The organism is Heliomicrobium undosum, assembly GCF_009877425.1.
In the GTDB taxonomy this organism is placed as follows: domain Bacteria; phylum Bacillota; class Desulfitobacteriia; order Heliobacteriales; family Heliobacteriaceae; genus Heliomicrobium; species Heliomicrobium undosum.
This window is the reverse complement of the sequence record NZ_WXEY01000007.1, coordinates 1-176,377: the sequence shown is the minus strand read 5'-3', so window position 1 is coordinate 176,377 and position 176,377 is coordinate 1. Positions and strand designations below refer to the sequence as shown.

The 176,377-nt window shown below is 57.3% G+C and carries 161 protein-coding genes, 1 tRNA gene and 2 riboswitches; of the genes, 47 read left to right on the top strand and 115 right to left on the bottom strand.

The features are described from left to right. Positions 1-247 precede the first annotated feature (247 nt). The 7 genes from GTO91_RS09035 to GTO91_RS09005 all read right to left on the bottom strand — a co-directional run bounded on the left by GTO91_RS09035 (position 248) and on the right by GTO91_RS09005 (position 9,863). Positions 248-3,319, bottom strand: a complete 3,072-nt coding sequence (locus GTO91_RS09035; RefSeq protein WP_161258056.1) for an AAA family ATPase — start codon at positions 3,317-3,319, stop codon at positions 248-250. Next, the gene (locus GTO91_RS09030) at positions 3,316-4,476 is read right to left on the bottom strand and encodes an exonuclease SbcCD subunit D (RefSeq protein ID WP_161258053.1); all 1,161 of its coding nucleotides are present in this window, start codon (positions 4,474-4,476) and stop codon (positions 3,316-3,318) included. Before GTO91_RS09030 ends, GTO91_RS09035 begins: the two co-directional genes overlap by 4 nt. Before the next feature lie 200 nt (positions 4,477-4,676). Then, complete coding sequence (locus GTO91_RS09025) at positions 4,677-5,045, bottom strand: NifB/NifX family molybdenum-iron cluster-binding protein (RefSeq protein WP_207708994.1); 369 nt, start codon at positions 5,043-5,045, stop codon at positions 4,677-4,679. A gap of 242 nt (positions 5,046-5,287) precedes the next feature. Next, a complete protein-coding gene (locus GTO91_RS09020) occupies positions 5,288-6,928 on the bottom strand; it encodes a bifunctional diguanylate cyclase/phosphohydrolase (protein ID WP_161258050.1) in 1,641 nt (546 codons plus the stop codon). Beyond that, complete coding sequence (locus tag GTO91_RS09015; RefSeq protein ID WP_161258047.1) at positions 6,921-8,828, bottom strand: SpoIIE family protein phosphatase; 1,908 nt, start codon at positions 8,826-8,828, stop codon at positions 6,921-6,923. The genes GTO91_RS09020 and GTO91_RS09015 overlap by 8 nt, the downstream gene beginning before the upstream one ends. Before the next feature lie 76 nt (positions 8,829-8,904). Further along, a complete protein-coding gene (locus GTO91_RS09010; RefSeq protein ID WP_161258045.1) occupies positions 8,905-9,300 on the bottom strand; it encodes a DUF1987 domain-containing protein in 396 nt (131 codons plus the stop codon). Between the two features lie 14 nt (positions 9,301-9,314). Then, positions 9,315-9,863 carry a SiaB family protein kinase gene (locus GTO91_RS09005; RefSeq protein ID WP_161258042.1) on the bottom strand — a complete coding sequence of 183 codons (549 nt, stop codon included), beginning with the start codon at positions 9,861-9,863 and terminating at the stop codon, positions 9,315-9,317. Positions 9,864-10,104: 241 nt separating this feature from the next. On the opposite strand from GTO91_RS09005, the gene GTO91_RS09000 reads away from it, so the two are divergent. Both GTO91_RS09000 and GTO91_RS08995 read left to right on the top strand, forming a co-directional pair. Further along, a complete protein-coding gene (locus GTO91_RS09000; protein WP_161258039.1) occupies positions 10,105-10,812 on the top strand; it encodes a response regulator transcription factor in 708 nt (235 codons plus the stop codon). Positions 10,813-10,863: 51 nt separating this feature from the next. Beyond that, entirely contained in the window at positions 10,864-11,865 is a 1,002-nt protein-coding gene (locus GTO91_RS08995; protein WP_161258036.1) for a sensor histidine kinase, read from the top strand. Between the two features lie 97 nt (positions 11,866-11,962). Here GTO91_RS08995 and GTO91_RS08990 read toward each other — a convergent pair whose 3' ends face one another. The 8 genes from GTO91_RS08990 to GTO91_RS08955 form a co-directional block, all read right to left on the bottom strand. Next, the gene (locus tag GTO91_RS08990) at positions 11,963-15,730 is read right to left on the bottom strand and encodes an S-layer homology domain-containing protein (protein WP_161258033.1); all 3,768 of its coding nucleotides are present in this window, start codon (positions 15,728-15,730) and stop codon (positions 11,963-11,965) included. 157 nt (positions 15,731-15,887) lie between these two features. Next, on the bottom strand, positions 15,888-16,805 hold the full coding sequence (locus tag GTO91_RS08985; RefSeq protein WP_161258030.1) for a DMT family transporter: 918 nt from the start codon (positions 16,803-16,805) through the stop codon (positions 15,888-15,890). 208 nt (positions 16,806-17,013) lie between these two features. Further along, positions 17,014-17,529 carry an ECF transporter S component gene (locus GTO91_RS08980; protein ID WP_161258028.1) on the bottom strand — a complete coding sequence of 172 codons (516 nt, stop codon included), beginning with the start codon at positions 17,527-17,529 and terminating at the stop codon, positions 17,014-17,016. A 31-nt stretch (positions 17,530-17,560) separates the two neighbouring features. Next, a complete protein-coding gene (locus GTO91_RS08975; RefSeq protein ID WP_161258025.1) occupies positions 17,561-18,304 on the bottom strand; it encodes an AIR synthase related protein in 744 nt (247 codons plus the stop codon). 120 nt (positions 18,305-18,424) lie between these two features. Next, positions 18,425-18,599, bottom strand: a riboswitch (cobalamin riboswitch). Positions 18,600-18,741: 142 nt separating this feature from the next. Beyond that, positions 18,742-18,987, bottom strand: a complete 246-nt coding sequence (locus tag GTO91_RS08970; protein WP_161258023.1) for a cell division topological specificity factor MinE — start codon at positions 18,985-18,987, stop codon at positions 18,742-18,744. Then, positions 18,984-19,241, bottom strand: a complete 258-nt coding sequence (locus GTO91_RS08965) for a hypothetical protein (RefSeq protein ID WP_161258020.1) — start codon at positions 19,239-19,241, stop codon at positions 18,984-18,986. The genes GTO91_RS08970 and GTO91_RS08965 overlap by 4 nt, the downstream gene beginning before the upstream one ends. A gap of 196 nt (positions 19,242-19,437) precedes the next feature. Next, positions 19,438-19,707 carry a hypothetical protein gene (locus GTO91_RS08960; protein WP_161258017.1) on the bottom strand — a complete coding sequence of 90 codons (270 nt, stop codon included), beginning with the start codon at positions 19,705-19,707 and terminating at the stop codon, positions 19,438-19,440. 136 nt (positions 19,708-19,843) lie between these two features. Next, positions 19,844-20,302: a MarR family transcriptional regulator gene (locus GTO91_RS08955; RefSeq protein ID WP_161258014.1), complete on the bottom strand. Its 459-nt coding sequence runs from the start codon at positions 20,300-20,302 to the stop codon at positions 19,844-19,846. A gap of 150 nt (positions 20,303-20,452) precedes the next feature. Between GTO91_RS08955 and GTO91_RS08950 the strand changes: the two genes are divergently transcribed. The 4 genes from GTO91_RS08950 (at position 20,453) to GTO91_RS08935 (ending at position 26,936) form a co-directional block, all read left to right on the top strand. Further along, positions 20,453-21,730: an efflux RND transporter periplasmic adaptor subunit gene (locus GTO91_RS08950; protein WP_161258011.1), complete on the top strand. Its 1,278-nt coding sequence runs from the start codon at positions 20,453-20,455 to the stop codon at positions 21,728-21,730. Between the two features lie 3 nt (positions 21,731-21,733). After that, complete coding sequence (locus GTO91_RS08945) at positions 21,734-24,931, top strand: efflux RND transporter permease subunit (protein ID WP_161258008.1); 3,198 nt, start codon at positions 21,734-21,736, stop codon at positions 24,929-24,931. A 241-nt stretch (positions 24,932-25,172) separates the two neighbouring features. Beyond that, complete coding sequence (locus tag GTO91_RS08940; RefSeq protein ID WP_235919382.1) at positions 25,173-25,472, top strand: hypothetical protein; 300 nt, start codon at positions 25,173-25,175, stop codon at positions 25,470-25,472. Positions 25,473-25,658: 186 nt separating this feature from the next. Continuing rightward, positions 25,659-26,936, top strand: coding sequence for a YibE/F family protein (locus GTO91_RS08935; protein WP_161258005.1), 1,278 nt, complete (start codon positions 25,659-25,661; stop codon positions 26,934-26,936). Here GTO91_RS08935 and GTO91_RS08930 read toward each other — a convergent pair. Genes GTO91_RS08930 through GTO91_RS08920 form a run of 3 tightly spaced genes read right to left on the bottom strand, consistent with a single transcriptional unit; the run spans position 26,866 to position 30,970 of the window. Next, positions 26,866-28,158 carry a Ger(x)C family spore germination protein gene (locus GTO91_RS08930; protein WP_161258002.1) on the bottom strand — a complete coding sequence of 431 codons (1,293 nt, stop codon included), beginning with the start codon at positions 28,156-28,158 and terminating at the stop codon, positions 26,866-26,868. The genes GTO91_RS08935 and GTO91_RS08930 overlap by 71 nt on opposite strands. Continuing rightward, entirely contained in the window at positions 28,155-29,261 is a 1,107-nt protein-coding gene (locus GTO91_RS08925; protein ID WP_161257999.1) for a GerAB/ArcD/ProY family transporter, read from the bottom strand. Before GTO91_RS08925 ends, GTO91_RS08930 begins: the two co-directional genes overlap by 4 nt. Continuing rightward, positions 29,258-30,970, bottom strand: coding sequence for a spore germination protein (locus tag GTO91_RS08920; RefSeq protein ID WP_161257997.1), 1,713 nt, complete (start codon positions 30,968-30,970; stop codon positions 29,258-29,260). Before GTO91_RS08920 ends, GTO91_RS08925 begins: the two co-directional genes overlap by 4 nt. Positions 30,971-31,390: 420 nt before the next feature. On the opposite strand from GTO91_RS08920, the gene GTO91_RS08915 reads away from it, so the two are divergent. Together GTO91_RS08915 and GTO91_RS08910 are read left to right on the top strand one after the other, a co-directional pair. After that, positions 31,391-33,031 (top strand): MDR family MFS transporter, encoded by a 1,641-nt coding sequence (locus GTO91_RS08915; RefSeq protein WP_161257994.1) that lies wholly within the window; start codon positions 31,391-31,393, stop codon positions 33,029-33,031. Positions 33,032-33,217: 186 nt separating this feature from the next. Further along, on the top strand, positions 33,218-33,595 hold the full coding sequence (locus tag GTO91_RS08910) for a response regulator (protein ID WP_407929520.1): 378 nt from the start codon (positions 33,218-33,220) through the stop codon (positions 33,593-33,595). Between the two features lie 100 nt (positions 33,596-33,695). Here GTO91_RS08910 and GTO91_RS18380 read toward each other — a convergent pair whose 3' ends face one another. The 9 genes from GTO91_RS18380 to GTO91_RS08870 form a co-directional block, all read right to left on the bottom strand. Continuing rightward, positions 33,696-33,818, bottom strand: a complete 123-nt coding sequence (locus GTO91_RS18380) for a hypothetical protein (protein WP_268894834.1) — start codon at positions 33,816-33,818, stop codon at positions 33,696-33,698. A 318-nt stretch (positions 33,819-34,136) separates the two neighbouring features. Next, positions 34,137-35,861: a serine/threonine protein kinase gene (locus GTO91_RS08905; protein WP_161257988.1), complete on the bottom strand. Its 1,725-nt coding sequence runs from the start codon at positions 35,859-35,861 to the stop codon at positions 34,137-34,139. 26 nt (positions 35,862-35,887) lie between these two features. Then, on the bottom strand, positions 35,888-36,010 hold the full coding sequence (locus GTO91_RS08900; protein ID WP_161257985.1) for a hypothetical protein: 123 nt from the start codon (positions 36,008-36,010) through the stop codon (positions 35,888-35,890). A gap of 2 nt (positions 36,011-36,012) precedes the next feature. Beyond that, entirely contained in the window at positions 36,013-36,789 is a 777-nt protein-coding gene (locus tag GTO91_RS08895; RefSeq protein WP_161257982.1) for a serine/threonine protein kinase, read from the bottom strand. 1 nt (position 36,790) lies between these two features. Further along, a complete protein-coding gene (locus GTO91_RS08890; protein WP_161257979.1) occupies positions 36,791-37,528 on the bottom strand; it encodes a PP2C family protein-serine/threonine phosphatase in 738 nt (245 codons plus the stop codon). Positions 37,529-37,534: 6 nt separating this feature from the next. Next, the gene (locus GTO91_RS08885) at positions 37,535-38,902 is read right to left on the bottom strand and encodes a trypsin-like peptidase domain-containing protein (protein WP_161257976.1); all 1,368 of its coding nucleotides are present in this window, start codon (positions 38,900-38,902) and stop codon (positions 37,535-37,537) included. Positions 38,903-38,908: 6 nt separating this feature from the next. Beyond that, positions 38,909-40,195, bottom strand: a complete 1,287-nt coding sequence (locus tag GTO91_RS08880) for a PP2C family protein-serine/threonine phosphatase (protein WP_161257973.1) — start codon at positions 40,193-40,195, stop codon at positions 38,909-38,911. 53 nt (positions 40,196-40,248) lie between these two features. After that, entirely contained in the window at positions 40,249-41,859 is a 1,611-nt protein-coding gene (locus GTO91_RS08875) for a VWA domain-containing protein (RefSeq protein ID WP_161257970.1), read from the bottom strand. Continuing rightward, positions 41,847-42,431 carry an FHA domain-containing protein gene (locus GTO91_RS08870; protein WP_161257967.1) on the bottom strand — a complete coding sequence of 195 codons (585 nt, stop codon included), beginning with the start codon at positions 42,429-42,431 and terminating at the stop codon, positions 41,847-41,849. Before GTO91_RS08870 ends, GTO91_RS08875 begins: the two co-directional genes overlap by 13 nt. A 330-nt stretch (positions 42,432-42,761) precedes the next feature. Here GTO91_RS08870 and GTO91_RS08865 point away from each other — a divergent pair, with 330 nt between their 5' ends. Then, on the top strand, positions 42,762-43,511 hold the full coding sequence (locus GTO91_RS08865; protein WP_235919381.1) for a TerC family protein: 750 nt from the start codon (positions 42,762-42,764) through the stop codon (positions 43,509-43,511). Between the two features lie 132 nt (positions 43,512-43,643). Beyond that, positions 43,644-43,799: a DUF1540 domain-containing protein gene (locus GTO91_RS08860; RefSeq protein ID WP_161257964.1), complete on the top strand. Its 156-nt coding sequence runs from the start codon at positions 43,644-43,646 to the stop codon at positions 43,797-43,799. 136 nt (positions 43,800-43,935) lie between these two features. On the opposite strand, the gene GTO91_RS08855 is transcribed toward GTO91_RS08860, so the two are convergent. The 3 genes from GTO91_RS08855 to GTO91_RS08845 all read right to left on the bottom strand — a co-directional run bounded on the left by GTO91_RS08855 (position 43,936) and on the right by GTO91_RS08845 (position 47,147). Continuing rightward, positions 43,936-45,009, bottom strand: a complete 1,074-nt coding sequence (locus GTO91_RS08855; RefSeq protein ID WP_161257961.1) for a PocR ligand-binding domain-containing protein — start codon at positions 45,007-45,009, stop codon at positions 43,936-43,938. Positions 45,010-45,179: 170 nt separating this feature from the next. Further along, positions 45,180-46,325, bottom strand: a complete 1,146-nt coding sequence (locus tag GTO91_RS08850; RefSeq protein WP_161257958.1) for an ABC transporter ATP-binding protein — start codon at positions 46,323-46,325, stop codon at positions 45,180-45,182. Positions 46,326-46,376: 51 nt separating this feature from the next. After that, positions 46,377-47,147, bottom strand: a complete 771-nt coding sequence (locus GTO91_RS08845) for an ABC transporter permease (RefSeq protein ID WP_235919379.1) — start codon at positions 47,145-47,147, stop codon at positions 46,377-46,379. 386 nt (positions 47,148-47,533) lie between these two features. On the opposite strand from GTO91_RS08845, the gene modB reads away from it, so the two are divergent. The 3 genes from modB to modD all read left to right on the top strand — a co-directional run bounded on the left by modB (position 47,534) and on the right by modD (position 50,308). Then, complete coding sequence (modB, locus tag GTO91_RS08840; protein ID WP_170294163.1) at positions 47,534-48,283, top strand: molybdate ABC transporter permease subunit; 750 nt, start codon at positions 47,534-47,536, stop codon at positions 48,281-48,283. Then, positions 48,229-49,389, top strand: coding sequence for a sulfate/molybdate ABC transporter ATP-binding protein (locus GTO91_RS08835; protein WP_161257952.1), 1,161 nt, complete (start codon positions 48,229-48,231; stop codon positions 49,387-49,389). Before modB ends, GTO91_RS08835 begins: the two co-directional genes overlap by 55 nt. Positions 49,390-49,462: 73 nt before the next feature. After that, on the top strand, positions 49,463-50,308 hold the full coding sequence (gene modD / locus GTO91_RS08830) for a ModD protein (RefSeq protein WP_161257950.1): 846 nt from the start codon (positions 49,463-49,465) through the stop codon (positions 50,306-50,308). Positions 50,309-50,368: 60 nt separating this feature from the next. Here modD and GTO91_RS08825 read toward each other — a convergent pair whose 3' ends face one another. Beyond that, a complete protein-coding gene (locus GTO91_RS08825) occupies positions 50,369-51,265 on the bottom strand; it encodes a substrate-binding domain-containing protein (protein ID WP_235919376.1) in 897 nt (298 codons plus the stop codon). 212 nt (positions 51,266-51,477) lie between these two features. On the opposite strand from GTO91_RS08825, the gene GTO91_RS08820 reads away from it, so the two are divergent. The 4 genes from GTO91_RS08820 to GTO91_RS08805 all read left to right on the top strand — a co-directional run bounded on the left by GTO91_RS08820 (position 51,478) and on the right by GTO91_RS08805 (position 55,508). Beyond that, positions 51,478-52,521 carry a helix-turn-helix transcriptional regulator gene (locus GTO91_RS08820; protein ID WP_328793764.1) on the top strand — a complete coding sequence of 348 codons (1,044 nt, stop codon included), beginning with the start codon at positions 51,478-51,480 and terminating at the stop codon, positions 52,519-52,521. Positions 52,522-52,941: 420 nt separating this feature from the next. Beyond that, positions 52,942-53,739, top strand: coding sequence for a molybdate ABC transporter substrate-binding protein (gene modA / locus GTO91_RS08815; RefSeq protein ID WP_235919368.1), 798 nt, complete (start codon positions 52,942-52,944; stop codon positions 53,737-53,739). 93 nt (positions 53,740-53,832) lie between these two features. Further along, entirely contained in the window at positions 53,833-54,039 is a 207-nt protein-coding gene (locus tag GTO91_RS08810) for a TOBE domain-containing protein (protein ID WP_161257946.1), read from the top strand. Between the two features lie 248 nt (positions 54,040-54,287). Continuing rightward, positions 54,288-55,508, top strand: a complete 1,221-nt coding sequence (locus GTO91_RS08805) for a reductive dehalogenase (RefSeq protein WP_161257944.1) — start codon at positions 54,288-54,290, stop codon at positions 55,506-55,508. Positions 55,509-55,585: 77 nt separating this feature from the next. Here GTO91_RS08805 and GTO91_RS08800 read toward each other — a convergent pair whose 3' ends face one another. After that, entirely contained in the window at positions 55,586-56,839 is a 1,254-nt protein-coding gene (locus GTO91_RS08800) for a hypothetical protein (RefSeq protein WP_161257942.1), read from the bottom strand. 134 nt (positions 56,840-56,973) lie between these two features. Here GTO91_RS08800 and GTO91_RS08795 point away from each other — a divergent pair, with 134 nt between their 5' ends. The 4 genes from GTO91_RS08795 to GTO91_RS08780 all read left to right on the top strand — a co-directional run bounded on the left by GTO91_RS08795 (position 56,974) and on the right by GTO91_RS08780 (position 61,553). Further along, positions 56,974-57,942, top strand: coding sequence for a hypothetical protein (locus GTO91_RS08795; protein ID WP_161257940.1), 969 nt, complete (start codon positions 56,974-56,976; stop codon positions 57,940-57,942). A 114-nt stretch (positions 57,943-58,056) separates the two neighbouring features. Next, positions 58,057-58,731, top strand: a complete 675-nt coding sequence (locus GTO91_RS08790) for a response regulator transcription factor (protein ID WP_161257938.1) — start codon at positions 58,057-58,059, stop codon at positions 58,729-58,731. Continuing rightward, complete coding sequence (locus GTO91_RS08785; protein ID WP_161257936.1) at positions 58,728-60,266, top strand: sensor histidine kinase; 1,539 nt, start codon at positions 58,728-58,730, stop codon at positions 60,264-60,266. Before GTO91_RS08790 ends, GTO91_RS08785 begins: the two co-directional genes overlap by 4 nt. A 138-nt stretch (positions 60,267-60,404) precedes the next feature. Further along, positions 60,405-61,553, top strand: coding sequence for a glycoside hydrolase family 25 protein (locus GTO91_RS08780; protein WP_161257934.1), 1,149 nt, complete (start codon positions 60,405-60,407; stop codon positions 61,551-61,553). A gap of 176 nt (positions 61,554-61,729) precedes the next feature. Here GTO91_RS08780 and GTO91_RS08775 read toward each other — a convergent pair whose 3' ends face one another. Continuing rightward, positions 61,730-63,130 carry an alanine/glycine:cation symporter family protein gene (locus tag GTO91_RS08775; RefSeq protein ID WP_161257933.1) on the bottom strand — a complete coding sequence of 467 codons (1,401 nt, stop codon included), beginning with the start codon at positions 63,128-63,130 and terminating at the stop codon, positions 61,730-61,732. A gap of 235 nt (positions 63,131-63,365) precedes the next feature. Continuing rightward, positions 63,366-63,466, bottom strand: a riboswitch (glycine riboswitch). Positions 63,467-63,903: 437 nt separating this feature from the next. On the opposite strand from GTO91_RS08775, the gene GTO91_RS08770 reads away from it, so the two are divergent. The 4 genes from GTO91_RS08770 (at position 63,904) to GTO91_RS08755 (ending at position 68,753) form a co-directional block, all read left to right on the top strand. Further along, the gene (locus tag GTO91_RS08770; protein ID WP_161257931.1) at positions 63,904-65,502 is read left to right on the top strand and encodes a DUF2325 domain-containing protein; all 1,599 of its coding nucleotides are present in this window, start codon (positions 63,904-63,906) and stop codon (positions 65,500-65,502) included. A gap of 146 nt (positions 65,503-65,648) precedes the next feature. Further along, the gene (locus GTO91_RS08765) at positions 65,649-66,587 is read left to right on the top strand and encodes a transketolase (RefSeq protein ID WP_161257929.1); all 939 of its coding nucleotides are present in this window, start codon (positions 65,649-65,651) and stop codon (positions 66,585-66,587) included. A 2-nt stretch (positions 66,588-66,589) separates the two neighbouring features. After that, positions 66,590-67,597, top strand: a complete 1,008-nt coding sequence (locus tag GTO91_RS08760) for a transketolase family protein (protein WP_161257927.1) — start codon at positions 66,590-66,592, stop codon at positions 67,595-67,597. A gap of 1 nt (position 67,598) precedes the next feature. Further along, positions 67,599-68,753 (top strand): RuBisCO large subunit C-terminal-like domain-containing protein, encoded by a 1,155-nt coding sequence (locus GTO91_RS08755; protein WP_161257925.1) that lies wholly within the window; start codon positions 67,599-67,601, stop codon positions 68,751-68,753. Positions 68,754-68,900: 147 nt separating this feature from the next. On the opposite strand, the gene GTO91_RS08750 is transcribed toward GTO91_RS08755, so the two are convergent. Both GTO91_RS08750 and GTO91_RS08745 read right to left on the bottom strand, forming a co-directional pair. Continuing rightward, entirely contained in the window at positions 68,901-71,438 is a 2,538-nt protein-coding gene (locus GTO91_RS08750; RefSeq protein WP_161257923.1) for a hybrid sensor histidine kinase/response regulator, read from the bottom strand. A gap of 146 nt (positions 71,439-71,584) precedes the next feature. Continuing rightward, positions 71,585-72,265: a ZIP family metal transporter gene (locus GTO91_RS08745; protein WP_161257922.1), complete on the bottom strand. Its 681-nt coding sequence runs from the start codon at positions 72,263-72,265 to the stop codon at positions 71,585-71,587. Between the two features lie 285 nt (positions 72,266-72,550). Here GTO91_RS08745 and GTO91_RS08740 point away from each other — a divergent pair, with 285 nt between their 5' ends. Continuing rightward, on the top strand, positions 72,551-73,180 hold the full coding sequence (locus GTO91_RS08740) for a DUF3793 family protein (protein WP_161257919.1): 630 nt from the start codon (positions 72,551-72,553) through the stop codon (positions 73,178-73,180). A gap of 49 nt (positions 73,181-73,229) precedes the next feature. Here GTO91_RS08740 and GTO91_RS08735 read toward each other — a convergent pair whose 3' ends face one another. The 9 genes from GTO91_RS08735 to GTO91_RS08695 form a co-directional block, all read right to left on the bottom strand. Beyond that, positions 73,230-74,606 carry a 4Fe-4S binding protein gene (locus GTO91_RS08735; RefSeq protein ID WP_161257916.1) on the bottom strand — a complete coding sequence of 459 codons (1,377 nt, stop codon included), beginning with the start codon at positions 74,604-74,606 and terminating at the stop codon, positions 73,230-73,232. Continuing rightward, positions 74,603-75,241 carry a hypothetical protein gene (locus GTO91_RS08730; protein ID WP_161257913.1) on the bottom strand — a complete coding sequence of 213 codons (639 nt, stop codon included), beginning with the start codon at positions 75,239-75,241 and terminating at the stop codon, positions 74,603-74,605. The genes GTO91_RS08735 and GTO91_RS08730 overlap by 4 nt, the downstream gene beginning before the upstream one ends. Before the next feature lie 336 nt (positions 75,242-75,577). Further along, the gene (locus GTO91_RS08725; RefSeq protein WP_161257911.1) at positions 75,578-78,697 is read right to left on the bottom strand and encodes an efflux RND transporter permease subunit; all 3,120 of its coding nucleotides are present in this window, start codon (positions 78,695-78,697) and stop codon (positions 75,578-75,580) included. 42 nt (positions 78,698-78,739) lie between these two features. After that, on the bottom strand, positions 78,740-79,960 hold the full coding sequence (locus tag GTO91_RS08720; RefSeq protein WP_161257908.1) for an efflux RND transporter periplasmic adaptor subunit: 1,221 nt from the start codon (positions 79,958-79,960) through the stop codon (positions 78,740-78,742). Between the two features lie 250 nt (positions 79,961-80,210). Further along, entirely contained in the window at positions 80,211-81,308 is a 1,098-nt protein-coding gene (locus GTO91_RS08715) for a hypothetical protein (protein WP_161257905.1), read from the bottom strand. Positions 81,309-81,503: 195 nt separating this feature from the next. Further along, positions 81,504-82,346: a cytochrome c3 family protein gene (locus tag GTO91_RS08710; protein WP_161257902.1), complete on the bottom strand. Its 843-nt coding sequence runs from the start codon at positions 82,344-82,346 to the stop codon at positions 81,504-81,506. Between the two features lie 11 nt (positions 82,347-82,357). Beyond that, positions 82,358-82,930: a hypothetical protein gene (locus tag GTO91_RS08705; RefSeq protein ID WP_161257899.1), complete on the bottom strand. Its 573-nt coding sequence runs from the start codon at positions 82,928-82,930 to the stop codon at positions 82,358-82,360. A 230-nt stretch (positions 82,931-83,160) separates the two neighbouring features. After that, on the bottom strand, positions 83,161-84,633 hold the full coding sequence (locus tag GTO91_RS18635) for a sensor histidine kinase (RefSeq protein WP_161257897.1): 1,473 nt from the start codon (positions 84,631-84,633) through the stop codon (positions 83,161-83,163). A gap of 2 nt (positions 84,634-84,635) precedes the next feature. Further along, positions 84,636-85,316, bottom strand: a complete 681-nt coding sequence (locus tag GTO91_RS08695) for a response regulator transcription factor (protein ID WP_328793763.1) — start codon at positions 85,314-85,316, stop codon at positions 84,636-84,638. A gap of 278 nt (positions 85,317-85,594) precedes the next feature. On the opposite strand from GTO91_RS08695, the gene mntA reads away from it, so the two are divergent. Both mntA and hepT read left to right on the top strand, forming a co-directional pair. Continuing rightward, positions 85,595-86,011, top strand: coding sequence for a type VII toxin-antitoxin system MntA family adenylyltransferase antitoxin (mntA, locus tag GTO91_RS08690; RefSeq protein WP_161257890.1), 417 nt, complete (start codon positions 85,595-85,597; stop codon positions 86,009-86,011). Further along, positions 86,001-86,327: a type VII toxin-antitoxin system HepT family RNase toxin gene (gene hepT / locus GTO91_RS08685; protein ID WP_161257887.1), complete on the top strand. Its 327-nt coding sequence runs from the start codon at positions 86,001-86,003 to the stop codon at positions 86,325-86,327. The genes mntA and hepT overlap by 11 nt, the downstream gene beginning before the upstream one ends. A gap of 54 nt (positions 86,328-86,381) precedes the next feature. Here the strand turns inward: hepT and GTO91_RS08680 are convergent, their stop codons facing one another. Further along, the gene (locus GTO91_RS08680; RefSeq protein ID WP_161257885.1) at positions 86,382-87,614 is read right to left on the bottom strand and encodes an MFS transporter; all 1,233 of its coding nucleotides are present in this window, start codon (positions 87,612-87,614) and stop codon (positions 86,382-86,384) included. Between the two features lie 504 nt (positions 87,615-88,118). Here GTO91_RS08680 and GTO91_RS08675 point away from each other — a divergent pair. After that, the gene (locus tag GTO91_RS08675) at positions 88,119-88,310 is read left to right on the top strand and encodes a hypothetical protein (RefSeq protein ID WP_161257882.1); all 192 of its coding nucleotides are present in this window, start codon (positions 88,119-88,121) and stop codon (positions 88,308-88,310) included. 2 nt (positions 88,311-88,312) lie between these two features. Beyond that, on the top strand, positions 88,313-88,684 hold the full coding sequence (locus GTO91_RS08670; protein WP_161257879.1) for a hypothetical protein: 372 nt from the start codon (positions 88,313-88,315) through the stop codon (positions 88,682-88,684). Between the two features lie 102 nt (positions 88,685-88,786). On the opposite strand, the gene GTO91_RS08665 is transcribed toward GTO91_RS08670, so the two are convergent. From GTO91_RS08665 to GTO91_RS08640, 6 genes are all read right to left on the bottom strand, one after another. Next, on the bottom strand, positions 88,787-89,398 hold the full coding sequence (locus GTO91_RS08665) for a protein rhiA (RefSeq protein ID WP_161257877.1): 612 nt from the start codon (positions 89,396-89,398) through the stop codon (positions 88,787-88,789). A gap of 38 nt (positions 89,399-89,436) precedes the next feature. Further along, entirely contained in the window at positions 89,437-90,054 is a 618-nt protein-coding gene (locus tag GTO91_RS08660; RefSeq protein WP_161257874.1) for a protein rhiA, read from the bottom strand. A 308-nt stretch (positions 90,055-90,362) separates the two neighbouring features. Continuing rightward, positions 90,363-90,911 carry an NADH peroxidase gene (locus GTO91_RS08655; RefSeq protein ID WP_161257872.1) on the bottom strand — a complete coding sequence of 183 codons (549 nt, stop codon included), beginning with the start codon at positions 90,909-90,911 and terminating at the stop codon, positions 90,363-90,365. A 173-nt stretch (positions 90,912-91,084) separates the two neighbouring features. Beyond that, complete coding sequence (locus GTO91_RS08650) at positions 91,085-91,615, bottom strand: RNA polymerase sigma factor (RefSeq protein ID WP_161257870.1); 531 nt, start codon at positions 91,613-91,615, stop codon at positions 91,085-91,087. A gap of 598 nt (positions 91,616-92,213) precedes the next feature. Then, entirely contained in the window at positions 92,214-92,714 is a 501-nt protein-coding gene (locus GTO91_RS08645) for an NYN domain-containing protein (RefSeq protein ID WP_161257867.1), read from the bottom strand. A gap of 228 nt (positions 92,715-92,942) precedes the next feature. Next, positions 92,943-93,482: a phosphohydrolase gene (locus GTO91_RS08640; RefSeq protein WP_161257864.1), complete on the bottom strand. Its 540-nt coding sequence runs from the start codon at positions 93,480-93,482 to the stop codon at positions 92,943-92,945. A gap of 487 nt (positions 93,483-93,969) precedes the next feature. On the opposite strand from GTO91_RS08640, the gene GTO91_RS08635 reads away from it, so the two are divergent. From GTO91_RS08635 to GTO91_RS08620, 4 genes are all read left to right on the top strand, one after another. Next, positions 93,970-94,335 carry a MerR family transcriptional regulator gene (locus GTO91_RS08635; RefSeq protein WP_161257861.1) on the top strand — a complete coding sequence of 122 codons (366 nt, stop codon included), beginning with the start codon at positions 93,970-93,972 and terminating at the stop codon, positions 94,333-94,335. 113 nt (positions 94,336-94,448) lie between these two features. Then, positions 94,449-95,366, top strand: coding sequence for a LysR family transcriptional regulator (locus GTO91_RS08630; RefSeq protein WP_161257858.1), 918 nt, complete (start codon positions 94,449-94,451; stop codon positions 95,364-95,366). A gap of 331 nt (positions 95,367-95,697) precedes the next feature. After that, positions 95,698-96,972, top strand: coding sequence for an NAD(P)/FAD-dependent oxidoreductase (locus GTO91_RS08625; RefSeq protein WP_161257855.1), 1,275 nt, complete (start codon positions 95,698-95,700; stop codon positions 96,970-96,972). A gap of 345 nt (positions 96,973-97,317) precedes the next feature. Further along, a complete protein-coding gene (locus GTO91_RS08620) occupies positions 97,318-97,698 on the top strand; it encodes a hypothetical protein (protein WP_161257852.1) in 381 nt (126 codons plus the stop codon). A gap of 49 nt (positions 97,699-97,747) precedes the next feature. Here the strand turns inward: GTO91_RS08620 and GTO91_RS08615 are convergent, their stop codons facing one another. The 16 genes from GTO91_RS08615 to cdaA all read right to left on the bottom strand — a co-directional run bounded on the left by GTO91_RS08615 (position 97,748) and on the right by cdaA (position 113,051). Further along, positions 97,748-98,077 carry a hypothetical protein gene (locus GTO91_RS08615; protein WP_161257849.1) on the bottom strand — a complete coding sequence of 110 codons (330 nt, stop codon included), beginning with the start codon at positions 98,075-98,077 and terminating at the stop codon, positions 97,748-97,750. A gap of 11 nt (positions 98,078-98,088) precedes the next feature. Next, positions 98,089-99,336 carry an RtcB family protein gene (locus GTO91_RS08610; RefSeq protein WP_161257846.1) on the bottom strand — a complete coding sequence of 416 codons (1,248 nt, stop codon included), beginning with the start codon at positions 99,334-99,336 and terminating at the stop codon, positions 98,089-98,091. A 270-nt stretch (positions 99,337-99,606) separates the two neighbouring features. Beyond that, a complete protein-coding gene (locus GTO91_RS08605; protein WP_161257843.1) occupies positions 99,607-100,152 on the bottom strand; it encodes a glutathione peroxidase in 546 nt (181 codons plus the stop codon). Positions 100,153-100,259: 107 nt separating this feature from the next. Further along, a complete protein-coding gene (locus GTO91_RS08600) occupies positions 100,260-100,832 on the bottom strand; it encodes a hypothetical protein (RefSeq protein WP_161257840.1) in 573 nt (190 codons plus the stop codon). 136 nt (positions 100,833-100,968) lie between these two features. Then, positions 100,969-101,289, bottom strand: coding sequence for a nucleotidyltransferase domain-containing protein (locus GTO91_RS08595; protein ID WP_235919361.1), 321 nt, complete (start codon positions 101,287-101,289; stop codon positions 100,969-100,971). 28 nt (positions 101,290-101,317) lie between these two features. Continuing rightward, positions 101,318-101,731, bottom strand: coding sequence for an HI0074 family nucleotidyltransferase substrate-binding subunit (locus tag GTO91_RS08590; protein WP_161257834.1), 414 nt, complete (start codon positions 101,729-101,731; stop codon positions 101,318-101,320). A 305-nt stretch (positions 101,732-102,036) separates the two neighbouring features. After that, positions 102,037-102,447, bottom strand: a complete 411-nt coding sequence (locus GTO91_RS08585) for a DUF559 domain-containing protein (protein ID WP_161257831.1) — start codon at positions 102,445-102,447, stop codon at positions 102,037-102,039. Further along, positions 102,441-102,722 carry a hypothetical protein gene (locus GTO91_RS08580; protein WP_161257828.1) on the bottom strand — a complete coding sequence of 94 codons (282 nt, stop codon included), beginning with the start codon at positions 102,720-102,722 and terminating at the stop codon, positions 102,441-102,443. The genes GTO91_RS08585 and GTO91_RS08580 overlap by 7 nt, the downstream gene beginning before the upstream one ends. A gap of 13 nt (positions 102,723-102,735) precedes the next feature. Then, positions 102,736-102,903, bottom strand: coding sequence for a hypothetical protein (locus GTO91_RS08575; protein WP_161257825.1), 168 nt, complete (start codon positions 102,901-102,903; stop codon positions 102,736-102,738). A 183-nt stretch (positions 102,904-103,086) separates the two neighbouring features. After that, the gene (locus tag GTO91_RS08570; protein ID WP_161257822.1) at positions 103,087-104,397 is read right to left on the bottom strand and encodes a potassium channel family protein; all 1,311 of its coding nucleotides are present in this window, start codon (positions 104,395-104,397) and stop codon (positions 103,087-103,089) included. Between the two features lie 338 nt (positions 104,398-104,735). Beyond that, positions 104,736-106,562: a glutamine--fructose-6-phosphate transaminase (isomerizing) gene (glmS, locus tag GTO91_RS08565; protein WP_161257819.1), complete on the bottom strand. Its 1,827-nt coding sequence runs from the start codon at positions 106,560-106,562 to the stop codon at positions 104,736-104,738. A 531-nt stretch (positions 106,563-107,093) separates the two neighbouring features. Next, the gene (locus tag GTO91_RS08560) at positions 107,094-107,549 is read right to left on the bottom strand and encodes a hypothetical protein (RefSeq protein ID WP_161257816.1); all 456 of its coding nucleotides are present in this window, start codon (positions 107,547-107,549) and stop codon (positions 107,094-107,096) included. 279 nt (positions 107,550-107,828) lie between these two features. Next, positions 107,829-109,208 (bottom strand): phosphoglucosamine mutase, encoded by a 1,380-nt coding sequence (gene glmM / locus GTO91_RS08555; protein ID WP_161257813.1) that lies wholly within the window; start codon positions 109,206-109,208, stop codon positions 107,829-107,831. A 91-nt stretch (positions 109,209-109,299) separates the two neighbouring features. After that, on the bottom strand, positions 109,300-111,000 hold the full coding sequence (locus GTO91_RS08550) for an NAD(P)/FAD-dependent oxidoreductase (RefSeq protein WP_161257810.1): 1,701 nt from the start codon (positions 110,998-111,000) through the stop codon (positions 109,300-109,302). 96 nt (positions 111,001-111,096) lie between these two features. Next, positions 111,097-112,242 (bottom strand): CdaR family protein, encoded by a 1,146-nt coding sequence (locus GTO91_RS08545; protein WP_161257807.1) that lies wholly within the window; start codon positions 112,240-112,242, stop codon positions 111,097-111,099. Beyond that, on the bottom strand, positions 112,239-113,051 hold the full coding sequence (gene cdaA, locus GTO91_RS08540) for a diadenylate cyclase CdaA (RefSeq protein ID WP_161257805.1): 813 nt from the start codon (positions 113,049-113,051) through the stop codon (positions 112,239-112,241). Before cdaA ends, GTO91_RS08545 begins: the two co-directional genes overlap by 4 nt. 129 nt (positions 113,052-113,180) lie before the next feature. Here cdaA and GTO91_RS08535 point away from each other — a divergent pair, with 129 nt between their 5' ends. Beyond that, positions 113,181-113,558: a small basic family protein gene (locus GTO91_RS08535; RefSeq protein ID WP_161257801.1), complete on the top strand. Its 378-nt coding sequence runs from the start codon at positions 113,181-113,183 to the stop codon at positions 113,556-113,558. A gap of 284 nt (positions 113,559-113,842) precedes the next feature. Here GTO91_RS08535 and cimA read toward each other — a convergent pair whose 3' ends face one another. The 10 genes from cimA to ilvE form a co-directional block, all read right to left on the bottom strand. Beyond that, positions 113,843-115,438 (bottom strand): citramalate synthase, encoded by a 1,596-nt coding sequence (gene cimA, locus GTO91_RS08530; RefSeq protein ID WP_161257799.1) that lies wholly within the window; start codon positions 115,436-115,438, stop codon positions 113,843-113,845. A 280-nt stretch (positions 115,439-115,718) separates the two neighbouring features. Then, positions 115,719-116,789 carry a 3-isopropylmalate dehydrogenase gene (leuB, locus tag GTO91_RS08525; RefSeq protein WP_161257797.1) on the bottom strand — a complete coding sequence of 357 codons (1,071 nt, stop codon included), beginning with the start codon at positions 116,787-116,789 and terminating at the stop codon, positions 115,719-115,721. A 253-nt stretch (positions 116,790-117,042) separates the two neighbouring features. Continuing rightward, on the bottom strand, positions 117,043-117,543 hold the full coding sequence (locus GTO91_RS08520; protein WP_170294160.1) for a 3-isopropylmalate dehydratase small subunit: 501 nt from the start codon (positions 117,541-117,543) through the stop codon (positions 117,043-117,045). Continuing rightward, positions 117,543-118,805, bottom strand: a complete 1,263-nt coding sequence (gene leuC, locus GTO91_RS08515) for a 3-isopropylmalate dehydratase large subunit (RefSeq protein WP_161257794.1) — start codon at positions 118,803-118,805, stop codon at positions 117,543-117,545. The genes GTO91_RS08520 and leuC overlap by 1 nt, the downstream gene beginning before the upstream one ends. A 187-nt stretch (positions 118,806-118,992) precedes the next feature. Further along, positions 118,993-120,531, bottom strand: coding sequence for a 2-isopropylmalate synthase (locus GTO91_RS08510; RefSeq protein ID WP_161257791.1), 1,539 nt, complete (start codon positions 120,529-120,531; stop codon positions 118,993-118,995). 87 nt (positions 120,532-120,618) lie between these two features. Beyond that, positions 120,619-122,280, bottom strand: a complete 1,662-nt coding sequence (ilvB, locus tag GTO91_RS08505) for a biosynthetic-type acetolactate synthase large subunit (protein ID WP_161257788.1) — start codon at positions 122,278-122,280, stop codon at positions 120,619-120,621. Positions 122,281-122,380: 100 nt separating this feature from the next. Then, complete coding sequence (gene ilvC / locus GTO91_RS08500; RefSeq protein ID WP_161257785.1) at positions 122,381-123,376, bottom strand: ketol-acid reductoisomerase; 996 nt, start codon at positions 123,374-123,376, stop codon at positions 122,381-122,383. A 53-nt stretch (positions 123,377-123,429) separates the two neighbouring features. After that, the gene (gene ilvN, locus GTO91_RS08495) at positions 123,430-123,912 is read right to left on the bottom strand and encodes an acetolactate synthase small subunit (protein WP_161257783.1); all 483 of its coding nucleotides are present in this window, start codon (positions 123,910-123,912) and stop codon (positions 123,430-123,432) included. A gap of 26 nt (positions 123,913-123,938) precedes the next feature. Next, entirely contained in the window at positions 123,939-125,597 is a 1,659-nt protein-coding gene (gene ilvD, locus GTO91_RS08490) for a dihydroxy-acid dehydratase (RefSeq protein ID WP_161258061.1), read from the bottom strand. A gap of 74 nt (positions 125,598-125,671) precedes the next feature. After that, positions 125,672-126,544 carry a branched-chain-amino-acid transaminase gene (ilvE, locus tag GTO91_RS08485; protein ID WP_161257780.1) on the bottom strand — a complete coding sequence of 291 codons (873 nt, stop codon included), beginning with the start codon at positions 126,542-126,544 and terminating at the stop codon, positions 125,672-125,674. A 1,317-nt stretch (positions 126,545-127,861) separates the two neighbouring features. Between ilvE and rd the strand changes: the two genes are divergently transcribed. From rd to GTO91_RS08470, 3 genes are all read left to right on the top strand, one after another. Next, positions 127,862-128,023, top strand: coding sequence for a rubredoxin (gene rd / locus GTO91_RS17825; RefSeq protein WP_161257778.1), 162 nt, complete (start codon positions 127,862-127,864; stop codon positions 128,021-128,023). A 193-nt stretch (positions 128,024-128,216) separates the two neighbouring features. Beyond that, complete coding sequence (locus GTO91_RS08475) at positions 128,217-129,194, top strand: YpdA family putative bacillithiol disulfide reductase (RefSeq protein WP_161257775.1); 978 nt, start codon at positions 128,217-128,219, stop codon at positions 129,192-129,194. 64 nt (positions 129,195-129,258) lie between these two features. Next, on the top strand, positions 129,259-130,467 hold the full coding sequence (locus GTO91_RS08470) for an EAL domain-containing protein (protein WP_161257772.1): 1,209 nt from the start codon (positions 129,259-129,261) through the stop codon (positions 130,465-130,467). Between the two features lie 173 nt (positions 130,468-130,640). Here GTO91_RS08470 and GTO91_RS08465 read toward each other — a convergent pair whose 3' ends face one another. The 7 genes from GTO91_RS08465 to GTO91_RS08435 all read right to left on the bottom strand — a co-directional run bounded on the left by GTO91_RS08465 (position 130,641) and on the right by GTO91_RS08435 (position 138,075). After that, positions 130,641-131,576 (bottom strand): flagellar motor protein MotB, encoded by a 936-nt coding sequence (locus GTO91_RS08465; RefSeq protein ID WP_161257769.1) that lies wholly within the window; start codon positions 131,574-131,576, stop codon positions 130,641-130,643. Next, on the bottom strand, positions 131,576-132,358 hold the full coding sequence (gene motA, locus GTO91_RS08460) for a flagellar motor stator protein MotA (RefSeq protein ID WP_161257766.1): 783 nt from the start codon (positions 132,356-132,358) through the stop codon (positions 131,576-131,578). The genes GTO91_RS08465 and motA overlap by 1 nt, the downstream gene beginning before the upstream one ends. Positions 132,359-132,545: 187 nt before the next feature. After that, complete coding sequence (locus tag GTO91_RS08455) at positions 132,546-133,883, bottom strand: acetyl-CoA hydrolase/transferase C-terminal domain-containing protein (RefSeq protein ID WP_161257763.1); 1,338 nt, start codon at positions 133,881-133,883, stop codon at positions 132,546-132,548. Between the two features lie 289 nt (positions 133,884-134,172). Further along, positions 134,173-135,312: an ABC transporter permease gene (locus GTO91_RS08450; RefSeq protein ID WP_170294166.1), complete on the bottom strand. Its 1,140-nt coding sequence runs from the start codon at positions 135,310-135,312 to the stop codon at positions 134,173-134,175. Between the two features lie 2 nt (positions 135,313-135,314). Further along, positions 135,315-136,085, bottom strand: coding sequence for an ABC transporter ATP-binding protein (locus GTO91_RS08445; protein ID WP_161257757.1), 771 nt, complete (start codon positions 136,083-136,085; stop codon positions 135,315-135,317). Positions 136,086-136,105: 20 nt separating this feature from the next. Further along, complete coding sequence (locus tag GTO91_RS08440; protein WP_161257754.1) at positions 136,106-137,254, bottom strand: HlyD family secretion protein; 1,149 nt, start codon at positions 137,252-137,254, stop codon at positions 136,106-136,108. A 131-nt stretch (positions 137,255-137,385) separates the two neighbouring features. Continuing rightward, positions 137,386-138,075, bottom strand: coding sequence for a TetR/AcrR family transcriptional regulator (locus GTO91_RS08435; RefSeq protein ID WP_161257751.1), 690 nt, complete (start codon positions 138,073-138,075; stop codon positions 137,386-137,388). A 226-nt stretch (positions 138,076-138,301) separates the two neighbouring features. Between GTO91_RS08435 and GTO91_RS08430 the strand changes: the two genes are divergently transcribed. Beyond that, a complete protein-coding gene (locus GTO91_RS08430) occupies positions 138,302-138,637 on the top strand; it encodes a nucleotide pyrophosphohydrolase (RefSeq protein WP_161257749.1) in 336 nt (111 codons plus the stop codon). 2 nt (positions 138,638-138,639) lie between these two features. Here GTO91_RS08430 and GTO91_RS08425 read toward each other — a convergent pair whose 3' ends face one another. Next, positions 138,640-139,728, bottom strand: a complete 1,089-nt coding sequence (locus tag GTO91_RS08425) for an HD domain-containing protein (protein ID WP_161257746.1) — start codon at positions 139,726-139,728, stop codon at positions 138,640-138,642. 243 nt (positions 139,729-139,971) lie between these two features. On the opposite strand from GTO91_RS08425, the gene GTO91_RS08420 reads away from it, so the two are divergent. Beyond that, a tRNA-Thr gene (locus tag GTO91_RS08420) sits at positions 139,972-140,047 on the top strand. Between the two features lie 219 nt (positions 140,048-140,266). Continuing rightward, positions 140,267-142,093 (top strand): outer membrane protein assembly factor BamB family protein, encoded by a 1,827-nt coding sequence (locus tag GTO91_RS08415; RefSeq protein WP_161257743.1) that lies wholly within the window; start codon positions 140,267-140,269, stop codon positions 142,091-142,093. Between the two features lie 119 nt (positions 142,094-142,212). Here GTO91_RS08415 and GTO91_RS08410 read toward each other — a convergent pair whose 3' ends face one another. From GTO91_RS08410 to GTO91_RS08395, 4 genes are all read right to left on the bottom strand, one after another. Beyond that, positions 142,213-143,160: a polysaccharide deacetylase family protein gene (locus tag GTO91_RS08410; RefSeq protein ID WP_161257740.1), complete on the bottom strand. Its 948-nt coding sequence runs from the start codon at positions 143,158-143,160 to the stop codon at positions 142,213-142,215. 341 nt (positions 143,161-143,501) lie between these two features. Then, the gene (locus GTO91_RS08405; protein ID WP_161257738.1) at positions 143,502-143,687 is read right to left on the bottom strand and encodes a hypothetical protein; all 186 of its coding nucleotides are present in this window, start codon (positions 143,685-143,687) and stop codon (positions 143,502-143,504) included. 429 nt (positions 143,688-144,116) lie between these two features. After that, positions 144,117-144,533, bottom strand: coding sequence for a phage holin, LLH family (locus GTO91_RS08400; protein ID WP_161257735.1), 417 nt, complete (start codon positions 144,531-144,533; stop codon positions 144,117-144,119). 172 nt (positions 144,534-144,705) lie between these two features. Next, positions 144,706-145,122 carry a hypothetical protein gene (locus GTO91_RS08395; RefSeq protein WP_161257732.1) on the bottom strand — a complete coding sequence of 139 codons (417 nt, stop codon included), beginning with the start codon at positions 145,120-145,122 and terminating at the stop codon, positions 144,706-144,708. Between the two features lie 304 nt (positions 145,123-145,426). Here GTO91_RS08395 and GTO91_RS08390 point away from each other — a divergent pair, with 304 nt between their 5' ends. After that, positions 145,427-146,185, top strand: coding sequence for a YdcF family protein (locus tag GTO91_RS08390; protein ID WP_161257729.1), 759 nt, complete (start codon positions 145,427-145,429; stop codon positions 146,183-146,185). Positions 146,186-146,206: 21 nt separating this feature from the next. Here the strand turns inward: GTO91_RS08390 and GTO91_RS08385 are convergent, their stop codons facing one another. Beyond that, entirely contained in the window at positions 146,207-146,707 is a 501-nt protein-coding gene (locus GTO91_RS08385; RefSeq protein ID WP_161257726.1) for a nitroreductase family protein, read from the bottom strand. 91 nt (positions 146,708-146,798) lie between these two features. Here GTO91_RS08385 and GTO91_RS08380 point away from each other — a divergent pair, with 91 nt between their 5' ends. Next, positions 146,799-147,215: a secondary thiamine-phosphate synthase enzyme YjbQ gene (locus GTO91_RS08380; RefSeq protein ID WP_161257723.1), complete on the top strand. Its 417-nt coding sequence runs from the start codon at positions 146,799-146,801 to the stop codon at positions 147,213-147,215. A gap of 148 nt (positions 147,216-147,363) precedes the next feature. On the opposite strand, the gene GTO91_RS08375 is transcribed toward GTO91_RS08380, so the two are convergent. The 12 genes from GTO91_RS08375 to GTO91_RS08320 all read right to left on the bottom strand — a co-directional run bounded on the left by GTO91_RS08375 (position 147,364) and on the right by GTO91_RS08320 (position 159,006). Beyond that, positions 147,364-147,951, bottom strand: a complete 588-nt coding sequence (locus GTO91_RS08375; protein ID WP_161257721.1) for a DJ-1/PfpI family protein — start codon at positions 147,949-147,951, stop codon at positions 147,364-147,366. 325 nt (positions 147,952-148,276) lie between these two features. After that, positions 148,277-148,552 carry a hypothetical protein gene (locus GTO91_RS08370; protein WP_161257718.1) on the bottom strand — a complete coding sequence of 92 codons (276 nt, stop codon included), beginning with the start codon at positions 148,550-148,552 and terminating at the stop codon, positions 148,277-148,279. Between the two features lie 31 nt (positions 148,553-148,583). Beyond that, positions 148,584-149,639 (bottom strand): hydrogenase expression/formation protein HypE, encoded by a 1,056-nt coding sequence (gene hypE / locus GTO91_RS08365; RefSeq protein WP_161257715.1) that lies wholly within the window; start codon positions 149,637-149,639, stop codon positions 148,584-148,586. Positions 149,640-149,656: 17 nt separating this feature from the next. Beyond that, complete coding sequence (hypD, locus tag GTO91_RS08360) at positions 149,657-150,775, bottom strand: hydrogenase formation protein HypD (protein WP_161257713.1); 1,119 nt, start codon at positions 150,773-150,775, stop codon at positions 149,657-149,659. Between the two features lie 100 nt (positions 150,776-150,875). Beyond that, positions 150,876-151,112 carry a HypC/HybG/HupF family hydrogenase formation chaperone gene (locus GTO91_RS08355; RefSeq protein WP_161257710.1) on the bottom strand — a complete coding sequence of 79 codons (237 nt, stop codon included), beginning with the start codon at positions 151,110-151,112 and terminating at the stop codon, positions 150,876-150,878. 3 nt (positions 151,113-151,115) lie between these two features. After that, complete coding sequence (hypF, locus tag GTO91_RS08350) at positions 151,116-153,677, bottom strand: carbamoyltransferase HypF (protein ID WP_161257707.1); 2,562 nt, start codon at positions 153,675-153,677, stop codon at positions 151,116-151,118. Further along, positions 153,674-154,333, bottom strand: a complete 660-nt coding sequence (hypB, locus tag GTO91_RS08345) for a hydrogenase nickel incorporation protein HypB (protein ID WP_161257704.1) — start codon at positions 154,331-154,333, stop codon at positions 153,674-153,676. Before hypB ends, hypF begins: the two co-directional genes overlap by 4 nt. Before the next feature lies 1 nt (position 154,334). Continuing rightward, complete coding sequence (locus tag GTO91_RS08340; protein WP_235919390.1) at positions 154,335-154,673, bottom strand: hydrogenase maturation nickel metallochaperone HypA/HybF; 339 nt, start codon at positions 154,671-154,673, stop codon at positions 154,335-154,337. 33 nt (positions 154,674-154,706) lie between these two features. After that, positions 154,707-155,210: a HyaD/HybD family hydrogenase maturation endopeptidase gene (locus GTO91_RS08335; RefSeq protein WP_161257698.1), complete on the bottom strand. Its 504-nt coding sequence runs from the start codon at positions 155,208-155,210 to the stop codon at positions 154,707-154,709. Positions 155,211-155,430: 220 nt separating this feature from the next. Next, entirely contained in the window at positions 155,431-156,132 is a 702-nt protein-coding gene (cybH, locus tag GTO91_RS08330) for a Ni/Fe-hydrogenase, b-type cytochrome subunit (RefSeq protein WP_161257695.1), read from the bottom strand. Between the two features lie 12 nt (positions 156,133-156,144). Next, complete coding sequence (locus tag GTO91_RS08325; RefSeq protein WP_161257693.1) at positions 156,145-157,881, bottom strand: nickel-dependent hydrogenase large subunit; 1,737 nt, start codon at positions 157,879-157,881, stop codon at positions 156,145-156,147. 6 nt (positions 157,882-157,887) lie between these two features. After that, positions 157,888-159,006, bottom strand: coding sequence for a hydrogenase small subunit (locus GTO91_RS08320; RefSeq protein ID WP_161257690.1), 1,119 nt, complete (start codon positions 159,004-159,006; stop codon positions 157,888-157,890). 283 nt (positions 159,007-159,289) lie between these two features. On the opposite strand from GTO91_RS08320, the gene GTO91_RS08315 reads away from it, so the two are divergent. Further along, positions 159,290-159,961, top strand: coding sequence for a hypothetical protein (locus tag GTO91_RS08315; RefSeq protein ID WP_161257687.1), 672 nt, complete (start codon positions 159,290-159,292; stop codon positions 159,959-159,961). Here the strand turns inward: GTO91_RS08315 and GTO91_RS08310 are convergent. Continuing rightward, complete coding sequence (locus tag GTO91_RS08310) at positions 159,907-161,019, bottom strand: MerR family transcriptional regulator (RefSeq protein WP_161257684.1); 1,113 nt, start codon at positions 161,017-161,019, stop codon at positions 159,907-159,909. The genes GTO91_RS08315 and GTO91_RS08310 overlap by 55 nt on opposite strands. Before the next feature lie 386 nt (positions 161,020-161,405). Between GTO91_RS08310 and GTO91_RS18630 the strand changes: the two genes are divergently transcribed. Further along, positions 161,406-162,149, top strand: coding sequence for a helix-turn-helix transcriptional regulator (locus tag GTO91_RS18630; protein ID WP_161257682.1), 744 nt, complete (start codon positions 161,406-161,408; stop codon positions 162,147-162,149). 224 nt (positions 162,150-162,373) lie between these two features. Here the strand turns inward: GTO91_RS18630 and mdh are convergent, their stop codons facing one another. The 4 genes from mdh to GTO91_RS08285 form a co-directional block, all read right to left on the bottom strand. Continuing rightward, positions 162,374-163,303, bottom strand: coding sequence for a malate dehydrogenase (mdh, locus tag GTO91_RS08300; protein WP_161257679.1), 930 nt, complete (start codon positions 163,301-163,303; stop codon positions 162,374-162,376). Between the two features lie 52 nt (positions 163,304-163,355). Continuing rightward, positions 163,356-164,603, bottom strand: coding sequence for an isocitrate dehydrogenase (NADP(+)) (icd, locus tag GTO91_RS08295; protein ID WP_161257676.1), 1,248 nt, complete (start codon positions 164,601-164,603; stop codon positions 163,356-163,358). A gap of 78 nt (positions 164,604-164,681) precedes the next feature. Next, on the bottom strand, positions 164,682-165,428 hold the full coding sequence (locus GTO91_RS08290; RefSeq protein ID WP_161258059.1) for a PIG-L deacetylase family protein: 747 nt from the start codon (positions 165,426-165,428) through the stop codon (positions 164,682-164,684). A 323-nt stretch (positions 165,429-165,751) separates the two neighbouring features. Beyond that, entirely contained in the window at positions 165,752-166,621 is an 870-nt protein-coding gene (locus GTO91_RS08285) for an amidase domain-containing protein (RefSeq protein WP_161257673.1), read from the bottom strand. A gap of 314 nt (positions 166,622-166,935) precedes the next feature. Here GTO91_RS08285 and GTO91_RS08280 point away from each other — a divergent pair, with 314 nt between their 5' ends. Further along, the gene (locus GTO91_RS08280; protein WP_161257670.1) at positions 166,936-167,388 is read left to right on the top strand and encodes a fascin domain-containing protein; all 453 of its coding nucleotides are present in this window, start codon (positions 166,936-166,938) and stop codon (positions 167,386-167,388) included. A 165-nt stretch (positions 167,389-167,553) separates the two neighbouring features. Here GTO91_RS08280 and GTO91_RS08275 read toward each other — a convergent pair whose 3' ends face one another. From GTO91_RS08275 to argH, 6 genes are all read right to left on the bottom strand, one after another. Continuing rightward, a complete protein-coding gene (locus GTO91_RS08275; RefSeq protein ID WP_161257667.1) occupies positions 167,554-168,147 on the bottom strand; it encodes an indolepyruvate oxidoreductase subunit beta in 594 nt (197 codons plus the stop codon). 2 nt (positions 168,148-168,149) lie between these two features. After that, positions 168,150-170,018, bottom strand: a complete 1,869-nt coding sequence (locus GTO91_RS08270; protein ID WP_161257664.1) for a thiamine pyrophosphate-dependent enzyme — start codon at positions 170,016-170,018, stop codon at positions 168,150-168,152. Between the two features lie 45 nt (positions 170,019-170,063). Next, positions 170,064-171,365 (bottom strand): phenylacetate--CoA ligase family protein, encoded by a 1,302-nt coding sequence (locus GTO91_RS08265; RefSeq protein ID WP_161257661.1) that lies wholly within the window; start codon positions 171,363-171,365, stop codon positions 170,064-170,066. Between the two features lie 513 nt (positions 171,366-171,878). After that, the gene (locus GTO91_RS08260) at positions 171,879-172,043 is read right to left on the bottom strand and encodes a DUF362 domain-containing protein (protein WP_161257658.1); all 165 of its coding nucleotides are present in this window, start codon (positions 172,041-172,043) and stop codon (positions 171,879-171,881) included. Positions 172,044-172,121: 78 nt separating this feature from the next. Beyond that, positions 172,122-172,286 (bottom strand): DUF362 domain-containing protein, encoded by a 165-nt coding sequence (locus GTO91_RS08255; RefSeq protein WP_161257655.1) that lies wholly within the window; start codon positions 172,284-172,286, stop codon positions 172,122-172,124. A 109-nt stretch (positions 172,287-172,395) separates the two neighbouring features. Further along, positions 172,396-173,778 (bottom strand): argininosuccinate lyase, encoded by a 1,383-nt coding sequence (gene argH, locus GTO91_RS08250; RefSeq protein ID WP_161257652.1) that lies wholly within the window; start codon positions 173,776-173,778, stop codon positions 172,396-172,398. A 537-nt stretch (positions 173,779-174,315) separates the two neighbouring features. Here argH and GTO91_RS08245 point away from each other — a divergent pair. Continuing rightward, positions 174,316-174,642 (top strand): HesB/IscA family protein, encoded by a 327-nt coding sequence (locus GTO91_RS08245; protein ID WP_161257651.1) that lies wholly within the window; start codon positions 174,316-174,318, stop codon positions 174,640-174,642. Positions 174,643-174,769: 127 nt separating this feature from the next. Here GTO91_RS08245 and GTO91_RS08240 read toward each other — a convergent pair whose 3' ends face one another. Continuing rightward, on the bottom strand, positions 174,770-175,342 hold the full coding sequence (locus GTO91_RS08240) for a MarR family winged helix-turn-helix transcriptional regulator (RefSeq protein ID WP_161257648.1): 573 nt from the start codon (positions 175,340-175,342) through the stop codon (positions 174,770-174,772). Between the two features lie 68 nt (positions 175,343-175,410). Further along, positions 175,411-176,277, bottom strand: coding sequence for a tetratricopeptide repeat protein (locus GTO91_RS08235; protein WP_161257645.1), 867 nt, complete (start codon positions 176,275-176,277; stop codon positions 175,411-175,413). Between the last annotated feature and the right edge of the window lie 100 nt (positions 176,278-176,377).

Genomic DNA, 176,377 nt, shown 5'->3' with positions numbered 1-176,377 from the left:
TTCAGAAAATATTTGTTATTGCCATATCAACTTGCGGAATGCGGGTATTAACATCTAGACAATAAACGCCTTGTCGATTTTTGTCTTTTTCCGAAAAAGATTTTTCTACAGGAAGGGTTTAGGGCGGGATTTTAACGGATTTTGCTGTGTGACAGATGGGACACAAAAAAGCTGCTCCGTCTTCCATTGACAGAGCAGCACAGCGTAAAAGACGAGCCTGATTTACTTTCTTTCATCTAAGAACGACTTAGCCCACTTTGAACCTCGCTCGACTTCCCTTATCGCTCTTCTCCAACTCCAGGCGGGCGTCGATGCGTTCCCGCAGTTCAGCCACGTGGGAGATGATCCCCACGAGGCGTCCCTCCTGTTGGAGATCAATGAGCGCTTTGAGAGCCAGGTCGAGTGATTCCGGATCGAGGCTGCCGAATCCTTCGTCGACAAAGATCGTCTCCAGGTGGATTCCGCCGGCATACGCCTGGACCACATCGGCCAACCCCAGGGCGAGAGAGAGGGCAGCCAGGAAGGACTCACCGCCGGAGAGGGTGGCTACCGGACGGGACTGGCCGGTGTAGTGGTCGAATACGACCAGTTCGAGGCCACCGGCAGCGTTGGCGCGGGCGCGGTCTGTTGTGCGCGCCAGCAGATAACGGCCCTGGCTCATCACCTTCAGCCGTTCGTTGGCCGCGAGAAGCACGTCGGAGAGGAAGGCGGCCAGGACAAACCGTTGAAAGGTGAGGCCCTCAGCATTTCGTCCGTTGGATATGTGGGCCAAATGACCGAGAACACGATAACGTTCTTCCCTCGCTTCACCGTCTCTTTCGAGCCGGCGGTAGTGTTCCAGCCAGCGCCGTTCCTGGTCAATCTGGTCTTTAAGGGTTGCTTCTTTTCTCAAGGCATCGTCGCGGAGCGCCTCGACCTTTGCCAACGCTGCGGTCAATGCATCCAGGTCCGGCGCCGCGATTCCTCCGGCGGCGGTTTCGGCCGTATCGCGGCGCGCGCGGGCACGTTCAAGGCTTCGTCCGTACTCCCCGATCTCCTTCTCCAGCGCCGCCATGATATCTCCCTTCATTTTGGCCTGCTCATAGTCGCCGCTGTCTGCAAAACCGGCTTCTGTCAGGCGCAGGGCAAAAGCCGCCGTTTCGGCTTCGAATCGCCCTTCCGCATCGGCGACAGACCGGCGCGCCTCCTCCCAGGCAGCCAGGACAGCCGCCTCCCCTTGGGCAGCGGCCTGGGCCTCTCGTTGGGCCTCATCCCAGGATTTCTGTAGCGTCTGTGACGCGCCGGTAGCGGCTTCGATGGCCCGTTGCAGTGCTTCGGGACGCCGCACATCCGGCGGAATCGCCTTTTCCCGCTCTTCCAACACGGCTGCCGCCTCGCGGGCCTTGATTTGGAGGTTACGCAGTTCCGCCGTCGCCTTTTCCAGGGATTCTGTGATATCTTTCTCCCGCTTTTTGCGCGATTCAAGTTCCTTGGTCATTGAGGCCAGCTCTATTCCCGCTTTGCGCGCCCTTTCCGCGAGCGATTGCGCCGCTTTTGCCTCTGTTGTCAACACCTCCGCTGACAGGGCAGCCTTTTCGCCCAGTTCTGCCTGCAGCGCCTTGCCCTGGGTGAACACCTCCGCTTTTCGAGCTGCCAGGTCACCCAGGAGTCTCATTTGTTCCTCTAATTCCTTCTGGAGGCGACCGACAAGGTTCTCCGCCGTCTGGAGATCCCCTTCCGTGGGCAGCGTATCGCCCCCTGCGGCCGGATGGGGATGCTCCGTCGAACCGCAGACGGGGCAGGCTTCTCCCGCTTGCAAGGCGCCAGCGATGATCGCCGCCTGACCCTTTCTCCAGCGGACGGTCATCTCTTCAAAACGCCGGCGGGCCTCGGCCAGTTTACCCTCCCGTTCCAGTCGGTTCCCCTCGATTTTTTTATACTCCCCGTCGACGATGCGAAACCGCTGGCGGGCCTCTTCCAATTGGTTGCGTTTCTTCGCCGCCCGGAAGGCCTGCTCCGCTGCCGTCTCCAAAAATTCCGCCTTGCCGACCTCGACGAGCAGCCTTTGCCGCCGCTCTTCCAGGGCAGCGATTTGTTTCTGCGATTCGAGCAGTTCCATCCGAATACGGCTTTCCTGTTCTTCCGATTCCGCCGCCTGTCTTTCGGTATCGTCACAGGAACGGCGAAGGGCTGCCAGCGTGGTCACCTTCCCGGACAGTTCCTCCAGCACGGTCAGTCGTTTTTGCGCCGCATCCCGCTCATTCTGCCTGGCCAGTTCCGCAGCGAGCCGCTCGTCGGCCAGTTTTTTTCGGAAGGAGGCTTTCTGATATTCGTCGTTACGGCGGGCGCTGCGCTCTCGCTCCCTCTCGGCCTCCTGTTTTCGGCTGTTGCGCGCGCTTTCCGCGTCGGTCAGCCTGAGGGCCTTTTGGGCGCGATGCAAACGGCCTTCCTTTGCCTGGACGCTATCCTGTTCTTTCAACAACCGGGCCAGTTCCGCTTCAGCCCGCGTCCACTCGTCTAGCTTTTCCCTGTCCCTCCGCCCCCGCTCCAGGGCATCCCGGGCAGCCTGGACACCGGACGTCAATGTTTCGACAGCGCCGGCATTTTTTGCCCGCTCCCGCTGGCGTTCCGCCAGCCGTTCGGCCAGGGCTTCGGCTTTTTCCACACCCGCTTCGACGAGGATGAACTGCTGTTCTCTGCGCAGCGCCGCCACTTCTTCTTCCAGCCCTTTTGCGCGGTCCTTGAAAGCCTCCTCGATGAGCCGGTACAGTTCCGTACGGAAGAGCTTTTCCAAGATCTCTTCCCGTTCCTTGGAGCCAGCCATCAGGAGTTGGCGGAACTGGCCCTGCGGGAGGATGACCACTTGACGGAACTGGCTGCTCCGGAAGCCGAGCAGCCGCTGCACCTCCTCGTTCACCCGCTTCGGCTGGTGAGCCAGGACTGAGCCTTCGGCCCCCTCGTCGCCCCCGGGAAGGCCTGTCCGGCGCCAGAGTGTCGCAGAAGCCGCAATGACCGTCATCCCTTCACCTTTCAGGCGAGGACGCTCCTGTTCGGGCCTGCGGGTGATCCGGTAGACCTCGTTGCCCAGTGCGAAGTCGAAGGTGACCGCTGTCTCCAGCTTTGCCGGCGCATGATGGCTGCGCATCTGCCGACCTTCCCGTTCGCCGCCGCTCGTGTCGCCGTAAAGGGCAAAGGTGATGGCGTCAAGGATGGTCGTCTTGCCGGCGCCGGTGGGGCCGTGGATCAGAAAGAGAGACCGCCCGCCCAGTTCATGAAAATCGACAACCTGGACGCCGGCGAAGGGTCCGAAGGCCTGCATGGTCAGTCTCAGCGGTCTCATGAGGCCACCTCCCGGCGTCGTCCCAGCACGTCATCGATGACGCCGGCCGCCACCTGTCGCCCTTCTTCGTCTAGGGGGGAACCTGTCACCTGCTCGATAAAGGAGGCGAACAGGTCAAGGTCGTTCAGCCGCCGGCGATCGCCCACAGGCGCCGCGCCGCCCCCTTTTTCGAGAAAAGCCCGCTGGATGTGAAGCACATTGGGGTAGACCTGGCGAATCTTGCCGATCGGATCGAGAATCGCTCCCTCATCGAGCAGGGTGACCATCATGTAGTCCTGGCTGTTTTCTCCGGACGCCGGTCCTGCCAGGATATCCTTCAGACAGCCCTCTATGCGGCGCACATCTCGCTTGGGCGTCAGGGCGATGGACTCACAGGCGGTGAGACGCCCGGCGACATCGAGTTCGACAAAGGTGATCCCCTTTTTGTGATCCGCTTCGGAGAAGGAGTACTTGAGCAGGGAGCCGCTGTAGCGGATCCGGTCGTCGCCGCAGCGCTGGGGACGGTGCAGGTGCCCCAGGGCGGTGTAGTGAAAGCCCTCGAAGATACTGCTATCTACCGTTCCGGCGCCACCGACGGTGAGAAAGCTTTCCGATTCACTCTGCTCGCCGCCGGTGACAAAGGCGTGCGCTACGGCGATCCTGCGCGCGCCGGCGGGCGTCCGGGCGATCATGCGTTCGGCGAGGACGCGCAGGGCCTCGTTGTGTCCGCGCACCGCTTCAGGGGATAATCCAAAGGTTTCCCGAACAAGGGCAGGTTCCGCATAGGGGATGGGGCAAAGCCAGATAGGGCCTGTTTCATCCTCTACCAGCACGGGCGCCATGTCTTTATCCAGGCGACCGAACAGGTGGAAGCCCCGCCCCGCCAAAAGCCGGTTGCCAAACCCGAGCCGGTCGGCGCTGTCATGGTTGCCGGCAACCATGATGACCGGCGTGCGGTGATCAAGAAGGATGCGGGTGATCACCTCGTCCAGCAAACGAACGGCGTCAACGGGCGGCACCGAACGATCATAGATATCGCCGGCGACAATGACGGCATGGGGTCGCGTATCCTTGATCAGGTCGATAAACTTGTCCAGCGCATCGGCCTGGTCCTCTGTCATGTGCACCTGATGAAAGATGCGTCCCAGATGCCAGTCAGCCGTATGTAGAATGCGCAAAGGCAACGCCTCCTTTTTGGGAACTTTCGACCACTCCGGCGACGATTTCTGTCTTTTCGCAGGCAATCCCGCCTTTTTTCAAGTGTAACATAAAAGCAGAACGCCTTCATTTGGAAATAGACTGTATCACCATGTCAATAAGATTGACAAAAAAAGGACGCTTCCAAAAGAAAGCGCCCTTTCATCGGGTCCTGATTCACTTATAACGCTGAAGACCGGTTGCTTTCCAGGTTGCGTAATCCCATCAGTGCGTCGCTGATGATGTCATGGCTGATGATGCACCGGACCCCCTGGCTTGCCAACTTCTCCTGGGGGCCGTAACCGATCATGGTCACCAGAACAGCCTGGCAGTCGGACAGAGACTCGACAGCCGTTTTGAGCGCCGGCGGCGGTCCGCCATCACAGGCGCAATGGGGGACCACCGGACGGTCCTCGATAAAACGGTATCCCTGTTCATCCACCTCAAAGATCAAAAACCTGCGGGCATGACCGAAGTGCTGGTTGACAATTTTCCCGTCGCTGCTGGCAACGGCCACTTTGATCGCCATCTTCCCTCTTCCCTTCTTCATTTCCAATTCATTCCTGATTTCTTTTCCGTTTTCCATTCTGATTTCCTTATCGATTTCCTTTTTGAATTCGCTACCGCTTGGGCGGCGGCTTTGCCCGAAAAACAAAAAGGCCCCGGAAAGGTTTCCCTTTCCCGGAGCCTCCTTCGGCTGCGCGGGGCCTTGCCTGGCAACACCCCGTTGTATGTCTACGATTATACCCAGCCTGCCGGTCGCTTTCAACCGGTTTTACATAATGCGCGCAGTCAGGGATCCGTCACTGGCGCAATCCACCGGGCCGCATGTTTGATAAAGATCGGAACCAGCCCCGGGTCGAACTGGCAGCCGCACCCGCTCTCCAACTCCGCGAGGGCATCCTGCGGGCTCATCGCCTTGGCGTACACCCGATCATGGGTGAGCACATCATACACGTCCACGATCGCCAGGATGCGGGCCAGCCGGGGGATCTCTTCCCCTTTGCGCCCAAAGGGATAACCAGCGCCATCCCACCGCTCATGCATGGCCAGGATGGCGTCGGCCACCGCCGGCTCATCGATGGACTGGGCCATCCGGTAGCCGATCTCGCTGTGTTGGCGGACGACTTCCCACTCCTCCGGCGTCAACGGTCCCGCTTTGCAGAGGATCCCCTTGGGCAGAGCGACCTTGCCGATGTCATGGAGAGACGCCAGCAGCATCAGGTTGCGCATCTCCGTCGAGTGAACAGAGATGCCGAGCCGGGCGGCAAAATCGGCGGCCAACTCCCGCAGCCGCTCCACATGCCCCTCGATCTCCATGCAGTTCTCTCTCTGCATGGATTCCAGCCCCAGCATGATGTTCTGATGGACGCGGCGGCTCTCCGGCAGCTTGTTGCTGTACATCCGGTTCTCGGCCACACGGAAAAGGTCGCCGAAGGCCACCGGCGCCTCCGCCGTGGCGCCCCCGAGGGCCATGCTCAATTCAATGGGCGCCGGCGCCGCCTGCCGGCAACCGTCCCGAATCTGCTCGCAGAGTTCCTGGCAGGTCGCCGCATCCGTCCGCGGCAACAGGAGTAGGAACTCGTCTCCGCCCCAGCGGACCGCCATGCCCCTATCACAACAGCAGTCAAAGAGGATCGCGGCGGCGTTGGCGATCAGCCGGTCGCCAGTTTCATGGCCGAAGACATCGTTGGTCAGTTTCAGCCCGTTTAAGTCAGCCACGATGACGCTGAAGGGGAATTCCCTTTCGGCCATCAGCGCCGGGAGCAGGCTCTCGGCGTAGTTGCGGTTGTACAACCCCGTCAGTTTATCATGGGTGTTTAGAAAGGCCAGCCGCGCGTCGGCTTCCTTTTTCTCCGTCAAATCAGTCAGGATGAGGAGGAGCGCGTCCTCCTCCCGTCGCCCCGGCGGGTTGAGCAGCGGTCTTGCCTGCACTTGAATATGCCGCCCACCGATAATCATTCCGGTGGGAACCTGCTGGATCAGCCGGCTCTGACTTTCTGCATCTTCAGCAGCAAAAATCGTCTGAAAGATGGCGCCGAGCCGCGCGCCTTCCTTCGAACCGGGAGGCGCCAACAGATCGACGATGCTGGCACGGGCGATCTTTTTTCCGTCGAAGATGCGGGCACACTCAGCGCTATACTCCTTTTGGACGAGCAGGTCGCGACCGAAGGTGAGGAAGCCCTGATTGGAGTTATCGAGCAGCGTCCGGATCTTCTCTTCCCGCTCTTTGAGAATGGTCCCCTGGATATCGCTGATCAGGAAGGCTTTCTGGGTTTCCTTCAGCAACTTTTGATAACTCTGGGCGAGCACCTTGTATTTGGAAAACAATGGGTTGCCGCCGTGGCAGGGATCATCGAGTTCGCACAGCGCGCCCTCTAGCACCCGCATCTCCTGTTCAAATAAAAGAGCGCCCAGTTCCCCTTTAGCCATTTGCTGCCTCACCCCCGTCGCCATAGGCAACCTTATCATTCCTGAGTGTAAAACCGAGCACCGTAATATCGTCCCGCTGCGCTTCTCCCCCCATATAATCGGAAAGGCTCTGCGTGATGATTTCCTGCTGCGCCGGAAGGGCGACACCGGCGAGACTGGCGAGCAGGCTTTCGAAGCGCCGTTTCCCAAAGGGGTAGTCGTTGGGTCCGCCGTTTTGATCGGGATACCCGTCCGTCGTCAGGTAAAAAACCTGGCCTTCTCCGGCCTCAACCACCTGGTTTTCCAGCATATCGCCGGCGCCAAAGCGGGGGTGGCCGACGCTTTTCCTCGCCCCCTTCAGCACCGTAACGGTCGATGCCGCCTCGCCCCCGGTCATATTGAGATCCATGCCGGCGCCGGCGAAGACAACCCGCCTGCCCCTCACACTGCAAAGACCGATATCGAGCCCGTCAAGACGGGTTTCGCCGCCGGCTTTCTTCTGTATCGTCTCTCTGACCGCCTGGTGCAGGCGCAACAGGATCCCGGCAGGGTCATCCCGAAGGGTTTCGTCGGCGATATGGTTCAACATCGTATTGACCGCCATGGTCATCAAGGCGCCGGGAACACCGTGACCGGTGCAATCCCCCACAGCGACGATATACTCCGCTTCCCCGTAACGGCGGATCCAGTAAAAATCTCCGCCTACGATGTCCCGGGGCCGCCAGTGCAGGAAGTGATCGGCGAACAGATCGTTCATCTCGGCAGGCTCCGGCAGGATCGCCTCTTGCAGCCGCTTGGCGTAGTCGATGCTGTCCATGATGTTCCGATTTTTTTCGGAGAGTTCCCGGGTCCGCTCCGCCACGATCCGTTCCAGTTCCTCGTTGAGTTCCAGTGCGCGCCGGTAGGGATCGGCGATGCGCCTGGATACGACATAGAAGACGATGCAGATCAGCGCCACCGAAAACAGGCCCGTCAAGGTCATGTTGACCAGTATGGAGTTCAGCACCGCCAGGCTCTCGGCTCGGGGAACCTGAAAGACCAGTTTCCAGCCGGTGGCGCGGATCGGCTGGCTGATGAGATCCATCTGATTTCCCGCGCCATCGAGGTATTCCATGACGGTCGTTCCCGCCTTGTCGGGCTCTCCTCGCAGGATCTCATCCTTGACCGTTTCGGGCAAATAATCGGATAGGCTTTTCCCGTTGGCCTCCAGGTTGTCAGACAGGTGGATGGCGCCTTTCTCGTCGACCAGCCACAGGCGGCTGCCGGCGCTGAAACGGTACTGCTGGAATTCCTTCGCCAGATCCTCCAGGCTGAGGCCGACACCGGCCACACCATAGCCCTCTTCTGCGCTGCCGATACGGGCGTTGACGAATATGTACGTGTTCTGCCGGGCCTTGTTGTAATCGAGATGGACTTGAATCGGCGCCTTTGAAGCCAGGAAGTCGAAAAACCACCGGTCATAAGGGTCCTGGAGATCCATGGTCTCGAGGATCTTTCCCTCCTCGCCCCAGTAGTTTCCCGACCGGGCGCTGACGATGAAGGTGTTTACGTAGCCATAATCGCTGGCGATATCGATCAGTCTCTTACGCGCTTTTTCACCAAGCGCTTCATCTCGTTCTTCACCGGCCACCCACTGGGCAACCGTCGGATCGCCGGCAAGCAGGCGTGAGGTTTCTGTGGCGCGCTCCAGCCTGCCGTCGATACGGGCGGCCATCGACCGGGCGATGTAGTGGAGATCCTTTGATTTCAGCTTGTCGACGACTCCGGTTTTCGTGATGGTGTAACCGATGGCGCCGGTCAGTAAGACGGCCAAGGTGATCATGGCCGTCGCCAGAAAAATGACCTTCATGGCGCCCCGGTCATAGAGGACGTTCCGCCGCCCCTCTTTTACAAGGAGTCTTTTTTCCAACCCCAGCCCCATCGTCTCCGCCCCCCTTTCCGGCAAGCCGCGCGCCTGTATCTTTTTGAATTTGCCGATTCAGCCATGCTGATGCGCTTTAGTCGTCCTTCCGCTCCCGGGGGATGAGTTGGAAGGGCATGGTCACATCTTCCTTAAACTCCTCGGCGCATTCCAGTTCGCTCTCGTTATCCTCGTCATAGTACCAGTTCAGGGACAATTGCTTGCCCTTTTGAAATGCCTCATCCAGTTTTTCTAGCAGCATCATGACGCACTTGGAACTGCTCGTGTTGATGTAAGGGAAGCTGAAGTCGATGACCACGTTGACTTCTGTCGTCAATTGATCGAGATAGGCGTCCACCCATCGCAGGATTGGCTCGTAAAACTTAAAGGCGTTTTCCGGGTACGATTGCCCGGACAGCTTTAACGTGTGTTGGAGGGGGTCGAAGTCGACCTCCGGTGTTCCTTTGGCGCCGGCGATGTAGAGCTTGTCCATGGCAAAACCACTCCCTATATGATGGCGGTCAGTGTGAAGAAAGAAAACCGCTCGTCGATGTTGATGATCGAGTATTCCAAGGGGGCGCTCGACTTGCGAGCGATATCGATGAGACCGAGACCGGCGCCCAGGCTGCCGGGGGACACGTCCTTTTTCATCTCTTCTTTGTACAGTTTTTTCAGTTCCGCCTTGTCAAGAGCGGTCAGCCGGTCGATGCGCCGCGCGAGCGCCGGCGCGTCCACGTTTTCGATCAGGTTGCCCGAACTGACGTAGTTGCCGCTGTTTCGTTTGCCGATGAGCACGATCCCCGAGTTGGCCACACGGTCGTGGGCAGGGGTGCCCTCTTTGACGGTGATGTAGTTTTTGATGTTCTGGGTCTGTTCGATAAAAATGGCGAAGATATTGAAGATGTCGTTCTTGGGCCGGTTTTCGTTTTCCAGGTAGTTTTTCACCGCTTCGCCCAGTTCCTCGATGATCCCCTGGGTAAAACGCCCTGAAAAGCTGATCAACACGTTTTCACTGGAAAGCGCCTGCTGCAGTTGAATCATGCGGTTGCCATTCATATCGCTGCCTCCTTTGGCGCGGATTTGGTCTTATATTATCATCTTTTGCGTGTAACAGATCATTACAAGTTCATTATAAAATGAGCGGCCATGCTGTTGTTTAAATTTTAAGCGAAGAACCTTAAGCCTATCTAAAGTATCCACGCCGAATGAATCTCCTGCAAGCCTTCGCCGTAAGAAAAGGATGCGAGCGAAAGATGTCGAACTGTAGAAGAAAATGGAGAATCGGGGAGGCGATAGGATGCAGGGGAAGAAGGTCCTGATCGTCGAAGACGACACAAAAATCCAGCAACTGTTGGTGCTCTATCTCGAAAAAAACGGTTACCGCACAGCCGTGGCAGAAAGAGGCTCAGAGGCGCTGCGTCTCTTTGAGTCGGAACAGCCTGACCTGATCCTCTTGGATATCCTTCTGCCTGATATGGATGGATACCAGATCTGCCAGGAGATCCGCAACTGCTCCAATGTTCCGATCCTCTTCATGAGTTGCATGAAGGAAGCGGACAACATCATTCAGGCGCTGAAGCTTGGCGGCGACGACTACATTACGAAACCTTTCGACCCGAACGTTCTCATGGCGCGGGTGGAGGCCAAGCTGCGCAGAGCGCCTATCTTCCGGCGGGTCGCTCCTGCCGAAGAACCGGCGCCGGCTCGCACGTTGGTATTCGATGATTTGGAGATCGACCTGGCCAATTACCGCGTCGCCGTTGGCGGCCAACCCGTTTCTCTGGCAGCCAAGGAATTGCAACTGCTGTTTTTTCTCGCCCAGCACCCCAGCCAGGTCTTTACAGCCCAGGAACTGTACACCAGGATCTGGGGGTACGAGGATGTGGGCGACTACCGGACAGTCATGACCCATGTCAGCAACATCCGCAAAAAGATAAAAACCGATTCTTCAGCGCCCGAGCGCATTCAGAACATCCGGGGCTTCGGCTACAAGTTCAACGTGTAATCGTTAAGATGCGCACAGGGCTGGATGCGCCACGGAAAGGAGTTGCCCTTGTTGCTGAAAGATGGGGATGGTAATACGTTATTCGGACGGGAAAGCCTCGTTCTGGAAACGGCGAAGGCGAACAGTCACCGCTTCCACGATCCCGAAGCGCGGCAAACTTTTGAGGACCTCGCTGTAGAATACGAAAAACTGCTAAAAGTATCAGCAAAGATTTTCAAGATCAGCGACATTCAGGGGCGACTGCTCAAGGAACGGGAGTCGGAGATTAATGAGGCCAATGCGACCCTGCACCGATTGGAGCATTCGCGCCGCCAACTCGTCTCCGATATCTCCCACGAACTGGGCACCCCGATGACGGCGATCCAAGGATATCTCCGGGCCATGTTGGACGGGATCGTCGCGCCCGATCAGGCGAATCTGACGATGATCTACGAAAAGGTCCTACTGGTCAACCAACTGGTGGAGGACCTCTTCGACCTGTCCAAGCTGGAGTTCGGACAGCCAAGCTTTGATTTCAAACCCGTCAGACCACTTCTGTTGGCCAACGATCTGATTCGCAAGTACGGCGCCGATATCCGGCAGCGGGGATTTCGTTTTGAATCCACTCTGGCTCTGCCTTCTCCTGAAACGGACGAGTTCGTTCTGTCTGTGGACACGATGCGCATCGAACAGGTGATGAACAACCTCATCTCCAATGCGCTGAAATACACTCCCCCAGGCGGAACCATCCGCCTGTGCTTTCGCTGTGAACACCTGGACGGGAAAGCGCTTCCGGGCGAGAACGCACCTCCAAGCGTAGCGCCTCCGGCGGCAGTCTTCACAGTCAGCGTCGTCGACAACGGTCCCGGTATCGACGAAGCGGCCCTCCCTCATGTGTTTGACCGCTTCTACCGGGCTGAGCGTTCGCGCCGGGCGGAAGGCGCCGGCCTTGGCCTGGCCATCGCCAGGCAGATCGTCATCGGTCATGGCGGCGAGATCGGTGTAGAGAGCCAGCCCGGCAAGGGCAGCACCTTCTATTTCACGTTGCCGGCTAAGGCAACACCCCCTGTGTGATAGGAAGTCGCCGCTTCACAGCAAACAGGAAAAAGCAGCCTCCGGAGTCGTTCTCCCCGGAGGCTGCTTCTGTTTAGCTGTTACAACAGGACTGTTGCTATTGCGGCGTTACATATTGCGGAGATACAGCCACCATAGCGGAAAGAGCGAATCCGCCGCTCAATTTGCTTCCTGAAATCGTAATGATACCATAGCCCGTGTCGCGGGTGAGGGTGCCGGTGACCTGCACCGTCACACTGGATGTAGTATTGGCAACGTTGCCAACGGCCAACCCGTTCAAATCCCCCATGAGCGTAATATCGCCCTGAGCCACTGTGCCGGAGACGGTCTCATTGTAGAGTTGCAGCGTAAACGTTTGCGTACTGGATCCTGCTGTTACACTGTTCGGGCTCGCAATCATATACCGGGGTGAGCCCGCCGGCAAAATCAAAAGCGGGATTGGGGCTGAATCTCCATAGCGCGGTCCGGTCCCCTGGGCGTCAACGCCTACACCGGTGCCAAGGATGGCAGCTATTATCAACAGGGGTTGGGTGACTGCCTGATCAGCTGTTCCATAGACAGCCAGCGCGATGGTGTTTCCGGCGCCCTTCTCAGCCGACAGTGTCAAACCAACCGGCAAGGGGCTTCCGGTGATATGCAGGTCGTTGATACTGAACCCGTCATGGACCACGCCGGTGGCCACCGGCAACACCCATTTGTTTGCCGCGGCGTATGGAGCATAGACCGTTTCCATCACCAGCGGGGTGCTCGGGTTTGATGAAAGGGCGATCATCGGAACGAGCCAAACACGGATGGGAACCGAGCATGTGATGTATTCCTGTTCCTCAACGGCGCTGTTTCGAAGAGAGATGTCCACAGACACAGGGCTGGTGATGGGGTTCACAGCGGTTCCCGAGACGGAAAATCCGATGACGTTATCTGGCTCGACGACCCATGTGGGCGTCAGTCCAGCGGGCAATCCGTCGATCTGAAGATCGGCCGGTGAAAGCGCGCTGCGCAGTTGCCCCATCGTCATACCGATCTGCCACTCATCACTGCAGTCGGCTGTGCGGTTGTCTGGATTCATCACCAATAGATCGTCGGAGGCGTAACCGCTCACCTGGAACGGGTTTGGCGTCAGCAGGAGATACCTTTCAGCACTGTCTGCGAAACCGGCTCCGTCGATGGCGGAGCCTTTGACGATGATCCCTTGGGTTACACTGGGTTGCGTGAGCGCCGTCGCCATCGTTCCGGTCAAGCTCACTTCTACGGTGTTGCCCGGTCCTTTCACAACGGTTGGCGTCAATCCTGCCGGCAGATCTGTGATTTGGACATCTGACGTGCTCAATACCGTCCGGAGGGTCGCGCCGATGACCTCAACAACCCAACGCTCCTGCGGATGTACAGTACGGTTGCCGTAGTCCATCCATATGGTTTTGTGAAGAGGCATCACAGCGATCTGGCCGGGGGGTAAAATGTATGCTTTCACCGGCGCAGAATCAGATAAACCATTTTCCTCAACGGCAGTGCTCTTGACGGTTACATTTACTTCAGCCGGTTCAGACAATGACGTGTAGGGTAGAGTCAAAACCCTGATGACGATCGTGTTGGCTTCGCCCTTATAGACGTCATAACTGACGGCGCTGAACGCCATGCTGTTGACATTGATACTGAGGTCACTCCAAGAGATATTCTGCTTGACTGTTCCTACATTAACTTTGCATACCCACTGATTATCGATATAAGAGAGATTATCGACGTTCAAAAGCGCTTGGCGATCTGTTAAATCGCCGTTGACCTGGGTTGGCGCCGGTTTGAGTTCCATATTCAGGGGCGCTGAATCGCCCATCCCGCTCTCCGTGACGGCGCTGGCTTTGACAACGACGCCGATGGGGATTGCTCCATGAACGGGCGTGCATGAACCTGTGACTTTAATCTGAATGGCATTGGCATTAGCCGCTTTTGAAACGACAGGTATCAGGTTGTGGGGCAAGTTCTTGATGGATAGATCGCTCAATTTGACGTCTGCTTTAACTGTTCCATTGGCGACGGCGATCGTCCAGCAGTTGTCCGCTCCATTGACATATTGCACTGAGCTCGTAATTTCTTGCATCGTCACCGTTGAGTCGGTAACGGTTGCCGTAATCGGAGTGGTCGTGCTGGGTGGGGGCGTGGTAGATCCACCGCCTCCACCACCGCTGCCGGTGCTCGATCTCGCGGCATTCGTGGTCGACGAGGCTGAACCGACACTGGCCCCGACGGCGCTCAGGGCGCTGATCACCGCGTTGGCCTGATTGGCCGGGGCTGCCTGCGTCGCCGGGGTGGTCGGCGTTTGGGCGGGCGCCGGCGCATCGGCTGGGGCAGCCGGCGACGGGGCTGCTTGCGGCGCCGCGGCATTCTCTACCGCTTGCTGCGCCTGCTGGGCGATGAACTCGGCCACCGCCGGTTGGGCAAATTCCGCCTTGGTCTGCGGGCTGGCGGGAGCAGGAGGAGTCGGCGGGGCGTTGGGCGCAGGGACCGAAGTTTGCTGGAGGCCGCTCAATGTGGCCGTCTGCCCCCCGGCGGAAACGCCGATGGAACCTTCGAGACAGGCGGCGGCGCCGGTGCCGTCTGCGTTGGCGGAGGCGCTTCCCGATGTCCCCTGCACCGCGGCGACGCCCCAGGGCAAGTCGATGGTCATGCGGCTGCCCTTTTCTTCCGAGGCGGTCCGCCACCATTCTTCCTCGTCCTTCGCCGTTCCGTCCGCGGCGGCCAACAGGGCAGTCGCCGGCAAACCGGCAAACGAAGGCACCCCATCCGCCACAGGGCCCGGCGCGGCGGCATACAGGGCCGCACCGGCGGGGATTCCCGCCTGTTTCTCCGCTCGCACCGTGTCGCCGAATTTCGCTAACAGGAAAAAGATCTTTCCGATCGGCATGTCGAGTTTCAACGACTCTACTGTCGTACCGGGCCGGCCTGTTTTCTTTATGTAAGATCGTCCACGCGCTTCCGATAAAGTTAGGCGAGCACCGGGCTTCAACTGAATGCCGGTGCCGTCGTCGAAGGTGAGCTCAGCCGCGCCGGACCGGACATCGATCATGTCACCCTCTCGGACCGTCGTTGAATTGACCACTTCCGTCGCCTCTCCCTTTCGGGTCACCGTGGTCGCGCCGCCTTTTACCGTGAGTGTCGGAAGCAAAGGCGCGCTGCGAAGCTTGGGGCTGATGGTGAGCAGCATGGCCAATGCCCGCGCCAGATCGCCCCGGTTGAAGGCCTTGTCGGGGGCGAATCCCTCTGCGGCGGGGCGGATCACCCCGGCCCGAACGGCAGCAAGCGCCTGTTTGCGGGCCCAGTGGCCTTCCGGGATATCGGCGTAATCGACGCTCTTGATATCCGGAAGGGGAGTTTTGTCCAGACCGAAGAGCAGGACGACGGCCTGGGCGCGTGTGAGCGGTTCATCCGGGCGGAAGGTTCCGTCAGGAAAGCCGTTAAGCATCCCTGCCTGGCGGGCGGCAGCGATGGCTGAGCCGGCCCAATAGCCGGGTTCGATGTCGGAAAAGGGCGCCGCTTCTGCAACGGGAGGGAGCTTGGCCACGCCTGCAATGACTTGCGCCGCTTGTGCGCGCGTCAACCCTTCAAGAGGCCGATAGGTGCCGTCGGGAAAGCCGCTGATCAACTTCCTCGACACCAAATAGTTGATAAAAAGAAAATCGGGAGAATTGACAGGGACATCCTGAAAGGGCGGCGCTTCGACGACATCGGGCTTGGCCGCCGGCGATGGCGCTTCGGTTGACTGCGGGAGGGCCATGGCTGCCGGGGGAATCCACATGCCGAAGAACAGGGAAAACACCAGGACAAGGATGATCGGCACACGGAAATGGTTGTTTCGCAAACAGGAGTTGTTCATCAGGCACTCTCCTTTGGCGATTCAATAAATCCCTTGTTAATTTGCACCTATCAAAACTTGTTCTGGTTTTTTATGCAAAATCCCTCTTGCTTTTTCCGCTTTTTAAAAAATCTATATTAAAATTGAGCCACAATTCGGCTCTGTCATTCGAATGCTTTTACGATTGCGAGGATACCGCCTCTTGTGCCGGTTCTTTCCTTTGAAAAATGCCTGACGCCAGCAAGGCCCCGCCAAACACCAGCGCTCCGCCGAGCCAGTGATAGCCGAAGAGCGGCTCCTGTAATCCCCAGTAGGCGATCCCGGCGGCGTAGACGGTGATCAGGTTCTGAAAGAGGGATGAGACGGTGGCGCCGTAGGCCTGCACGGCCTGGTTCCACCAGTAGAAGGCGATGACCGACGCGAAAATTCCCAGGTACACGGCGGCGCCCCACATCCATGGCGCCGCCGGCTGGCGGGTAGCGGCGGAAAGGTTCCAATCGAGCAGGCCCATGGGCAGCAAGAGCAGGGCGCCGATGGCAAAGGAGTAACCTGTCGCCGCGAGGACAGGCACCTCCTGGGCTACCTTGCGTCCGGCGATGGTGTAGAGCGCCCAGAGCGCCGTCGCCAGCAATACCAGCAGGTCGCCAGGATTGAAGGACAAATGGGTGAGCCGCTCCCATGAGCCCTGGGCCGCGACCACGGCGATGCCGGCCACAGACAGGAGGATGCCGGCAGCCTGGCTGCGCTGAATTTTCTCCCGATCGATGAGAAAGACGAGCATGGCCGTCACCATCGGGCTCAGGGAATTGATCAATGTGGCGTTTACAGACGTGGTGTAGCGGAGCCCCAGATACAGCACCGTATTGAACAGGCACACGCCCGTCACCGCCATCAGGCCGATCCAGCCCCAGGAACGCCGGGAGATCCGCCGAAAGGGGTGTGTGCGGAGGGCCAGCGGCAACATGATCAGGGCGGCGATGGCGAAGCGGATGCTCGATAGGGCAAAGGCCGGGATGGCAACGACAAGCAGCCGCCCCATCACAAAATTGGTCGCCCAGATTAGCGGCGTCAGGATCAACTTATAAAAGGGATTCAATGGTTCGACTGCACGACCTTCCTATTGCGTATTTTCACTTTCTCCAGGGCGCATTGTTCATTTCATCATAACACAAGCGCGCGATCGAGCGAAGCAAGCAAATGGCTGCAGCAAAAGAAAGAACCGCAGTCTGCTCTGACTGCGGCTACAGGTATCAAAGGTTGGGCCTATGTCGGTTACATACAAAAAACAGTTCGAACAGGAGCGGTTACCTATAGGATATTCCCTTCATTCCTCGATAGGCGGCTGCCGCCAATCCCACATTGACGGCGGAACCGGCTACCAAAAAGGGCATCACGGCCATGACCGCTCCCCAGCCCCCTAACAGGAGCATCGTCAATGATGAGACGACGCCGTTTAAGAACACACCGGCGACGAAGGCCGCCGTCAAGCCAAACCGTTCATTCATCCAGCGGAAGGCGTATGCCCACATCGCCATCTGCAAAGCGATGAAGAAATGGACAGGCAGGGTGAGCGGAAAGCCGACGACCATAGCCGTCAGCAGGTGACCCAGGGTGATGACGATCATCCCGCCTGTGGCGCCGAGGGCCAGGGCGGCAAAGAACCCAGGAGCCGAATCGAGGCCGATCGTGCCGACAGGACTTGGAATTTTAACCATCGCCCCTACGGCGCTCAAGGCGATGAGGACGCCCATCAGCGCGATCCCCCGGACGCTCTTCCAAGAAGGGCGCGCTTCATTGTATTGCATCGGCATGTTGCTCATTGAGGCAGACCTCCTTTGCTTTTTTATCGCTTCAGCCGTCGCTTTCCGACAACCTGCCAAGATAGTGAATGGGCGCGCCGGCGATCTCCGGCGGTTCCGGCCCGGAGGTAAAGACGAGGCAGGTGGACGGACCGGCCGATTTTTCCAGATCAAGGCCGGCGCTGGCCTGCCACTCACGGATCCGGCAATGAACAGCCCCCGCAAGGTTTTCCGCTTCCGCCCGGATCCCCTTTGAACCGACAGGGATCACCTCATGGACACCGGGGTGGGCCAGCAGCGCCCGCACATGATCGGCCAGGGCGATCGCCTTGCCGTCATCGACCACCACCTCGTCCCCCACTTTGGGCCACCCCAGACTGTAGACACAATCACCGGGTCGCGAACGGCCCACACGCAGGCGCTCTTTCTCCACTGCGCCGACAACGGTGATCCCGACGCCGGTCTGTCCTGTGGGAATGTTTTTTTCGGTGCTGATGACCATCGGCAGGTCACGCTTTCCGATAGTGGCCAGTTCATCGCGAACACCGGCAATCACCTCGCCGCCGGTGGGAAAGGGTTCGTTCGCGACGGTCACTGTCAGCGCAACCGGTTCAGCGCCTGTTGCCAGGACCTCCATCAAGGCGACACGCGTGGTGAAAATCCCTACGATATAAGGAGAAACCTGAACGGCGTCAAATTCCTTATCTCCGATGGCGCCGCAAGAGTCGCAGGCCACCACCAAACACTGTTCAGAGGAAAGAGAGACCACTTCCACATCGCGTCCCCCGTAACCCATGGTATTTCACCTCCTCCATTGCTGGGACCTGCAATTTCCTGTGGGAAAAGAAAAAAGTCCATAGCCTCTTCACCGTTGCCGAGGCAACAACAAAGAAACCATGAACTTTGCCATCATTCATGAATCGCACCGTTACAGGCAGGTCTCCTGACTTCGATTCATCGCCGCCACGCGCCTTCCCGGTTTCCCAGTGGCATCCTGCGCAGGGCTCCTCGTCACAGTGGCGGGACCGTCCGGGAATCACACCCGGTTCCCTATTCTCCCCCGGAGGGGCACCTGGAACGAAAGGATGTAGTTTACTTGTATTATAAGAGAATTATCTCATTGAAGGCAATACCCAACACACTGTCATCGACTTATTTACGGGCGTTGTTCTCTTGACGTAATTTGCTTATTTATGATGTCTAGTATGAATCTCGATGGTAGCCGTCAGAAAGTCATTTTCCACGACGAATATTTAGAATTGGAATGTAAATGACAATCTTTTTTAAACTCTGTTCCGTAGCCAAATTGACCTTGACTTTTGAACGGTCAATTTCAATATACTTGGCGATGACTTGTATCATGTCATCGGTTAGTGACTTTACTAATTGGGGAGTAATTTCAGCACCTTTATCTTCAATGACAAGGATTAATTGATTCGATTCACTCGACAAATCAGTACTCTGGAAAAGGTCATTCATTGAATCTTCTCGCTTCCATTCGAATTAAGAGCACTCATTACTGCCAAAAAATCTTCAACGGTATAGTTTTGACCCTCAACTTCAAGAATATGTCGCGCTTCCGCACCCGTTTCAGTTAAACTTATCTTTTCAACCAGTTCGTAAACACACCGTTTACTCTGTTCTTTAACGTCGAACATCAGTACCACCAGCCTTGTTTTCACTTGCAAATTTTTACTTAGTTCGACAAGTAATTGTTTTTTCCTGCTATACAAGAAGCTATGGTCCTAAATTTTAATAAAGATATACATTCCGGTTAGAAAGTTAGACTACACTTAAAAGATGGTTGGATTCCAGGTGATGGCTTTTCATCGCAGTCACCTCCAATGTAACAGCGACATCAACATCGTTTCTCAGCCCGATTGAGTTTTTGATGATCTTCCCTTTCGGGGAGAAATCATCCTGTCAATATCACTGCTTCCGCTTGTTCATCGACTTTTGCGATCCGTCACCCGCCTCTTCCGCCTTTTGCGCCAAGTAACGCTGAATCCCATGCACGGCAAGCCCGGCAATAACCATAAAACCACCGGCGGTTAAACTCCCGAAAAGGGCAACCAGCACGCCCAGACCGGCCAGTACGATGCCGGTGGACGGACGGTTGCCCTTTTCGTTCGTTTTGTGATCCTGTGGTGTCTTCTCCGCTGTATCTTGCAACTTGTCCAGCTTTCTTCCCTTACCCATATCGGTCACCACCTTAAAAGTTCCGGCCGTAGTATCCCTCACCCAGCCATCTTTAAAACGAATCCTTTTCCCTCTGTAATATCTATAAGACCTGTAACATCCGCATCGTCTGGAGCGTCTATCATCTGCAACCACATCAACCCACTGCCGCGCCGCTTCCCCGCACACAAGGCTTCAGCACACCGTTCATCTTCTCAAAGGCCGCCACCGCCTGCGCCAGTTCTGCGCCGGAGAGTTCCCGCAACTGGCCCTTCAGCCGTTCAAAACGGGCGTCCTGGACCGCTTGGATCGTTTTCAATCCCTCACCGGTCAGGGTGACCATAACGACACGCCGGTCCTTTTCCGACCGCTCCCGCGTGATCAGGCCCATGCCGGCCAGTTTGTCCATCATACCGGTGACGGCGCCGGAGGTGATGCCGATCTGATCGGCAAGAAAGGTAGCCTTGCATGTCCCCGACTTCCATAAAATATATAATAGAAAGATCTGCCCGTCGGCCAGATTGTATTCCGGACCGATATCCTGGGCGGCGCATTTCACATTGTAGAAAAAGACCTCCAGCAAGTCTTTGATGGAATTTAAGTGCTGCTCTTTCACTGCTTCTTCCCTTGACAGTTCTTGTCCTCTCCCTTACGATGATAACGTCTTAGTCGCTAAATATTTTAGCACCTAAGATAAATATTAGGCCGATTGAGACCGGCTGTCAATGAAAGCATCATTTGCATTTGGCGGAGGAGGATTTTTACGGTGAAAAAACGAATCAGCGTCGGCCTGCTCGCCGTCACCCTGCTGGCGGCGGGGACAGGCTGCGGAAAAACGCCCGAACCGGCAGCCCCGGAGGCGACGACCCAGGCGGTCACGGTCGTAAAAGCCGAGCGGGCCGACCTGTCGAACGTGCTGACCTTCAGCGGCGCACTGGCGGCGAAAGAAGAATTGAAACTGGTTCCGAAAGGTCAGGGCAAGGTCGCCCATATCAACGCCGAAGTAGGGCAGCGGGTGAACGCCGGCGACATCCTGCTGGAACTGGACAACGCCGACATCCAGGCCCGTCTCGACGCGGCCAACGCCGGCGTCGATGTCAACAAGGCCAGCCTGGAACGGGCCCGCCTGCAATTGGAAATTAACCGGATCGCCCTCGACGATGCCCGGCGCCATTACGACCGGGTCAAAGCGCTCTTTGACGCCGGCGCTGCGCCCAAATCGGACTTCGATGCCGCCAAGAGCGCCCTGGAAACGGCAGAAAAGCGGTACGCCTCCGACGAGGTTTCCGTCGCCTCGGCACAGGCCTTGCTGAATCAAAGTCTGGCCCAGGTCCGCCAAACCGAGGTGGATCTGGAAAACGCCGTCCTGCGCTCGCCCATCTCTGGCATCGTCTCGGCCCGCAACGTGAACGTGGGCGAATACCTATCCAACACGGCGCCGGCTTTCACCGTCGTCCATATCGATACGGTCGAAGTGAAAGCAGACCTGACGGAGAGCGATGTCAACGCCGTCCGGCCCGGCCAGGAGGTCAACGTCAAGGTGGCCGCGGCCGGCGAAACCCCCTTCAAGGGACGCATCGCCAAGGTCAGCCCCGCCGCTGATGAGAAGGCGAAAACCTTCCCCGTCTGGATCGCCGTCGACAACAAGGACTACATATTAAAGCCTGGCATGTTTGCTGAGTTTCAACTGCCCACCGCGCAAAAAACGAACGCCTTGACCGTGCCGGCAGAGGCCGTGACCATCCGCAACGGTGCGCCTATCCTCTTCGTCATCGCCGACAACAAGGCGGTGGAGCGAAAGGTCAAGACCGGTTTCTCTGACGGAAAACGCATCGAGATCATCGACGGCATCAAAGACGGAGACGTCGTCGCCACTGGCGGCCAGATGTCCCTTGCTGAGGGAACACCGGTCTCTATCAAAGAGGCCCAGCCCGCTACAGCCGCAACCGGCGGCGCAAGTGACCCCGCTGGCGCCGCTGTTGCGCCGGCGACCGCCGCCCCCTCCGACAACACAGGAGCAAGCGCCGCAAAAGGGCAGGTGTAACCGATGAACTTGACCCAATTCGCCGTCAAGCGTCCCGTGGCCATGAGCATGATCGTTCTCATGTTCGTCGTGCTTGGCCTCTACAGCTACCGGATGCTCGGCGTCGATCTGTACCCTAACATCAACGCCCCCTTCATCTCTGTCAGCGTATCCTACCCCGGCGCCGGCGCTGAAGAAGTGGAAAGCCAGATCTTAAAGCCGATCGAATCGGCTGTAACCGCCATCAGCAAGGTGGACAAGGTCTCCTCCCAAGCGTCAGAAGGATTCGGCGCCGTCATTGTTGAGTTTGAACTGTCAGCCGACGCCGACCAGGCTGCCAATGACGTCCAGAAAAAGGTGGACGCCATCAAGGGTAGGCTGCCGGAAGACGCCTCCGACCCCGTCGTCATCAAGATGGACTTCAACGCCGCCCCAGTCATGACTCTGGCCCTCAAGAGCCACCGGCCGGCCCAGGAGACTTATAACCTGGCCGAGGATCTTCTCAAAGAACGCCTGCTCAAGCTCCCCGGCGTCACCGACGTGAGCCTCGTCGGCGGCCAGCGGCGGGAAATCCAGGTGGACATCGACAAGTCTCGCCTACAGGGCTACGGCCTGTCCATCAACAGCGTCATCCGCCATCTGGAAAACGAAAACCTCAACCAGCCGAGCGGTCGCCTCGACCAGCCGGACCTGGAATACAACGTGCGGGTCATGGGCCAGTTCAAAACGATCAAGGATGTAGAAAACATCCAGATCCCCCTGCCGAACGGCTCCAAAATCCCCCTCAAGGCCATCGCCACGGTCAGCGACGGCCTCCACGAGATGCGCACCATCAGCCGGGTCAACGGCGAACCCTCCATCGCCGCCGTCGTCTTCAAACAGAACGACGCCAGCATCGTCGATGTGGGCGATGAGGTGAAAAAGGCGCTGCCGTCGATCCGCAAGGACCTGCCGCCCGACGTGGAGTTGATCGTCGCCCGCGACTTTTCCGATTACGTTCATAACGCCCTTAACGGCACCCGTTCTTCGATCATCGAAGGCATCATCACAACGGCTATCGCCCTCTTTTTCTTCCTCCGCGAGTGGCGCTCCATGGTCACCGTCATCATCGCCATCCCCACATCGCTCATCGCCACCCTGATGGGCATGTACTTTGCCGACTTCAGCTTCAACATGATGTCTCTGCTGGGGATGGCCCTCTGCATCGGCATCCTCGTCGACGACTCCATCGTTGTATTGGAAAACATCCACCGCCACCGCGCCATGGGCAAATCGGCCTTCAATGCGGCACTGGAGGGGCGCGCCGAAATCGGGATGGCCGCCATCGCCATCACCCTCTCCGACGTGGTCGTCTTCGCGCCCATCGCCTTCATGGGCGGCATGGTGGGACAGTTCTTCCGCCAGTTCGGCCTCACCGTCGTCATCGCCACCCTCTTCTCCCTCTTCATCTCCTTCACCCTGACGCCGATGCTGTCGGCGCGCTTCTACATGGAAGAGGATCCGGAGACAAAGGAATTGAAGGCCAAAAAACGCCAGGCCTCCCTCTACGGCATGTTCCTGAGCAAGTTCCGCCCCTTTGGCGCCCGCTTCTGGTCCATGCTCGACCGGCTCGGTGACGGTTTCTCCGATTTCTACATGAAGGCGCTCCACTGGTCCCTGCGCCGCCGCTTCACCGTCATCGCCGTCGCCCTGCTCACCTTTATCGCCAGCCTCACCCTGATCCCCCTCGGCTTCGTTGGCTTCGAACTAATGCCCAAGTCAGACCAGTCGGAACTGAGCGTCACCTTGGAACTGCCGAACGGGACGCCCCTGGTCAAAACAGATGACGCCGTCCGGGAGATCGAGGCTTTCATCAGCACCATCCCGGAAGTGAAGTACTACCAGAGCAGCGTCGGCTTCAGCAGCGGCCACGGCGGTTCTTCCTCCTCCTCCCACAAGGCCGAGGTTGGCATCCAACTGGTGAAACGGGCGGAACGCGAACGGACCATGTGGGACATAGCCGACCAACTCCGGGAGTTCTCCAAAACCTTCACTAAAGGAACGATTCGCGTCATCGAGTCCGAATCAGGCGGTGGCCCCCCAGGGACGCCGATCCAGTTGGAGATTTCCGGCCCCGACTATGACCAGTTGATGGCTATCGCCGAGCAGGTGAAGACCATTGCCGCCGGCATCCCTGGCGCGAAGGAAGTGGACACCAACTTCCGTCTCGGCCAGCCGGAGGTGCAGATCGCCATCGACCGGCTGCGCGCCGCCTCCTACGGCCTGTCTGTCGACGACATTTCCCGGACGCTGCGCTCCTCATTGAGCGGCGACAAGGCCAGCGTGTTCCGCGCCGGTGATGACGAGTACGACATCCTCGTCCGCCTCCAGGGACTCCAGACAGCCTCCATTGAGGATTTGAAGCGGATCACCATAACCAATGCCTCCGGCGTCCAGGTGCCTCTCAGCCAGGTTGCCGATGTGAAAAAGGGCAGCGGCCCCACGGAGATCAAGCGCATCGAGCGGCAACGGACGATCACCGTTTCCGGCAACCTGTATAAAGACGTGCCCCAAAACCAGTACAACGCCGAGCTCAACAAGCGGCTCGATCAGTTGAAGCTCCCGGCCGGCTACTCGATTAAGCAGGCCGGCTTGACCCAGGAAATGCAGGAAATCGGCATCGAATTGATCTCGGCCTTCCTCCTCTCCATTACCCTGGTGTACATGGTTCTGGCCATCCTCTATGAGAGCATGCTGACACCGTTGATCCGAATGGCCTCGCTTCCCCTGGGTCTGATCGGCGCGCTGGCGGCCCTGGCCATATCAGGTAAGACGATCAATCTCTTTTCCGGCATCGGCATCATCATGATGGACGGCCTCGTCGCTAAAAACGGCACCCTGCTTATCGACTACACCAACACGCTTTTAGAACGAGGCAAAACACTGCGGGAAGCGCTGATCGAAGCCGGCAAGACGCGGCTCAGGCCGATCATGATGACCACCGTCACCATGGTCTTCGGGATGCTGCCGGTCGCCGCCGCTGTCACCGAAGGCACCGAGGTCCGCTCCGCCATGGCCACCGTCCTCATCGGCGGCCTGATCAGTTCCACCGTCTTCACCCTGCTCGTCATCCCCGTCTTCTACACCCTGATCCGCGATTTCCTCGACTGGCGCAAACGGCGCAATTTGGAAAAGCTCCGGAAAGCAGTCGCCAAGATCGAGACCAAATCGGCAACCATGTAAACCCGTCACTTCTTCCGTTTCAACGACTGCGCGCAAGAGAACTCCCGGCAAAACAGAGGCCGGGAGTTCTTTTTGTATTTGGCAACGCAATATATTGAATATTCTTCCCGTTTGTTACAGTTGTTTTTGCTACTGTAATTTTTGTAAAAAATAGAGAATCATTTTATTATTTTTTTAGATACCATGTATTAGGGTTATGAAACTGTCGTAACCACAACAAAAAATCAAAGGAGGATGAATAATGTCTCGCACTCCTTACACCACTGTATACTCCCATGCCGGTTCCCAATCGTCCTGCGGCTCCCATACGCCCACACCCCCTCCATCCACTTGTCCCCAACTGCCGGGAACGATCCTGCGCATCTTCATCCCGCCGGGAGCCGTCATCAACCTGCTGAACCTGATCGAAGTCACCTCCCCTGGCGGCATCTGCCTGATCATCCGTCTTCCCTTCCTGGGCAGCGGCGCCACTTCTACGATGCAAAGCCTGATCCAGCAGGTGCAGGCCGCCGGCGGAACGGTGGAGTTCACCAACGGGTAACCCTTGCCTTCAGACGGAGGCTTAGGGGTTGACGACATTATGGGGCAAAGAGGCATGGCATGGTCGCCATGCCCCTCTTTATTTCCCTGCCTTTTTCATTTTTCTAAATTAAAAACATCGTCGGCCCGGTGATGCTATAATGAGATCTACATATTATTGGGATCATTTCTAAGGAGGGCGTGACTGTTGAATCTTCGCTGGCCTCGCAGTGGCTCGCATCTTTATCGTCTATGTCTGACCGCCTTTCTCCTCTTCTGCCTCTTCGGTGGACAACCTCTCCTAAGCGCCCAGGCTGCGCCAGCAGCAGCCACTACGGGCGCCGCCACCCGGCGTGACGAGGTGAAACCGCCGCAGGAGGTGTACCTGAAGGGAAAGGTCAGTTCCATATTGGCTGAATACCCCGAAGATGATCCGCTCAGCGGGCCTGACGCAAAATCTTCCATGTTGCGCCAAACCCTCCTGGTGGAACTGCTCGATCCGCCTTTTCAGGGGCAAACGCAGGTGATCAGCAACATCGCCAACCTGCAGAACCCTTATAACGGCCTTTATCTTCACCCCGGAGAAGAGGTGGTTGTCTATGCCACTCTCGATGACCAGGGCCGTCTACAGGGCGCGGCCATCCAGGACCTGGTCCGCCACCGTCCCATCTTTACCGTTGCTGCTATCTTCGTGGGACTTATCGTCATCCTTGGCGGACGCCGCGGCGTCGCCGCCCTCGTCACGTTAGCCTTGACAGGCGTGCTCATCTGGTATGTCCTGCTCCCGGCCATATTGAAGGGGCAGAGCCCCCTCCTGGTCAGTTCCCTCGTCTGCGCCGTCATCGGCCTCGTCGGCACCCTCCTCGTCGGCGGTTTGAATCGAAAATCCCTGGCCGCCATCGCCGGCATCATCGCCGGCGTCATCGCCGCCGGGCTCCTCGCTTACCTGACGGGGCAGCAGGCGCGCATCACCGGCATCGAATTCGAATACGCCACGATGATGCTCGCCATTCCGGACCGCCCGCCCCTTGACCTGCAGGGCGTCTACTTCGCCGGCGTGCTCATCGGCAGCCTCGGCGCCGTCATGGACACCAGCCTCACCGTCGCGTCGGCGGCCCAGGAGATCCGGCTGTTGCATAAGACCGTCGGAAGGAAAGAACTCTGGCAGGCCGGCATGAACGTGGGCCGCGACACGATGGGCATGATGTCGAGCACCCTCATCCTGGCCTATGTGGGCGGCGCATTGTCCCTGCTCGTCCTGCTGATGGCCTACCAGACGCCGGCGCTGAAGATCATCAATTCCGACTTGCTGGTCAGCGAGATCATCCGCTCCGCCGCCGGGTCGATCGGGCTCATCCTGTGCATCCCTGTGACCGCTTTCTGCGCCGCCCTGCTCATGTCGAAGCCAGGGTCCCCTACTCCTTCTCCACAAACTTGGGCGGCTGAATCTGCAGGCCAGGACGGCGTATCTTCAGATCGACAGTGACATGGACCGTCGCTTTCGGAAAATGCCTCGCCTGCCACTGCAGCGCCTCGTAATCTTCTACATACTGGTAAGAGGTGCGAAAGGCATTGGCTAAATGAAAGGGGTCAACATGTTTCTCTTGGGCGCGCGCGATCACCGCGCGCGCTTGTTTTTCTATTTCCTGCGCGATTTTCTTCTCCATCTCGGGAAGTTTATCGGCAGTGATAAACTCGTTTTCCGACGTTACATCGCGCACGTCGCCGTCCAGCCTGAGCAACACGTGGACACGGGGCTGGTCGCTGTTATGGTCTTCCACCCTTACAATAGGTGGATCGCGTTGCGAAATTTCGAGGGAAAAGACCCCTTCTTTTTCAGGATCCTCAAAGGTCCACATCCCTCGCCGGTAGGTGCCCCGGATTAAGCCGTATAAACGGGCTTCCAAGCCTGAAAACTTGTCGATGAGCTTCCCCTCTTTAAACACGGCGAGGCCGAAAAACTCGGAAGAGTTCCCGCCGGAGCGCGCCAGTTCCTCCAACTCTTTTCCGCCCGGTTCTTCCTTCTCTTCCGTATCGCGGCGGAAATCCGGCGTAGGCCGGGGCTTGACTATGCCGTTTTTTTTCTCTTTTGCGACCTGCTCGTTAATATCGATCATCGGCAGCACGGCATTGGTATTGTACTGCTCCGATTCGACCAGGAATTCGTTCATGGTCATCATACGGGAATAGCCCAATTCGTCGGCGTTGCGGACAATCCCCTCCACATACCGGCTGACACTGCGCTCCAGCACCGGCAACGTTGTCAAAAAAACATCTCGCGCCGTGCCGTCTTTGGCCATCCAAAGATAGATGGTGCGCCGGAACTGGGGGTGTCGCGCAAGAACCTCCAGGTAGGGCAAAAGGGTTTCCTGGGCCAGCTTCTCCCCAAAGGTAATCAGTCGCAGATGCCGGAAATCAAGTCGGCGTTCAACATTGTTGTTGACGAGACTGATGGCCTCCGAGATGGAACGCGCTTTCACGGTTATCAGTTTCGATGTTTCAGGCAGGGATTCTGCACTCGCACCCTGGCGGATCGCGAAGGTCGCCGGGATCGCAATTCGCATGGTCACCTCAATATCTCCGTCACTGCCCTTGTCCACACCCATGGTGATCACGAAGGCCAGTGTTTCCAGTTCTCGGTTGTCCCAGCAACCGGCTCCCGTCAGCAACAGGAGGAGTAACGCGGCGAGAACGTGGATGCGGATCACGGCTTAGCCTCCTCCCCATTTTTGACCCACTTCGCCCAGATCCAAAGCGCCAATGGGATACCGAACAAGACCATCATGAAATAGTCCGGAAGGAACGCAAAATCGATTACCGCTGTGATGCTCCGATCCGGATAAAAGACGATGAAGAACAGGAGCACGAAGAGGGGAAACAAAAGGGGACGGAAGTCCCGGGCTTGGGAACCCTGAGCTAGGGCGATGGCGCTCCCATAGAATAATGCGGCCAAGCCGTTGATGGTCATTACCGCCCAAATGAAGACGAAGACTGGTTCCAGCCGCTGCAAGAGCGGCCCGTAGTGGATCAGGCGGACCAACTGGTAAAGCGGGAAACCGAGACGTTCGCCCATAGGCGGTGGAAAGACCATGATGTAAATCAACTCGACAGCCGTGAACAGGAAGGCGGTGACGAGCAACGCTGTAAAACCAGCGCGCCGCAGATCGCTGTGTTTGCGAAAAAGCGGCGCTACCAAGCCCAACAGCACAATCTCGGCATACAAGGAGGTCCGCCACAAACCGATTTCCCACAGGGGTGCTGCCTGCTGCCGGCCAAACCAGGGAGCGAGGTGAACAAATTGACCCAGGGGGACGACGGCAATCATGGAGACGATAAAGAGGGCCATGATCGCCGGAAAGGCAGACCACGCCACCCGGGTGATGTGCTCGAACCCCGCGAGCGCTAGCGTCATCATCAACAGGAGCAGGCTGACCACGATGGCGTGGACCGGCGTATTTGGCAACAGCGTCGTGATAATAAACTCGGAAAATATCCGCACCTCATACCCTGTCAGCACCAGCAGGATGACACAGAAGACAACTCCCGTAAGCCATCGGAGGAGCGGACCTCCCAGCAAGTTGGCGATGCTTATGAGGGAATCGCCGGGGAAGCTGGCTAACAGCCGTTCCAGCGCGTAGAAGCCGAGCAACGCGCCAGGGACGGCGATGATGGGTATCATCCAGGCAGCGTTTTGCGCTTGAACGGCAAGCTCACGGGGATAGGCCAGGTGCATTTTGATGAATAACACGAAGATCAACAGGCCTGTCGTCTCCCAAAGACCCACATGACCGTCGCGCAGTCCTCTTCTCACGTCTCCGCCTGCCTTTCCACCGCCCCTTTTTGCTCTTTCGACTCATATCGCCGTTGCAAGTAGCGCAGTTCCAGGGGGACATGGGGCCACCATGGGCGGCTTACAGGCGCCTGCCGCCGGTGATCGATGGGTCGAGCGATGGTGGTCCGGCGCTCCAGATAAAACGGCGGTAGGCGCCGGATCACATCCTGCTCGGACCATCGCGCGGGGCTTACTGGCGCCACATAGGGGGCGCCCAAAGAGGTCAGGCGGATCAGGTGAGACTGCAAAAAAAGTACGCCCAGCACCACGCCATAGAAGCCGAAGACGCTTGAAACGACTAAGACAAGGAGCCGGATAATGCGCACGCTATAGAACAACGAGTACAGGGGGACGGAAAATCCGGCTAGCACGGTGATGGCCATGACGATGATCATGACTGGCGATACGACGTTGGCCTCGACGACGGCCTGGCCGATGATGATGGCCCCCACGATCCCGATGGTCGGTCCGATTGTCTTCGGCACCCGCAACGCCGATTCTCGGATCAACTCAAAGCCCAGTTCGAGAAAGATGATCGTCACGACAGCCGGAAAGGGCACCTGTTCCCGCGCGCCTGCCAGGGAAAGCATGAACTCTGTCGGCAACATCTCCAGATGGAAATTGGAAAGAGCCACGTAAAATCCTGGTAAGAAGATGGTAATGAGCAGGCTGACAAGACGCAGGACTCGACCGAAGGTGCCGATGGGCCAGCGAAAGTACATGTCCTCCGGTGAATGCAGGAGCGACCAGAAGGTGATCGGGGCGATGAGCGCCTGGGGACTCCCATCCATCAAAACGGCCACGGATCCCTCCAAGAGAAGGGCCACCGTCCGGTCGGGCCGCTCTGTCACCAACGCCTGGGAAAACAATGACGAGGGATTGTCCTGCACGTACTGCTCCAGTTGGCCGATGCCGTGGATCATGTCCACGTCGATAGACTTGATCCGCCGCCTCATCTCGCGGACCAGTTTTGGATTGGTCAGTCCCCGGATGTGGAGCAGGTAGATGGGGCCGCGGGCCCGCCGTCCTGCCGGGAACGGTTCGGCAACCAGATCGGGGGTGGAAATGCGGGAGCGGACGAGGAACAGGTTGGTCTCGACGTCCTCGACATAAGCGTCAAAGGGTCCTTGGAGGGAAACTTCCATCTGGGGCGTATCGACACCCCGTCCGGCCTGGTTGCGTACGGAGATGACCAATCCCCAATCGGCGCCGTCGACGTGCAAAAAGACATTTCCTTTGCCAACGGCTGTGGCGGCTTCTTCCAGGGTCGACACGGTGCTGACCACATGGCAGAAGGTGAGCTGGTCCCGCAGTTGATCAGGCGGAAGGCCTCCGGTGGGCGGCATAAACTGGGACAGCGGACCGACGATGAACTCCTGGATTAATAAGGCGTCAACGAGGCTTTTATAGAAGGAAAGAGCAACGGTTCCCCAGGGTAGGTTGAAGGTGCGAAAGACAAAGTCTGGGTTGCAATGCGCCGTAAAACGCTCCTCAAAGGCCCGCTGCACATCGGCATGGGCCGCCGGCAGGGGTCTTTTTTTTGTGCCTTTTGTAATATAGGATCGGCGAAGCGTCACCGGCGGGTGATAAGGCGGCCGCTGCGGACTGAGGGAGAATCTTTTCTGTTCCTTCGTTCGGTCGATATAAAAGAAGTGCTTCAGCCAGCGGACATACTTCTGATTTGCCATGATTCGCCCCCTTGCAGGGCACACCTAGTGTTTTCTATCATGCCTTCCTGTTTTCTCCGATTTTACCTTTCCCCTAGCCTAACCTTTTCATTACCCCTCTTACCGGATCACCGTCTGCTCAATCCTCCCTACCCTGACATTCGTTTATGCTCACCCTTGCCGCCGGTTGCCGTGGATGCCCGTTTACGCGCGCCCCTCTCGTCATTTTGCCGTGATGTTAGCCATATTCTCCCTTCCATCACTTAACCACCTGCGGCGCATAGCAGGAGGTAATTTGACGGACAGTAAAGCTACGCTCGCTTCTGTTCCATTCTTTAACCCTTCAGTAACTCTCTCGGGATCCGTCACTGGTACTTTTTTCAGCCGGCGTTTTTTATCCGTCGTTTTTTCCGTACGAGAAAGGTGGGCGGGATCACTAGAATGAACAAAAACCGGACTCTCCTGCTGCTCGGCCTCTTCCTAGCCATGTTCTTCGGCGCTCTCGACCAGACGGTCACATCGACAGCCATGCCGACCATCATCGCCCAACTGGGCGGTTTTCAGTTGATGGCCTGGCTGGCCACGGCCTACATGCTCAGTTCCACCATCGTCGTGCCCATCGCCGGGAAGCTGGCCGATCAATTCGGGCGCAAACCGGTCTATCTCTTCGGCCTCGGTGTCTTTATGACGGCGTCTGCCCTCTGCGGCCTCGCCGGTTCCATGGAGCAACTCATCCTCTATCGCGCCCTCCAGGGGATTGGTGGCGGGGTGATGATGCCCATGGCCATGATCATCATCGGCGACATCTTCACCGGTGAGGAACGGGCCAAGTTCCAGGGCGTCTTCGGCGGCATCTTCGGCCTCTCGTCGATCATCGGCCCCCAGGTCGGCGGCTGGTTTGTCGATCACCTGGCCTGGCAGTGGGTTTTCTACATCAACCTGCCCTTCGGTCTGTTGGCAGCGCTCTTCATCGCCCTTGGCCTGCGCGGCGAAAAGTTCCGGGGGGAAGCCCGTATCGATTATTCCGGCATCATCACCTTCACCATCGCCATGGTCAGCCTGTTGCTGGCGCTGACTTTCGGCGGAACGGACTACCCCTGGCTCTCCTGGCAGATCGCCGGCTTGTTCGCCAGCTTCGCCCTCTTCCTTATCCTTTTTCTCCGAGCCGAAAAGACCGCCGAGGAACCGATCCTCCCGCTCTCCCTCTTCCGCAACCGCTCCTATGTGCTCCTCAACCTAATCGGCTTTCTGATGACCATGGGCATGTTCGGCGCCATCATGTTTATGCCCCTGTTCATGCAGGGTGTTATCGGCGTGTCGGCCTCCGGCGCCGGGACGGCGATGACGCCGATGATGCTGTCTATGGTCGTGGCCAGCACGCTGGGGGGTCGAGCGCTGCTGCGCCTTGGCGTAAAACCGCAGATACTCGGCGGCCTGTCTGTGCTGACGGCAGGCCTCCTGCTGGTGACTACACTGGGCCTCGGCGCCACCCGCTGGACGGCGTCATTGTATCTGGTGATCATCGGTTTCGGCCTGGGCCTGGTCATGCCGGTGCTGACCATCGCCCTACAGGAGATCTTTCCCCGCCACCTCCTCGGCGCGGTCACCGCCTCGGGGCAATTTTTTCGCTCCATCGGCGGCACCTTCGGGGTGGCGCTCTTCGGCACGGTGATGAACCAGGTTTCGGGGCAGTCGCTCCGGCAGGAATTGCTGCCCCTGCTTAACGGCGCACCCGCCGCCGCCCGCCCCGCCGTCGAGCCGATCCGATCACTCCTAGAGACAAACCCCCAGTCGCTCTATGCGATGCTGCTTCAGGGCGATGTGATGGCACGGATGCCGGAAACCTTCCGCTCCCTCATCGAACCGGTGATCAAGTCCTCCCTGGCGGTGTCGATCCATGCCGTCTTCTGGACAGCAGCCCTCGCCACCTTTCTTAGTTTTCTTGTCACGCTCTTCCTCCCCGCCATCCGGGTGTCCCGACGGGCCGTCGCGGGCAGGGGACGTTCCACCGGCGGAGAAAGAGAACAGGAACGGGAGCGGCAGGAAGGGATTGAACCTGCGCTGGAAAAGGGCTCGCGATAAAGCAACAGTTGAAGCGACGATGAGGCGACAGGCTTTTCGATGGATCGATTGACGATGAGCATAGCCTATTTTATAATTAATTAATATATTGCGCATTTTTTTGCACAAAAAGCGCTTTCCCTTATGCCATCTCGTTCACGATTCGCAGGTTCTGCCATTCCCTACCACTACCTTTTTGTAGACATCATGAAGGAGGGCACGCTGTTGAAAAAGAGAATCCTCATCGTCGATGACGCCGCGTTTATGCGGATGACTTTGCGAAAGATGCTGGAAGATGCCGGCTATGATGTGATGGAAGCCCCCAATGGAGGGGAAGCGGTGCGACTCTGGAAGGAGACTGCTCCGGATCTGGCCACCATGGACATCACCATGCCCGATATGGACGGCATCAGCGCCGTAAGGGCGATCAAGGTCCTCGATCCGAATGCCAAAATCGTCATGTGCAGCGCCATGGGCCAGCAATCGATGGTGGTCGAAGCGATCACCGCCGGCGCCAAGGACTTCATCGTCAAGCCTTTCCAACGGGAAAGGGTGCTAAAAACTGTCGGGAACGCCCTCGGATAGGCACCATAGAGACGTCACATAGAAAGAGGAGGCTGCTCCATCATATCGATGGGCGGCCTCCTCTTATGTTCATACAACGGTTATTCCGCTGTTTCGCTGGTTAACTCCCGAATTTCCAGGGCTTTTTCAGTTCCGAGATCTGGGACGTTTCCAGCGATTTGACCTTAAGCATCTGCTCCATCTTGTGTTGGGCGATGTCATCAGTGAAGAACCATTCGAACATGTTGCATCCATCCTTTCGTCGGGCGGTTCGTTGAGAACCATTTTCATTTAGAAGTATACGCCTCAACACTATGACTGTCAAGCCTGTTCTTGTAAAGACAATCGAAAATTTGCCATCCCCTTTTTTATTTTTGTTGTCCTGTCACAGCCACTGGCCTGCTTTCACAGGCTTCACTTTGCCCTCGTCGATGACAAGGCAGCCGTTGACAAAGACATGCCGCATTCTGATGGGCTTTATTTGCGGTTCTGCCCGTGTGGCTGTTTCTCCACATATAGCGGGCGATGACGCGCGGGTAATTGGCCCGTGCTTTTCTATCCATTACCGGCCTGCCAGGGTGTCTCGTTTCGACTTGTATTCTGCGGTGGCATCGCTATAAAGGGCAGCCACCTGACGGTTAAAGCTCCGGGCATCCTCGCGCACTTCGGTACTCCGGCTCTCGTCTCCCCTTTTTCCATAACTGACGTAAGACTCCATCCGCCTGCAGTATTCAATCCCATTGTCCAGATAATCGCGGAACTTATCTTTCAGGTATTCCAGTTCACCCGGCGCAGACAGATTTTTCACCTGTTCACGGAGTGAACGGCGGATCGCGATGCCGTCCCGGAGCGCCCCCTCAAGTTCTTCCCAACTGCCGCCCTGGGCTTCTTTGCCTATGACTGCCTTATTTAGGTCAGTTCGCGCTTGTTCCATCTCTCTTATAAGGGAATCCATCGTGTTGAAAAAATCATCGTATTTTTTTGGGGGAGGAGGCGGAGGCGGTGGGTCCGCTTGTTTTGCCCCTTGGTCAGCGCCTTTCGATCCCGTGTTAACCCCGTTAATGTTAGGCTTTCCCGTGTTACCCCCATCTGAAGCTCCGGAACTTTCCACATTCTTTATATCTATTTGCGTTCCGGCAGCAACCGTTGACGAGTTTCCTCTATGGACATGGAGGATGACAAGGCTGAAGATTAGGATTGCCGCCGCCGTAGCCGCGATCCACAACCACTTAGATGGGGTAGGCGACGGCTGAATCGCTTGACCTCCGGGGGGGACGTTCGGGTACGGAAGATTCCAATCGCTGGGATTTGGAACGCTCACCGGTGGAATTCCATGCAAGGCGTCCTGAAACTCCTTCATTGTCTGGAACCGATCAGTGACCCGAACCGCCAGCGCTTTCAACAAGGCAGCCTCGATCTGGGGAGAGATGGCCGGTTGGAAGTGGGCCGGTCGCAGCAATGTATCCTGATTGGCCCGGTCCAGCGCCTCCGGCGGAAGCACACCGGTGATGGCGCGATACAGGGTGGCGGCAACGGCATACACGTCTGTCCAGGGCCCCTGGTTCCCTTTTGATCGGTACTGTTCCTCCGGCGAGTAGCCGGGTTTTAAAACGACGGAAAGGCTGCGGCTGTGCGCCCCAAGGGCGCTGCGGGCCGCGCCGAAGTCGAGGACCTTGACCTGCCGGGTCGTGGTGATGAAGATGTTGTCGGGACTGATATCACGATGGAGAAGATCGGCGCCATGAACCTCCCTTAAGGCATCCATGACCGGGTTCATGATTTTGATGGCGGTGTCAACGGGGATCGAGCCGCCCTGCTGGGCAAGGTACTCTTTGAAGGTGACGCCATCCAGATAGCGCATCACAAGGTAAGCGGTGCCGTTGGCCATAAAAAAGTCCTGAACGGAGACGATGCAGGGATGATCGGAAAACTGGGCCAAGGCGCGCGCCTCATCTAAAAACTTGTTCAATCCGTACTCGAAAAAGCCGGTGAGTTCACCGGTATAGGCGGTTACCTGAAACCTGCCGGTGGCGCGGGTGGCGAGGTCGCGCGGCAGGTATTCCTTCACCGCTACGCGCGTGTTCAGCGTGTTGTCGTATCCGATGTAGGTGATGCCAAAGCCACCGTGTCCGAGCACTTGTCCGATCTGATATCTCTCGTTCAACATGGTCCCCGGTTGCAGGTACAAGGGCGACTCCGGTGATGCGCCCACCAGATAACCGCAGGCCGGACAAGCCCCTGATTCGACCTCACGGGTAAAACAACCCAAACAACGCTTGGGCGCCACGGCTCTTCCCTCCCATTTTCACGGACTTACCGTTCCTTTAGGGAACGAATGTAGTGAAGAACGCCCCGTTCCAGCGATTCAGCCATTTTTTCCTGACCTTCGGCGCTCTGAATCCACTGGGCGTCTTTTTTATTGGTTAGAAAAACCATTTCTACGAGCACCACCGGCGCCTTGCTGAATATGGAACCGGTCCTTGTTCGCCGCGGGTCCGGTATTGTTCTTCCGGGGCATAGCCCGGCTTTAAAACCACCGAGAGGCTTTGGCTGCATTCCCCGAGGACGTTGCGGGCGGCGCCGAAATCGAGGATTTTTACCTGGCCGGTTGTGGAGATGTAGATGTTGTCTGGGCTGATGTCACGGTGCAGGATCCCGTTGTCGTGCACCTCCCGCAAGGCGTCCATGACCGGCATCATAATCTCCAGGGCGGCGGAAAAGGGCAGCTTTCCGCCTGCCCTTTCCAAATACTCGCGGAATGTGATCCCCTCGATGTAATTCATCACCAGATAGGCCGTGTTGTTGGCTCGAAAAAAGTCCTGGATGCCGACGATATTGGGATGTTCCCGGAAACGGGCCAACCGGCGGGCCTCATCAAGAAAACTTTCGAGGCCCTTTTCGAAAGAAAAACCGCGTTCGCTGGAAAAGATCGTGACGGCGGTATGTCCCGGCGCGCGTGTGGCCAGTTCCCTGGGCAAGTACTCCTTGATGGCCAGTTTTACCTTCAGCATCAGATCCCACGCCAGGTAGGTGACGCCGAAGCCGCCATGTCCCAGGACTTTCCCCAGCAGGTAGCGATCATTGAGCATCGTTCCCGGAGACAGGTGCAGGGGGGAGCCGGCCGGTGTCCCTTGCGCCCAGCCGCAGTGGGGACAAGGTGATCGGCCCCCGTTATTGGCGAAACAACCCAGGCAGAGCGAATCGGCTGCTTCCATTTCACGCCTCCCTCTCGACAAAGACAGCCAAAGCCGAGCAATTGTCCCGATCATCCCTACCCTGTTCGACCACCCGCATGTGCAAGCGATCGAGCCATTCCCGAGGGTCAGCCGATTTGGATAAAAGGATCTCCATCTCCAATTCGGTCACATGTTCCCACAGCCCATCGGTACAGAGCAAAAAGACGTCACCGGCGAGCAATGGGCCGTCCAGTCCTCCGAGAGCAAGGCGGACCTCTTCTTTTTGACCGAGCACGCGCAGCAAGCGGTTGCGATCTTCATGCCCCCGAATCTCATCGCTGCTGATCTCCCCGGCGGCGACCATCGCCTGGGGAACGCTGTGGTCGATCGTCTGAGAGATGAGCGCTCCCCGACGAAAGCAGTATAAGCGCGAATCACCGATATGTGCCCAAAGCGCTTGTTCTCCCTGGATCCAAAGGATGACGACCGTCGTCCGCATGGATGCCATTTCCCGGTCGGCCTGCTGGCGCGCCCAAATCTCTCGTTGCGCCAGGGCCGCCATGGCTTCGAGGACAGACGGCGCAAACTCCCGTTGCCGGGGGACGGCGCCAAGAATGGTCTCCACAGCGATGGACGCCGCGATCTCTCCTCCCCGGTGGCCGCCCAAGCCGTCGGCGATCAACCAGCAGCCGCCTTTCGGCAGGTCCCGGTAGCCGCAGGCGTCCTGATTGACCTTTCGACCGCCCTTTTCAGAAAGGAACGCCGTAATCAGGTTCATCGGTCTTTACTCCAAACGGACTTCAAAGAGGTTTTTCTGCGTGCTCAGGTAAAAACGATCGCCCGAGCGAAGGCGGCGCGGCTCTCTGGGAACCAGGCGTTCACCGGAGATCAGAAAGGTGCCGTTGACAGAGTTGGCGTCTTCAAGCAGGAAGTTCTGGTTGGCGTTCTCATAACGGACGGTGCAATGCATCCGTCCCACGTCTTTCGACTCCGGGGAAAAGACCAACTGGCATGTCTTCGGGTCGCGCCCCATGGTCAGCGTCCCCTCGCGCAGTTCCAGCACGCTGCCGGCGTACTCGCCGGTGATTCCACGCAGGATCGGTCTCCCTCTCGGCGCTGTCGGCATCACCGGCGCCGGATGCCCGGCAGGAGGGACGCCGTACGGCGACGACCCGGGAGGGACGGGGGGAACCGGTGGAACGGAGGGGCGCTGCATTGACGATTTTTTCTGGTGCATGTAAAGGGCGACGGCGATGAGGATGATGAGGGCGATAATACCGGCGAAGATGGCGTACTTTGAGTTCGTTGGCTCTTGAGATTTATCAGGTCCCGGCTGCACAGGAACTACTTCTGGTTCACTTGGAGATTTGGCTTTTGGGTACGGAATGTTCAAGCGATCCAGCAGCACCATTAACTCATCCGCTTGAATCGCCCAGGCGATCCCTTCGCCAAGGGGCACCCGTTGCGTGCCCACTGTAGAACCGTCCGGGCTGACAACAACGGCGTTCGTCAACGACTTTTGCACATTGACACCGATCACATGTCCCCGCTCATTGAACAAGGGGCCGCCGGAGTTGCCGGGATTCAGGGGCGCTGTGATGGAGAACCGCTTGATGCCCTCCGTGTCGACATCCTTGCCGCTGATGATCCCGTCGCTGAGGCGGACTTCTAGCAGGCTCTCAATATTGCCGATGCCGCTTGTCGCTGCCGCAGGAAAGCCCATAGCCAGCACTTTATCGCCCGATTTGACGGTATCACCGGGAGCAAAGGTGACGGATGGCCGGTTGATCTCCTTCGTTAGCTCCAGCACAGCCAGGTCTTTGTGGGCCACATTGGCCACCAGCACATGGGCGCGCACCGTCCGATCTTTCTCCAAGACGATATCGATGGAATCGCCCTGACTGGTAAAGCCGTTGACCACGTGGGCATTGGTGACCACGAATTTTCCCCCGCCGACGACGAAACCTGAGCCGTTACCCTGCTGACCATTGGCCTTTGTGCAGAGGACAAAGACAGTGCTTGCTTTCATCTGTTCGACATCTGCCGCTTCTGAAAGGGGTACCTTGATCGCTAGCGCCAACAGGGTGAGCAGGGCGGTCATCAACACGGCAACTAGCCGGGGACGCGCGGTAACATGAGAACAACACAGCATGGGACCTCACCTTCTTTCTATTGTTTTGTTGCCAGATGTGTCGCCTGTTGAAGGAAGAGGAGGTTTTGTTTTTAAATCCTTGTCATAGAGGTTATTTCCGTTTTTACTCAAATCAGGTTTGAGTCGCTCCAATTTTTCTGCGCCAGGATCCGGACCTGGTTGCCGGCTTTCGGGACTTTGACTGGCAGGTGGTTGCGCTTTTGGATCTATTTCCGGGCGAGCAGGGGTATCGGACAATCGGTTTGAAGATGGGTCTTGCCATTGCTGTTCCTTCACCTTTGCCTCTTCGGTGCTTTCCTTTCCGTTCTCGCCTGATTGCTGCTCTACAGCCTTTTCCACCGCGGCGTTGCCAAAAAACTTGGGCCAGTACAGACCGGCCAGCGCACCGGCGGTGAAGCAGAAGACGACAATAGATACGATGAGGGTGACCATCCACCCGGGCCATCCCTTTTTTTCGAAGTTCCGCTGTGTCGTGTTCAGTCGAGCTTGCCCGCCTTTTTCCGGCAACGGCCTAGCTTGGGCTGTTAGTCGTTCAGGTTCACAGGCCAAAATCGCCACCGTCAGATTATCCTGGTGAGGACGTTCTTTCACCAGGGCTTTGCGGATCAGCGACTCTGACGCCTGGCCAGGCTCGCCATCCAGTTCTTCGGCCATCTCCTTTTCCGTCAGGCTGCCGTAAAGACCGTCGCTGCAGAGGATGATGCGGTCTCCCGGCTGCAACGGAAAGGGCCGCGCGTTGGCATCGACTTCCTCTAGCCTTGGGAGGCCCAGGTAGCTCGTCAAGTGATGGCGTTCCGGGTGATCGCGGGCCTCCTGGGCGGAGAGTTTCCCCTCGCGCACCTCCCTTTCCAGGGTCCTACCATAGACATGATCATCGGTGAGGCGAGCCACCTGCCCCTTCCGGTACAGGTAAAGCCGACTGTCGCCAACAGAAATCCAGTGCAAGTGGTCTTGGAAGACGACAGCAGCGACCAGGGTGCTGCCGGCACGGCCTTCCTGACCCGCCCTCCGGGCCGTCTCCCACACGGCGCCATTGGCCTTCTCCAGGGCACGGCGAAGGGCATCGCCGACAGTTTCGCGCTGATCCTTGCCCGCATATTCACGTAGCATGGTCTCTGCCGCGGCTTGGCTGGCCTCGCCGCCCATGACCAGCCCCCCCATTCCGTCGGCCACGACGACCATGACGCCAACCCGCTTCGCTAGTTCACGGTCCTCCAGGTTGGAAAAGCCAAAGGCATCCTGTTGCTCTTCCCGCTCCCCGATGTGTTGATCGCTTCCGGGAATAAGCCTCATATAATCCCCCCCGCGCCTGCTCATCGTCCCATCCACTTTTTATGCCGCCAACCTCAGGAAAAGCCGATACGCAGTTCCGTCCTTCCCAGAAGAATCAGATCGCCGCTGTACAGGCGGTGTCTTTCTGAGATCGGCACCCCGTTAACCCATGTGCGCCCGCCTGTTCCGAGATCGTTGATGATGACGATGTCGTCTTCAAGGAGGAGCTCGCAATGACGTTTGTCGATCCCTTCGTCTCCATCGATCACCAGATCACACCACTCCGTCCTTTTCCCAATGACGATGCGGTCGACCAAATTTCGCTCATAGTGGGGTGTAGGGTCCATGCGATCCATGAGGGTGAAGCGAAGGGTTATCCCTTTCGGCGCTGCCGGGGTTGCGATCTGATAGGCCTCAGGTTCCAAAAGCCCCTCAGTCGCGACATTGCGCGGCTCCGCAAAGGCCTCGCGCGCCTCCGTATGGTCTGGTGCGGCGACCGTTCCGGCAACGGATCGGGTGTCTAATCCCGCGCCAGAACCTGCAGCCTCGATGCCGCTTTTTTTCCTCATCATCAACAACCCGGCAGTCGCCGCGATGAGTAAGAGCAAACCGCCAGCCATGATGGCGGGAGACATCGAATGGTTCTTACTCCCATCGTCCCCGCCGGGAGAAATGGGAACTGGTTTTTTCTCTCCCTCATCTGAGGGCAACACCGCAGGATAAAGGCGCAATTCTGCCCCGTCGGTCAACTGTCTTGTTCCCGCTGCGAGGTTCATCTGGAGCCGGTAGAGTCGTCCGTCAGCGGGACACTGCTGCCCGTCCAGGCGAGCCACCAGCACGTTCCGAACCTGCTGTCTGACCTGTTCGTAACTCTCCGGCAGTGACACTGTTCCCGTCTGGAACAGAGCGCCCCCTGAGGAACGGGCGAATTCTCCGAGTTTATTGAGGTGCTGCTGTTTCGTCTCCGTGAGTGGCGGCGCGAAAAAGCCCAGGGCGTAAATGGGCAGCCGATCGGAACGGATTCTTTCGAGAACTTCCTCTTTGGTCACCCCGCCGGCGAAACTCTCCTCGCCGTCAGATAGGGTGATGATGACACGCCGGTCAGGCAGGCCGGGATCGGTCCGCCGTCCCATCTCTGTCGCCCGCACCAATCCCAGGTGGAGTTGCGTGTGATCGTCTACAGGGGCGAGGGCTGTCACCGCCTCTTTCAGCACGGCCTTGTCGGAGGTGTAGTCCTGGGGCACTTTGACATCGGCGCCAAAGGTGACGATAGCCATCCGGTCACGGTCCGCCAGGGACTCCACCCAGTTGAGCATGGCCTCCTGCATCGCTTTAAACTGGGCAAGCCGGATCGACTTGGAGATATCGACGAGCATTATGTACGCCACACCTTCACCGGACTCTGCGAAGGGCTGCAGCCCCGTCACCGGCGTCCGGGCGGTCCCGATGGTGGCGTTCAGTTGGCCCGCCTGAACGGCGTCGGCCGGTTGTCCCTCTCCATCTAAAACATGAAGATATGCCTTGATTTCCGGATAGTGTACCGATGTCTGGCTGATCCGCAAGGCGCTCGCTTCACCCGCTGCAGCGGAGCCGGCGGGGCAGAAGAGGCCGCCGCACAGAAGGCCGGCAACCAGCAGTGATGCCAGCATGCGTAGAGATAAATGGCCGCCCTTTACGACTCCCATTGAAACCGCTCCCCGCAAAAGGGCATAAAGACGAGCCGCGTCTGACCCATTTCGATAATGTCATAAGCAGACAATTCCACCGATGTGTCGACCTGTTCCCCATTGACATAAACAAGCCCCTTGCCGTCGCCGGCATGGAAGCGGAAGGTCCCTTTTTTCGGGTTGAAGCTGACGGCGGCATGATTTTCCCGCGAGATGGTGTCGTCTCCGGAAATGTGGATATCCATTCGCTCCGAACGGCCGATGAAGTTTTTTTCACTGTGAATGCGGTAGTCCCGTCCCCGGTCGTTGCCTTCGATGCAGACGAGCCAGCCCACCACGGGGTCGAATCCCATTTTTTTGCGGTAAATCCCAACGGTTCGTTCTCCCTCAGTTCCCCGCTGGGGATTCCCCGCCTGGCCGGGCGCGGCAGCCGATCCCGGTTGCAAAGGCATCGTCCGCTCGGGAACATACCCCTCCGCTTGCTTCGGCTGGGTAAAGTTGATATCGAGGCTGCGCACACCACAATGGGGGCAGGAACTGTGTTTCGCCGGGTCATAATAATGCCCTCGACCGCAAGGCGTCATTGCCATCACAAACCCTCCCTGGAAGACAGTCTTTTGCCATTTTTAGGCCTATATCCGAATACGTTTTAACAAAGCCAAATATGCGGGCATTCGCGTGACAATAGGGATGTCTCTTGCAGCCGGACAAATTATCCATTATACTCAAACTATGGTTGTACCCTCGCCAAAGACGAATAGGTTATCAAAGGGGAGTAGCTCACTGCTGACGGGTCAACAACCGGCTCACCAGCCTGGCCCACAGGGTTCTAAGACCAGCAAGACCTTTGATTCAAAGTGGTTACTTTGGATCAAAGGTCTTTTTACATAAGACAGATATAGATAAAGGGAGTGCGCAAGTTGGAGTTCCTAGGGAGCATCAGCGGAATTCATCTAAGTGATTTTTCCGACCCAGCCTTCTGGCTGTCTGTCGGGAGCATCATCCTTATCGATCTGATCCTGAGTGGCGACAACGCCATCCTGATCGCCATGGCCTGCCGGAACCTGCCCAAAGAACTGCGGACCAAGGGTATCGTCTGGGGAACGGCCGGCGCCATCGGGCTACGCATGATCCTGGGCGCGGCTATCATCTACCTATTAAAAGTCCCGCTCTTGCAAGCCGCCGGCGCCTTGCTTCTGGTCTGGATCGCCGTCAAGCTGCTCGTGCAGGAGAACGATCACAACGCTGTGGACGCCCCCAACCGCTTGTGGCAGGCCGTCAAGACGATCGTTGTAGCCGACGCCGTCATGTCGCTCGACAACGTCGTTGCCGTAGCCGGCGTGTCCCATGGCAAACCGGGCTTGCTCTGGTTCGGCCTGCTCGTCAGCATCCCCCTCGTCGTGTATGGCAGCCGCCTCTTCCTCGCCCTGATCGACCGTTATGCCATCATCCTCTATGCAGGCGCAGGCATCTTGGGTTGGACAGCCGGCAAGATGCTGATCCACGATCCGGTCCTGCTTTCAAGTCTGCAGGAACTGGGCGCGTCGTCTTTTTTGCTGAACGATACCTTTGTCGCCGCTGCCATCACCGCTATTGTCTTGATCGCCGGCTGGTTGATCAATGACCGCAAAAAAGGGACGCCCTGGGGCAAGGAGGCAAAGCGCCTATAGACAGACGGGCAATCGGCCATTGTGAGCGGCCGAGGCCATATTGGAAATGGCGATGCGCATTGCGGCTATAGGCAAATCGCTCGAATAAAGGGCGCCGGCAGGGGTATGCTACCGTCGGAGGAGGTGAGCGTTTTGTCGCACATCAGATGTAACGTTGAGGAATGCCACTACAATAGCAGTGAAATCTGCCAGGCGTCGACGATCAAGGTCCGCTCCCGTGTGGCCGATCACATGACCAGCATCTCCGACGATACGGCCTGCGAAACCTTTGTTCCGAAAAAGGTGTAAGTTATTCCTATCAAAGGGCTCTCTTGATCAAGGAAAAGCGGGTGTCTCCTCATAAGGGACAACCCGCTTTTCCTTCATTCGTTTATATATGCGATTATTGTTGCTGTCTGTTCGCGCTCCCTCATTGACCGGGCGTTTACATTTTTACCTTCTCCCGCAGTTCCAGGGTTAGCTCCTGCAACTCTTTGGCCAGTTCCTTGAACTGGTCGATCTTTTGGCGAATCTCCTTCATCTTAGCCTGGTGAGCATCGACAACGCCGCCGGTCTGCCGCACCCCTTCCTCGATGTCGCTCATCCCCACCTGGATGCTGCGAAGGGTCTTGTCGATCTTGCCAGCCGATTCGATGGATACACTCGCCAGGCTCCCGACCTCCTTGGCAACGACGTTAAAACCTCGACCCGCTTCACCGGCCCGCGCCGCCTCAATGGAGGCGTTTAGTCCGAGCAGCTTGGTCTTGTCGGCGACGCTGCGAATAAAGCGCAGGATTTCATCGGTTTCTTTGACCTTCTTCAGCGAGGTCTCCGTGGCCGTTTTTAGCTTGTCCGTCGTCATGGTCAGATTCCCCACCTGGGAATCGACTTCTTCCACCTTCTGATACAAGAGATCGGCGTCGTCCCGGATGGTGACCGCCATCTCCTCAAATTCCTCGACCCGTTTCATCACCTGAAGCTTCTGGTACCCGATGGCAGACAAGGCATTGGCCACGATATAGAGCAACTCCGCAGCGGCGCGGATGCTCTCTTCGGGCACAACGCGAATCTTTCTGACAGCGGCGACATAGATCTCCGGGTCTATGCCCAGTTCAGCCGCCAGCCGTCGAAACTTCGCCTCATCGGGCGGCTGCGGCAACACCTGACCGCCCAGCATAGACCCTATCTGCCGCCCTTCCACGACGATGGGTGCGGCAAAGTCCATCAGTCCCCCATGGCAGTAATAGATGGCCGGCCGGCCTGTGCGAGCCGCCTCCTTGCCCCCCTTAAGGTCGCATTCGTTGCAGCGGCGCGCCCCTTCCGGCGTATTGCGCGTCAGGTCCATACAGAAGGTGGTAAAGTTGCTGGGCGCTGTCACCGGCCCCTTGTCATCGACGGTGAGACTGGCCATGCCCATGGCCTTGGAAAAACTGTCCTGGAATCGCTGCAGGAAATCAAGATCGATTAGGTCTTTTAGGCCATAGGCGATTTCGCTTTCGCCGGTCTGGTGTAGCGCCATATCCTTTTCCCCTTCATTCTTGCAATGATAGCGGAACAGCAATCAAAACATTGAATCGCCTTGGGGTAGTGCTTTTTAGAACTTAGACAAAGACCGCTTTTTTTCCTTTTTCGTTTTCGACAAATTATTTGTGCATTCTTGCTTTTCTATCAGGGCAGTCGCATCTATCCTCAACAGACATACCACGTGTGGTCCACCGCAACGGTCAATGCGACCAGTTCTCCTGGCGATACGGGTCGTTGCTGCCACTCTCGCGAGGACAGGCGGACCCGCCAGGCATCCTTGCTCCGGCAGTAGACAACGACATGGGCGCCCTCCATCTCCACCTGTTCAACAACCGATAACCAGCGATTCATGGGTCTGCTGAATGCTTCAGGGCTCTCATTCGAAAAAGGGGACGCCATCTGCAGTTGTTCCGCACGGACGCATAACCAGCCCCCTTGCCTGTGCCCATGTTCGCCGTTCTCCGCCTTTTCCCCGCCGAGAAAACGATTCTCATGCCATTCAGCTGCAAACTCCCCGTCCTGACACCGGCAAAAGACAATCGGCCCGTCCTGCCTGTCGGGTATCGCCGGAATCATGTTGTCCACACCCAAAAACCGGGCCGCATAGGCAGACTGTGGTTTGGCATAGAGGTCCATCGGCGCTCCCGCCTGCTCGATTTTCCCCTCCCGCATCAGCAACATCTGATCGCCCATGCGGATCGCTTCCTCAAAATCGTGGGTCACATGGATCACCGGGATCCCTTTTTCCTGGTGAACGCGGCGAAGCAATTCCTGCATCATGTCGCGCGTCCGGGGATCCAGCGCTGACAAGGGTTCATCGAGCAACAACAGGGCCGGGTCACTCATCAAAGCCCGCGCCAGGGAAACCCGCTGCCGTTCTCCGCCGCTGAGGTGCTGGGGAAAGCGTTCCAACAGGTGACTGATTCCCATCGATTCGGCCAGTTCTTCCATCCTTTTTTTCGCGCTCTCGCCCTCTAACTGTTCTCCCTTGCGAACACCGAAGAGTATGTTCTCGCGAACCGATAAAAAGGGGTAGAGCAGGCTGTCCTGGTAAGCGAGGCCGAACCGCCGCTCCTCCGGTGGGGTGGCGGAAATATCGATTCCATTAAAGTAAAGCGACCCGCTGTCGATGTTGCGGATACCGGCGATGGTTTCTAAAAGCATCGTCTTGCCACAACCTGTGGGCCCCACAATAACGAGATAACCCTGTGGTTTCAACTGAAATGAGATATCGCTCAGACAAAAATCTCCCGCTGACAGGGACAGGTTTTTCGCCTCCAATAGGGCCGACTCCGTCTCTGTATGGTTCAACGTTAGCTCCCCCTTTTCAAAACGATTTTTCTTACGCAAATTCCCCATCTGTTACGTGCGGATCACCGTTCCTGTCACAGTCCGAAACACCACCAGCACGGTGAGGGCGACGATCCAGAGCACCACCGCGGTGGTGAGGGCAAAGGGAAGATCGCCGATGGACATGCTCAAATAGACGGCGGCGGAAAGGGTCTCTGTCTTCATCCTGGTCACACCGGCCAGCATGGCTGTGGCGCCGAACTCGCCCAGGCTCCTCGCCCAGGTCATAGCGATGCCGCCGAGGATGCCTTTTCGCGCCATCGGGAGAGTGACCCGCCAAAAGGTCTGCCATGACGTGTGGCCGAGGGTGCGGGCGACCTTCTCATAGCGGGGGTCGATGGCGGAAAAGGCATGGCTGAAGGTCTTGATGGCGAAGGGTGTCGCGATGAACCACTGGGCTACCGCGACACCCCGGGCGGAAAAAACGATATCCAGCCCCATCCGGGACAAGCCATCGCCCAGCACAGGGCCGAAGAGAAGCAACAGGGCGACGCCGGACACCAGCGGGGGCATCACGATGGGGAGATCGAGCAGGGTATCCAAGAAGGCCTTGCCGGGAAAAGACTGCCTGGCCAGCGCGTATCCGCAGGGTATGGCGACCAGCACGGCGGCGCCGGTGGCGATGACCGTTGTCGCCACCGTGAAGATGGCGGCAAACTGAAATTCGGGGTTGCCGATGACATCACGGAATTGCCCAGGCGATGCATGCAGCAGGAGCACCCCGAAAACGGCGGCCATGAATCCCGTCATCGCGATAAAGACCCACTGAAAGGAACGATCCATTAGCCCATCCTCCTTGTTTTCCATCCACATAAAAAAACAATGGCGAGAGGGCGCTTTTCGCCGCGCTCCTCGCCATTGAGTTCGTTCCGCTGATATCGCCGGAGTCCTTTTAAAATAAAACCAAACAAAACACAACAAGAACACACATAACACGGTTATGCGTTCATGATAATGAGCCATGATGGCATTGTCAATCCTTTTCTGTGCTTGACAGGGAGCCTTTTTTCCCTTAAGATTTCATTAACACATCGTCTTATCGGTTTTTTTCATCCAGCGCTCGACGGCGAGATTCGTCGTTTCTGTTCAAACTGTACAGAAACTTGAACCTCGTCGTTTTTGTTTATCTCCGCGAATGTGAAACGGGTCATTGTGTAGGGGGATTGGACATGGCCATCGACATGGCGCCCATCTGGATCTCATTAAAAACAGCGACGGTCTCCACGGTGATCACCTTTTTCCTCGGCATCGCCGTCGCCCGCTGGATGGCTGCCTATAAGGGAAGAGGAAAGAACCTGATCGATGGCCTGCTGACCCTGCCGCTGGTGCTGCCGCCGACGGTGGTCGGTTTTTTCCTGCTCTTGCTCTTCGGGAAGAACGGCCCCGTCGGGCAATTCCTGCACCAGATGGGCACGTCGATCATCTTCTCCTGGACGGCCACGGTGATCGCAGCGACGACGGTCGCCTTCCCGCTCATGTACAAGACGGCCCGCGGCGCTTTTGAACAGGTGAATCCCAATTACCTGCACGCCGCCCGGACCCTCGGCGCCGATGAGTGGACCGTCTTCTGGCGCATCACCGTTCCCCTGGCCTGGCCGGGCATCGTCGCCGGCGTCATCCTCTCCTTCGCCCGCGCGCTGGGCGAGTTCGGCGCTACGCTCATGCTGGCCGGCAATATCCCGGGGACGACACAGACAATCCCTGTGGCCATCTTCTTCGCCGCCGAGGGCGGCGATATGGATCGCGCCTTCCTCTGGGTCGGTATTATCGTCACTATCTCGCTGGGCGTCATCCTGCTGATCAACGAGTGGAACAAGATTCAGACGGCGCTGACAGCCCGCATCCAGACAAAGGGGCGGTTGCGATGGAGCTATCGGTCGATATCGAAAAGCGATTTCCCGGCTTCTCTCTCCAAGTAAGCTTTGCCACTGCCGGAGAGGCGCTCGGTCTGCTGGGGGCCTCCGGTTCCGGAAAAACGATGATCCTGCGCTGCATCGCCGGCATCGAGACGCCGGATCGGGGGCGCATCACCCTGAACGGCCGGGTGCTCTTTGACGCGGAAAAGGGGATCAATCTGCCCAGCCGCATGCGCAAGGTCGGTTTTTTGTTTCAAGATTACGCCGTCTTTCCCCATATGACGGTCGCTGAGAACATCCTCTTCGGCTTGCAGTATCTCGACCTCGCTGTGGAAGAGCGGCGCCGGCGGCTGGAAGAAAAAATCCTCCAGTTCCAACTGGAGGGGTTGGAGGATCGCTTCCCCGGTCAACTGTCGGGCGGCCAGCAACAGCGCGTGGCCTTAGCCCGCGCTTTGTCAGTCGATCCCGATGCGCTGCTGTTGGATGAACCCTTTTCCGCCCTGGACAACCACCTGCGCAGCCAGATGGAAAGCGAACTGCTCAAGACCCTGTCCGATTACCGGGGGGCAACCCTCTTCGTCACCCACAACCTGGACGAGGCCTACCGGGTCTGCGAGAGCCTGCTCGTGCTCTCGAAAGGGCGTATTTCCGCTTTCGGCTCGAAAGCCGATATATTTCAGTCTCCGCCGACGGTCACGGCGGCGCGCCTGACAGGGTGCAAGAACCTGTCACGCGCCCGCATCCTATCGCCTCATCAAACGGATCAAATCGAGGCCCTTGATTGGGGCTGCACCCTCCATCTGCCTTTCTCGCCCCCGTCCTCGACGGCCTACGTGGGGATCCGGGCCCGGCACCTGAGGATCGTCGACGGACCGGGCGGCGTCAATACCTTTCCCTGCCGATTGGGCCAGGTGATCGATACGACGGAAGGAAAAACGGTGCATCTCGAATGGATGCAGGCCGTCGAAGATGTTCCGCCGAAGAGCCGCCAAAGCAGCGCTGACGACTTGGCCGGTGTGCGCTCCTTCGCAGGGCGGCCCCAACTGTCGATGCACCTTTCAGAAGCGTCTTGGAATCGGCTCAAAGACCGTCCCTTTCCCTGGTGGGTTCATCTGGATCCTGAACGGCTTTTTGCCGCCGCAGAGGACCCCGGGCTACCGGCGCAATAAAGCCCCGCTGGCGGGGCTTTTGCTTTTGGAAAAAGCAATAGTAATATCGGTGATGGAAACGGAGGGTTTCAGTATGGTGTACATGACCGACGAGGCGATCGAGCGACTGCTGAAGGAGGATGTCCCCTACATCGACTTGACATCCATGGTTTTAGGGATCGACGGGCAACAGGGGATCATGCGGTTTACTTCCCGGGAAAAGGCGGTGATCGCCGGCACGGAAGCAGCGCAACGCCTCATGACGAAGTTGGGGATTGAGGTCAGCGCTCAGGCCGCTTCCGGAACAGAAGTGACGCCGGGAGAGGTCTTTCTCGAGGCGCGCGGGCCGGCAAGCCGCCTGCACATGGCCTGGAAGGTATGCCAGAACATCCTCGAATACAGTTCCGGCATCGCCACCCGGACGCGAAGGCTGGTCGAGAAGGCGAAAGCGATCAACCTTCGCATCCAGATCGTGACGACGCGGAAAATCTTCCCCGGCACAAAGGAACTGGCCATCCAGGCCGTCATCGCCGGCGGCGGATTTCCGCACCGCCTGGGACTCTCGGAAACGGTGTTGATTTTTGCCCAGCATCTGAACTTCATCGGCGGCTTGGAGGGCCTGCTGGCGCAGATGGAAGCGCTTCGCGCCCGGGCGAGCGAAAAAAAGATCATCGTCGAGGTCGCTGATCTGGAGCAGGCGCTGCGGCTTTGCCATGCCGGCGTGGACGGCCTCCAGTTTGATAAAGTGCCGCCTGCGGAACTGGCGGCGATGGCAACCGCCATCCGGTCCGTCAACCCGAAGGTGACGATGATCGGCACCGGCGGCATCAACGAACAGAACGTGGAGGATTATGCGAAGGCAGGCGTCGACGTCATCTCCACGACATGGGTCTACTTCGGCAAGCCGGTCGATATCGGTGTCCGGATTACCCCTGTATAAGCCAATTCTTTAGCAAGAAGCCAGGGCTCGCCGTCTGCGATGTCCCTGGCTTCTTTTTTGTTACGGCTGGGGAACTTTAAATCCGAACTTTTTGAAGACCCCCGGTCCTTCCTTCTGCACGAATTCCAGAAAGTCTTGCGCTCTTTCCTTCTGGTTGGAGAAGGTCAATGACGCGCAAGGGATCTCATCGATCACGTTGACGGCGGGGTCGATCTCGATCACCTCCAACCTGTCCTGATCATGGGCAATGCTGCTGTATTCGGCGATGCCGGCATCCCCCTGCCCCATGGCGATCATGGCGGGCACCTTGGGCATCGTTTCTACGGACGCCAGGATGTTCTTTTCCACCGCTGCGCTGATGCCGAGTTGTGCAAAGGTTTTAAAGGCGTTTTTTCCGATCGCCGTGGCCTCTTTGTCGGGAAGCACCAGTTTTAGGCCGGGCCGGGCGAGATCGCGCACATCCTTAATCCCGGCCGGGTTGCCTTTCGGGGTGATGATCGCCGGCACGTGGTAGGCCACCGGTCCGACCACCTTTTCAATGATCCCTTTCTTCTGGGCCGTTTCTACAAAAGGCTTGCCTCCCGGCATATAGATATCGCCTTTTTTAGCCGTTTCCGCCTGGCTGAGCAGGGCGCCGGAATTGTTGAAGGTCAATTCGACCTTGATGCCGGTCTGCGCCTCATACAGCGCCGCCAGTCCCGTCACCGGCTCTTTCAGCCCGGCCCCCACATAAGCAAACAAGGGTTGCCCGGAAGGCGCCGGTTTCGTCTCCGCAGGAGGGCTCTGCATAGGGGTGCTCTGCGCTGTGGCGCCCCTGCTTCCCTGTCCGCCGCAGCCGCTCAGCAGCACCCCGGTCAAGGCGAGCAAAACCGCCCCACGCGCCCATTTTCTCCATGGTCCCGGTGTTTTCGGTGTTTCCCCTGTTCCCTGTGTTCCCCCTGTTCCCGCTTTCTTCATCTTGTCTTCCTCCTTTAATCATGATGGTGGTGAAAATAAAAAATTCTCAAAGGCTTCCCTACCCTCCATACCCACTAGGGAAGGAAGGGCGTCTCGCCTTTGAGAATCTTCATCACCGGACGAGCCATACGCCGGCTCTATATATAAACCATGGTTCATGGTAAAATGATTGCCAACAACAAAGAATCGGAATGACTGGGGAGGAAACCATCGTGCCGGAGGATACGTCACTGACCCCGGAGGAAGTGGCCGAACGACTGCGCATCAAGAAAAACACCGTCTACGAGATGATCAAACGGGGGGATCTGCCGGCTTACCGGGTAGGGCGTAAACTTCGGGTGCTCTCTGACGCCGTCGACAAGTATATGCGAAAGGGACAGGCAGCCGAGTCGCCTGACAGTCTGATGACGGCGGCAACAGAGGGAACAACGGCGGCTTCGACTTTCATCGCTCCGTCCGGTTCATCCGGTGCGCCGGGGGGTTCCGTCGCTGCGCCCGTGTCCGCCGCGGCGACCCTGTCCTCCGCAGGGGATGAATGGTCGCCGCCTCTGCCGGGATTGGTGCTCTGCGGTCAGGATCCCCTGCTCGACATCCTGGCCAACCACCTGGAACGGCATCCGCGAGGGACACCCATCTTTCGTTCTCATGTGGGCAGCTTTAACGGCTTGTTGGCCTTGTACCAGGGGACGGCCCACATGGCGTCGGCCCATCTCTGGGACGGTGATTCGGGCCAGTACAACATCCCCTATGTCCGGCGGCTGATCCCGGGCATCCCCACGGTGATCATCCGGCTGGTCCGTCGGATGCAAGGCTTCTACGTGGCGCAAGGAAACCCGAAAAACATTCTCGACTGGCAAGCCTTCACCCGGTCCGATATCCGCTATATCAACCGGGAACGGGGCTGTGGAACCCGGGTGTTCCTCGACGAGAAGCTCCGGCAGTTGGACATCGAGAGCCACAGGATTCCAGGATACCGGAAAGAGGTTTTCTCCCATCTCTCTGTCGCCAGCGCCATCGCCAGGGACGAGGCCGATTATGGTTTGGGCACCGAACGGGCGGCGCGACAGGTGGCCCAGGTTGACTTTGTCCCCCTGCACAAGGAAGAGTACCATCTCGTCGTCAAGAAAGAGGATTTCGTCAAGCCGCTTTTTCAGAGCCTCTTGGAGATCATCCGTTCTTCCGAGTTTCGGGCGGAACTGCAAGGGATGGGTGGCTATGACCTGGAAGGGCTCGGCGAGCTCGTCGCTGAGATATGAAGGATTAACCAAATCATACACGATAAAACTTGACAAAACAATATATAAAAGCATTGACAGCGCTTGTTTTACTGTTTATATTGGCTATGAGAGCAACGCCAATTCGGTCATCTCAAGTGCTGTCTCGACGACGAGAACTCCTTTTCAGTAATGATGCCTTACGTCATCTATTGATAGAAGGGTTCTTTTTTTGGTCACTCTATTTCATAGGATAAAGCAAATCTCAATGGGGAGATGGCGGTCACACTTGGCCACCCCATTGAGATTTTTTTTATGAAATAGCCATTTTTCATCATCGCCTGCAACTTGACGGATCATGAAAGTTTTTTTTGAAAGGAGGTTGTGATTCTCTCTCCTTCCAGAATGGTTGTCCCGAAAGACGGCATCATGACCCCAATGAAAGCAAAGGAGGCGCTTGACTTGAAACATGGAAAATGGTTATCCCGTTTATCACTGCTTTTATTTTTGACAGCAACCCTGCTATCGGGGTGCGGTTCCCCGCCGCCGGCCAAAGAGACCGCTGCGCCCGTCAATCTAACCGTCTCCGCTGCGGCCAGCCTGAAGGATGCCTTGACAGAAGTCAAGGATCTCTATGCCAAGGAAAAGGCGAACACCGCCATCACCTACAACTTTGGCGCATCCGGTTCCCTGCAGCAACAGATCGAGCAAGGCGCGCCGGCGGACATCTTCATCTCCGCAGCGCCCAAGCAGATGGACGATCTGCAAGCCAAGAATCTCATCGACACAGCCACCCGCAAAAACCTGCTGGAAAACAAGGTGGTTCTGGTGACCCCCAAGGACTCCTCCATCACTGGCTTCTCTGATCTGGCGGGAGATAAAGTGAAAAAACTGGCTATCGGGGAACCGAAGAGCGTGCCCGCCGGCAAGTACGCCCAGGAGGTGCTGACAAAACTGAACCTGGCTGACGCCGTGCAAGACAAGATGGTTTTTGCCAAAGACGTCCGTCAGGTGCTGACCTATGTGGAAACCGGCAATACGGAAGCCGGCGTCGTCTATGAGACGGACGCCAAGATCTCCGACAAGGTCAAGATCGTCACCCGGGCGCCAGAGGGTTCCCATTCGCCGGTCCTCTACCCGGGCGCAGTGTTGAAAGAGAGCAAGAACGCCAAGGCCGCCGGGGAGTTCCTGACATACCTGCAAGGGCCTGCCGCAAAAGTGGTCTTTGAAAAATACGGTTTCACCGTGGTAGGCCAATAAAAAAGATTTGTCGGATCTTTCCCTATTCCAGGAGGACATTTGTAGTTTTTGACTAAATATGACATTGATTAATTTAACAAAGGAGGATCCGCTATGAAAATCACCGCCAGAAACCAATTGAAGGGCACGGTTATCGAAGTCAAGGAAGGTCAGGTCATGGCCGAGGTTGTATTGGACATCGGCGGCGGAAACCAGATCACCTCGATGATTTCCAAGGATGCCCTCATGGAACTAGGACTGAAGGTCGGCTCTGAAGCCGTCGCCATCATTAAGTCCACGTCGGTCATGCTGATGGCCTAACCGGCACTCCCTCGAACCCCTTCGCTAGGATTGGAGGCCGTTGCCGTCCCAGCAGCAATCGCAGGTTACTTCAAAAAACCCCTGGGGTGTATCACCCCGGGGTTTTTTTGTTCCTTTGCAGTCTGCCGGAACCCTATGTGCAAATTCCCCTTCAGAACAAGCAGGAGTTTGTTATTTTTGTCGAAGTATTGAAGTATATTGAATCGTCCTTTGCGTCAGACAGACTTCTTCGTCGAGGGGGAACAGGCATGATTCCAAGAGAGCGCCATCACCGCAAAGACCCCGCTCACCGCATCGACGAAAGCCGTTACCGGCGTTTTTCTGTGGAAAACCAGGCCTTTGTCACCGTGGGCATGCAAGACACAGGCAAGAAGGGCATCCTGCACTTTACGGAAAAGATGTTTGCCAACATGATGGCAAACATCTACAGCGATGTCCCGGGAAACAGCCGGCTGGACTACGCCGCCGACCTGGGCGCGAACGCGCTCAATCTGATCCTGGGCTCCTACGGTTTTCCGAACAGCCGTTTTTTAGCCTGGAACCCCCTCTTCGTTCCCGAACCGCTCCGTCACAGGAAATGGGAGGCCGGCGCCGGCGACATGACGCGAATCGTGAAGGCGCAGGCGCGCCTGTACGGCGCCGACCTGGTGGGGGTGGCCCGGCTGGATTCGAAGTGGGTCTACGCAGAGGACCTGGAGAAGCCTTTCGTCTTCGAGAATGCCGACGACCCTTCCGAAGAAAGGGACCGCTTCGTCATCCCCGCCTCCGTGCAGACGGCCATCGTGATCGCCGTGGCGATGAACCAGGAGTTGATCGAAGCCTCCCCGGCCGCAGCCAGTAGCACCGCCGCCTCGCTGGGTTATTCACGCATGGCTATCTCCGCTGTATCGCTTGCGGAGTTCATCCGCTCCCTCGGTTATACGGCCATCCCCTGTATGAACGACACGGCGTTGAGCATCCCCCTGGCCATCGACGCCGGGCTCGGCGAACTGGGCCGGCACGGTTTGCTGATCACGCCGGAGTTTGGTTCCAACGTGCGACTGTGCAAGGTGTTGACGAATATGCCCCTCCTCGCCGATTCTCCCGTCGATTTCGGCATCGCCCGTTTTTGCCGCAACTGTCTGGCCTGTGTGGATCATTGCCCGTCGAAGTCGATCAGCGCCGGAGAACCGTCCTTCGAGGTCGCCTGCGCCAATAACAACCCCGGCGTGGAAAAGTGGACCATCGACGCGGAAGCCTGCCTGCGCTTCTGGCAGGAAAACGGTCACAGTTGCGCCAACTGCATCGCCGTCTGCCCCTTCACGGCCGGATTTGACTTCACCCACTGCCTGGAATGTGTCGACTGTGATTCAGAGGGCTGCGGGCTCCAGGAGATCAGCTACCTGCGGAAAAAGCACGGCTATCCGACGAGAAGCAATGATGATGACTCCGACGCGCTCGTCAGTCCGCTGAGCCGGAGAGGGCTATAAGTTTATCTGTGAGAACCTGAAAAAGAGCCTGCAGCAAACGATGGAAACCGTTTGCTGCAGGTTTCTTTTTTACACACTTATGGGCGAGCAGCCTTTTGCGTAGTTTGCTGCGTAGCCTTTTTCGGAGCCTTTTCCGGAGCCTTCTGCGCCTTCATGCGCCGGTCAAATTCCTCGAAGGGGATTTGGTTCGAGTTGGTCAACGAGGGGAATGCATGGTCAAGCGGTTGATCGTAGGTATCCCAGTTTTCCAGTTCGATTTGGAACCGGCCTGTCATTCCCTTCTTGTCAATATCGAACATCTCTATGTCTATCCGGTTGAGGCTGCGGAAGCTGTTTCCTTTCCTCGGTCCCTTGATGAGGGTGTACTCATGAAGGTGAAAGGAGCGATCCAATTCCGAGCGAAACTCTTCGAGCTTTTTCTTAATTTCAGCCGGATCAGGGAGTTTCGGTTTTGCTGCCTGTTTCTGGGGTAGAGATGACCGTTCCATCAGCGCTTTGTCCAACTTTTCCATTTTGTCCGGATTCTCTGCCACGATCTTGATCAGGGAAGACAGGTAGGGCACCAAATCGTTGTGACCAAGACGTATCCCTACGGCCTGATTTTCAAACTCCCTGACTGTCTGGTCCGGCAAGGCGCGGATAAACAGGCCGATCATATCAATGACGGCTTCCCGTGACTTGGCATCAGGTGTAGACTGTTTCTGCGCCTTGACCAGGTTATTCCAGAAATCGTCCATTTCCTTTTTATCCTTGGGTGAGGAGACAAGATACTTTTTGTCGGCCGGAATCCGGGCCGCATCCTTCGGATCGATCTGAGCCGCCAGTTTTCTTACGGAATCAAGATCGACGACGATTTGGTCCGGCATTATGTAAACATTAAGGGGAAGTTTGACTAGGCGGTTCGAAAAGGACAGGGAAACGTAAGCCATCCGGTTTTTCATATCGAATCCCAGGTCATAATCCAGCACGGCTCCGTTTAAATGCTGGGAAAAGGCTTCATTGAAGGGATCCCTTGGCGCATTCGTTTTGAACGTAAAGGATATTTCCTCGAATCGAATCTGTCCCTTTGCAGTGGCAACATCACCCGAATCTTTGGTCAGGCTCTCTACGAAGTAATCCTGCAGCGCTTTTTTCGGTTCCACAGCTCCGGCAGGGGCGGTGATCCCGAACAAAAGCAGCAGGATCAGCAGCAGGGACAGCGTCTTTTGCCCTATACCCGACAGTACCCTCATAGACAACACCTCTTCCATTTTTGTTCCATTTATTTGACATCCATGCCATTTATTCCTGTCTGGATGATCGAGAATACAAAGGTCATATCTTTTTTCCATCTGTTCGTAGCAAAACCTTTCATTCAGAAACGTTCACCTGCCGTTCACAGTTCGGACACAAAGGCGCTGTACAATAAGACCATCAAATCACGCCACCGATACGAATAACAGGGATGAATGAAAGGAGAATGACCATGAAGTCTCAAGTGTTATCGAAAAAGGTGTTTGGCTTGATCGCCGGAGGCGCCCTGTTGCTCTCCGTCGGTACGGCCTATGCGGCCGACCTCTCGCAGGTTTCTGGCGGCGCCCCCTCCCCCCGCGCTCCCTTTGGCGCCTCCGCAGACGCGACCGGCGGCGGCAGGTTGCACCGCGGTCCTCTCGGCGGACCTGGGTCCGGCGGCTCCGGCTTCGGCGTTCCCGGTTCGACCGGAAAAATGGGGGCCCGCCCCGAGCGAGGACAGAGACCGGAATCATCGCTCAGCCAAATGGTTGCGGCTGGAACACTGACCCAAGCCCAAGCAGACGCCATCGCCGCTGTCATGCCCAAGCCGCCCCAGCGGCCGGAAGAACAACTGCAGCAACTGGTCAGCGACAGTACGCTCACCCAGGCCCAACTGGACGCCATCACCAACGCGCTGCCCACACGCCCCTTGGGACCTCAGGAATTGATCAAGAAATTCGTTGACGACGGAACGATCACGCAGGAACAGGCCGACGCATTCTTCAAGGCCCTCCCGGCCAGACCTGACCGGAAAGCCCCGCCTCAGTTCGACACCATCCTGAACCAACTGGTTACGGCCGGTACCTTCACACAGGAACAGGCCGATGCGATCCTGAACGCCCTTCCGCCCAAGCCGGATGCCACGAAACAAGGGCAACGGCCGAAACATGAGGAGATCATCAACCAACTCGTCTCCGACGGCACGCTCACGCAAGAACAGGCTGAAACCGTCCTAAAGACCTTCCCGCCGCAACCCGGAACGGCAAAGCAGCCGATGGACAAACCGGCCGAATTGCTGCAGCCGCTCGTCGACGCCGGAACGATCACCCAGGAACAGGCCGACGCTTTCCTTAAAACGCTCCCTCCCGTCCCGCCCCAACCGGGGCTTCTCGGTCAACCCGCCCCGGTGATAGAGGACGCCCAGGCCGGCGCGTCGAATTAACCGGATAAGCAAATAACCCGTCAACGGAAACGGTGCTCCATAGGGCTTGCCTTATGGGGCATCTTTCCCTTGCGGACAAATCAGCCGGCCGGAGGCCGCAAAGGAGTTGTCCCCATGGCAGCAAAACGGATCTTAATCGCTGATGACGAACTGCGTATGCGCAAGCTGGTCGGGGATTTTTTAAAAAAGAAAGGCTTTCTCATCACAGAGGCTGAAGACGGCAAAGCAGCGCTGGAACTGTTCTTTTCAGAACCCTTCGATCTGGTCATTCTGGATGTGATGATGCCCGGCTACGACGGCTGGGCTGTTTGCCGGGAAATCCGCAAGCAGTCGCGTGTCCCTGTGATCATGCTGACTGCCAAAGCGGAGGAAGTGGATGAACTCTTCGGCTTCGATCTCGGCGCTGATGAGTATGTGACGAAACCTTTCAGCCCTCGCATCCTGGTCGCGCGGGTGCAAGCCCTCCTCCGGCGCCTGGAAGACAACCAGAAGGACATCCTCACCGCCGGCGACCTCGCCATCGATGTGACCGGCCGCATCGTCACAGTCAAGGCGGAGCGCATCGATCTGACGCCAAAGGAGTTTGACCTCCTCCTGCACCTGGCCGAAAACGCCGGCAAAGCCCTCAGCCGAGAACAGGTGCTCAACGCCGTCTGGGATTACGACTACTTCGGCGACGCCCGGACCGTGGACACCCATGTCAAAAAACTGCGCCTGAAGCTCGGTGACGCCGGCCGCCACATCCAGACGGTGCGGGGCCTCGGTTACCGCTTTGAGGTTCAGCCATGAAACACTCCATCAAGCTCCGGCTCTTTCTGGCCATGAGCGGTCTGATCCTCTTCTTTATTTTGCTTTCCTCCGTTCTCGTCAACACCAGCCTGGGAAGGTACTACATCCACAAAAAAACGGCTGACCTGCGCGAGCACAGCCGGATCGTGGCGGCGCTGGTCCAGGAGGATTCCGCTGATCTGTGGACAGCCATGGAACGGTTGGAACGCAACAGAGCGATCAGCAGCACCCTCACCGACGCGAACATGAACATCCTGTACAGCACCTTTCCCGGCCCGCCGCCTGAAGGCGATCCTGAACAAGCAGACAAGCGCCCAGCCTCTCCCCTCCCTCCGCTTCGTCCGGCAAAGCCGCGAGACCAGCAGCTTTTCTTGCTCAGACAGGCCGTCGAATCGGGGCGCGAACAGTTGGAAAAAGGCGAGGTGTTCATGGAAGTCCGGGAAGATCCGCGGCTGCATACCCAATTCCTTAATGCCGTCAGCCAACTCCCGAACGGATACTATCTTATCCTCAGCACTCCCTTGGCGGCCATTCAGGAAAGCGCCGCTGTGGCCAACCGTTTTTTCCTCTTTACGGGTCTGATCACCCTCCTCCTCGGCAACGTCATCGTCTTCTTCTATGCCAGGCGGTTCACCCAGCCCATCCTGGAGATGAACGACATCGCCCGGCGCATGGCCAAGCTGGATTTTCAGAAAAAAGTGACCGCCGACAGCCGCGACGAGTTGGGCCAACTGGCGGAGAGCATCAATTCCCTCTCCGACCAGTTGAGCCGTTCCATCACAGAACTGCAAGATAGAAACGCCCAGTTGCAGACCGATATCGAGCGCGAACGAAAGATCGATGAGATGCGCAAGGAGTTCATCTCCAATGTCTCCCATGAACTGAAAACGCCGATCGCCTTGATCCAGGGCTACGCGGAAGGCCTGAAAGTGAACGTGGCCGATGATGAAGAGAGCCGTAACTACTACTGTGACGTCATCATGGACGAGTCGCGCAAGATGAACAAACTGGTCATGGAACTGCTCGACCTCTCTCAGATCGAATCAGGCCAGTTTCATCTCGACCGGAGCACTTTCGATACCGTCGCCTGGGCGGAGTCGGTCGTAGAAAAATTCGCCCCCTTGCTGCGGGAACGGCAGATCGACTGGTCTGTCGACGGAGAGGCCGGCCTGATCGCTGACGCTGACAAGGAGCGGATGGAACAGGTGCTGGTCAATTACCTCACCAACGCCATCCACCACATCGCCCCTCCCCACCAATTGACCCTGCGCGTCTTTCCCCGTCAAAACAAGATCCGGGTCACCCTCTTCAACTCAGGAAAAGGGATCCCCGAGGAGGCGCTCGATCAGATCTGGACCAGTTTCTACAAAGTGGACAAGGCCCGCACCCGCGCTTACGGCGGCACCGGCCTCGGCCTCTCCGTCGTCCGGGCGATTCAGCGGATGCACCAAAACGGGTACGGCGCCGAAAACGCGCCAGGCGGCGTGCTGTTCTGGTTCGATTTGGATCGGGCGGAGGATGCCCTCCTTTCGTAACCGTCCTTTCGCGGCTTTGACCTTCTTCCGATTGATCTTGACATGAAAAAGATACCAACGGGACAGCGTCCTTGCTTATAATGGGGCCAAGAGAACGGGCTCTGGGAAGACACTGCAAGGTTATAAGGAGGGGTCTTCATGCAAGGACGCTGTAATGCAGACATCACCGGGATTGATGTCTCCAGCTATCAACAACAGGTCGACTGGGCAGAGGTGAGCGCCAGCGGCGTCGCTTTCGCCTACATCAAGGCCACCGAGGGACAGAGAACACAGGACTCGATGTTTCAGACCCATGTGACCAACGCGCGGGCAGCCGGCATCCCTGTGGGCGCCTATCACTACGCCCACCCGGAGTATAATACGGCGGCGGACGAGGCGAACAACTTCCTCGCCGCGTTGAACTCGGTCACCACCGATCTGGCGCCGGTGCTCGACCTGGAATCGCCGCCGCAGAAAAACAGCGCCCTGAGCGGCGACTATCTCGCCGACTGGGCGCGCACATTCATCAACCTCATCGCCGAGGCGACCGGCAAAAGGGTCCTGCTCTACACGGGGAAATGGTATTTTGACATGTACCAGATCAGCGGACTCTCCGACATCCCCCTCTGGCTCAGCTACTACTCCTCTTCAGCGCCGCCCGACTTTGCCGGCTGGACGCAGTGGACCATGTGGCAGTACACCGACTCAGGCGCAGTCAACGGCATCTCAGGCAATGTGGACATGAATGCCGCTGTCTCTCTCGACGCGCTGCGCGGCAATCCGACGCCGACTTATGCGGCGATAAAGGTGCAGATCAACGGTCAACCCTGGACGGACGGCCTCGTCGTCAACGACGAAACCTACGTGGTGTGGACGGCGTTGCAGGCCTTCAACACCCCCCATGCGTACAAGGGCAACGGCGTCATGACCATCGACGGCGTCGACGTGCAAGGCGTCGTTTACAGAGGCGACACCTACCTCTTGTGGAGCACCCTTGCCAAAAACGTGGAGGCTGTCGCCATCGACGGCGGATGGAACTTCGTCAGCTATCAGGCCATCAAGGTCCAACTCAACGGCAAGCCCTGGATGGACGGCATCGTCGTCAATAACGAGACCTACGTGGTGTGGACGGCGCTGCAGGAGTTCCAGACGCCTTTCACCTACAAGGGCAACGGCCTAATGAACATCAGCGGCGTGGATGTTCAGGGCGTCGTCTACCATGGAGACACCTACATCATCTGGACTTCTCTGGCTGAAAAAGTGCAGGCCGTGCCGATCAGCGACGGTTGGAACTTTATCACGGCGTAAAGGCGTCATGCCTGACAATTACCGGCGCGGAGCGGGCGCGCAGGTCGAGCCCGCTATACCATAGAAAAAAGCCAAGTGCAGCGCAACAGCGCCGGCACTTGGCTTTTCACCTTTTGGATTCTATTTCACTTCCGGATCCTAATTTCACTGCTGGGTTCTAATTTCACAAGTGGATTCTATTTCTCGGCAACCCGCTGCTTCAATGAACCTTGCCCCTGGGCGACCCGCCCTTTCTCCTGCGCGCGCAGGTGATTCAGGTAGCGGTTCGTCTCGGCGACGACGACGCCCGAGAGGCCGAGGAGGGCAATCAGGTTGGGAATGGCCATGAGGCCGTTGACGATGTCAGCCAGGAGCCAGATGGCTTCGAGCTTCAGGAAGGCGCCGGCGGCGACGAGGATGATGAAGATGACCCGGTAGGGCATGATCCCCTTGACGCCGAAGAGGTACTCGCAGCAGCGCTCGCCGTAGTAGTTCCAGCCGAGGATGGTGGTGAAGGCGAAGAGGGCCAGCCCCAGCGTCAGCATGACCTTGCCGTGGAGAGGGAAGCCGGCGGCAAAGGCGGCCTGGGTCATGGCCGATCCGGCCAAGTCGCCCGACCATGCGCCGGTGACGATGAGCACCAGACCGGTCATGGTGCAGATGATGATCGTGTCGATAAAGGTGCCTGTCATGGAGATGAGGCCCTGTTCGGCCGGCCACTTCGTCTTGGCCGCTGCGGCGGCGATGGGCGCGCTGCCGAGGCCCGATTCGTTGGAGAAGACGCCCCGGGCGACGCCGTTGCGGATCGCCATCATCACCGTAGCGCCGAGGAAGCCGCCGGCTGCGGCGGAGCCGGTGAAGGCGCTGCTGATGACCAATTGGATGGCTTGGGGCAGTTGGTCGGCGTAGACGACGAGGACGCCGATGCTGATGAGGACGTAGAAAATGGCCATAAAGGGGACGATCTTTTCAGAAACCTTGGCGATGCTTTGTAAGCCGCCCAAGGTGATCAGCGCCACAAGCAGGGTGATAACGGCGGCAGTGACCGGAATGGGGACCCCAAGGCCCGACTCTGTGGCTGTGACGATAGCGTTAACCTGGGGGAAGGTGCCGATGCCGAAAAAGGCGACGAGGACGCCGCTGGCGGCGAACATGACGGCGAGCGGTTTGTACTTGGCGCCAAGGCCGTTGACGATGTAGTACATGGGACCGCCGGAGATCTGCCCGTTGGCGTCGACGGAACGGTACTTGACAGCCAGGAGGCCTTCGGCGTATTTCGTCGCCATGCCGAAGAAGGCGGCCACCCACATCCAGAAGAGGGCGCCTGGTCCGCCTGCCTTGATGGCGGTGGCCACACCGACGATGTTTCCCGTTCCGACAGTGGCGGCGAGAGCCGTGCAGAGGGCGCCGAAGCTGTTCACATCGCCGTCGCCGTCATTTTTGGCGGTGAAGATCAACCGGAGCGCCAGAGGCAGGCGGGTGACCTGCAGAAGGCCGAGCCGGACGGTCAGGAAGATGCCGGTTCCGACGAGCAGGATGAGTAAGGGGGGGCCCCAGACGAGGCTGTCGATCTGGTCCAGCAGTTTGATGAAGTCCATGGTGGTCAACTCCTTGTTTGTGTTGAGAAAACGAAAAAAAGCCAAATCGATGATTTGACTCTGAAGAGCGGACCGAGAAAAAACCACAGCGAAAAGGGAGCAGACCCGTCTGATTCGGCGAGTCTAACACATTTCGCTTATACTCGTTGGACCAACCTTCATTAGACCGACAGCGTCGGACCAACCTACGTTGGCCCTCAGCGAATCATCGGCGATTGGGTTGGCGGTTTCTCCTAGCGCTTGCTCTGTCCTTTTGCCTGAGAGATTTAACGGTCAAGTCTGACCGCTTTGCCCCTTCGGCGCCCTGTCTGGCAGGGTCTCTCCAGAGTTTCGTCCGCTTGCGGTTCTCCTTGTGTGACAAGGGCCTGAGAGTGTGACTCCTTCGGCGGGTCTGGCGACCGCTCTCCCGTAAGCTTCATCCGAATCGGTATTTGGTTTTTACGTAGGCATTATACGACCAAAGCGAAAAGTTACGCAATGCGCAAGTGAAAAGTTCTATTATTCAGAATCGCCATTCTTGCCCTGGCTGATTACTTATCTCGCCTCACATCCAACCATTCGTCAGAAAGCAGCGAGCGCTTATTCCTTGACTTGTTTTTTCGTACAGGGTATCTTTACTACATATACAAGCGGAAACATCTCAGCGGCGAGATGTCCCTTCAACAGGGACCTCGCCGTTTTTTATGAAAAAGACTTTTTCATCATCGCCTGCGATCCGACTCATAAAAGATTTATGGGGATGCAAAGTTGGGCATCGAAAGGAAGCGGCTGCCATGGGCGCAAAAGATGGGAAAAAAGATAAGACAGAAACATCGGCCATGATGGTCGTGGCCATGCGAACCTGTCCCATCTGCCGGAAGCAACGCCAGGTTGGAGTCACACGGACCCCCTCGCTTGCGCAGTGCCGGTCTGACGCGATGCTCGTCGGAAAGTGGCTCTTCCCCATCCCGCTGATCGCCTGCTGCGGCCACGAGCAGCCGGCTACGCTGGCCAAACTGATCTGGACGCAGCCGGAACCGGGGGAATCGGGCCTCCTGCGGATCGGCTCGAAAGACCTCCCCGTTGTCGCGGAAAACCCGTCGGCGTACGCCGAAGCCATCTCCCCTAGAGATTTGGAAGAACGAGAGGCGTTGTGGATCGCCCAGGAGGCGCTCTGGCTCCACTATAAACAGGAGTACCTGTACCGCTGCCAAGCCTTTTTCCAGGCCTGCTGGCCCCAACCGGCCCGGGAGATGGATCCCTGGGCGTTGGTGGATATACTGGCCGGCATCGACATGCTCCCCGATGCGTTGCAAAGCCTGGCGAAAGATCCTGCGGCCCGCCGTCACCCTCGGGGCGATAAAAAACGGTATCTGATCGTCAAAAAGATCAAGGATTCTGTCATCCGCGATTACCCGCCTTCGGAACTGGAGCGGTTTTTCCATGCCTCGGTGACAGCCTTCATCCACTTCGCGCTGCTCCCGGGGATTTACTCGGGAAAATGGGAGGTCGCCGACTTTGAAAAACGACTCGGTCCCTCCGTCCTCACCTTTGCCATTTTGACCTTCCCCCTCGTGGACAAGCTGTCCTATATGCGCACGGAAGCGCTCCTCGAACTGGCCGGGGGCGCTGCGTCGGAAAGCAGAACGACCGTTCAGCAGCACGCCAGGACGCTGCAAAAGCAACTGGCCGGCAAGGACGCCGCGCTGGAGCGGCTTTCCGCCGAAGTGAGCTACACACGGGAGCGGTTAGCCGCCGCTGAAAAGAAACTGCATGAGAGCAAGGAAGAAAATCGCCGCCTCCTCGATCGCCTGGCGGCGGCGCAGCAGGAGACGGCGGAATCAACCTATGCTCGGAAGGTAAAGGCGCTCAAGAGCCGGATCGGGGATTTGGAGGAGGAACTGAAATCCCTCCGGGGTCGGCGGCGACAGGGGCTGATGCGGGGGTTCACGCGGGGGCTGGGGCTAGGGCAGGCGCGGCGCTTGCGGGGCCGCTGCGACAGCCATGTATCTGGCGCTGCCGATGTCTCGACCGATTGGAACGGCGGCTTGGAGGGCTTCTCCGAATTAACCGGTTTGACAGGCTTGACGATTGGGATCTTCGGTGGAATGCGAGACAAGCGTTCCCCCGAAAACCTTCCCTGCCGGGTGATCGTCCACGATGGGGAAAAGGAGGCAGAATGGCGGGGCAGTTTAGCCCATTGTGACGTGCTGGTCATCCTCACACAAGCCATCTCCCACCAGGCCATGTGGTCGATCAAGGAGTATGCGACCGCCAATGAGAAGCCTGTTTTTTACTCGCGCCATTCGAGCATCCCGGTGATCCTGCGCAATGTCGCTCGAAGCCTTTCCAAAGACCGCAACGATTCACCCAGCGCCGATGTAAAACCATAGTGACTACGGCGCCAATCAAGAACCACCCCTCCAAAAACTTATCTTGGCAAGGCAACCACACTTCAGTAATATATATAGGAATACTTGGGTTTTACATTGCACCGATGGGTATTGACGTCTACACCGACGAAGGAGACAGATCTACTATGGAAATTATCGATTCTCCCGGCCAAGGCGCCTGGCAGGATGAAGCGCGCCGCGTTGCCGGCGGGATCCGCCGGCGCGTCCTGGAACACACAGTCAAAAATAATGGCGGCTATCTCAGCCAGGCCTGTTCGGCGGCGGAGATCCTGGCCGCTATGTATCTGAAGATCATGCGCTTGGGGTCGACGGAAAAGCCCCTCGTTCCGCCCCCCTTCCCTGGCGTGCCGGGGCCGCAGAACCCCCACAGCATCACCGGTGCGGCCTTCAACGGCCCCCGGGCCCCCCATCTGGACCGCTTCATCCTCTCCCCCTCCCAGTACGCCCTTGTCGTCTATGCGGCGCTGATCGAGACCGGACGGATGGCGCCGGAGGGCTTAGACCAGTTCAACCGCGACGGCAGCACTGTCGAGATGATCGGCGCCGAACACTCGCCAGGGATGGAAGTGATGACCGGATCGCTCGGACAGGGTTTGAGCCAGGCGGCCGGCATCGCCATGGCCCGCAAACGGCGCGGCGAGACAGGGCGGGTCTGGCTGTTCATGTCGGACGGGGAGTTCCAATCCGGCCAGAACTGGGAGGCCATGGAGGCCATCGCCCATCACCGGCTGGACAACATCGGGATTTATGTGGATATGAACGGCCAGCAGTGTGACGGCCCCACCGATACGGTCCTGAAAATCGAGCCTTTTCATGATCGCCTAGCGGCCTTCGGAGCGCGGGTCTTTCGGGTAGACGGTCACGATCTGGACGCCTTGGCCGCCCCCGCCGCCCTGGAACGGGACGGACGGCCGCTGGTTGTGCTCGCTGACACGGATCCCTGCCGGGAGTTGCCGCTCCTGCAGAAGCGGATCCCAAAGCTGCACTATGTCCGCTTTGCCAGCGCTGCCGAGCGGGAGGAATACCGGGCGGTCTTGACCGACATCTTGACGAGGGAGCCGTGACAATGGAAATCCTATCGAAGGTTCACGCCAAAAACCTGATCCGCTGGGCCGAGTCCAAACCGGAGGTGCTGGTCCTCTCGGCAGACCTCACCAGTTCCACCGAGATCGACCTCTTTCGCGACACCTTTCCTGACCGGTTCATCTCCCTGGGCATCGCCGAACAAAACATGCTCAGTTTTGCCGGCGGGCTGGCGCGGGAAGGGTTCCGTCCGTTCGTACATACCTTCGCCGTCTTCATCTACCGCCGCGCTTTTGACCAGATCGCCATGTCTGTCGCCTACCCCAACCTGCCTGTGCGCATGTTCGGCTTCCTGCCGGGCGTCATGACCCCCGGCGGCGCCACCCACCAAGCGATTGAAGACATCGCCGTCATGCGGGCCTTGCCCAACATGACGATCCTTGAATGCGGCGACGCCACCGACGTGGAGTCGGTCCTCGACGTGGCCGACAGTGTCAACGGACCCGTCTATGTGCGCATGCTGCGCGGGGAGATTCCCCGGCTCTTTCACGCGTCAGACCGGATGCGGTTCGGGAAGGTCCGCACGATCACCGAAGGAACCGACATCGTCTTGTTATCGAGCGGCATATGCACCGAAGAGGCGATGCGGGCCGTCAAGGTCCTGCAAAGCCGGGGCCTTTCGATTCACCACATGCATGTGACCACTTTGAAGCCCTTCAACGATCCGGCTGTGCTGGAGGCCATCTCCCGGACTCGCTGCGGCGTGATCACCATGGAAAACCATACGGTCGTCGGCGGGTTAGGCACAATTGTGGCCGAGACGATGGCGGAGGCGGGCCTGGGACGCCGTCTCGTCCGCATCGGCATCCCTGACACCTTCCTCCACGGCGCCAGCAAGCCCTACTTGATGAAAGAATACGGCCTTGACGCGCTGCGCCTGATTGCAGCGGTGGAGCATTTGACCGGCGAGCGCTTGAACATCTCCGAGAGCGAGTTGGCGGAGACATACCTGGCGCCGGTCCACAGTCTGGCAAAAGCGGAGGCCCTCTAATATGGAGAAGCGCGCGCGTTTTTCCGTCCTTTACCGCCTCACCGGCGATGAAGCGACGGCATTGAACAAGGCCAAGGACATCTGCCTGGAACAGAGCGTCGAATTCCCCGGCGATCTGCTCCCCGAAGGGTTTATCCGCGAGCATATCGTCGGACGCATCGAATCCTTCGGCCCGGCAACGGCGTCTCATGAGACGGCTCCCGCCTATCACGCCAACATCAGCTTCGATGTGGAGACAGCTTCCGGCGAGTTGACCCAACTGCTCAATGTGATCTTCGGCAACATCAGCATCAAGCCGGGGATCACCGTGGAATCGATCGATCTTCCCGATAGTCTGCTTCGCCAATTTCAAGGTCCCCGCTTTGGACGGGAGGGCCTGCGCGAGTGGCTGGGTGTGCCACAGCGCCCTCTGCTCTTCACCGCCCTGAAGCCGATGGGCCTTTCCTCGGAAGAACTCGCCAAGATGGCCTACCAGTGCGCTCTCGGCGGCATCGACATCATCAAAGACGATCACGGGCTGACAAATCAGGTCTTTGCGCCCTTTGAAGAACGGGTGAGCCGCTGCGCCGAAGCAGTGGAACGGGCCAACCGCGAGACAGGGCAGCAGTGTGTCTATGTGGCCAATGTCACCGCGCCCATGGATCAACTGATCTCCCGAGCGCGCTACGCGAAGGCGGCCGGGGCGAAGGGCCTGATGGTCGCCCCGGCGCTGGTCGGGCTGGACGCGATGCGGCTGTTGGCCGAGGATGATGAGATCGCGCTGCCGATCTTCAGCCACCCCGCCTTTCAGGGCAGTTATGTCACGTCACCGGGAAATGGCATCGCCCATCCGGCATTGTTCGGACAGATCACCCGGCTGGCCGGGGCAGACGCCGTCATCTACCCCAATTTCGGCGGCCGCTTTTCCTTCAGCCGCGCTGAATGCAAAGCCATCGCCCGTGGAACGGAGATGCCGATGGGGGCGATCAAGCCGATCTTCCCCTGTCCCGGCGGCGGCATGAGCCTGGAAGCCATCCCCGACATGCTCGATGTCTACGGTCGTGACGTCATTTTCCTCATCGGCGGCGGGCTCTTCCGGCATGGACCGGATCTGACGGAAAACTGCCGGTACTTCCGGCAGCTTGTGGAAAGCACGCTCGTTTCCGAGATCGCTTAGCCGATACGCGGCGTTGAGGCGTTCGCTGATTCACAGTTCTTTCACCCTGACCAGCAAATCCAGCAAAAGCAAAGCAATTCACTGAAAAAGCCCCTGGCGTCAACCATTGGTTGTCGCTCAGGGGCTTCATAGTTGGCCCATTCCGGTTCACTGCCCGAAAATCCGCGCCACCTCAGAGAGCATTTGCTCTTTCTTCACCGGTTTGCGTAAGAACCCGGCGCAGCCTGACTGACGAACGCTCGCTTCTTCCTCCTCCAGAACGGAAGCCGTGAGCACGATGACCGGGATGTTCGACAATTCTTCATCGACCTTGAGGATCTGCAGCACCGCGAATCCATCCATGACAGGCATCTTCATGTCGAGGATGATCGCGTCAGGACGGTGCTTTTCTGCCAGGTCGATGACCTCTCTGCCGCTTGCGGCTTCGATGAATCGAATGCCATGGGGCTCTAAGAACTCCCGCACCAGCTTGCGGTTGGCCGCTTCATCGTCGGCAACCAGCACGAGGCGATCGGGGAAACGGACATCGGATCGCGCGACAGCCGCCTGCGCCTCGGAGGCTTCTATCACTTTCATCACTTCCACATCGCGCAGTGTCACCTGGAAAGCGCTCCCCTTGCCCAATTGGCTGGTCAAGGCGATCTGGCCGTTCATCATCTCGACGAGGCGCCGGGTGATCGTCAGCCCCAGTCCGGTGCCGCCGTAGCGCGCATCCTGTCCCACCTGTTGCACAAAGGCCTCAAAGATGGCTTGTTTCTGCCCCTCCGGGATGCCGATGCCGGTGTCTTCGACGGTTACGACCAAATCGAGTGCGCCATATGCCTCGCCTGTCTCACCATCAATATCTTTATCCCTATTCCTGTCCATATCTCTGTCCCTATCCATTTGCCTAGCCTCATCACCGGCGACTCGATCACCGGCGACTCGGGCGGTCACTTTGATCGACCCCTGATGGGTGAACTTCACGGCGTTGCCGATCAGGTTGAAAAGGATCTGGCGCAGGCGGATCTCGTCGATCAGGACGAGCTTCGGGACGGCCGGATCCGTCTCCACGATGAACAGCAAGCCCTTTCTCTCCACCTGGCTGGCAAAGGCCCGCTGCATCTCCTGGAACAGCGCCCCGAGATGAACAGGGCGGCGCTGAATCTCCAGCTTGCCTGCCTCGATCTTGGACAGATCGAGGATGTCATTGATGATGCGCAGCAACGTCTCCCCGTTGGAGGAGATGTACTCGAGGTAGCGCCGTCCCTGTTCATCGGCCACATGGTCTTCAAGCAACTCGGAAAAACCGAGGATGGCGTTCATAGGGGTGCGGATCTCGTGGCTCATGTTGGCGAGAAACTCTGATTTGGCCTTGACGGCGAGGTCTTTTTTCTCGTTCGCCGCCACCAGTTCCAGGTTCTTTTCCTTCAGTTCCCGCGTCCGTTCAGCCACCTTCTGCTCCAGGTGGGAAAAGAGTTCCCCCAGTTGCCGGGCCATGGCGGTGAAGGCCTGACCCAACTTGCCCACTTCGTCGTCTCGTTCGATGGCCGGGGTGTATCCCCAGTTACCCCGCCCATACTCGCCGGCGGCGATGTTCAATTCCCGGATCGGGCGGATCACCCAATGGGAGGTCCCCACGCCCACCAGGATTGCGATGAACAAGCCAATCCCGATGAGCATGTAGGTGGCCCGCGTGTTTTCCTCGATATAGCCCATAAAATCTTTTTCCGGGACGATGACGACGATCCGCCAATCCAGGCCGTATTCACGGAAGGGCAGCACCTGCGCGAAGATGCGCTCCCCGTCGAGAAGGAACTCGACTTGCTCGCGCGCTTGAATCGCCTTCAATGAGCCAAAGCGGCTCTCTAGATAACGAGCGGCTTTCCGGAGCATGGGCGCATCGGCATTGACGGCCTGGATCCGCTCCATCTGGCCGTCTGTAAGCAAATAGGGCTTTTCCATGGCCGAAGCAGCGACCAGTTTGCCGGAAGGACAGACGATGAACGTTTGGCCCGTTTGTCCAACTTGTAGGCTTTGCAGAAACCGGTTCAATCCGGTCAAGATGTAATCGACGCCAAGGACGCCCATCAATTCGCCGGAAGGCTTGTAAAGGGGGTGGACGGCAGTGATCGCCAGGTCCTGGAAGACGAAATGCCGGTAGATTTCGCTCCAGCCGGGCTGGCCCGTTTTTTCGCCGGCTATGTACCAAGGCCGCTTGCGGGGGTCGAAATTGCGGAAGACCTCTTTCAATTCCCCCGCTTCGCCATTGGGGTTCACAGAAAAATAGTGGGAGTTGTTGCCCGTGGCGTCACTGGCCAGCACCAGTTGGATTTCACCGGCAAGGTTACGTCGGGCGCCCATGAATTCCCCACGCGGCGTGCCGATGAAGTTCATAGCGACCTGCGGAAATGCCTGCTGCTGCCTGAAAAAGTATCGTTCCCGCATCGGCTTGTTTTGGATGTCCAGCAGGCCCGTCTCGATGGCGTTGGCGTTGATCCGGTTGACCAGCATGGGGACTTCCATATGCGTTTTCAAGTGTTCATCAATCCGGTCGGCGATCTCTGTGCGCAGTTGGGCGGTCACATCCTGGATCGCCCGCTCACTGCTCTTGACCGACAGCCAGGCGACCAAGCCGACAGCCAGGAGCAGTTGGAGGATAAAGGGCACAATGAACACCGCCCGCAGGGGGACTTTTCGCAGCATGGTCAACTCCTCCTCATGAAAAACCCTAGCGAAAATCTTAGCGAAATTCTGGCGAAAAATCCCCGGCGAGATCGCGGCAAAGTCCTGACAAAGAACAGTGATTGACAAACGCTCGCTTTGTTGAAAGCCCAGTCGTCTGCCTCTCTTTATCCCAGCGCCGTCCCCAACCCCATCATGATGATCACACCGGTGAGAAAGGCGAAGGTCGCTTGTTCCTCAAAACCATGGCCATGGGTATCAGGGATCAGTTCGCGGAAGGTGACATAGAGCATGGCGCCGGCGGCAAAACCGAGGGCGACGGGCAACAGCCCCTGCACTTGTTCCACAAGGGCATAGCCGGAGACGGCGAACAAGGGCTCCACCATGGCGGCGGCGAAGACGAAAGAGAGCGCTTTCCAGCGGTTGACGCCCTGCTCCAGCAGCGGGGCGACGATCACCAGCCCTTCCGGCATGTTCTGCAAGCCGATGGTCAGCGCCATCAAGAGGCCTAATTTGTCCCCTTCGGCATAACCGACACCGACGACGAGACCCTCGGGAACGTTGTGCAAGGCGATGGCCGCAAAGGTCAGCCAAGCCAACCGTCCGCCTTCCGGCAGGAAGCGCAACAGGAGAAACAGGAGTCCGGCGCCGATGAGCATCCCGGGGGCGGCCAACCAAAAGTTCGGCGTCTGCTGCAGCAAGGCAAAGGCTGCCGTCACCATCATGCCCGCCGCCAATCCCAATAGGATGTCCCGCAACCGGTGTGTCACAGTGATAAAGAAAAAGGGCAGCGCCCCAAGCACCGTCATCATCGCCGCCGCCAAGGCCGGCAGCAACACCTCTGTCATAGCGACCGACTCCTCTGATCACTAGATATTGCTCAAAAACCCCCTCGCGGCGAGGGGGTTTTTCCATTGTCCATATGTGGCGGTTCGTCAAATTCTCCTCACTCTCGATTATAAATGAACGCGCCCATTTCCACAATTCCGACCTCCCCATCATGTCGCGCGGTTCGACCGATATCCACTGGCGAATAGAAAAGTCTACTTGAAATTGAAAATCATTTTCAGTTAAAATGATGGTAACAGTCACTTGTCGGATCTCGATCATGCCGTTCGTGGGAGGGATTGCTCATGGGAGCGTCTTATGGTCTATGGAAAGACAGCCTAGCAGAAAAGGACATCCGCCAAGCGCGATTTGAAAAATGGCTTTTTGTCAACCTCTCCAGGGTCCTCTTTGCAGGAAAGGCCGGCGAGTTTATCCGCTTTCAAGAACCCTTCTTCGGAAAAGACATCGCATCAACGCTGAGGCAAGCCCGGCAACTGGCGCGCGATTGGGGTGTGGAAATATTCCTGCTCAAGCGCTGCGAAAAGTGCGCCTGGGTGCTCTTTTACCGTGAGCCGCAGGTCCGGGCATCGTTGAAGCGCTTCGGCCGCCTGCGGCAATACCGGAACAAGCCACTCCCCTGGCCCCTCGATGTGCAACCGTTTCTGTTCCACCTGAAGGGGCGATGGTGCAAAGGCGGCCAACTCCCGCACGAAATCGGCCTCGCCCTCGGTTACCCGCTCAAGGACGTGCTCGGTTTTCTCGGCCTTTCTCCACTGCCAAAAAAACATGTCTGTGAGTGGTGCATTTACGGTGATGTGGCGCCGTCCTTGCGGCTGAAGGAGCGCTTTGACCGGGCGAACCAATGGGCACTCGACTTCGTTGAATCGAGCCGCCTGGAACTGATCCGTGATGAGGCGCGCCGTCTTTCGGCCTAAGCCGAAAACGGCGCGCTCTCCGACAGGAACACGTTTGCAAAAAATCGATTTATACCCGGTGCGCCATCGGCAGTGAGAAGGCGTAGACGTTGATCGCCAGGATCAGGGCCAGGAAGACGATGTGCGGGAGCAACGCCGCCAGTGTTTTTCCCTGCTCTTGATAGTGATTACGGGCGATCCGGTAGGCCGTGTAGGCCGAGCCGGCAAAACCGACGATCAAAGTGAGCATTTGCAGGACATAGATGGTGTCATTGCTCACAAAGGCCATCGACGCGGGCAAGGTCACATCGGTGAAGATGTCCAAGAAGGTGTACCAGACGGCCTTGCCTTCACTGAGCAGGTGGAAGAAATTGTGCCCCATGTGGGCGGCCAGGTCCAAAGGGATGATGGCGTAACCGAAGCGGGTAAAGTTGCGTATCACCGAATCGGACGCGGCTTTCCCGGAGAGGGCGCTCGTCAGATACAGGGCGACGGCGGGAATGGCCATGGCCACCAGGAAGATGGCCGTGAAGACGACGGGATAGCTCGTCGTTCCGAGCAGTTTCTCCGTAAATTGCAGCAGGGCCGGCCAAATGGACAGCATGGTCAGATTCTGCACCAGCACGATGCCCATGACGATGATGGCCAGGAAGGCTTCTTCCAACTTGGGCTTGCTGATGAACCAGAGCTCCTGCGTGGGGATACGGGGGGGCAAGCGGAGGGAACCGTTGGGACAGTTTTTCACGCAGTAACCGCAGAGGTTGCACTTCGTGTTGTCTTCCATCGTGCGCGGGAATTCAAACATCGGGCAGCCGGGCGCTTTTTCAGAGCCCTTATAGCAGGCTTTCGTGGCGCAGTTGCGGCAGATCTCCGGTGTGGCCCGCAGTTCGAGGACCCCGGCGCGGGAGTAATTGCCGGAAAGGCCGCCGATGAAGCAGATGTAGCGGCAGAAGGCGCGCCGCTCCCAGAAGGCGCCGGCAAAGATGACGAAAGCGACGATGATCAGCAGGAGGTAAGCAGAACCGCGCGGCGACTCGACGACGCCCCAGATGTGGTCGGCCCAGGTGATCAAGAGGAAGAAGGCGTCAATGATCCACAGACCGTACTTTTTCAAGAACCAGGGAACAGGTCTTTCAGCGCCAAAGTGCTTCTGCACCAGATCGGATAACCACGAGAAGGGGCAGATGGCGCACCAGAACCGGCCGAAGAGGAAGAACAGCAACGGGATCAGGGGCCACCAGAGCACCCAGGTGGCGGCCGTGCCGAAATTCTTCGACGCAATGGTGGAGCCAAAAAGGGTCACGTAGATGATGAGCGCAAAAACGGTCACAGTGATCCAGTGGAAGACGTGGGGATAGTGGGCGCTTTCAAAGAGGGCGCGAACCCATCGGTTCTGCAAGAGGTTGCGCTTTGGCGAGGTTTGCGGATTAAGTGGTTGCTTGTTCATTCCTCCGCAGCCTCCTTTCGTTTATCTTTCACCCGGATGAGAGTAGAGGCAGTTAACGTGGCCACCACGAAGACCCCGAAGGCGCCGAGAAACCACATGTGCGGCGGCGAAGCCTTCACATCTATCGATGTGAGACTGACGTCATCGCCCTTCTCCCCTTCGATCCGGAACTGCAGAACGGCTTTCCCTTCCTTCTCAGGCACAACCGTCGCTTCGTACTCTCCATTACCGACGGGGCGGGCTGTGATGACGGGCGCCGGTTTCTCACTTTCTCCGTGACCGTGACCGCCTTCTTGGGATACAAATTGGACGGTCACAGCCGTTAGGGCGACGGGCGCATCATCAGCCGATTTTACGACAAAGCGCACTCTTTCCGCTTTATCCAAGGTCCAGGCAGGGGAATTCGGCAACAGGACCTGATATTTGCCATCGCTTTTTGACACCGATTGTTCTTCATAGGCAGCGCCTTTATGGTCGGTTCCGCCGTGAGCGCCGCCATCCCCGTTTGTCACCGCAGGCGCAGGCGCTTCATGGGAACCATGTCCATCGTGCGTTGTCGCCGCCCAGGCATTGCTGATCAGCAACATAGACAATGTGGCCGACATTAGCAACGTTCGTTTTCTAATGCTAAGCATCCTATTCCCTCCGTAAAAAAGATAGATTTTAATTGTCTAATTGATTTATTTTAGAAGTAATTCCCGTACTTCTATTGCTCATTTAAGAATGTTCTCTTCGCATTTGTTCGTTTTGCGCACAACACAAGTTTACATTGAACTTGTGAAGACCGTATGAATTCAAGGTTTCAAATATTGTTTTGAATTAAACACCCTAAGTGGTAAATACATTTAGATACTTGAGAACAGATAGCCCCAGAAAAACGGCAAAAGACCCCGTCGGCTTTAATACCGCTCGGGGTCTTCCCAATTTATTATTCGGGTTTCAGGACTCGTTTTTTATAGGCTGGATAATGCTCAAACCCCTTCTGCCGCCTTCTCCCGGCTTCGCTTCTTGAACAGCCCTGACCATCCCTCCGTTGACACCTTGTCTTTCCAGCGGTGCAAGGCGATGAAGATGATCGGGATGATGATCAGGGTGAAGAAGGTGGAACTGAGCAGGCCGCCGATGAGCACCCAGGCCATGCCGACGCGGTTTTCAGCGCCTTCGGCAATGGCTAAGGCTGTCGGCAGCATGCCGAAGACCATGGTCATCGTCGTCATGATGATTGGCCGCAAGCGCGTCTTGCCCGCCTCGATGATCGCTTCTCGCGGTTTGAATCCCCGGTCCATGAGGGTCAGGGCGTAGTCGAGCAGCAAAGTGCCGTTTTTGGCCACCAGGCCGTCCATCATGATGATGCCCATCATGGAGAAGAGGTTGAGTCCGTTCTTCGTCAAGGCCAAAGCCACGACAGCGCCGATAAAGCCGAGGGGCAACGAGAACATACGGATAAAGGGCGTCAGGAAGGATTCATAGAGCACGACGAGCACCATGTAGACCAGGATTAGGGACAGCGCTAAGGCGCTCAGCATCTGGCTGAAGGTGTCGTTCATGTTCTGGGCCTGGCCGGCCATCTTGATCGAGTACAGGGGGTCGAAGTTGCGGGCATTGATCTTCTGTTGCACCTCGGTGATGAACTCCTGCAGCGGTCGGTCGTTCAGGTTGCAGGAGATGGTGATGGCCCGCTGCTTGTCGACGCGGCGGATGGATCGCGGTCCTGTGCCCTCTTTGAACTCGACCAGATTGCTGACGGCGATGTTCTGGCCGCCGACGGTGACAGGGATGCTCTTCAGGTCCTGGTTGCTCAACTTGTCGCCGTCTTTGAAGCGGACATTGATGTCGATCTCATCGCCGTCTTTGCGGAAGACGCCGGCGGTGCTGCCGCTGACGCCGGTCTGCAAGGCCGTGGCGATGTCGTTCAGGGAGGCGCCATAGTACTTGGCCTGCTCCCGGTTGATGACTGTCTGGATCTCCGGCTGGCCGAGGCGCCAACTGGTGTTGACATCCTTCGACCCCGGCGTGTTGCGCAGGATGTCCATGACCTCCTCGGAGATGGACAACAACTTGTCCTGGTCCGATCCGAGGATCTCGATCTGCACGTTTCCGCCGCCGGCGCCGCGCGGGCCGCTGCCGCCGGGGAGCCCGGCGATGGAGGCGGTGGCTTCACTCACCCGGACGACGCCGGGCGGGAAGTTCTGCTTGCTCCAGTTGCGCACGTCATCGGCGATCTCCCAGACGGTCCGTTTCCGGTTCTTCTTGTTCTGCAGCTTTACCTGGACACTCCCCTGGTTGCTGCTGATGCGCGATTGGACATTGTCAACTTCCGGAATGGTCTGGCAAAACTGCTCCACCTTCAGGGTCTGTTTGTCTGCCAACTCGAAGGGTGTACCGATGGGCAGTTCGACGGTGACGCTGAAGCTGCCTTCATCGGTCTTCGGCAGGAACTCGGCGCCGACGACCTGGAAGGGATAGATGAGACTCATGGAGGCGATAAAAAGCGCCAGACCGCCGGCGAGGACCTTTTTCGGATGGGCCAGGGCGCCATGGAGGAGCACTTCATAGAGGTTTTTGAACCGTCCCCCGAACCGGTCGACACGCTCCCAGATGGGGTGATGCTTCTCGTCGAAACCTTTTTTGTAAAGCCGCGAAGAGAGCATCGGCGTGACCGTAAAGGAGACGAATAGGGAAAAGAGGGTGGCAAAGACGATTGTCAGGCCGAACTGGCGGAAAAACTGCCCCACCATGCCCTCCATGAAGGCGATGGGCAGGAAGACGACGACGTCGCAGAGGGTGATGGCGATGGCGGCCATGCCGATCTCGCCCCGTCCATCCCTCGCCGCCGTCTTGGCGTCTTTGCCCATGGTCAGGTGCCGGTGGATGTTCTCCAGGACGACGATGGAATCGTCAACGAGGATGCCGATGCAGAGGGCCATACCCATGAGGGACATCATATTGAAAGAAAAGTCGAAGACGTACATGACGAAGATGACCGAGATAAGCGATGTGGGAATGGCGATGAGCACTGTCAGCATGGATCGCCATTCCTTCAGGAAGAAGAGCAGTGCGAAGGCCGTCGTCAGGATCCCTTCGAAGATGCTCATCTGGGTGTTGTTCAGTGCCTTTTGGACATAATCGGAAGCGTCGTTGGCCACGTAGATGGTGACACCGGGGAGTTCCTTGCGCAGCTTCTCGATCTCGGCGTTGAGGCCTTTGCCCACATCGACGACGCTGATGTCACTCTGTTTGAAGATCTCGATGCCCACCGATTCCTCGCCGTTGAGGCGGGTCATGTTGCGGACTTCTTTGATCTGCTCTTTGACGGTGGCGACGTTTTTCAAGGGGACGGCGGCGCCGTCGCCGCTGGGGATGGCCAGGTTCTCGATCTCTCTGACGCTCTGGTACTCGCCCAACAGCCGCAGGTCGTAATCGCGCTGGCGATAGAGCTTGCCTGCCGGTTTGTTGGCGTTTTCTGACTTAATCTTGTTGACGATGGAGTTTAAAGAGACGTTGAAGACGGTCAACTTCTTGGGGTCCACTTCGACGGCGATCTCCTTCTGCCGCCCGCCGTAGACCTCGATCTCGGAGACGCCCTGGACGCGCTTGAGGCGCTCCTGAATCATCTCGTCGGCCAATTTGTAGGTTTCCAGTTTGGACAGGCCCTCGCTGCTGACGCTCAAGGTCATGATCGCCTGGGCGTTGAGGTCCCGCTTGATGACGACCGGGTCGCTGGCTTCGTCGGGGAGACGGCCTTTGACGGCATCCACCTTTTTGGTGACATCCAGCGCCGCCTGGTCGGGATCAGCGGACAGGTCGAATTCGAGGATGACGAAACCGGAGCCCGCATTGGCCGTGGCGGAAAGCTTCTTCAGCTTCGATACGGAGGAGACGGCCTCCTCGATGGGTTCGATGACTTGCTTCTCCACGTCCTCGGCGGCGGCGCCGGGATAACTTACCTGCACCGTCACGAAGGGCGTATTCATGGCCGGCAGCAGTTCGACGCCGATGCGGTTGAAGCTGTACAGTCCCAATACGACGAAGAACAGGACGATCATGCTGATGCCCGCCGGTCGTTTTATGGAAAAATCGGTGATGTTCATGCGTTCCCCACCCTCGCGCTTAGTGATGTGAGGCTCATTTCGTTACTGCCCCTGACGCGGCGCGTTCTGGGAACTTCCAGCCGGTTTTTCCTGGGGCTTGGCCTGCTCCTCACGGACAGCCACGCCGTCTCGCAATGCCTGCAGGCCTGTGGTAATCACTTTTTCGCCCTCGGCCACCCCTTCGGTTACCTGGGTGAGCCCTTCGTCTACCTTGCCGACGGATACCTTACGCTCGACAGCCTTGTCCCCATCAAGTATGTACACAACTTTTTGCCCTTTCCGCTCCACAACTGCGTCAGAGGGGACAGTGAGCGCATTCTCCAGGCGCTGCGTCGTCACAAGGATCTCCGCATACATGCCTGCCTTCAGCAGGTCATCGGTGTTGTCGACAGACACCCAGACTGGGTATGTTTTGGTCTTGGCGTCGGCGGAGGGGCTGAGCTTGGTTACTTTTCCCTTGAACGGTTTGGGCGATGCTGCGGGAACCCGCACATCTACATCCAGGCCTAGCTTGAATTGATTGATGTCGGCTTCGCTGACACCGGCGTTGATCTGAACGGTCTGCATATTGATGACGACAAAAGGCGCCGTGCTGGCCGAAACAGATTCGCCGGCATTGACGTTCTTGCTGGCGATGATACCGGAGATTGGGGAAAAGACGCGGCTGTTCTCCAGATCCACTTCGTTTTGTCGGATGGCAGCCTTGTTTTGTTCCACACTAGCCTGAGCAGCGGCCACAGAGGCGGCGTTCATGTCATAGTCTTTTTTGATCGAATCATGGTTCGTCTGGGCGGTGTCGTATTGGGACTGTGATGCGGCGCCTGACTCAAAGAGCATCTTTTGCCGTTCCAGATTGCGCTTGGCTTCATCCAACTGAATCTGGGTCTTTTCCAACTGCGCCTTGGCGCGCTCCAGATTGGCTTCGCCGGCGGCCAACGCTGCTTTGGCTGCGTCGAGTTTGGCCAGGATATCGCTGTTTTCCATTTGGATCAGCGTTGTCCCGGCGCTCACCCGCTGGCCCACATCGCCGTAGACGCCGGCCGCCTTCCCCGAGGACTTCGGGACCACATTGACGGATTCACTCGGCTCGATTTTTCCGCTCAAAGTCACGGTGCTGGTCAAAGTGGCCCGCTTCACCGGGACCGTTTTGACCGAAGTGACCGCGCTGGCAGCCGAGGTCGCTGGCGCGTCCGTCTTCCCGCACGCCGTTGTCAAAACCATCGTGGTCAAGCATACGGCGAGAACAACGTTTCGTGTCCGCAAGTTATTCACCTCAAGAAATAATCTTGTCTCGATTATACAACTGAGATGTCAAGATCGTAACAAGTTGGAAAAATTAAATTTAAAAGTCAAAGTGAAAAAAGCCGGCAGGCTTACGGAGACGCGCCCCTTGGGGATGACCACTAAAAAGAAGTAAAAACAAAAAAAGGGAAAAAGCGACCGCAGGCGGGAGTCCCGCCTTGTGGCCGCATCGTTCGTTTGATTTCCCCTCGCTTGGAGCGGTGGAGGGACGTTATTTCATCCCGGGGCGACCGCCGAACCCTTTCCGGCTCAGCATGTCATCGACCCGTTTTTCCAGATTGGTTTTGGCTTGCTCAGCTTTTTCCGCCGTCAGTTTGCCGTCGGCCACCGCTTTGTCGATATCGGCTTTGGACGACTCGATGAGCTTGGCTTTCAAGGTTTCCTTGGCGACGCCTTTAGCTTGGGCGACTTCTTCCAGGGACTTGCCTGCTTTCAGTTCCGTTGTCAGTTCATCCTTGGTCATCTGCAACAGGTCGGCAGCGACTTGGAAGTGATTCGAACCGGCGAAACCGCCAGGAGCGCGGAAACCGGCTTTGTCGCCGGGCTTCTTGTCGACGGAGGCCTCAATGCGTTTTTTCATCGCTTCCTTCATCTGAGCAGCCTTTTCCGCCGTGATCTTGCCGTTGCTGACGGCCTCGTCCAGTCGAGCCTGGGCGGCGGCGACCATCTTGGCAACCAAGTCTTCCTTCGCGACACCCTTCGCTTGCGCGATCTCCGCCAGGGACTTGCCGGCTTTCAGTTCGGTCTTCAGTTCGTCCTGGGTCATCTTCAACAGGTCAGCAACCTCTTGACCGGCAGGACCGGGGAAACCGGCTTTGTCTTTCGCCATGTCGCCGAACTTTTTGTCGGCTCTATCAACGAATTTGTCGGTGTGTTTTTTGTCGACGGCGGCTTCGATTTGTTGTTTCATCGTTTCTTTCTTCTGGGCGGCCTCCTCGGCGCTGAGCCTGCCGCCGGCGACGGCTTCGTCCAGGCGGGCCTGAGCGGCAGCGACCATCTTGGCGATCAGGTCTTCCTTGGCAATGCCTTTGGCCTGCGCGATTTCCGCCAGTGTTTTGCCGCTTTGCAGCTCCGTTTTCAAGGCAGCCTCATCGATGCCGATGATGGCGGCGACGCCTTGAAACCCCCGGGCGAAGTCCTGTCCTTTGAAGCCGCCCCGGCGTTCCTTGCCGAACTTCTGGAAAAACGAGGGCTTGCTGTTGTCGCTGGTTGTCGTCGTATCGGTGGCTGCATAAGCGATGACGCCGCCGCAGAGGAGCGCTCCCGCCACGCTGGTGGCGACGAGGGCCTTTTTCCAGGATCCGATCATGGTAACGCATCTCCTTTTTCCCTTTGTTTCAGTCGAATACCCTCCCTTTCCGCAGGGCTGGGCATCGGTCGGTCATCCAACTGTCTCACCCGTGAGAGGTCTTTCTGGTTCGATTTCCTTTGACACCTTTACTTTACCAATCGAAGCTGAAATTACCCTGAAAGATCCGTGACTGTTTTGTGAACTGCAAAGGATTTAATGGCTGTGGAATTCCCTATAATCCCGACTGCGTCGCCCATCCTCTCTTCGATAGATCCTGTCATCCTCTCGAAGGGACCTGTCTGAGCGATACTCCCCATTGGGTTCTTCTTTGAACCGGTCTGTTCGGAAATCTCCAAAACTATCGGCGCCATCTCGCCGGGACCGCTCCGTGAAGCTCCGCTTCCCGTTATGACATTCAACGCAGTTCTCGATCCTGGCATAGTTGGATGTATGGTGTTCGCGAAGCATTTCGCTTTCACTGTGGCAAGACACGCAGGTATAGGTCTTATAGTCACCGCCAGGGTGGCACTCCGCACAGGAGAGTTGGTGGTCGCCAGTAAGCCGAAAATACTTGCTATGGTCAAAGGTGGCCGGTTTCCACGCCTCCACGCTGTGGCAGGCGGCGCAGTCATTCCCGAAGGCGTCTTCATGGTTCTTCGGCCCTTCGTGACACTCGGCGCAACGCTGTTTGATGTCAGCCATGCTGTGATCGAACTGGGCGCTCGCGGTCGCCGTCGCGCCTCGGTGTTCCCGATGGCAGGTCATGCAATCATCGCTTTGCTTTTTCTCATGAAAGCTCAGCAGATCCTTGGTCATCTGAAGGGCCATCTTTTCACGGCTGTGACAATCAGCGGTCGCGCAACTTTCAGATGTCACCTTGGTCCAAGGGCGGTGACAGTCGGCGCAGCCTGCCACGTTTTCTGCATGGGCCTCCGACAGGTGGCCCGGCGAGTAGAAGGATTCTGGCAACATATGTTCTTGCAGGCTGAAGGCGACGGCGCAGACAGCGATCAGCGCGAAGGAAAGAAGGATGATTTTTTTTATCCCTGGCGTCATGTCCGCTCCCCTCACCAACCCCTGTAGTAGACGGCCGAAACGATATGCAGTGTCAAGGCGAGCGCTAGAGTGATGTTCAAGGGAAAATGCACCCGCCGCCACCCGGAGAGCAGATTCTCCCCGGCGATCACCCAGGCCAATTCTTCCTCCGCCTCTTCCCTGCTGTTCCCCTGCTCCAGCAGCGCCCGTTTCGTCGCCGCCAGCTTCTGCTTGATATAAAAGTGGAGGAAGTATCCAATCTGCCCACTGATCATGACAATTAAAAAGACGATGAAGGTCATCCAAGGCACGAGGGCATGGGTTCTTCCACCTACGTGAATGCAGATCAGGAGGTTTCCCAGCACTGTCAGTACGACATGCGCCTGTAGCCAAAAAACCATGCGACCAGGGAACGCTTTATACCGTTTTTTGATCGAATAGCCCAAGGCAAGGAGCACCATCAACGTGCCTGCGATCCCGGCCCAGTAGAGGGCGTGGAGCCAGCCGTTTCGGTGCAATTGGTCGCCGAGAACATATCCCAGCCACCAGAAAACAAGAAGCCCCGCTCCAGACCAGGTGACCCGCCAGATCAATCCCGTTATCACTCGATGCCCCCCCATAAACGCATTACCCCCATACTTTACCTGGAAAAACTGAAATTGTTCTGAAAGGGACGCTTCACCCATCCGATCATTTACATCCACTACATTCACTGCGCGCCGCCATTGCTGGCGCAAACAGTCCAATCACATGCAGAAACCGCCTCTGCCATCCAAAAAGAGGATGGGCAGTGGGCGGTTTCATGTGGTCGCAGAAATGTCTGCTCCGCGAAGCTTTAATGGTTACTATTCAGCGCAACAACGGCGCGTTGCTCTTTTACCGGCACAAGGACAATAAAACTGCTCCCTTTGCCCGGCGCGCTTTCCACGCGGATCGTCCCGCCGTGGGCCTCGACGATCCAGTGGGCGATGCTAAGGCCGAGGCCGACACCGCCGGCTTGCCGGGAGCGGCCCTTGTCGGCCCGGTAAAAGCGCTCAAAGATGTGTTGCTGGTCCTCGGGACTGATGCCGATCCCCGTATCCTGAACCTTCACTTGCAGGGTATCGTTATGCCCCCCGCCGGCCCGCGCCAGCGAGAGGCTGACCTTGCCGCCTTCCGGCGTGTACTTGACGGCGTTATCCAAAAGGATGCAGAGCAGTTGGGTGACACGCTCCCGGTCGACGAAAACGGGAAGACTCGGCGGTCCGTCCATCTCCAGCGTCAATCCCTGCGCGTTCGCCCGGTGTTGGAAGGTGCGAAACAGCTGTTCCGCCACAGGGCGCAGGTCGAAAGACTCCCGTTGCAACTCCAGTTTCCCCGAATCGGCGCGGGCCAGCGTGAGCAGGTCGCCAACCAGGCGGGTCATGCGCCCGACCTCGTCTTTCATGTCTGCCAGCACCTGCCGGGAAAACTCGGACAGGTTGCGCCCATCGTCAGCCTCGATCACATCGATGGACGACTGGAGGATGCTCAAGGGCGTGCGCAGTTCGTGGGATGCGTCGGCGACAAACTCGCGCTGGCGATGAAAGGAGTGGATGATCGGCACCATGGCTCTTCCGGCCATGTAATAGCCGGCGCCAGCGGCCAACAGCAGAAAGAGGATCGACAGGGCGCCCAGGACAAAAAGCAGGCGGTAGAGGACATGGCGGGAATCGCTCACATCCATGCCGGCATAGACCATTCCGGCAAACCGGCCGTGGTCGAGCACCGGCTGCGCCCCCAGCAGGATGTGCAATTCGCTTCGGTCTTCTTCGGAAAAATGGGCGCCTCTCGTCTCGAAAGCGGCTGGTCTCCACTGCTGCACCGCTTCCATGATCTGCGGACGCAGGGCGGGATACTCATCGACGCTGCGAAGCACGGTTCCCCGCTCGTCAAGCGTGAGCAGGAAGACGAATCGGTTGCCGCCGCGCTTCGCCCCATCGGCGTCATCGTCGAGTTTGTCCTCGTCGTTGCCTCTTGCGGCGTAGTCGGCATACCCAGAACCGACAGCGTCCCGCTCCCCTTCAGCGCCGTCGCGGAGCGGCGCATATCTTCTTTCCCGCTTTTGTTCCACCGTCACATCGTTGGGACCGCGCAGACGAGCCCGTCGCTTCATCTCATTCAACTGCTGATCAGCGACCCTGGACAGCATCATTTTCATCTCCTGCCGCTCCTCCTGCTGGAGGATGGAGTGCAGCAGGCCGTAGGTGATCCCGGTAAAGGCAACCAGGATGACGATCATCAACGCGGCATATCCCAGGGTCAGGCGCGCGCGGATCCGCGTAAACACGGCTATTCCTCCAGTGTGTAGCCAACGCCCCGGATGTTGTGAATCAACTTGGCGGCGCCGGGGGGTTCGATTTTTTTGCGCAGCAATCGGATATAGGCGTCCAGGGTGTTGTCGGTCACATCGGCGTCAAACCCCCAGACCCGCTCCATGATCATCTCGCGGGGAAGCACCTGTCCCTTGTTCTGCACCAGCAGATCGAGCAAGGCAAACTCGCGGCTGGTCAGGGTGATCTCCTCGCCGCCGCGCGTCACCGAGTGACGGTTGCGGTTTAAAACCAGGTCGGCCACCTGGACGATCTCTTCCTGCAAGGGAACTTTGCTACGGCGGGAAAGCGCCCGCAGCCGGGCCATCAACTCAGCCGACGCGAAAGGTTTGACCAGGTAGTCGTCAGCGCCGGCGTCCAGGCCCTGCACCCGATCCTCTACGGCATCCTTGGCCGTCAACATGAGAATCGGGCACTGAAAACCGTCCTGCCGCAACTGGCGGCAGAGGGTCACGCCGTCCATGACCGGCATCATCCAATCGAGAATGAACAAATCATAATGGGACGCCTTGGCGTAATGATAGGCGTCGTCGCCGCGCTGCACCCAGTCGACCTCATGGCCTTCCCTTTTCAGCATGTGGTCGATCAGTTTGCCCAGCCGCTGGTCGTCTTCGGCCAGCAAAATGCGCAATGGAATCACCTCATACCCCCGGCGCTCGACCTCCACAGCCGCGATAGGTTGCGGCAGGTCGGTTCTTCGCCGTTCGGGTTTATCTTCCCACTTCACCATAAGACGAAACAATGAAAACGGGCTGAAAAAGGTCAATGATGGGGATGCAAAATGATGAATGGAGAATGGCGTATACCAAATAAGTAAATCGGGAGAAAATCGTCTCTCCGATTGATTACAATATCAGGAAAATGATATGATAATGTTATATAAGATTTTCAATCAACATACCGGACGGGAGGCTTCCCATGGCAACCTTCTCTTTAGAAGCCGAAAAGTCCTTGATTATCTCCATATTGAAAGAAAGGCTTTCGCCAATTGCGATTGTCTTGTTCGGTTCGGGAGCGAAGAACCGACTGGGCCCGGAGAGCGATATCGATGTCGCTTTTCTCGCAGACAGGTCCTTGGATGAACTTGCCCTTTTTCGCCTTAGTCAGGAATTGTCCCTCTCGCTGAATCGCGATGTGGACCTCATCGACCTATCGACGGCTTCTACGGTGTTTCAAGCGCAGATATTGTCTACAGGCCAGGTCATCTTCTGCCGTAATAGTGAACGACTGCTCGCCTTCCATGCCTTAACACTGAAGAAATACGCCCGGTTGAACGAGGAGCGCCAGTGTATCTTTGATGCCGAAAGAGAGAGGATGCGCGCCCATGATTCCTGATGTAGCCTGGAACAAACGCGAAAGCATAGAACGCTGTTGGCGGCGCGTTCAAGAGGAATACGCCCAGAACCCGGACAATTTGACCAATTACACCAAACAGGATGCCATCGTGCTCAATATCCAGCGCATGTGCGAGATCGCCATCGATATGGCTGCCCATGTAATCGCCGCGCGTGGATGGGGTCTTCCTAAAAACAGCCGCGAGATGTTTGAAATCCTTCATCAACAGGGTATCATTGATGAGCATTTAGTAAAAGCCCTGAAAGGGATGGTCGGTTTTCGCCGGATCGTCGTGCAGTACATCGAAAAAGGTTGATTCATCGGAAAAACGCCGCCTGAACAAATCCGTTCTGGCGGCGTTTCTCATTTATTACGACTGACTGCTCAGTTCCTTCCCCACAGCCGGCAGATTATACAGAGGCAGGATAAACAGAAGCCCCACGAAAAAGCACGCCCCAGCGGCGATGTACAAGGCGACAAGAGGGAACCACTGCTTGAGCAATCCCGCTGCCGACATGGTGACGACCATCGCACCGGTGAACAAGGGGTTGAGGATGCCGTTGACGCGACCGACAAAATCCGTCTCCGTGTTTTGCAGGATCATCGTATTGATACCGGTGACGATGCTCGGGAGCGAAAGCCCGCTGAGCAGGTGAGCCAGGATAGTCAGCCAGGGCACAGTCGACACCCCGGTGATCACCATGCCGAGGGCGTCGAAAAACATGCCCACGACGAGCAGTTTTTGCGGCGCCAGCCGGCTGGCCAGGTTCATCGTCAAGAAACCGCCCAAGATGGTGCCGATTCCGTAGGCGGTGAGCAGCCACTGCAAGCTTTCTTTGGCCAGGCCCAACCGTTCCGTCACCAGAAACACGCCTAATGGCTGAATCACGCCGAGGCCCAAGCCGGCAGCCAAAAAACAGGCGCCTAGCAGGGTCAGCGACCGATTGGCCAGGACGTAGCGGACACCCTCGACCATCTCTTTGCGCACCGCCGACTGGATCCGCGTCGTTTCGTGCGGATCCTTCTCCGGCAGAAGCACCAGCAGGGCTGCCGCAGACAGCAGGAACGCCAGCCCGGTGACAGCGAGAGAGAGGTAAATCCCGAAAGCCTGAAAGATAAAGGTCCCCAGGATCGGGCCAAAGACCATGAAAACGGAAAAGACGGTCTGGTACAGGGACATGGCTTCCTGCACCTGGTCGCCGGCCACGTGCAGTTTGAACAGCTTCAACCCAGAGGGTTGCGAGAACTGCGACAGGATGGCCGAAAAGAACATGGAGAAAAAGACGGCCTGCCAGGAGCCGGCCATCAGGGTCAACAAGACGGCGAAGACCGACAGGGCGCTGAGAAACTCGCACCAGATCATGGTACGCTTCGGCCGCCAGCGGTCGGCAAAGGTGCCGCCGATAAAGGAAAACAGGAAGATGGGCGCAAACTCGGCGACAGAGACCATCGAGACGGCGAAGGGGTCCTCCCCGGTCATCTCCACCACATAGAGCAGCACGGCGAAATTGCGCACCCAGATCCCGATCTGAAGAAAGACACCGGAGAGCAGGATCGCCTGCACCACGCGGTTGCGCAACAGCGCAAGACCCGTTTTGGACATAAATAAAGCCTCCTGATCCGTTTCTGGACAGGAGGCGATGCGGCAAAAAGATCATAGCCCCGGTGACGCCACCGGTTGACATGTACCTTTTGGTTAAAAATGCGCGCACGAATCCTATCCAGAAACAAGTTCTTTTTCGAGAACCATTGTTTGCTTTTGATAGGATTAGAAGCGCATCAAGGTCATCCTCTCATTTTGACTAAGATGTAGCGTAACCGATTTCACGAATCAAGTCAAGCGAATATGGTCAATTTCCAGGCCAACCCGTGGCATTTCCTTCCGTCATGATTCAGTCGCGCCGTCTGCCAAAAAAGGCATTCTTCCAACCAATCAGGCCTTGCGCCAATCATCGATTGACATAAAAAGCATGAGATCATAGACTGAGATTGTCAATATAAGGATGCCCATTCAGCCCTCTCCTCTGTTTTTCATAGCCGAGAAGAGGGCTTTTTATATAGATAATTAGGCCGAAGTTCATTTCAATGATTTTTAAGGAGGTAGCCTATGAATCATCGTACCAACCTGTTCAAAGGAGTTTTCCAGGTGATCGCCGTCGCCGCCCTGCTGGCGGCGCCGACGCAGGCGGTTTTTGCCGACGAAAGCGCAACGATTCGATACTTTGACGAGGTCAAAGGCAATCAACCCCTCCTGACGGCTTTCTTAAAAGAGATCTGTCCAGCAATGCCGGCATCCTGAACGTGGCCGGAGACCGGCATCCTCTCCCCCTATACCGCAGAGCCGGCGTCCCCATCACGCTGAACACCGACGATGAAGGGATCAATCGCAGTAATCTGACGATGGAGTACGTAAAAGCGGTCAACGATTTTCAGATTTCCTACCGCGAGTTGAAAGAGTTCGCCCGCAACAGCCTCGAATACTCCTTCCTGCCGGGAAAAAGCTTATACATAGACCGGAACTACAATTTGCTGCAACCTCCCTTCGCCGGAATCCGGCAACCGGGCTGGCATCCCAATCACGAGGCCGAAAGGATGATGGCCGAATCTGAGAAATTGACTGAGCAGGTTCGCTTGGAGCGTTCCTTGTACGAGTTTGAAGACAGGCGCCACTAAACATGATCGCGAAAACAAAAGATGGGGGGTCTCCCCCCCCACCACAGGCTGCTGACACTGTCAGCGGCTTTTTTTACACCTAGACCCCACTTGTGAACCGGCTTATTTCACATCCATCAGTTCCCAAGTGTTGTCCTCTTTTAAGGTGACCGCTTTTTTGTAGCTGCCGGGGCTGAATTCGATCTTCGCCTTGCTGGTGATTTCCGTCAGGTCGAGCACTTCTCCCTGCTCATAGTTGCCGAAGGTGATCCAGTAGTTGGGATGGGGTTTGAAGAAAAGGTTCATGTTCGGCTGCGCCTGTTTCACAAAGGTTCCGGAACCGGACATGCCGATGCCGACAGCCGCTTGCTTCAGCGGAACCGTATAGTCTTCCGTCAATTGCAGCACGCCAGACTTGGCGCCCCTCGTCAGGTTCTTGAAGGTATAGGCGCCGTTTTCCTTGCAGAACGTAACCGAGTTGAGGTTTTGCAAGTCTGCATCCCATGTCTGGGAAGCATCGAAGACAACGCCGGGGACCAATTCGCCGGTTTCATCCCAGATAAAGCTGTAATTGATCTCCCAGGTAAAAGTCATCGTCGTCGTCGGGAAAGCCGCTTTGGAAAACCACGCCAGCGACATCACATCGGGACCCAAGGCCGGATTGGTCTGGTAGATGCACACTTTTCCGAAGTTCGTCGAATTGTTTTTGAACACCACTGAGTATTTGGTCGCCATGAGAATCAACCTCCCGATATTTTACTGTTCAATCCCGATCAAAGCGCTCCCGTATTATCGGTGATTTCCCAGGAGTTGTCGTCTTTCAGAACGGCGACCATCTGGTAAATGCCGGGACCGAACTCGATCTTGGCCTTGTTGGTGATCTCCGTCACGTCAAGGACTTGACCTTGGACATAGTTGCCGAAGGTGATCCAGTATTCCGGATGGGGCTTGAAGAACAGCGTCATGTTCGGCTGGGCCTGCTTCACGAAGGTTCCGGCCCCGGACATGCCGATGCCGACGGCAGCTTGCTTGACAGGGACCGTGTAGTCCTCCGTGATCTGCAACATGCCGTCCTTTTCTCCCCGGACGAGATCCTTAAAGGTGTAGGCGCCGTTCTGCTTGGTGAAGGTGATTGCATTGTTGTTGGACAAGTCTGCATCCCAGGTCTGAGAAGCGTCGAAGACGACGCCCGGCACCAGAACGCCGGTTTCATCCCAGATGAAGCTGTACTTGATATCCCATTTGAAGGTCAATTTGGTCGTGGGATGAGCGGACTTGGAAAACCAGGCCAGGGACATGACGTCAGCATCCAGTTCCGGACAAGTCTGATAGAGGCACACAGTCCCGAAATTCGAAGAATTGTTTTTGAACACCACAGAGTACTGGCTCACCATCATCATCCTCCATCGTTTTTTGTTTACGATCGATCTGCTAAGAAACCCAGTTAAGCAGATAAAACACTCTTAATGCCGACCTACCACCTCCATTTATCCATAATTGGAATTTTTTTCATGCAACCCAATTGTTAATACGTCTAGGGCAAGAAATCATTTCAAACCCATTCTTTTTTATAAGCTATCATGCAAAAAAGGTCGGCTCCACCGCTATCAGGTGAATCCGACCTCTTCCATATCAAAAAAGAGGGACCCGGCCTCGGTTTTGCAACCGGGCTTGGTCCCTCTTCCTTTCGCTAGTATGATTACTTCCCGAAGCAGCGATCCAGCAGGCCTTTGAAGGCGGCGCCGTGGCGGGCTTCGTCCTTGCACATCTCGTGGACAGTGTCATGGATGGCGTCGAGGCCCAGTTCTTTCGCCCGCTTCGCCAGGTCGAGTTTGCCTTGGCATGCGCCATACTCGGCTTCCACGCGGAGTTCCAGGTTCTTCTTCGTGGAGGGGAAGACGACTTCGCCCAGCAGCTCGGCGAACTTGGCGGCGTGCTCCGCTTCTTCAAAGGCGATCCGCTTGTAGGCCTCGGCCACTTCGGGGAAGCCTTCCCGGTCAGCCTGACGGCTCATGGCCAGGTACATGCCCACTTCGGTGCACTCGCCGACGAAGTTCATTTTCAGGCCTTCTACCACCTGGGCATCGACGCCGGCGGCAACACCGATCCGGTGCTCGTCGGCCCACTTCAGCGCGCCGGCGGCTTTTTCCTCAAACTTGCTGGCCGGGGCCTTGCAGGTGGGGCAAAATTCAGGAGCGGCATCCCCTTCATGGACATACCCGCAGATCACACAGACGAACTTTTTCATGATGTTGTTCCTCCCTTTATTATGTAATAGCTAACGATTACTACTTTCGATATATATTTGATTTTTCCTTCTTGCATGAAAAACTTTTTTCAGAGAATCACAGATCGACGATGCTTTTGCATCGCAATAAAGCCGGAGGACGCCGACGGCCTACCGGCTTTTTGCGAACAAGATTAATCGCTTTTTTCCATGATTCTTCGTAGCTTACGCAGTGTGCGGAATAAAATAACGCCGACATTTTGGTCTGATAGATTCATCATCCGTGCAATTTTCCGGTTGGCCAGTCCAGACACATACTTCAGGGTAACGACCTTTCGCTCTCGTTCAGATAGTTTTGACAATGCCCTGTTTAACTGTGCCGTTGTCTCATTGGAAAGGGTGATAATTTCCGGGGTTTTATCGGTGCTGCTGGGCACGATGGACAATGCGTCAAGGGAAACGGTATTTCTTGCGCTACGCTTGTAATCCACGACAATATTGTGGGCAATCGCATACAACCATGAAGAGACTGTTCCTTTTTCGGGATGGTAAGTTATCTTTTTAATAAATGCCTGCTCAAAGGTCTGACCCGCCAAATCATTCGCGATATCTGGGTTTCCGATCCGCCTTAGTATGTACTTGTAAATTTTCGGGTAATAGTGAGTATATATAGTACCGAATGTATAGTGATCAAGTGATCTTATTGGTTTACCATCAACGTCCATACTTATCGCCCTTTCTTTTTCTTTCATAATTAATTGGAATTACGGTTTGCATATTGTGATTGTTTTGGTTTTGAGTTATAACTAGCGCGACAAGGTATTGAATTTTCACAAAAAGAACTACGATAGGGATTAAACTTCATTACAACAACCAAAACTGATGACAAAGAACGATTTTTTCGGAAAAAGTTTTAAGATGTTTAAAAAGCTATTGGTTACTATGTAATTTATTTGCAATTTTAACGTTATTGAAAAAGTTAAAGGTGTATTTTTTATCCAACCTCAATATCATCTTTTCAGTAACGAAAAACATCCTTTAAAGATTTTTTTATTATCAAGTTCCATTTTTTCCATAAAAAAAGAGGCGCGATTCTCATTTGAGAGGAATCGCGCCTCAAATTATCTTTCAGGCTTATCGTTTTCAAGCGCTGGCCAGACTCCCTTTAGCTCTCTCTAATCGACAAAGCCAATAGAAACGGGAGAGATACAAAAAATCCGGCAAATATTTTATCAGAATATTCAAACTTATTTAGATTTTAATATATAAAAAAGTAAGCGCACAAGAACGTGAAGTTCCGTGCGCTTTCCGGCAATGGGTCCCTTAGGACGTCGTCTTATAATAGGTCAAAGCATGAAAAAAATCATCCAAACAGATAAAACGGGAGGCCCTGCGCTTGAGTTGACCGCTGGCAGAGTGCTCCCAAGAAGCCACCGTGACGAAGAAACCGGCTTCCCGGAGACCCTCGACAGCCGGCAGGAAGTCCTTGTCGCCGGCGACAATGGTGACCTTGTTGTGGTTGGGCGAGCGTCCCTTCATATCCCAGGCGACGTCCCAGATCATTTTCGTATCGACCGCTTTTTCTTTGTTCGCAGCGCTTCTCGGTATCAATTCCACAGCATAGCGGGACTTCTCGGCCATTCCCCACATCTGCCTCCCGCTTCCCGGCGCCTCGGAGGCGTATAGTTTGGCGCGAACATATTCCCCGTCGGCAACGACGTATAATAACGCCTCAAAATCATAGACCCACTGCGTATCAAAGACTATCCCTGTATCGGCATAGCCTTTTTTTATGGCGCTCAGACGCTGTCCCTCGATCCACACGTTGGAGTGGTCTACATAAACAAAGTTCGTCAGGGCTGCACCTCCTTACGTTCCGCCTTATACGCCTCATCTACCTCAGGTTCACTTTATTTTTTACTCTTCTACATCTAACAGGGTATTCCTTTTTTTACATTAAATGTCTTGCGTGCACCATCTGCATGAGAATTCCGCGACTGTCCGGCATGGGACGTTCCTCACGCGCACAGTTTGATCATAATGCACTTCCTTCTATCCCCCTGTCAAACGGCGGTAAAGGTGAAGGAACTCCTGCTCCACATGGGTAAAGTCCCGCTGGGAAAAGTCATGGTCCATCGTCTTTGCCGGGGCTGTATCGAAAATCTGTTCATCAAATAAGGCCTGGAATTCCCAGAAGAGCAGGGCGTCATCGACCGTCTCGATCTGTTTTAATTCCGCTTCTGATAGATCGCCAAGGCCAAATCGTCGGTAGATGAGACTTTGCAGTTTTTCTTCGATCCGGAAATACTCTGGCAGATTCCGCTTGACCGGTCGCGTCAAATCTGAGATGTAGCTTTCGCTTGCGTCGTGGAGCAGACATCCCAACTGAACCCGCTCCGAATAACCGCGGCTTTGGGCTTCCTTGCAGCAGTTGACGGTGTGCTGAGCCACCGAATAGAAACGCTTGAAATGCCCGTTGGCCCGGGTCATCAGGGACAAGGAATGGGCGATGTCTTCGATGTGGATGTCCGCCATCGCCGGTTCCAGCGGGTAGAACTTCTTCTTGGTGTAGGTCAGAATATAGTCGGCCATGTTTTCCCTCATATTCGATGTGGTTATTCCCTCTACTATTATACCCTTTCGTTGCGCACTTGTCTTAGCAAAGAAAGAACCATCCATGACGAGGTTGCCCGGCATAGATGGTTCTACACAATTGCGGATTTGGCATTTCGCCTCACGATTAATTGGCTGGTTCTTCCTTGATCCCAATAGATAGCATGAGCGCCATGCCCAAGAGGAGACTGAGCGATTCAAAAGTGATTAGGTAGCAGAAGGTGTAAATGGTCACCGCAATCCCCCGGTTGGCGCCACCTAACTGGCCAACGAGCGAGAGGCAACGAGGTACACCCCTCCCAGAAAGAAAAAGACGCTGTTCCAATTCAGCCATTGACTGAGGTGCCGGCACATGAAACTGTCCACTGAATAGGGCCACCAAGGGGATGGTAACGTAAAGACTTGACCTTTGTCACGGAGCTCCTTTTGATGTAAAATCGTTACATAAGGTATCGGAGGGAAAACCATGAGCGGTACTGGCAACTTTGACCCGTTGCTCGACCTTGACTTCCTGAAAAAACTGATCGTCGGCATCGGAGAGGTTTCGGAAATCACGGGCGTCCCTACCCGGAAAATTCGCTATTGGGAAGAAAAGGGGATTGTCGAATCGGTTAAAGAAGGCGAGGGAGCTACTCGCAGGTATGACTATCTGAACATTAAGAAAATCCTGCTGATCCAGGATCTTCTCGATGAAGGCTTTACCCTCGACGCCGCAGCGAAAAAAGTGGAGAACCGGATGATGACCATCAACAAGGTCTTTTCGAAGTTGGCGAACGCTTCGTTGGACATTCATGAAAGCAAGTTTGACGGCGATGATGACGGACAAGAATAACGCAATCGTTGGCGCGCCTGAGTTGCGCTTGCCTGCGAGCGCATGTTTGAACTTGCAAATCGTCAAAAAGGAGAGTTCCATACTCAACCCTTTGACCGTTTGAAAGGAATGCTATGTTCGTTAATACAGAGCTTTACCGCGCCTTTTATCTCGTCGCCAAGGAAGGCAGCATCTCGAAAGCGGCAGAACAGTTGTACATAACCCAACCGGCTGTGAGCCGCTCGATCCAGCAGTTGGAGGAAAAACTGGGTTGCGTGCTCTTTTTCCGGACACCTAAAGGCGTAAAGCTGACGAAAGAAGGGGAACTCCTTTTCCCCTATATCGAACAAGCCTTTAGCTTCATTTCCTCCGGCGAGAAGACGCTCGTCCAAGTGAAGGAACTGGAAAAAGGCGAGATCATCATCGCTGCAGGCGATACGATCTGCAAGCAATTCCTCCCGCCTCACCTGAAGACGTTCAAACAGGCTTACCCCGGTATCCGGATCCATGTGACCAACGAGAACACGCCTGCTACGATTCGTTTGCTGAAACGAGGCCAGATCGATATCGGCTTCGTCCATTCCCCGGTTGTCAGCGACCCATCGTCGACGGAGCATTTGACCGTCCATGAGGTCTTTGAGATCCAGGACTGTTTTGTCGCCGGCGAAAAGTACAAACACCTGGCCGAACAGCCGCGCTCCTTGGAGGAAATAACCGAGTCCCCGTTGATCCTGCTGGAGAAGGGGAGCAGTTCCCGTATCTACATCGAGAAAATCTTTGCCCAGCACAACCTTTCCTTGAAACCGGAGTTCGAACTGAGCGACTTCGAACTACTGATTCGCTTCGCCCGGATCGACTTCGGCGTAGCCTTTGTGATTAAAAACTTCATCTCCGAAGAACTGGCCGGCGGTTCCCTCTATGAAATCACACCGCTGACCGTCATCCCTCCGCGCCATGTTGGGGTGGCGCACTTAAAGACAGTTCCGTTGCGGACCGCTGCAAAGGCATTCTTGTCGTTTTTGTTGAACAATAAATATCCCCGGTCATCATAACAACCCCGGAGATCAGCATTCATCCTCGAAATCTGATTTACGTGAAAAAACGAACATCCGTACTGGACAAGTCCAGTACGGATGTTCGTTTTTTTTAGGCGCCCAGTGTTGCTGCCCTGCATGGATGTTCGTTTCCATCGTCATTACTATAATTTATATGATCTATGACGAATATGCATTTTGCTAATACCTAGGCCTCCACTATAATCATTCCATAGACAGGAACGGGGCGATATTGACCAAACCTTGTACAAGTGTCAATATGGCCTTTTCAAATACCCTGTTTGTGAGAATTTTAATTAATACGATTTTTTATCGGAGGGAACCGTGTATGGAAACGAAAAAGCCTCGCATTGTTATATTGGGCGCCGGTTACGCAGGAATCTTGACGGCCAGAAGGTTGCAAAAAATTCTCCGGCGCGATGAGGCCGAAATCGTGCTCGTCAATAAGCACAATTACCACTACCTGACCACCTGGCTCCATGAGGCGGCCGCCGGAACCGTCGATGACGAGCGCATCACTATTTCGATCAGGGATGTCATCGACTCTGAGCGCGTCCGCTTCATCAAAGACACGGTGATGGAAGTCGAGACAGCGGCGAAGCGCGTGGTACTCTGCCACGGAGAACCGTTGGCCTATGATTACCTGGTGATGGCCCTCGGCTTTGAACCAGCCACCTTCGGCATCGCCGGGATCAAAGAACACGCCCTCGCCATCCGCAGCATGAACAGCGCCCGCAGGATCCGCCACGCCATCGAGGCCCGCTTCGCCGAATTCGCCCGGAATAAAGAAGCGCAAGAAAAACAGCAGCATCTGACCTTCGTCGTCGGCGGGGCCGGTTTTACCGGCATCGAGTTTGCCGCTGAACTGTCTGAACGGATCCCCGCCCTCTGCCGGCAGCACGGCATCGACCGGCAGCGTGTTCAGGTGCTCAACGTAGAAGGCGCGCCCAACATTTTGAACGGATTCGATCCCGCCATGGCAGAGTACGCCAAAGCCTCCCTAGAAAGCCTGGGTGTCCAGTTCCGCCTCTCGACCAAAATTCAATCCGTCGACAGCCGGGGGGTCACGCTGCTGAGCGAGGCGGGTGAAGAACGCATCGCGCCAGCCACTGTCATCTGGACCGGCGGCGTCCAGGGCAATACGGTCGTCTGCAACGAAAACTTCGAAACGGTTCGCGGCCGGATTCCGGCAGGAAAAGACCTTCGCGCGCCCGGCCATGAGAATATCTTCGTCCTCGGCGACTGCTCTGTCGTAACCGACACGCACACCGGACGTCCCTTCCCCCCAACGGCCCAACTGGCCATTTTGCAGTCGGCGGTGTGCGCAGAGAATATAGCCGCATTAGTGCGAGGCAGCGAAGATGTAGAATTGAAGGAATTTGTTCCCTTTATAAAGGGCACGGTGGCTTCCATCGGCAGCCATGATGCGGTAGGAGAGGTCTTTGGCGTCAAACTGCATGGCAGGTTGGCGATGATGATGAAGGCGATCATCGATATCCGGTACATGTTGATGTTGGGAAATCTGAAGCTCCTCTTCGGTAAGGGAAAGCTCTCTGCGTATGTAACGCCGACCGCCTACAGGCAGATCTTCAGCAGTAAATAAGCATAAAGAAACGCGAAAAAACATCCATGCTGGACTTTACCAGCATGGATGACCATCCGTTCCACAGGGAAAACACAAATAATGCCATAACTTAAACTTATACCCTATATACCAAATTTGCATTATGCTTCGAAGCTTGTGTCCACTATAATCAATCTATACACAAAAAACAGGGCGATATTGATCAAACCTTCTACAACAACGCCAATATGGCCTTTTTAAATCCCCTGTTTGTGAAGATTTTAATTTTTATGGTGGGGCAAAAGCATTTTTTCGAATTCCAAAGTGTTCCATGCATCCCAGTTTGTGATCGCAAGCCCATTACGCGAGAAAGGAAGGATGAACATGCGCGAGTTTTGGAAGCGCCTTTTCCAAAGCAAACCCTCGGTTCTCCGCGATTTGTTGCCCGAGCAGTTCTATGACTACATCGAGCAAAATCATGTTCATCCTTGCTATGAGACGGTGGAACTGCGCCTCCCCAACGGTCACCTCGTCCACGTGACCTACCGCATGGGTTCCCAGCACTCTCCCTTTTCGGTCACCCTGGGCAGTTGGAAGTACAAAGAGTTTCCCAAACCGGACCTGTCTGCCATTGAAATGCGGTTGGAGGAGCGAAATTCCTTGCGCCTCTCCGCAGACGAATGGGTGGAACTGCTGCACCGGGTGCAGGCGATGCCGCACCGCCAGGATGCCCCCTTTAGACTGATCGATTCGTATTGCACCTGATCGGCTGAACTATTCAAAACCCTGCCATCGAAAGAGATGGCAGGGTTTTTTACGGATACGTTATCGTTCTAAATAAATATATTGATGTTAGTATTGTTAATGCAACAGATACAAGCAACGTAATCTTTGCAAAACGCCATAAGTTCTTCATCATTTCTTCTTTGTTCTTCCTATGCGTAAATTGACCAACGGCAAAAACAATAAAATTAGGGATAAGCGCAATCATAAAAGCGAGTAGGAAGGTAACAAAAGGCATGCCAAAGTAATAATCCATCGGTTCTTTAAAAGTATTAATCCCCATGACAAGTACAACAGGTAATCCGAAGTAAAACGGAATGAACAATATATTAGCTAAAAAGTATCTCGTCAGGTTCTTCACCCCCCATGTTATTACCCTTTTACAACACCGACGGTTTTCAATTTCTTCACCGGTTCAATCAAGTCCAACTCATTGTGGATGACGAAGTCAATATCTTTGTAGGCGAAGCGGCTTTCTTCGGCCACGTCGCTCTTCTTATTTTTTCCGAGCACGACGCCCTGCTGTTTCAGGTCGACCATCGTCTGTTCCACCGAGATCTGTCTCGCTGCTTCTTTGCGCCCCATTTTGCGGCCGGCGCCATGGGAACAGGTCATGAAGGAGTCCGGATTGCCCTTTCCCTTTACGATATAGCTGAAACTCCCCATGGCGCCGGGAATGATCCCGTAATCTCCCTCGCGAACGCGAATGGCGCCCTTGCGATGGACCCACACATTCTTGCCGAAGTGATGTTCCATAGCGGCATAGTTGTGGTGGGCGTTGACTTCCATGGAAAACTCAATGTTCGTGAAGCCGGTGAACTTTTCCGTATATCTGGCGAGGATTTCTTGGACTTTCGTCATCATCTGTTGCCGGTTCTCTTTGGCCATGGCGAGAGAAAAATTCATGAAACGGATGTAATCTCTCCCTTCCGCCGTATCGGTCGGAAGAAAGGCCAGGTCCATCTCTGACGGGACTGTGGACAACCACTTTTCATTCAAGGCTTTCGCCCGCTTATTGAAGTAGTCGCATACCTGTTTGCCCACATTGCGGCTGCCGGAGTGGATCATCAGCGCGATCATGCCGTCTTCATCTTCTTGCACTTCGATAAAATGATTGCCCCCGCCCAGGGTTCCGACTTGATGCAGGCAGGAAGGGAAGATTCGCTTGCACAGTTCTTCATGCTGCGCCGCCACCGGTTTCGTGCTGTTCACCATCTCCTGGAACTCTTCGGAAAGCGGTTGCGCCTTGGGATGATGGGCAAAACCAGTCGGGATATTGCGCAGGATATCGCCGACGATGATCTGCAATAGGGACCCGCTTTTCGTCTGCGTATTTTTTAGCAATTCCGCCGGGATGTTGGTCTGACTAAAAATCATGCCGCAACCGATATCGACGCCGACGGCATTGGGCACGATCACATTTTCCGTGGTCAACACGCCGCCGATGGGCATGCCGTATCCCTGGTGTGTGTCGGGCATCAGCGCGATATGGTGCAGGGCAAAGGGAAGGTTGGAGAGGTTGATTGCCTGTTCCAGGCAGCCGGGTTCGATTTGTTCGATCGACTCCAGCCATACCTTGATGGGAAGCTTTTGCTTTTCCTTTTCGTAGATGACAAACATGCTTCACTACCTCTTTTATTTTTGCCGTCAATACACTTGCATTCCAAAAAAGTACGCGCCTGAAGTCCTGTCATGCTTAAAGACATTATATCAGAAGAATCATCCGAAACAGCTTCCGCTTTAGCCAGAAGGAATAGCATCGGTAAAACCGAAAAAGCGCCACAACGCAAACCTTGTTCGCGCTGTGGCGCTTCATTCATATGCCGGAATAAGGTCGGAGTAACTGGCAAGGCCTGAATAGGCGTTAGCCACGTAATCGCAATGCGGGATTTAGAGTAACTTTTCAATATCCTCTTTCATTGACAGCGGCGTAGTGGTCGGCTCATACCGCCCCACGACCTCGCCTTGCCGGTTAATGAGAAACTTCGTAAAGTTCCACTTGATCGAATCCCCTTCTAACATCTCAGGGAAATTATCCTTCAATACGTCCTGCAGTTTTCCGCCAATGGGATGGTCGAGGTCAAACCCGCGGAAGGGCGCTTCGTGAGTTAAGAAGTTGAATAAAGGATGCGCGTTCTTTCCTCGCACCTCTATTTTCTCAAACATCGGGAAGCTTACCCCATAGTTAATTTGACAAAATTGTTGAACCTCTTCGTTGCTCCCCGGCTCCTGTTCGGCAAATTGATTGCTTGGGAAACCAAGGATCTCTAACCCTCGATCGGCATAGGTGTTATACAGTTTTTGCAATTCTTCGTACTGCGGAGTGAATCCGCACTTGCTTGCCGTATTCACAATGAGTAAAACTTTTCCTTTGTAATTGGATAGCGAAACTTCCTTGCCGCCAATCGTTCTCACTTTGAAATCATAGATGCTCATTGGAAATCCTCCTTACGTCTTGCCCGTCGATCTGTCTGGCCTTGAATGAGTAGATTAACATCTCCTTCCCCTTCCTTCCTCATTCATCTCATTTCGTAAATGGTCTTTTAATCGATGCCTTCTTCATTCTTATCATCGAATCTCCTTGCCGGCACCGGTTGTACATTAAGGGCCATTTTGGTTTTTTCATTTGTTTTAAATATGTCATCTTGCCACATCTGATATCCGTAGATGAGTGCAGCGTGTATAAAATTAATCGTATAAACAAATAAACTTGTCCAATCACCTACACCAATTAGTCCTTTTCTCCCAAACCAAGGGAAGATAACATAAGCAAAGCCTGCATCCAGAATTGCGTTCGTAATGGTATATACCCAAAACCGACCGAAGGTAAACTTTAGCACCCATATTGCAGCCACTGCGAATAGACCGTACATAATGACCGGAAAATTTACGTCTTTGAAGTACCACAGATCAGCGATCATGCCTAACTGATAAATAAGTCCGCTGGTAATTCCTGAGAATAAACCTGCAGGAACAAAACGTTTTTTATCGTCGTTATTCATGAGTAAAATCGTTACCCAAGGTACTATGAATAATATCCAAGAAATCGTTTGGTTATCCATCGTATCCCCCAACAGTCTTTTCAAATGCAGAAAAAGTATTTCCCAATCATCCACCTTCCATACCATTTTCCTGTGTCACGTATATGAGCAGAAATAAGAGCAAACAACTTGGGCCAGAATCGGCCTTGTCGTCCCATAAAAAAACCTGCCATTTCACTCTAAGCGAGGATGGCAGGTCGTTTTTTGGGGCTTATCGGAGCGTTTCCAGGCAGATTTCCTTTGGTCTGGGCAATGGGCGAGTATAAAACTGCCTTCCATAGCGGTCGATGTGTTCTTTTAACCCCTGATGCGTTACGCCCTCGTAGTGAATGACATCAAAGTAATAAGGCAAAGGCAATCGTTCGTTTAAATCCGCATTCAGTTCCTGCACTACCTGTTCCGATATATGCGCCCCATATACAGCAATATCGACATCAGATCCATGTTTGAAATTCCCCATACTGCGACTTCCGAATATCGCTGCTCCTTCGATGACGTCTATCCGCTGTAACGCGCCAATGATGATCTCCATGCTCTTAAGCGATATGCCGAATCTCATCTCAATGCCCCGTTTCAACATAAGATGCTAGCCGCTGGTGGACTTGACTGATGGCAGAAGCGTATTCCCCATTGATCTTCTTCAGAGCGATGGAAAACCGCTCTTCATTGTAGGTATGGGTCAGTACGTTTCGGCTTTCCAGCATATCCATCCATGTATCTCCGTCTTCGATCAGTTCATAGCGGAAAGCTTCTTTGATCACATCTCTAGGAAACTTGGCGATCACGTCATTGGCCTCTAGATAATCTTTCAGTGTTTTCCAGGCTAACTCAAAGGTGTATTCAAATCTCTGAACCATGCCTTCTTTCTCCAGCAAATTCAACCGGTCAAAGTCAGAATTCGCCGCATGAAACTGGCGATAGGCTTTATCGAAATTCTCAAAGCGTTGGCGCCAGCGTATTTCTTTTTGATTCATGCTATCCACCAACCCATCATTCAAATTTGTTCAAAATAACGCTTCATCAGCTTATTCTCGGGTTGCTGCCCTTCAACTGCGGGGAATGCGACAAAACAGCAATCCTATTTTTCAAGGCCATTTTTTAACTGTAGTATAACACAGTCACAAGTCCGGTATCTTCTATTTTTTGGAATAAACTATCGTATTTTTTACGAAAATGCTAGCCTCGGCTAAGAACAAAAGAACCCCCATGAAAAAACCTGCCGCTTCGCTCGCAGCGAGGACGGCAGGTTTAATATAATTGTGTATATTACCAACATCGATTAAAGGGTACCAACCGGTCCGGTCCGTCTCCCGCCATGTTCGTTGAATCTCCATGGCTCTACGGACCCTCGATCTTTTAACTCACCATGAACGGCAATCGTCGAAGCGTTCTGCTCCCCTTCCGGCGGAATCTCCATTTGAGTCAACTTGTCAAAAATCAACTGCATCGTCTGGTCGGGATACCGGAAGAACTGGCTGCCTCGGATCCGTGCAAAGCGCCAACCCAGGCGCTCAAGGATGGCTTGCCGGTTCATATCTTCCGCTAAGTTCTCCGCCGTATGGTACTTGTCACCGTCGCATTCGATAGCAAGACGGCGTCCGGCGCCTTCCACCACCATGTCGATCCGGTAGGCGCCCACCTTCCACTGCGGTGTGACCTTGTAGCCGGCCAACAGCAGCCGTTTCAGCACCTGTTTTTCAAATTCCGAATTAGGTTCTTTCGATTTTGTTCGAACAGGTTTAGGAGGTTGTAAGGGTCTTGGGCATGCCGAATCAACTGTAGCCGCAGATCGCCATCCTGTAAATCGGTGTCGGGATGGAGCGAATAGACGACCCACATCTGGTCCCTCGCCCGACTGGCGGCGACGTTATACCGTTTCTTGTATAGATCCTGATAGCCTTCGGTTCTCCGGGTCAGCGGACCGCCCATGTCATTGGGCGAGTTGACCATCGACAAAAAGATCATCCCGCTCGTCCCCTTAAAACTGCGAGGGGTTGCCGCACTGTATCCGGCGCTGGATGTACTCCGCTTCTAAGCGGTTCCGCAGCGTCCGATCGATGAGTTCGGCCTGTTTGTCCCCTACCATGGAGATAACGCCAAAGGTGGCGCGGGAATACTCTGGCAGTCCCGTGCAGGCGATCAGCACGACATCGTCTCCGCTTCGACCACATTGATCTGTCGCTGCGTGACAGCAAGACCAAGGCGATTGGTCGTTTTTTGCCCCACTTCCTGATCACTAAGTAAGTCGTTGATAAGTTTTCAGAAAAACATATCTTCACCCAAATAAAACAGCGAAGAGCAAAACCAATTAATACGAGAAAAAGCACAGCTATCTCATTACTTTTTTTGTAAATATAGTAATGAGACCTCCTAGCATAAAATATCCAACAATTACTTCTAACGTAACCCATATATGTGCATATAAATTGTTTGGCGTTATATCTCCATATCCTAATGTGGTAAAGGTTACAATGCTAAAGTAAAAAGGAGTATAGAAGCTCAATTCACTTGACACTTTAATTTCAGGTTTAGCACTATACAAAAATTGTTTCAAATCTTCAGGGAAAAACTGTGGGCATGAGGGAGCAGAAAAAATAATTCCAAATACAATTACAATCAAAGATGAAGTAATCATCCATCTCGATAAGCTTTCACCATAATTACTAGTTACCTTCCACCAATAGTAGGCTAAATATTTAGTAGCTTGTTTCTCATTCTTTAACACTTTTAGTTCTTCATCGTAGTACAATATTTTAAAGTAACTCGCTTCATCAAATAAGCCAATATTACTTGCAAATGATGAAAAGTCCATGTATATGCTCATTAGTTCATTTGAATTGGAAGAAGTCTCTCTAATTTTACTCAGTAGTCTATCATCTCTACATTTAAATACACTCAAGTGTAACTTTTGGGCTTCTAACAGAAAGTGTTTTAGATTCCTTTGAACTATCCCCCGTTCAAAATGAGCAATAATTAATTTCTCTACGTAAAAAAGCGCTTTCCTTGGGTCTATTTCTTTATTTGTATAAAATCCTTTATGACATAGCGCTAAATAACTACTTGAATAATCATCCTTAATCCTATTATAGAGAGTATTTACGAAGTATGCTGCCCTATTAATCATACCTGCTTTTATTGATACCCGTATCGCATGGTTAAGAGAATCTTTAGCTTTTAGTTTATTATTTGCTTTTTCAAAACATTCAAAAGAATAATCCGCTTTTTTGGTAGCGGCAATATAATTCTGAATCATTTCGTAATACCGAGCAGACGCTGAATAATTATAACCCGCACGATTATAATCCCGCAAATAATATTTCTGAACAGATGCCATTTGTTCATATACTTGAGCTTTTCCTTGAATGTCATTTAATTGGTCTAATAATTCAATTTTACTTTCTAAGCAAGTTATCCCTTTTAAATACATTTGTAAATCCAGAAAAACAGAAAAGGCATTTTCTAAAAAAACTATAGCAAAATGAATATATCGCTTAGAATACATTAATCTAGAAAGTAATCTGTAGTTTTCTGCAGCCTTCTTATTTTTTCCGTATTTCAATTGTTGCTCAATAATAATCAACAACCTGTCAATTTCCGGCTCAATTTTTCTAATAATCTGTATATAGTCAGACTTAAGCATAAAATCTCCTTATATTCGTAAGTACCTCTTAATAACTAAATCATGAAACTTCAAAGGGACAACCATCTAATTTCTCTTTAATCGTCGCTTTTATTAGTTATTATTCTTCCATTCTTTAATATAGTCTCCATTTACAAATGTTAAACGCACACACTGGCCTACAAAATCTATTCCTCCGATACTAAGTATTCTATATCTTCTTTTAGTACGATAAATTTAAATAACTTTATTTCTATGCTAAAATGATTAAAAAAAATGCGACCTTTGATATGTATATTAAATCAAAGGTCGTTAAGCAAACTAAAATATTATGCATGTCCTGCTATTTTTTCATTGTTCTACTCCACCGTCACACTCTTCGCCAAATTCCTCGGCTTATCGACGTCACACTCCCGCGCCACAGCCGTGTAGTACGAGAGCATCTGCAACGGCACAACCGCCAGGATCGGAGTCAATGCTGCATGGGTGCGCGGAATGGTGAGGACGTGTTCGGCGAACTTGGCGATCTCCTTGTTCCCCTCCTGGGCCACGGCGATGACATAGGCGTCGCGGGCTTTCACCTCTTGGATGTTGGAGACGGTCTTGTCGAGGACCTGCTCCTGCGTGGCCAGGGCGATGACGGGGATGTTGTCGGTGATCAGGGCCAGCGTACCGTGTTTCAACTCGCCGGCGGCGTAGGCTTCGGCGTGGATGTAGGAGATCTCCTTCAGCTTCAAAGAGCCTTCCAGGGCGACGGCGTAGTCGATGCTGCGGCCGATGAAGAAGACATCGTCCCATCCTTTGATCTGTTCGCTGATCTCCTTCACCTTGTCAGCCTGAGCCAGCACCGTTTCCACTTGGCCGGGGATGGCTTTCAGCGACTCGGCGATGGCTTTGATCTCGCTGCAAGGCATAGCGCATTGGCACTGGGCCAGGGCCAGTGCGACGGTGAGCATGGCGGCCAACTGGGTCGTGTATGCTTTCGTGGAGGCGACGGCGATCTCCGGGCCGGCCCAGGTGTAGAGGACCGAATCGGCTTCCCGGGCGATGGTGGAGCCGACGACGTTGGTGACGGCCAGGACTTTCGCGCCTTTGGACTGGGCTTCCCGCAGGGCGGCCAAGGTGTCCGCCGTTTCGCCGGATTGGCTCACGACGATGACGAGGGTCTTTTTATTGATAATCGGGTTGCGATAGCGGAACTCGGAGGCGATGTCCACCTCGACGGGGATGCGGGCCAGGTCTTCGATGACGTATTTACCGACGAGGCCGGCGTGATAGGCGGTGCCGCAGGCGACGATGACGACTTTGTTGGCTTTGCGCAGCAGTTCCGTGTCGATGCCGATTTCGTCCAGGTTGACGCCGTCTTCGTTAAAGCGGCCCTTGATGGTGTCCCGCAAGGCCTTGGGCTGCTCGTAAATCTCTTTGATCATGAAGTGGTCGTAGCCGCCTTTTTCGGCTGCCACGGCGTCCCATTTGACCTCAAAGACCTCTTTGGCGATGACCTCGCCGGAGCCCGCCTTTTTGATGACGGCGCCTTCAGCGGTCAGGACGGCCATCTCGCCATCGTTTAAGATGTAGGTGCGACGGGTGTGGGCCAGGATGGCCGGGATGTCGGAGGCCAGGAAGTATTCGCCGTCGCCGAGGCCGACGACAAGGGGGCTGTCTTTGCGGACAGCGACGATCTTCTCGGGTTCGAGTCGGCAAAGGAAGGCCATGGCGTAGGAGCCTTCGATGACGCCGACGACCTTGTGGACGGCCGCTTCCAGATCGCCCTCGTAGAAGGTCTCGACCAGGTGGGCCAACACCTCGGTGTCTGTCTCTGACTTGAAAGTATGTCCTTTGGCGATCAGGTCTTCTTTAAGGGACTGGAAGTTCTCGACGATACCGTTATGGACGACAGCGAAGTCGCCCTGGCAGTCCTGGTGGGGGTGAGAGTTTTCATCAGAGGGTTTGCCATGGGTGGCCCAGCGGGTGTGGCCGATGCCGATCTGGGAACCGAAGTCGCAGTAGCTCAGCCGGCCTTCCAAAACGGCCAGTTTGCCTTTGGCTTTGCGGACCTCGATCTTGCCCGCTTCCATGACGGCGACGCCTGCAGAGTCATAGCCGCGGTACTCCAGTTTTTTGAGACCTTCCACGAGAATAGGGGCGGCTGCTTTGCCGCCGATGTAACCAACGATACCGCACATGGGTGATTTCTCCTCTCTTCATTCGGATGCCGGGAATTGTGCTCGACTCGAAAAAAGGGTGCAAAAAAGCCGCCGCTCTCGCATCTTTCTTCACGAGAGTGTTGGCGGCTGAAAGGCACAGATCTATCCCGACACTCACCACCAGCCCTTTGTCCCCGTGATTGCTCCCGGGATTTGTGGCTTGGCTGCGGCCGTGAGCGGCCGAGGGGCATCCGCCGAAAACTTCGATAAACCCCTGCCTCGTCAACCGGCTGACGCCGGTTCTGGCGCTGTGCGATTCATTTGTCGTTCTCATATCTGACCTTGCAGCCTTTTCTGAGTCATGATCATTGTATCAGCGAGGGGAGGTTGGCGCAACCCTCGCTTTGAAAAAAAGCCGTCTATGACGATCCTGGTTGTATCACTTCTAGAAACCGGAGAAGAACCGAGAAATGTGTCAGGCTTTCGCGCAGGCGATGCATAATAGCCTATGCTGTGCGACGCCGCTTGGTGAATCAATCTTCACCTGCGGCGTCGCACTTTCCTCTCCGGCTATGACTTGGCCTCCTCTTCCCTTTCTTTTTTCTTTCCTTCTTTTATTTGTCCATAGGTGTCCATCATCCACAGCGTGTCTTCAATCGCGCAGCCGATCATTGCGTTGACTCGACCATCTGTTTCCTGGTCTAGATCATCCGTTGCCTGTGCCAAAGGATTCACGTCCTGAACCAGGCCTGCCACTTGCAACTCCGGCCCTGCAATGTTCGACGCAGGGCTTGCTAAGGCAGGCTCTGGGCTTGTGATGGCGTCAATCACCGCACCTGCCGCATCCATGACGGATCCGGCTGCGTCCATCACGCTTCCAACCACACCTTTGACGCTTCCGGTTGCATCTATCACGGATCCGGCTGCATCCACGACAGATCCGGCGACTTCGATCACTGCGTCGGCCGCTCCGCTCACCAGTTCTCCAATCGGCTCCAGGATGGCGCCGAGTATTTCCTCAGGCATGGTTCAGCCTCCCTTTTTGAAATAGATGTTAGCGTAATCATACAAAAAATGGAGCGAAAAAAGAATATCCTTTCTCTCCCACCCTTTCAGATATTACGAAGAAAATAAGACCTCTGCCGCATAATACGGAAGAGGTCTTACCATTTGTGTGTACGGATTTGGTTCGTGTGAAAAACAGTTCCGTAAAACGGGGCTTAAATAGGGCCTACAAACAGTCTAAAAGTCAAAGGTGCTAAAATAGTCACCTGTGCTAAAACTGTCGACGGACCAAGACAGTTCCTAAAAGCGCCGAAAAACCTCAGCGATCTCCTCAACAACCTGCTTCAGTTCCTCCGGATCGGGGCCTTCCCCCATCACCCGGATCAGCGGTTCCGTGCCCGACGGGCGAACGAGGATGCGGCCCCGGCCTTCGAGCTTGGCTTTTCCCGCTTCTACGGCCGCCTGCGCTTCCGGCGCGTTCATGCAGGTCTTGTCCTTGACGCGCACGTTGACGAGGAGTTGGGGAAGTTGCTGCATCTGGTCCGCCAGTTCGGACAGGGGCTTCCCTGACTCTTTCATGACCGTCAACAGTTGCAGCCCCGTGAGCACACCGTCGCCGGTGGTGTTGTGCTGCAAAAAGAGGATGTGACCGGACTGCTCGCCACCGAAGACAGCCCCCGCTTCCAGGAGCGCTTCCAGGACATAGCGGTCGCCCACCTTCGTCTCCAGGATGTGGATCCCGGCGGCTTTGAGGGCCAGGTGCAGTCCCATGTTGCTCATGACGGTGACGGCGACAGTGTCTTTGGGGAGTTGTCCCTTGGCTTTCATATGTAAGGCGCAGGTGACCATGATCCGGTCGCCGTCAATGATCCGGCCCTTTTCATCGACGGCGATGAGCCGGTCGGCGTCTCCGTCGTGGGCCAACCCGATGTGCGCCCCATGGGCGATGACGGCCTCAGCGAGCTTCTCCGGATGGGTGGAGCCGCAACCGTCGTTGATGTTCGTGCCGTCAGGCTCGCAAAAGATGGTGACCACCTCGGCGCCCAGTTCCCGCAGGATCCGGGGGGCGACGCGGAAGGCGGCCCCGTTGGCGCCGTCGACGACGACCTTGAGGCCCGAGAAGTCGACGGGAACGGTGGACTTCAGGTACTCGACAAACATCGTCTCCGCGTCGACCACGGGACACACCCGGCCCACCTGGGTCCCTGTCGGCGCCGGCAGCCCGTCGGTGTGATGCCCCTCGGTGTCGCCGCCGACGCTGTCAACGGCTTGGCCGTTCTCGCCGAGGACGTAACGCTCGATCTCCTCTTCCACCGCGTCAAGGAGTTTGAAGCCGGAGGCGGAGAAAAACTTGATGCCGTTGTCGGCGACAGGGTTGTGGGAGGCCGAGATGACAACGCCGGCGGTGGCCTTCAGTTCCCGCGTCAGGTAGGCGATGCCCGGTGTCGGCAGCACCCCCACCGGCAGGGCCTCGCCGCCGACAGAGGTGATGCCGGCGATCAGCGCCGCCTCCAGCATGTCGCCGGAGATGCGGGTGTCTTTGCCGATAACGATGCGGGGATGGGGCGCTTCCTTGCTGAGCACATAGGCGCCGGCCCGCCCCAATTTAAAAGCCAGTTCAGGCGTCAGTTCGCTGTTGGCGACACCGCGCACACCGTCGGTTCCGAATAATTTTCCCACGTTTGATTTCCCTCTCTTTTCGGCTATTCCACTTTTGAATTGTCGTTTCCCCATTCAGGGTCTCATTTCACGGCAACTTCTGCCGCAACCTCTAGCGCTCCATCAACCGGTATGTGACGATGATGGCCTCAGCCAGCCGCAAGCCGTCGACGGCAGCGCTGACGATGCCCCCGGCGTAGCCGGCCCCTTCCCCGCCCGGATAGAGCCCCTCGATGCCGGGCGATTGCAGCGATTCATCGCGGTTGATGCGCCAGGGAGAGGAGGTGCGCGTCTCCACGCCGGTCAGGACGGCTTTCGGCAGGTCGAAGCCCTGGATCTTGCGGCCGAAGTCGGCCAGGCCCGCCGCCAGCGCCTCGCCCACTTCCTTGGGCAGGCTGTCGCGGAGATTGGCTGCCGTCACGCCGGGCCGGTAGGTGGGCTGGACGAGGGTGTCCGACAAATCTCCCTTCTGGTCGGCGAGAAAGTCCCCTACCGTCTGGGCTGGCGCGCGGTAGTCGCCGCCGCCCAGTTCGAAGGCTTTTTTCTCCCAGATCCGCTGGAAGGCTGCGCCACCGAGGGGACCCGGCTCCGGATAGTCGCCGGGGTTTACCGAGGCGACAAGGGCCGAGTTGGCGACGCCGGTATCGCGGGCGTAGGCGCTCATGCCGTTGGTGACGACGCCGCCCGCTTCCGATGCGGCCGCCACCACCTGACCGCCGGGGCACATACAGAAAGAAAAGACGGTCCTGCCAGCCTCGGCGAGCTTGGTATGGAGATTATAGTCGGCGACGCCGAGCCGTTCATGGCCGGCAAATTCGCCGTACTGGGCGCGGTCGATCAGCCCCTGAGGGTGTTCGACCCGCAGGCCGATGGCGAAGGATTTCGCCTCCAAGGCCACCTCTTGGGCGTAAAGGTTTTTGGCCGTGTCGCGGGCGCTGTGGCCGATGGCCAGGATGACTATATCGGCAGCGAGTTCGAGGCCGGTACGGGGAGAGCCGGAGATCGGAAGCGCGGGCGCCTTGTCCCCCTGCCCTACGCCGGTCAACTCGACGCCCGGCGCGAGGCGCACACCGGCCACCCGCCGGCCCAGAGCTGTTTTTTCTAACACAAGTTCTTCCACGAGGGCGCCGAAAAACACCTGCCCACCTAGCGCCAGCAGGCGCTGTCGCAGGTTGCGCACCACGTCGCGCAGGACATCGGTGCCCACGTGGGGTTTCGCCTTATAGAGGATCTCCTGGGGCGCACCGGCTTCGGCGAGCCACTCAAAGACCTCGTTGATCCGGGGGTCATGGGTGCGAGTCGTCAACTTGCCGTCGGAAAAGGTGCCTGCGCCGCCTTCACCGAACTGGACGTTCGAATCGACCTTCAGTTCCCCCGTCTCCCAGAAGCGGTCCACGTCCGCCGCCCGCCGGTCCACGTCGTAGCCGCGCTCCAGCAGGATCGGTTTGTACCCGGCCTCGGCAAGTTTCAACGCGGCAAAATAGCCGCAGGGACCGGCGCCGACAACGACGGGGCGACGGGAGAGGGGCTGGTTGCCGCGCAGGAGCGGCGTCTTTTTCTCCTCCGGAACCAGGCTGACCTGGGGGTCCTTATCCACGATCCCCGGCTGCAGCTTCACACCGGCTTTGAGGGTGACCTCGACGGTGTAGACGAGGCGGATCTCCGCTTTTTTCCGGGCGTCGACGGCCTCACGCAGGATGGTCATGTTTTCGATCTGGCCGGGCTTCAACCCGATCCGGCGGGCCGCTTTTGGCAAAAGGCGCCCGGCGTCTTCCGACAGCCCGGCGCGCAGGTTGGCGATACGGATTTTCAAGACCAATACGTCTCCTCACATCATCAGTGATGAGAATTCTTCTACGTTTTTTACCAAGGGGCATGTATTCAAAATGGTCTTGCGAAAAAGGCGATTCTAGCGGGCTTGTGCCCCCGTGCCGGTTCCCCCAGTCGTTCCACCGCCCGTTCCACCGCCGGTTGCCGTTCCACCTGTTCCGGCGCCCCCGCCCGGTTCTTTGCTTGGTTCCTTGCCGGGCTCGGATGGCGTCGTGCCGCCGGTGGTTGGTTTCGTCTCTTCCGGGGGCGGCCCGGTGGGTGGTGACGGTGTGGGTGACGGTGTTGGCGACGGTTCCGCTACAGGGCCGATGGAGACGATGACCCGGACGACGCTGAGGGCAGGGTTGTTTGGACGCACACCGGCCGGCAAGGCTAGGTTCACGTCTTTCACCACGTCTCCCCGAGCGCCGTTGATGTCGACCGGCGAGGTGGCCAGGGCGCGCAGGTCAGCAAAACCCTCCGCCGGCAATGTAACGGACAGGCTTGCCGGCTCCACCCGTGTGGACAACACCTTATACCCGGCTGCAGGCGCGCCGGTGACGAGCGGCTGGACAGTCACTGTTTTGCTCGTCATCTCCTGGATGACCGGCACGGTCACCTCGATCGACTTTGGTGAAATCTGCATGCGCGTGTCATCACCGACAGCCGGCTCGATGATGCGGACCGGCAAGGAGCGGGTGAAGCTCTCCTTGGCGCCGACGGGGATCTGGACGCCGACGCGCTGAATCAGCCGCAACCGGTCGCGGGGACCGCTAACAACAACCTCCGCTGGGCGGAGCGTGGGGTCACCGACCCGGTAGCCAGCCGGCATGTTGCCCTTAAACTCCCAGGTCAGCGGCAGCGTCCGTGTCTCCAGCACGTCCACGTTCAGGCTCAATTCGGCTGGCGATTTGCTGATGATCTGCACATTCGGCGGCGCGTCGACGGTGACGCCAATGGTCAGCGGTCCCGGCTTGACCCCGGCCAGGCTGATGCGGGCGCGAAAATCGCGGGACGACAGATTGGCCATGATCGCCTTCGGCCCCTTGACCCGCAGTTCCACCACAGTGGGCGGCTCCGGGTCGAGGACATAGCCGGCTTCGAGGCCTTCCCGCTCCAGTTGGACGGGAAAGGTCTGGACGCCCTGCTGTTCGGCGTTCACGTAGACCCAGAGGAGGATGGCGATGGCGAGAGCCGCCAGTTTATAGAGCCAGTTGCGGCGCGCTGTTCCGGCAATGTCCATCATGGATTGCTCCTCCATTGCCAGAACGAACGGGAGTTCGCCGTTTTCGGTTGCAGCAGTTCCTCCAGCCGAGATCGGAGAGAGGTTTCATCGAGAAAGCGAGTCAGCTTGCCATCGACAGCCATCGATAGGTTTCCCGTCTCCTCAGAGACGATAACCGCCACGGCGTCCGACTGTTCCGTGATGCCGATCCCCGCCCGGTGACGGGTGCCCAGTTCTCGGGACAGTCCTGGATCGTCGGTGAGCGGCAAATAACAGGCGGCGGCGGCGACGCGATCGCCGCGAACGACGACAGCGCCGTCATGAAGCGGCGTCTTGGGAATAAATATGTTCACGAGAAACTCGCCGGACACCTTGCCGTCGATCCATGTGCCTGTTTCGATGACGTCGTTGACGCCGGTCTTGCGCTCAATGATGATCAAGGCGCCGATCTTGTTTTTCATCAGGACGCCGACAGCCCGCACGATCTCGCCGATCAGGAAACTGCGGTCCTCATCAGCCATCACGGCGATCTGGGCCGGAAACAGCTTGCCGCGTCCCAACTGCTCCAGCGTCCGGCGCAGTTCCGGTTGGAACACGATCGGCAATGCGACGATCAAAGCGGTCCAGGCCTGTTTCAGCAACCAACTGAGGGTGTTCAAGCTCAGGGCCTCACTGAGGTATGAGGCGATGATCAACACACCGAACCCTTTGAGCAGTTGGACCGCCCGGGTGCCCTTGATGAACATGGTCAGCCGGTAGATGATGAAAGCGACCGCAACGATGTCCAGTACGGCCATAAAATTGAAATTTTCCAAGTTCGGTGGTAGCATCGTCATCACCTCCCTGACATAGAAATTCTCTCTCTCCGGGGAAAATCCCTTGTGGCAAAATCCGGTTTGCGACTATAATGGAGGCGAAGTGACAAAGATTTTTTCCGGTCGAGGTGGTGACAGAAAAAGATGTGGCTACCGCTGGTTGGGTTGGCCCTTGGCATCTTCATCGGATCCGTTTTATCCATTACCATCCCCATGGAGTATGCCAAATATATGTCCGTGGCCGTTCTGGCGGCGCTGGACTCGGTCTTTGGCTCCCTCCGCAGTTTCCTGGAGGACAAATTCGACGCCCTCGTCCTGTTGACCGGATTTTTTACGAACGCCGTCTTGGCGGCCCTGCTGGCCTACATCGGCGACCGCCTCGGCGTCGACCTCTTTTTGGCGGCTGTATTCGCCTTCGGCGTCCGGATTTTCCAAAACCTCGCTGTCATTCGCCGCTACGTAATCGACCGCATGGTCCGTCCTCGACCGAAAAGCCAGCCGAATCCGATCGAAAAGGTCTAATCGAGATTCATTCTAGGATGCCTATTTGATGATGCTTTTTCAAAGAATGCCCATTCAGGATGTCTATTCAAAAATGTTTTTTCAAAGCTGCTATTCGGAAAAGCTGATGAAATAAGGCTAGCCTTTAGCAGTCGATGGAAAACGTAAAACCCTACATCATTATGACGAAATATGTCGAAGAAAAGTTCCACAGGAAAGCGCAGAGCCTGCCCACTGGGCAGGCTCTTTCAATTTCTCTGTATCACTATACCACTGAAAAAGAGATGTGACGGGCAGTCAACCCATTACGCGGGCTGCGATGATTCCATTTGCACCCGTGCGCGTTCTCGCATGTAGCCATACAGGAAGGAGTCCATCAGCGCCTGCCAAGAGGCCTCGATGATGTTGGTCGAGACGCCGACAGTGCCCCATGCGTCGTGGGAGTCCCGCGTCTCGATGAGGACGCGAACTTTTGCTTCGGTGGCGTCTTTCCCGTCGAGGACACGCACCTTGTAGTCGGTGAGATGGCACTCTGCCAGGAAGGGGTAGTGACTGACAAGGGCCTTGCGCAGCGCGTTGTCGACGGCGTTGACGGGACCGTTGCCTTCAGCGGCCGTATGAACGACTTGGTCGCCGACGCGCAACTTGATCATGGCTTCCGAGGTGAAGTCGGCGTCAGAGCGCTTCTCGATGATCAGGCGGATCGAGTCAAGGACGAAGGGAACCGGGTCTTCGCCAAAGGCGCGACGCAGGAGCACCTCGAAAGACGCTTCCGCCCCTTCAAATTGAAACCCTTGATGTTCGAGGTTCTTGATCTGTTCGATGATCTGCTTCGTATCGGCGTTCTGCCGGTTCACATCAAGGCCCAGTTCCTTGGCCTTGTAGACGACGTTGCTCATGCCGGACAGTTCGGACACGAGGACGCGCCGGTGATTGCCCACCGTTTCCGGCTGGATGTGTTCGTAGGTGCCGGGATCCTTCATCAAGGCCGACACGTGGATGCCGCCCTTATGCGCAAAGGCCGAGTGGCCGACAAACGGCATCTCGTTGCGCAGGGGCATGTTGGCGATCTCGCCGACAAAGTGAGCCGTATCGGTCAAGGTCTGCAACTTGCCCTCCGGCAGGCACTCCATCTTCATCTTCAACTGGAGGTTGGGGATGAGAGAACATAGATTGACGTTGCCGCAGCGTTCCCCGTAGCCGTTCATGGTGCCCTGCACCTGGCGGGCGCCGGCCATGACACCCATGATGGAGTTGGCCACCGCCAGATCGCCGTCGTTGTGGACGTGGACGCCCACGGGCGCCCGCAGGGTGAAGACCATCTCCTGGGTGATGGACAGGATGTCGTGGGGAAGCGTGCCGCCGTTGGTGTCGCAGAGGACGATCCAGTCGGCGCCCGCCTTTTCCGCCGTCATCACGACCTCTTTGGCATACTCGGGATTGCCTTTATAGCCGTCATAGAAGTGCTCAGCGTCGAAAATCACTTCCCGACCCTGATTTTTCAAAAAGGTGATCGAATCGTGGACCAGGCGCAGGTTTTCTTCCAAGGTTGTCCGTAGGGCCGCTGTGACATGAAAATCCCAGGATTTGCCGAAGATCGTGACGACCGGCGCGCCCGATTCAATGAGCGCCCGCAGGTTGGTGTCGTCACAGGCCTCGATGCCAGGGCGGCAGGTTGAGCCGAAGGCGGCAATCTTGGCATGCTTCCAGGTCATCTGTTGCGCCCGCTGGAAAAATTCCATGTCTTTGGGGTTGGATCCGGGCCATCCGCCCTCAATGTAGGCTACTCCAAGTTGGTCCAAACGTGCTGCGATTTTTACTTTGTCTTCCACACTGAGGGAGATGCCTTCCCCCTGGGTTCCGTCTCGAAGCGTCGTGTCATAAATAAATACACGGTCCATCGGGGGCACCTCTTTCTCGAACTGTTACACTTGACCGTAGCGTGGCGCGGTTTCTAGAACGGTCAAGCTTGTGGATGGCACGCACGTCCTTTGGACCGGGGCGGCAGGAGATGAGTCTCATGATTTTGCCATCGATTCATCTGATCGATGCTTGTCTCTCTCCGAGTAATTCATCTGCTGCAGCGATGCGATTCCTGGGGACAGGGAAGCGTACCGGTGACCTTCGGATGTTTGCGCTTGTGATGACAAACGATACATCCTGATATGAGAGAAGAGCCGGTCAAGCCAGCTCTTCTAACACACGGTCGGTCATCTCTTCGGTGTTGACCAGCGTTTTTCCTGCTTCCATGATGTCGCCGGTGCGGAAACCTTTCGCCAGCACCGCCTCTATGGCTGCCTCGATGGCCCGGGCTTCAGCGACACGGTTGAAGGAGTATTCCAGCATCATCGCCGCCGACAGGATGGTGGCAATGGGGTTGGCTTTTTTCTGGCCGGCGATGTCGGGGGCAGAGCCGTGAGCCGGTTCGTAAAGGCCGACATGGCCGCCAAGGGAGGCCGACGCCAGCATGCCCAGGGAGGCGGAGAGCATCGACGCCTGGTCGGAGAGGATGTCGCCGAAGGTGTTTTCAGTGACTACCACGTCAAACTGGCCGGGGTTGCGGATGAACTGCATGGCCGCATTGTCCACGTACATGTGGGTGACGGCGATATCGGGGTATTCGGGAGCAAGGCGGTTCACCGTCTCCCGCCAGAGGCGAGATGATTCCAGGACGTTCGCCTTGTCGACGGAGCAGAGTTTTTTCCGGCGATGACCGGCCGTCTCAAAGGCCAGCCGGACGATGCGCTCAATTTCCGGCGTCGAATAGAGCATGGTGTCCCATGCCTTCTGGACGCCGTCGATGTCTTCGCGACCTTTTGAGCCGAAGTAAAGACCGCCTGTCAGTTCGCGGATGATGACCATGTCCGTGCCGGCGAGGACCTCTTTTTTGAGGGTCGACGCGTCCGCGAGGGCGTCATAGGTGTGGCAGGGGCGGATGTTGGCGTATAAGCCCAACTCCTTGCGCAGCGGAAGCAGGGCGCCTACTTCCGGACGAAGGTGGGTCGGCAGGTCGTCCCATTTGGGGCCGCCGATGGCGCCGAGGAGGATGGCGTCGCTGTTTCTGCACAGCTCCAGTGTTTCTGCCGGCAGGGGCTGGCCTGTCTTGTCGATAGCGATGCCACCGATGAGGCCCTCGGTAAAGGTGAAGGAGAGACCATACTTGGCGCCGATGGCCTCAAGGACGCGGATCGCCTGGGGCACGATTTCGGCGCCGATGCCGTCGCCGGGAAGGACTGCGATGCGGTATGTCAACAGTGCTCGTCCTTTCGTGGGGGCGACGGACGCGGGCTTGTTCGCTAAGAGCTTCGCGGCGGCTCACTTGCCTGCTCCGCTGGGGCGCCAAACCTCTGGGCTATTCTGCATGTGAACCATGGCGCCCCTGACGCTCCGCAGTCTTCGTTCGCTTTTCGCCGCTCCGCTCAAATCGCTCACAAGCCCGCGCCCGTCGCCCGGTAATATGTCCGTTATTCGTTACATTTGAAAAGACCGGAAAGCCTTTTTCCTTTTATTTCCCTTCCGCCACCCGGGTCTTGACGTACTGCATGAGGCCGCCGGCGTGGATGATCGATTGCATCGAGGCGGGGAGGGCTTTGGCGGTGTAGGTCTGTCCGGTGGTCATGTTGAAGATGACGCCGGTACCGGCGTTGACCTGGACGACGTCGCCTTCGCGGATGCCGTCAACGGCCTCGGGGCATTCGAAGATGGGAAGGCCGATGTTGATGGAGTTGCGGAAGAAGATGCGGGCGAAGGACTTGGCGATGACGCAGGGGACGCCGGCAGCTTTGATGGCGATGGGGGCGTGTTCCCGCGAGGAACCACAGCCGAAGTTCTTGTCGGCGACGATCATGTCGCCCTTGCGCACCTTCTGGGGGAAGGCCGGATCGGCGTCTTCCATGCAGTGTTTGGCCAGTTCTTCCGGCGACGTGGTGTTCAGGTAGCGAGCTGGGATGATGGCGTCGGTATCGATGTCCTTGCCGAATTTCCATACGCGGCCTGTGAATTCCATTATTCCACCTCCCGGGGATGGACGATGCGCCCGGCGATCGCCGAAGCGGCGGCCACGTTGGGGCCGCACAGGTAGACTTCGCTCTCGGGGTGGCCCATGCGGCCGACGAAATTGCGGTTCGTCGTCGCCAATGCCCGCTCCCCTTTGGCCAGAATGCCCATGTGGCCGCCCAGGCAGGGGCCGCAGGTGGGCGTCGACACGGCAACACCGGCGTCAACAAAGATATCGACGAGGCCTTCCTTGATGGCTTGCTTGTAGATGGCCTGGGTGCCGGGGAAGACGACGCAGCGGACGTTCTTGTGCACCTTTTTGCCTTGCAGGATCTTGGCGGCCATGCGCAGGTCCTCAATGCGCCCGTTTGTGCAGGAGCCGATGACGACCTGGTCGATTTCGACGTGGCCAGCCTCGCTGACCGGCCGGGTGTTTTCAGGCAGGTGCGGGAAGGCGACGACAGGCTCCAGTTTTTCCACGTCGTACTTGATGACGCGGGCATACTTGGCGTCGGGATCGGACGCGTAGACCTTGTAGGGGCGGGTGGCCCGCTCTTCCACATAGGCAATCGTCTTCTTGTCAGGGGCGATGATGCCGTTTTTGCCGCCGGCTTCGATGGCCATGTTGCACATGGTCATGCGGCCATCCATGGACAGGTCGTCGATGGCGGAACCGGTGAACTCCATCGACTGGTAGAGCGCGCCATCGACGCCGATGTCGCCGATGGTGTGCAGGATCAGGTCCTTGCCGGTTACGTCCTCAGGCATCTTGCCTTCATACTCGAACTTGATCGCCTCAGGGACCTTGAACCAGGCTTCGCCCAGAGCAATGCCGGCAGCCAGGTCGGTCGAGCCGACGCCGGTGGCAAAAGCGCCCAAGGCGCCGTAGGTGCAGGTGTGCGAGTCGGCGCCGATGACGGCGTCACCGGGCACGACGAGCCCTTTTTCCGGAAGCAGGCAGTGCTCGATTCCCATATCGCCCACATCATAGTGATGGGTGATGTCATGTTTGCGGGCGAAGTCCCGCACAATTTTCGACTGCTCCGCCGATTTTATATCCTTGGCCGGCACGAAGTGGTCCTGGACCAAAACGACCCGTTCTTTGTCAAAAACCGCATCCAGGCTGGCTTTCTCCAACTCTTTGATAGAAACGGGCGCCGTGACATCGTTGGCCAGAACCAGATCCAGCTTGGCTTGGATCAATTCCCCCGGCTCCACCGACGCCTTCCCGGCATGCGCCGCCAATATCTTTTCGGTGATGGTCATACCCATGGCCGTCTCGATCCCTCCTTATTAACGACGTATGTTCTCATAAGACATGAGGCTGCTCCGGCGCAACATTCTCTCAGAAAACTGTTGTTGCTTTGTATTCAAGATTACGTTTGGAACGAATGAGTTTTACAAGGCCTGGGGAGTGGATGCCACTCCCCAGACGATTAAAATCAGTCTGGGTAAAAACCTAGACAGCCCGTTCTGGTTTGACCGCCAGCATCCCATCAAAGACGATCTTGTTGACCGCATTCAGATAGGCCTTCGCTGACGCCACGATGATGTCCGTATCGACGCCGCGGCCCGTGTAGAAGCGGCCTTCCCGCTCCAACTTGACGCTCACCTCGCCCTGGGAGTCCTCGCCGGCGGTGGTGGCGCTGATGGCGTAGGAGGCCAGGCGGGCGCCGGTATCGGTGATCTTCTCGATGGCTTTGTAGGCTGCGTCAACAGGACCGTCGCCGCAGGAAGCCTCCTCAAAGTTCTCCTCTTCGCGACGGAGCCGGATCGTGGCCGTCGGGACCAGCACGGTGCCGCTGGTGATATGCAGGTATTCGAGACTGTAGGCCTCGGGGAAGGTGCGCAGTTCGTCTTCTACCAGGACGACCAGGTCTTCATCGGTAATCTCCCGCTTGCGATCGGCCAGGGCCTTGAACCGGGCAAAGGCCTTGGTCAGCTTCTCATCGTCGAGGCTGTAGCCCAGTTCCTTGAGGCGCTCCCGGAAGGCGTGCCGGCCCGAGTGTTTGCCCAGGACGATGTTGTTCGTGAAGATGCCGATCATCTCGGGGTTCATAATCTCGTAGGTGGTCCGCTCTTTCAGGACGCCGTCCTGGTGGATGCCCGACTCGTGGGCGAAGGCGTTTTTGCCGACAACGGCCTTGTTCGGCTGGACGAGCATCCCCGTCAGGTTGGAAACGAGGCGCGAGGTCCGGTAAATCTCGCTCTTGTTGACCGACGTTTCCAGGCCGTAGACGGGTTTGCGGGTGTAGAGAGCCATGATCACCTCTTCGAGGGAGGCGTTGCCGGCCCGCTCGCCGATGCCGTTGATGGTGCCTTCGACCTGGAGGGCGCCGTTTTCCAGCGCCGCCAGGGTGTTGGCGACGGCCAGGCCGAGGTCGTTGTGACAGTGGACGGAGACGACGGCCTTATCCATGTTCGGCGTGCCGTTGATGATCGCTTTGATGAAGGCGCCAAACTCCTGGGGCGTGGCGTAGCCGACCGTGTCAGGGATGTTGATCGTCGTCGCGCCGGCCTCAATGGCGGCCGAGAAGATGCGGCAGAGGAATTCCACATCGCTGCGGAAGGCGTCCTCGGCGGAGAACTCCACGTTCGAGGTGAAGGACTTAGCCAGTTTGACAGCTTCGACGGCTGTCTCCAGGACCTTGTCCGGTTCCATGCGCAACTTGTGTTTCATGTGAATGGGCGACGTGGCGATGAAGGTGTGGATGCGGGCTTCTTCGGCGCCTCGCAGCGCTTCGGCGGCCCGCTCGATGTCCTTGCGGTTGGCCCGAGCGAGACCGCAGATGACAGGCCCTCGCACCTGTTCCGCCACGGCTTTGACGGCCTCGAAGTCGCCCGGTGAGGCGATGGGGAATCCGGCTTCGATGACGTCCACGCCTAGGCGGGCCAACTGCTGGGCAATCTCCAGCTTTTCATGGAGGTTAAGGCTCACCCCGGGCGATTGCTCGCCGTCTCGGAGAGTGGTGTCGAAAATGACGACTCGCTTGGACATCCGAAAGCCCCCTTTTTCATGACTCACTCGTTACAGGAACACTTGGAGCGACTCCAATCGGCTGTGATTTAGGCAGCGCGTCATTTCTTACTCGCAGACAATGATCTCATCGAGCCCTTTGCCGCCCAGAACGGTGGGATAGACCATGTCATTCTCGTCGGTGATGACCTCGACGAGTACCATACCGGGATGGGCGAAGGCCTCCCGGAGCGTCTCCTCGACTTCTTCCAACCGGGTGACGGGGAAATAGCGAATGCCGTAGGCCGCGGCAATGGACTCGAAGGAGGGGTTGAAGGTCAACTTCACGCCGGAGTAGCGCTTGCCGCAGTAGAAGTGCTGGAGTTGGCGAACCATCCCCAGGGCGTTGTTGTTGAAGAGGACGATCTTGAGGGGCAAGTTCTCCTGCCGGGCCGTGCCCAACTCTTGCATCTGCATCTGGATGGAGCCGTCGCCGGTAAAGAGGATCACCATATCATCAGGTCTTGCCGTCTGAAGGCCGTTGGCGGCCGGCAGACCGTAGCCCATGGTGCCGAGGCCGGCCGAAGTGATGAATCTCCCCGGCTTGACGAACTTATAGTGCAAAGCCGTCCAGATCTGGTGCTGGCCCACATCGGTGGCGACCCAGGCATGGTCGCGCGTCATATCGCCGGCTTTTTCAATGACGTACTGCGCGGTCAGGGTCTGCTTCGGATACTTGAGCGGACTCTGGGCTTTTAACTGGGCCACTTGTTCCAGCCACTCGGCATGGTTAGGCGCCGGTTTCAACTGGTTGAGTTGCTGGAGCACCAGGCGGGCGTCGCCGACGATGGGCACGTCGATGTCGGCGTTCTTGCCGATCTCCGCAGGGTCGATGTCGATATGGATGATTTTAGCGTCACGGGCAAACTTAGCCACGTTGCCGGTGGCCCGGTCGCCGAAGCGGACGCCGATGCCAATGAGCAGATCAGCCTTGCTGACGGCCCGGTTGGCATAGGGGGTGCCGTGCATGCCCACCATCCCCAGGGAGAGGGGGTGAGTCTCCGGAAAAGCGCCGATGCCCATCAGTGTCGTCATGACCGGGATCTGGGCCGACAGGGCCAACTCGGTCAGTTCCTGAGAGGCGTTGGCGAGGATGATGCCGCCGCCAACCATGATCACAGGCCGTTTCGCTTCCTGGATCAACTTGGCCGCGTTTTTGATCTGTGACGGATGGCCTTTGACATTGGGCCGGTAACCGCGGATGTCGATGGCCGGTTTCTCACCGCAGAGGGAGCACTCAGCGGAAAGGACATCCTTGGGGATGTCGATCAGCACAGGTCCGGGCCGGCCGGTGGAGGCGATGTGGAAGGCCTCACAGACGACACGGGGGATTTCCGCCACGTCTTTGACGAGGTAGTTGTGTTTCGTGATCGGCATGGTGATGCCGGTGATATCGACTTCTTGAAAGGCGTCGGTGCCGACCATGGAGGTGGGAACCTGCCCAGTGATGATCACCATGGGGATCGAATCCATGTAAGCGTTGGCGATCCCCGTGACCAGGTTTGTTGCCCCCGGTCCGGACGTGGCCAGACATACCCCCGGTTTGCCGGCGGCGCGGGCGAAACCGTTGGCCGCATGGGCAGCCCCTTGTTCGCAGCGCACAAGGATATGCCGGATGGGGGATTCGAGCAGGGCGTCATAAATCGGCAGCACCGACCCGCCGGGATAGCCGTAGATGACCTCGACGCCGTTTTCTTCCAAGCATTTCAGCAGCGCCTGGGCTCCGTTCAAGGCGTTCCACTCCCCTCTTCCTGTATCGGCCGCATCGACAAGGAAAGCCCCGTAACGGGGCCTCCTCATCGGATCGCGCAGGCCGGCGTCTTCTTTCCGATTACTTCGCAGTTTTCAGCCAGGGCATCATGGCCCGCAGCTTTTTGCCGACGACTTCGATCTCGTGGTTTTCATCGGCTTTGGCCAGGGCGTTGAACTTGGGACGGTTGACTTCGTTTTCGAGGAGCCATTCCTTGGCGAAGGTGCCATTTTGGATCTCCGTGAGGACCTTTTTCATTTCCTTCTTCGTCTCTTCGGTGACGATGCGGGGCCCGATGTTCATGTCGCCCCACTGGGCCGTATCGGAGATGGAGTAGCGCATCCAAGAGATGCCACCCTCATACATCAGGTCGACGATCAGCTTCAGTTCGTGGAGGCACTCGAAGTAGGCCATCTCGGGGGCGTAACCGGCTTCGACGAGGGTTTCAAAGCCAGCCTTGACGAGGGCCGAGGCGCCGCCGCAGAGGACCGCCTGTTCGCCGAAGAGGTCCGTTTCGGTCTCTTCCTGGAAGGTGGTTTCGATGACGCCGGCACGGGTGCCGCCGGTGCCCTTAGCGTAGGCGAGGGCGAAGTCTTTGGCGCGGCCGGTGGCGTCCTGGTAGATGGCGATCAGGGTGGGCACGCCGGCGCCCATGGTGTACATGCGGCGCACCATGTGGCCGGGGCTCTTGGGGGCGACCATGAAGACGTCCACGTTCTTGGGCGGCTGGATCTGGCCGAAGTGGATGTTGAAGCCGTGGGAGAAGCAGAGGGCTTTGCCTTCGGTCAGGTAGGGGGCGATCTCGTCGCGGTAGACCTTGCCCTGTCTTTCGTCGGGGATGAGGATCTGGATGATGTCCGCCTTGGCGGCCGCTTCGGCGACGGGATAGACTTCAAAGCCGTATTCTTGGGCTTCTTTGACGCGGTTGGAGTCGGGGCGCAGGCCGATGATGACGTTAACGCCGGAATCCTTCAGGTTTTGCGCTTGGGCGTGGCCCTGGCTGCCGTAGCCGATGACGGCAACGGTTTTGCCTTCCAGAAGGGACAGATCGGCGTCGGCATCATAGTACATTTTCATTGAGAGGTTCCTCCATTCAATATTTGCAAATTTGTCATTGGGGTTGCTGTTTGTTACTTCATCCCCCGCAGCATGGAGATCCGCCCGGTGCGGGCGAATTCACGGATGCCGAAGGGACGCAGGCTCGTCAGGATGGCCTGAATTTTCTTCTGATCGCCCACGACCTGGATGATCACGGAACTGCGGCTCAGGTCGACGATGGTGGCCCGGAAGATCTCGCAGATCTGCATGACCTCGCTGCGGGCGGCCACGTCGGCCGTGTTAACCTTGACGAGGATCAGTTCCCGATGGACCGATTCCTCATCGGTGATATCCTGGATCTTGATCACGTCGATCAACTTGTGCAACTGTTTGGTGACCTGTTCGATGATCCGGTCGTCACCGTCGACGACGATGGTCATGCGGGAAACGGTAGGGGTTTCCGTCTCCCCGACGACGAGGCTTTCGATGTTGTATCCCCGACGGGCAAAAAGGCCGGCCACGCGCGTCAGGATCCCCGGTTTGTTCTCCACCAAAACGGACAGGGTATGGCGCATCGTATTTGCCTCCTTTTATCCCGCCCTTAGCGCATCCGGGCCCCGGTCGAGGCCGACAGCACGTTCTGGGCGTAGCGTTTCATGTATCCCGAAGTGACTTTCGGCGCCGGCGGCTGCCATTCCTTGCGGCGCTCGGCCAGTTCCGCCTCATCGACTTCCACCGCCAGCTTGCCGGCGGGAATGTCGATAGCGATGATGTCGCCTTCGCGGATGAAGGCGATGGGACCGCCGTCTGCCGCTTCCGGCGAGACGTGACCGATGGCGGCGCCCCGTGTCGCTCCGGAGAAGCGACCGTCGGTGATCAGGGCCACATCCTTGTCAAGGCCCATGCCGCAGATGGTCGACGTAGGTGAGAGCATCTCCCGCATGCCCGGGCCGCCGCGCGGTCCTTCGTAGCGGATGACGACGACGTCGCCCTTTTGGATCTTGCCGGCGGTGATGGCCTCATAGGCCTGTTCCTCCGAGTCGAAGACCCGGGCGGGACCCTTGTGGACGAGCATCTCCGGCGCCACGGCGCCCTTTTTGACGACAGCGCCGTCGGGGGCCAGGTTGCCCCGCAGGACGGCGAGGCCACCGGTCTTGGAGTAGGGGTTGTCAATGGGGCGGATGACGTCAGGCCGCAGGTTGGCGCTGCGGGCTACGTTTTCGGCGACGGTCTTGCCGGTCACCGTGGGCAGGTCGCCGTCGATGAGCCCCGCATCAAGGAGGGACTTCATGACGGCGGGGATGCCGCCTGCTTCGTCGAGGTCTTCAATATGATGCTCCCCGGCTGGGGCGAGCTTGCAGAGGTGGGGCGTTTTGGCGCTGATCTCATTGACCATATCCAGGTTCAATTCCACGCCCGCTTCATAGGCGATGGCGGGCAGGTGCAGCAGCGTGTTGGTGGAGCAGCCCAGAGCCATGTCGACGGTGACGGCGTTGCGGAAGGTCCGCTCGGTCATCATGTCGAGGGGCCGCACGTTGTTGGCCAGCAGTTCCATGATCCGCATCCCTGTCTGCTTCGCCAGCAGGGTGCGGGCCGAGTAGACGGCCGGGATGGTGCCGTTGCCGGGCAGGCCCATGCCGAGGACTTCCGTGAGACAGTTCATCGAGTTGGCCGTGAACATGCCCGAACAGGAACCGCAGGTGGGGCAGGCGTTTTCCTCGAGTTCCTCCAACTCTTCCATCGTCATCTTGCCGGTATTGTACTGGCCGACGCCTTCGAAGACGGTGTTCAAGTTGACCTTTTTGCCCTGGAAGCGCCCCGCCAGCATGGGGCCGCCGCTGACGAAGATGGAGGGGATGTTCAGGCGGGCCGCCGCCATCAGCATGCCGGGGACGACTTTGTCACAGTTGGGGATGAAGACAAGGGCGTCGAAGCCGTGGGCCATGGTCATCACTTCGATGGAGTCGGCGATCAGTTCCCGTGAGGCCAGGGAGTACTTCATGCCCGTGTGGTTCATGGCGATGCCGTCACAGACGGCGATGGCCGGAAATGCCAGCGGCGTGCCGCCGGCCAGGCGGACGCCTGCTTTAACGGCGTCGGCGATGGTGTCCAGGTGGATGTGGCCGGGGACCACATCGTTCTTGGCGTTGACGATGCCGATCAGCGGGCGGTTCATCTCTTCCGCCGTGAGACCGATGGACCGCAAGAGCGAACGGTGGGGCGCTTTTTCGACGCCACATTTGACCGCCTTACTGCGCAGATTCGTTTCCAACAGGTTCCCCCCATTTCCAGTGTTTCTTCTCCGTAATATACGGTTGATTTTGTCGATTATTGCTAAATCGGCGTGCCCTGATTGCGGGCATATTCCCGGAAAGCTGCGATCAGGTCGCTCGTAACCGGTCCGGGAACGCCGTCGCCGATGAGGCGTCCGTCCACGTTGACGACAGGGATGACCTCTGCGGCCGTGCCGGTGAGGAAGACCTCGTCGGCAGTGTAGACATCGAAGCGGGTGAAGACCTCTTCCGCCACGGTGAAGCCCTTGGCGCGAGCCAGGTCCATGACGGTGTTGCGGGTGATGCCCTCCAAGATGCCTACATGAACGGGCGGCGTAATCAGGCGTCCCTGTTTGATGATAAAGATGTTATCGCCGGTGCACTCGGCCACATAGCCTTCCTGGTTGAGCATGATCGCCTCCAGGACGCCGGCTCGGGCCGCTTCCAGCTTAGCCAGGATGTTGTTCAGGTAGTTGAGCGACTTGATGCGCGGGTTCAGGGCTTCGGGCACATTGCGGCGCGTGGCCACCGTGACGACCTCCAGGCCCTTTTCATAGAACTCCGGCGGATAAAGGGTAATGCCGGCAGTGATGCAGAGCACCGTGGCCCCGGGGCATTTGCGCGGGTCCAGTCCAAGATCTCCCTTCCCCCGGGATACGACCAAACGGATGTAGGCGTCGCGAAGATGGTTGCGGCGCAGAGTCTCCAGGACGACGTCGACCATTTCCCCTTTTCCCATAGGAATCGCCAGTTTGATGGCTTTTGCAGAGTCATAGAGGCGGTCGATGTGTTCATCCAGTTTGAAGACCCGGCCGTTGTAGGCCCGGATGCCTTCAAAAATCCCGTCTCCGTACAGGAAGCCGTGGTCGAAGACGGATATCTTTGCCTGCTCTTCCGGAACAAAACGGCCATCCAAGTAGATGATCAGGCTCACCTTCGCAATCTCCCCTTCCGTTAACCTGTGCCATGATGTCAAAAAAGAAAATAAAAAAACCTCCCGCCCAGACAAGCATTACGCCTGTCAGGGACGAGAGGATTTTCCCGCGGTACCACCCTGATTGTCGCACCCAAAAAAGTGCGCGACCTCTTGACCGACAGCCAGCGGCTGCCGCCAGCATGATAACGGACGCTCGCGCCTATGGCGCTCCATCCGGCTCCATCTACTGCCCGCCTTGCGGCAAGGGTTCGACTGGCAACTCCCGGGAGAGACAACACCGCCGTATTAGTGCCGGTTTCCAGCTTCCCCGGCTCTCTGGGACTAAGGGACAAACGGTGTATAGTACCCCATCATCGTCTTTGGTCAAGGTTCTGTTATTGACAATTAGTATAGTCAAGCATCCCCTCCGGTGTCAAGGACGGAGGCGCTTAAAAATCTGTAAAAAAAGTCTCGCTTCCTTGTTGTGTTCTTCACAATAATGTGGTAATATAAAGTCAAGCAACAGCCCTACAGTAAAGGTTCAGGTTCACCTACTCACGATGGTTGGAAACCAAGGTTTTCCGGTCAGTGCAGGTGTCGACCAGTCCAAACGGTGGGGTTTCTTTCATTTCAGGCTCCCGGTTGATTCTACCCATTCAAGCGAGTGTATGGGAGCCCGTCTCTCGGTCCTAGGTACCGGATCCCAACTCAGTGTTAGGTTCAAGTCCCTGTGTCACCTTTCTCGGTTGAGGCCTCTGGTTCCCGGTCAATTGCCCCGGTTCTGGTAGAGACCTCTTTTCCCGGTCCAGTGTCACAGTTAATGGTAGAGGTCTCCGCGTCCAGTCAGCGCACCGATTCTTGGAAAGAGGCCTTCGGATCCCATTCAACTCCTTGGTTCCTGGTAGAGGCCTCCGGTTTTGGTCAACGTCTCGGTTCCTGGTTGAGGCCTCCGGTTTCCGGTTACAGTGCCTCCGGTCCCCAGTCAACTGTCACGGTTCCCGGATGAGTGCCACGGCTCCTGGTTCAGTGTCACAGTTCCCGCGCATGTTCCAATTCTCGGTTTGCGGAGGCACAGCTTTCCGTATCAAGGATTCCGGTATCGTCGACATCTACACAAGCGTCTGTTCGTTCGTATCCTATCCTCAGTGGTTCCTGGTTGGTTGTCCCCGATCTTGCTACGGTTTGGGTTGCCAATGTTCATGGGAACGGTTTGTACTGTAGGGGTAGTTGCTTATTAGGGAGAAGGCTGAAGGCCTTCTCCCTTTCATTTTGACTTTTTTCAGGCGGATACAGGGCTCTCGATTGAAGTACAATAAAAAGAAAGGAGTGTAGGCGGTGAAGAAGTATCTCTGTGTTCCTTGTGGCTATATCTACGATCCCGAAGTGGGTGATCCCGATTCTAACATCCCCCCGGGAACCCCCTTCGAATCCCTGCCCGATGACTGGGTCTGCCCCATCTGCGGCGTCGGCAAAGACCAGTTTGAGGTTCAGGAATAAGGCATTCACAGGGATCGCCTGTCAAGAGGCTGCCTGAAAGGGCGGTCTCTTGTTTTTCCTTCAATTCCCTCTCCATTCCCCATCAATTATCCCTTTATTTGCCTTCGGTTAGACTTCAATAAAAGGGGATGCTATTTTTTTACTCCTCTAGCCGCTATAATGAGGAGTAGAGCGACTTGGAGGTGGGGCAAAGATGTATGACATCGCGGTTGTGGGCGGCGGCCCCTGCGGACTGGCGTGCGCCATCGAAGCGAAGAATCATGGCCTTGACTGCGTTGTCCTGGAAAAAGGCAATGTGGTCCATTCTGTGGCCGGATATCCGGTCTATATGGTGCTGTTCAGCACGACCGACATGCTGGAGATCGGGGGACTTCCCTTTATCTCCGGTGACTGCCGCCCAACCCGGCTTGAAACGGTGCGTTACTACTGGCGCGCTGTGCAGCATTTTGGGATCCCGGTCCGAACCTACCGTGAGGTGACAGAGATTCTTCCCGCTTCGTCCGGATTCATGCTGCACACACGGGATAGGCTGAACGGCGAAGAGCAGATCGTCTTTGCCAAGCGGGTCGTCGTGTCCACCGGTTGTTATGACCGGCCTAACCTCATCGGCGTGCCCGGTGAAGAATTGCCTCATGTGAGTCATTACTACAAAGAGCCCTTCCCTTATATGGGGCGACGGGTGATCGTCGTCGGAGGGGGCAATTCGGCCGCCGAAGCGGCCTTGGAACTCTCCCGTTTCGGCGCCCAGACGACCGTCGTCCACTTCCGGGGAGAGATGGACGCCACCGTCAAACCCTGGATCGGCGCAGAACTGACAGCGCGCATCCTAAAAAAGGAGATCGCCGCGTTGTTTCACACCCGGGTTCTGTCCATCGGCCCGGAGGCGATTACCCTGTCTGCAACGGACAATGAGACCCCTTTTGAGGTGGAGGCCGATTTTGTCTTTTTGATGACTGGATACCGGCCCAATGCCGACCTGCTCGTCCAAGCAGGCGCAGCCCTCGATGAATCCGGCTTTCCCATCCATAACCCGTTGACGATGGAGACCACCGTTCCCGGCCTCTATGTCGCCGGCGCCATCAGTGAAGGCTGGCGGGTCACCCAAGCCAACATCGAAAAAGGACGTTTCCATGGGAAACGGATCATCCAGTCCATCGACGCGGATCAATGAACAGCAGCTTTCCCGCAGCGCAACTGACGGAAAAGAGCGGCATCATGCCGAGGAGGCCCCAGAGATGAATCGACCCCGGTTTATTCCCGACCCAGACACCGTCATGCCGCACTTTCAACCGATCCTCTCGATGGATACGCAAACCATCTATGCCTACGAGGTGCTCGGTCGCTATACAGGCCCGCAGGGTGTGCGCAGCCTTGGCCCCTTTTTTCATGACCCTTCCGTTTCCATGGAGGAGCATATCTTTATCGATCGCATCATCCGCCAGAAAGCGATCGCCAGCCTCGTCAACGCCCCTGCGGATACGCGCCTTTTTCTCAACCTGAAACCAAACTGGATCTACAATTTCCGGGAGAGGCCGGATCAACTGCCCACCTTGCGCTTTCTCCGCGAACATAACATCGACCCCTCCCGGATCACCGTCGAAATCACGGAGGATTCCTTCTTCGACGATATTGAGGAACTGGCTCGCGTCACCCGCACCTACCGGGAAGCGGGCTGCCAGATCGCCATCGATGATGTGGGCAGCGGGTTCGTCAACTTTGACCGCATCGCCTACATCAAGCCGAACATCCTCAAGTTGGACCTGGAACTGGTGAAAAAGTGCGGTCGCGAGTCCTTTTTTCAGGAGATCCTCCTCTCCTTTGCCGTGATGGCCGAAAAGATCGGCGCCTTTTTGCTCTTCGAAGGCATCGAAACGAAGGAAGAGGTGCAGATCGCCCTTTCGCTCGGCGCCCGGTACCTGCAAGGATACTTCTTCTCTCCGCCCCAGTCGGCCATGCAAAACCCCAACGCCTTCCGTTCCGGTCTGGACCGCCAGATCCAACAATTCGTCGATCACGCCCTCTGGCAGCAGCACGCCGACCTGCGCGACGCCGAGGAACTCAGGGACAGCCTCCTCGCATGCCTCCACCGCCTGTCTGAGGGAGAAACGGTAACTCCCGCCGCCGCTGACGCTTTCATCCATCCCATCCTGGGGCTCCTCCCCCGGATGGTGATTCGCGTTTTCCTCTGTGACGAACGGGGCTACCAGTGGTCATCGAACTTCACCCGCCAGAACGGGCATTGGGAACAGGATCCCGGGTTCATCGGCCGCAACTGGGCTTGGCGCCCCTATTTTCTCAACAACATCGTCAAGGCCACCTATCAGGAGGCCGGAAAACTGTCGGCTGTCTACACAGATGCCCACACAGGCGAAAAGATGCGCACCTACATATACCCCCTCCCGGACAACCTCTTCCTCTGCCTCGACTTGACCATGGAGGGTTGAGCCTTTAGCATCACTCCTTGTCCATGGGAAAAAGACCTCAGATGATCAAAAAAAGCGGCCCCCTCGGGGGACCGCTTTTTCGTTATGCTTATTTGTTATAAGGAACGGGCTGCATTTGGTGGGGAAACAAGCTGGATCGCATCGGCAGGGCGGGGTTTGAGAACAAGGTCGTTCTAGGGAACGAAGCGGAGCGGGCTGTCGGGGATATTGTCGGCAGGAAGACGCTTCGGTTCACCGGGCAGGCCTTCAAGCACCGGGGCGGGCGGCATTGCATCGGCGTTCGCCGGGGTCGCGGCGTTCCCTTGCGGCGCGCTCGCGGTTCCCTGCGGCGCCAGCGGTTGCGGCACTGGCTTGACAACCGCCGGGGTCGCCTTTTGTTCCGGCATGGGGTACTGACGGATGATCATCACCTCGACGCGGCGGTTCTGGGCGCGTCCTTCCAGCGTATTGTTGGTCGCCTTGGGATGATATTCGCCGTAGCCGACAGCGGTGAACTTGACCGGGTTGTTCCTCTTGTCGTTGAGGATATGCTTCATCACATTCAGAGCCCGCTTGGCGCTCAGATCCCAGTTGGAGGGGAACTCAGCCGTGCTGATGGGCAGGTTGTCGGTGTGGCCGGCGATGCGCACCTCGTTAGAGAGGTTGTGCAGTGTATCAGCGATCAGGTCGAGGGCCGGCAAGGCCTCCCGCTTCAACTCGGCCTTCCCGGAGTCGAAGAGCGCCGCGTCGCGGAAGCTGATCTGCAACCCTTCGCGGACAAGGTTGGTCTCCACCTGTTTTTCAAGCCCTTTTTCTTCAATATACTGGTCGATGCGGTTTTTGATCTCCTGGAAGTCGCGGGTCTCCTTTAACGATTCCATCACCGACATGTCCGGCGGCGCGTCGCTGGCCCCCTCAGTGTTCAGCGGCGTCGGGTTGGCCATGATGCCTGAACCGCCTTTGAAGACGGTCTCCATCGCCTTTTTCAGGGCCTCAAACTTCTTGGTGTCCACCTGGCTGACGGCGAACATGACGATAAACAGGGCCAGGAGCAACGTCAGCATGTCGGCGTAGGGGATCAGCCATGTCTCGTCGACATGCTCCTCATGGTGTTGCTTCTTCTTGGACATCAGACATTTCCTTCTTTCTCAAGGGCCGCTCGTTCCGCTTGAGTCAGGTGGATCATCATCTTCTCGCGAATCTGAATCGGGCTGCTGCCGACCTGGATCGACAGGATGCCTTCGAGCATCATTGTCTTCAACTTGACCTCTTCCGAAGACTTCCGCTTCAGTTTGGTGGCGAAGGGGTGCCAGAGGACGTAACCGGTGAAGATACCGAAGAGGGTGGCCACGAAGGCGGCGGCGATCATGGTGCCCAGTTTGTTGACGTCGTTCAGGTTGCCCAAGGCGCCGATGAGACCGATAACGGCCCCCAGAACGCCCAGCGTCGGGGCATAGGAACCGGCAGAGGTGAAGATCTGGGCGCCCACGCGATGACGTTCCTCCATGGCAGCGATCTCCGCCTCCAGGAGTTCACGAACGAAGTCTTCGCCCTGACCATCGACGATCAAGCGGATGCCGTTGCGCAGGAAGGGTTCTTCCAATTTGTCGATGGAGGCCTCCAGCGAGAGCAAGCCTTCGCGACGGGCCTGCTGCGCCATGTCGGTCATCTGCTGAATGATCACCTTCGGCTCCGTCAACTTCTGCTCCTTGAAGATGATCCCGAAGAGCGTCGGCAGTTTCTTGACCTCCTTCATCGGGAAGGAGTTGAGCAGGGAGGCGAAGGTGCCCACGAAGATGATGATGATGGCAGCCGGGTTGACCAGAACGGCGACGTTGGCCCCTTTGGCAATCATCCCGCCGACAACGGCGACAACGCCCAGCACTACCCCTAGAATGACGGCGATATCCATGTTTCGCACCTCAATAATCCAGTTTTTTACCTATGAAAATTATCCCATTTGACCTGCAAAAGGTGTCTGTCCGATTGAGCCATTGGGAGTTATTCGACATGATCATGATGCATCCCTTCTACGCACCGTTGTTTAAAATATAGAAAAAAGCACCCCCAAAGGGATGCTTGGGCGTCTTTGTGTGGGATTACCGCTTGTTGCTCCGTCGCCAGATGCCCATGGCCTCGGCTTTTCCGATCAGTTCCTCCCGGAAATGAGGATGGGCGATGCCGATCAACCCTTCCGCCCGCTGCCAAGCCGACTGGCCCTTGCAGTTGAACATGCCGTACTCGGTAACGACATACATTGTCGTCGCCCGCGTGTCGGTGATGATCCCGCCGGGGGTGATCGTTGGCAGGATGCGCGACTTGATGTTGCCGGCCTTGTCGCGGTAGGTTGAGGAAAGGCAGATAAAGCTGCGTCCGCCCTTCGATTGATAGGCGGCGATGACAAAATCGAGTTGGCCTCCGGTGCCGCTGATCTGGCGGGTGCCCGACGATTCGGCGCAGACCTGGCCGAAGAGGTCGACCTCGACGGCGTTGTTGATGGTCACCAGGTTGTCGATGGAGCCGGCCACCTCGGTGGCGTTGGTGTAATCCACAGGGTAACTGGCCGCGAAGGGGTTTTCGTCGAGGAATTCATAGAGCCGCTTCGTGCCGAGCGCGAATGTGAAGGCGATGCGCCCCCGGTCGATGGCCTTGCGTAAGCCGTTCATGCGCCCGGCCTGGAACATGTCGACGAAGCTGTCGGCGATCATCTCTGTGTGGCCGCCCAGGTCCTTCAGGTCTGATTCGGCGATCATCCTGCCGAGGGCGTTAGGCATGCCGCCGATGCCCAACTGGACACAATCGCCGTCATGCATCTTCGCCAAGACCTGGGTCGCGATCGCCTTGTCCACGTCGCTGACCGGCGCCGGCGGCAGTTCGGCCAGAGGCAGGTTGTCGCCTTCGATGATATGGTCCACCTGGTCGATGTGGATGCCGTGACCGTGACCGCCGTGGACGCGGGGGAAACGCTCGTTGACCTCGATGATGATTTTTTTGGCGCGGGCGATGAGTCCATAATGGTGGCTGTTGCTGACGCCGAAATTGAAAAAGCCGTGTCGGTCCATGGGGGCCGCCTGGGTGATAAAGACATCGGTGGGCTGGTTCTCCAGGACGTAACGGGGCAGTTCGCAGAAACGCATGGGGTTGTAAAAAGCGGGTCCCTGAGATGCATAGCGCCGATCCAGGCCGGTGAAATGCCAGGAGTTCCAGGTGAAACGCTCGCCCGTCGGATCCGATTCAAAGGCCAGGGATGGATACACGGAGACACCCGCCCGGATATGTACATCCGTAAGATCGTCGCTGCGCTCGGCCAGAGCGGCGTCAAAGGCGCGCGGCGCAGCCAGACAAAAGCCATACTCGATCCAGTCGCCCGACTTGACCATCCGGGCCGCTTCGCTTGCTGTGATTCGTTTGGAACGGTGTTGATCTTGAAGACTCATCGGCCTAAACCCCTCCTATTTCGCGTTCCATGTCATGGGAGCGCTTCCTGAAAAGAAACGCCGGGCACTGAATTCGGATAATTCTGATTATACAGATTTCCTTTTTGCCGGTAAATAGCCTTTTTTCCCTTTTACGGCAATAACGGTTTGGCCCTCGCCGGAAGAAAAAAGGCCCCTTATCACCGAGGCGTGTTCGCCAAGAGATAAGGGGATGCGACGGTGTTGCCGAGAAAAGATCCACGGTACCGCCATTGCGATGGATGAAGTCTGATGATGAACGTATCAGGTGTCAGTCCAGGTTTTTGCGGAACTTCTTCGCCGCCAGGAAGAAGAGTCCGATGGCGAAAACGGAGAGGATCAGCGTCTCTTTCCAGAGGTATTCGAGGCCGACGCCTTTGAGGAAAATCCCTCGGACGATGACGAGGAAGTAGGTCAAGGGGAGCATGCCGCCGAGCCCCTGGAGGAACGCCGGCATCGTCTCCCGGGGAAACATGAAGCCGGACAGCAGGATCGACGGCAGGATGAGCAGGAAGGTCATCTGCATGGCCTGGAGTTGCGTTTTGGCCACCGTTGAGACGAGGAGCCCGACGGCCAGGATGGTGATCAAAAAGAGGGTGGACAGGAAAAAGAGCAGAATCACGCTGCCTTTCGGCGGCACCTCAAACCAGTAGATGCCGATGAGCAAGACCATCGTCAGGGATACGAAGCCGATGAAGACGAAGGGCAGCAGTTTCCCCAGCATCAGTTCGGCCGGTCGGATCGGCGTGACGACCAGTTGTTCCATCGTGCCCCGCTCCTTCTCGCGGACCATGGAGAAGGCCGTGAGCATGGCGATGACGTTCTGCAGGATGAGGCCGATCAGGCCGGGGATGTTGAAGACAGCCGACTTCATGTCCGGGTTGTACCAGACGCGGGTCTCCACCTGCACCGGCAAGCGCGGCGTCTCTCCCCCCTGCGCCGCGAGCCGCTCGGCCTGCACGTCCCAACCGGCGTTGAATCCCACCGTCTGAACGGCGTTCATGGCCGCCCGGGCCGCCGTCGGGTCGGAACCGTCGACGAGCACCTGGATGGTGGCGCTGCCGTTGCCTTGCACCTGTTTGCCGTAATCAGGCGGGATGATCACGGCGACGCGGGCGTCGGCGCTGTCCAGGTAGCGTCCGATCTCGTCGTATCCCCGCACATGGTAATCGGGATCGAGATAGGTCGAGTTGCGCAAGGCGCTGATGAACGCCCGGCTGTCCTGGCTCATCGATTGGTCCCAGACGACCGCAGGCAGGTGGTCCACATCGGTGTTGACGGCGTAACCAAAGAGCAGCAGCAACATGACCGGCATGCCGATGGCTAGGCCGATGCTGGGCCGGTCACGGATGATCTGCTGGAATTCCTTGCGCAGGATGGCCTGAAAACGGGTCCAACTGAACCGTTCCATCATCATCGCCGCCCCCCTTTGATGCCGGCGTTGCGCGGATCGTCGGCGGCTTCGCGCTCCACAAAGTAGATGAAGAGATCGTCCAGGCTGGCCTTGTTTTCGCGGACTTTCATCTCCGCCGGGGTGCCGAAGGCGATCAGCCGCCCATAAAAGACGAAGCCCAGAAAATCGCAGGTGTCGGCCTCATCCATGTAGTGGGTGCTGACGAGGATGGTCATCCCCTCGGCGCGGAGTTGGCGGATGATCTGCCAGAAGACGCGCCGGGAGACGGGGTCGACGCCGGCTGTCGGTTCGTCGAGGACGATCAGCCGGGGCGCATGGAGCAGGGCGCAGGCCAGGGCGACACGCTGCTTCCAGCCGCCCGACAGGGAGTGGACCAGTTGGGGCAGCCGGCCCTCCAGGCCGATCCGTTCGACGACGCTGCGCTTGCGCTCCGCCGCCTCGGCGCCGCGCAGGTTGTAGACGCCGGCGTAGAAGTCGATGTTCTCTTGGACCGTCAGGTCATCGTAGAGGCTGAACTTTTGGGACATGTAGCCGATGCGCTGCTTGATCTCCTCGGGGTGGGTGCGCACGTCATAGCCGAGAACGGTGGCCTGGCCCTCTGTCGGCATGAGGACGCCGCAGAGCATGCGGATCGTCGTCGTTTTGCCGGCGCCGTTGGGGCCGACGAAGCCCATGATCGAGCCGGCCGGCAGTTGGAAGGTTACGCCCTCGACAGCCGTATAGCTCCCGAAGCGCTTGATCAATCCCTGGCAATCGATGGCCAATTCCATGGTCCTTCACCTCCGCCGGGCTATCCCTTCGTCTTCTGGAAAACCACGTCAGCCGGCATGCCCGGTTTCAGCCGGTCCAGTCCCTCGGTCAGCTTGGTTTTGACGCTGAAGACGAGGTTCGTCCGCTCTTCCTTCGTCTGCACGTTTTTCGGGGTGAACTCGGCCTTATCGCTGATCTGGGTGACGGCGGCGGCAAAAGAATGGTCGGGATAGGCGTCCACGCTGACGGCGGCGTCGGTTCCGACGGAGAGACCGCCCAACAGCGCCTCAGGAACAAAGACCTTCACCCAGAGATCGTTTTCATCGAGGACGGTGATGATGCGGCTGGCTGTGTTGACCACCTGTCCCGTTTCCACGTGCTTGTAGAGAACGCGGCCCTGAACGGGGCTTTTGATGATCGCCTTGCCGGCGTTCACCTGGGCCAGGCGCACCTTTTCCTTCAAGCCGTCGACAACCGCCTTCTGGGCCTGGATGGTCGGCTCGGTGTAACCGGCCAGGGCCAGATCAAGGCCGGCCAGGGCGCCGCTGCGCTGCGCCTCCGCCGATTCAGCCTGGGACTGGGCGGCTTCCACCTGGGCCTTCGTGGCCTCTGCCTGGGCGCGGGCCGTCTTCGCCCGCGTTTTCTGGTTGTCCAGTTCGCGGGCGCTCAAGGCGCCTGCGTCATAGAGCGCCTGGTTTTCTTTCAGGATCTGCTCCTCGCGGCGCAGGTTCTCTTCATCGCGGGCAAGGTTGGCCTTGTACTGGTCGATGAGGTTGCGGTTCTGGTTGACGACTGCCTGGAACTGGTCCACAGTGGCGCGCTGGCGGCGGATCTCCTCGACACGGCTCCCGTTGAGCAGGTCGAGGAGCTTGGCCTCGGCCTGCCGGAGATCGCTCTCGGCGGCAGCCAGGCTGATGGAAGCCGTCTGGTCATCCAACAGGGCGATCACTTGACCTGCCTCGACGGTCTGCCCTTCGGCGACGCGCAGTTCCACGATGCGGCCGGAGACTTCCGGCTGGACGGGCACCATGGTCCCTTCGATGGTCCCCGAATAAACCTCCTTGGCCGGTCCGAAGAAGCGCCCGAGAACGCCTGCATCCCCCTTCGCCGTTCCGGTGACGCTAAAGGCCAACAACCCCAGGGTTACCGCAATGGCGCCGCCGGCGATGATCTTCACCTTTGCCTGCATGGCTGCATCCCCTTTCTCCCTTCCCTTGTCCCCCGCTTCTATCCGTTAGGCCCGAGTCCGCCGGGCGGTGTTTTCTGTGGCGCTGTGGTGTTCACAGCGGCGCTGCCGCATTCACTCCGACGCTATAGCATTTACTCCGACGCTTCCGCGCCCCCGCCGATTGGCGGAAGAGCGCCGCGCAAGAAAAGATCGATGATATCTTCAATTTCCTTCCGCTTGTCTTCCCCTACAGACCGCTCCGGCATCAAAAAAGGACTGAGCGTAAAGGTGACCAGCATCCCGAACCAGGAGCGGGCCAGCGCCCAGGGCCGCAGATCCTGCCGGAGTTCGCCCTTCTGCTGCCGCTGTTCGATAAAGCGCAAGAGGACGTCCTGGGTCTTATAGCCCACTTCCCGAAAAAAGATCTCCCGCAGTTCCGGATGGTACTGCGATTCCGTCAGAATCAGGCGGATCAGTTTTTCATTGCCCAGGATGAACTGCTGCCGCTCTTCGCTGATCAGCACCAGCACCTCCCGCAAGGGCAGGTTTTCATTCGTTAGCAACAGTTGCCGGATGGAGTTGACGCTGTTGGGGGCGATGGTGTTGCGGATGAGCGGAACGAGCAAGGCCAGGAGGATCTCCTTTTTCGTTTTGAAATGCCGGAAGATGGTCCCTTCCGAGATGCCGGCCTCCCGGGCGATCTCGCTCGTCGTAGCGGCGCTGAATCCCTTTTCGGTGAATACCCTGAGGGCGGCTTCTGCGATGTTCCACTGTTTGTCTGTCAGCCGCAGCGGGAGTTGATAATCATCAGGTCCTCCGCCGGTTGGCTTCCGGTCGTCCATGCCCTCGCCTCCTTGATTCGAGTGTTCACTTGTCTATGATAAGTATGACAACAGAATAAGTGAGTGTTCACTTACATTGTTCCACTTTGTACTTACGGCGTCAAGTGGGTTTCGCCGATTTCTCATCGTAAAACCTGTTTGATTTTAAGCCCTTCAGTGCCCCCATGCTGGACAAGTCTCCCGGCGAAGGCTATCTTTAAGCTAGCTCATAAAAGGAGTGATTACCATGGAATCGCCAAGCCTGCGCGACCTACAGGACCGCGTGGACGCCTACATCTCCCAGTTTGAGGAGGGCTATTTTGACCCGCCCACCCTCGTCATCCGGCTCTGTGAGGAGTTGGGCGAACTGGCCCGGGAGGTCTCCCACCGTTTTGGCCCCAAAAAGAAAAAGCCCGGCGAAGCCGAGGGCGATCTGGAACTAGAGATCGGCGACTTGCTCTTCATCCTCGTCTGCCTCTCCAATTCCCAGGGCTATGACATGGCCGACATCTTTCGCCGGACCATGGAAAAGTACGAGACTCGGGACAAAGACCGGTGGACCCGAAAAGTCCCGCTCCCATAAGACTACCCGTTGGGAAGCGCTTGTTTTGCCCCTGTGAAGAGATCGACCGAGCGGATGTTATTGTAATCGGGATGGATCGACGTCTCACGGATGATGATCGAACTGCCGTCGACGGTGAAGCAGACCTGGTTGCCCCGGCGGGTCAGCCCGGCTGAGATGCCGTCGACGAGCTTGAGCAGCCGCAGCATGGGCATCAGCCGAAAGGGGAAGCTCGCGGGGAGTTCCTCTTCCCGGTGGTGGTGGTAGCGGATCAAGGCGACCACATCGGGCGGCTGGTTGTAATAGTGCTGGGCAAACTCGGCGCTCCGCTCGGCATGGTGGACGCCGTCTTCGAAAAAGTTCTTCGGCGAGACGACATCGCCCACCTTCGCCTTCGGTTGGACCTTGCCCAGGTCGTGAAAGAGGATCGCCTGGACCAGGGTGTCCTTTTCGATGCCGATCAACTCGGTGATCCCCTGCTTGTGCAGATCAGCCAGCACCTTGAGCGCGTTGATCACGTGGCGGTAGGAGCCGTCTTCAATCACCGCCGTGATCGTGATCTTCCCTGTCGCCGGATCATAGACATCCACATACTCCGGCGTCGTCTTGAGCTTATGGGTCACCTTGTAGTTGGGGAGGGTCAGGGAAAAAGCCTCTTCCAACTCCTGGTTGGCCCGGATCAGATCCTCCTTCAGGCGGATCCGGGCGGTCACGTCCTGGATCGTGGCCATGATCCCCTGGGCGACACCGCCTTTGATCACGGGCACGAAATTCACGCTGAGGATCAGGCCGGACAGGGTATGGCGCACCACATCATACTGGGGCTCTCCGGTTCGCAGCACCGACATCCAGGGACTGGTCCGCAGGTATTCTTCGGAACTGCGAGAGAAAACAGGCCCGACCGCCTCTTCGATACGCCGGTTGACGGTGCTATCGACACTCTCCAGCCCAAGGATGCGAATGGCGGCCTCATTGATCACATGGATCACACGCTGCCGGTTGATCAGGATTAACCCCTCCTGCATGGAGCGCATGATGACATCAAACAAATCGTCCAGGCCCAGATCTTCCTGATCGCCGCCCGGAAACAAGCGCTCCGCTGCCATTCCCATGAGGCCCCTCCTTCTCCACCGTAAAGATAAGTAGAATAGTATTCGCTTCAGGGTGATTAATTCCTTTTTTATTTTGCCATATTGATCATATATTTCCACAACGGTTCGTTTATTCCTTATTGACGGACTGTTTTATCGATTTCTTCTGCTGATGCCCCTTTGCTGGTCTGGGGAAAACTTCCCCGTTGACATTTCTCCCTATCCTATGCTAAACTATCCTCTGCTTGGGTGAACCAAGCCACTGCCGGTGTAGCTCAGTTGGTAGAGCAATTGATTCGTAATCAATAGGTCGCCGGTTCGAGTCCGGCCATCGGCTCCATATGAATTTGAAACGCCTGCTTTGATAAGCAGGCGTTTTTTATGCTTTCGGCATTCTCGATGCCAATTCGGCCTCTAATTTGCCAAAAAGAGACTACGATCATTTGAAAGGTTTTCATGCGTAGAAAGGATCTGCATCATCATTCTCGAAAACCATACCATCCATCATGTATTCGATGACGTAATCATCTTGTAATGAATATCGCTGGAGGTGAACCGGTTGCGTCGCTGTTTTGTCCTCTTTGCCGGCGCGGCGCTGGCTGCCCTGTTGTCGGTCCAAACAGCCTGGGCGGCTACGGTGCAGTGGTCTGACGGGTCCATATTCGAGGGGGATATTCGAGGAGGCAAGATCGAAGGCCCCGGCACGCTGCGCTGGTCGAACGGAACGATCTATAAAGGCAAATTCTCCAACTCGCTCCCCCATGGCTATGGGCGGTTGCAATGGCCGAACGGCGTCTTTTATGAAGGCGATTTTCAAGAAGGGACATTCCACGGAAGCGGCGCATTGATGGAAAGCGCGAGCAATTACTATATTGGCGAGTTTCGCGCGAACCTGCCTCATGGCCTGGGCGTCCGAGGCAAAGACGGCGTAACCGATGCGGGTTTGTGGGACCAGGGGATGCCTGATCCAAACTACAGCCGGACCCGACAGAAAAAGACTGAAGCAACCTTTCGCAAAGGGCATGACACGATCCTGACGGGATCGCATGCGCTGGCTCCTGTTGAACCCTTTCTCACCCAAAACGGTTGGAGCGCCAAAACAAAGGATTACCGCTTCCCTGTCCTTTTCGAAAAATCGAACAGCCGCCTTCTCATCCAGGCGGATAATCCAATTGCCCTCTTGAACAACAAGCCGGTATGGCTCAACGCCCCTCCTGTATTTCGCCAGGGAGTCCTCTATGCGGACATGGGCGATCTCCTCTCCTGGTCCGGACGTCCGGCCTTAGGCAGCGTCTATTACACCCCTCAGGGAAGCGAGCCAACAACAGGGATGCCGCTTCACAGCCCCTCCCGCCAACTGCTGCAATATGGCCCGAAAAAGTTGAAAACGCCAGCGGCCGCTCTCTCTGCCGGAAGTCACTTTGGCGCGCCTGTCGTCGCCCGGGATGGAACCGTCTATGCCGGCACAGAGGCAGGCATCGTTTACGCCTTCGGCGCAGATGGTAAAGAGAAATGGCGGTACGATGCCGACGGCGCTATGAAGACAGCTCCGGTGCTGTCGCAAGGGCTGATCCTGATCGGCTCTTCGACACAGATTATCTCCCTTGACGCCGAAGGCGCGCTGCGATGGGCACATCCCTATAAGGTCAGCAAGGGCGGTTTGACGGCGGCGCCGAATGGGAGCGTCTGGGCCGCCTGCGATGATGGGGTTCTACTGCGGCTTTCTGCATCGACAGGAATCGTCCTGAATCAATTCACAATGACCAACGCTTCCTCCTTTGCGCCTGTCGTCGCCTCCGATGGAAGCGTCTATGCAGGCGGTTATGACAAGCGGTTGAACGCTTTCTCCGCTTCTGGGGAAATGAAATGGACTTTTGAGACCGGCGGGGTCCTATATGGACCGCCGGCTATCGGTCCTGACGGCGCCCTCTATGTCACCGGGCTGGACCTGAATGAACCGGTGCCGGGCGCCCGGAAACTCTACCTTAATGCCTTGGATGCGGCGACGGGAAAAGAAAAATGGAGGGCGTTGATCCTGGGCGGCAACCAGCCCTCTGGGATCGCCGTCGGTTGGAACGGAATCTACGTGGTCACTGATTCGCAACTGCTGGCCCTCTCCGCAACCGGACAAGTCCTTTGGAAAACCGATTTGACACCATATACCGATGCAAGAATCGTCGCCAGCACCCCCTTGATCGATCTCAATGGCATCATTTACGTCAATGCGAACGTTCCCTGCAGAGATGATTCTGCCGTCTTCGCCGTCGATCCCCAGGGGAAGGTGCTGGCAACCTGTAAGATCAACGGCGTCATGTCCGGTCCCATGACACTGGACATCTACGGAAACCTCGTCGCCGGCGCGGCAGACCTGATCCTCATCCAATAAAATGCATCGACCGACTCTCCATAAGACCCAAAATAAAAGGCTCAAAAAAGGACTCTCTACGCAAAGAGGCTGCTCGCTGAAAGCAGCCTCTTTGCGTTTTCGTCAGTGAAAAGAGAGCGTTATTGATAATCGTCGACAGCCAGCAACTCCGCCACCGTCACGAAGACGAACCCTTTTTGTCTCAATCCGGCGATCATCGAAGGGAGCGCCTTCGCCGTCGCCCCCCCGTTGCCTCCGCTGTGCAGCAGGACAATGTCTCCGGCGCGGGCATTTTCGATGACGTAGTCGGATATTTCTTCGGGCGTCTTACGGTCCCAGTCAAAGGGATCGAGCGACCAGATCACCGTTTTGTAGCCCCCCTGTTCCAACAAGGGCAGGACAGCCCTGTCGATATCACCGTAAGGCGGACGAAAAAGGGCCGGCGCTTTGCCGATGGTTTTGACCAAGGTCCGGGCAGTCCGATCCAGTTCGGAACGGATCGCCGCTTCGGTCGCTTTGGTGAAGCGAGGATGAGTGAAGCTGTGACTGGCCACCAGGTGCCCCTCCCGGTCCATCCTTTGTAAAACCTGGGGAAAGGCTTCGGCGTTTTCCCCGAGGACGAAAAAAGTGGCCGCCACACCGTGATCCCGGAGGATGTCCAGGATCCGCGGGGTGTTCCTCCTGTCGGGGCCGTCGTCAAAGGTCAGGCAGACACGGTTGCCCAGCGGCGCTCCGCCGATATAGACCTGCCCGGGGTGTTCGAGGGACAACTGCTCTACACCTTCCCGCCACTTCTGCCAGTTGGTCAATGCCTGCCCCCGCAAGGACACGGTGTTGCCGCGGATCGTACGGATAAGGTCTGCTTTTTTGATCGATCCCTCTCTCGACTGAAGGGGAGACAAATCAGACAGGGCATGGGGATTGGAGCGAGCAGCAGATTGGGGAGTGGGTTGGGTATTCCTTTGAGGCGCAGGTTGACCAGTCACCCCGAAGAGTGAAGCGATGGAAAACGGCGTTGGCCTCAGCGCCAACCCGAGGGCCAGCACTGCCACAACCAAGAGCGCTGCCCACATTTTTCGAAAGGCCATGATTGAGCCACCTGCTTTCCCGACGGCCGTCGCCGGTCATCCATTCCCGGAAGGAACTGCCTTTGCGATTACGCCTCGCCATTACGCCTTGCTGGCAGTTCCCCTACCGCTTGCTTCGCCGTCGCCTTCCGGAATCCTTCGCGTTTCCCGTAAAGGGTCTGGTCATACTACACCTTTAGCGGCTGTACAAGAGGTGGACGATGACGACAAGGGAACCGGCAAGCAAGACTCCTAAGGCAGTGGGCAATGAAATCATCCTGGGTGTAGGATAAAACACCTGTATTGCACGCAAAAAGCCGGCTTTTTCCTAGGCCGGCTAAACCAGTCTTCTTCGATTGTTCTTAGCGCCTCGTCGTCCCCTTGTCGATGGTCCGCACGTGGGTCTTCACTTCCTGCAGGTTGGCGGAGGGAACATAGTTGATATCGGGCGTGGCCACGTTGTTGAGATCTTCCGCGATGATATTCGGATCATCCATAATTGTTCCCGAATCTTCGCCGAGATTGGGAAGCACGACATTTTTCTCCATGGGATCACCTCCGGGTCTAGTATGACCGGACCTCGGAAAATCATCACAACGCCCCGCAATAAATAAAAACGCCGCTCACCGTGCACACGGTAGCGGCGCTTTTATCCACCCTCAAGTCCTACAAATCATCGTCATCCCACTGGGCCTGAGGATTGCTGACTGTCTTCAGGAATAAGATCCAGAGGCAAAACAATAGGTTGATCAGCCAAATCGATTCCATTTTGGTCCCTCTTTTCTCCCAACACGATGAACCCAGCCGCCGAAAAAAAGGACTTCTTCGCCCCGCCCGTTGGAAACAGTATTCTCCTGATCGTTGGTCTACAATTTGTACAATAACAGAACTGTATAACCTTTGCAACCACTATGTATAATATTCGTATAATTGAAAATTACGCAAAAAATACGGCTTGCGCTAGCGCAGGATTTCCCTTAGGCGACAGGCGCCTCCTCCGCGGAGGACGGCGCCTCCGGCCCACCATCGGCGATTTTCTTCAACTCGCTCAAGGATACGACCAGTCCCGCCTTTTTCGCTTCTTCGTAGGCAAATTCGACGGTCGACTCCAATTCGTCGGGAGAAACCTGAATGCCCTTTTCCGCCAGGGCGTTGCTCACCAGCAGAAGCGCTTTCTCGAACTGTTCCTTGCCGGAGAGTTCGCCGAATCGAGCCCGGGCAAAGACGACAGCCGACTGCGCCAGTTTGGTCACCGTCTGCCGTTGCTGCTCCGTCGTCGCAGACTTCATAAACTCGACAAGCGCCGGACCGTAGGAACGGATGGCAAAGGTGACCGTGACCATAACCCCGAAGACAATGACAAAGAGCCCGAGCAAAAACAGATTGGGATCCAAAACGCCTCAACTCCTTTTCCTAAACATGCCATGTGCATCGCCCTAAAAGAGGGTTCATTATCATTAATAGAGAAAATGCTGAAGAAGGTGACGGAATGACGTAAAAAAAGACCTGCGGCGTCCGCCACAGGTCCTTCAGCATACATTGTTTTTTCCGAATGCAACCCAAAATTTAACTCTTATCGCCTTTCCCGTCTCCTCCCCTCTTCCAAAGCCGGCGCAGCAATCGCCAAGCACCCAGCGCCATGAAATAGAGCGATGAAAACAGAAGAAACCCGGCAACCCCGGCGACGACATCCATGACCTCCATTCTTCCGCGCCCCAATATCTTTTGCTCCGCTTCAATCCCGATGGTCATGGCCAAGACCATGATGAAGGCTGTTGCGAAGGAGACGGCGGAGAGCCCCCAGCGGGACAGAAAACGGACAACCGCTTGGATAAGAAAAAAAAGGACGATACCCAAAAGTCCAATGATCCAAAAGTGCAGTTCCTTGTCAGTAAGACCGGCGCCTGCTCGCGACGACTCGGCGAGAATCCAATCGTGGCTGTCATTGATAAAACCGGCAAACCGCCGAAGCAGGACCTCCATGAATGCGTCGCTCCCTCTCGTTCCGCCCTTAATTATCTTTGCTCTAAGGTTATACGACTGCTTTCGCTCTTTTTTTCATTTGAACTTGATGTATTGTTTTAGCGTTAATGTATTGTCTTAGTGTTAATGTATTGTCTGCGCGTTGATTTATTGTCTTAGTCAAGCTTTTTCTTAGATTCGTTGCCTTGCGCAGCTTTTCACTGTTCGTGCCTATAATTACTTTCCCAGCATTCGTTTATCCTGGAAAAGGGCTGTACTATAATAGATGGTGTTTTGTCCGAAAAAAGAGGATAGGGGCGAGGCTATGGATACGCTCTTTGCCATGAAATTTATCTACAGTTTTATGCTTCCTCCCGGCCTGTTCATTCCCCTGCTCCTGTTGGCGGCGCTCTATTACCGGCGAAAGCACCAGCTTGGACCTGCCGGTTTCTCTGCAGCGATGGCGCTGTTGCTCTACCTGTTCTCCATCTCCGCTGTTGGCGAGACGATGATCCGCTCGCTGGAAAACCGCTACCTGCCGCCGGATAAGCCATCTGGAGACGTGATCATCATGCTCGGGGGAGGCGCCACCATGGACACGCCCGATGTAGACGGGTTGGGACAGATGACCGGCGGCAGCGCCAACCGCCTCTTGGCATCCGCTCGCCTTCATCGGTTGACCGGCGCGCCGATCATCGTTTCAGCCGGACAGGTACTTGAAAACACCGGCAACGAGTCCCGCATCGCCCTCCGCCAGTTGGCCGGCCTCGGCGTCCCCGAATCGATGATCATTGTCGAGGAGACGAGCCGGAACACGGAGGAAAACGCGCGCTATACCAAAGAAATCCTCGACGCGCGAGGATTTAAAAAACCGATTCTGGTGACATCGGCTTTTCACATGGAGCGGTCTGTTCGTCACTTTTCCAAGTTGGGCATGTCAACGCTTCCCTTCCCGACCGATTACCGGGTGAACCGGCAAGCCCTCTACACACTCAACGATTGGGCGCCTTCCGCTAGTGCGATGGGTAACGCGAGCCTGGCAATGAAAGAGTACCTGGGCCTGATTCCACTGTGGTTGAAATAACTAACAGCAATCATGATGCGGCTACCAGCGATCATAATGGATGCGCGATGGTTCGAAGCGGTTTGCCGGGGCCGGTTTTTCTGCGGCATATCCGACGGGGATCAAGGCAAAGGGGGTGACATGATCCGGAATTGCCAAGAGCTTCCGGAACTGCTCCACCCGGCTCGCTTCGGGGTAGACGCCCACCCAAACGGCGCCGAGGCCGAGCGCTTCAACAGCGATGAGCAGGTTCTCCGTGGCGGCTGAACAGTCCTGCACCCAGAAACCCTTGTACTTCTCCAGCGTCTCATCGCCGCAAACCAGGATCGCCACCGGCGCCTGCTTGACCATGCCGGCGTAAGGATGGAAGGCAGGGATCTGATCCAACTGGGCGCGATCACGGATGACGATGAAATGCCACGGTTGCTGGTTGCCCGCCGACGGCGCGCTCATGGCCGCAGCCAGCAGTTCCTTGACCGTCTCGTCCGAGACAGGTTGATCGGTGTATTTGCGCACACTTCTCCGGGAAAGAATCGCCTTCATGGGCATATCCCCTTTCCATAAATCCAGTTTTTATTTTTTGGATGAAGCAGTTCACATTATGTGCGGCTTCCCTACGAAAGGAGGAATGACGGTGCGTCACTACCGCAAGGAACTGTGGTTCGAAACGAAACAGCGCCGCCAGTTGATCAACATCACCGGGCAGGTCCAAGAGGTCCTGCGTGAAAGCGGCATCCGGGAAGGCCTGCTGCTCTGCAACGCCATGCACATCACGGCCAGCGTTTTTATCAATGACGACGAAGCCGGCCTGCACAGCGATTTTGAGGAATGGCTGGAAAAACTGGCGCCGGAAAAGCCCTATGACCGCTACCGCCATAACGGTTTTGAAGACAACGCCGACGCTCACCTGAAACGGACGATCATGGGGCGGGAGGTTGTCGTCGCGGTGACCCAGGGCAAGCTCGATCTGGGAACGTGGGAGCAGATCTTTTACGGCGAATTTGACGGCAAGCGGCGCAAGCGCGTTCTTGTCAAGATCATCGGCGAGTGAATCGGAAGGGTCCCAGGCGAACAGCCGGGGACCCTTTGTCATCAACAGCGTATGTAGCCGGCTTCATCAGACAGGGCATGCGGGCGCGTTGGGAGCGCGTTGGTCTTTCGCAATGGGGCGCAAACATCGTCAAAGCATCCGCTGAGAATCAGATGCGGATTTCCGCTCCCAGCAGACTCACGAAAGCGCGCAGGAATTCGGGGTGGGCCGGCCAAGCCGGGGCCGTCACAATGTGGCCGCTCGTGCAGGCGTTGCTGGCGGTGTCATTGACTGCCGCCCATGTTCCCCCGGCGCAGACGATATCGGGCATGCAGGCGGGATAGGCGGTGAAGGTGCCACCGGCGAGCACCCCGGCGGCGACGAGCACCTGCGGTCCGTGACAAATGGCGCCGATCGGTTTCTTGGCGGCATCGAAGGTCCGGACGATTTCGATTACCCGGGCATTCAACCGGATGTATTCGGGCGCCCGTCCGCCCGGAACGACCAGGCCCAGGTACTCCTCTTCCCGGACAACGTCAAAGTCGGCGGTGAGGGTGAACTGATGGCCCGGTTTTTCCGAATAGGTCTGATCGCCTTCAAAGTCATGAACCGCCGTCTTCACTTTTTCGCCAGCCTTTTTGCCGGGGCAGACGGCGTCCACCTGGTACCCGAGCATCGTCAGGGCTTGGAAGGGAACCATCACTTCGTAATCTTCCACAAAGTCGCCTACAAGCATGAGGATTTTTTTCGCTTCCACAGGGTCTCCTCCTTTTGCGCCTGTTCCTTTGTGTTCCGCCGTTATGGTCTATACCCAGGTTCTCTTTTCGACGGATCAGGCCTTAATCCTCCCTCTCGTTGCAATTGCGGTAACAAGTTTTTTATGACTTTATTTTTTTATGAGAAGCCATTTTCATAATCGCTTATAACCCGACGGGTCATGAAAGTGATTTAGATGTGTATACGTCGTTCGTTAAAACGTCGAGAACTCGGCGAAAAACCGGGTTCTCGATACTGACTGCGCATTTCATCGTCAACACACTGTTTTCCAAAGGTTTTTGCGCGATGATTTGTTGCGGGCGCAATTACCCGTTGAAGACCGTGGCCGTCGGCGACGGTCTCTGCGCCTCGACCGCTTCCTGCCGGCTGGCTGCCAGGTCCATCGCCCGGGCGGCCGCGTTTTCCGCCTCTTTCAGGGCCGTTGCCATCTGCTCCAGCAGTTCCGCCAGTTCGACCTCCTGCCGGTTATCTTTCAGGTAATCGGCCACATCCTTGGCGTCGTGAAAGAGCCGGTGGGTGCGGCCTTTCATCTGCCGGATGAGCAGTTGCAATTCGTTGGAAAAAGACCCCGGCGTGCACATGGGCTCCACCTCCTTCGATGTTTGCTGGTGATCAGCAGATCCGGGGCAGCGGATCTCCGGCGAGCATGTCGAGAATGCGGTGTCCTCCCAGCGGCGTCCTCAGGAAGACCCTGCCTTGTCCAACCCCCGTTCCCACCTCAACGCGGCCGATGGCGGCGGCGTTCCGGCCGAGGGGATGCTCGCGCAAAACGGCCAGGATCGCTTCCACCGCTTCCGATGCGGCGACGATAAGCACCTTCCCCTCGTTGGCCAGGTACAAGGGATCGAGACCGAGCAGTTCCGCAGCGCCCTGCACCTCTTCGCGGACGGGCAGATCCTGCTCTTCGAGAATGATGTCCAGGCCTGTCGATTGGGCCACTTCATTCAAGGTGGTGGCGACGCCGCCCCGAGTCGGATCGCGCATGAACCGGACGGACTCGGGAAAGCGTTCCAGGAGCATTTCCGTCAAGCCGTTCAAGGTGGCGCAATCGCTCTCCACAGGCGTGTCAAATTCAATGCCCGCCCGCTTGGAGAGGATGGCGAGCCCGTGATCGCCCACCGTTCCGTTGACCAGGATTGCATCACCGGGCATGATGCGGTGGTAACCCAGGTCCCGCCCTGCGGCAACGACGCCGACGCCGGCCGTGTTGATGTAGACGCCATCGCCGCAGCCCCGCTCGACCACCTTCGTATCGCCGGCGACGACAGCGACGCCCGCTTCGCTCGCCGTCCGGGCCAGCGATGCGACCACCTGTTCAAGGTCAGCGAGGGGAAAACCTTCTTCGAGGATAAAGGCGGCGGTCAGATAGAGGGGACGCGCCCCTGATACGGCCAGGTCGTTGACCGTGCCGGCGACAGCCAGTTTGCCGATGTCGCCGCCGGGAAAAAAGAGCGGCTTGACGACGAAGGTGTCCGTGGTCATCGCCAGCCGTCCCTCAGGCAAGCGGAGCAGGGCGGCGTCAGTCAAGTCCCGCAAGGCGGGGTGGTCAAAGTGGCGCAGGAAGATCTCCTGCACCAGACGGTGGGTTAAAGCGCCGCCGTCGCCATGGGCCAGCAGGATGCATTCCTCCGGCACGGCCGTCCCTCCTTCGCGCTCAATGTCATTCATTATGTATCCTTCGGCGGTTATCTTGTGAAGCGCTCATAGCGGTAGTAGGTGGCGCAGGTCCCTTCGTGGGAAACCATACAGGGACCCACGGGCCGGGCGGGTTCACACCCGCTGGCGAACAGCGGGCAGTCAAAAGGCGTCTTTTTGCCTTTGAGGATCTCCCCGCAAAGGCAGCCCTTCGGCGGCGCAGCCGACCTTTTTTCGAGGGGAAACCGGACTTCGGCGTCCCATGGCGCCAATTCCGGCTTTAGTTTCAAGGCGCTCGCCGGCACAATGCCGAGCCCGCGCCAATGGCCCTCCTGCAGGTCAAAGCAACGCGCCATGGCGTCAAGCGCCGACGGGTTGCCCTCTTCCCGGACCGCCCGCCCGTAAGCGTTGATGACAGCGTAGCGCTCCTCTAGAAGCAATGAGGCCAGGGCATCGACGGCGCTCAGCAGTTCCAGCGGCTCGAAGCCGGCCACCACCCCCGGCAAGCCCAGATCGCGAGAAAGAAAGTCCCAATAGCCTCTCCCGGTGATCAGGCTCACATGGCCGGGGAGCAGGATGCCGTCCACCTGAAGGTCCGGATCAGGCAACAGCGCCATCATGGCCGGCGGGGTGATCTTATGCAGCGAGTAGAGAAAAAAATTGTCCCTTCCCTCCCGCACCGCCTGTTCGACCGTGACCGCCGCCGTTGGGGCAGTCGTTTCAAAGCCGGCGCCGACAAAAATGATGGCCCTATCTGGGTTTTCCCGGGCGATTGCCAACGCGTCCAGGGACGAGAAGACCACCCGCACATCGGCGCCGCGTGCCTTTTCCTCCAGCAGGGTCGTCCGGCTGCCGGGCACCTTCATCATGTCGCCGAAGGTGGCGATGATGGCCCCGGACATTCCGGCAAGAGCGATGATCCGGTCGATGTCGACGTAGTCGCTGACACAGACGGGACAGCCAGGTCCGCTCATCAGGTGGACATGGGGCTTCAGCAACTCCCGGATGCCGGTCCGCGAGATGGCGGCCGTATGGGTGCCGCAGAACTCCATCACGTTGGCCCGCCTTCCCAACCGGTCGGTCAGCCGGTCCAATCGCTCCCGCACCCGCCCCGCCATCTGTCGTCCCAGTTCGGGATCGCGGAACCGCTTCAGGATCTCCTTGTGCAAAAAAATATCCCTCCCCAGGTACTTGCGCCCCTTGCTTTAGACCCGCTTCGCTCCTGTGAGCGCTCCTGTTGGCGCTGCACTCCTGTTTTGCGTCCCGATTTTACGCCCCGCCTTTGGCAGCCGAAAGGATCTCCTCCCAGGCCTTCAGGCTGTCGAGGGCAGCCTCCTCATCAAGGATCTGCACAGCAAAGCCGGCGTGAACGAGCACATAGTCGCCCACCTTCGCTTCGGGAACAAGGGTGAGCCCAACGGTTCTTTTATTGCCGAAGGATTCCACCTCGGCGAGAAAACCGCCTTCCTGAATGGCGGTGATACGCGACGGCGCAGCCAGGCACATCGGTCATTCCCCTCTCCACAAACTGATGACACCCTGCCCCAGGGCAAGCCCTCCGTCGTTGGCGGGCGCATTGCGAGGAACAAGCACGAAGAATCCTCTCCGGGCCAACAGACGGCGGGTCAATGTAAACAGGTAGGGATTCTGAAAGACGCCGCCGCCGAGGGCAACGCGATGAATTCCGCATTCCTCCCGCAGGGCCGACGACGCCGCTTCCGCCATTCGGACAATGGTATTGTGAAACCGGCTGGCGATGACCTCGACAGGCACGCCAGCCTCCCGGTCGGCCAAGAGGGCCGATAAGAGCGGCGCAAAATCGATTTCCCCGGTTCCGCGACTGCTTCCGCAACTGGTTCCTCTACCGGATTCCTCTCCCTTTGTCCATGCAAAGGGGTATTCCCCATCCGCCAATGCCGCCTCCAAGAGCCGTTCTGCCCTATCCGGCTGAGCAACAATCGCCTCTTCTTGATCCATGATGCCGTCCGTCACGGGCAAGGGTTCCTCGCCACAGCCGGTCAGCCCCAGCCGCAATCGGACCCGCTCGCCCAGTTCGATGGCGGCCTGACCGTCATAGCTGTTTTCCAGGCACAGTCCGAGCAGGGCGGCGACAGCGTCAAAAAGCCGTCCGGCGCTGGAGACGAGGGGCGTGTTCAGCCTTTTTTCGGCCATCCGGCGGGCGTTTTCGATCATGGCGGCCCGATCCGGAAAAAAGGCTTTCGCCTGTGACCAGCCGGCTTCGCCGAAGGCCTCGCCCAGGAAGGCGGCCGCCGTCAGCCAAGGTCGGCGGACAGCCGATTCTCCACCGGGAAGGGGAACCGGCCGCAGCCAGAAATGGCGACGGTAGTCGCGCAGGTCGCCTATGAGGATCTCAAAACCCCGGATCATGCCATCCTCCCCGAATCCGGTGCCATCGAGGATGATGCCGATGGCCGGCCCCGCCTCGCCGTTATCAGCGAGCACAGCAGCCAGGTGGGCGTGGTGGTGCTGGATGTCGTCGATGGGAAGGGATGTTGGCGCGCCATCACCATAGGCGATCTCCTCCGCCAGCGCCGTCATGCGGTACTGGGGATGACAGTCCCTGGCCACCCGTTGGGGCGACAATTCGAGCAACCGCTCCAGGTTCCACAGGCTTTCCAGGTAGTTGTCACGGCCCTCGCGGGTGTCCACATCGCCGATATGCTGGCTGAGGTAGGCGGCGCCGCGGCCAAAGAGGGCGAAGGCGTTTTTCATCTCCGCCCCAACAGCCAGGAGGATCCGGTCAGATGCGCCCCCCGTCCAGGGAACGGGGATCCCCGCAGGCACATAACCGCGTGAACGGCGGTAAAACTGAAGGGTATCGTCAATGACGCGGACGACGGAATCATCGGCGCGACTGACGATCTCGCGGTCATGAAAGACAAAGGCGTCTGCGATGCCGCTCAACTGGGCGAGGGCCGCCCCATTGTCCCGGACGAGAGGCAACCCGCCGGGGTTTCCTGAGGTCATCACGAGCAGGTCGAGGGATTCATCGAAAAGCAGGTAGTGGAGCGGCGTATACGGCAGCATGGCGCCCAAGGTGCCTGTTCCCGGCGCCAGGTTGGCAGGGAGCGCGGCGTCCTCTCGCCGTTCCAGGATGACGATAGGCGCTTCCGGTCCCGAGAGCGCTGCCGCCTCCCGATCGCTGATCCGGCAGATCCGGCGGAGGGTCGCCAGGTCCCGTCCCATCACCGCCAGGGCTTTCGCCGGTCGCCGCTTGCGACGGCGCAACTCGGCGATGGCATCGCCATTTCGCCCGTCGCAGACGAGATGAAACCCGCCCAGCCCTTTGATGGCGATGATGTTTCCCTGCCTGATCGACTCGCGAAAGAGTTGGACCCAGTCGCCAGTGATCTCCCGCCCGTCGCCACCGGCGAACCAGACGCGAGGACCGCAAAGGGGACAAGCCGTCGGCTGCGCGTGAAAGCGGCGGTCCTGGGGATCGTCGTAATCACGGCGGCAAGCCGGGCACATGGAAAAAGAGGCCATGCTCGTCTGGGCGCGATCGTAGGGAACCTGCCGGATGATGGTGAAGCGGGGTCCGCAGTGGGTACAGTTGGTAAAAGGGTATCGATAATGGCGATCGGCCGGATCTTCCATCTCGCGACGGCATTCCGGGCAAAGGGCGGCGTCGGGGGGGACACTGGCATGGGCAACATCCTCTGTGGCCCTGTCCAAAGCATCGCTCACGGCGATGGAAAAAAGGCGAAGACCCTCGACAGGCGCTTCCTGGACCTGCACACAGTCAATGCGGCTCAAGGGGGGCGCTTCTGTCTTCAGGGCCTGCAAAAAAGCCTCTATCGACCCAAGCGCGCCTTCCAACCGGACCTCGACACCCTTCGCACCGTTCAGCACCCAGCCGGCCAAGCCGAGGCTCGTCGCCAACCGGTAGACGAATGGCCGGAAACCGACGCCCTGGACGGTGCCGGTGATTAGGACCGTCCGGGCCGATTGAGCAGCCTGATTCGCGATCTCGCATTTTGACACAGCATGGTCCGCCCCATCACGGCCTGCGGCAGACCGTTCCGCCCTATCGCTTTTCCCACCCGTCATCGCCGGCGGCGCTCCTCCACTTGAGCCAGCAACCACTCGCTCCAGCGGTCCATCCCTTCCCCCGTGCGGGCCGACAGATCAAAACGGGGCAGGCCGGGGTGGATCCGTCCCAGATCGTCGGCCAGTTCGTCGAGGTGAAAATCGGTGAACGGCAACAGGTCGATCTTATTGAGGAGTAGGGCGCCGGCCTCCCGGAACATGAGCGGATACTTGGGCACCTTGTCGTTGCCCTCCGTCGTGGACAGTACGACGACCTTCATGGCCTCCCCCAGATCAAACTCAGCGGGGCAGACGAGATTGCCCACGTTCTCCACGATCAACAGGTCGAGGCCGTCCAGGTCAAAGGCGGGCAGCACGTCGCGCACCATGGCGGCGTCGAGGTGACAGGCGCCGTGGGTGTTGATCTGAACGACAGGGATGCCGAGACGGGCGATCCGTTCGGCGTCCTTCGTCGTCGCCACATCGCCCTCGATGACGGCGAGGCGCAGGCGGTCCTTTAGGGCGGCCAGCGTCTTTTCCAGCAGCGTCGTCTTGCCGGCGCCGGGCGAACTCATCAGGTTGAGCAGGAGTATCCCTTTTTCCTCCATCAGCCGGCGGATCTCGCCGGCGATGGCCGCATTGGCGCCGAGCAGGTTTTGGCCCAACTTGATCTGCATGTCAGTCACCCTCAAAGTAGTCGATTTGCAACTCCCGGCCCTGGATAATTTCAACGGCGAAGCCGCCGCAACCGGAGCAGAGAAAGCCGAAGTTTCCCTCTACAGCGAACTCGACGCCGCAATCGCGGCAGCGGCCCCGCGTCTCCCGCTCCTCGATCTCCAACTCGGCGCCAGGCGCAAAGAGGGGTTGTTCCCGCAGGACAGAAAAGGCGAACTGGAGCGCATCGGGCAAGGCGTGGGTCAAGGCGCCGACAGTGAGCTTGACTTTTTTGATCTTGGCGATGTTGTGCCGGGGCGCCTCGCTGGCCAGCACTCCTACGAGGCTTTCCATCAGGGCCATTTCATGCACGCAGCTTCCCCTCCTCCCGCCCTTTCATCCCTTCGGCGTTACCGAAACGCCCCAGCGTCCGAGCAGTTCTAAGACCGCCCCGGTCACAGCGGGCAGTGTAGCCGCTACCGTCGGCGAGAGCTCTGTACCCCATTCAAGGCTTTCCGGCTGGACGCCAACGAGCGCCATCTGATCGGGCAGGGTTCCCCGCAGGCTCGCCAGGGCCAGCACCTCTTGAAACCCCATCTGGTGCTGGGACATCTTCACCCCCAGATAGCGGGGCAGTTCCTCCCCTTCGAGGCGGACGAGACTCCCCGGCGCTTGACCGGCGTTCACGGCATCGATGCAGAGGAAGTGGCTCGCCTCTTCCAGGTGTTCGAGCAGGATGAGGCCCAGCGTTCCCCCATCGATCAACTCCACCTCCGGGGAAAAAGCGTAACCGGCTTCGATCCGTCGAATGGCGTGGACACCTAGGCCCTCGTCAGTGAAAAGCAGGTTGCCAAGGCCCATGACGATGATCTTGGTTTCCTCGTTTTGCTTGTTTTCCATCGTGACCCTTTCTGTCCAGAAGAACGGCGGGGCAACCTGAACGCCCCCATGGCGCAGGTCACCCCAACCGTTCCGATAACGTTATGAAACCATTGTAGCATCACAAGACTTGTATTGCCTACGTAAAACCTTATCTCCCAGCCTATTAGAGGCTTCTGCCACCCTTTGCGCAGGCTAACAAAAGCGCCATTACCGCCCGTTGTTAGGATTACAACCGTTCCTAGGCCTTGCTGTTCTCCTGGCAGTCGAACTTGTAGCCGCTGACCATGGAAGAGAGGGTGCCGTTGCGGGCGAACATGTCGTGGCGGATGGACAGGTAGAGGTGGACGATGATAAATGCCACGATCCCCCAGGCCATCAGCCGGTGCAGCATGTGCACGGTGAAGCTCTGCCCCAGGAGGGTGAAGACCCAGCCGAAGGCGGCGCTGATCATCCCGTTGGGATGAAGCTCGCCGTACATGGCCAGTCCGGTCACCGACATGAAGATGGAGCCGACCATGATGAAACCGAAGTAGGCCAGGTTGGCGACCGGGTTGTGGCCCAGGTGTTCATCGTGGTGGTGTTTCAGAAAGAGGTAACTGAGGAGCACGTCAAAAAACTCTTGCCAGAACTCCTTCTGCCAGGGCCAGTGATGGCTGCGGGCATACTCGTTGCCCACGAAGGCCCAGTAGAGGCGGAAGTGGTAGATGGCGATAAAGACGTAGCCGGCGGCGATGTGCCACATGAAGGACTTGCCCATCCAGAAGACGGTTGTCGCCTCGCCGTTGACGACCGTTGGCTTGAGGGCCGGGCTGCCGATGTAAAGGCCTGTCGCCATGAGGATGACGATGCAGAGGGCGTTCACCCAATGGTAGAACCGGACCGGCAGTTCCCAGACATAGACCGTCTGCAGGCAGCGCAGGCCGGTTTTCATATCTTTCATGGCCCTACCTCCTTACCGCAAGACATCGATTGTGGTGATCTCCCGGTTCTCCGTGTCTGTAAGGTGGGCAGCGCAGGCCAGACAGGGGTCGAAGGAGTGGATCGTCCGCAGCAGTTCGACCGGTTCCTCCGGTTTGGCCAGGGGCGTGCCGATGAGGGCCGCCTCGATGGCGCCGGGCTGGTTCTTGTGGTCTTTCGGGGAGCCGTTCCAGGTCGTCGGGACGACGCACTGGTAGTTGGCGAGTTTGCCGTTTTGAATATGGCACCAGTGGCCGAGAGCGCCGCGGGGCGCTTCGGAGATACCGACGCCCTTGCAGTCCTTGTCCCAGGTCGAGGGCTCCCAGCGCTCCTTGTTGAAGGTGGTCTGGTCGCCGCTCTTGATGTTGGCGAGCAGTTCGTTGTAGAACTGCTTCAGCCAAGTGGCGCAAAGCTTCGTCTCGATGCCGCGAGCCGCCGTCCGGCCGAGGGTCGAGAAGAGGGCTTCGGGACCGACGCCGAGGCCGCCGAGGACCTTGTCGACTTCGCTCTTGACGAGGTCGTGGGCCTTGCAGTCTTTCTTGGCGTAGGCGACGAGCATGCGAGCCAGGGGGCCGACCTCGACGGATTTTTCTTTCCAGCGGGGCGATTTGAGCCAGGAGTAGGCCTGGTTGAAGGCGCCCGACTCGTCGAGGGTCTTATAGGGAGGCTTCGGACCGGTGTAGTTGATGTTCGTCTCGCCGTCCCAGGGATGGAGGCCGCTCTTGGAGTTTTTATACCAGGAGTGGTCCGTGTATTCCAGGATCTGCTCGGGATCGCGGGGATCCACGTCGAGAACCTCGCCCAGGTTTTTGTTGAGGATGACGCCGCGCGGGAAGAGGAAGCCCGCCGGGTCGTTGATATGGGTGGTGGGCAGGTCGCCGTAGCAGAGGAAGTTGCCCACGCCGCCGCCATAGGCCGCTGTGTCCTTGTAAAAGGAGGCGATGGCCAGCAGATCGGGGATGTAGACCTGTTCGACAAACTCCATGGCCTCGTCGATCAGGCGGCCGATCATGTTGAAGCGCTCGATGTTGAGGGCGTTGTCGCTGTTGATGTCGATGGCCGAGGCCATGCCGCCGACGACATAGTTCGGGTGAGGGTTCTTGCCGCCGAAGATGGTGTGGATTTTGACGATCTCCTTCTGCCAGGAGAGCGCCTCCAGGTAGTGGGCCACCGCCATCAGGTTGGCTTCCGGCGGCAGCTTGTAGGCCGGATGACCCCAGTAAGCGTTGGCGAAGATGCCGAGCTGGCCGCTGTCGACGAAGGTCTTCAGCTTCGTCTGGACGTCCTTGAAGTAGCCGGCCGTCGATTTGGGCCAGCGGGAGATGCTCTGAGCCAGTTGGGCCGTGGCGGCCGGATCGGCCTTCAGGGCGTTCGGGATGTCGACCCAGTCGGGCGCGTGCAGGTGGTAGAAATGGACCACATGATCATGGACATAGAGGGCGGTGAACATGATGTTGCGGATCAGTTCGGCGTTTTTGGGGATGCGGATCTTGAGGGCATCTTCCACGGACCGCACCGAGGCGAGGGCATGAATAGTGGTGCAGACGCCGCAGATGCGCTGGACGAGCGCCCAGGCGTCGCGAGGATCGCGGTCGCGCAGGATGATTTCCAGGCCGCGGATCATGGTGCCGGCGCTGACGGCATCGACGATCTTACCGCCCTCTACCTTGGCTTCGACGCGCAGGTGGCCTTCAATCCGTGTGACAGGGTCGACGACGATGCGTTCTGCCATTTATGTTCAACCTCCCAGAGAATCTTTGTCGCAGCCGCCTTTGGTTTCCTTCTTCTCTTCCGCCCGCTTGGTGACGGCGGAGAAGCCGGCGTGAACGGCGGCGCCGACAGCAGCGGCTCCGACGGCGGCGATGCCGAACTGGTCGACGTTCATGCCGATGTTCATGCCGGGCACCTCGGCCAGGTGGGTGTAGAAGGACTGACCGCCAGTGTTGTCCCAGAAGCCTTTTTCCGAACAGCCGATGCAGGGGTGGCCGGACTTGATGTCATAGCTGACGCCGCCGTTCCACTCCATGTTGGCGCAGGAGTTGTAGGTGTTGGGCCCTTTGCAGCCGACTTTGTAGAGACACCAGCCCTGCTTGGCCCCTTCGTCGTCAAAGGATTCCACAAACATCCCCGCATCGAAATAGGCGCGGCGGTTACACTTGTCATGAATGCGGTGACCGTAGAAGGCTTTGGGCCGGCCTTCGCGGTCCAGTTCCGGCAGGCGGTCGAAGGTGAGCAGGTGGGTGATCACGCCGGCCATCACCTCGGCGATGGGCGGGCAGCCGGGCACGTTGATGATGGGCTTGTCTTTGATGATCTCCTGGACCGGCACGGAACCGGAGGGGTTGGGGTTGGCGGCGGCGATGCAGCCGTTGACGGCGCAGGAACCCCAAGCGATGATCGCCTTGGCGTTTTTGGCTTCCTCTTTGAGGATCTCGACAGAGCTTCTGCCGGCCAGGACGCAGTAGATGCCGCCGTCTTTGGTCGACACGGCCCCTTCGACGGCCAGGATGTAGTTGCCTTTGTTCTCCTCCATGCTCTTGCGGGCGGCCTCTTCGGCGCGCTCGCCGGCGGCGACCATCAGGGTTTCATCGTAGTCCAGGGAGATCATGTTGAGCAGGATGTCCGCAGCGATGGGGTGGTGAGAGCGAATGAAGGATTCGGTGCAACAGGTGCATTCCACCAAGTGACGCCAAATGACGGGAATCCGTTTTTTCGTTTCTAAGGCTTCGGCAATCTTCGGGACCGATCCGGCGCTCAGACCAAGGGAGGCGGCCATGACGGTGCAAAACTTGAGGAAGTCCCGCCGGCTGACGCCACGGCGCTCGAGATACTGATAATAGGTTTCCTCTTTTGCCATTTACTTTCACCCCTGATTTTCCAATTTTTCAGAAAAAACCGAAAGCGAACAGAAAATCTGGTTCTCTGTTCGCCCTTCACAAAAAAGTCAATGCTCTTGCTCTACATCGCTTTCTCATATCATACTCGAAGCTTTTTCAGGGTGACAAGTGGCGTGACGCCATTAAGAAAATAAATATATTCACTTCCTATAAGCTGCAAACGTCCCAGTTATCGTTCCAATCGGCATAAATGGGGGCGATACGGAATATATACCATTTAAATGGAAAAAGGAGGAAATCGGTGTGAGGCTTCATCATCATGCGATGCCGCTCTTATTCCTTGCTCTTCTCTCCCTCGCCTTGTCTCCTGTTGCCGAAAGCGCCGTACCGGATTGGCTCGCTCCCGTTGCCTTCGCTTCTTTGCGCACAGAAGCCCCGGAAAGAGCCCCCGAAGCGACGTTCACCGATTGGAGCGATGACCGGTTGACCGACTTCGCCCTGGAAGCGGACAAGCGCATGTCCATTGCCCTTTTCGCGCAAAACCCGGACTGGTTGCAACGTCATGGACTTACCCCCGTTCGCATTCTTTCCAAAGAGGACTTGTCGCGCCTGTTGGCCCCCTACTGGACGGACGAGGCGATTGAGACCGTCTGGGAGGAGGGCGCTCGCGCCATGCCCGAACTCCCCTGGGGATTCTACACGGAAGGCCCCTATTTTCTTTTTCTGGCGAAGGAGCTTAGGGTCTCCCATCCATCCCCTGACATCGCCATTGTTTCCGGTATGGTGTCGACGGAGGTTCCAGAAATCGCTCCCACAGCTACAGAAGCCGGTTTCAGGGTGTCTTCGGCGGTTCATTTCAGCGACGATTCCAGCGCCCCTTCCGGCGTCCGCTCGGAGGCAGGCGCCGATGTGGTGGAAGTTCAGGTCTGTGTGGAGCGAACACCCGCAGGTTGGCGGGCCCAGTGGAACCCCTGACAGGCTGAGGCGAAAAACCAAATGGCAATACCCAAAGGCCAACACAGGGCGGGCTCACCGCCGGAACAAATCGAAAAGCACCGCAGGATGTTGACCTGCGGTGCTTTCTTCACTTGACAGTATGCTGTTTTCAACCGGATCAGTCGAGGGCGCGCAGCCAGTGGTCCCAGGACTCGATGGAACCGGCGATATAGGATCCTTTCAAATGATCCTGGGGCTTCCATGTCATAATCGAGGCCGCGGCCGCCGATGCAGACGCGCATGGGGAAACCGCCCCGCTTGGTCATGTCCGTCAGTTGTTCATGGATCAGGAGCACTTCGGGCACCAGCAGACGGGATCCGACGGAGAGGGCCACGATGCGCGGGCGCAGCTCGCCCACCACTTCGTAGAGGTCTTCTGTAGGCAGATCCTGGCCGAGGTAAATGACGCGGAAACCGCGGCGGCGCAGGAAGATGGAGAAGATCAACAGGCCCAGGTCATGGTGTTCGCCGGAAACGCAAGCCGCCAGGACAAGGGGCAGGTCGCGGTTGGCCGGCAGGGCGCAGAGCATGGCGGCCAGGCGGGCGCGGAAGAAGTTGGAGGCGAAGTGTTCATGGGCGACAGTCAGTTCCCGGCGCGCCCAGCGCTCGCCCAGCTCCTGCAGGATGGGCAGGATCAGTTCGACGGCGACGCGCTCCATGCTAAAGAGGCTCAAGGCCTCCTCCATGGCGGCGCTCGCCTTCTGCTCGTCATAGTCGTCCAGGGCTAGGACGATGCGACGGTGCAGTTCGCCGAGGGCGTCTTTCCCGGTGTCGACGAGGGGGCTGATGGGGCGCAAGACATCCTTCTGGTGCAGCATCTTGACGGCCTGTCCGATGGTCACGCCGTTTTTGACCTGCTGGGCCAGCCACTGGATGGTCTGCACGTCCTCTTGGGAGTACACCCGGTATCCCGCCTTGTTGCGATCCGGCTGGATGACCTGATACCGGTGTTCCCACACGCGAAGGGTCCCGGCGGCAACGCCGGTCATCTTCTCTACCGCTTTGATGTTGTAAAAGCCGTGATCCTTTGTACTCATGGCGGGCACTCCTTTACAAGACCTCGTTGTCTCTGTAGTTCACTTGGGCAGCTCGCTTGTGAAGGTTATTTCAAGACATTTATATTAATAAAGGTTGGTATCTACCATGATCATACTATGATTTTCTCTTTGTATCAAGCAATTATGGAGTATGGAAATACTTTGTCTCCAGCGACACTTTTTTCTAGTCCGGCCAACGACCCGCATATCCACGAAAGCGTCTGCGAAAAATGTATTTGTCGCCTTTCGGCAAATTGATAAGTCTCTTATAATAAAAATGGTAAAAATGAAAGCAATCGCGGCCGGCGATTTTCAAGATGAAATGGGTTTTATCCACTGTTTTATCCACTACTTGGGTTTCATCCCACTACTGATGAGGTGATGCTGTGTTTGAGGACGCTCAGAAGGTCAGTTCGGTTTTTGCCGACAGGACTCGTTTCTCTATCTATCAATATATCGTCAACCACCCGAACGCGACCTGCACGGTCAAGGAGATCGCCCAGGAGTTTTCCATCCATCCGAACGTCGCCCGCCTCCACCTGTCGAAACTGGAGGAGATCGGGCTGCTCGAATCGGGGTGGGATCACCAGTCCATGCCCGGTCGGCCGGGGCGGGTCTATTCGCTGCGCAAAAAGGCGATCACACTGCACTTCCCGCCTCGCGAGTACCAGTTGCTCTGCGACCTTACCCTGGACGCCCTTGATGATGTCGGGGCCGCCGGCATGGTCGCGCTGAACAGGGTCGGTCATGCCCATGGCGTACGCCTGGCCCAGGGAATCCGGTCAGGAAACGGGGCTGTCGTGAACGGTAAAGCAGCGGGAACGGGAAACGACAATCGGGTTGCCGGGGAGTCCTTTGACGAGTTGACGGCCATCGAATCGCTTGCCGTGTCAGCAGTCACTTGTGATGATGCCCGCACGGTCATTCGATTGCGTAATTGTCCCTTCCGGGAATCGGCGGAACGGCGCCACCATCTGACCTGTCCCCTGCACCGCGCCATCCTGCGCGGCGTTTGGGAGACCCTTTACGGACCGGCCGCCATGGAGTCATTGTCCTGCCAGGCCTTGGGGGACGCCTGTTGCGAGATCGGTGTGCTCCCTGGCGCCAGCGACGAGGAAGTGGGCGCGTAGAACGCGCGGGCAAGATAGGTCCATTTAACTGGGAACGTTTCCACAATCAGCAACAAACGAAGCCAGAAATAAATACGGACCAGACAAATCGGAAAACTAGAAATCAGGTTGAAAAAATGGACCAGTTCCTCTCCCGGAACTGGTCCATTTTCTGTCGAAAAGTGTTGCGTCAATCCATTCCGGAGCTATGCAGTTTTAGGTTTCACTCCGGGGTTACAGGCGAATTACATCCCGGTGACGGCGATGAGGCTCTTGACGGAGTCGACAGACTTGGCGAGGAGCAGTTTTTCCTCGTCGGTCAATTCGATCTCGTAGACCTTTTCTACACCGTTGGCGCCGAGCATGACGGGCACGCTGGTGTAGATGCCTTCATAGCCGTATTCGCCGTTCAGGTAGGCGGCGACGGGCAGGACGCGCTTCTGGTCTTTCAGGATGGATTCGACCATCTGGATGACCGAGGCGGAGGGGGCATAGTAGGCGGAACCAGTTTTCAGGTAAGCGACGATCTCGGCGCCGCCTTTGCGGGCGCGGTCGACCATGGCTTGGATCTTCTCTTCGGGCAGCAGTTGCCGGATGGGGATGCCGCCGATGAAGGTGTAGCTGGGCAGGGGAACCATGTCGTCGCCGTGACCGCCGAGGAGGATGGTGGACACGTCCTTAACGGAGCAGCCCATTTCCATGGCGATGAAGGTCTTGAAGCGGGCGGCGTCCAGGATGCCGGACATGCCGAAGACGCGGTTGGTCGGGAAGCCGGAGGCTTTCTGGGCCACATAGGTCATGGCGTCCAGGGGGTTGGAGACGATGATGATGATCGAGTTGGGCGATTGCTCGGCCGCTTTCTTGGCGCAATCGGCGACGATCTTCGTATTGGTGGCGATCAGGTCGTCGCGGCTCATGCCGGGTTTGCGGGCGATGCCGGCGGTGATGACGACCACATCGGAGTTGGCCGTGTCGGCGTAGCTGTTGGTGCCGATGATGTTGCAGTCGAACCCTTCGACGGGGGAGGCTTCCATCAGGTCGAGACCTTTGCCTTGGGGGATCCCTTCCATGATGTCAAGGAGCACGATGTCCCCCAGTTCCTTGGAAGCTGCCCAGTGGGCGGCGGTGGCGCCGACGTTGCCTGCACCGATGATGGTAATCTTCTTGCGTGCCATTCCTAAATGATTCCCCTTCCTGGCTGACCCAGCCATGTATGTTTTCTCGCCCTTACATCCGCTCGATGACGGCTTGGGCGAATTCTGACGTTTTGACTTCCCTGGCGCCGGCGATCAGGCGGGCCAGGTCGTAGGTAACCACTTTGTCTTCGATGGCTTTTTGGAGGCCTTTTATGATTAAGTCGGCCGCTTCTTGCCAACCGAGGTGTTCGAGCATCATTACACCGGATAGGATGACCGATCCGGGGTTGACTTTATCCAGTCCGGCATACTTGGGCGCCGTGCCGTGGGTGGCTTCGAAGACGGCATAGGCGTCGGAGATGTTGCCGCCGGGCGCAATCCCCAGTCCGCCGACCTGGGCGGCCAATGCGTCGGAGAGGTAGTCGCCGTTCAGGTTGGTCGTGGCGAGCACGTCATACTCGTCCGGGCGGAGCAGGATCTGCTGGAACATGCTGTCGGCGATGCGATCCTTGATGACGATCTTGCCTTCAGGAACCTTGCCGTTATATTCATCCCAAAGGGCCGCCTCAGAGATGGTCTGTTCGGCGAACTCTTCCGCCGCCAGCTCGTATCCCCAGTCCTTGAAGGCGCCTTCAGTGAACTTCATGATATTGCCCTTGTGGACAAGGGTGACGCTCTTGCGCTTGTTGTCGATGGCATACTGGATGGCCTTGCGGATCAGGCGCTTGCTGCCGAACTCGGAGATGGGCTTCAGGCCAAGGGCGGTGCCGTCTTTGAGGATCTTCACGCCCATTTCGTTGCGGAAAAACTCGACGGCCTTCTGGGCTTCCGCCGTGCCGGCTTTCCATTCCAGGCCGGCGTAAACGTCTTCCGTGTTCTCCCGGAAGATGACCATATCGACCTTCTCCGGTGTTTTGACGGGGCTGGGGACGCCGTCGAAGTAGCGGACCGGGCGCACGCAGGCGTAGAGGTCCATGACCTGGCGCAGTGTCACGTTCAGCGAGCGGAAGCCGCCGCCGACGGGTGTCGTCAGAGGCCCTTTGATGCCGACGCGGAACTCTTTGAAAGCCTCGACAGTTTCTTCAGGCAGCCAGGTGTCGAAGTTGTTCTTGGCCTTCTCACCGGCGTAGACCTCCATCCAGGCGATGCGCTTTTGACCGCCATAGGCTTTTTCGACAGCGGCGTCAAAGACGGCCTGGGAGGCGCGCCAGATATCGGGCCCTGTGCCGTCGCCTTCAATGAAAGGGATGACAGGCTGATCAGGCACCTGCAGTTTGCCTTCGGCAAAGACGATGGTCTCCCCTGTCGCCGGAACTTTTGCGTATTTGTACTCTGCCATATGGAATCCGACCCCTCCCTCATGGTGTTTGTCCAATTGACAAACATTCTTTCTGCTCTCTACGCATTCCTTTTTTGTCTAAAAAAGATCCTGCTCCATTTCCTCGCCGGCCTGCCGAAGCGGGCGCGGGGGAAAGACTTGATGAAAGTACTCGAAGGAACGCAGTTGATCCAGTTCCGGATCGTCGATGGGTGAAGGCTCGCTGAGATAGCCGATGCGCCGGATCGATCCAATCTGCGTCTGGTGGCAGAAGATGGCGTCTCGCTTCCGCTGCAGGTAATCCCGGACCGGCACGGCCGCGTGGATCTGTTCGACAGGCCGGGCAAAGCCCCGCCCCATCCGGGCGACCACGGCGGGATGCAGGCAGAGGAAGTACAGGCGGGCGGCGCTGCCGCTGAGCAGATAGGCCATGGAGGCGTAATGGCCGACGGTGGTGTGATCCTTGTGGCCGGACATTCCGTCCGGGCCGAAGGTGACGATGCCGTCGGGCTGATAGCGCCGAATCAGGCGGACCATCTTCTCTACGATCTCCGCCGGAGGGGCGATGTTCGTCTCCTGGTCGCGGTAGTCGAGAAAATGCAGTTCATCCACCTGCAGGAGGTTGCAAGCCCGGCGGGTCTCATCCTCGCGCACCTTGCCCAAATCGGCAGGATCGCAGAGGGGCGGATCGCCGCACTTGCCTGCTTCGCCGCGGGTGGCGCAGACAACAACCGTCCGGGCGCCGAGGGCTTTGTAACGCGCCAGGGTTCCCCCCATACCGAAGGACTCGTCATCGGGGTGCGCCAGGATCGCCATCAGCGTCTTTCCCGCAAACCCTTTCCCCATGTCCAAAACAGTTCCTCACTCCTGTGCCTTTGCGCTGTAAAAGCCAGCTTCCTTTCATGCCCTACAGAAGTCATGCCAGCTTGCGCGCATGGAATCCAGCGTATTACTTCCCCATCGTAACCTATACTATTCCACAACTGGCAAAAAGTCAAAGTATACATGTCGGGTGGTGTCTGGTTGTCAGACCAGTATTGTTCCAAAAATTACTTACGTCATTCGACAAAATTCGATAAACTCCTGCTAATTCGCTCGACTTCATCTCGATTTAACAAAAAATAAGTGCCCCCCCTGCTTTTCGGGAGCAGCTACGCGGCTTTTCTACTTTAGTCCCCCATCTCATAGACGAGTACCCGCTGCCCCTTATTCTGCATGATTTCCAAGGTGCCATGCATGGACCGGTCGTTGGCGTCATCGCTCTGAGAGGCGAGGGCGATGTCGTTGCCGACCTTGGCGACGAGGATCAGCGTGTGGTAAGGCGCTCCGTTACCGTAGGCCAGCTGGATGAAATCGCCGAGACGCAGCCGGTTAAACCAGGCATTCCAGTTCTTCAGCATCTCCGCCGCACTCAGGGTAGTGAAACGGGCAACCCGGCCGGACCAGTGGTTGCGAAAGGCGGTGGTCACCTTCCAACTGAGGGTGATCCGGCGATCGCCGTCGCGGTCGGTGGCACCGGGCTTGCACCACCAGTACCGGGGCCAGGTGAACCGCTCGGGTGGACCGAGCACCCAGGGCATCCCTCCGGCGTAGAGGCACTGGGAGATGAAGTGGGCGCAGTTGCCGCCGCGGCCGGGTCGGCTGTTGAAGTCCGGGTAGTTGGGGTTGTGGTTTTTATAGTAGCGGTTGGCGTAAGCTACCGCTGCCGCGCGGTTGTAGCCGGCGACGAGGGCTTTGACTTCCGACTCGCTGGCGGGAGCGCAGCCAAGGTGCTCGGCGATGGCTGTTTTCAGGGGCGTCTCGGGAAGCGTTATCAGCGCACGGTGCAGGTACTCGTCAAAGAGTTCCTTTATATGTGGAGGCTGCTGCCACTGGCTGGCCTGTTCCAAGATGAAGGCGACTGTTTCCAGGTCGCCATCCCGGAAGACAAGCCCCGCCCGGTCCATGGCCAGTGAGACGACCCGTTCGACCTCCTGGGTTCGCAGCGATGTATAGAGCCTTTCCCAGGACGCGACGGTGTCGAGGCGGTTGTCTCCCATAGCGGTCCCTCCCCCTTCGTTCGGCTGGTCGGCGAATACCGCTCCAATATATGCGGCAAGAGGGAGGAACGTTCCCGGCAGTATATTGCCGGCGCGAGCGTCGGTTAACGGCCTTTTTTTATGCCTAAATAGCTTGTGATTGCGCGATGTTTCTCGGAGGAAAGGAAATGGCATTGTCGAAAAATAGCATATGCGAGATTATGGCAAGTCAATTTTAAGAAACCAATAGAAGGGCAAGGAAGAGAGGAAAGAAACTTCGGTTTTCGACCCAAAGGAACCCCAATGTATCCTTAAATAAAGAGGAGGAAGCGCCGATGATTCGTGTGGCGATTCAGGTTTCTACAGGGAATTATCTGACGGCTGTCAATGGCGGCGGAATGGGTGAAGCCGCCAACAAGTTGCCCATGCACACGGACGCAACGGCCATCGGCCCCTGGGAAAAGTTCAAAATCGTCAAAGTCGAAGGCGATCAGGTTGCCCTTCAGACGCTGAACGGGAACTATGTGACCGCCGTGAATGGCGGCAAAATGGGGGAAGCGGCCAACCGATTGCCGATACATACGGACGCGACGAAAGCGGGTCCCTGGGAGGTATTCACCCTCATTCAGGTGAGTCCGACGGAATATGCGATTCAAACGTCGAAGGGGACCTATTTGACGGCCGTCAAGGGCGGGGGGATCGGCGAACCCCAAAACCTGCTTCCCATCCATACGGATGCGACAAAGATTGGGCCTTGGGAGAAGTTTAAGTTCACCTTGCTTTTCTAATGGCTTGATTCATTTGCGGCACAGGGGCCTTGCCGGCGACCTTTGTTGGCAAACCACTGATGTTGCGCGAAAAAAACCGGCGGTGATACACCGCCGGTTTTTCCTTGCCATCTTACGCTGTGCGCTTTTTCAGTATCGCCGTTCTGAGCGTTGCCCTTCTGAGCTTTACGCTTCCTTCCCATCCCGGTAATCAAAGCCCGCTGCGAAGGCGCGCTGGTTGAGTTCCAGGAAACGGGCGGGAACGCGGGCCGCCAGCGCCGCATCCCATGTTTCGCGGGCAATGTCCATGACCGATGCCAGCACGCCCATGAGGACCACGTTGGCCGCTTTCGGGTTGCCGAGCTTAGCCGCTAGGTCCAGGGCGGGGACGACGGTCAGGCTGTTAACGCGCTCGCCGATGGCCTCGATGATCCCCTCGGGATAAGCGGCCGCGCCGATCAGGACCGGCAGCGGTTCGATCTTCTGGTCGTTGACGATCATGGTTCCGCCGGGGCGCAGCATGTGGGTCCAGCGGTAGGCCTCCAGTTTTTCGAAGCCGACAATGATATCCGCCTCGCCCGGTTCGATGATCGGCGAGTAGACCTTTTCTCCGAGGCGAACCTGGGTGACGACGGAACCGCCCCGCTGGGCCATGCCATGAATCTCGGACATCTTGACGTCCCAGCCCTGGGCCAGGGCCACATGGCTGAGGATCTTGGAGGCGAGGATGGTTCCCTGCCCGCCGACGCCTACGAGAAGGATGTTCATGCCTGTCTTCATCCCTATTCACCCGCCTTTCGCAGCGCGTCGAACATACAGAGCTGGGCGCAGAGGCCGCAGCCGGTGCAGAGAGCGCTGTTGACGACAACCTTGCGGGTGGCCTTGTCAAAGGAGAGGGCCGGGCAGCCGATGCGCAGGCAGGCTTTACAGCCCTTGCAACCGACGCATTCGAGCGCTTTTTCCGTGTTTTTGACGATGAGGGCGCAGGGGCGGCGGGTGATGATCACCGACGGTTCGGGCGCGGCCACCTCTTCCTTGAGCACCGCTTTAACGCGATCCAGGTCGAGGGGATCGACCTCGACGACGCGCTTGACGCCGAGCGCCTTGGCGAGGGCGACGAAGTCGACGACGGGCGCTTCTTTGCCCATCAGCGTCTGGCCGGTGGATGGGTTGTGCTGGTGGCCCGTCATGGCGGTGATCGAGTTGTCGAGGATGAGCACCGTCGAGGTTCCGCCGTTGTAGACGATGTCCATCAGACCGGTCACACCGGAGTGGAGGAAGGTAGAGTCTCCGATGACAGAGACGAGACGGCGGGCCAGATCGGGATTGGCCTTTTCCATGCCGAGCGCGCCGGAGATGGAGGCGCCCATGCAGATGCAGGTGTCCATGGCTTCAAGCGGCGCCATGGTGCCCAGGGTATAACAGCCGATGTCGCCGGAGACGACCAGCCGGAGTTCACGCAGGATATAGAAGACTCCCCGGTGGGGGCAGCCGGGGCACATGACCGGGGGACGGATAGGGGCGTCGAAGGGCTCGGCTGCCCGGCTCGACTCGCCCGGTTGAGTCGCACAGGCGGCTGCCTCATCGCAGGCACAGTCGCAGCCGCAGGCGCCGCTGTCTTCGGCGCTGTCGCTGTCCGATGCGGCTGCCGCTTCGCCTGAGGCGTCTTCGCCGGGTTCACCGATCACGCCGAGCACCGCCAGGATCTGCTTTTTCACGAGGTTGACCGAGAGCTCGCCATAGGCCGGCAGGATCGACTTGCCGATGACCTCGATGCCCATGGCGCGGATGCGATCTTCCAGGTAAGGATCCAGTTCCTCCACCACAAAGAGCACGTCGACGGCTTCGGCGAAATCAGCGATCTTTTCCTTCGGCAACGGGTGGGTCATGCCGAGGCGGAGGACCGACGCGTCGGGGAAGGCTTCCCGGACGTACTGGTAGCTGACGCCGGAGGTGACGATGCCGAAAGAGGGATCTCTCATCTCGACGCGGTTGACTTCTACCGTCTCGGAGAAGTCGGCCAACTGCTTGTCCCGCTCTTCGATGAAGAGCCGCCGCGTTCTGGCGTAGGCCGGGATCATGACGTATTTTTTGGCGTCCTTTTTGTAAGGCTCGACGGCGCGCTCCATCGGTTCGCCCAGTTCGACCAAGCTCTGGGAATGGGCGATGCGGGTAGTGATGCGCAGCAGCACCGGCGTATCGAAGCGTTCCGACATGTCCAGCGCCAGTTTGACCATATCCTTGGCTTCCTGGGAGTCGGACGGTTCCAGCATGGGGATTTTGGCGAAGGGCGCGTAGTTGCGGTTGTCCTGTTCGTTCTGGGAGGAATGCATACCCGGGTCGTCAGCGGAAACGAGGACAAGGCCGCCGCGCACACCCGTGTAGGCTGCGGTGAAAAGGGGATCGGCAGCGACGTTGACGCCGACGTGCTTCATGGTCACGATGGTCCGAGCGCCGGCGATGGCGGCGCCGATGCCGACCTCCATGGCCACCTTTTCGTTGGGGGACCACTGGCAGTAAATCTCGGGATACTTGGCGATGTTTTCGAGGATCTCCGTGCTGGGCGTTCCGGGGTAGGCCGCCGCTACGCTGACGCCGTATTCATAGGCGCCGCGGGCGATGGCTTCATTGCCGGTCAAAAGCGTCTTCAACGATAGTCCCCCTTTTGTCTTTCCTTGATTTTGGTTTATGGATGCTCAATCCTTCGGCCGCCGGTCGAGGATGCGCTTGGCCTTGCCGGGGCTCCGCTCCAGAGAGCGGGGCTCGACGAGGCGCACCTTGGCGCTGACGGAAAGGACGCTTTTCAGCCGCTCCCGGATGGCGGCAGTCTTCGCCTCCAGTTCGCGGTAATTGTCAACGAGCCGCTCCTCGGCCATCTCGACCTGGACTTCCAGTGTATCGAGATAGCCCTGGCGGTCGACGACCAGCAGGTAGTGGGGCGCCACGCCTTCGATCTCCATGAGCACGCTCTCGATCTGGGACGGAAAGACGTTGACGCCCCGGATGATCAGCATATCGTCGGTGCGGCCGGTGACGCGGCGCATGCGCGCCAGCGTCCGCCCGCAAGCGCAGGGGCTCCGGTCGATGCAACTGATGTCCTTGGTCCGGTAGCGGATGATGGGGAACCCTTCCTTGGTCAAGGTGGTGAAGACCAGTTCCCCTTCGCAACCTTCCTCGACCGGCTCGCCCGTCTCCGGGTCGATGACCTCGGCCAGGAAGTGGTCTTCGAGAATATGCAATCCCGCTGTATGTAGGCACTCGCCGGCGACGCCCGGACCGCCCAGTTCGGTCAGGCCGTAGTTGTCAGTGGCCCGGATGCCCCAGGCGTTTTGGATCTCCCGGCGCATTCCCTCGGACCAGGGCTCCGATCCGAAGAGGCCGACGCGCAGCGGCAGGCTGGCGGGATCGATGCCCATGGCCCGCGCCTCCTCGGCCAGGTGGAGGGCATAGCTGGGCGTGCAAACGAGCACGGTCGTCTCAAAGTCCTGCATGAGCATGATCTGGCGCTGCGTGTTGCCGCCCGAGGCAGGCACGATGGCGCAGCCCACCTTTTCCAGACCGTAATGGAGGCCGAAGCCGCCAGTGAAGAGACCGTAGGTGAAGGCGATCTGAGCGGTGTCCTCACTCGTCACACCAGCCATGACGGCGATGCGCGCCACCTGTTCGGTCCAGCGTTCCAGGTCGCCGCGGGTGTAGCCGCCGACGATCGGTTTGCCCGTCGTGCCGGAGGAGGCGTGCAGGCGGATCAGTTCCTTTTTGGGGACGGCGAAGAGACCAAAGGGGTACTGATCGCGCAGGTCTGTCTTGGTCGTAAAGGGAAACTTCCGAATGTCCTCCAGCGTCTTCAGGTCTTCGGGACGCACCCCAGCCTGATCGAAACGCTGCCGGTAAAAGGGAACCTGGGTGTAGACCCGTTGCAGTGTCTCTTGCAGGCGCGTCAGCTGCAGCCGGCGGAGAGACTCCCGGTCGATGCACTCCATCTCACGATTCCAGATCATGCGACCACCCCCTCGCAAAGACCTGCAGGTAGAACCGCACGTTGAAATGCCTGTTCGCCCTCATAGAAGGCCGAATCAGGGCGCCCATATCGAATGAAAGGGACAGTCAAAGAACCGGATCCCCTCCCTGCCCTGCCGGCAGAGGGACCGGCGCTTCGACTGTCCGCCAAAAAGTCATAGAAAAACCCTGCTGTCCGCCCCGTTTCGCCTTTCGGCAAAAGGGCGACAGAAACCCCATGCATGCGCCGTTGCCGCATTGCCTTCCATCCTCCCGTTCTGCTGCAATCCATTGTTGCATCCATCAGGCGGCTCGCCTGCCTTGCATACCGTCGAACCCCTATAGCCGCCCTTTTGCTGCCCCTTCATTCAACGTCGTTCTGTCGACGGGAAACTTGAATGGATTATATTCGTGATCGATTCGAGAATTCCTCTCTCATCGAAAAATCTGAAATCAGTTGAAAAAAAGCGCCCCTTGACGGCAAGTCAAGGGACGCTTTTGCGGGTTATGTTCGATTAGCCAGCAACGATAGCGTCTACGGGGCACTTGTCGGCGCAAACGCCGCAGTCCACGCAGTCGCTGGTGATGGAGTACTTTTTGCCTTCGACGATGGCGCCAACGCAGCAGCCGTCCATGCAAGCGCCGCAAGCGGTGCAAGCATCGGTGATTTTGTAAGCCATTGTTCTTTTCACCTGCCTTCCTAAATCCCTATGGTATTCATCTAGAAACACACCACACCCAGCGAGAATAATTCTGTCTTAACCCTCGCTGATAGCGCCGGCTGGGCAAGTGTCAGCACAAGTACCGCAATCAATGCAGGTATCAGCGATGGAATAGACATCGCCTTTGATGATTGCATTCACGGGGCACGCATCTTCGCAAGCGCCGCAGGCGACGCAAGCGTCGGAGATTTTATAGGCCACCTAAGTTCACCCCCTAAAGTGTATCGGGTTCACTTCCAACGCTTTTACCATATCACGGATATAATCCGGCTTCAATCACTATTTTTGCGAATTGTTTCAGGTTTGTCCGCTATTGCTCCTTCAACCGCCGCCGCGCTTGCGCTATGGCTTCCTTAACGGCTTCCGGCGCCGGGCCGCCGGGAACCTTGCGGTCGGCGACACAGCGTTCCACTTGGATGGCCTCGTAGATGTCTTCGCCGAAGGCGTCGGAACAGGCGCGGAAGTCGTCAAAGGCAAGGTCATCGAGGGCCACGCCCTTTTGGACGCAAAGCAGCACCATCTTGCCGACGATCTCGTGGGCTTCCCGGAAGGAGACGCCCTTCTTGGCCAGGTAGTCGGCCACATCGGTGGCGTTGGTGAAGCCGCCCCGGGCGCCGTTTTTCATCGTCTCCCGGCGGACGCGCATGGTGGCGATCATGGGGGTGAAGACGGTCAGGCAGCCTTTGACGGTGTCGACGGCGTCGAAGAGGCTCTCCTTGTCCTCCTGCATGTCCTTGTTGTAGGCCAGCGGCAGGGACTTCATCACCGTGAGCAGGGCCATCAGGTCGCCATAGACGCGGCCTGTCTTGCCGCGGATCAGTTCGGCCACGTCGGGGTTTTTCTTTTGGGGCATCATGGAACTGCCGGTGGAGTAGGCGTCATCGAGTTCGATGAAGGCGAACTCCTGGCTGCTCCAGAGGATGATCTCCTCGCAAAAGCGCGAGAGGTGCATCATCGTCAGGGAGGCGGCGGCGCAGAACTCGATCGCAAAGTCGCGGTCTGAAACGCCGTCGAGGCTGTTCTCGGTGATGCCGTCAAAGCCGAGCTCTTTCGCGACGGCCAGGCGGTCCAGGGGGAAGGTGGTGCCGGCCAGGGCGCCGGAGCCCAGGGGCGAGCGGTTGAGGCGGCGGGCGCAGTCGGCCAGCCGGTCGCGGTCGCGGTCAAACATCTGCACATAGGCCAGCAGGTGGTGGGCCAGGGTGATCGGCTGGGCCTTCTGCAGGTGCGTGTAGCCGGGCATGATCGTGTCCAGGTTCGCCTCGGCCGTGTCGAGCAGAGTGGCGATCAGGTCGGCGAGCAGCGCGTGCGTCTCAGCGATCTCGTCGCGCAGGTAGAGGCGGATGTCCAGGGCCACTTGGTCGTTGCGGCTGCGGGCAGTGTGCAGTTTTTTGCCGATGTCGCCGATGCGCTCGGTCAGGATCTTTTCGATGTTCATGTGGATGTCTTCGGCAGCCACGTCGAATTCGATGCGCCCGGCTTCAATGTCGATCAGGATGCCCTCCAGACCGGCGATGATCGCCCGGGCGTCCGTCTCGGCGATGATGCCCTGCTGACCGAGCATGCGGGCATGGGCCATAGAACCGCGGATGTCCTGCTTGTACAGTCGCTGATCAAAGGAAATGGACGAATGGAAATCTTCGACGACCTTGTCGGTTCCTTTTTGGAAACGGCCGCCCCACAGTTTTTTGGACACTTGCGCTGCCTCCTCGTCAATTGCCAGCCGGGAATGCTACCCGGCAGAATATGCCAAAAAAATTCCGCGATAAATGGGCGCTAGAGGCTTTTGTGATGGAACTTTTTTGCCCACTTCGCTGTCTAATAAGTATACTTCAGAAACGAAGCGAGGTGAAGCCGATGAAATCCTGTACGAATGAATCGAGAATGACGTCACACGAATGGGACTTGATTTCCATGTTGATCGTGGTTCTCGTGGCAGCGGGGTTAGCGGCCTTCACCCATGCATAAACGGTAACCTGCGAAAGTCGCAGACCCCCAACAGTCGAACATATCAGCGCGAAGAGCGCGGTGTATATTATAATCATCATTTTATACGGCATCATAACGCATACAGGAGTTCTATCCAACCCGGGTGTTTTACATCCGGGTTTTTTGCTGCGCTTTTAGGCACGCCCCACTTTACGCTCCGCTTCACGTCCCTCTTTTTGCTGTCTCTTTTCGGTTCGTTCTTCTTTTTTGTATTGATTTTCGTTCAACGGGGGGTAAAATCAAGATGGAGGTGGTTCCCGTGATCACGGTGACCGAAAAAGGGCGTCAAAAGCTCATCGAGCTTCTGGAAGAAAACAAAGCGAAATACGTCCGGATTTTTGCCCTCAGCCGGGAACACTCGGCCTATGACCTGGGCCTTGAATTCGAAGCCAAGCGCGGCGATGTGGTCATTGAAGCGGCGGGGATTCGTTTTGTGGCCGATGACATGAGCAAGGATTATCTCCGGGGGCTGCGCATCGATTACGATGACAGCGATGAAGAGCCCGGTTTTCTTGCCACATCCAGTTGCAACTCGACCTGCAGCTCCTGCACCAGCCAGTGCGATTTATGATCCATCACGCGGCGAAAGGCCCTTGACCGCTTCTGTCAAGGGCCTTCTTTTTTTCAGCGGTGAGATTGCTCTTCTTCGGCGTATGTTCGCCAGCGGTTTTTCTCTTCATCGGGCAATTTCTTTCGCCCTATACCTCTTCGAGGGAAAAGGTCTCGGTAAACCACTCGACCGAGTCGATCAGTTGGCCTACTTGCTGGGGATGCGCTTCGGCAAGCTTTTGCAACTGGTTGTATAGGGGTTGGCCGATTTCCCCCAGCAGTTTCTCACCTTGCGGCGAGAGGGCGATCACCCACTCGCGCTGGTCGACGGGGCTCTGGGTCCGCATGATCAGTTCCCGCTTCTCCAGGTCTTTCAGGGCCGTCGACAGCGCCCCCTGGGTCAGGTGAAACTGTTTGCGCATCTCTTTCTGAAGGGCGAGGCCGCGATAATTGATGTGGTTCATGATCTGCAGTTGGGTAAAGGTCAGGTCGGTCCGCTGGCTGATTCGCGAAACGGTGCTCATGGCGCATTCATAAAAGGATTGCAAGGTCCGGAAAAAGTCGCGTCCCGCTAGGGTCGCTTCCTCGTTCTGTGTCGCATCGGATTGGTTTTGTGTCCCATCGGGTTGGTTTTGTGTCCCATCGGCAGACTGGGCATCGTTCTTCTGCCGATTCGGTTGCTTTTTATTGGCCTTACCGGTGTTCACTGTTTCCGCATCCATTTCTCTTTCCCCTGTTCTTGTAATAATCCTTCCCTAACGGTTCTGTATTATCCGGTCTGCCATCTTTCTCACTCTGCGATCAGCTTTTTGAACTCCGGCAACGCTTTGACATGGCTGAAGTCCTCTTCTATCTTTTCTCTCGCTGTCACCTTGCAGTAGGGCATGATCTCAATAGCTTTCGCCAGGTTGTCCATGCATGCTCGGGTGTTTTCCTTGGCGTCGTAGATGGCCGCCATGCCGAAGTAGGTCCAGGCGTTGTCCCGGTCATAGGCCAGCGAGCGGTCAAACCAGAGGAGGGCATCATCGAAACGGCCGTGGTATTTCAGGGCGAGGCCCCGGTTGTAGTAAGCAAAGCCGTAATCGGGCCGGATGGCGATGGCGCGATCGAGCAGTCGGAGCGCTTCATCGAGGTTGCCCATGAAGGCCACGGCGATGCCCTTGCCCGTGTAGGCCTGGTAGCAGTTCGGGTCAAGGGCCAGCGCCTGGTCGTACAGGGAGATGGCTTTTTTTAGCCGGTTCGGACCATGTTCCACATCAAAGGCGTAGTAACCCTTATCGTATAATTCGATGGCTTTTTTCCGGTTTTCCTCGGAGACCGGCGCACCGGAGGGAAGGGCGCCCGCCGGAGACGCTGCCAGCGAGGCGGCGACCGGTGATGCCGTCGATACGGTTTCCGCAGGCGCGGATGCGGCGGTTGCGGATGGGGCGAGTGATGTGGCGGGCGCAGATGCGCCGGACGAAGCTGGGGCCGGAGAGTTTGTCGCGGCGCCAGCGGTTGGATCGGCGGAGGTTGGCGTTGCCGCCGGGCGGGCGCTGCAACCGCTCGTCAAAAGCATGGCAATGACGCCGACGGCGACGAAACGATGCCAAGCCGTTGAAAGATGACGAAGGGGTGGCGCCGTCGCTGTCCGCGTGAAAAATAGGTTGCCTATCAAATTGGTCACTCCAGACGAAAGTAATTACGTTTAATCTATTCGCCAGCACTCCAAAATTTCCTACCCTTTTTCCAACAGTTCCTCGCGAAATCTTTTTTAT

Bases quoted from the DNA above. Each gene is read 5' to 3' on its own strand.
- GTO91_RS08915 (WP_161257994.1), top strand. From the start codon at position 31,391: ATGAACAAAAACCGGACTCTCCTGCTGCTCGGCCTCTTCCTAGCCATG.
- GTO91_RS08945 (WP_161258008.1), top strand. From the start codon at position 21,734: ATGAACTTGACCCAATTCGCCGTCAAGCGTCCCGTGGCCATGAGCATG.
- GTO91_RS08390 (WP_161257729.1), top strand. From the start codon at position 145,427: ATGGATACGCTCTTTGCCATGAAATTTATCTACAGTTTTATGCTTCCT.
- GTO91_RS08280 (WP_161257670.1), top strand. From the start codon at position 166,936: ATGATTCGTGTGGCGATTCAGGTTTCTACAGGGAATTATCTGACGGCT.
- GTO91_RS08750 (WP_161257923.1), bottom strand. From the start codon at position 71,438: ATGCTGCGAAAAGTCCCCCTGCGGGCGGTGTTCATTGTGCCCTTTATC.
- GTO91_RS08970 (WP_161258023.1), bottom strand. From the start codon at position 18,987: ATGAATGACCTTTTCCAGAGTACTGATTTGTCGAGTGAATCGAATCAA.
- GTO91_RS08545 (WP_161257807.1), bottom strand. From the start codon at position 112,242: ATGATGGACATTGCCGGAACAGCGCGCCGCAACTGGCTCTATAAACTG.
- GTO91_RS08805 (WP_161257944.1), top strand. From the start codon at position 54,288: ATGATTCCAAGAGAGCGCCATCACCGCAAAGACCCCGCTCACCGCATC.
- GTO91_RS08755 (WP_161257925.1), top strand. From the start codon at position 67,599: ATGGAGAAGCGCGCGCGTTTTTCCGTCCTTTACCGCCTCACCGGCGAT.
- GTO91_RS08900 (WP_161257985.1), bottom strand. From the start codon at position 36,010: ATGGTTTTTCTAACCAATAAAAAAGACGCCCAGTGGATTCAGAGCGCC.
- GTO91_RS08625 (WP_161257855.1), top strand. From the start codon at position 95,698: ATGGAAACGAAAAAGCCTCGCATTGTTATATTGGGCGCCGGTTACGCA.
- GTO91_RS08340 (WP_235919390.1), bottom strand. From the start codon at position 154,673: ATGGCCCTGATGGAAAGCCTCGTAGGAGTGCTGGCCAGCGAGGCGCCC.
- GTO91_RS08855 (WP_161257961.1), bottom strand. From the start codon at position 45,009: ATGGCGCTACACCAGACCGGCGAAAGCGAAATCGCCTATGGCCTAAAA.
- GTO91_RS09015 (WP_161258047.1), bottom strand. From the start codon at position 8,828: ATGGGGCTGGGGTTGGAAAAAAGACTCCTTGTAAAAGAGGGGCGGCGG.
- GTO91_RS08285 (WP_161257673.1), bottom strand. From the start codon at position 166,621: ATGGGAGACAACCGCCTCGACACCGTCGCGTCCTGGGAAAGGCTCTAT.
- GTO91_RS08535 (WP_161257801.1), top strand. From the start codon at position 113,181: ATGTGGCTACCGCTGGTTGGGTTGGCCCTTGGCATCTTCATCGGATCC.
- motA (WP_161257766.1), bottom strand. From the start codon at position 132,358: ATGGATATCGCCGTCATTCTAGGGGTAGTGCTGGGCGTTGTCGCCGTT.
- GTO91_RS08290 (WP_161258059.1), bottom strand. From the start codon at position 165,428: ATGGGGAAAGGGTTTGCGGGAAAGACGCTGATGGCGATCCTGGCGCAC.
- GTO91_RS08455 (WP_161257763.1), bottom strand. From the start codon at position 133,883: ATGAGTCTTCAAGATCAACACCGTTCCAAACGAATCACAGCAAGCGAA.
- GTO91_RS08790 (WP_161257938.1), top strand. From the start codon at position 58,057: ATGGCAGCAAAACGGATCTTAATCGCTGATGACGAACTGCGTATGCGC.
- GTO91_RS08310 (WP_161257684.1), bottom strand. From the start codon at position 161,019: ATGAGTACAAAGGATCACGGCTTTTACAACATCAAAGCGGTAGAGAAG.
- GTO91_RS08795 (WP_161257940.1), top strand. From the start codon at position 56,974: ATGAAGTCTCAAGTGTTATCGAAAAAGGTGTTTGGCTTGATCGCCGGA.
- GTO91_RS08895 (WP_161257982.1), bottom strand. From the start codon at position 36,789: ATGGAAGCAGCCGATTCGCTCTGCCTGGGTTGTTTCGCCAATAACGGG.
- GTO91_RS08870 (WP_161257967.1), bottom strand. From the start codon at position 42,431: ATGGCAATGACGCCTTGCGGTCGAGGGCATTATTATGACCCGGCGAAA.
- GTO91_RS09035 (WP_161258056.1), bottom strand. From the start codon at position 3,319: ATGAGACCGCTGAGACTGACCATGCAGGCCTTCGGACCCTTCGCCGGC.
- GTO91_RS08590 (WP_161257834.1), bottom strand. From the start codon at position 101,731: ATGAATCAAAAAGAAATACGCTGGCGCCAACGCTTTGAGAATTTCGAT.
- GTO91_RS08835 (WP_161257952.1), top strand. From the start codon at position 48,229: ATGGAGCTATCGGTCGATATCGAAAAGCGATTTCCCGGCTTCTCTCTC.
- GTO91_RS08960 (WP_161258017.1), bottom strand. From the start codon at position 19,707: ATGGGTAAGGGAAGAAAGCTGGACAAGTTGCAAGATACAGCGGAGAAG.
- GTO91_RS08845 (WP_235919379.1), bottom strand. From the start codon at position 47,147: ATGGATCGTTCCTTTCAGTGGGTCTTTATCGCGATGACGGGATTCATG.
- GTO91_RS08730 (WP_161257913.1), bottom strand. From the start codon at position 75,241: ATGCTTAGCATTAGAAAACGAACGTTGCTAATGTCGGCCACATTGTCT.
- GTO91_RS08680 (WP_161257885.1), bottom strand. From the start codon at position 87,614: ATGTCCAAAACGGGTCTTGCGCTGTTGCGCAACCGCGTGGTGCAGGCG.
- GTO91_RS08475 (WP_161257775.1), top strand. From the start codon at position 128,217: ATGTATGACATCGCGGTTGTGGGCGGCGGCCCCTGCGGACTGGCGTGC.
- GTO91_RS08465 (WP_161257769.1), bottom strand. From the start codon at position 131,576: ATGTCCAAGAAGAAGCAACACCATGAGGAGCATGTCGACGAGACATGG.
- GTO91_RS08355 (WP_161257710.1), bottom strand. From the start codon at position 151,112: ATGTGCCTGGCTGCGCCGTCGCGTATCACCGCCATTCAGGAAGGCGGT.
- GTO91_RS08920 (WP_161257997.1), bottom strand. From the start codon at position 30,970: ATGGCAAATCAGAAGTATGTCCGCTGGCTGAAGCACTTCTTTTATATC.
- GTO91_RS08635 (WP_161257861.1), top strand. From the start codon at position 93,970: ATGAGCGGTACTGGCAACTTTGACCCGTTGCTCGACCTTGACTTCCTG.
- GTO91_RS08735 (WP_161257916.1), bottom strand. From the start codon at position 74,606: ATGAACAAGCAACCACTTAATCCGCAAACCTCGCCAAAGCGCAACCTC.
- GTO91_RS08385 (WP_161257726.1), bottom strand. From the start codon at position 146,707: ATGAAGGCGATTCTTTCCCGGAGAAGTGTGCGCAAATACACCGATCAA.
- GTO91_RS08890 (WP_161257979.1), bottom strand. From the start codon at position 37,528: ATGAACCTGATTACGGCGTTCCTTTCTGAAAAGGGCGGTCGAAAGGTC.
- GTO91_RS18380 (WP_268894834.1), bottom strand. From the start codon at position 33,818: ATGTTCGAATGGTTCTTCACTGATGACATCGCCCAACACAAGATGGAG.
- GTO91_RS08245 (WP_161257651.1), top strand. From the start codon at position 174,316: ATGGAGGTGGTTCCCGTGATCACGGTGACCGAAAAAGGGCGTCAAAAG.
- GTO91_RS08630 (WP_161257858.1), top strand. From the start codon at position 94,449: ATGTTCGTTAATACAGAGCTTTACCGCGCCTTTTATCTCGTCGCCAAG.
- GTO91_RS08725 (WP_161257911.1), bottom strand. From the start codon at position 78,697: ATGAACATCACCGATTTTTCCATAAAACGACCGGCGGGCATCAGCATG.
- GTO91_RS08325 (WP_161257693.1), bottom strand. From the start codon at position 157,881: ATGGCAGAACGCATCGTCGTCGACCCTGTCACACGGATTGAAGGCCAC.
- GTO91_RS08810 (WP_161257946.1), top strand. From the start codon at position 53,833: ATGAAAATCACCGCCAGAAACCAATTGAAGGGCACGGTTATCGAAGTC.
- GTO91_RS08605 (WP_161257843.1), bottom strand. From the start codon at position 100,152: ATGAGCATCTATGATTTCAAAGTGAGAACGATTGGCGGCAAGGAAGTT.
- GTO91_RS08595 (WP_235919361.1), bottom strand. From the start codon at position 101,289: ATGGAGATCATCATTGGCGCGTTACAGCGGATAGACGTCATCGAAGGA.
- GTO91_RS08770 (WP_161257931.1), top strand. From the start codon at position 63,904: ATGGGCGCAAAAGATGGGAAAAAAGATAAGACAGAAACATCGGCCATG.
- hypB (WP_161257704.1), bottom strand. From the start codon at position 154,333: ATGCAGATCAAGTTGGGCCAAAACCTGCTCGGCGCCAATGCGGCCATC.
- GTO91_RS08825 (WP_235919376.1), bottom strand. From the start codon at position 51,265: ATGAAGAAAGCGGGAACAGGGGGAACACAGGGAACAGGGGAAACACCG.
- GTO91_RS08980 (WP_161258028.1), bottom strand. From the start codon at position 17,529: ATGAGCAACATGCCGATGCAATACAATGAAGCGCGCCCTTCTTGGAAG.
- cimA (WP_161257799.1), bottom strand. From the start codon at position 115,438: ATGGACCGTGTATTTATTTATGACACGACGCTTCGAGACGGAACCCAG.
- GTO91_RS08940 (WP_235919382.1), top strand. From the start codon at position 25,173: ATGTCTCGCACTCCTTACACCACTGTATACTCCCATGCCGGTTCCCAA.
- GTO91_RS08675 (WP_161257882.1), top strand. From the start codon at position 88,119: ATGAATCATCGTACCAACCTGTTCAAAGGAGTTTTCCAGGTGATCGCC.
- mdh (WP_161257679.1), bottom strand. From the start codon at position 163,303: ATGGCACGCAAGAAGATTACCATCATCGGTGCAGGCAACGTCGGCGCC.
- GTO91_RS08240 (WP_161257648.1), bottom strand. From the start codon at position 175,342: ATGGATGCGGAAACAGTGAACACCGGTAAGGCCAATAAAAAGCAACCG.
- GTO91_RS08610 (WP_161257846.1), bottom strand. From the start codon at position 99,336: ATGTTTGTCATCTACGAAAAGGAAAAGCAAAAGCTTCCCATCAAGGTA.
- hypE (WP_161257715.1), bottom strand. From the start codon at position 149,639: ATGAATGACATTGAGCGCGAAGGAGGGACGGCCGTGCCGGAGGAATGC.
- GTO91_RS08370 (WP_161257718.1), bottom strand. From the start codon at position 148,552: ATGTGCACGCCGGGGTCTTTTTCCAACGAATTGCAACTGCTCATCCGG.
- GTO91_RS08450 (WP_170294166.1), bottom strand. From the start codon at position 135,312: ATGGAACGGTTCAGTTGGACCCGTTTTCAGGCCATCCTGCGCAAGGAA.
- GTO91_RS08395 (WP_161257732.1), bottom strand. From the start codon at position 145,122: ATGGAGGTCCTGCTTCGGCGGTTTGCCGGTTTTATCAATGACAGCCAC.
- GTO91_RS08620 (WP_161257852.1), top strand. From the start codon at position 97,318: ATGCGCGAGTTTTGGAAGCGCCTTTTCCAAAGCAAACCCTCGGTTCTC.
- GTO91_RS08410 (WP_161257740.1), bottom strand. From the start codon at position 143,160: ATGGCCTTTCGAAAAATGTGGGCAGCGCTCTTGGTTGTGGCAGTGCTG.
- GTO91_RS08260 (WP_161257658.1), bottom strand. From the start codon at position 172,043: ATGGCTTACAAAATCACCGATGCTTGCACCGCTTGCGGCGCTTGCATG.
- icd (WP_161257676.1), bottom strand. From the start codon at position 164,603: ATGGCAGAGTACAAATACGCAAAAGTTCCGGCGACAGGGGAGACCATC.
- GTO91_RS09025 (WP_207708994.1), bottom strand. From the start codon at position 5,045: ATGAAGAAGGGAAGAGGGAAGATGGCGATCAAAGTGGCCGTTGCCAGC.
- GTO91_RS09005 (WP_161258042.1), bottom strand. From the start codon at position 9,863: ATGAATGGCAACCGCATGATTCAACTGCAGCAGGCGCTTTCCAGTGAA.
- GTO91_RS08760 (WP_161257927.1), top strand. From the start codon at position 66,590: ATGGAAATCCTATCGAAGGTTCACGCCAAAAACCTGATCCGCTGGGCC.
- GTO91_RS08910 (WP_407929520.1), top strand. From the start codon at position 33,218: ATGAAGGAGGGCACGCTGTTGAAAAAGAGAATCCTCATCGTCGATGAC.
- GTO91_RS08445 (WP_161257757.1), bottom strand. From the start codon at position 136,085: ATGGAATTGGCCATCGATTGCCAGGGATTGATCAAGCGCTTCGGGAGC.
- GTO91_RS08640 (WP_161257864.1), bottom strand. From the start codon at position 93,482: ATGGCCGACTATATTCTGACCTACACCAAGAAGAAGTTCTACCCGCTG.
- GTO91_RS08405 (WP_161257738.1), bottom strand. From the start codon at position 143,687: ATGGAGAAAAATGTCGTGCTTCCCAATCTCGGCGAAGATTCGGGAACA.
- GTO91_RS08510 (WP_161257791.1), bottom strand. From the start codon at position 120,531: ATGTCCAAGCGAGTCGTCATTTTCGACACCACTCTCCGAGACGGCGAG.
- GTO91_RS08780 (WP_161257934.1), top strand. From the start codon at position 60,405: ATGCAAGGACGCTGTAATGCAGACATCACCGGGATTGATGTCTCCAGC.
- GTO91_RS08650 (WP_161257870.1), bottom strand. From the start codon at position 91,615: ATGGACGTTGATGGTAAACCAATAAGATCACTTGATCACTATACATTC.
- GTO91_RS08320 (WP_161257690.1), bottom strand. From the start codon at position 159,006: ATGGCAAAAGAGGAAACCTATTATCAGTATCTCGAGCGCCGTGGCGTC.
- GTO91_RS08275 (WP_161257667.1), bottom strand. From the start codon at position 168,147: ATGAAGACAGGCATGAACATCCTTCTCGTAGGCGTCGGCGGGCAGGGA.
- GTO91_RS08580 (WP_161257828.1), bottom strand. From the start codon at position 102,722: ATGATCTTTTTGTCGATGGTCAACTCGCCCAATGACATGGGCGGTCCG.
- hypF (WP_161257707.1), bottom strand. From the start codon at position 153,677: ATGACGGGTGGGAAAAGCGATAGGGCGGAACGGTCTGCCGCAGGCCGT.
- GTO91_RS08880 (WP_161257973.1), bottom strand. From the start codon at position 40,195: ATGAGGCTTATTCCCGGAAGCGATCAACACATCGGGGAGCGGGAAGAG.
- ilvN (WP_161257783.1), bottom strand. From the start codon at position 123,912: ATGCGCCATACCCTGTCCGTTTTGGTGGAGAACAAACCGGGGATCCTG.
- GTO91_RS08335 (WP_161257698.1), bottom strand. From the start codon at position 155,210: ATGGAAAACAAGCAAAACGAGGAAACCAAGATCATCGTCATGGGCCTT.
- cybH (WP_161257695.1), bottom strand. From the start codon at position 156,132: ATGAAAGATATGAAAACCGGCCTGCGCTGCCTGCAGACGGTCTATGTC.
- GTO91_RS08570 (WP_161257822.1), bottom strand. From the start codon at position 104,397: ATGCTTAAGTCTGACTATATACAGATTATTAGAAAAATTGAGCCGGAA.
- GTO91_RS08425 (WP_161257746.1), bottom strand. From the start codon at position 139,728: ATGGGAATGGCAGCGGAGCGCTTGTTTCCGGGCGGCGATCAGGAAGAT.
- GTO91_RS09000 (WP_161258039.1), top strand. From the start codon at position 10,105: ATGCAGGGGAAGAAGGTCCTGATCGTCGAAGACGACACAAAAATCCAG.
- GTO91_RS08875 (WP_161257970.1), bottom strand. From the start codon at position 41,859: ATGGGAGTCGTAAAGGGCGGCCATTTATCTCTACGCATGCTGGCATCA.
- GTO91_RS08665 (WP_161257877.1), bottom strand. From the start codon at position 89,398: ATGGCGACCAAATACTCAGTGGTGTTCAAAAACAATTCGACGAACTTC.
- GTO91_RS08560 (WP_161257816.1), bottom strand. From the start codon at position 107,549: ATGCCTGAGGAAATACTCGGCGCCATCCTGGAGCCGATTGGAGAACTG.
- GTO91_RS08800 (WP_161257942.1), bottom strand. From the start codon at position 56,839: ATGGAAAAAAGATATGACCTTTGTATTCTCGATCATCCAGACAGGAAT.
- GTO91_RS08775 (WP_161257933.1), bottom strand. From the start codon at position 63,130: ATGGACTTCATCAAACTGCTGGACCAGATCGACAGCCTCGTCTGGGGC.
- leuC (WP_161257794.1), bottom strand. From the start codon at position 118,805: ATGGGTATGACCATCACCGAAAAGATATTGGCGGCGCATGCCGGGAAG.
- GTO91_RS08785 (WP_161257936.1), top strand. From the start codon at position 58,728: ATGAAACACTCCATCAAGCTCCGGCTCTTTCTGGCCATGAGCGGTCTG.
- cdaA (WP_161257805.1), bottom strand. From the start codon at position 113,051: ATGCTACCACCGAACTTGGAAAATTTCAATTTTATGGCCGTACTGGAC.
- GTO91_RS08990 (WP_161258033.1), bottom strand. From the start codon at position 15,730: ATGAACAACTCCTGTTTGCGAAACAACCATTTCCGTGTGCCGATCATC.
- glmS (WP_161257819.1), bottom strand. From the start codon at position 106,562: ATGTGCGGTATCGTTGGTTACATCGGCGGCAAAGCAGCCGCCCCTATT.
- GTO91_RS08520 (WP_170294160.1), bottom strand. From the start codon at position 117,543: ATGGAATTCACAGGCCGCGTATGGAAATTCGGCAAGGACATCGATACC.
- modB (WP_170294163.1), top strand. From the start codon at position 47,534: ATGGCCATCGACATGGCGCCCATCTGGATCTCATTAAAAACAGCGACG.
- GTO91_RS08715 (WP_161257905.1), bottom strand. From the start codon at position 81,308: ATGATCGGATCCTGGAAAAAGGCCCTCGTCGCCACCAGCGTGGCGGGA.
- GTO91_RS08740 (WP_161257919.1), top strand. From the start codon at position 72,551: ATGGGAGCGTCTTATGGTCTATGGAAAGACAGCCTAGCAGAAAAGGAC.
- ilvC (WP_161257785.1), bottom strand. From the start codon at position 123,376: ATGAAAATGTACTATGATGCCGACGCCGATCTGTCCCTTCTGGAAGGC.
- mntA (WP_161257890.1), top strand. From the start codon at position 85,595: ATGGCAACCTTCTCTTTAGAAGCCGAAAAGTCCTTGATTATCTCCATA.
- hepT (WP_161257887.1), top strand. From the start codon at position 86,001: ATGATTCCTGATGTAGCCTGGAACAAACGCGAAAGCATAGAACGCTGT.
- GTO91_RS08435 (WP_161257751.1), bottom strand. From the start codon at position 138,075: ATGGACGACCGGAAGCCAACCGGCGGAGGACCTGATGATTATCAACTC.
- GTO91_RS09010 (WP_161258045.1), bottom strand. From the start codon at position 9,300: ATGGACAAGCTCTACATCGCCGGCGCCAAAGGAACACCGGAGGTCGAC.
- GTO91_RS08430 (WP_161257749.1), top strand. From the start codon at position 138,302: ATGGAATCGCCAAGCCTGCGCGACCTACAGGACCGCGTGGACGCCTAC.
- GTO91_RS08470 (WP_161257772.1), top strand. From the start codon at position 129,259: ATGAATCGACCCCGGTTTATTCCCGACCCAGACACCGTCATGCCGCAC.
- modD (WP_161257950.1), top strand. From the start codon at position 49,463: ATGGTGTACATGACCGACGAGGCGATCGAGCGACTGCTGAAGGAGGAT.
- GTO91_RS08710 (WP_161257902.1), bottom strand. From the start codon at position 82,346: ATGACGCCAGGGATAAAAAAAATCATCCTTCTTTCCTTCGCGCTGATC.
- GTO91_RS09020 (WP_161258050.1), bottom strand. From the start codon at position 6,928: ATGGCTAAAGGGGAACTGGGCGCTCTTTTATTTGAACAGGAGATGCGG.
- GTO91_RS08745 (WP_161257922.1), bottom strand. From the start codon at position 72,265: ATGACAGAGGTGTTGCTGCCGGCCTTGGCGGCGGCGATGATGACGGTG.
- GTO91_RS08765 (WP_161257929.1), top strand. From the start codon at position 65,649: ATGGAAATTATCGATTCTCCCGGCCAAGGCGCCTGGCAGGATGAAGCG.
- GTO91_RS08265 (WP_161257661.1), bottom strand. From the start codon at position 171,365: ATGATCTGGAATCGTGAGATGGAGTGCATCGACCGGGAGTCTCTCCGC.
- GTO91_RS08975 (WP_161258025.1), bottom strand. From the start codon at position 18,304: ATGGGTTACGGGGGACGCGATGTGGAAGTGGTCTCTCTTTCCTCTGAA.
- GTO91_RS08885 (WP_161257976.1), bottom strand. From the start codon at position 38,902: ATGCTGTGTTGTTCTCATGTTACCGCGCGTCCCCGGCTAGTTGCCGTG.
- GTO91_RS08440 (WP_161257754.1), bottom strand. From the start codon at position 137,254: ATGCAGGCAAAGGTGAAGATCATCGCCGGCGGCGCCATTGCGGTAACC.
- GTO91_RS08655 (WP_161257872.1), bottom strand. From the start codon at position 90,911: ATGAAAAAGTTCGTCTGTGTGATCTGCGGGTATGTCCATGAAGGGGAT.